This is a genomic window from Stenotrophomonas sp. GW821-FHT02D01, from assembly GCF_059421765.1.
Genome location: NZ_JBWKVP010000002.1, coordinates 56848 through 276517, shown reverse-complemented (window position 1 = coordinate 276517; position 219670 = coordinate 56848). Strand labels below are relative to the sequence as shown.

Annotated in this window: 230 protein-coding genes, 1 tRNA gene and 1 pseudogene (2 of these 232 running past the window's edge); 74 read left to right on the top strand and 158 right to left on the bottom strand. The window is 65.9% G+C overall.

The window, feature by feature from the left end:
* The 6 genes from AC07UW_RS06145 to AC07UW_RS06120 form a co-directional block, all read right to left on the bottom strand.
* Positions 1-314, bottom strand: partial view of an autotransporter family protein gene (locus AC07UW_RS06145; RefSeq protein ID WP_495211639.1) — the 5' end (the start) only. 2737 nt of this gene lie to the left of the window's left edge; only the first 314 of its 3051 coding nucleotides appear in the window; the start codon lies at positions 312-314; its stop codon lies beyond the left edge, outside the window.
* 359 nt (positions 315-673) lie between these two features.
* Positions 674-1741, bottom strand: coding sequence for an acyltransferase family protein (locus AC07UW_RS06140; RefSeq protein WP_495211638.1), 1068 nt, complete (start codon positions 1739-1741; stop codon positions 674-676).
* Between the two features lie 2 nt (positions 1742-1743).
* Entirely contained in the window at positions 1744-2892 is a 1149-nt protein-coding gene (nagA, locus tag AC07UW_RS06135) for an N-acetylglucosamine-6-phosphate deacetylase (RefSeq protein WP_495211637.1), read from the bottom strand.
* Positions 2892-3920 (bottom strand): SIS domain-containing protein, encoded by a 1029-nt coding sequence (locus AC07UW_RS06130; RefSeq protein ID WP_317220827.1) that lies wholly within the window; start codon positions 3918-3920, stop codon positions 2892-2894. Before AC07UW_RS06130 ends, nagA begins: the two co-directional genes overlap by 1 nt.
* Before the next feature lie 7 nt (positions 3921-3927).
* The gene (locus tag AC07UW_RS06125; RefSeq protein WP_025878684.1) at positions 3928-4995 is read right to left on the bottom strand and encodes a LacI family DNA-binding transcriptional regulator; all 1068 of its coding nucleotides are present in this window, start codon (positions 4993-4995) and stop codon (positions 3928-3930) included.
* Positions 4996-5034: 39 nt separating this feature from the next.
* A complete protein-coding gene (locus AC07UW_RS06120; protein WP_223496579.1) occupies positions 5035-6327 on the bottom strand; it encodes a sugar MFS transporter in 1293 nt (430 codons plus the stop codon).
* Positions 6328-6711: 384 nt separating this feature from the next.
* Between AC07UW_RS06120 and AC07UW_RS06115 the strand changes: the two genes are divergently transcribed.
* The 3 genes from AC07UW_RS06115 to AC07UW_RS06105 all read left to right on the top strand — a co-directional run bounded on the left by AC07UW_RS06115 (position 6712) and on the right by AC07UW_RS06105 (position 13004).
* Positions 6712-7728 carry a glucokinase family protein gene (locus AC07UW_RS06115; protein ID WP_495211636.1) on the top strand — a complete coding sequence of 339 codons (1017 nt, stop codon included), beginning with the start codon at positions 6712-6714 and terminating at the stop codon, positions 7726-7728.
* A gap of 142 nt (positions 7729-7870) precedes the next feature.
* Positions 7871-10534, top strand: coding sequence for a TonB-dependent receptor (locus AC07UW_RS06110; protein ID WP_495211635.1), 2664 nt, complete (start codon positions 7871-7873; stop codon positions 10532-10534).
* Between the two features lie 112 nt (positions 10535-10646).
* Positions 10647-13004, top strand: coding sequence for a beta-N-acetylhexosaminidase (locus AC07UW_RS06105; protein ID WP_495211634.1), 2358 nt, complete (start codon positions 10647-10649; stop codon positions 13002-13004).
* Between the two features lie 107 nt (positions 13005-13111).
* On the opposite strand, the gene AC07UW_RS06100 is transcribed toward AC07UW_RS06105, so the two are convergent.
* Positions 13112-13504, bottom strand: coding sequence for a VanZ family protein (locus AC07UW_RS06100; protein WP_495211633.1), 393 nt, complete (start codon positions 13502-13504; stop codon positions 13112-13114).
* Positions 13501-14685: a class I SAM-dependent methyltransferase gene (locus AC07UW_RS06095; protein ID WP_033832017.1), complete on the bottom strand. Its 1185-nt coding sequence runs from the start codon at positions 14683-14685 to the stop codon at positions 13501-13503. Before AC07UW_RS06095 ends, AC07UW_RS06100 begins: the two co-directional genes overlap by 4 nt.
* Positions 14686-14744: 59 nt before the next feature.
* Between AC07UW_RS06095 and AC07UW_RS06090 the strand changes: the two genes are divergently transcribed.
* The gene (locus tag AC07UW_RS06090) at positions 14745-15482 is read left to right on the top strand and encodes a pteridine reductase (RefSeq protein ID WP_088100951.1); all 738 of its coding nucleotides are present in this window, start codon (positions 14745-14747) and stop codon (positions 15480-15482) included.
* Positions 15483-15577: 95 nt separating this feature from the next.
* On the opposite strand, the gene folK is transcribed toward AC07UW_RS06090, so the two are convergent.
* Positions 15578-16063 carry a 2-amino-4-hydroxy-6-hydroxymethyldihydropteridine diphosphokinase gene (gene folK / locus AC07UW_RS06085; RefSeq protein ID WP_025878692.1) on the bottom strand — a complete coding sequence of 162 codons (486 nt, stop codon included), beginning with the start codon at positions 16061-16063 and terminating at the stop codon, positions 15578-15580.
* A 93-nt stretch (positions 16064-16156) separates the two neighbouring features.
* On the opposite strand from folK, the gene AC07UW_RS06080 reads away from it, so the two are divergent.
* Positions 16157-16900, top strand: coding sequence for a proteasome-type protease (locus AC07UW_RS06080; protein WP_025878693.1), 744 nt, complete (start codon positions 16157-16159; stop codon positions 16898-16900).
* Between the two features lie 75 nt (positions 16901-16975).
* On the opposite strand, the gene AC07UW_RS06075 is transcribed toward AC07UW_RS06080, so the two are convergent.
* The 4 genes and pseudogenes from AC07UW_RS06075 to AC07UW_RS06060 form a co-directional block, all read right to left on the bottom strand.
* A complete protein-coding gene (locus AC07UW_RS06075; RefSeq protein ID WP_032975381.1) occupies positions 16976-18487 on the bottom strand; it encodes a hybrid sensor histidine kinase/response regulator in 1512 nt (503 codons plus the stop codon).
* A 4-nt stretch (positions 18488-18491) separates the two neighbouring features.
* Positions 18492-18932 carry a response regulator gene (locus tag AC07UW_RS06070; protein ID WP_025878695.1) on the bottom strand — a complete coding sequence of 147 codons (441 nt, stop codon included), beginning with the start codon at positions 18930-18932 and terminating at the stop codon, positions 18492-18494.
* Positions 18929-20746, bottom strand: a complete 1818-nt coding sequence (locus AC07UW_RS06065) for a sensor histidine kinase (protein ID WP_025878696.1) — start codon at positions 20744-20746, stop codon at positions 18929-18931. Before AC07UW_RS06065 ends, AC07UW_RS06070 begins: the two co-directional genes overlap by 4 nt.
* Positions 20747-20946: 200 nt before the next feature.
* Positions 20947-21183, bottom strand: a pseudogene (locus AC07UW_RS06060) (BON domain-containing protein); the annotation flags it as partial.
* A 335-nt stretch (positions 21184-21518) separates the two neighbouring features.
* On the opposite strand from AC07UW_RS06060, the gene AC07UW_RS06055 reads away from it, so the two are divergent.
* Positions 21519-22562 carry an oxidoreductase gene (locus AC07UW_RS06055; protein WP_336032212.1) on the top strand — a complete coding sequence of 348 codons (1044 nt, stop codon included), beginning with the start codon at positions 21519-21521 and terminating at the stop codon, positions 22560-22562.
* 327 nt (positions 22563-22889) lie between these two features.
* Here the strand turns inward: AC07UW_RS06055 and gnd are convergent, their stop codons facing one another.
* The 7 genes from gnd to AC07UW_RS06020 form a co-directional block, all read right to left on the bottom strand.
* Positions 22890-23795 (bottom strand): phosphogluconate dehydrogenase (NAD(+)-dependent, decarboxylating), encoded by a 906-nt coding sequence (gnd, locus tag AC07UW_RS06050; RefSeq protein WP_495211632.1) that lies wholly within the window; start codon positions 23793-23795, stop codon positions 22890-22892.
* Positions 23796-23805: 10 nt separating this feature from the next.
* Complete coding sequence (locus AC07UW_RS06045) at positions 23806-25044, bottom strand: hypothetical protein (RefSeq protein ID WP_495211631.1); 1239 nt, start codon at positions 25042-25044, stop codon at positions 23806-23808.
* A 17-nt stretch (positions 25045-25061) separates the two neighbouring features.
* Positions 25062-25679: a DUF2242 domain-containing protein gene (locus AC07UW_RS06040; protein ID WP_495211630.1), complete on the bottom strand. Its 618-nt coding sequence runs from the start codon at positions 25677-25679 to the stop codon at positions 25062-25064.
* A gap of 175 nt (positions 25680-25854) precedes the next feature.
* Complete coding sequence (locus AC07UW_RS06035; RefSeq protein ID WP_033832022.1) at positions 25855-28032, bottom strand: carboxy terminal-processing peptidase; 2178 nt, start codon at positions 28030-28032, stop codon at positions 25855-25857.
* A 289-nt stretch (positions 28033-28321) separates the two neighbouring features.
* Positions 28322-29332, bottom strand: a complete 1011-nt coding sequence (gene lipA, locus AC07UW_RS06030) for a lipoyl synthase (RefSeq protein ID WP_495211629.1) — start codon at positions 29330-29332, stop codon at positions 28322-28324.
* Between the two features lie 17 nt (positions 29333-29349).
* A complete protein-coding gene (lipB, locus tag AC07UW_RS06025) occupies positions 29350-29994 on the bottom strand; it encodes a lipoyl(octanoyl) transferase LipB (protein WP_223483263.1) in 645 nt (214 codons plus the stop codon).
* Positions 29995-30050: 56 nt separating this feature from the next.
* The gene (locus AC07UW_RS06020; RefSeq protein ID WP_495211628.1) at positions 30051-30329 is read right to left on the bottom strand and encodes a YbeD family protein; all 279 of its coding nucleotides are present in this window, start codon (positions 30327-30329) and stop codon (positions 30051-30053) included.
* A gap of 295 nt (positions 30330-30624) precedes the next feature.
* On the opposite strand from AC07UW_RS06020, the gene AC07UW_RS06015 reads away from it, so the two are divergent.
* Positions 30625-31683, top strand: coding sequence for a lipid A deacylase LpxR family protein (locus AC07UW_RS06015; RefSeq protein WP_373695685.1), 1059 nt, complete (start codon positions 30625-30627; stop codon positions 31681-31683).
* Positions 31684-31887: 204 nt separating this feature from the next.
* Here AC07UW_RS06015 and AC07UW_RS06010 read toward each other — a convergent pair whose 3' ends face one another.
* The 5 genes from AC07UW_RS06010 to rodA (AC07UW_RS05990) all read right to left on the bottom strand — a co-directional run bounded on the left by AC07UW_RS06010 (position 31888) and on the right by rodA (AC07UW_RS05990) (position 37661).
* Positions 31888-33105, bottom strand: coding sequence for a D-alanyl-D-alanine carboxypeptidase family protein (locus AC07UW_RS06010; protein ID WP_032975369.1), 1218 nt, complete (start codon positions 33103-33105; stop codon positions 31888-31890).
* 102 nt (positions 33106-33207) lie between these two features.
* The gene (locus AC07UW_RS06005; protein ID WP_140225485.1) at positions 33208-34446 is read right to left on the bottom strand and encodes a septal ring lytic transglycosylase RlpA family protein; all 1239 of its coding nucleotides are present in this window, start codon (positions 34444-34446) and stop codon (positions 33208-33210) included.
* Complete coding sequence (mltB, locus tag AC07UW_RS06000) at positions 34443-35588, bottom strand: lytic murein transglycosylase B (protein WP_033832243.1); 1146 nt, start codon at positions 35586-35588, stop codon at positions 34443-34445. Before mltB ends, AC07UW_RS06005 begins: the two co-directional genes overlap by 4 nt.
* Positions 35589-35860: 272 nt before the next feature.
* The gene (locus tag AC07UW_RS05995; protein WP_495211627.1) at positions 35861-36112 is read right to left on the bottom strand and encodes a hypothetical protein; all 252 of its coding nucleotides are present in this window, start codon (positions 36110-36112) and stop codon (positions 35861-35863) included.
* A gap of 472 nt (positions 36113-36584) precedes the next feature.
* The gene (gene rodA / locus AC07UW_RS05990; protein ID WP_223496602.1) at positions 36585-37661 is read right to left on the bottom strand and encodes a rod shape-determining protein RodA; all 1077 of its coding nucleotides are present in this window, start codon (positions 37659-37661) and stop codon (positions 36585-36587) included.
* Between the two features lie 424 nt (positions 37662-38085).
* Here rodA (AC07UW_RS05990) and AC07UW_RS05985 point away from each other — a divergent pair, with 424 nt between their 5' ends.
* The gene (locus AC07UW_RS05985; RefSeq protein ID WP_223496604.1) at positions 38086-38496 is read left to right on the top strand and encodes a hypothetical protein; all 411 of its coding nucleotides are present in this window, start codon (positions 38086-38088) and stop codon (positions 38494-38496) included.
* 311 nt (positions 38497-38807) lie between these two features.
* On the opposite strand, the gene rodA (AC07UW_RS05980) is transcribed toward AC07UW_RS05985, so the two are convergent.
* From rodA (AC07UW_RS05980) to AC07UW_RS05960, 5 genes are all read right to left on the bottom strand, one after another.
* Positions 38808-39920, bottom strand: coding sequence for a rod shape-determining protein RodA (rodA, locus tag AC07UW_RS05980; RefSeq protein ID WP_025877247.1), 1113 nt, complete (start codon positions 39918-39920; stop codon positions 38808-38810).
* The gene (gene mrdA / locus AC07UW_RS05975) at positions 39917-41995 is read right to left on the bottom strand and encodes a penicillin-binding protein 2 (protein WP_025877249.1); all 2079 of its coding nucleotides are present in this window, start codon (positions 41993-41995) and stop codon (positions 39917-39919) included. Before mrdA ends, rodA (AC07UW_RS05980) begins: the two co-directional genes overlap by 4 nt.
* A 3-nt stretch (positions 41996-41998) precedes the next feature.
* On the bottom strand, positions 41999-42484 hold the full coding sequence (gene mreD / locus AC07UW_RS05970) for a rod shape-determining protein MreD (protein ID WP_025877251.1): 486 nt from the start codon (positions 42482-42484) through the stop codon (positions 41999-42001).
* On the bottom strand, positions 42481-43593 hold the full coding sequence (gene mreC, locus AC07UW_RS05965; RefSeq protein ID WP_495211626.1) for a rod shape-determining protein MreC: 1113 nt from the start codon (positions 43591-43593) through the stop codon (positions 42481-42483). The genes mreD and mreC overlap by 4 nt, the downstream gene beginning before the upstream one ends.
* 121 nt (positions 43594-43714) lie before the next feature.
* The gene (locus tag AC07UW_RS05960) at positions 43715-44761 is read right to left on the bottom strand and encodes a rod shape-determining protein (RefSeq protein ID WP_025877255.1); all 1047 of its coding nucleotides are present in this window, start codon (positions 44759-44761) and stop codon (positions 43715-43717) included.
* A gap of 282 nt (positions 44762-45043) precedes the next feature.
* Between AC07UW_RS05960 and AC07UW_RS05955 the strand changes: the two genes are divergently transcribed.
* A complete protein-coding gene (locus AC07UW_RS05955) occupies positions 45044-45982 on the top strand; it encodes a carbohydrate kinase family protein (RefSeq protein ID WP_059065157.1) in 939 nt (312 codons plus the stop codon).
* Positions 45983-46166: 184 nt separating this feature from the next.
* On the opposite strand, the gene AC07UW_RS05950 is transcribed toward AC07UW_RS05955, so the two are convergent.
* The 5 genes from AC07UW_RS05950 to ubiE form a co-directional block, all read right to left on the bottom strand.
* Positions 46167-48140: an LTA synthase family protein gene (locus AC07UW_RS05950; protein ID WP_495211625.1), complete on the bottom strand. Its 1974-nt coding sequence runs from the start codon at positions 48138-48140 to the stop codon at positions 46167-46169.
* A 309-nt stretch (positions 48141-48449) separates the two neighbouring features.
* Entirely contained in the window at positions 48450-49079 is a 630-nt protein-coding gene (locus AC07UW_RS05945; protein ID WP_343245234.1) for an HAD family hydrolase, read from the bottom strand.
* Positions 49067-49798 (bottom strand): hypothetical protein, encoded by a 732-nt coding sequence (locus AC07UW_RS05940; RefSeq protein WP_495211624.1) that lies wholly within the window; start codon positions 49796-49798, stop codon positions 49067-49069. Before AC07UW_RS05940 ends, AC07UW_RS05945 begins: the two co-directional genes overlap by 13 nt.
* 126 nt (positions 49799-49924) lie before the next feature.
* Positions 49925-51853 (bottom strand): M1 family metallopeptidase, encoded by a 1929-nt coding sequence (locus tag AC07UW_RS05935; protein ID WP_223496609.1) that lies wholly within the window; start codon positions 51851-51853, stop codon positions 49925-49927.
* Between the two features lie 234 nt (positions 51854-52087).
* On the bottom strand, positions 52088-52849 hold the full coding sequence (gene ubiE, locus AC07UW_RS05930; RefSeq protein ID WP_025877269.1) for a bifunctional demethylmenaquinone methyltransferase/2-methoxy-6-polyprenyl-1,4-benzoquinol methylase UbiE: 762 nt from the start codon (positions 52847-52849) through the stop codon (positions 52088-52090).
* Between the two features lie 80 nt (positions 52850-52929).
* Here ubiE and AC07UW_RS05925 point away from each other — a divergent pair, with 80 nt between their 5' ends.
* The 4 genes from AC07UW_RS05925 (at position 52930) to AC07UW_RS05910 (ending at position 54741) form a co-directional block, all read left to right on the top strand.
* Positions 52930-53382, top strand: coding sequence for a nucleoside deaminase (locus AC07UW_RS05925; protein WP_005411083.1), 453 nt, complete (start codon positions 52930-52932; stop codon positions 53380-53382).
* Between the two features lie 200 nt (positions 53383-53582).
* A complete protein-coding gene (locus AC07UW_RS05920) occupies positions 53583-53843 on the top strand; it encodes a hypothetical protein (protein ID WP_025877271.1) in 261 nt (86 codons plus the stop codon).
* 74 nt (positions 53844-53917) lie between these two features.
* Positions 53918-54244 (top strand): hypothetical protein, encoded by a 327-nt coding sequence (locus AC07UW_RS05915; protein WP_025877273.1) that lies wholly within the window; start codon positions 53918-53920, stop codon positions 54242-54244.
* 74 nt (positions 54245-54318) lie between these two features.
* Positions 54319-54741: a low affinity iron permease family protein gene (locus AC07UW_RS05910; protein ID WP_025877275.1), complete on the top strand. Its 423-nt coding sequence runs from the start codon at positions 54319-54321 to the stop codon at positions 54739-54741.
* A 103-nt stretch (positions 54742-54844) separates the two neighbouring features.
* On the opposite strand, the gene smeF is transcribed toward AC07UW_RS05910, so the two are convergent.
* The 3 genes from smeF to smeD form a co-directional block, all read right to left on the bottom strand.
* Positions 54845-56245 carry a multidrug efflux RND transporter outer membrane subunit SmeF gene (gene smeF, locus AC07UW_RS05905; protein WP_495211623.1) on the bottom strand — a complete coding sequence of 467 codons (1401 nt, stop codon included), beginning with the start codon at positions 56243-56245 and terminating at the stop codon, positions 54845-54847.
* 110 nt (positions 56246-56355) lie between these two features.
* Positions 56356-59481 (bottom strand): multidrug efflux RND transporter permease subunit SmeE, encoded by a 3126-nt coding sequence (gene smeE / locus AC07UW_RS05900; RefSeq protein WP_495211622.1) that lies wholly within the window; start codon positions 59479-59481, stop codon positions 56356-56358.
* Between the two features lie 12 nt (positions 59482-59493).
* The gene (gene smeD / locus AC07UW_RS05895) at positions 59494-60675 is read right to left on the bottom strand and encodes a multidrug efflux RND transporter periplasmic adaptor subunit SmeD (RefSeq protein ID WP_032976547.1); all 1182 of its coding nucleotides are present in this window, start codon (positions 60673-60675) and stop codon (positions 59494-59496) included.
* Positions 60676-60902: 227 nt separating this feature from the next.
* Between smeD and smeT the strand changes: the two genes are divergently transcribed.
* The gene (smeT, locus tag AC07UW_RS05890; RefSeq protein ID WP_312108198.1) at positions 60903-61562 is read left to right on the top strand and encodes an efflux transporter SmeDEF transcriptional repressor SmeT; all 660 of its coding nucleotides are present in this window, start codon (positions 60903-60905) and stop codon (positions 61560-61562) included.
* Between the two features lie 131 nt (positions 61563-61693).
* Here smeT and hslU read toward each other — a convergent pair whose 3' ends face one another.
* The 9 genes from hslU to AC07UW_RS05845 form a co-directional block, all read right to left on the bottom strand.
* Positions 61694-63070, bottom strand: a complete 1377-nt coding sequence (gene hslU / locus AC07UW_RS05885; protein ID WP_025877282.1) for an ATP-dependent protease ATPase subunit HslU — start codon at positions 63068-63070, stop codon at positions 61694-61696.
* A gap of 103 nt (positions 63071-63173) precedes the next feature.
* The gene (hslV, locus tag AC07UW_RS05880; protein WP_025877284.1) at positions 63174-63725 is read right to left on the bottom strand and encodes an ATP-dependent protease subunit HslV; all 552 of its coding nucleotides are present in this window, start codon (positions 63723-63725) and stop codon (positions 63174-63176) included.
* A 74-nt stretch (positions 63726-63799) separates the two neighbouring features.
* Positions 63800-64000: a DUF3079 domain-containing protein gene (locus tag AC07UW_RS05875; RefSeq protein WP_025877286.1), complete on the bottom strand. Its 201-nt coding sequence runs from the start codon at positions 63998-64000 to the stop codon at positions 63800-63802.
* Between the two features lie 77 nt (positions 64001-64077).
* Positions 64078-64971, bottom strand: coding sequence for a tyrosine recombinase XerC (xerC, locus tag AC07UW_RS05870; protein WP_313250651.1), 894 nt, complete (start codon positions 64969-64971; stop codon positions 64078-64080).
* 16 nt (positions 64972-64987) lie between these two features.
* Positions 64988-65662 carry a DUF484 family protein gene (locus AC07UW_RS05865; protein ID WP_495211621.1) on the bottom strand — a complete coding sequence of 225 codons (675 nt, stop codon included), beginning with the start codon at positions 65660-65662 and terminating at the stop codon, positions 64988-64990.
* Positions 65659-66510: a diaminopimelate epimerase gene (gene dapF / locus AC07UW_RS05860; protein WP_223496618.1), complete on the bottom strand. Its 852-nt coding sequence runs from the start codon at positions 66508-66510 to the stop codon at positions 65659-65661. The genes AC07UW_RS05865 and dapF overlap by 4 nt, the downstream gene beginning before the upstream one ends.
* Entirely contained in the window at positions 66503-66742 is a 240-nt protein-coding gene (gene lptM / locus AC07UW_RS05855; protein ID WP_312785878.1) for an LPS translocon maturation chaperone LptM, read from the bottom strand. The genes dapF and lptM overlap by 8 nt, the downstream gene beginning before the upstream one ends.
* A gap of 129 nt (positions 66743-66871) precedes the next feature.
* Positions 66872-67294 carry a YbaN family protein gene (locus tag AC07UW_RS05850; protein ID WP_495211620.1) on the bottom strand — a complete coding sequence of 141 codons (423 nt, stop codon included), beginning with the start codon at positions 67292-67294 and terminating at the stop codon, positions 66872-66874.
* A 56-nt stretch (positions 67295-67350) separates the two neighbouring features.
* Positions 67351-69483 carry a S9 family peptidase gene (locus AC07UW_RS05845; protein WP_313250653.1) on the bottom strand — a complete coding sequence of 711 codons (2133 nt, stop codon included), beginning with the start codon at positions 69481-69483 and terminating at the stop codon, positions 67351-67353.
* 204 nt (positions 69484-69687) lie between these two features.
* On the opposite strand from AC07UW_RS05845, the gene AC07UW_RS05840 reads away from it, so the two are divergent.
* Entirely contained in the window at positions 69688-70875 is a 1188-nt protein-coding gene (locus AC07UW_RS05840; RefSeq protein ID WP_312785880.1) for a pyridoxal phosphate-dependent aminotransferase, read from the top strand.
* Positions 70876-70992: 117 nt separating this feature from the next.
* On the opposite strand, the gene AC07UW_RS05835 is transcribed toward AC07UW_RS05840, so the two are convergent.
* Both AC07UW_RS05835 and AC07UW_RS05830 read right to left on the bottom strand, forming a co-directional pair.
* Positions 70993-73089: a prolyl oligopeptidase family serine peptidase gene (locus AC07UW_RS05835; RefSeq protein WP_495211619.1), complete on the bottom strand. Its 2097-nt coding sequence runs from the start codon at positions 73087-73089 to the stop codon at positions 70993-70995.
* A 69-nt stretch (positions 73090-73158) separates the two neighbouring features.
* Positions 73159-73476 carry a hypothetical protein gene (locus tag AC07UW_RS05830; protein WP_032976554.1) on the bottom strand — a complete coding sequence of 106 codons (318 nt, stop codon included), beginning with the start codon at positions 73474-73476 and terminating at the stop codon, positions 73159-73161.
* Between the two features lie 126 nt (positions 73477-73602).
* Between AC07UW_RS05830 and AC07UW_RS05825 the strand changes: the two genes are divergently transcribed.
* On the top strand, positions 73603-74202 hold the full coding sequence (locus AC07UW_RS05825; RefSeq protein WP_025877305.1) for a lipocalin family protein: 600 nt from the start codon (positions 73603-73605) through the stop codon (positions 74200-74202).
* Between the two features lie 156 nt (positions 74203-74358).
* On the opposite strand, the gene AC07UW_RS05820 is transcribed toward AC07UW_RS05825, so the two are convergent.
* The 3 genes from AC07UW_RS05820 to AC07UW_RS05810 all read right to left on the bottom strand — a co-directional run bounded on the left by AC07UW_RS05820 (position 74359) and on the right by AC07UW_RS05810 (position 77125).
* Positions 74359-75048 carry a methionine ABC transporter permease gene (locus AC07UW_RS05820; RefSeq protein ID WP_025877307.1) on the bottom strand — a complete coding sequence of 230 codons (690 nt, stop codon included), beginning with the start codon at positions 75046-75048 and terminating at the stop codon, positions 74359-74361.
* A complete protein-coding gene (locus tag AC07UW_RS05815; protein WP_025877309.1) occupies positions 75045-76052 on the bottom strand; it encodes a methionine ABC transporter ATP-binding protein in 1008 nt (335 codons plus the stop codon). Before AC07UW_RS05815 ends, AC07UW_RS05820 begins: the two co-directional genes overlap by 4 nt.
* A gap of 176 nt (positions 76053-76228) precedes the next feature.
* Positions 76229-77125, bottom strand: coding sequence for a DMT family transporter (locus tag AC07UW_RS05810; protein WP_223496627.1), 897 nt, complete (start codon positions 77123-77125; stop codon positions 76229-76231).
* 148 nt (positions 77126-77273) lie between these two features.
* Here AC07UW_RS05810 and AC07UW_RS05805 point away from each other — a divergent pair, with 148 nt between their 5' ends.
* On the top strand, positions 77274-77756 hold the full coding sequence (locus AC07UW_RS05805) for a YajQ family cyclic di-GMP-binding protein (RefSeq protein WP_025877313.1): 483 nt from the start codon (positions 77274-77276) through the stop codon (positions 77754-77756).
* 38 nt (positions 77757-77794) lie between these two features.
* Here the strand turns inward: AC07UW_RS05805 and AC07UW_RS05800 are convergent, their stop codons facing one another.
* From AC07UW_RS05800 to AC07UW_RS05790, 3 genes are all read right to left on the bottom strand, one after another.
* Complete coding sequence (locus AC07UW_RS05800) at positions 77795-78886, bottom strand: helix-turn-helix domain-containing protein (protein WP_495211618.1); 1092 nt, start codon at positions 78884-78886, stop codon at positions 77795-77797.
* A 349-nt stretch (positions 78887-79235) separates the two neighbouring features.
* The gene (locus AC07UW_RS05795) at positions 79236-80363 is read right to left on the bottom strand and encodes an NAD(P)-dependent alcohol dehydrogenase (protein WP_495211617.1); all 1128 of its coding nucleotides are present in this window, start codon (positions 80361-80363) and stop codon (positions 79236-79238) included.
* A 17-nt stretch (positions 80364-80380) separates the two neighbouring features.
* Positions 80381-81847: a benzaldehyde dehydrogenase gene (locus AC07UW_RS05790; RefSeq protein WP_495211616.1), complete on the bottom strand. Its 1467-nt coding sequence runs from the start codon at positions 81845-81847 to the stop codon at positions 80381-80383.
* Between the two features lie 195 nt (positions 81848-82042).
* Between AC07UW_RS05790 and AC07UW_RS05785 the strand changes: the two genes are divergently transcribed.
* Positions 82043-82609, top strand: a complete 567-nt coding sequence (locus AC07UW_RS05785) for a DUF1415 domain-containing protein (protein ID WP_025877318.1) — start codon at positions 82043-82045, stop codon at positions 82607-82609.
* Positions 82606-83406, top strand: coding sequence for an SDR family oxidoreductase (locus tag AC07UW_RS05780; RefSeq protein WP_495211615.1), 801 nt, complete (start codon positions 82606-82608; stop codon positions 83404-83406). The genes AC07UW_RS05785 and AC07UW_RS05780 overlap by 4 nt, the downstream gene beginning before the upstream one ends.
* Positions 83407-83574: 168 nt before the next feature.
* On the opposite strand, the gene AC07UW_RS05775 is transcribed toward AC07UW_RS05780, so the two are convergent.
* On the bottom strand, positions 83575-85605 hold the full coding sequence (locus tag AC07UW_RS05775) for a M3 family metallopeptidase (protein ID WP_495211614.1): 2031 nt from the start codon (positions 85603-85605) through the stop codon (positions 83575-83577).
* Positions 85606-85774: 169 nt separating this feature from the next.
* Between AC07UW_RS05775 and AC07UW_RS05770 the strand changes: the two genes are divergently transcribed.
* The gene (locus AC07UW_RS05770; RefSeq protein ID WP_495211613.1) at positions 85775-86179 is read left to right on the top strand and encodes a hypothetical protein; all 405 of its coding nucleotides are present in this window, start codon (positions 85775-85777) and stop codon (positions 86177-86179) included.
* Between the two features lie 61 nt (positions 86180-86240).
* Here the strand turns inward: AC07UW_RS05770 and AC07UW_RS05765 are convergent, their stop codons facing one another.
* Positions 86241-87353, bottom strand: a complete 1113-nt coding sequence (locus AC07UW_RS05765; protein WP_025877326.1) for a PLP-dependent cysteine synthase family protein — start codon at positions 87351-87353, stop codon at positions 86241-86243.
* 126 nt (positions 87354-87479) lie between these two features.
* On the opposite strand from AC07UW_RS05765, the gene gloA reads away from it, so the two are divergent.
* Together gloA and AC07UW_RS05755 are read left to right on the top strand one after the other, a co-directional pair.
* Positions 87480-87998 (top strand): lactoylglutathione lyase, encoded by a 519-nt coding sequence (gene gloA / locus AC07UW_RS05760; RefSeq protein WP_088101934.1) that lies wholly within the window; start codon positions 87480-87482, stop codon positions 87996-87998.
* 121 nt (positions 87999-88119) lie between these two features.
* Positions 88120-88548 (top strand): VOC family protein, encoded by a 429-nt coding sequence (locus tag AC07UW_RS05755; RefSeq protein WP_025877330.1) that lies wholly within the window; start codon positions 88120-88122, stop codon positions 88546-88548.
* 68 nt (positions 88549-88616) lie between these two features.
* Here the strand turns inward: AC07UW_RS05755 and AC07UW_RS05750 are convergent, their stop codons facing one another.
* From AC07UW_RS05750 to glmS, 4 genes are all read right to left on the bottom strand, one after another.
* The gene (locus AC07UW_RS05750) at positions 88617-89048 is read right to left on the bottom strand and encodes a CBS domain-containing protein (protein WP_025877332.1); all 432 of its coding nucleotides are present in this window, start codon (positions 89046-89048) and stop codon (positions 88617-88619) included.
* Positions 89049-89662: 614 nt separating this feature from the next.
* Entirely contained in the window at positions 89663-90124 is a 462-nt protein-coding gene (locus AC07UW_RS05745; protein WP_223496643.1) for a DUF2846 domain-containing protein, read from the bottom strand.
* A 110-nt stretch (positions 90125-90234) separates the two neighbouring features.
* The gene (locus tag AC07UW_RS05740; protein ID WP_223496645.1) at positions 90235-90603 is read right to left on the bottom strand and encodes a hypothetical protein; all 369 of its coding nucleotides are present in this window, start codon (positions 90601-90603) and stop codon (positions 90235-90237) included.
* A gap of 116 nt (positions 90604-90719) precedes the next feature.
* Positions 90720-92558, bottom strand: a complete 1839-nt coding sequence (gene glmS, locus AC07UW_RS05735) for a glutamine--fructose-6-phosphate transaminase (isomerizing) (protein WP_495211612.1) — start codon at positions 92556-92558, stop codon at positions 90720-90722.
* Positions 92559-92772: 214 nt separating this feature from the next.
* Between glmS and AC07UW_RS05730 the strand changes: the two genes are divergently transcribed.
* From AC07UW_RS05730 to AC07UW_RS05700, 7 genes are all read left to right on the top strand, one after another.
* Positions 92773-94050, top strand: coding sequence for an efflux RND transporter periplasmic adaptor subunit (locus AC07UW_RS05730; protein WP_025877336.1), 1278 nt, complete (start codon positions 92773-92775; stop codon positions 94048-94050).
* Between the two features lie 31 nt (positions 94051-94081).
* The gene (locus AC07UW_RS05725) at positions 94082-94804 is read left to right on the top strand and encodes an ABC transporter ATP-binding protein (protein WP_032976565.1); all 723 of its coding nucleotides are present in this window, start codon (positions 94082-94084) and stop codon (positions 94802-94804) included.
* 10 nt (positions 94805-94814) lie between these two features.
* Positions 94815-96119 (top strand): ABC transporter permease, encoded by a 1305-nt coding sequence (locus AC07UW_RS05720; protein WP_495211611.1) that lies wholly within the window; start codon positions 94815-94817, stop codon positions 96117-96119.
* Between the two features lie 21 nt (positions 96120-96140).
* Positions 96141-97355, top strand: coding sequence for an ABC transporter permease (locus AC07UW_RS05715; RefSeq protein ID WP_080149800.1), 1215 nt, complete (start codon positions 96141-96143; stop codon positions 97353-97355).
* Between the two features lies 1 nt (position 97356).
* Complete coding sequence (locus tag AC07UW_RS05710; RefSeq protein WP_495211610.1) at positions 97357-97746, top strand: PDZ domain-containing protein; 390 nt, start codon at positions 97357-97359, stop codon at positions 97744-97746.
* Between the two features lie 136 nt (positions 97747-97882).
* Positions 97883-99229 (top strand): sigma-54-dependent transcriptional regulator, encoded by a 1347-nt coding sequence (locus AC07UW_RS05705; protein WP_495211609.1) that lies wholly within the window; start codon positions 97883-97885, stop codon positions 99227-99229.
* Positions 99226-100587, top strand: a complete 1362-nt coding sequence (locus AC07UW_RS05700; protein ID WP_315829763.1) for a sensor histidine kinase — start codon at positions 99226-99228, stop codon at positions 100585-100587. The genes AC07UW_RS05705 and AC07UW_RS05700 overlap by 4 nt, the downstream gene beginning before the upstream one ends.
* Before the next feature lie 571 nt (positions 100588-101158).
* On the opposite strand, the gene AC07UW_RS05695 is transcribed toward AC07UW_RS05700, so the two are convergent.
* Both AC07UW_RS05695 and glmU read right to left on the bottom strand, forming a co-directional pair.
* Positions 101159-101692 (bottom strand): GNAT family N-acetyltransferase, encoded by a 534-nt coding sequence (locus AC07UW_RS05695; protein WP_495211608.1) that lies wholly within the window; start codon positions 101690-101692, stop codon positions 101159-101161.
* Positions 101661-103028, bottom strand: a complete 1368-nt coding sequence (glmU, locus tag AC07UW_RS05690) for a bifunctional UDP-N-acetylglucosamine diphosphorylase/glucosamine-1-phosphate N-acetyltransferase GlmU (RefSeq protein ID WP_336032349.1) — start codon at positions 103026-103028, stop codon at positions 101661-101663. The genes AC07UW_RS05695 and glmU overlap by 32 nt, the downstream gene beginning before the upstream one ends.
* A 162-nt stretch (positions 103029-103190) precedes the next feature.
* On the opposite strand from glmU, the gene AC07UW_RS05685 reads away from it, so the two are divergent.
* Positions 103191-103574 (top strand): GtrA family protein, encoded by a 384-nt coding sequence (locus tag AC07UW_RS05685; protein ID WP_223496660.1) that lies wholly within the window; start codon positions 103191-103193, stop codon positions 103572-103574.
* 7 nt (positions 103575-103581) lie between these two features.
* On the opposite strand, the gene AC07UW_RS05680 is transcribed toward AC07UW_RS05685, so the two are convergent.
* The 10 genes from AC07UW_RS05680 to AC07UW_RS05635 form a co-directional block, all read right to left on the bottom strand.
* On the bottom strand, positions 103582-105801 hold the full coding sequence (locus AC07UW_RS05680; protein ID WP_495211607.1) for a putative glycosyltransferase family protein: 2220 nt from the start codon (positions 105799-105801) through the stop codon (positions 103582-103584).
* Between the two features lie 99 nt (positions 105802-105900).
* On the bottom strand, positions 105901-106323 hold the full coding sequence (locus AC07UW_RS05675) for a F0F1 ATP synthase subunit epsilon (RefSeq protein WP_025877355.1): 423 nt from the start codon (positions 106321-106323) through the stop codon (positions 105901-105903).
* Positions 106324-106435: 112 nt separating this feature from the next.
* Positions 106436-107842 carry a F0F1 ATP synthase subunit beta gene (gene atpD, locus AC07UW_RS05670; protein WP_223496664.1) on the bottom strand — a complete coding sequence of 469 codons (1407 nt, stop codon included), beginning with the start codon at positions 107840-107842 and terminating at the stop codon, positions 106436-106438.
* 38 nt (positions 107843-107880) lie between these two features.
* Positions 107881-108744 (bottom strand): F0F1 ATP synthase subunit gamma, encoded by an 864-nt coding sequence (gene atpG / locus AC07UW_RS05665; protein WP_223496666.1) that lies wholly within the window; start codon positions 108742-108744, stop codon positions 107881-107883.
* 95 nt (positions 108745-108839) lie between these two features.
* Complete coding sequence (atpA, locus tag AC07UW_RS05660; RefSeq protein WP_223496668.1) at positions 108840-110387, bottom strand: F0F1 ATP synthase subunit alpha; 1548 nt, start codon at positions 110385-110387, stop codon at positions 108840-108842.
* Between the two features lie 44 nt (positions 110388-110431).
* Entirely contained in the window at positions 110432-110959 is a 528-nt protein-coding gene (locus AC07UW_RS05655; protein WP_025877363.1) for a F0F1 ATP synthase subunit delta, read from the bottom strand.
* Positions 110960-110961: 2 nt separating this feature from the next.
* Entirely contained in the window at positions 110962-111432 is a 471-nt protein-coding gene (locus tag AC07UW_RS05650) for a F0F1 ATP synthase subunit B (protein ID WP_025877365.1), read from the bottom strand.
* A gap of 114 nt (positions 111433-111546) precedes the next feature.
* The gene (gene atpE, locus AC07UW_RS05645; RefSeq protein WP_025877367.1) at positions 111547-111849 is read right to left on the bottom strand and encodes a F0F1 ATP synthase subunit C; all 303 of its coding nucleotides are present in this window, start codon (positions 111847-111849) and stop codon (positions 111547-111549) included.
* 64 nt (positions 111850-111913) lie between these two features.
* Positions 111914-112702: a F0F1 ATP synthase subunit A gene (atpB, locus tag AC07UW_RS05640; RefSeq protein WP_025877369.1), complete on the bottom strand. Its 789-nt coding sequence runs from the start codon at positions 112700-112702 to the stop codon at positions 111914-111916.
* A 31-nt stretch (positions 112703-112733) separates the two neighbouring features.
* The gene (locus AC07UW_RS05635) at positions 112734-113066 is read right to left on the bottom strand and encodes a hypothetical protein (protein ID WP_032952006.1); all 333 of its coding nucleotides are present in this window, start codon (positions 113064-113066) and stop codon (positions 112734-112736) included.
* A gap of 496 nt (positions 113067-113562) precedes the next feature.
* On the opposite strand from AC07UW_RS05635, the gene AC07UW_RS05630 reads away from it, so the two are divergent.
* Entirely contained in the window at positions 113563-114381 is an 819-nt protein-coding gene (locus AC07UW_RS05630; protein WP_312787255.1) for a hypothetical protein, read from the top strand.
* Positions 114382-114827: 446 nt separating this feature from the next.
* On the opposite strand, the gene lpdA is transcribed toward AC07UW_RS05630, so the two are convergent.
* The 3 genes from lpdA to AC07UW_RS05615 all read right to left on the bottom strand — a co-directional run bounded on the left by lpdA (position 114828) and on the right by AC07UW_RS05615 (position 119151).
* Positions 114828-116636: a dihydrolipoyl dehydrogenase gene (lpdA, locus tag AC07UW_RS05625; RefSeq protein ID WP_495211606.1), complete on the bottom strand. Its 1809-nt coding sequence runs from the start codon at positions 116634-116636 to the stop codon at positions 114828-114830.
* A 107-nt stretch (positions 116637-116743) separates the two neighbouring features.
* Positions 116744-118468 (bottom strand): dihydrolipoyllysine-residue acetyltransferase, encoded by a 1725-nt coding sequence (gene aceF, locus AC07UW_RS05620; protein WP_495211605.1) that lies wholly within the window; start codon positions 118466-118468, stop codon positions 116744-116746.
* Between the two features lie 113 nt (positions 118469-118581).
* Positions 118582-119151, bottom strand: coding sequence for a DNA-deoxyinosine glycosylase (locus AC07UW_RS05615; protein ID WP_495211604.1), 570 nt, complete (start codon positions 119149-119151; stop codon positions 118582-118584).
* A gap of 186 nt (positions 119152-119337) precedes the next feature.
* On the opposite strand from AC07UW_RS05615, the gene AC07UW_RS05610 reads away from it, so the two are divergent.
* From AC07UW_RS05610 to glpK, 3 genes are all read left to right on the top strand, one after another.
* Positions 119338-119973 carry an OmpW/AlkL family protein gene (locus AC07UW_RS05610; protein WP_049464294.1) on the top strand — a complete coding sequence of 212 codons (636 nt, stop codon included), beginning with the start codon at positions 119338-119340 and terminating at the stop codon, positions 119971-119973.
* A gap of 120 nt (positions 119974-120093) precedes the next feature.
* Positions 120094-121578, top strand: a complete 1485-nt coding sequence (gene glpD, locus AC07UW_RS05605) for a glycerol-3-phosphate dehydrogenase (RefSeq protein WP_495211603.1) — start codon at positions 120094-120096, stop codon at positions 121576-121578.
* A 63-nt stretch (positions 121579-121641) separates the two neighbouring features.
* Positions 121642-123141, top strand: a complete 1500-nt coding sequence (glpK, locus tag AC07UW_RS05600; protein ID WP_495211602.1) for a glycerol kinase GlpK — start codon at positions 121642-121644, stop codon at positions 123139-123141.
* A gap of 86 nt (positions 123142-123227) precedes the next feature.
* On the opposite strand, the gene AC07UW_RS05595 is transcribed toward glpK, so the two are convergent.
* Positions 123228-124022, bottom strand: a complete 795-nt coding sequence (locus AC07UW_RS05595; RefSeq protein WP_223496679.1) for a MetQ/NlpA family ABC transporter substrate-binding protein — start codon at positions 124020-124022, stop codon at positions 123228-123230.
* Positions 124023-124048: 26 nt separating this feature from the next.
* Entirely contained in the window at positions 124049-125020 is a 972-nt protein-coding gene (locus tag AC07UW_RS05590; protein WP_025877388.1) for a helix-turn-helix transcriptional regulator, read from the bottom strand.
* A gap of 81 nt (positions 125021-125101) precedes the next feature.
* On the opposite strand from AC07UW_RS05590, the gene AC07UW_RS05585 reads away from it, so the two are divergent.
* Complete coding sequence (locus AC07UW_RS05585; protein WP_336032378.1) at positions 125102-125704, top strand: LolA family protein; 603 nt, start codon at positions 125102-125104, stop codon at positions 125702-125704.
* Between the two features lie 108 nt (positions 125705-125812).
* Complete coding sequence (locus AC07UW_RS05580) at positions 125813-126589, top strand: DUF481 domain-containing protein (protein WP_025877391.1); 777 nt, start codon at positions 125813-125815, stop codon at positions 126587-126589.
* A gap of 116 nt (positions 126590-126705) precedes the next feature.
* On the opposite strand, the gene hemC is transcribed toward AC07UW_RS05580, so the two are convergent.
* The 5 genes from hemC to mdoH form a co-directional block, all read right to left on the bottom strand.
* A complete protein-coding gene (gene hemC / locus AC07UW_RS05575) occupies positions 126706-127617 on the bottom strand; it encodes a hydroxymethylbilane synthase (protein WP_495211601.1) in 912 nt (303 codons plus the stop codon).
* 573 nt (positions 127618-128190) lie between these two features.
* Positions 128191-128919, bottom strand: a complete 729-nt coding sequence (locus AC07UW_RS05570; RefSeq protein WP_025879008.1) for a LytR/AlgR family response regulator transcription factor — start codon at positions 128917-128919, stop codon at positions 128191-128193.
* Between the two features lie 10 nt (positions 128920-128929).
* Positions 128930-129973: a sensor histidine kinase gene (locus AC07UW_RS05565; protein ID WP_495211600.1), complete on the bottom strand. Its 1044-nt coding sequence runs from the start codon at positions 129971-129973 to the stop codon at positions 128930-128932.
* Between the two features lie 3 nt (positions 129974-129976).
* A complete protein-coding gene (locus tag AC07UW_RS05560) occupies positions 129977-130636 on the bottom strand; it encodes an alpha/beta hydrolase (protein ID WP_394197991.1) in 660 nt (219 codons plus the stop codon).
* Between the two features lie 50 nt (positions 130637-130686).
* Positions 130687-132612 (bottom strand): glucans biosynthesis glucosyltransferase MdoH, encoded by a 1926-nt coding sequence (gene mdoH, locus AC07UW_RS05555; protein WP_495211599.1) that lies wholly within the window; start codon positions 132610-132612, stop codon positions 130687-130689.
* Between the two features lie 494 nt (positions 132613-133106).
* Here mdoH and AC07UW_RS05550 point away from each other — a divergent pair, with 494 nt between their 5' ends.
* On the top strand, positions 133107-135143 hold the full coding sequence (locus AC07UW_RS05550) for a TonB-dependent receptor domain-containing protein (protein ID WP_495211598.1): 2037 nt from the start codon (positions 133107-133109) through the stop codon (positions 135141-135143).
* A gap of 58 nt (positions 135144-135201) precedes the next feature.
* On the opposite strand, the gene AC07UW_RS05545 is transcribed toward AC07UW_RS05550, so the two are convergent.
* A complete protein-coding gene (locus tag AC07UW_RS05545; RefSeq protein ID WP_165933884.1) occupies positions 135202-135372 on the bottom strand; it encodes a hypothetical protein in 171 nt (56 codons plus the stop codon).
* Positions 135373-135590: 218 nt separating this feature from the next.
* On the opposite strand from AC07UW_RS05545, the gene AC07UW_RS05540 reads away from it, so the two are divergent.
* Positions 135591-135977, top strand: a complete 387-nt coding sequence (locus AC07UW_RS05540; protein WP_025879013.1) for a DUF2628 domain-containing protein — start codon at positions 135591-135593, stop codon at positions 135975-135977.
* A 72-nt stretch (positions 135978-136049) separates the two neighbouring features.
* On the opposite strand, the gene AC07UW_RS05535 is transcribed toward AC07UW_RS05540, so the two are convergent.
* The 4 genes from AC07UW_RS05535 to AC07UW_RS05520 all read right to left on the bottom strand — a co-directional run bounded on the left by AC07UW_RS05535 (position 136050) and on the right by AC07UW_RS05520 (position 141732).
* Positions 136050-138584 carry a methyl-accepting chemotaxis protein gene (locus tag AC07UW_RS05535; RefSeq protein WP_428703906.1) on the bottom strand — a complete coding sequence of 845 codons (2535 nt, stop codon included), beginning with the start codon at positions 138582-138584 and terminating at the stop codon, positions 136050-136052.
* A gap of 222 nt (positions 138585-138806) precedes the next feature.
* Positions 138807-139700 (bottom strand): NAD-dependent epimerase/dehydratase family protein, encoded by an 894-nt coding sequence (locus tag AC07UW_RS05530; RefSeq protein WP_312106890.1) that lies wholly within the window; start codon positions 139698-139700, stop codon positions 138807-138809.
* 140 nt (positions 139701-139840) lie between these two features.
* Positions 139841-140614 (bottom strand): LytR/AlgR family response regulator transcription factor, encoded by a 774-nt coding sequence (locus AC07UW_RS05525; protein WP_223496692.1) that lies wholly within the window; start codon positions 140612-140614, stop codon positions 139841-139843.
* On the bottom strand, positions 140611-141732 hold the full coding sequence (locus tag AC07UW_RS05520; RefSeq protein ID WP_223496693.1) for a sensor histidine kinase: 1122 nt from the start codon (positions 141730-141732) through the stop codon (positions 140611-140613). The genes AC07UW_RS05525 and AC07UW_RS05520 overlap by 4 nt, the downstream gene beginning before the upstream one ends.
* A 177-nt stretch (positions 141733-141909) precedes the next feature.
* Here AC07UW_RS05520 and AC07UW_RS05515 point away from each other — a divergent pair, with 177 nt between their 5' ends.
* On the top strand, positions 141910-142242 hold the full coding sequence (locus AC07UW_RS05515; protein WP_223496695.1) for a hypothetical protein: 333 nt from the start codon (positions 141910-141912) through the stop codon (positions 142240-142242).
* Between the two features lie 129 nt (positions 142243-142371).
* A complete protein-coding gene (locus AC07UW_RS05510) occupies positions 142372-142674 on the top strand; it encodes a KGG domain-containing protein (RefSeq protein ID WP_495211597.1) in 303 nt (100 codons plus the stop codon).
* Positions 142675-142684: 10 nt separating this feature from the next.
* Here AC07UW_RS05510 and AC07UW_RS05505 read toward each other — a convergent pair whose 3' ends face one another.
* On the bottom strand, positions 142685-144157 hold the full coding sequence (locus AC07UW_RS05505) for a DHA2 family efflux MFS transporter permease subunit (protein WP_495211596.1): 1473 nt from the start codon (positions 144155-144157) through the stop codon (positions 142685-142687).
* A 133-nt stretch (positions 144158-144290) separates the two neighbouring features.
* On the opposite strand from AC07UW_RS05505, the gene AC07UW_RS05500 reads away from it, so the two are divergent.
* Positions 144291-144917: a TetR/AcrR family transcriptional regulator gene (locus AC07UW_RS05500; RefSeq protein ID WP_495211595.1), complete on the top strand. Its 627-nt coding sequence runs from the start codon at positions 144291-144293 to the stop codon at positions 144915-144917.
* Between the two features lie 15 nt (positions 144918-144932).
* On the opposite strand, the gene AC07UW_RS05495 is transcribed toward AC07UW_RS05500, so the two are convergent.
* The 5 genes from AC07UW_RS05495 to AC07UW_RS05475 form a co-directional block, all read right to left on the bottom strand.
* Positions 144933-145283 carry a VOC family protein gene (locus AC07UW_RS05495; protein ID WP_495211594.1) on the bottom strand — a complete coding sequence of 117 codons (351 nt, stop codon included), beginning with the start codon at positions 145281-145283 and terminating at the stop codon, positions 144933-144935.
* Positions 145284-145381: 98 nt separating this feature from the next.
* Complete coding sequence (locus AC07UW_RS05490; protein ID WP_495211593.1) at positions 145382-145582, bottom strand: hypothetical protein; 201 nt, start codon at positions 145580-145582, stop codon at positions 145382-145384.
* Between the two features lie 83 nt (positions 145583-145665).
* Positions 145666-146196 carry an SLOG cluster 4 domain-containing protein gene (locus AC07UW_RS05485; RefSeq protein ID WP_117311463.1) on the bottom strand — a complete coding sequence of 177 codons (531 nt, stop codon included), beginning with the start codon at positions 146194-146196 and terminating at the stop codon, positions 145666-145668.
* 129 nt (positions 146197-146325) lie between these two features.
* Positions 146326-147507: a CmlA/FloR family chloramphenicol efflux MFS transporter gene (cml, locus tag AC07UW_RS05480; RefSeq protein WP_495211592.1), complete on the bottom strand. Its 1182-nt coding sequence runs from the start codon at positions 147505-147507 to the stop codon at positions 146326-146328.
* Positions 147508-147723: 216 nt separating this feature from the next.
* Positions 147724-148629, bottom strand: coding sequence for a LysR substrate-binding domain-containing protein (locus AC07UW_RS05475; RefSeq protein ID WP_495211591.1), 906 nt, complete (start codon positions 148627-148629; stop codon positions 147724-147726).
* A 109-nt stretch (positions 148630-148738) separates the two neighbouring features.
* Here AC07UW_RS05475 and AC07UW_RS05470 point away from each other — a divergent pair, with 109 nt between their 5' ends.
* On the top strand, positions 148739-150205 hold the full coding sequence (locus AC07UW_RS05470; protein WP_495211590.1) for an MFS transporter: 1467 nt from the start codon (positions 148739-148741) through the stop codon (positions 150203-150205).
* Positions 150206-150290: 85 nt separating this feature from the next.
* Here the strand turns inward: AC07UW_RS05470 and AC07UW_RS05465 are convergent, their stop codons facing one another.
* The 5 genes from AC07UW_RS05465 to AC07UW_RS05445 all read right to left on the bottom strand — a co-directional run bounded on the left by AC07UW_RS05465 (position 150291) and on the right by AC07UW_RS05445 (position 153651).
* The gene (locus AC07UW_RS05465; RefSeq protein ID WP_495211589.1) at positions 150291-150743 is read right to left on the bottom strand and encodes a PA2169 family four-helix-bundle protein; all 453 of its coding nucleotides are present in this window, start codon (positions 150741-150743) and stop codon (positions 150291-150293) included.
* Positions 150744-150952: 209 nt separating this feature from the next.
* The gene (locus tag AC07UW_RS05460) at positions 150953-151450 is read right to left on the bottom strand and encodes an Ohr family peroxiredoxin (protein ID WP_025879021.1); all 498 of its coding nucleotides are present in this window, start codon (positions 151448-151450) and stop codon (positions 150953-150955) included.
* A 32-nt stretch (positions 151451-151482) separates the two neighbouring features.
* Entirely contained in the window at positions 151483-152250 is a 768-nt protein-coding gene (locus tag AC07UW_RS05455; RefSeq protein ID WP_495211588.1) for an SDR family oxidoreductase, read from the bottom strand.
* Between the two features lie 115 nt (positions 152251-152365).
* Complete coding sequence (locus AC07UW_RS05450; protein WP_495211587.1) at positions 152366-153397, bottom strand: LysR family transcriptional regulator; 1032 nt, start codon at positions 153395-153397, stop codon at positions 152366-152368.
* Entirely contained in the window at positions 153394-153651 is a 258-nt protein-coding gene (locus AC07UW_RS05445; protein WP_223483463.1) for a sigma factor-like helix-turn-helix DNA-binding protein, read from the bottom strand. The genes AC07UW_RS05450 and AC07UW_RS05445 overlap by 4 nt, the downstream gene beginning before the upstream one ends.
* 144 nt (positions 153652-153795) lie before the next feature.
* Between AC07UW_RS05445 and AC07UW_RS05440 the strand changes: the two genes are divergently transcribed.
* The 3 genes from AC07UW_RS05440 to AC07UW_RS05430 all read left to right on the top strand — a co-directional run bounded on the left by AC07UW_RS05440 (position 153796) and on the right by AC07UW_RS05430 (position 155683).
* On the top strand, positions 153796-154275 hold the full coding sequence (locus AC07UW_RS05440; RefSeq protein ID WP_495211586.1) for a carboxymuconolactone decarboxylase family protein: 480 nt from the start codon (positions 153796-153798) through the stop codon (positions 154273-154275).
* Positions 154276-154310: 35 nt separating this feature from the next.
* Complete coding sequence (locus AC07UW_RS05435) at positions 154311-154718, top strand: cupin domain-containing protein (RefSeq protein ID WP_495211585.1); 408 nt, start codon at positions 154311-154313, stop codon at positions 154716-154718.
* An 83-nt stretch (positions 154719-154801) separates the two neighbouring features.
* Complete coding sequence (locus AC07UW_RS05430) at positions 154802-155683, top strand: RNA polymerase sigma-70 factor (RefSeq protein ID WP_025879027.1); 882 nt, start codon at positions 154802-154804, stop codon at positions 155681-155683.
* Positions 155684-155783: 100 nt separating this feature from the next.
* Here the strand turns inward: AC07UW_RS05430 and AC07UW_RS05425 are convergent, their stop codons facing one another.
* From AC07UW_RS05425 to AC07UW_RS05395, 7 genes are all read right to left on the bottom strand, one after another.
* Positions 155784-156737 carry an alpha/beta fold hydrolase gene (locus AC07UW_RS05425; protein WP_312786117.1) on the bottom strand — a complete coding sequence of 318 codons (954 nt, stop codon included), beginning with the start codon at positions 156735-156737 and terminating at the stop codon, positions 155784-155786.
* A 91-nt stretch (positions 156738-156828) separates the two neighbouring features.
* Positions 156829-157749, bottom strand: a complete 921-nt coding sequence (locus AC07UW_RS05420) for an MBL fold metallo-hydrolase (protein ID WP_105164699.1) — start codon at positions 157747-157749, stop codon at positions 156829-156831.
* 312 nt (positions 157750-158061) lie between these two features.
* Positions 158062-159126 carry a hypothetical protein gene (locus AC07UW_RS05415; protein WP_495211584.1) on the bottom strand — a complete coding sequence of 355 codons (1065 nt, stop codon included), beginning with the start codon at positions 159124-159126 and terminating at the stop codon, positions 158062-158064.
* A 77-nt stretch (positions 159127-159203) separates the two neighbouring features.
* Positions 159204-159503, bottom strand: coding sequence for a hypothetical protein (locus AC07UW_RS05410; protein ID WP_154881110.1), 300 nt, complete (start codon positions 159501-159503; stop codon positions 159204-159206).
* On the bottom strand, positions 159491-159706 hold the full coding sequence (locus tag AC07UW_RS05405) for a hypothetical protein (protein WP_223496720.1): 216 nt from the start codon (positions 159704-159706) through the stop codon (positions 159491-159493). The genes AC07UW_RS05410 and AC07UW_RS05405 overlap by 13 nt, the downstream gene beginning before the upstream one ends.
* A gap of 43 nt (positions 159707-159749) precedes the next feature.
* The gene (locus tag AC07UW_RS05400) at positions 159750-160037 is read right to left on the bottom strand and encodes a hypothetical protein (protein WP_032976691.1); all 288 of its coding nucleotides are present in this window, start codon (positions 160035-160037) and stop codon (positions 159750-159752) included.
* Between the two features lie 67 nt (positions 160038-160104).
* Positions 160105-160335, bottom strand: a complete 231-nt coding sequence (locus AC07UW_RS05395; RefSeq protein ID WP_195762974.1) for a hypothetical protein — start codon at positions 160333-160335, stop codon at positions 160105-160107.
* Between the two features lie 167 nt (positions 160336-160502).
* Between AC07UW_RS05395 and AC07UW_RS05390 the strand changes: the two genes are divergently transcribed.
* A complete protein-coding gene (locus AC07UW_RS05390; protein WP_025879036.1) occupies positions 160503-160805 on the top strand; it encodes a hypothetical protein in 303 nt (100 codons plus the stop codon).
* A 17-nt stretch (positions 160806-160822) separates the two neighbouring features.
* On the opposite strand, the gene AC07UW_RS05385 is transcribed toward AC07UW_RS05390, so the two are convergent.
* Positions 160823-161143, bottom strand: a complete 321-nt coding sequence (locus AC07UW_RS05385) for a hypothetical protein (RefSeq protein WP_495211583.1) — start codon at positions 161141-161143, stop codon at positions 160823-160825.
* A gap of 195 nt (positions 161144-161338) precedes the next feature.
* Here AC07UW_RS05385 and AC07UW_RS05380 point away from each other — a divergent pair, with 195 nt between their 5' ends.
* Positions 161339-161980 (top strand): glutathione S-transferase family protein, encoded by a 642-nt coding sequence (locus tag AC07UW_RS05380; RefSeq protein ID WP_495211582.1) that lies wholly within the window; start codon positions 161339-161341, stop codon positions 161978-161980.
* Between the two features lie 120 nt (positions 161981-162100).
* Here AC07UW_RS05380 and AC07UW_RS05375 read toward each other — a convergent pair whose 3' ends face one another.
* Positions 162101-162427 (bottom strand): nuclear transport factor 2 family protein, encoded by a 327-nt coding sequence (locus AC07UW_RS05375; RefSeq protein WP_495211581.1) that lies wholly within the window; start codon positions 162425-162427, stop codon positions 162101-162103.
* Positions 162428-162514: 87 nt separating this feature from the next.
* On the opposite strand from AC07UW_RS05375, the gene AC07UW_RS05370 reads away from it, so the two are divergent.
* Both AC07UW_RS05370 and AC07UW_RS05365 read left to right on the top strand, forming a co-directional pair.
* Positions 162515-162859, top strand: a complete 345-nt coding sequence (locus AC07UW_RS05370) for a winged helix-turn-helix transcriptional regulator (protein ID WP_495211580.1) — start codon at positions 162515-162517, stop codon at positions 162857-162859.
* 128 nt (positions 162860-162987) lie between these two features.
* Positions 162988-163308, top strand: coding sequence for a hypothetical protein (locus tag AC07UW_RS05365; RefSeq protein WP_025879041.1), 321 nt, complete (start codon positions 162988-162990; stop codon positions 163306-163308).
* Positions 163309-163326: 18 nt separating this feature from the next.
* Here the strand turns inward: AC07UW_RS05365 and AC07UW_RS05360 are convergent, their stop codons facing one another.
* Complete coding sequence (locus tag AC07UW_RS05360; protein WP_495211579.1) at positions 163327-164157, bottom strand: hypothetical protein; 831 nt, start codon at positions 164155-164157, stop codon at positions 163327-163329.
* On the opposite strand from AC07UW_RS05360, the gene AC07UW_RS05355 reads away from it, so the two are divergent.
* From AC07UW_RS05355 to AC07UW_RS05335, 5 genes are all read left to right on the top strand, one after another.
* Positions 164156-164854 carry a DUF4386 domain-containing protein gene (locus AC07UW_RS05355; protein WP_108265973.1) on the top strand — a complete coding sequence of 233 codons (699 nt, stop codon included), beginning with the start codon at positions 164156-164158 and terminating at the stop codon, positions 164852-164854. The genes AC07UW_RS05360 and AC07UW_RS05355 overlap by 2 nt on opposite strands.
* 23 nt (positions 164855-164877) lie before the next feature.
* A complete protein-coding gene (locus AC07UW_RS05350; protein WP_312787328.1) occupies positions 164878-165285 on the top strand; it encodes a DUF6326 family protein in 408 nt (135 codons plus the stop codon).
* A gap of 221 nt (positions 165286-165506) precedes the next feature.
* Positions 165507-166847: a hypothetical protein gene (locus AC07UW_RS05345; RefSeq protein WP_197556692.1), complete on the top strand. Its 1341-nt coding sequence runs from the start codon at positions 165507-165509 to the stop codon at positions 166845-166847.
* Positions 166848-167233: 386 nt separating this feature from the next.
* Positions 167234-167716 carry a LexA family protein gene (locus tag AC07UW_RS05340; RefSeq protein WP_049404796.1) on the top strand — a complete coding sequence of 161 codons (483 nt, stop codon included), beginning with the start codon at positions 167234-167236 and terminating at the stop codon, positions 167714-167716.
* Positions 167700-168950 (top strand): Y-family DNA polymerase, encoded by a 1251-nt coding sequence (locus tag AC07UW_RS05335; RefSeq protein ID WP_197556691.1) that lies wholly within the window; start codon positions 167700-167702, stop codon positions 168948-168950. Before AC07UW_RS05340 ends, AC07UW_RS05335 begins: the two co-directional genes overlap by 17 nt.
* Positions 168951-169018: 68 nt before the next feature.
* Here the strand turns inward: AC07UW_RS05335 and AC07UW_RS05330 are convergent, their stop codons facing one another.
* The 44 genes from AC07UW_RS05330 to AC07UW_RS05115 all read right to left on the bottom strand — a co-directional run bounded on the left by AC07UW_RS05330 (position 169019) and on the right by AC07UW_RS05115 (position 204730).
* Positions 169019-169459 carry a hypothetical protein gene (locus AC07UW_RS05330; protein ID WP_197556690.1) on the bottom strand — a complete coding sequence of 147 codons (441 nt, stop codon included), beginning with the start codon at positions 169457-169459 and terminating at the stop codon, positions 169019-169021.
* 591 nt (positions 169460-170050) lie between these two features.
* The gene (locus tag AC07UW_RS05325; RefSeq protein ID WP_495211578.1) at positions 170051-170983 is read right to left on the bottom strand and encodes an SOS response-associated peptidase family protein; all 933 of its coding nucleotides are present in this window, start codon (positions 170981-170983) and stop codon (positions 170051-170053) included.
* 50 nt (positions 170984-171033) lie between these two features.
* The gene (locus AC07UW_RS05320; RefSeq protein ID WP_197556688.1) at positions 171034-171771 is read right to left on the bottom strand and encodes a hypothetical protein; all 738 of its coding nucleotides are present in this window, start codon (positions 171769-171771) and stop codon (positions 171034-171036) included.
* Positions 171771-172160: a hypothetical protein gene (locus tag AC07UW_RS05315; protein ID WP_495211577.1), complete on the bottom strand. Its 390-nt coding sequence runs from the start codon at positions 172158-172160 to the stop codon at positions 171771-171773. The genes AC07UW_RS05320 and AC07UW_RS05315 overlap by 1 nt, the downstream gene beginning before the upstream one ends.
* Complete coding sequence (locus AC07UW_RS05310; protein WP_495211576.1) at positions 172160-175573, bottom strand: TipJ family phage tail tip protein; 3414 nt, start codon at positions 175571-175573, stop codon at positions 172160-172162. Before AC07UW_RS05310 ends, AC07UW_RS05315 begins: the two co-directional genes overlap by 1 nt.
* Positions 175574-175698: 125 nt before the next feature.
* Positions 175699-176283: a tail assembly protein gene (locus AC07UW_RS05305; protein WP_197556685.1), complete on the bottom strand. Its 585-nt coding sequence runs from the start codon at positions 176281-176283 to the stop codon at positions 175699-175701.
* Positions 176276-177016, bottom strand: coding sequence for a Mov34/MPN/PAD-1 family protein (locus AC07UW_RS05300; protein WP_197556684.1), 741 nt, complete (start codon positions 177014-177016; stop codon positions 176276-176278). Before AC07UW_RS05300 ends, AC07UW_RS05305 begins: the two co-directional genes overlap by 8 nt.
* 93 nt (positions 177017-177109) lie before the next feature.
* Positions 177110-177805, bottom strand: coding sequence for a phage minor tail protein L (locus AC07UW_RS05295; RefSeq protein WP_197556683.1), 696 nt, complete (start codon positions 177803-177805; stop codon positions 177110-177112).
* The gene (locus tag AC07UW_RS05290; protein WP_495211575.1) at positions 177802-178200 is read right to left on the bottom strand and encodes a hypothetical protein; all 399 of its coding nucleotides are present in this window, start codon (positions 178198-178200) and stop codon (positions 177802-177804) included. Before AC07UW_RS05290 ends, AC07UW_RS05295 begins: the two co-directional genes overlap by 4 nt.
* The gene (locus AC07UW_RS05285) at positions 178197-178745 is read right to left on the bottom strand and encodes a hypothetical protein (protein ID WP_197556681.1); all 549 of its coding nucleotides are present in this window, start codon (positions 178743-178745) and stop codon (positions 178197-178199) included. Before AC07UW_RS05285 ends, AC07UW_RS05290 begins: the two co-directional genes overlap by 4 nt.
* Positions 178746-178754: 9 nt before the next feature.
* Positions 178755-179102, bottom strand: a complete 348-nt coding sequence (locus AC07UW_RS05280) for a phage tail protein (RefSeq protein ID WP_197556680.1) — start codon at positions 179100-179102, stop codon at positions 178755-178757.
* Positions 179099-181858, bottom strand: a complete 2760-nt coding sequence (locus AC07UW_RS05275; protein WP_495211574.1) for a phage tail tape measure protein — start codon at positions 181856-181858, stop codon at positions 179099-179101. The genes AC07UW_RS05280 and AC07UW_RS05275 overlap by 4 nt, the downstream gene beginning before the upstream one ends.
* A 216-nt stretch (positions 181859-182074) precedes the next feature.
* Entirely contained in the window at positions 182075-182497 is a 423-nt protein-coding gene (locus AC07UW_RS05270; RefSeq protein WP_197556678.1) for a DUF6631 family protein, read from the bottom strand.
* Between the two features lie 3 nt (positions 182498-182500).
* The gene (locus AC07UW_RS05265) at positions 182501-183256 is read right to left on the bottom strand and encodes a phage tail tube protein (RefSeq protein ID WP_197556677.1); all 756 of its coding nucleotides are present in this window, start codon (positions 183254-183256) and stop codon (positions 182501-182503) included.
* Between the two features lie 36 nt (positions 183257-183292).
* Positions 183293-183703, bottom strand: a complete 411-nt coding sequence (locus AC07UW_RS05260) for a hypothetical protein (RefSeq protein ID WP_197556713.1) — start codon at positions 183701-183703, stop codon at positions 183293-183295.
* Between the two features lie 37 nt (positions 183704-183740).
* Positions 183741-184073, bottom strand: a complete 333-nt coding sequence (locus tag AC07UW_RS05255) for a head-tail joining protein (RefSeq protein WP_495211573.1) — start codon at positions 184071-184073, stop codon at positions 183741-183743.
* Positions 184070-184828, bottom strand: coding sequence for a hypothetical protein (locus AC07UW_RS05250; protein ID WP_197556676.1), 759 nt, complete (start codon positions 184826-184828; stop codon positions 184070-184072). The genes AC07UW_RS05255 and AC07UW_RS05250 overlap by 4 nt, the downstream gene beginning before the upstream one ends.
* 45 nt (positions 184829-184873) lie before the next feature.
* Positions 184874-185875 carry a major capsid protein gene (locus AC07UW_RS05245; RefSeq protein ID WP_197556675.1) on the bottom strand — a complete coding sequence of 334 codons (1002 nt, stop codon included), beginning with the start codon at positions 185873-185875 and terminating at the stop codon, positions 184874-184876.
* An 87-nt stretch (positions 185876-185962) separates the two neighbouring features.
* Positions 185963-186649 (bottom strand): head decoration protein, encoded by a 687-nt coding sequence (locus tag AC07UW_RS05240; RefSeq protein ID WP_125437207.1) that lies wholly within the window; start codon positions 186647-186649, stop codon positions 185963-185965.
* Between the two features lie 2 nt (positions 186650-186651).
* Entirely contained in the window at positions 186652-188013 is a 1362-nt protein-coding gene (locus tag AC07UW_RS05235; protein WP_495211572.1) for a S49 family peptidase, read from the bottom strand.
* On the bottom strand, positions 188003-189484 hold the full coding sequence (locus AC07UW_RS05230; RefSeq protein WP_495211571.1) for a phage portal protein: 1482 nt from the start codon (positions 189482-189484) through the stop codon (positions 188003-188005). The genes AC07UW_RS05235 and AC07UW_RS05230 overlap by 11 nt, the downstream gene beginning before the upstream one ends.
* Positions 189477-189692 (bottom strand): phage head-tail joining protein, encoded by a 216-nt coding sequence (locus tag AC07UW_RS05225; RefSeq protein WP_197556673.1) that lies wholly within the window; start codon positions 189690-189692, stop codon positions 189477-189479. The genes AC07UW_RS05230 and AC07UW_RS05225 overlap by 8 nt, the downstream gene beginning before the upstream one ends.
* Position 189693: 1 nt before the next feature.
* Complete coding sequence (locus AC07UW_RS05220; protein ID WP_495211570.1) at positions 189694-191706, bottom strand: terminase gpA endonuclease subunit; 2013 nt, start codon at positions 191704-191706, stop codon at positions 189694-189696.
* A 49-nt stretch (positions 191707-191755) separates the two neighbouring features.
* The gene (locus AC07UW_RS05215) at positions 191756-192259 is read right to left on the bottom strand and encodes a DUF1441 family protein (protein WP_008265668.1); all 504 of its coding nucleotides are present in this window, start codon (positions 192257-192259) and stop codon (positions 191756-191758) included.
* Between the two features lie 216 nt (positions 192260-192475).
* Positions 192476-192757 (bottom strand): hypothetical protein, encoded by a 282-nt coding sequence (locus AC07UW_RS05210; protein ID WP_495211569.1) that lies wholly within the window; start codon positions 192755-192757, stop codon positions 192476-192478.
* A 1-nt stretch (position 192758) separates the two neighbouring features.
* Entirely contained in the window at positions 192759-193241 is a 483-nt protein-coding gene (locus tag AC07UW_RS05205; protein WP_197556671.1) for a hypothetical protein, read from the bottom strand.
* On the bottom strand, positions 193238-193681 hold the full coding sequence (locus tag AC07UW_RS05200; RefSeq protein ID WP_237760634.1) for a hypothetical protein: 444 nt from the start codon (positions 193679-193681) through the stop codon (positions 193238-193240). Before AC07UW_RS05200 ends, AC07UW_RS05205 begins: the two co-directional genes overlap by 4 nt.
* A gap of 8 nt (positions 193682-193689) precedes the next feature.
* Positions 193690-194202 (bottom strand): glycoside hydrolase family protein, encoded by a 513-nt coding sequence (locus tag AC07UW_RS05195; protein WP_197556670.1) that lies wholly within the window; start codon positions 194200-194202, stop codon positions 193690-193692.
* A 99-nt stretch (positions 194203-194301) separates the two neighbouring features.
* On the bottom strand, positions 194302-195066 hold the full coding sequence (locus tag AC07UW_RS05190; RefSeq protein WP_197556669.1) for a DNA adenine methylase: 765 nt from the start codon (positions 195064-195066) through the stop codon (positions 194302-194304).
* A gap of 369 nt (positions 195067-195435) precedes the next feature.
* Positions 195436-196326 carry a hypothetical protein gene (locus AC07UW_RS05185; protein ID WP_197556668.1) on the bottom strand — a complete coding sequence of 297 codons (891 nt, stop codon included), beginning with the start codon at positions 196324-196326 and terminating at the stop codon, positions 195436-195438.
* 48 nt (positions 196327-196374) lie between these two features.
* Entirely contained in the window at positions 196375-197154 is a 780-nt protein-coding gene (locus AC07UW_RS05180) for a hypothetical protein (protein ID WP_495211568.1), read from the bottom strand.
* Positions 197154-197306, bottom strand: a complete 153-nt coding sequence (locus tag AC07UW_RS05175; RefSeq protein WP_495211567.1) for a hypothetical protein — start codon at positions 197304-197306, stop codon at positions 197154-197156. Before AC07UW_RS05175 ends, AC07UW_RS05180 begins: the two co-directional genes overlap by 1 nt.
* Complete coding sequence (locus AC07UW_RS05170; RefSeq protein WP_495211566.1) at positions 197303-198997, bottom strand: SNF2-related protein; 1695 nt, start codon at positions 198995-198997, stop codon at positions 197303-197305. Before AC07UW_RS05170 ends, AC07UW_RS05175 begins: the two co-directional genes overlap by 4 nt.
* A gap of 53 nt (positions 198998-199050) precedes the next feature.
* Positions 199051-199482, bottom strand: coding sequence for a hypothetical protein (locus AC07UW_RS05165; protein WP_495211565.1), 432 nt, complete (start codon positions 199480-199482; stop codon positions 199051-199053).
* Positions 199482-199697, bottom strand: coding sequence for a hypothetical protein (locus AC07UW_RS05160; protein WP_197556665.1), 216 nt, complete (start codon positions 199695-199697; stop codon positions 199482-199484). The genes AC07UW_RS05165 and AC07UW_RS05160 overlap by 1 nt, the downstream gene beginning before the upstream one ends.
* A complete protein-coding gene (locus AC07UW_RS05155; protein WP_495211747.1) occupies positions 199694-200479 on the bottom strand; it encodes a phage antirepressor KilAC domain-containing protein in 786 nt (261 codons plus the stop codon). The genes AC07UW_RS05160 and AC07UW_RS05155 overlap by 4 nt, the downstream gene beginning before the upstream one ends.
* A gap of 5 nt (positions 200480-200484) precedes the next feature.
* Positions 200485-200997 (bottom strand): hypothetical protein, encoded by a 513-nt coding sequence (locus AC07UW_RS05150; RefSeq protein WP_495211564.1) that lies wholly within the window; start codon positions 200995-200997, stop codon positions 200485-200487.
* A complete protein-coding gene (locus AC07UW_RS05145; RefSeq protein WP_495211563.1) occupies positions 200997-201527 on the bottom strand; it encodes a hypothetical protein in 531 nt (176 codons plus the stop codon). The genes AC07UW_RS05150 and AC07UW_RS05145 overlap by 1 nt, the downstream gene beginning before the upstream one ends.
* Positions 201514-202119 carry a hypothetical protein gene (locus AC07UW_RS05140; protein ID WP_495211562.1) on the bottom strand — a complete coding sequence of 202 codons (606 nt, stop codon included), beginning with the start codon at positions 202117-202119 and terminating at the stop codon, positions 201514-201516. Before AC07UW_RS05140 ends, AC07UW_RS05145 begins: the two co-directional genes overlap by 14 nt.
* The gene (locus AC07UW_RS05135; protein ID WP_495211561.1) at positions 202091-203083 is read right to left on the bottom strand and encodes a DUF1376 domain-containing protein; all 993 of its coding nucleotides are present in this window, start codon (positions 203081-203083) and stop codon (positions 202091-202093) included. The genes AC07UW_RS05140 and AC07UW_RS05135 overlap by 29 nt, the downstream gene beginning before the upstream one ends.
* On the bottom strand, positions 203080-203463 hold the full coding sequence (locus tag AC07UW_RS05130) for a hypothetical protein (RefSeq protein ID WP_197556661.1): 384 nt from the start codon (positions 203461-203463) through the stop codon (positions 203080-203082). The genes AC07UW_RS05135 and AC07UW_RS05130 overlap by 4 nt, the downstream gene beginning before the upstream one ends.
* Entirely contained in the window at positions 203460-203786 is a 327-nt protein-coding gene (locus tag AC07UW_RS05125) for a hypothetical protein (RefSeq protein ID WP_197556660.1), read from the bottom strand. The genes AC07UW_RS05130 and AC07UW_RS05125 overlap by 4 nt, the downstream gene beginning before the upstream one ends.
* Entirely contained in the window at positions 203783-204385 is a 603-nt protein-coding gene (locus AC07UW_RS05120; protein WP_495211560.1) for a DUF8585 domain-containing protein, read from the bottom strand. Before AC07UW_RS05120 ends, AC07UW_RS05125 begins: the two co-directional genes overlap by 4 nt.
* A 108-nt stretch (positions 204386-204493) precedes the next feature.
* Positions 204494-204730, bottom strand: coding sequence for a Cro/CI family transcriptional regulator (locus AC07UW_RS05115; RefSeq protein WP_152905141.1), 237 nt, complete (start codon positions 204728-204730; stop codon positions 204494-204496).
* Between the two features lie 76 nt (positions 204731-204806).
* On the opposite strand from AC07UW_RS05115, the gene AC07UW_RS05110 reads away from it, so the two are divergent.
* Entirely contained in the window at positions 204807-205514 is a 708-nt protein-coding gene (locus AC07UW_RS05110) for a S24 family peptidase (RefSeq protein ID WP_197556659.1), read from the top strand.
* Positions 205515-205516: 2 nt separating this feature from the next.
* Here the strand turns inward: AC07UW_RS05110 and AC07UW_RS05105 are convergent, their stop codons facing one another.
* Positions 205517-206062 carry a hypothetical protein gene (locus tag AC07UW_RS05105; protein WP_495211559.1) on the bottom strand — a complete coding sequence of 182 codons (546 nt, stop codon included), beginning with the start codon at positions 206060-206062 and terminating at the stop codon, positions 205517-205519.
* Positions 206063-206315: 253 nt separating this feature from the next.
* On the opposite strand from AC07UW_RS05105, the gene AC07UW_RS05100 reads away from it, so the two are divergent.
* From AC07UW_RS05100 to AC07UW_RS05020, 17 genes are all read left to right on the top strand, one after another.
* Complete coding sequence (locus AC07UW_RS05100; protein WP_495211558.1) at positions 206316-206831, top strand: PH domain-containing protein; 516 nt, start codon at positions 206316-206318, stop codon at positions 206829-206831.
* Complete coding sequence (locus AC07UW_RS05095) at positions 206828-207112, top strand: winged helix-turn-helix domain-containing protein (RefSeq protein WP_197556657.1); 285 nt, start codon at positions 206828-206830, stop codon at positions 207110-207112. The genes AC07UW_RS05100 and AC07UW_RS05095 overlap by 4 nt, the downstream gene beginning before the upstream one ends.
* Positions 207109-207345: a hypothetical protein gene (locus tag AC07UW_RS05090; protein ID WP_495211557.1), complete on the top strand. Its 237-nt coding sequence runs from the start codon at positions 207109-207111 to the stop codon at positions 207343-207345. The genes AC07UW_RS05095 and AC07UW_RS05090 overlap by 4 nt, the downstream gene beginning before the upstream one ends.
* A complete protein-coding gene (locus AC07UW_RS05085) occupies positions 207342-207527 on the top strand; it encodes a hypothetical protein (RefSeq protein WP_495211556.1) in 186 nt (61 codons plus the stop codon). The genes AC07UW_RS05090 and AC07UW_RS05085 overlap by 4 nt, the downstream gene beginning before the upstream one ends.
* The gene (locus AC07UW_RS05080) at positions 207527-207772 is read left to right on the top strand and encodes a hypothetical protein (protein WP_049404845.1); all 246 of its coding nucleotides are present in this window, start codon (positions 207527-207529) and stop codon (positions 207770-207772) included. The genes AC07UW_RS05085 and AC07UW_RS05080 overlap by 1 nt, the downstream gene beginning before the upstream one ends.
* Before the next feature lie 17 nt (positions 207773-207789).
* On the top strand, positions 207790-207996 hold the full coding sequence (locus AC07UW_RS05075; RefSeq protein ID WP_100553720.1) for a hypothetical protein: 207 nt from the start codon (positions 207790-207792) through the stop codon (positions 207994-207996).
* 9 nt (positions 207997-208005) lie between these two features.
* The gene (locus AC07UW_RS05070) at positions 208006-208461 is read left to right on the top strand and encodes a hypothetical protein (protein ID WP_197556655.1); all 456 of its coding nucleotides are present in this window, start codon (positions 208006-208008) and stop codon (positions 208459-208461) included.
* Positions 208458-209504, top strand: coding sequence for a hypothetical protein (locus tag AC07UW_RS05065; protein ID WP_495211555.1), 1047 nt, complete (start codon positions 208458-208460; stop codon positions 209502-209504). Before AC07UW_RS05070 ends, AC07UW_RS05065 begins: the two co-directional genes overlap by 4 nt.
* Positions 209501-210427, top strand: coding sequence for a UvrB/UvrC motif-containing protein (locus AC07UW_RS05060; RefSeq protein WP_495211554.1), 927 nt, complete (start codon positions 209501-209503; stop codon positions 210425-210427). The genes AC07UW_RS05065 and AC07UW_RS05060 overlap by 4 nt, the downstream gene beginning before the upstream one ends.
* Positions 210420-210668, top strand: coding sequence for a hypothetical protein (locus tag AC07UW_RS05055; protein ID WP_197556652.1), 249 nt, complete (start codon positions 210420-210422; stop codon positions 210666-210668). Before AC07UW_RS05060 ends, AC07UW_RS05055 begins: the two co-directional genes overlap by 8 nt.
* 4 nt (positions 210669-210672) lie before the next feature.
* Entirely contained in the window at positions 210673-210864 is a 192-nt protein-coding gene (locus tag AC07UW_RS05050) for a hypothetical protein (protein ID WP_197556717.1), read from the top strand.
* A complete protein-coding gene (locus tag AC07UW_RS05045) occupies positions 210857-213001 on the top strand; it encodes a DNA cytosine methyltransferase (RefSeq protein ID WP_197556704.1) in 2145 nt (714 codons plus the stop codon). The genes AC07UW_RS05050 and AC07UW_RS05045 overlap by 8 nt, the downstream gene beginning before the upstream one ends.
* An 8-nt stretch (positions 213002-213009) precedes the next feature.
* On the top strand, positions 213010-213612 hold the full coding sequence (locus AC07UW_RS05040) for a DUF1643 domain-containing protein (protein ID WP_495211553.1): 603 nt from the start codon (positions 213010-213012) through the stop codon (positions 213610-213612).
* Positions 213613-213798: 186 nt separating this feature from the next.
* A complete protein-coding gene (locus AC07UW_RS05035) occupies positions 213799-214122 on the top strand; it encodes a hypothetical protein (protein ID WP_197556716.1) in 324 nt (107 codons plus the stop codon).
* Positions 214119-214700: a hypothetical protein gene (locus tag AC07UW_RS05030; RefSeq protein ID WP_197556651.1), complete on the top strand. Its 582-nt coding sequence runs from the start codon at positions 214119-214121 to the stop codon at positions 214698-214700. Before AC07UW_RS05035 ends, AC07UW_RS05030 begins: the two co-directional genes overlap by 4 nt.
* Entirely contained in the window at positions 214697-215107 is a 411-nt protein-coding gene (locus tag AC07UW_RS05025) for a hypothetical protein (RefSeq protein ID WP_197556650.1), read from the top strand. Before AC07UW_RS05030 ends, AC07UW_RS05025 begins: the two co-directional genes overlap by 4 nt.
* Positions 215094-215348, top strand: a complete 255-nt coding sequence (locus AC07UW_RS05020; protein ID WP_197556649.1) for an AlpA family phage regulatory protein — start codon at positions 215094-215096, stop codon at positions 215346-215348. The genes AC07UW_RS05025 and AC07UW_RS05020 overlap by 14 nt, the downstream gene beginning before the upstream one ends.
* Before the next feature lie 77 nt (positions 215349-215425).
* On the opposite strand, the gene AC07UW_RS05015 is transcribed toward AC07UW_RS05020, so the two are convergent.
* The 4 genes from AC07UW_RS05015 to dtd form a co-directional block, all read right to left on the bottom strand.
* A tRNA-Ile gene (locus AC07UW_RS05015) sits at positions 215426-215501 on the bottom strand.
* A gap of 44 nt (positions 215502-215545) precedes the next feature.
* Entirely contained in the window at positions 215546-215857 is a 312-nt protein-coding gene (locus AC07UW_RS05010) for a hypothetical protein (protein ID WP_495211552.1), read from the bottom strand.
* A gap of 275 nt (positions 215858-216132) precedes the next feature.
* Positions 216133-217983 (bottom strand): RNA polymerase sigma factor RpoD, encoded by a 1851-nt coding sequence (gene rpoD, locus AC07UW_RS05005; protein ID WP_495211551.1) that lies wholly within the window; start codon positions 217981-217983, stop codon positions 216133-216135.
* A gap of 90 nt (positions 217984-218073) precedes the next feature.
* The gene (gene dtd / locus AC07UW_RS05000; protein ID WP_312705771.1) at positions 218074-218514 is read right to left on the bottom strand and encodes a D-aminoacyl-tRNA deacylase; all 441 of its coding nucleotides are present in this window, start codon (positions 218512-218514) and stop codon (positions 218074-218076) included.
* 60 nt (positions 218515-218574) lie between these two features.
* Between dtd and AC07UW_RS04995 the strand changes: the two genes are divergently transcribed.
* Both AC07UW_RS04995 and ribA read left to right on the top strand, forming a co-directional pair.
* Positions 218575-219495: a lauroyl acyltransferase gene (locus tag AC07UW_RS04995; RefSeq protein ID WP_363734065.1), complete on the top strand. Its 921-nt coding sequence runs from the start codon at positions 218575-218577 to the stop codon at positions 219493-219495.
* 74 nt (positions 219496-219569) lie between these two features.
* On the top strand, positions 219570-219670 hold the 5' portion of the coding sequence (gene ribA, locus AC07UW_RS04990) for a GTP cyclohydrolase II RibA (RefSeq protein ID WP_495211550.1). Its footprint extends 1033 nt past the window's final position; the window shows 101 of its 1134 coding nt (coding positions 1-101); it begins with the start codon at positions 219570-219572; its stop codon lies beyond the right edge, outside the window.

The following is a 219670-nucleotide window of genomic DNA, read 5'->3' as shown; positions in this document are numbered from 1 at the left end:
CCGAGATTGGTGAGCACGTGCCCGCCCGCGCCGAGCAGGGAGATGGCGCTACCCGCGCCGGTCTGTTGCAGCTGCGCGCCATTGCCAACACTCACGGTGATGCCTGCAGCGCCACTGGCATTGATGGCTGCTGTCTCGGGATTGGGGGCGGTGCTGCTGCAGGTGACGGTCTGCCCGGCGACGGGAGCCGTTGCATCGCACCCTGCCCAGGCGGCAGGGGCGGACAGGGCGAGCAGCGAGGGCATCGCCAGGATCTGCAGCAGGGAAACGGTCAGACGGCGCTGGCGGAACCCGCGCGGGACGACATGGGACATACAGCACTCCTGGGTCGGGGGATCAGGAACTGCGGATGCTCTGTACGACACTGCTGATGCAGTCTGCCCTGCCATGAATGGTTTCGATAGGTGAACTTATCGGCAGTCGGTCACGCTTTCGTTGTGAAACCGGGAAGTAATCACGCAGCCCGCATGTCGATGAACCGATTCATTTCCCATCGCCCGGAATGGAATATCCACGCATGGCGTGGATCTACAGCAGGCATGCCACGCATGGATGGGCCATGGATCCGCGCCACACGTGGATGAACCATGGCGCCACACAACACCCGGATGGGCCATGCCCAGTAGATCCAAGCCATGCGTGGATGGCCCGTTCTCCACGATCTTTGCCGCGCTCAGATCTTCAGATAAATGCGACGTCGGTCCAACCACCACGCCACGCCCCACCACAGCGCGACGAACGCCAGCGCCTGCAGCATCGAGCCCAGCTCCAGCGCCTGTGGCATCGCTGCGGCCAACTGTTGCCAGACCCAACCCCAGGCGCCGGTGGCCAACAGGATCACCGACATCACCGAGGCACCCAGGTAGGCGGTGATGGCATTGACGCCGAAGCGCCGGCCCAGTGCCGGCCATCCCTTGCGGTCGATCAGCAGGTGGCCCAGCCACAATGCCAGCGCGGCCAGGCCACCGGTCCACAGCACGTAGCTGGGCGTCCACAGCTGCTTGTTGAGCGGCAGTACGGTTGCCAGCAGCAGGCCAAGCACGGCGGTGACCGCACCCAGCGCGGCCAATGCACCGGCGCGGCCACTGCGCAGCAGGCCACCTGCCAGCAGGCCCAGCACGGTGCTGGCCAATGCGCCCAGACTGCTCAGCAATCCTTCCGGGTCATGGCCCAGACCGGTATCGGCCTGCCATTGGTAGATCCATGGCGCGAACAAGGTGGTATCCAGGCGACTGGCCGGGTTGGTCCACGCCGCCAGGTCACCCACGCCCAGCAGCAGCGCGGTGTAGCCCACCAGCAGCGCCACCAGCGCGGCCGCCTGCACGCGCGGGCGCGCATACACCGCCAGCACGCCCACCATGGCCGCGCACAGCGCAATGCGCTGCAGCACGCCCCAGATGCGGAAATGGTGCGTGTGCAGTGCCCACCACACCAGCAGGTGCAGCAGCACACCGGCAACGGCGATGCGCAGTGCGCGTTCCAGCACGCCACGTGCAAGTGCTGGCCGTGCGGCCGCATCCAGCGCGCGCGGTGCAACGCTGAAGGCCATCGACACGCCTACCAAGAACAGGAAGAACGGGAACACCAGGTCGGTCGGCGTGCAGCCGTGCCATTCGGAATGACGCAGCGGTGCGAACACCGCACTCCAGTCACCTGGGTTGTTGACCAGCAGCATCGCCGCCACGGTCATGCCGCGCAGGGCGTCGATCGAACCCAACCGGCGTGGCGGCGCGCTGCTCATCGTCAGGCCGCCTCGTACTGGCCGGCGATCCACGTACCACGCACCTGCAGCGCGTCGTCCAGCAGCACCAGGTCGGCCTGGTAGCCCTCGGCGATGTAACCCAGGCGATCATCGACATTGAGGAACTGCGCCGGATAGGTCGAGGCCATGCGCGCGGCTTCGGCCAGCGGCTGGCGCAGCAACTGCACGGTGTTGCGCACGGCAGTGGCCATGTCCAGCGCCGAACCGGCCAGCGAGCCGGCCGCGTTGCGCACCACGCCGTCGATGGCAGTGATGGTTTCGCCATACAGCACGTAGCTCGGATCGTCGGCACCGACCGGCGGCATCGCATCGGTCACCAGCAGCAGGCGGCCACGCGGCTTGGCCGCCAGCGCTACCCGCAGGCTGGCCGGATGCACGTGCACGCCATCGACGATGATGCCGATCCAGCTGTCGCGATCTTCCAGCGCCGCGCCGACCGCGCCGGGCTCGCGGCCCTGCAGCGGCGACATCGCGTTGTACAGATGGGTGAAGCCACGAATGCCGGCATCGAGGCCGGCACGGATCTCTTCATAGGTACCGGCTGTGTGGCCAGCGGCGACGATCACACCACGCTCGACCAGCGCGCGGATGGTCTCCAGCGGCACGCGCTCGGGCGCCAGGGTCAGCAGGGTCACGCCGTTGTCCAGCGACGACGCCAGTTCGATTTCCTGCTCGTCCGGCACGCGGAACTTGCTGGCATCGTGCGTGCCCTTGCGCGCCGGTGCGATGTACGGGCCTTCCAGGTGGATGCCGATCACGCCGGGCACACCCTGCGCAATGGCCTGGCGCATCGCGCCGATCGCCTCGCGCATCACGACCACGTCGTCACTGATGAGGGTCGGCAGCATCGCCGTGGTGCCGAAGCGGCGATGCGCACGGGCAATCGTGCGCAGCGACTCGACGTCGGGCGTGTTGTTGAACAGCGCGCCGCCACCGCCATTGACCTGTACATCGATGAAGCCCGGCAGCAGCCAGCCACCGCCCAGATCCACCTGCTCGTCGGCCGTACCCAGCTGCGGCGCCGCGTCGGGCAGCAGCGCGCTGATGTGGCCGTCTTCGATAACCACCGCAAGATCATTGCGGAACTCATCGCCGGCAAGAATGCGGGCATTGCGCAGGACGGTTGCCATCACACCGTCTCCGTCACCTTGTTCAGATGCGGCGGCAGATCCGGGTTGAAGCCACGGCGCAGCGCCAGTGCATTGATCGCGCGGTAGAAGCTCTGCACCGTCAGCAGCGGCGCGCACAGCGGATGCGGCGCGGCAGCGACCGGCAGATTGCCGCCGGCGCCGGCCAGCCACACCTGGGCACCACGTGCGGTGAATTCTTCAGCCACGGCACGGGTGCCGGCGCCGGTTTCATCGGGCTGGGCGAAGGCCAGCACCGGGAAGCCGCGATCGACCAGCGCCATCGGACCATGCTTTACCTCGGCCGAGCTGTAGGCCTCGGCATGCAGGCTGCAGGTTTCCTTGAACTTCAGCGCAGCTTCCTGCGCCGCACCAAGGCCGAGGCCACGGCCGAGCACGAACAGGTTGTTGGCCTCCACCAGGCCATCGGTCACCGCGCTCCAGTCGCACTGCCAGGCCTCGCGCATCGCATCGGGCAGCAGGTCCAGTGCATTGCGCAGCGCGCTGTCCTGCTTCCAGTACGCCGCCAGCTGCAGCAGCGCGGACAACGAAGCGAGGTAGCTCTTGGTCGCGGCCACGCTTTTCTCCACGCCGGCATGCAGCGGAATGACCGTGTCGGCCAGTTGTGCCAGCGGTGAATCCTCGACGTTGACCAGCGCCACCACGCGCGCGCCAGCGGCCTTGGCCGCTTCGGCGTTGCGCAGCAGGTCCGGGCTCTTGCCGGACTGCGAGATGACAATGAACAACGCACCGCGCAGCTGCAGCGGTGCGGCGTAGACCGAACCCACCGATGGCGAGGCCGAGGCGACGACCAGGCCCAGCTGGGTTTCCAGCAGGTACTTGCCGTAGGTCGCGGCATGGTCGGAGCTGCCACGTGCGCAGGTCACCACGAACGGCGGCGGCGCAGCGCGCAGGCTGGCTGCCAGCGTCTCCATCACGGCGTGGTTGCGGGCGAACTGGCGGGCAACGACCTCGGCCGCTTCGGCAGCCTCGGCGAACATCAGGGTGGCGGTGGGATCGGACAGCGACATGGCAGGCTCAGGAAGGATCGGAAGGAAGGGGGCGCGCGGCGGCAGGACGCATCGGTGCGGTCGAGCCGCGCACCACCAGTTGCGGCACGAAGCCCTGGTTGTGCAGCGGCGCCGGCGCATCGTCGTAGGCATCGCTGCGCAGCTGTGCGATCAGCAGGCGCGCGGCATGGCGGGCGATGTCTTCGGTGGCCTGCTTGGCGGTGGTCAGCGGCGGCCACGACTGCCGCGAGAACGGACTGTCCTCGAAGCCGGCAATGGACAGGTCGTAGGGCACGTTCATGCCGGCCGACTTCGCTGCGGCCAGCACGCCGGCGGCGATTTCATCGTTGGAACCGAAGATGGCGGTGGGCGGTTCGCGCAGTGCCAGCAGGCGCCGCGCACCGCGGAAACCATCGTCGAAGGTGTAGTCGCCCTGCACCACCAGATGCTTGTCCACGGTCATGCCGTAGTCCTTCAGCGCGGCCTCGTAACCGGCGTAGCGTTCGCCCGAAGAACGGTGCGAGGTGCCACCCCAGAGGAAGCCGATGCGCTGGTGGCCCAGCTGGATCAGGTGCTCGGTGATTTCATAGGCAGCTTCGCGGTCGTCGACGAACACACAGGCGCCATCGGCCGGATCTTCGGTAGCGGCAATGATCCGCACCAGCTTGATGCCGCGCGCGGTGAGCGCCTGGACCAGGTCGCGACGTTCGGACATCGGGGCGGTCAGCACCAGCCCGGCCAGGCGCGAGCGCTGCACCCAGTCGGCCAGTTCATCGGCCAGCAGCGGCGAACTGGAATCGCACGGATGGATCTGCAGGCCGAAGCCTGTTTCGCGGCAGGCGGCGAGCACGCCGTTCTGCACGCCGATGATGTGGTACGGGTTGGGGTTGTCGTACACCAGCCCGATCACGAAGGTGGTGCCGCTGCGCAGGTTGCGCGCGGACGGATCGGGTTCGTAGTCGAGCTCGGCAATGGCACGCAGCACCCGCGCACGGGTGGCCTGCATCACCGAGGGCTCGTTGTTGATCACCCGCGACACCGTCTTCAGCGAGACCTTGGCCTTTTCGGCAACGTCCTTGATGGTCGCTCTGCGCATCGGCTTTTCCTGGGGTTGGCTGCCGTCCATCATCGCCGATCAGACCTTGTCCTGCGGCAGGCCGACGCGATGGCCGACCACCGAGTAGAACAGGATGTACAGGTAGCAGGGCACCATCAGCAGCAGGAACACCAGCTGGAAGTCGATGTGCTGCTTGAGCACGGCAAACAGCTGCGGAATGATCGCGCCGCCGGCGATGCCCATGACCAGCAGCGCCGAACCGGTTTCGGTGAAGCGGCCCAGGCCACGGATCGCCAGCGGGAAGATCGCCGGCCACATCATCGCGTTGGCAAAGCCCAGCAGCGCGACGAAGGCGACCGACACATAGCCGTGGGTGAAGAAGGCGCCCAGGCAGAACACCACGCCCAGTACCGCCGAGACGGTCAGGTAGCGCGACTGCGAGATCACTCGCGGGATCAACGCCAGGCCGACCACGTAGCCGATGAGCATCGCAAACAGGGTGACCGCGGTGAACATCTTGGTCTGGTCCAGCGGCAGGTCGAAGCCATGACCGTAGGTACCGATGGCGTCACCGGCCATCACTTCCACGCCGACGTAGACGAACAGGCACAGCACGCCCAGCCACAGGTGCGGGAACTGGAAGATGCTGCTGCGCTCGGCCTTGCCCGGTGCGCCGGCCGGAGTGGCATTGGCCTCGGAGGCCTTGATTTCAGGCAGCGGCGAGAACAGCACGGCCACTGCCAGCACGACCAGCAGTGCCGCCATGCCCAGGTACGGCGCATGGATCTTGGCGGCGAACTGGTTGAGCAGCGTGGCCTTGGTGGCCGCATCGGCGGCCTGCACCTGAGCGTCGAGGTCACCGATGCCATGCAGCACCAGGGTGCCGATCAATATCGGCGCAAGGATGCCAGCGATCTTGTTGCAGATGCCCATCATCGCGATGCGCCGTGCGGCGGTTTCGATCGGGCCGAGGATGGAGATGTACGGGTTGATCGCGGTCTGCAGCAGCGCAAGGCCGCTACCGATCACGAACAGGCCGCCCAGTGCACCGGGATACCAGCGCTGGGTGGCGAATTCACCGAACAACGCCGCACCACCGGCCATCACCAGCAGGCTCAGGCTCAGGCCTTTTTTCATGCCGGTGCGGCGCAGGATCCACGACGCCGGCAGGGCCAGGAAGAAGTAGGACAGGTAGAACACCATCAGCACCAGGAAGGCGCCGACCTCGCTGAGCTCGAAGGCGAGTTTAACGAAGGTGATCAACGGGCCGTTGAGCCAGGTGAAGAAGCCGATCAGGAAAAACAGCACGCCGACGATGGCGATGGACGAGGCCACGTTCGGGCGTGCGCTTGCAGCGGGGACGGCTGACATCAGGAAGGCTCCTGCGGCGACGGCCGCAGAACACGGCGTCGGAGAGTGGCTGGGAACAACGTTGTCACATTCTTTCGATGGACAGCGACCGTTTGTCAACTTCCCTGCACGGGCCACCACGCCTCATGTTGCACTGCGCAAGCGCGCTGCACGGCCATCCGCTGAATGCGCTTGGCCCTTGAAGCCCCTTGCTGCAACGGTTCCGCCCGGGATGCAGTACTCACGCCATGTAAACGTTTACGGCGATCTGCATTCGCTGCGGCGCAGCAACGAAAGTGTCACGAACTCGTTGACATCGTTGTCAGCGCGGTTACAGACTCCGCCCAATCGCCGGCTCCATCGTTGCCCTTCCCGGGGCCGGCCCCACCTGCAGCAGGAGCCCGCGTGACCGCCAGCCATCCCGCCCCGGCCCATGTCCTGTCCCGCGTCGCGCCCTCGTTCCTGGCTGCCGACGTTGGCGGCACCCATGTGCGTGTCGCCCGGGTCCAGGCCAGCGGCGACGATGCCCATCCGGTGCAGGTGCTCGATTACCGCAAGTACCGCAATGCCGACCACGCCGGGCTCAGCGCGATCCTCACCGACTTCCTGGCCGAAGGCCCGCGCCCGTCGCACTGCGTGGTCGCCACCGCTGGCTATGCCCGCGAAGACGGCACAGTGATCACCGCCAATGTGCCGTGGCCGTTGTCGGCGCGGCAGATCGAGGCCGACGTCGGCCTGCAGCGGGTGCACATCGTCAACGACTTCGAAGCCGTGGCCTATGCGGCCGCGCAGGTCGATGCCAGCGGCGTGCTGCACCTGTGCGGACCGGAGACGGCGCCGCGCGGCCCGACCCTGGTGGTCGGCCCTGGCACCGGCCTGGGTGCAGCGCTGTGGATTCCCACGGCCAACGGTCCGGTGGTGCTGGCTACCGAAGCCGGCCAGCCCACCCTGGCCGCCAGCACCGAACTGGAAATGGCGATCGTCCGCCACATGCAGCGCGACCGCGCGCACGTGTCGATCGAACATGCCCTTTCCGGTCCCGGCCTGATGAACCTGTACCGCGCGATCTGCGCGCTGGAGGGGCAGGCACCGGCGCTGGCCAGCCCCGATGCGGTCACCGCTGCGGCGATGACCGGCACCGATCCGCTGGCGCGTCAGGCGCTGGATGTATTCTGCGGCCTGCTCGGCAGCACCATCGGCGACATGGCCCTGTTCTATGGCGCCCACGGCGGGGTCTACCTGGCCGGCGGAATCCTGCCGCAGATCCGTGAGTACCTGCGTACCAGCACGTTCGTCGAACGCTACCTGCAGAAGGGGCCGATGGGCGAGGCGCTGGCACGCATCCCGGTGAAGGTGGTCGAACACGGACAGCTGGGCGTGATCGGCGCTGCCAGCTGGTACCTGCTCCACGCCGACGCCTGAACCTGCAATCGGCTTCAACGCAATCGCAGCACGCAGTACGTGGCACGCCAATGCCGGGACATCGCCGCCGCCCCGCGCACGTCATCGCAACCGCAATCCCATATCGCCGCCGGCATCCAATCGAGTGATGAGGAGAGACATCATGAATACCCGCAAGACCTTGCTTTCGGCCGCCATCGTCAGCTGCATCGCCTTCAGTGCGCACGCGCAGCAGGCCGCCCCGACCGCCACCGATCTGGACACCGTCACCGTTACCGGTATCCGCGGTTCGATGGAGAAGTCGCTGGACACCAAGCGCGAAGCCAATGCGCGCGTGGAAGTGGTCACCGCCGAAGACGTGGGCAAGCTGCCGGCGCACAACGTCGCCGATACCCTGCAGCGCCTGCCGGGCGTCAACATCAGCTCGTCCAGCGCCGATGAGGGCGGCTTCGACGAGGCCGACCGTGTCAGCCTGCGCGGCACCAGCCCCAGCCTCACCCAGACCCTGATCAACGGCCACACCGTCGGTTCGGCCGACTGGTTCGTGCTCAGCCAGGGCAACAACGTCGGCCGCAGCGTCAGCTACTCGCTGCTGCCGTCGGAACTGGTCAGCTCGGTGGAGGTGAACAAGTCCTCGCAGGCCAAGCTGCAGGACGGCGGTACCACCGGTACCGTCAACATCATCACCCGCAAGCCGCTGGAGTTCTCCAAGCAGTTCACCGCTGAAGGCTCGATCGGCATGGTGCGCTCGGACCAGGCCAAGTCGAACGACCCGCAGTACTCGGCATTGTTCAACTACAAGAACGAAGAAAACACCTTCGGCGTGATGGTGCAGGGCTTCAGCCAGAAGCGCGAACTGCGCCGTGAAGCGCAGGAAATTCCGGGTGGCTTCTTCAAGATCGGCGCCGACGACCCGGTGGCACTGACCAATCCGGACCTGATCGGCGTCAACGTTCCCGGCCTGCTGGGTTCGACCCTGTTCGAGCAGACCCGCGAGCGCAAGGGTGGCCTGGTCTCGCTGCAGTTCAAGCCGACCGACACCCTCACCCTGGGCCTGAATGGTTTCAGCTCCGAGCTGAAGGCGAACAACTACAACCGCAACTTCATGATGTTCGGCAACAGCTTCGCCAAGGTGCAGGCGCCGAACCCGGGCTATGTGGTCAAGGATGGCGTGCTGACCAACGCCACCTACGCAGGCGTGCCGGGCACCAATTACGCGGTGTACGACATGATCTACCGCGAGTCGAAGGCCAAGTCGAGCTACGTCACCTTCGACGCCGACTGGCAGATCAGCGACAGCCTGACCGCCAAGTTCCAGGCCGGCAGCACCAAGGGCACCGGTGAGACCCCGCGCCAGTACATCGCCGAGGTCACCGTGGGCAGCGGCGGTGGCGCCAGCTGGGCCACGCACGGCAGCGGCTCGCCGATCGACTGGAACGTCGGCGGCGACCTCTCGCCCAACGGCGTGACCAGCTTCGGCACCTGGGGCAACCAGCAGGTCACCGCCGAGGACAAGGAGAAGTGGGCCACGCTCGACTTCAACCAGTACTTCAACGACGGCGGCGTGCTGAGCTCCATCGACTTCGGCCTGCGCTTCGCCGACCACAAGCGCGAAGCGCTGTCGCCGGAAGGTGCAACGCCGGGTGACATCTGGAGTGCGCTGAAGAACGGTGCCACCTCCAACTATCCGAACGGTTTCGCTGGCGATATCGGCGGTACCTTCCCGCGCAACATCTGGTACTTCACCCCGGGTGCGCTGAAGGATGCGGTGACCAACAACTCCACCTGGCTGGCGGGCAACGACGGCCCGACCGGTCGCCACAATTACGGCGCCGAGTGGCAGGTGAAGGAAAAGAACTTCGCCGGCTACGTGCAGGCCAACTTCCGCGGTGACTGGTGGAGCGGTAACCTGGGCCTGCGCTACGTCAACATCAAGCAGGACATCAACACCTACAACGCGGTCAGCAATGCTGCCGACGCGGATGTAAGCAGCCTGTTCGGCATGTGGGAACGCATGGCCTTCCAGAACAAGCGCAACCGCGTGCTGCCCAGCGCCAACATCAAGTTCGACCTGGACGACAACCTCGTGCTGCGCGTGGCCGCTTCGCAGACCCAGACCCTGCCGGACTACTCGGCACTGGGCGCGTCCTCGTATGGTTCCGACCTGAACCGGACCGGCGGCGGCGGCAACCCGAACCTCAAGCCGACCCTGTCCACCAACCTGGATGCCAACCTGGAGTGGTACTTCATGCCGCGCGGCCTGCTGTCGGTCGGCGCCTACCACATGGACCTGAAGGACTACATCGCCTTCGACGTCGTCTCGCGTCAGCTGTACAGCGAACTGACCAACCAGCTTGAGACCTACCAGATCTCCACCCCGATCAATGCCGACGGCAAGGTCACCGGCGTGGAAGTGGCCTACGAGCAGCCGATCGGCGAATACTTCGGCGTCAACGCCAACTACACCTACGCCAACGGCACGACCGCGCACACCTGGTCCGATGGTTCGCACAACCTGCTGGGCACCTCGAAGAACACCTACAACGTGGGCGCGTACTTCGAGAACGAGCGCTTCGGTGCACGGGTCAGCTACACCCACCGTTCCTCGTTCCTGATCAGCCTGTCGGGCACCAACCCGTACTACCAGGATGACTTCGGCACGCTGTCGGCGTCGCTGAGCTTCAAGGCCACCGACTGGCTGAGCATCAGCCTGGATGGCCTGAACCTCAACAACCCGACCTACAAGTACTACCAGACCGCGGCCATTCCGACCTCGTTCTACAGCAACGGTCGCCAGTACTACCTGAACTTCCGCTTCAAGTACTGATCCAGCGGCAGCATCATCGCCGAGTCGTGCACGCACGCCGGGCCTGGGTCATTCCGGGCCCGGCGTTTTTCATGTATAGCGAACATCGCACCCGATCCAAGGAGTCCTTCCGATGACGAAGCCCACCCGCGCCAGGATGCGCAGCCTTCTGTTGCTGGGCAGCCTGCTGGCGGCCCTGCCTGCACTGCCGGTACTGGCCGCCGATGCCCCGGCACTCGATACCGGCCCTGGCCCGCAGCTGCGCGCCGGCAGCCTGATGCTGATTCCCGCACCGGCCAACGTGCAGCGCGGCAACGGCACGGGCATCACCGTGGGCGCGGCCACCGTGCTGCATGCCGATGGCGAAGCCGCACAGCGCGTGGCCGCGCAGTTCGCCGACCTGCTGGCGCGCAGTGGTGGGCCGCGACTGGCCGTGGCCAACGGCAAGGCCGCCGCCAAGGGCAACAGCATCCGCTTCCAGATCGTGCCGACCTTCCGCGACAGCGGCGAGGGGTACACGCTGGAAAGCACCGCGCAGGGCGTGCTGGTGCAGGCCGGCAACGAGACCGGCCTGTTCTACGGCGCCACCACCCTGGCCCAGCTCGCCACCGGCGGCAGCAACGGCGTGCTGCCGGCCGTGCAGATCCAGGATGCGCCGCGCTTCAGCTGGCGTGGCTTCATGCTCGACTCGGCGCGGCACTTCCAGAGCCTGGACGAGATCAAGCGCGTGCTCGATGCGATGGCCGCGCACAAGCTCAACACCTTCCATTGGCACCTGACCGACGACCAGGGCTGGCGCATGGAGATCAAGCGCTACCCGAAGCTGACCGAAGTCGGCAGCTGCCGCCTGCCGGCCGGTGATGGCGGCATCGATCCGGTCAGTGGCAAGGAACATCCGTACTGCGGCTTCTACACGCAGGACCAGATCCGTGAAGTGATCGCCTACGCCGCCAAGCTGCATATCCAGGTGATTCCAGAGATCGATGTACCCGGCCACGCCACCGCTGCCATCGCCGCCTATCCGGAACTGGGTACGATCGACACGCCGTTGAAGCCGTTGAGCGAATGGGGCGTGTTCCCGAACCTGTTCAACGTCGAGGACGGCACCGTTACCTTCCTGGAAAACGTGCTGGAAGAAGTGATCCAGCTGTTCCCGGCCAGGTATGTGCATGTGGGTGGCGACGAGGCGGTGAAGGATCAGTGGGAGGCATCAAAACAGGTGCAGCAGCGCATGCGCGCGCTCGGCATCAAGGATGAGATGGCCATGCAGAGCCACATCATCAAGCGCCTGGAAACCTTCCTGGAACAACACGACCGTCGCCTGATCGGCTGGGACGAAATCCTTGAGGGCGGCCTGCCGCCGCAGGCCACTGTAATGTCCTGGCGCGGCACCGAAGGCGGCCTTGCTGCGGCCAGCGCCGGCCACGATGTGGTGATGTCGCCGGTCAGCCACCTGTACCTGGATTACCTGCAGACGGCTTCGCCGAACGAACCGCCGGGCCGGCCGACGCAAGTGAACCTGGCCAAGCTCTACAACTACGAACCGGTGCCGGCCGAACTGGCCGCCGACAAGCGCGGGCACATCCTCGGCCTGCAGGCGAACATGTTCACCGAGCACACGCGCACCTACGCGCGTCTGCAGCACAACCTGTTCCCGCGCCTGGCCGCCGTGGCCGAGACCGGCTGGAGCACGCCGGAGCATCGCGATTTCCGCGACTTCCTGGCCCGCCTGCCCTCGCAGCTGCAGCGCTATCGCGCCTGGGGCCTGGCGTATGCACAGACGCCGTTCGAAGTAGGCGTTGCCTACACCGATGACCGCGCGGCGAACACGGTGACCGTGTCGCTGGCCAATCCACTGGGCTATGAAGTGCGCTACAGCAGCGACGGCAAACCGGTGACCGCGCAATCGCCGCTGTACCAGCAGCCGTTGACGTCCACGCTGCCGGCGACGGTGCAGGCTGCCGCCTTCTACCAGGGCCAGCCGCTGGCTGCGAAGCCGACGGTGGCGTCATACACCGCGCAGTCGCTGCTGTCGCGGCACAGCGAAGCACTGCGCAGCTGCGTCGGCGAGAAGGGCTTGGTACTGCGCCTGGAAGATGATGGTCCGCGCGAAGGTGCACGTGCGGTGTTCACCGTCGACATCTTCCAGCCGTGCTGGCGTTGGCCGCAAGCACAGCTGGATGGCATCGGCAGCGTGGAAGTGCGCGCGGGCCGCATTCCGTACTACTTCCAGCTGGCCCACGACGAGCCGAAGCGTCGCTTCGAAAAGGCCCGGAGCGCGCACGGCGAAATGCTGATCCGTCGCGGTGACTGCACGGGCAAGGTGCTGGCACAGGTGCCGCTGCCGGCGCAGACCGATGCCGATGGCTTCGTGACCCTGCGTGCGGAATTGCCGAAGGGCACCTCGGGTACGGGTGATCTGTGCATCAACTTCACCGGCGACACGCGCCCGGCGATGTGGGTGCTGGATGAGGTGACGCTGGGGAAATAACGGCGGATCTGCCTGTGGCGGGTTTCATCCACGCATGGCGTGGATCTACTGTAGAGCCAGGCCATGCCTGGCTGCCTTTGGTAGTCGCCAACCTTGGTTGGCGCGCCTTACCCCCGCCAGCGCAACAGGATGTCGCGCAGCGGGGTCAAGGCGGTACCCATCCCTGCCAACACGCCAACGGCGTTGGCCACCGCATCCATCGGATCGGCCATGCGGTTGCTGGTCAACGCGCCCTGCGCGAACTCGATGCCGACGCCCATCAGCACCAGGCCGGCACCCACCCACAGCAGTGGACGGCCACGCCGGAACAACTGCACCGCGCTTCCAGCCAGGATGAAATAAGCCAGGAAATGCTCGCCCTTGTCGCTGTTTTCCGGCAGCGGGATCGGCGGCGGCGGAATCAGGCAGACCACGATCACCGTCAGCACCGCCAACACCCACAACGCGGTCCACAGTCGCGGCCGCCGCAGCGGCTTGATCACCGGCAACGCTGCACTCACAGGCGCCAGCTCAGGTCGCCCAGTTCGAAGGCCGGTTCGAAATCGACGTCGCGCTGCAGGCCAATGGCCTGGAAACGCTCGCCCATCTCCGTTGGCAGGGTCAGCTTCTTCACCTGGTCGCGCAACTGGATGCGGCCCACTTCATCGGTGCGCTCCTCGGCCAGGGTCAGTACCTGGTCCAGGCCGTTGCCGAGCAGGAAACTGGCCTGGCTGCAGTACCCGGCCAATTCAAATCCGCCGTGCAGGCCGGCCTCGGCCATGGCAGTGAAATCGACCGATGCGGTGATGTCCTGCAGGCCCGGCCAACGATGGATCTCGTTGTGCACGTGGTGGCGGTAGAACGCGCGCACGGTGCCGTCATCGCGTTCTTCCTGGTAGAACTCGCCCCGGTTGTAGCCGTAGTCCACGAACAGCATCGCGCCGCGCCGCAGGCCACCGGCCACCGCCTGCAGCCAGTACGGCAGCTGCGGCAGCACTTCAGAACGGTAGCCGTCGGCAAAGGGCTTTTCCAGGTAGCGCTCGAGATGGCGCACCGCGCCGTTGAGCAGGAGGTCGGCCGGCTGTGCGCCACGGATGAAGTTGCCCTGCGCGTCCAGTTCGACGGTTTCCTCGTATACCTCGCCGTCCTTGATGAGGAAGCGCGGTGTCGGCAGCGCATCGATCACCTCGTTGGCGAACACCACGCCGTCCCAGTCGTCCTCGAACGGACGATCAAGCCATTCCACCCGGCCGGCCAGTTCGGGCGGCAGGTTCTGCTGCAGGCGCTCCTGCTGGCGCTGGCGCAGGTCCGCACTGGGTTCAAGGATCGCGTAACGGGCCGGCAGCGCCTCCAGCTCGGCCAGGCGCAACAGCACCGCCTCTGCGAAGGCGCCGGTGCCGCCGCCCAGTTCCAGCATCCGTGCGTGCGCATCGAGCTGGCCGAACACCGGCGCCAGCGCATTGGCCACGCTGCCGGCGAACAGGCTGCCGAGTTCTGGTGCGGTGGTGAAATCGCCGCTGCCGCCGAATTTGCTGGCACCGGCGCTGTAGTAGCCCCAGCCCGGCGTGTACAGGCACAGCTCCATGAAGCGGGAGAATGGCATCGCCCCGCCCTGTGCGAGGATCTCGGCACGCAGGGCGGCGGCCAGTTGATCGCTGTGGGCCAGGGCATCGGCTTCGGGCAGGGGGAAGGTAGGCTGCATGGCGTCTTCGAATGCGGTGACAATGGTGCACAGGATAGCCGAGCCTTGGAGGACCCTCGATGAGTGACACCGCCCCCGTGGCCCTGATCACCGGCAGCGCACGCCGGATCGGCGCGGCCATCGCCCGCCAGTTCCACGCCTGTGGCTGGTCGGTGGTGCTGCACGCCCATACCTCCAGCGCCGAACTGCAGCAGGCCGCCTTCAACCTGGACAACGAGCGCCCCGGCAGCGTGCTGGCGTTGCAGGCCGACCTGCGCGACGCCGATGCCCTGGCCGATCTGGTCGAGCAGGCGGTCACCCACTTCGGCCGCCTGGATGCGCTGGTCAACAACGCCTCCAACTTCTTCCCCACCCCGCTCGGCCAGGTCACCGCCGAGGCGATGGACGAGCTGTACGCGGTCAACGCGCGGGCGCCGCTGCTGCTGGCCCAGGCCGCCGCGCCTTACCTGCGCCGCCAGCACGGCTGCATCGTCAACCTGACCGACCTGCACGGCACTGACCCGATGCGCGACCACGTCGCCTACACGATGGCCAAGGCCGCGCTGGAAATGGCCACCCGCTCGCTGGCGCTGGAACTGGCGCCGAAGGTGCGGGTGAACGCGGTGGCACCCGGTGCGATCCTGTGGCCGGAACAGGGCAAGGACGATTTCGCCCGCGAGGCGCTGCTGGCGCGCACGCCGCTGGCGCGGATCGGCACGGTCGAGGAAATCGCCGAAGCGGTTTACTGGCTGGCGGCCGAGGCCAGCTTCGTCACCGGCCACACGTTGCGCGTGGATGGTGGGCGTACGGTCAGCTGAAATGCTGCCGGCCAGCGGCCGGCACTACCGGTAGTGCCGGCCGCAGGGCCGCAGCCCCCGCGCCGGTCGGGCCGGCCGCGGGCCGGCAGCCTCCCTCATTCGAGGTCCACGACCTCGAACGCTTCGCCAAACTGCTTGTGCGCGCGCCACAACGTGGCCAGGTCCAGGCCGCTGACCGGATCGACGAAGTCCGGGGCGATGTCAGCCAGCGGCTTCAGCACGAAGGCATGCTTCAGTTCCGGGCGCGGAATGCGCAGATGGCCGGGGCCCTCCACCACCAGGTCGCCATAGAACACCACATCGACGTCCAGGGTCCGGTCGGAGAAGCGCGGGCCGCTGCGGTCACGACCATGTGCATCTTCCAGCGCATGCAGCCAGTCATCCAGTTCCTGCAGCGGCAGGTCGGTCTCGAGGGCAACGCCGTTGTTGAGGAAGGCCGGGCCGTCGAAACCGACGGCAGCGGTGCGGTAGGCGGCAGACACCTGCAGCGCGCCAAAGCGCTCGCGCAGGGCCGCCACCGCAGCGTGGAGGTAGCGGCGGGGATGGACGTTGCTGCCCAGGCTCAGGAGCACGGTGGTCATGCGGTTCCGGTGACGGCAATCAGGTGGAGCGCGGGCATGCCATCGTCACAACGGCCTGCCTACAATCCGGGACGCATATGATAGGGCACCGACATGACCTATTGCGTTGGAATCGAGGTGGACGAGGGCCTGGTCTTCGCCGCCGACACCCGCACCAATGCCGCGCTGGACGATGTCCGCGTGCACCGCAAACTGCACGTGTTCGAATATCCCGGCCAAGCCGCCTACGTGGTGATGGCCGCTGGCAACCTGGCCACGACCCAGTTGCTGGTGTCGCGGCTGAAGCGCGATGCCGAGGAGCGGCGCACGCCGAACCTGCGCGACATGGCCCATCTGTTCGAGGCTGCGGCCTACGTCGGCTCCCTGCTGGTGGACAGCCAGGTACAGAGCCAGCACACCGAGCATGGCCACGACGGGGTGAACACCCAGGCGACGCTGATCTTCGGTGGACAGATTGCCGGTGAACAGCCTGGCCTGTACATGGTCTATCCGCTGGGCAACGCCATTGCCGCCTCGCCGGAGACGCCCTATCTGCAGATCGGTGAGTCCAAGTACGGCAAGCCGATCCTGGACCGCATCCTGACCCCGTCCACGCGCCTGGAAGATGCCGCACGCACGGCGATCGTCTCGCTGGATTCGACCATCCGTTCCAACCTGTCGGTGGGCCTGCCGGTCGACCTGGCGCTGCTGCGCGCCGGCGAACTGCGGATCAGCCAGCAGCTGCGGCTGGGCGCCGATTCGCCGCTGTATGCCGACATCCACCAGAACTGGTCGCGACGGCTGGAACAGGCGGTGGAAAGCCTGCCGCGGTTCCCGTGGGAACCCCAGGACCGGTAGTGCCGGCCGCTGGCCGGCAACCGCAATGATCCGACCACACGCAGATGCCGGCCAGCGGCCGGCACTACCCGTGTTTCAGCCCAGCGCGTCGGCCACCGCGCGGAAGACCTGCTGCATCTGCAGCGGCTTGCGCAGCAGGTGCACCTCGATGCCAGCGGGGAACACATCTTCGGGCATCTCCCCGGCAGCGTCTTCCAGCACCAGTGCCGGGCCGCGGTAGCCGAGCGTGGCCATTTCGCCCAGCAGCTGGCTGGCCGACAACAGCTTGGAGCCGGCATCGGCAATCACCAGCGCCGGCATCGCCTCCTGCTGCATCCAGCGCAGCGCAGCCGGGCCATCGGAGGCCAACTGCAGCTGATAACCCTGGCTGGACAGTGCATTGCCCAGCAGCGACAGGCGGGTGGCTTCACCATCGACCACCAGGATCGACTGGCCACTGCCCAGTGCCACCAGCTGTTCGATCGGTTCGCCGCCCTCGGCGCTGGCATGCATCGGCAAGCGCAGCTCGAAGCAGGTGCCCCGCCCCAGCTGGCTGTCGACGTGGATGCTGCCACCGGCACCTTCAACGATGCGCTTGCAGGAAATCAGGCCCAGCCCGGTGCCATCGGCCTTGGTGGTGAAGAACGGGTTGAACAGGTGCGACAACGTGTCCGCATCCATGCCGGTGCCTTCATCGACCACCGCGATGCGCAGCCAGTCCTCGCCATCGCGCTGGCCACCATGGCTGGCGGTCAGGCTCAGGTTGCCACCCTGGGGCATCGCCTGGATCGCGTTGAGCGCCAGGTTCAACAACACCTGCTGCAACTCGGTGTAGTTGGCATCGACCACCAGCCCCTCATCCTCGACCACCAGGTCCAGGCGGACGCCATCGGGCACGTTGCTGCGCAACAGCAGCGCCACGGCCTGGAACAGGTCATCGATGTGGATGCGTTCGCTGGCCTTGCGCGAGCCGCGCACGAACGACAGCATCGATTCGGCCATCTCATGGCCACGGCGACCGCATTCGGCGATCACGTCGGCCAGGTGGTGCAGCTGCGGATCTTCGGTACGCGCCTTCAGCAGGTCCGGCATGATCAGCAGCGGCTGCAGGATGTTGCGCAGATCGTGGCTGAGCCCGGCGGCCAGCAACGACAGGCTTTCCAGCCGTTGCGCGCGCATCAGCTCGGTTTCCACCCGCGAGCGCTCGATGGCGCTGCGTGCCTCACGCACCGCGCGCGCCACGGCCGACGGCAGGCGCGCCGGCTGGTGCTTGATGATGTAGTCGTTGGCTCCCTTCTGCAGGGCCGCCACCGCATTCTCCTCGCCCATGGTGCCGGAGACGAAGATGAAAGGTACCTCCGGCAACGCATCGCGCACGATGCGCAGCGCGTCGTCGCCGGAGAAACCGGGCATGCTCAGGTCGGACAGCACGATGTCCGGCTGGAAGCGCGCCAGCGCATGGCGCAGGTCGTCCGCGCTCTCGACACGCTCGAAGGTGGCCTCAAGGCCTGCATCGAGCATCTGTTCGGACATCAGCTCGGCATCCTCCGGGGAATCTTCCACCAGCAGGATGCGCAATGCGCCGAGCGCGGGACCGGTCAGGGGCATGGGCCTACTCGATCTCCGGAGCCTGGTTGATCAGTGCCCAGAACTTGCCCAGGGTCTGCACTGCGCCGAAGAACTGGTCCACGTCCACCGGCTTGACCACGTACGCGTTCACGCCCATGTCCCAGCTGCGGGCCAGGTCGCTTTCCTCGCGCGAGGAGGACAGGATCACCACCGGCAACCGCTTCAGCTCATCGTGTTCGCGGATCTGCCGCAGCACTTCCAGGCCATCCATGCGCGGCATCTTGATGTCCAGCAGCAGCACCGCCGGCAGGCCCTCTTCGCGGCTGGCGAAGGCGCCACGGCGCAGCAGGTAATCCATCACTTCCACGCCGTCTTCGACGTGCACGATGGGATTGGCCAAGCGCGCTTCCTGCAGCGCATCGATCGCCATTTCGGCGTCGGCCGGGCTGTCTTCGGCCAGGAGGATGGTGCGCAGCGTCGTCATGCGATGGGGCCCTGTTTGTCCGTGTCGAGCACGGGGGGAAGATAGAAGTGGAAGGTGGCGCCGGCATCCGGTGCGGCTTCGGCCCAGATGCGGCCGCCATGGCGGGTCAGCACTCTGCGAACGCTGGCCAGGCCAATACCGGTGCCGGGATAGTCGCTGGCCTTGTGCAGGCGCTGGAATACACCGAACAGCTTGCCGGCGTAGGCCATGTCAAAGCCTGCACCATTGTCGCTGACCGTGAACTGATGACCGCCATCGGGCTGCTGCTGGTAGTCCACGCGGACCTTGGCCGGCTCGCGGTTGGCTGAATACTTCACCGCGTTGCCCAGCAGGTTCAGCCAGACCTGGCGCAGCATGTTTTCGTCGCCCACCACGATCGGCAGCGGCGCGATGCTCCACTCCACCTGATGGGCGTGGCCACTGCTCTCGGCTTCGCTCTGCACGTTCGCGTCGAGCATCGCGCGCGTATCGGCCACCAGCGACTGCATGTCCACGGTCTGCTGGCGCATCGCCACACGGCCCAGGCGCGAATAGACCAGAAGGTCGTCGATCAACGTGGCCATGCGCCGCGCTGAACCGGAGATCACCCCCAGGTAGTGCTGGCTCTTCTCGTCGGCAGCCTCGCCCAGATGGCGCGACAGCTTGTCCGAGAACCCGGCGACATGGCGCAGCGGCGCGCGCAGGTCGTGCGACACCGAGTAGCTGAACGCTTCCAGTTCGCGGTTGACCTCCGAGACCTGGGCGACCTTGCCCTCCAGCTGCCGGTTCAGTTCTTCAACACGTGTCTGCACCGCACGCTGCACGGTCACATCGCTGACGGTCAGCAGCACTACTTCATCGTCGGTGTCAGGCAGCGGCATGCGCCGTGCGTTGAGCAGCATGTAACGGGACATGCCGTCGACGGTGCGTTGTTCATGTTCGAAATCCCACAGTTCGCGGCCGCGCAGCAACACATCGGCCAGACGCTGGCGCACCACCGGGTCACGCCACGCGCCCTCGCCTACGTCTTCCAGCAGCAGGCCGTCTGCGCGCTCATCCTGCAGCCCGTACAACTCTGAGAACGCGGGATTGTGCAGCTGCACGCGCAGCTCGCGATCCAGCAGCACGATCGGTTCGCGCACGGTCTGCAGCACCGACGCCGCGCGTGCCGCCGCGCGCTGCGACTGTCGCTCTGCCTGCAGGCGGCGGCCGATCTGCCGTTGCAGCAGCCACAGCACCAGGCCGAGCAGTGCCAGCTGCACCAGCAGCGAGCTCCACGACACGAAGTTGGTCTGTCGCTTCTGTCGCTCCGCCTGCGCGGTGCGCTGGGCCAGCAGCGCTTCCTCACTGGCCTGCAGCTCTTCCACCAGGCCGCGGATCGGGTAGCGCGTGCTCAGGTCCTGCACCAGCTCGCGCTGGTCGCTGTTCGGCTCGGACTTCGCCAGTTCACGCGCAACACCCAGCCGGCCTTCCAGCATCGACTGGATGCGGCCGATGCGGATCAGCTGGTCGGGATTGTCGCGGGTCATCCGGCCCAGTTCGGCCAGACGCTCGGGGATGTCGTTGGCCTTGCCCATGCGCTCGCGCAGGCCCGGCGCGTCCACGCCCTTGGACAGCGTCAACGCAGCAGATTCGATGTCGCGCACGTCGGTCTGCAGCTGCTGCAGGGCCACGGTCACCTGCTGGGTATGGGTCACCCAGCCCATGGCCAGTTCGTTGTCCTGCTGCAGTTTGCGCAGGGTCAACCACGGGACCACGATGATGGCTGCCGCTGCCAGTGCCAAAGCAGGCAGTCGCCAGCGATCCCAGATGTCATCACTGAAAACCAGCGCCATAGTTCCTCGTCAGCTCAGCCGGGGAGTGCGATCCGGGCAGGACCGGCCACGGCGGAACCGGCAATATAGCGCAGCCGGTCACATCTCTGGGGCAATGGGTCATTCGGCGGGGCGCCCACCAGCACGTATCGAGCAGGCGCCACAGCACAAAACAGGGGCGCCCCCGTGGGAGCGCCCCTGCCGATAACCTGCGGCGTCGATCAACGCTTGGCGGCGCTGACCTTCAGTGCGGCGGCATCAACGCGGGTCACGCCCTTGATGCCCTTGGCGGTGGCGATGGCCTTGTCATGCTCGGCCTTGGTGGCAACGGTGCCACTCAGGCTGACCACGCCATTGACCGTCTCCACCTTTACTTCGGTACCCGGCACATTGCTGCTGGCGAGCAGATCGGCCTTGACCTTGGTGGTGATCCAGCTGTCGGTGACCGGCTCGTTGGAATCATGGCGGTCTGCATGGGTCATCGCCGAATGATCGGTTTTCGGCGGGCTCTTCGCTGCGGCGTCCTGGGCGAATGCGGCCGAGGAGGACAGCGCCAGGCCCAGGGTGAGGGCGGAAGCCAACAGCGTACGGGTCGTGGTGCTCATCGTTTGGTTCTCCTACTGGTTGGTGCGCCCAGTGTCGCCAAGTGCTTGTAGTGCAGGCGTGGCGCTGCGGTCACGCTCACGTGAATGGGCGCACCCGCAGCGGGAATGGTTCAGCTTCCGGGCGCGTAGTCATCTCGTTTACCCTGAGGTTCCTGTCCTGCACTTCACGATCTGCGCGGAGTCCTCCCATGCGCCCTGAGCTGCAACTGGCCCTGATCGGCTACGGCCTTGCCGGCCGCGTCTTCCACGCCCCGCTGATCCAGCACACGCCGGGGCTGGCCCTGCACAGCGTGGTCAGTTCGCAGCGCGATACGCTGCTGCGCACCTTCAGCGACGTCCACGTACGCGCGAGCGCACAGGAGGTCTTCGATGACCCTGCGGTAGATGCGGTGGTCATCGCAACGCCGAACGAACAGCACGCGCCATTGGCCATCGCCGCGCTGGCCGCCGGCAAGCATGTGCTGGTGGACAAACCGTTCGCCGTGAGCGTGCGCGAAGCCGAACAGGTGCTGGCTGCAGCGCGCGACGCTGGACGCATCGCTACCGTGTTCCAGAACCGGCGGTTCGATGCGGACTTCCTGACCCTGCAGGCGCTGCTTGCCGACGGCACGCTCGGTGACATCGCCGAATGCCACGCACATTTCGACCGCTATCGTCCGCAGGTGCGCGAACGCTGGCGCGAGCAGGACGGACCGGGCAGCGGCCTGTGGTACGACCTGGGGCCGCACCTGCTGGACCAGATGCTGGTGCTGTTCGGCTGCCCGCAGGCGATCGATGCGGACCTTGCGGTGCAGCGCGAAGGCGGCAGCGGCGTCGACTATTTCCACGCCGTACTGCATTACCCGCGCCATCGCGCGATCGTGCATGCCGGTTCACTGGTCGCTGCGCCTGCCCCCCGTTTTGCCGTGCATGGCACGCGGGCCAGCTGGATCAAGCATGGCCTGGACGTGCAGGAGGCGCAGCTGCGTCGCGGCATCGCGCCAGGTGCGCCGGGATGGGGCGTCGATCCGCGCCACGGCGAGCTGCTGCACTGCGATGCGGAGGACAACGTCCAGCGCAGCACCGTGGACAACCTGCCGGGCGACTACCGGCGCCTGTATGCCGACTTCGCGGCGGCGATGCAGGGTGAGGGCGAGCCGACGGTCAGCGCGCAGCAGGCGCTGCAGGTGATGCGGTTGCTGCAGGCGGGGATGGATAGCGCACGCGAAGGGCGGCGGGTGCAGGTGGGGTGATCGGCAGGGCTGCGCCCTGCACCTGCCGAAGCGGTAGTGCCGGCCGCTGGCCGGCAACAGCAACAGCAAAGTCAACAGCGGGCATTCCGTGGGATGGCGGGGTGGGTCCGGTTGCGGGGGACGCCGTAAACCCGTCCATGGGGGCTTGGCCGCGGCATCCATGCCGCGGACACCCCCGCAACCGGACCCACCCCGCCTTCGACAGTTGTCCGCTGCTCTTGGTGGGCGTCGACCTTGGTCGACACGGCATGGCCTGCTCTTGGTGGGGGTCGACCTTGGTCGACACAGTAGATCCACGCCATGCGTGGATCTACATAAAACCGGTGCTTACGACTTCTTGATGGCGTGGCCGCCGAATTCGTTGCGCATCGCTGACAGCAGGCGGTCGGTGAACGAATTGGATTCGCGCGAACGCAGGCGTTCGAGCAGCGAAAGGGTGATCACCGGGGCAGGTACGTCCAGCGCGATCGCTTCGGCGACGGTCCAGCGGCCTTCACCGGAATCTTCCACATACGGTGCGATGCCATGCAGCGAGGGATTGCGCTTGAGTGCTTCGGTACTGAGGTCCAGCAGCCACGAACGCACCACGCTGCCGTGGCGCCAGACCTCGGCCACCTGGGCCAGGTCCAGTTCCATTTCCTGCTTGCGCTCCATCAGCGCGAAGCCTTCGGCGTAGGCCTGCATCATTCCGTACTCGATGCCGTTGTGGACCATCTTGGTGAAGTGGCCCGCGCCGGACGGGCCCACGCGCGCCCAGCCACGATCTTCGGCCGGTGCCAGCGTGCGCAGCAGCGGTGCGATCTGTTCGACCACCGCTGCATCGCCACCCACCATCAGGCTGTAGCCTTCCTGCAGGCCCCACACGCCGCCGCTGGTGCCACAGTCCACGTAGCCCAGGTCATCTTCGGCCAGCGCCTTGGCGCGACGGATCGAGTCCTGGTAGTTGGAGTTGCCACCGTCGATGACGATGTCACCTTCGGCCAGGTGCGGGGTCAATTGGCCCAGCGTCTGGTCCACGGTCTCGCCGGCGGGCACCATCAGCCACACCACGCGCGGCACCGGCAACGCGGCCACTGCGGCGGCCAGCGAATCAACCACCTCCAGGCCGGCCTCGGCGGCGCGCTGGCGGGCGCCCTCGCCCGGGTCGTAGCCAACAACGCGGTGGCCACCGCGGTGCAGGCGCTGGGCCATGTTGGCGCCCATCCGGCCGAGGCCGATCATTGCAATATCCATTGTTTCACCTTCAGTTGGGGTCTAGGGTCAGGCTGCCTGGCCTGCCGGTGGCTGCGCAGTGGCGCAACTGCGCCTCGCGCCAACGCCGGTAGAGCGTGGTATGCAGATTGTGCAACGCCAGGTCGATGGAAAACGGCGTGCGCGGATTCCGGTCGAGCAGGCGGATGATGTGGTAGCCGACAGGACGTATACCGCGTGGGTGCGCGTAGATCACGAACTGCTGGTAGAACGGATCGTCCAGCAACTGGTCCATCTGCTGCACGACGTCACGATAGCGCGGGGCCAGCTGCGCACGCAGCGCTGGATCGCGTTCATACAGCAACCTCTCGAAATAGCGTTGGCCGACACGCGGAATGCCCTGCGCCAGCTGCCACAGGGCACGGTTGCGCTGGTCATACCAGGCCAGGCCACCGTGCTCCGCCAGTGCCTGCGCCGCGCCTTCGCCCACCTCCACCACGACGAAGTTCTCCGCCTGGTTGCTCAAATCGTCCAAGGTGCCTTTGTCGAAGACGTGTTCGATGAAGCCCGGCAGCCCGACAAAGGCCTGCCGCCCCATCGCCGACGTGCGCACGGCCTTGCCGTCGGCCATGAACTGGCCGGCCTGCGCGCCCAGCAGGATGCTGTCGGTGTCGTGCAGGCCAAGGAAGGTGCCGATGGACAGTTCGTCCGCAGTGAATTCCGCATCGAAGGCGGCATCACCGTAAAGCTCGCGTTGCGTGGCCAGCTGCGCGACCTGACGGCCGACACCGCACTCGGCACGCACGCGGCCGGTGTAGAACGCATCCAGTGCGCGGCTGTTGCTGGCGGCCGGTACATAGCCGCGGCCGAAGCTGCGCACCCGCTGCCATCCCTGTGCCGGGGCACCGCGTGCGCCGAAGCCGATCCAGCCAAGCTGCACACCGGTGAAGCGGAAGGTCTCATTGTTCTGCAGTGCCTGGGTGGCCCGTTGTACGGCCGCGCCCAGTTCAAAGGCGTAGGCGCAGACCGTGGCCGGGTCATCCAGCAACTGCTGCAACAGGGCCTGCTGATCGGTGTCGGCCATCGTGTCCGGCCAACGCACGCGCAGATCACCGGCCGCCTGCGCCTCGGCCAGCGAGGCACGCGTGCACACCGGCCCACCCTGTACCTGCGGCGCGGTGACCGCTGCGGTTTCAAAGCGCCACCCCAGCCGCTGCAGCAAGCCCTGGCTGCATTCGGCCGTAGCGGCCAGCGCGCTCAGGGGCCAGCCCAGCAGCAGGGCCCATGCCATCACCCTGCCGCGCACGCTCAGCCCTGGTCCGTTGCTGCCGGCGCTGGTTCGGGCTCAGGCCCGGCAGGAGGCTGCGGCGACGCGGCCGGCTGCGGTTGCGGCACTGGCTTCGCTGCCGCTGGCAGGTACTGCTGCAGGCGCTGGAAGAAGCGCCGATAGAACTCGGCATCGGTGATCGTGCTGCTGGCCACTTTCACCAGTGAGTCGTCATTGCTGCCGAACGGCAGCGACACCGAGCCCAGCGCGCCCACGCCCACACTGGCCGAGGTCGGGCTCTTCTTCAGTGCATAGCGGTCCTGCACGGCGCTGACGAACACCAACGCCTGGCTGCCACGCGGCGCGCACGAGATACGCAACACCAGCTGCTCATGGTCGTCCTCGCGCGGCTGGAAGTTCTTGTTGCCTTCCACCTGCGCATCGTCCGAGCGTGCGATCGCATAGCCCTGGCTGAGCAGCGTGCGCCGGGCTGCTTCGCAGGCTTCGGCCGGACGGCCATCGACGGTGCGCGAGAAGGTGTCGCCGGAGTCGAAGGACTCCCGCAACAGACTGCTGTCGGCGGCACGACCACCACAGGCGGTCAATGCCAAGGCACTGGTGGCAGCCAGCAGGGAAGCAGAAAGAAGGGAGGCCCGCATGGGTACTCCTGCGAAGACGGTATCCCCGAGGGTAGCCCCCTGCCCGTGTGCGCCGGGTCGAAAACACCGGTCCCGTCCGCCACCGTTGTACTCGGTTCATGCAGAAAGGGGACGGAAGGATCAAGTCGTTTGTGCCACCAACGACTTGATCCCTCCGTCCCCCTTTTTCAGTCAATCAGTCGGCCCAGCGGCCTGCGGCGGTGGACTGCGGCAGCACCTGCGCCGACAGCGGTCGATCAGTCTCCAGCAGGTTCACCGCGTCGGCCAGGATCGAGGCCGATTCACGCAGCAACGGATCCGGACGCTTCTCGGCGGCCTTCTCGCGGGCGGCATCCTTGACGATGTCGCGCTCGTTGCCGGTCAGGCCGTCATCGCTGCTGTCATCGGCCAGCGGGTCCAGGGCCAGGCCCAGTTCCTTGCGCACGATCTGGCGCTGCTTGCGCTGGGTATCCTGGCGCTCGCGCTCGGCACGACGGGTCGCTTCATTCAGCGAGACGTACTTCTTCGCTGCTTCGGTCCGGAACTGCTCCACGTCCTCGTTCCACCACTGGAATTCCTTGTCGGTGGCGATGCGCGCGTCATGGCGCGTTTCCAGCTTCGGCAGCAGCGGCGCGAAGTTGCCGTACTGGGTGTGCGGCACCGCGGCGATGCGGGTCCACGGCAGGGCATTGTCGTAGGTGCTCTCGCCGAACTCGGTGGCATCGACGCTGGCCGGGAACGCCAGGTCCGGCACCACACCCTTGTGCTGGGTGCTGCTGCCGCTGATGCGGAAGAACTGGGCGATGGTCAGCTTGACCTGGCCAAAGCGCTGGGCTTCGCCGCTCGGCCAACGGTCCAGGTCGACGATGTTCTGCACCGTGCCCTTGCCGAAGCTGGTTTCACCGATGACCAGGCCGCGGCCGTAGTCCTGGATGGCACCAGCAAAGATTTCCGACGCCGACGCCGAACCACGGTTGATCAGCACGGCCAGCGGACCGTCCCATGCCACGCCCTGGTTGCGGTCGCTGTTGACGGTGACACGGCCACCGGATTCGCGCACCTGCACCACCGGACCCTGCTCGATGAACAGACCGGTCAGCTCGATGGCTTCATCCAGCGAACCGCCACCGTTGTTGCGCAGGTCCAGCACCACGCCGTCCAGCTTGTCGGTCTTGAAACCGGCCAGCAGCTTGGCCACATCGCGGGTGGCCGACGCGTAATCGGTGGCGTTGCGACGACGGCCTTCGAAGTCCTGGTAGAAGGTCGGCAGCTTGATCACGCCGACCTTGCGTGCCGGCTCGCCATTGACGGCCGGAATGGTCATGGTCTCGCCCTTGGCGGCCTGTTCGGCCAGGCGCACTTTCTGCCGGGTGAGCACCAGGGTGTGGTGCTTGCCGTCGACGCCCGCTTCGGCCGGAATGAACTCCAGCTTCACCTGGGTGTCCTTGGCGCCACGGATCTTGGCCACGACATCATCGATGCGCCAGCCGATCACATCTTCCACCAGCCCGGACTTGCCCTGGCCGACGCCGACGATACGGTCACCCGGCTTCAGCGTGCCGTCCACGGCCGCCGGACCACCGGCGATGATCTCGCGGATCACCACCACGTCGTCCTGGCGCTGCAGCTGCGCGCCGATGCCTTCCAGCGACAGCGACATCGCCTGATTGAAGTTCTCGGCGGTGCGCGGGGTGAAGTAATCGGTGTGCGGATCAACCGCGCTGGTGTAGGCGTTCATGAAGAACTGGAAGGTGTCTTCGCCCTTCAGCTCGTTGACCGACTTTTCAAGGGTGGCGTAACGCTTGTCCAGCGTCTTGCGGATGTCATCGGACTTCTTGCCGGCCAGCTTCAGTCGCAGCCAGTCATTCTTCACCGACTTGCGCCACAGCTCGTCGAGCTCTGCATTGGAAGCGGCCCACGGCACGTCCTTGCGGTCGTACTCGAAGCGCTCGTCGGTGGTGAAATCCGGTTCCTGCTTCAGCAGCTTGCGCGCATAGGCCACACGCTCGCCGACGCGCTGCTTGTAGACCGCGAACACCTGGAAGGCCGGCTCCAGCTCGCCGCCCCGGATGGCATTGGCAATGCCAGCCTGGAACGGCGCGAAGCGGGTGATGTCGGCCTGGGTGAAGTACTGCTTGCCGCCGTCCAGCGTCTCCAGGTAGCGCTTGAACACATCCTTGGAGGTGGCTTCATCGAGCGCACGCGGACGGTAAGCGTAGCGGCTGTCGGACAACAGGCCGTACACCAGCTTGGAGGTGGTCACCTGATCGGCGGTGGCGGCAGCCGGCAACGCCGGTGAGTCGGCCTTGGCCGCGAGCGCCAGCGGCGCGACCAGCGCCAGGGCCATCAGGAATGCGGGGGCTTTGAATTTCATTGACGTGCTCGAAGGCGCCTTGCCAAGGGGGAGACTGCAGGGTGTTCAGACACCACGACAGTGCCGAAAGTTGCCGGGTTTGTCACCCGCCCACTTCCAGTGGAAAACCAGCCTAGCGGGGCCGGTGTAGCAAATTGTGAATGCAGGCAAAGGCGTGCGGACCAACGGTCCGCACCCACCATGGTGGTGGTGGCACCCATCGGTGGTGGTGACACCCATCGGTAGCGCCGGGCCATGCCCGGCGGGGATGAGGTATGCGGACCAACGGTCCGCACCCACCGGCGGAGCGTCAGGAAATGCCGGCGCCCTTGGCCTGCACGTCGGCGTGGTACGACGAGCGCACCATCGGGCCGGAGGCCACGTGGCTGAAGCTCAGCTCGTAACCGTAGACTTCCAGCGCCTTGTAGTCGTCCGGGGTCCAGTACTTCAGCACCGGGTGGTGGTGCGCGGTCGGCTGCAGATACTGGCCGATGGTGATCATGTCCACGTTGTGCGCACGCAGGTCGCGCATGGTGGCCTTGATCTGTTCGAAGTCTTCGCCCAGGCCCAGCATGATGCCCGACTTGGTCGGTACGTCAGGGTGCTGCGCCTTGAAGTTCTTCAGCAGGTTCAACGACCACTGGTAATCGGCACCAGGGCGCACGTTGCGGTACAGGTCCGGCACGGTTTCGATGTTGTGGTTGAACACGTCCGGCGGGTTCTGCGCGAGGATCTCCAGCGCGCGCTCCATGCGGCCCTTGCCGCGGAAATCCGGGGTCAGCACTTCGATGCGGGTGCCCGGCGACTTCTCGCGGATGGCGGTGATGCAGTCGACGAAGTGCTGGGCACCGCCGTCGCGCAGATCATCGCGGTCGACGCTGGTCACCACCACGTACTTCAGGCCCATGTCGGCCACGGTCTGGCCCAGGCTTGCCGGCTCGTTGGCATCGGGCGGCTTCGGCCGGCCGTGTGCCACGTCGCAGAACGAGCAGCGGCGGGTGCAGACCTCGCCGAGGATCATGAAGGTAGCGGTGCCGTGGCCGAAGCATTCGTGGATGTTCGGGCAGCTGGCTTCCTCGCACACGGTCACCAGACGGTTCTCGCGCAGCTTGGCTTTCAGGTTCTGCACGGCATTGCCCGAAGGAATGCGCACGCGGATCCAGGAGGGCTTGCGCAGCACCGGCACGTCGGCGAACTGCACCGGCGAGCGGTTGATCTTGTCCCCACCCATCTGCTTGACCCCGGCCTGCAGGGGCGCGGTGGACGGAAGCTCGGCCTGCACGATCTGCAGGGGAATGGTGCGGGCAGTGGTTTCAGTCATGGCGTTTCCGGGGGCGGTCAGGCGGCCGCAGAGAGATCAGGCAGTTCAGGCACGGGCTGCAGCAGCAGGCCGAACTGGCGGGCCAGGTGGTCCAGCAGCACCGGCTTGACGGCGTCCATCCCGGACGGACCGCCCAAGTCTAGCACCGTGGTCACCTGCAACCCCTCGTAACCACAGGGGTTGATGCGGTGGAAAGGGTCAAGGTCCATGGCCACGTTGAAAGCCAGGCCATGGAAGGTGCAGCCGCGCCGCACGCGGATGCCGAGTGCGGCGATCTTGGCGCCGCCGACGTAGACGCCCGGGGCGCCATCGAGCCGTTCGGCACCGATGTTCCATTCCGCCAGGGTATCGATGATGGCCTGCTCGATGCGGCATACGTAGTCGCGCACGCCAATGCCCAGCCGCGGCAGCCGCAGCAGCGGATAGATCACGATCTGGCCGGGGCCGTGGTAGGTCACCTGGCCACCGCGATCGACGTGGACCACCGGGATCTCACCCGGCGCCAGCACGTGTTCGACCTTGCCGGCCTGGCCCAGGGTGAACACCGGATCGTGCTCGACCACCCACAGCTCGTCCAGCGTGTCATCGTCGCGCTGGTCGGTGAAACGCTGCATGGCGTGCCAGACCGGCTCGTAGGCCTGGCGCCCCAGGTCACGCACCACCGCCGGGCGCGGCGGGCGCGCCTCGGGGGCAGCCGCTTCGGCAGGACAGCTGACGGCTACACCGTCCACTTCACTTCCGGGTGGTCGCGCAGGGCCTTGTGGGCCACGTCGTACTGTTCACGGTTCTCGGCCCGGAAGACCAGGCGCACCGAGACGTACTTGCCGTTGGACGAATGCTTCCAGCTGATGCGCTCGTTCACCACGTCAACGCCAGCAGCCAGCAGCAGGCGGGGGAGTTCATGCTCCAGGCCGCGGTTGGCCGGGCCCATCGCGCTGAGCTCGAACTGACCGGGGAACTGGAAGCCGTGTTCGGGGTTGTCGGACTTGATTTCCATGCGCCCATTATCGGGCCGCAGGGCAACAAACCCAAGAGTATTCATGTAAGCCGGCGGCACTGCAGGCGGGCCGCTGCGTTGCAGCTGAACATCCATTCAGGCTGGGACCCACCTCCCAGGGTTCCTGCCCCATCGCTGCGGCTTCACCTGCGGTAACCGATTGTATCGATCAGACAATGTTGTTTTCGGAACAGACAAGTGATCCCAGCGCGCTCGTTCCATCACAGCGCCGGGAGTACCGTGTCGTTGCATAAAACGACAGACAAAAGCCCCCTTCCCGATGATCATCCCATCCATGCGCTACCTCGCATCCTTTGGATTGTCCGGCCTGCTGGCCACCGCCCTCCCCCTTTCCGCCTACGCAGCCGAGCAATGCGGCCCGGACGCGATGCGCGAGCATCCGCCGCAGGTCAATTTCCGCGTCGACAACGACCTGTTCGGCGGCCGCCACCAGGACCAGGGCTATACCAACGGCGCCCAGCTGACCCTGGTCTCGCCCAACCTGGTCGATTACACCGACGACCCGTGCCTGCCGCGCCTGGCGCGCTGGGTGAACAGCCACCTGGAGGCACTGCACCCGGGCAGGTTCGAACAGCAGAACATGATCTTCAGCCTGGCCCAGGGCATCTTCACCCCCACCGATTTCACCCGGAAGGACCTGATCGAAGACGACCGCCCGTATGCGGGCGTGCTGGTGGCCAGCTTCGGCTACAACGCACGCAGCGGCGACCACCTGCAGACCACCCAGCTGACCCTGGGCGTGGTGGGCCCGTGGGCGCAGGGCCGGCAGGTGCAGAACGCGGTGCACGACGTGCTGGGTGATGAGAAATTCCAGGGCTGGGACAACCAGCTGCACAACGAACCGGTGTTCATGCTGACCCACGAGCGCATGCGCCGCTGGCCGGGCGATGCCAGCATCAATGCCGACGGCTGGGGCTGGGATGCGATCAGCCATTACGGCGGCTCGATCGGCAACCTGGAAACCAAGGCCAACGTCGGCGGCGAAGTGCGTTTCGGCTGGAAGCTGCCCGACGATTTCGGCAGCACCCCGCTGCGCCCGGCCGGCGAGAACACCGCGCCGACCCGGGGTGGCAAGCCCAGTGGCTGGTCGTGGCACATGTTCGCCACCACCGATGCGGCGTGGGTGATCCGCGATATCACCCTGGACGGCAACACGTTCCGCAACAGCCACAGCGTGGACAAGCGCCACGTGGTCGCCTACGGCGGTTACGGCGTGGCAGTGATGCGCGGCCGCTGGAAATTCGCGGTAGCCCGCTACCACAGCACCCGCGAGTTCAATGGCCAGCGCGAAGCCCCGGTGTTCGGCAGCTTCACCATCAGCCGCTCGCTGTAAGCGAGGGGCTGATGGTGAAGCGGGTAGGTGCCGACCGTTGGTCGGCACACCGGATTGAATCGCTCGCTGTAACCCGGGACTGCGTCCGCCGGGCATGGCCCGGCGCTACCCCGATCATCGGTAGGGCCGGGCCATGCCCGGCGGGATCCCACGAAAAAGGCCGGCATTCGCCGGCCTTTTTCATTCACCGCAGCAGGCTGCGGATCATTCCGATTCCCACCACATCCAGAAGCTGTCCCACAGCCGCTTGAAGAAGCCGGCCTGCTCGACGGCGGCCACAGCCACCAGCGGCGCTTCGGCCACCAGCTTGCCATCCAGGGTGACCTTGACGGTGCCGATCTGCTGGCCAGCGGTGAACGGCGCTTCCAGGGTCTTGGGCACATCGATGCTCGGCTTCAGGTCGTTGTAGCGACCGCGCGGCACGCTGACCAGCATCGGCTGCGCCACGCCCAGCTGCACCTTGTCGGTGGTGCCCTTCCATACCTTGTGCTCGGCCACGGCCTTGCCAGGCTCGTACAGGCGGTGGGTCTCGAAGAAGCGGAAGCCCCAGTTCAACAGGGCCAGGCTGTCATCGGCGCGCTGCTTTTCCGACGCGCCACCCAGCACCACGGCGACCAGACGCTGGTCACCGCGCTGGGCCGAGCTCATCAGGCAGTAGCCGGCCTCGGAGGTGTGGCCGGTCTTGATGCCGTCCACGCTGCCATCGCGCCACAACAGCAGGTTGCGGTTGGGCTGCTTGATCGTACCGACCTGGAATTCCTTGATCTTGTTGTACGCGTAGGTTTCCGGGTAGTCGCGCACCATCGCGCGACCCAGCAGGGCCAGGTCGTAGGCGCTGCTGTGGTGGCCCGGCGCGGTCAGGCCGTGGGCGTTCACGAAGTGCGAGTTCTTCATGCCGATCTTGGCGGCGTAGCTGTTCATCAGCGAAGCAAAGGCTTCTTCGCTGCCGGCCACGTGCTCGGCCAGGGCGATCGCGGCGTCATTGCCGGACTGGATCGCCATGCCCTTTTCCATGTCTTCCAGGCGCGCGGTCTGGTTGACCGGGAAGCCGCTGTAGCTGCCATCGGTGCCGGCGCCACCTTCGCGCCAGGCGCGTTCGCTCATCATCACCTGGTCATCGGGACGGACCTTGCCATTCTTGACCTCGGCGGCGATCACGTACGACGTCATCACCTTGGTGATGCTGGCCGGGGCCAGCTGTTCGTTGATGTTCTCGCCTGCCAGCACCTGGCCGGTGGCGTAGTCCATCAGCACCCAGGCCTTGGAAACGCTGGGTGCAGGCGCCGGCGGCGTGGCCACGGTGGCGGGGGCAGCAGCGGCGGCAGGCGCTGGGGTGGCCGGGGTCGGCAGCGGCGTCTGGGCGGAGGCCAGGCCCACCACCAGGGTGGCGGCCAGGGCAGTGGCGGCGGAACGGAAATTCATGGGACAGCAGGCTCCAGGGGACGGCCGGAAAATGAAGGATGGGGCGAGGTGGCCATTGTAAGGCCGAGGTGGCAAGGGCCGGCAGCACCGGCCCGGGCGGAATCAGTCCTTGACGATCTGTGGCGAGCCAAAGCCCAGACCCGAGATGCGCCCGGCAAGTTCCGCCGCGCTGGCATGGTCGCTGGCGGGTACCCGCAGGCGCCACAGGGTACGACCACCGGCAGCGATGTCGCTGATGGTGGCACCGACGATGCCGGCAGCGTTGAGCTGGCCCATCGCCCGGTTGGCGTTGTCGCGGTTGGAGAAGCTGGCGACCTGCAGCATCACCGCGCCCACCACCTTCTGCGACAGGCTGGGGCTGCTGGCCGGGGCCGGGCTGCGCGGCATGGCGGTGGCCACGACCGGCGCTGCCGGACGCGACGCGGGTGCGCTGGGCGGCAGGCTGCTGACCGCCACTTCCGGCATCGTGCTGACAGCGGCCTGGGTGGTAGCCGGCTGGCCGCGCTCGGGCGCGGCGTCGGCCGGCAGGCGCTTGACCAGTCGATCGATGTCGCTGTCGGCAACCGCACGTGCGGCGGGTGCGGGGCGTGCGCTGGCAACGGCAGCGGTAGCCGCTTCAGCAGCACGGCGTTCGCGGCGCGACGGCTTCTGCGCCATCAGGTTGGTTTCACCCGGCTGCACTGCGCGCACTTCCACGTTGCCGGTACCGCGCTGGGTGATGCCCAGGCGCACAGCGGCGGCGTAACTGAGATCGACCACGCGGCCATCGTGGAACGGGCCACGATCATTGACGCGCACGATCACCGATTCGCCGTTGTCCAGGTTGGTCACGCGGGCGAAGCTGGGCAGCGGCAGGGTCTTGTGCGCAGCGGTGAACTGGTACATGTCGTAGACCTCGCGGTTGGAGGTCAGGCGGCCATGGAACTTGGCGCCGTAGTACGAAGCGGTGCCGCGTTCAACGTAGTTGCGGGTGTCGTCGAGCACCTTGTACTGCTTGCCCAGCACCACGTAGGGCGACTTGTTGCCGATCGCCGAGCGATCCTCATTGGTCACCACCGGCTCGGGAATACAGGCCACGTTGGGCACATAACTGGGCGTGGTGTCTTTCACGCCGGGCTTGTACAGGCCACCGGCGGTGTAGTTGCCACGGGTGGACAGGTCCTCGGTGGCCGCCGCGTACGGCGAGCCCTCCGGACAATGCGCCGGACGCCCACCCTTGCCCTGCACCACCGTGCCGGACGGCTTGCCACCGTGTCCGGCGGTCGCCGGCTTTTTCGGCGCGCTGCTGCAGGCGGCCAGCGCGAGGACGATCAATCCAGGGACCAGCCATCTGATGTTCATGCCGGGGGCAGCTCCTGTCCGGCAATGGCCTGCGACAACTGGAACACGGCCATCGCGTACATCTTCGAGAGGTTGTAGCGGGTGATTGCGTAGTAGTTCTGGAAGCCCAGCCAGTACTGCTTGCCGGTGCTGCCTTCAAGGGTGATCGGGGTGGCGGTGGCACCCGGCTGCACCGGCGCGCTGGGCTGGTAGCCGCGCTGGGCCAGGTCGGCCAGCGACCAGGTGGGCATCCACTCGGTCGGGTTGAACTCCTCGCGGCCGGCGGCGAGCGTGGCCGGCACGGCAACCTGGCCGCCGCGTACCCAGCCGCCCTTCTTCACGAAGTAGTTGGCGATGGACGAGAACACGTCGTCGTAGCTGGTGAACAGGTCACGGCGACCATCGCCGTTGCCGTCCACGGCGTAATCCAGGTAGCTGGAGGGCATGAACTGGCCCATGCCCATCGCCCCGGCGTAGCTGCCCTTGAGCGTGGTGATGTCCAGCTTTTCCTCGCGGCCGAGCTCGAACAGCTTGGCCAGCTCATCGCGGAAGAACAGCTCGCGGCGCACTTCGCGCTCCAGCTTGGCCGGGTCGCCACTGCGCGGGTAATAGAAGGCCAGCGTGTACAGCGCATCGAGCACGCGATGGCTGCCGGCATTCTTGCCGTAGCTGGTTTCCACGCCGATGATCGCCACGATCACTTCCGCCGGTACGCCGGTGCGCTGCTGCACACGGTCCAGTTCGGCGCGATGCTGGGCAAGAAACGCCTTGCCGCCATCGATGCGTGCCTTGCTGATGAACATCGGCCGGTATTCGTTCCACGGCTTGACCCGTTCGGCCGGCCGCGACATGGCAGCAATGATCGGCTGGCGCACCTGCGCCTGGTCGAGCACGTTGCGGATCTCGTCGGGCTTGAGGCCGTAGCGCTTGGCGGTGTCGGCAATGAATCTGGCGCGCGCGGTTTCGAACGGCACCGGGGTGAGATCGACCGGTGCTGCCGTGGCCGCGGTCGCTTCCGGCGCGGCCTCGGCCGGGCCGTGGGGCTTGGCCGCCGGGTGGCGCGGCGTACTGCTGGCCTGTGGCGAAGTCGGTGGGGACGTCGGCTGGGTCGCGCAGGCGACCAGGCCGAGGGTGAGCATGCAGGCCAGAGAACGTCGAATCATCACCGCAGGTTAGCAGGTCATGGATGAATTAAAACCCCTAACACCATGAATCACAACGATTTGCTCGCGTTCAGCACGAAATGTGAAGACGTTGTGATTGACCTGCCCCATTCAGGCAGAGGTTGCCGGTTGCGTCCCCATCCCCGCAGACGCAACCGGCCGCCGGACCCGGTCGGTACCTGCGCGGCTGCCGCTCCCCAGTGGCAGTGCTCCGCGCTCCTTGTACCTGTTGGATCAGTACTGCTTTCCCATCCGACGCCCCTCGCGCTGCATCAAAGACGGCGCGCCATGCCGAACGGGCCGTCATTGTGCAGGCCGATTGCGACAAGTCCATTGATCAGGATCAACGCGGCGTCAAAATGTGAATTGGCGCCCACTTTTAATGGCACTTCGTCAGCGGCCATGCTGCTGTGCGGTGGAGTGGGAACGATTACAGAAATGCGCTTGCGCAGATTCATGCGCGCATCGGCGGCGAAGCTCGGCGAACGGCGCAGCCCCTCGTGGGTGGGCGCAAAGCGATTCATGAGGGTTGGCCGGGTAGATGGGCTGCGCAGGGGACGCCGTGAACCCATCCTTGGGGGCTTGTCCGCGGCATCCATGCCGCAGACACCCCTGCGCAGCCCATCTACCCGGCCACGGACAGGTTCCTGCAGCGCCCACCCACGCAAAGAGAAAAAGAAGAGCGAAGAGCAACAGCGGGTCGCTTCGCTCTGAGCCGAGCGTGGGCTCGGCTCTACAGGAAGCGTGGGCAACCGGCCATGCTGCTTTTGCTTTTGATCTTCTTTTTCTATTCCGTGGGTGGCAGACCGAAGAGATCTGTCAGAGGGCGGTCGGGTTGGGTTCGCGGGGGTGTCCGCGCCATGGATGGCGCGGCCAAGCCTCCACGGACGGATTCACGGCGTCCCCCGCGAACCCAACCCGACCGACCCCACTGCGGCTTTTGCTTTCCGCGACCAACCAACCCACCCACGAGGGGCTGCGCCGTTGGCTGGAAACCTACGCGTGCACCGGCCGATGCCCCCGCACCGCCATCACCAGCCCGATCCCCGCCAGCAACGACACCGCCGAGGTGCCGCCATAACTGATCAACGGCATCGGAATGCCCACCACCGGCAGCAATCCGGAAATCATCCCGCCGTTGACCAGCACGTACACGAAGAACGCCAGGCCGAGGCTCCCAGCCAGCAACCGCGCGTGCGTGTCGCGTGCCTGCACCGCGATCGACAGGCAACGCCCGACCACGAACAGATACAGCGCGAACACCACCACCACGCCGATCCAGCCGAATTCCTCGGCCAATACCGAGAACGCGAAATCGGTGGTGTACTCGGGCAGGAAATCCAACGTGGCCTGTGTGCCGTGGCCCCAGCCGCGCCCCTGCATGCCACCCGAGCCGATGGCGATGCGCGACTGCAGGATGTTCCAGCCGGTGCCCAACGGATCGGCAGCCGGATCCAGGAAGGTCAGCACGCGATTCTTCTGGTACTGCCGCAGCAGCCCGAACCACGCCAGTGGCGCAGCCACCGATACCGCACTCAAGCCGGCCACCACCCAGCGCCACTGCAGCCCAGCCAGCAGCAACGCAAACACGCCACTGGCCGTCACCAGGGTGGCGGTACCCAGGTTGGGCTGCATCAGGATCAGCAGCGCTGGCACCCCGATCAGTACTGCGGCCGTCAGCACCGTGCGCGGCGATGGCGGCAGCGGCTGGCGGTGCAGATACCAGGCCATCATCAACGGCAGGCTGAGCTTGAGCAGTTCCGAGGGCTGCAGATAGAACACGCCCAGATTGAGCCAGCGTTGCCCGTATTTACCGGTGCCGATCACATACACCGCCATCAATGGCAGCATCGACAGCGCATAGATCGCAGGCGTCCACGCGCGCAGGCGCAGCAGCGAGACCCGCGACAACAGCCACATCGCTACCAGGCCCATCGCAAAGCGCATCGCCTGCCCCGCCACCGGGCCGTTCACGCTGTGCAGCACCGCCAGACCCGCGCCCATCAGGATAAACAACGCGACCAGTAACGGCAGATCGATCGTGCGCACCGCCTCGAGGCAGCCGCCAAGCATTCGTTTCCATTTCACCCGTGGCACGGTAGCAACCGGCGCTTTCGTGAAGCTGTCAGCGCTGTTTGTCGCTATCGACACCTCGCGTGATGAGTGCCTTTGGCATCTGCATTCCCCGGGTTTCAAACAATTCTGATTGGAGCAGCGGGGGCTCCCATGCACATCATGTAGTGCCATCGACAACGGGTGGCACGGGACTCCAATCCCGTTGACCCAAGTGTTGTTTACGCTTGCCAGCCGGCGTCGCTTTCTCCTTGTTGAGCGGCGTCGGCTGGCAATCCGTCCGTGCGTCTTTGGCGGGCGGTGCGTGGAGGGCCTCGTGCCCGCCGGCGCTTTCACACTTGGTCACCGGTATTGGAGCCACGCATCGTCCGCCACCCTCGCATGCACGCGGGGTGGCCCTTGCCTACCGCACAAGGATGCCGCCATGTCCGCTTCCACCTACCCTTACCTGTTCGCCACGCTGGGCGAGGCCGCCCACCAGCTGCCGGACGACATCGCCCGCGCGCTGGAAACCACGCTCACCGCAACGCAGGCGGCCAACGCCCCCGGCGGCCCTACCCTGCTGGACTGTCTGCAGCGCATCCGCCAGGTGGAAGGCGCCGACGGCCAACCGTGGCCACGCAAAGGGCGAACGCAGGCGCAGTGCATGGCGATGGCACGCATCGACCGCGCCAATGCCGGGCTGACCTTCCTGCTGGAATTGCTGCACGCCAGCGAACGCGTGCGCGTGGACGGCGACGACACGCAGCATCTGCCCGACGACGCCCGCGAAGGCCTGCTGCTGGCCTGCCGAGGGCTGTCGGAATACGTGGATGTGCAGTTGCAGGCCGCGTAATGCGCACGTCGCTGTGCCCTCGCCTGCCTCTCGTACAGCGCATGCCGGCCCTGAGCCGAGCATGGCTCGGCACTACAAAGAGCGAAGCGACCCGCTTCTGCTCTGCTTTATTTCTCTTTGCGTGGGTGGCCACCGCAGGAAACTGTCAGAGGCCGGGTGGGGTGGGTTCGCGGGGGTGTCCGCGGCATGGATGCCGCGGCCAAGCCGCCAGGGATGGGTTCACGGCGTCCCCCGCGAATCCACCCCGCCCGGCCAACCACGGCTGTCGCTTTCAGCAACCACCCACGAGGGGCTGCGCCGATGGCTGGAAACTACCCGTAACCGCCATGCACCGGATTGTGACGACGCACCGCCATCACCAACCCGAACCCCGCCAGCAGCGATACCGCCGACGTACCGCCGTAACTGATCAACGGCATCGGCACACCCACCACCGGCAGCAGGCCCGAGATCATCCCGCCGTTCACCAGCACATAGACAAAGAACGCCAGACCCGTAGCACCGGCCAGCAGGCGCGAGTACGAATCGCGCGACTGGCTGGCAATCCACAGGCAGCGCCCGATCACCACCAGGTACAGCGTCAGCACCAGCGCCACGCCGATCCAGCCGAACTCCTCGCTCAGCACCGAGAAGGCGAAGTCCGTGGTCTGCTCGGGAATGAAATTCAGGTGCGACTGCGAGCCTTCGCCCCAGCCCTTGCCATCGAAACCACCGGAACCAATGGCGATCTTCGACTGGATGATGTTCCAGCCTGCGCCCAGCGCGTCCATTTCCGGGTCGAGGAACATCATGATGCGGTCCTTCTGGTACGGCCGCAGCAACCAGAACCAGGCGACGGGCGCCACCGCTGCCACACCGCCCACGCCCAGCCCCACCCACCACCACGGCAGGCCGGCCAGCAGCAGCACGAACACGCCACTGGCCGCGATCAGCACGCCGGTACCGAAGTCCGGCTGCAGCATCACCAGCCCGGTCGGCACGCCGATGATCACCATCGCCACCAGCACCGTGTTGAAGCGCGGCGGCAGCGGCATCTTGTGCAGGTACCAGGCCACCATCATCGGCAGGCTGACCTTCAGCAGTTCGGCCGGCTGCAGGTAGAAGAACTTGAGGTCCAGCCACTGCCGGCCGTATTTTCCCGTTCCCAGCGCGAACACCGCCAGCAACGGGATCATCGAGATGGCGTAGATCAGTGGCGTGGCCGAGCGGATGCGCAGGATCGGCGCCCGCGAAATGCCCCACATCGCCGCCAGACCCACGGCAAAACGCACGCCCTGCGCCATCACCAGGCCATCGCCGCCAGCACTCTTCAACGTCGCCAGGCCGATCACCATCAGCGCGCCCAAGGCCAGGCACAGCAGCCAGTCGAGGCTGCTGAAGAACCGCTGCAGCATTTCCCCGGCCCAGCGCAGGAAGGCGCTCATCGGCTGGCCTCCGCCGCGACGGTCGGGCGAGGACCGACGGGCACCGCCGCAGCAGATGGCGAACCCGGAACCGGTGCCGGCGCCGGTGGCGGGGCGGGCATGCCGATCAGCACCGGGTGCTCGCCCAGCTCGGCGGCGGCGGCATCGCCGGCCGGGCGCGCGTTCACGTCCTCATTGTCGAAGGCGGTGATGCCGATGGCGGTGGTGCCGCGTTCGCTGTCCAGCGGCTGCATGCCTTCAGGCATCTTGCCCAGCAGCCAGGCATCGAAAATCTTGCGCGCGATCGGTGCAGCCGCCGCACCGCCGTAACCGCCGCCTTCCACGGCGATGGCAAGCGCAATCACCGGCTGCTCGGCCGGCGCGAAGCCGACGAACAGCGCACGGTGGCGCAGGTGCATCGGCAGGCTTCTGGGATTGACCGCGGCCGTGCCCTTGCGGCTGACGACCTGTGCCGTGCCTGTCTTGCCCGCCATCGTGTACGGCGCGCCGGCCGCCATGCGCGCTGCGCTGCCGCCGGGGAGCATGGTGGCCATCATGCCTTCGCGCACCGCCTGCAGGTTGTTCGGGTTGGGGCTGACCGGCTTGCTCGGGCCGGGCTCCGCCGCCACCCAGTCGCTGTCGAAACCAGCACGCTGCTGCATCACCAGATGCGGCGTGCGCAGCTGGCCATTGGCCAGGCCGCTGACACCACGGGCCAGCTGCAGCGGGGTGACCTTCCAGTCGCCCTGGCCGATGCTGATGTTCACCGTGTCGCCGGGATACCAGGCTTCCTTGCGGCTCTTCCGCTTGTAGGCCGGCGACGGCAGGATGCCGGAGATCTCACCGGTCAGATCGATGCCGGTCGGCTGGCCGAAGCCGTAGTACTCCATGTAATGGTCGAACCGCTCGATGCCCAGGTCCAATGCCAGCCGGTAGTAATACGTATTGACCGACTGCGCGATGGACTTGCGCAGATCGGTCCAGCCGTGACCGCCACGATGTGAATCACCCCAGCCACGCGAGGTGCCCGGCAGGTAGAACATGCCGGTCGACAGCACCTTGTCCTCGGGACGGCGAACGCCCGAATCGAGGCCGGCCAGGCCGATCAGCGGCTTCAGGGTCGAACCGGGGGCAACGCCGCCGAGTACCAGGCGATTGAACTGCGGGCGCGACGGGTTGTCGTTCAGCGCCTTGAAATCGGCATGCGAGATGCCGTTGACGAACAGGTTCGGGTCGTAGGACGGCAGGCTGACCATCGCCAGCACTTCACCGGTACGCGGGTCCATCGCCACGGCCGAACCTTCCTGATCACCGAAGGCAGCCACCATCGCCCGCTGCAGGTCGGCGTCGATCGACAGCCGCAGGTCGGCGCCGGATTGCGCAGCGACACGGCCGATGGTGCGGATCGCGCGGCCCTGCACGTTGGTCTCGACCTGCTCGTAGCCGACCTTGCCGCGCAGTTCCTGCTCGTAATAGCGCTCCAGGCCGGACTTGCCGATGTGGGTCAATGCGGCGTTGCCCTCGCCGAGGATCTCCAGATCCTTGTCGTCGACCCGGCCAACGTAACCGATGATGTGCGCGAACAGGTCGCCATAGGGATAGCGACGGGTCAGGTAGGGTTCCAGCTCGACGCCGGGAAAGCGCCAGCGGTCCACCGCGAAGCGCGCCATTTCCTCATCGCTCATTCGCAGCTTCAGCGTGACCGGCAGGAACTTGCGGCGCGCCTTGCGCGACTTGTTGAACGCTTCCAGTTCTTCCGGGCTGATCTGGATGATCTTCGCCAGCCCTTCCAGGGTGGCATCCATGTCCTTGACCTTGTCCGGGGTCACATCCAGGCGGAACGCCGGCACGTTCTCGGCCAGCAACCGACCATTGCGGTCATAGATCATGCCCCGCCCGGGCACCACCGGCCGCGGCTTGATGCGGTTTGCTTCGGATCGGGTGGCGTAGATGTCGTGGTCCAGCACCTGCAGCTTGAAGTACCAGCCGCCCAGGCCCAGCAGGCAGACCAGCACCCCGAAGAAGCCCAGCGCCGCGCGACGCCGGAACTGTTCGGCTTCGGCGTGCGGATTCTTGACCTGGCGACGCGGCAACATGGCTCAGCGCCCGCGCTTGCCGAAGCGCACTGCGTCCAGCAGCACGAACACCAGCGGCCACAGGCCCATGCCGAGCAGGGGTGCCCACCAGTACGACCACGGCAGGGTCGGCTCGCCCACCAGGATATGGACCAGCGCGCTGACGATGCGATCGTTGAACAGCAGGCCGCCGATGGCCAGCATCTGCTGCGACATCGGGAAGAAGCGGATGCGCGCGCGGAAGCGCTGCAGGATGAAGGCCAGCATCACCAGGCGCAGCGCCTGTTCGCCCAGCACCCCGCCGTACAGCAGGTCGGCGACGACGCCGCTGGCGAAGGCGATGCCGAGGCCGACGCGCTCCGGCGCTTCGATCACCCAGTAGGCCAGAACCAGTGCCAGCCAATATGGACGCAGCGGCTGCAGCAGCGCCGGCAACGGCAGCAGGCCCAGCAGCAGGGCCACCACCAGGCTGGCCGGCAGCACCCAGCGGTTGTCGCGAAGGCGGCTCATCGCTGCGCCTCCGGCTGCGGTTGGGTGGGCTGCGGTTGCGTTTGCTGCGGTTGCCGGCCAGCGGCCGGCACTACCGGGGAGGGCTGCGTCGTCGAAGGCGCGAGGCCCGACGGGCTCGTCGCAGACGAGGACGGCTGCCGGCCAGCGGCCGGCACTACCGGGGTAGCCTGCGTTGCTGCAGGCGCGGTGCCGGTCGGCAGCGCTGTGGCATCGGCCGGGCCACCGGGAGCGGCCTGTTCCATCTGCAGGCGCAGGTTCGGCGGAATGCGGATCGCAGCGCCAGGGCGCAGCAGCAGCACGTCGCGGCCACGATCGAGCTGCGCGGCCGGTTTCAGTTCGCCCACCAGGAAGGCATGGGTATCGTCCGGGCGCAGCCCGGTGATGGTGCCGACCGGGAATCCGGCCGGGAAGCGGCCACCGAGACCGGAGGTGACGATCTCATCGCCCACTTCCACGCCGGCACTGAGCGGGATGTCGCGCAGTTCCAGCTTGTCGCCGCGGCCGTAGACGATCAGGCGCACGCCATTGCGGGCCACGGTCACCGGCACCGCGTGGTCGGGGTCGGTCAGCAACAGCACGGTAGAGCTGCCCGCGGTCACGCTGATCACCTGGCCCATCAGGCCGCCGGAATCGATCACCGCCTGGCCGACGTGCACGCCTTCGCGGCTGCCAGCGTCCAGTACCAGACGCTGTTTGACCGGGTCCAGGTCGATGTCCAGGATCGGCGCCAGCTGTACGTCCAGGCCACTGCGCTCGGCCACGTTCAGCAGTTCGCGCAGCTGGGCGTTGTCCAGCGCGGCGGTCTGCAGACGGGTCAGGCGGGCGTTGGCCAGCAGCAGCTGGTTGCGCAGCTCGCGGTTCTCGGTCACCAGCTGGCCGTGGCTGGCGGCGGTATCCCGCACCTGCCCGCCGAGCTTGCCGGGCAGGCCGGCCAGGGCCCACACCGGCTGCACCAGGCTGTTGGCCTGCTCGCGCAGACGCGCCAGCCAGCCAGCCTGGTCGTCGAGGACGATCAGGGTGATTGCCAGTGCGAGATAGGCCAGCAGCCGCAGCGGGCTGGCGGCATCACCGGATCGGGAAGCGACGGGAGGTCCGGCGTAGGGCGGCACGGCAGCGATTCAACTGGCAGAAGGCGGAAGGGAAACACGCGGGCGCCCCGCCGGTGCCGACCTGCCGATGTGGCGGGCCGCACCCCGGAGGGGCGCTGCGGGCGCAGGCAGCCGGGACGGCTTATTCCGGCGCAAAGAACTCGTTGCCGTGCATGTCGACCAGTTCCAGCGCACGACCGCCACCGCGGGCCACGCAGGTCAGCGGGTCGTCAGCCACCTGCACGTGCAGACCGGTCTCCTCGGAAATCAGGCGGTCCATGTCGCGCAGCAGGGCGCCACCACCGGTCAGCACGATGCCGCGCTCGGCGACGTCGGCGCACAGTTCCGGCGGGGTCTGTTCCAGTGCCAGCTTGACCGCACTGACAATGCCCGACAGCGGCTCGTGCAGCGCTTCAAGCACTTCGTTGGAGCTGATCTTGATCATCTTCGGCACGCCCTCGGCGAGGTTGCGGCCGGAGATTTCCATCTCGATCGCCTCCGCCTGCGGGTAGGCACAGCCCAGCTCGACCTTGATGCGCTCGGCGGTGGCTTCACCGATCAGCATGCCGTGGTTGCGGCGCACGTAGTTGGTGATCGATTCGTCGAAGCGGTCGCCGCCGATGCGCACCGAGGCGGAATAGACGATGCCGTTGAGCGAGATCACCGCCACTTCAGTGGTGCCGCCGCCGATATCGATGACCATCGAGCCACGGGCCTCGGTGACCGGCATGCCGGCACCGATCGCGGCCGCCATCGGCTCTTCGATCAGGAACACGTCACGGGCACCGGCCTCCTCGGCCGATTCCTTGATGGCGCGGCGCTCGACCTGGGTCGAGCCGGCCGGCACGCAGACCAGCACGCGCGGGCTCGGGCGCAGGAAGCGCGACTTGTGCACCTTCTTGATGAAGTGCTTGAGCATCGCCTCGGTGTAGGTGAAGTCGGCGATGACGCCATCCTTCATCGGGCGGATGGTGGTGATGTGGCCCGGGGTACGGCCGAGCATCTGCTTGGCCTCGGCGCCAACGGCTGCCACCGACCGGGTACCACCAATGGCGCGATCCTGGCGCACCGCGACCACGGACGGCTCGTTCAGCACGATTCCCTGCCCACGCACATAGATGAGGGTGTTGGCCGTGCCCAGGTCGATGGACAGGTCATTGGAGAACATGCCGCGCAGTTTCTTGAACATCTGGGAGTTGATCCTGAGGGGTGTCGCGCCCAACGCGGGATGGCGAAAAAATGGGCAGAAATCGAGGTCGACAAGCCTAGCAACCTGCCTGCCGCCGAGCAAGGAGAAAACTAGCTGAACCCGCGCCTTCACAGGCTTTCGGCCTGATCGGGCATCACCCGGTTCTGGCCCTGAGCGGCACCAGCGGGTAACCTTTGCGCCGTCGGGCGCCCAAGGGCGCCGTTTGCTTGCCTGCCGAAGTGGGCCGGCCCACCCCAAAATTCACCGCATAGGCTTACATCGATGTCCGCTCTGATCTGTGGTTCTCTTGCCTTCGACACCATCATGGTGTTCCCGGACCAGTTCAAGAATCACATCCTGCCGGACAAGGTGCACATCCTGAACGTGTCGTTCCTGGTGCCGCGCATGCGCCGCGAATTCGGCGGCTGCGCCGGCAACATCGCCTACAACCTGCACCTGCTGGGTGGCGATCCGATCCCGATGGGCACGGTGGGTTCGGACTTCGGCCCGTACCGCGAGCACTTCGATGCCCTGGGCATCGACCTCACCCGCGTGCGCGTGATCGATGAGCTGTTCACCCCGCAGGCGTTCATCACCACCGACCACGACAACAACCAGATCACCGCCTTCCACCCGGGCGCGATGATGCGTTCCTACGAAAACCACGTGCGCGACGTGCCGGGCGTCAGCCTGGGCCTGGTCGGCCCGGACGGCCGCGAAGGCATGATCCAGAACGCGCTGGAATTCCACGAAGACGGCGTGCCGTTCATCTTCGACCCGGGCCAGGCCATGCCGCTGTTCAACGGCCCGGAACTGCGCGAGTTCATCGAGCAGGCCGATTACGTGGTGGTCAACGACTATGAGTCGAACCTGCTGCAGGAACGCACCGGCTGGAACGAAAAAGAGATCGTCAGCCGGGTCAAGGCCTACATCACCACCCGCGGCCCGAAGGGCGCAGTGATCCACACCCCGGAAAAGAGCTACGACATCCCGCCGGCGCACGAGCGTCGCGTGGTCGACCCGACTGGCTGTGGCGACGCGTTCCGCGCCGGCCTGATCTACGGCATCCAGAAGGGCTTCGACTGGCTGACCATCGGCCGCATGGGCAACCTGATGGGCGCGCTGAAGGTCGAGCACCCGGGCACCCAGAACCAGCGCTTCACCTTCGATGAGTTCAACGAGCAGTTCAAGCAGCAGTTCGGTTACGCGTTGAACGCGTAAACGAACTGCCCGCGCATTTCTCCTTATCCCCGCGCCTTCGGCGCGCCCCCTTGAACAACAAGGGGGCTGTCCACCCGAGGCGCTATCGGGAATGCTTCTGGCGGGAATGCCTCTGGTAGGTGTCGACCTTGGTCGACACTGCCGGCCAGCGGCCGGCACCGCATCGCCGCCCCGCCCTTCCGGCTCAGGGCTTGGCCTTCTCCGGCAAGCGGTACAGCTCTTTTTCGTAGGCCAACGTGCCCCACATCGCGTAGGCATGTGCGCGCCGTGCCAGTTCCGGCCGCAGCGGCTGCGGCTGCAGCTGGTCGCTGGCCGGGTCGTAGCGGAAGCCCTGCGCGGGCTTGTCCGGCTGCAGGATGGCCACATCGTTGCCCTCCATCCACGCCAGATTGCGGTCGTACTGCATCAGCGCGCGTCCGGGCTGCAGCCGCTGCAGGTCGGTCAGGTCCTGTCCAACCGTGGGGGTGGCATCGGCAATGCCCAGCAGCGACAGCAGCGTGGGCGGCAGATCGATCTGGCTGACGATGCGGGTATCGCGGCGCGCCTCGATGCCACCGCCTAGGATCAACCCGGGAATATGGAAGTTGCCGATCGGCACCATGTTCTTGCCGAACACCCGCGAATCATGGTCGGCCACCACCAGGAACACGGTGTCCTCCCAGTACGGTGAGGCCATCGCCTTGCGGAAGAACTCGCCCAGCGCGTAGTCCGCGTACTTGGCGGCGTTGTCGCGGGTCTGCTTCGGTTGCTCGTACAGGTCGATTCGGCCGTCCGGGAACTCGAAGGGATCGTGGTTGCTGGAGGTGAACACCAGGCCGAAGAACGGCGTGCCCTGCGCTTTCAGCTGCCGGAACTGCTGGTCGGCGCGAGCGAACAGATCCTCGTCCGACGCGCCCCAGGAGCCGACGAAGGCCGGCTTGCGGTAATCCTTGCGGTCCACGATGCGGTTGAAGCCGTTGGCGAGGAAGAACTCGCGCATGTTGTCGAAGTGGCTTTCGCCACCGTAGTAGAAGCCGGTGTCGTAGCCATGCCGCCCCAGCACATCGGCCAAAGTGAAAAAGCGCTGGCGGCTGGCGGGCAGCTTGACCACCGATTCGGCCGGGGTCGGCGGGAACCCGGTCAGTACCGCCTCGATGCCGCGGACCGAACGTGTGCCGGTGGCATACAGCCGCTCGAACGCCCAACCCTGTGTGCTCAGGCGGTCGTAGTTGGGTGACAACGGGCGTCCGCCCAGACTGCCGATGAACTGCGCGCCCAGGCTTTCTTCCAGCACGATCACCAGATTGCGCGGCTTGCCCTGATACTGCGGCGGACGCAGCGCCAGGCTCGGCAATGCGTCGGAGACGTACGCCGATACCGGCAGGCCGCTGCTGGCGCGCAGTTCGCTGACCACCTCGGCAAGCGGCAGGTCACCGTAGACGCGAGAGGTTTCGCTGCGGGTCGCCAGTTGCCGCGCGGCATAACCGACGGTGTACAGCGAATTCAGCGGCAAGGCGTTGATGGTCGGGTCGGTGGAGAACGCCACCAGCGCCGGATTCAAGGGACGATGACCCAGGCTTGAACGCACGCCCAGCGCAGCCAGCAGCAGCACCAGCAACGCCAAGGGCAGCCGCCACAGCCATCCGGCTTCGACTGCGCCTCGCGGGCTGTTGCCAACCCAGCGCCGCGACCCGCGAAGCAATGCCCAGAACAGCACGATCACTGCGGCAACTTCGATCACCACGGCCAGCAGATGACCGCGCAGCAGCGTCATCCCGACTTCTTCGGGATAGATCAGATATTCCAGGAACAGGCGATTGGGGCGCAGGCCGTACTCGGCCATGAAGCTCGGCGTGGCCAGTTCCATGAACACCAGCAGCACGCTCGCCAGGATCAGCCACCACCGCAGCAGGTGCCGCCAGGCGCGGCCAAGCCGCCCGTCCACCGGCAGCAGCAGCGCCAACACCGCCGGGATGCCGTACAGCAGGCACAGGGTCGACACATCCACCCGCAGCCCCTGCAGGAACACCGTGGCCCAGCCGTCAGCAGCACTGACCCGCGCGGCGTGCCACAGCGCCAACCCCAGTCGCGACAACGACAGGGCTACCAGGCCAAACAGGAAGAAGGCGGCAATCGGACACAGACGCCGGTACAGCGACACCCACACAGCTCGGAGCATGAAAGGAATCCAGAAATGGAGCAAAGGACACCCATGCCCCATCCTTGGCAGCGGGCCACACCGGACAACGTGTTACCCGACACAACCACCAGCGCAGCGAAACTCCCGCCGGTACCTTCAACGCTCACCGCGGCTTCGATCAGACCGCGGCAGTGAGCGGCGATGGTTCCCCAACCGCCTCCGCTTCAGCCCCCGCCGGGCATTCGAAGAACGCCCAGCCGGCCCCGCACAATACACTGTGATGACAGTCGAGAGTTGGCCGCCGGCGCGGCCCTCAGGTTCCCGCCACCGCGCGTACAGCGGGCCGCGCTAGCCTCGCCAGCGCCCCAGTACCGCCGCGCAATCGGCCAGATGCCAACAGGCCATGCCCGGCCACGGGTTGTCCGGAGCGTTGACCAGCAGCGTGCGGCTGCCCGCCGCGCGGCCGCATTCGAGATCGAAGCGGTAATCGCCCACCATCACCACCTGCGCGGGCTCAACCTGCCAGCGCTGCTGGAAGTACTGCAGCCCGGCCGGTGAGGGTTTCGGCTCGGCCTCGTCGCGGCCGATGATGTCGTCTTCGGCAAAGACGTCGCCCAGCCCGATCGCCTGCAGGGTGACCTGCGCCAGGCTGCGCACGTTGCGGGTCAGGATGCCCAGCCGGCAGCCGGCGCCTTGCAGCGCGCGTACCAGCGCCACCGCTCCCGTTGCCGGCTGGGAAGCAGCGGCCAGCGCACGCTCGTGCGCCAGCAGCCAAGCGTGCTTGGCGCTGGCCTCTGCGGCCGGCAACCCGGCCAGGTGGGTGAGGATGTCATCCTCCTGCGGAATCGCCAGTTCGCGCTTGATCCGCGCGAAATCATGCACCGCCACGGTCAGCGTGCCATCCATGTCGAACACCCAGTGGCGGATCGCCGACAGCGACGACGCAGCCGCCGGTTCCTGCACGGTCAATGCCACCACGCCGGCATGCGGCTGGCATCCACGCCACCGGTCTCGAACACGGCCGTGCGCGTGCCACCGGCCTTGACCGGGAACTCGATGCTGATCGACTTGCCTTTGGCTGCCAGCTTCCACAACGCCTTCTGGTCGGTGATGAACATGGCGATCGCCTCGTCGGTCTTCGGCCGCCAGGCCGCCATGGAGATCGGCTTGCCACCGTCCACCGTGACCTTCACCGTGCACTGCGGGCAGCGGAAATCGCCGGCCTGCAGCACCAGGTAGGCATGACGCTTCCATTCGGGATGGTCGCGGAACACCAGCTGCACCGGCTTGGCGCCGCTGCCATCCACATCCACCCGCTCCTTGCTGAAGATCTGCGCCGACACCTGGTTGCCCTTGCTGCCGACCGGAATCTGGTTGTACTGCCACAGCGCCTGCATGCGGCGCAGATCGCGCGCGGCATCGCCCTTGGCCTTGACCTCGTCGAAGCCGGCGGCGATGCGCTCGGCGGCGGCCGTGTCCTTGTACTGGTCCAGCAGCGAGGCACCGTGCAGGCGCGCGCGCTCCCAGTCCTGCGCGGCCACCGCCATGTCGTACTGCTTGACCACGTCCTCGGCCTTGGCTTCCTTCTGCGCCTGCACGGCGGCCGCAGCGGCCTCCTGCGCCTTGCGTTCTTCCTCGGGATTGCTGCAGGCGGCCAGGGCCAGGGTGCAGGCGGTGAGCAGGATCAGTCGTTTCATGGCGGAGTCCTTTACGGGTGCATCCCGATTCTATCGGCAGCGAAAAGCGGATACAGCAACGGCGGGTTTCCCCGCCGTTGCTGGTAAAGCAGTATCAGGTTGCCGGCCAGCGGCCGGCACTACCGTTTACTTGGCTTCAGCCTTGGCCAGCATGTCCTGCACCGAGGCGGTGGTGATCGGGTGGTAGCCCGGCTTGGCCTTCTCGAAGGCCTGCTTGGCCAGCTCCAGACCCTTCGGGGTCTTCACCAGTTCGGCGTAGATCGGCATGATCAGCTTGCGACGGCCGACACGCTCGATGAACGCAGCGGCCGCTTCATTGGCCTGCTCGTAGCCGCTGCGGATGGTCAGCGGGTACCAGCGCATGGCGATCTCGCCATTCGGGGTGCCGGTGAAGTGGAACGCCTTGTCCAGCGTGGCCAGCTTGTCCAGCGGCTGGGTGGCGCCCAGGCCGTCGATGAAGCGGACCCATTCCTGGGTGCTCCACTCGGCTATCACCTGGCTGCTCGGCACGGTGCCGGCGCTGGCGAAGGCGATGCGCGCGGTATCGACGCTGCTGAAATTGCGCGACTGCGCCTTGGCTGCGAACGCCGGAATGCCCGGCTCGTCCAGCCACGCCTTCAGTTCGGCCTCGGTCACCGCCGACGGATTCTTCGGCAGCAGGTTCTTCTTCAGGTACTCGACGAACTGGTCGGTGTTGGCGCTCTGGAAGGCGTGGTCATCGAACCAGCCGCGCAGGAACGGGTCGAAGGTTTCGCGGCCGAAACGCTGTTCCAGGAATTCCAGGAACCACGAACCCTTGACGTAGGCCACCTGGCTCAGGGCTTCGTCCGGGTCACGCTCGTTCAGCGGCGGCAGCGCCAGCGCCTGGTCGGCCGGGCTCATGTCCTTCACTTCGGCCAGCAGATCGGTCTGGTCGATCTGCTTTTCCATCTCGGCCATCTCCTTGCCGTACAGGGCCTCGGTAATGCGGCCCTGGACGTAGGTGGTGAAGCCTTCATTGAGCCAGATGTCCTTCCAGCTGGCATTGGTCACCAGGTTGCCCGACCAGCTGTGCGCCAGTTCATGGGCGACCAGCGAGACCAGCGACTTGTCGCCGACGATCACGGTCGGCGTGGCGAAGGTCAGGCGCGGGTTTTCCATGCCACCGAACGGGAACGACGGCGGCAGCACCAGCATGTCGTAGCGGCCCCAGCGGTATTCGCCGTACAGCTTCTCGGCGGCACCGATCATCTTCTCGGTGTCTTCGAATTCCTTGGCGGCCTTGTTGACCATGGTCGGCTCGGCCCAGACGCCGGAGCGGCCGGAGATCGGCTCGAACACCAGGTCGCCGGCGGCGATGGCCAGCAGGTAGGACGGAATCGGCTGCGGCATCTTGAAGGTGTAGTCACCGTCACGCGCGGCCTTGGGATCGTTGTCGGCGCTCATCAGCACCATCACATCCGGGCGCGAGACCACGTGCGCGCTGTAGGTGAAGCGCACGCTGGGGGTGTCCTGCAGCGGTACCCAGGAACGGGCGTGGATCGCCTGCGACTGGCTGAACATGAAGGGCAGCTTCTTGCCCTCGGTCATCGACGGCGCCAGCCACTGCAGGCCCGAAGCAGTCGGTGCGGTGTGGTAGGTCACTTCGACCTTGGCCGGCTGTTGCGGGGTTTCGATGGTCAGCTTGCTGCCGAACACCTTGTCGGCCGGGGCCAGCACGAACTGCAGCGGGCTGCGCGCGCCGTCAGCGGCGATCGCTTCGACCTTGGCGATGCTCAGCTCGCGGGTGTCCAGCACCAGCTGCTTGGCGTCCTTCTGCTTCCATTCCAGGGTGTAGGTGGCGGTGCCGCCGATCTGCTTCTGGTCGAAGTCCAGCTTCAGGTCCAGCGCGATGTCCTTGACGACGACCTTGTCCGGCTCGGCGTACGAGCTTTCATCGTGGCTGCGGTTTTCGGCGTTCACGGGGGCGGCGGGAGCCTTCTGGGCAGTCGGGGTGGCGGCGGGTGCGGCCGCCTCCTGGGAGCAGCCGGCGGCCAGGGCCACGGCCAGCGGAAGGAGCATCAGCGGATTGCGCATGAATCGGGACCGTTACGGGGAACAAACCCCAATGGTACCTCTCCCCCGACCGGGAAGCGTTGCGCGGTGCGGGGTAATGGCCGGCCCCGCGATGGCCCGGCAGGTGCCAACCTTGGTTGGCACGGACCTGTCAGCGCTCGCGGACGGGCGTGTGCCAACCAAGGTTGGCACCTACCAGGACCGTGCCGGGACGTTGCGTGGTAGCGCCGGGCCATGCCCGGCGACCGTCAAGGCTTACAGCTTGTAGCCGGAGTGGATCGAGACGATGCCGCCGGTCAGGTTCTTGTAGTGGCAGCGCTCGAAGCCGGCCTGCCCCATCATCGCCTTCAGTTCTTCCTGCGGCGGATGCTTGCGGATGCTCTCGGCCAGGTACTGGTAGCTGTCCGAATCGTTGGCGAACAGCTTGCCCAGCTTCGGCAGGATCTTGAACGAGTGGAAGTCGTAGATCGGCTTGAACCAGTCCGCGGTGACTTCGGAGAACTCCAGCACACGGGCCTGGCCGCCCACCTTCAGCACGCGGAACATCTCGCGCAGGCCGGCGTCCTTGTCGGTCACGTTGCGCAGACCAAAGGCGATGGTCACCAGGTCGAAGCTGTTGTCCGGGAACGGCAGGGCTTCGGCATTGCATTGCACGTAGTCCAGGCCGAGCACCAGCCCGCGGTTGGTCAGGCGGTCACGGCCGACCGACAGCATGCCGGCGTTGATGTCGCCCAGCACCACCGAACCCTCGGCGCCGACCCGCTCCTTCAGCAGCGCGGCGATATCGCCGGTGCCACCGGCCAGGTCGAGCACGCGGTCGCCCGGCTTCACCTGCGCGGTGGCGACGTAGTAGCGCTTCCATGCCCGGTGCACGCCCATGCTCATCAGGTCGTTCATCAGGTCGTAGTTGCGCGCGACCGACGTGAACACCTGGCCGACCAGCTTCTGCTTGTCCTTGGCGTCAACGTCGCGGAACCCGAAATGGGTGGTACCGGATTTGTAGGGGGATTCGCTCATGCCCCCGATTATCGCACCGCCGGGCCCCTGCGGGGAACGCTGGCCGTATCATGGCGCCCCACGACCTACCGGAGCCCCGCATGATCACCACGCCCGACTACCAGGCCCTGCTGCAGACCGCCATTGCCGAAGCCCGCCAGGGCCTGGCCGAAGGCGGTGTGCCGATCGGCGCGGCGCTGTACCACAACGACGGCCGCCTGCTCGGCTGCGGCCACAACCGCCGCGTGCAGGAAGGCGACCCGTCCGTACATGGCGAGACCGACGCCTTCCGCAAGGCCGGCCGCCAGCGCCGCTACCAGGACACCATCATGGTCACGACCCTGGCTCCCTGCTGGTACTGCTCGGGCCTGGTGCGGCAGTTCAACATCGGCACGGTGGTGGTCGGCGAATCGCGTACGTTCCAGGGCGGCATCGACTGGCTGCGCGAAAACGGCGTCAACGTGATCGACCTGGACAGCCAGGAATGCGTGGACCTGCTGGGCGGTTTCATTGCGCAACATCCGGAAATCTGGAACGAAGACATCGGCGAATGAGCATCCGCCACTGCTGATGAGTCCGCCTTGATGAACGCTTCAGTGCCGGCACAGCCTTGTGCCGGCAGCGTCTTCCCGCTTCAACGTGAACTGCTGCGCAGTCAGCTGCGTGCAGTCAACACGCGCCACTAACATCCTGCTGCGCAGCCACGTCTAGGGTGGAACGCAACCGGGCCCCCTGCCCCGGGTTGGAGCCGATCATGCAAGCGCATGCCGTACGTCCTCGCAGTGACCCGGCCCTGGCCGCGATCTGGAGCCGACTGCAGCAGCAATACGCACTGCACCAGCGCAGTGCCCCGTTCTGGAGCGCCTACCAGGACATGCAGCAGGATCTGCTGCACGACCATCCCCGCGACCTGGTGCGCCTGTGCAATGCGATGGCCGCCATGGCCGAACGCCTGGGTGCGGTTGAACACGCACAGCTGCTGCGCCATCGCCACGCTGGCTGCACATCACGCTGACGCGGCATGCACCGCCGCCCGGGCCACACTGTAATGGGCCCCCACTCCCTTCACCTCCAACCGATTGGATCGTCATGCACGCTGAAGTTCCCGCCATTCCCCCTGTCATCAATGTCGATGCGGAGCTGGATTACTGGCGCCGCCAGCACGCCGATGGCGCACTCGCGCACACCTCGTTCGGCACCTATGTACCGTGGATCAAGTTCGCCTGTGATTCGCTGATCACCCAACCACGCGCCAGCAATGCCCAGCGCGATGAGCTGTTCCAGACCCAGTACGCCCTGCAGATCATGCCGCGCCTGAGTGAAGCGCAGGCCCGCGAATTCGTCGAACGCTGCTGGCAGCACGTCTACCTGGCCAGCCCGGTACGCAGCCAGGAAGCACCGCGCCTGCGCGCCTGAGCCACGCGTTCGACTGCACGGCACCTGCACGGCCATGTGTCGATGATCGTCGCCATTCCCGTGGAACGATGACGATGAGCGCAAGGAACCTGTTCAATACGATCGCCAAGAAGGCCGCGGCCGCCACCGGCTCGCCGTGGACCTTCCTGGCCGCAGTATCGATCGTCGTGCTGTGGGGCATCAGTGGCCCGATATTCAAGTTCAACGACACCTGGCAGCTGGTGATCAACACCGGCACCACCATCATCACCTTCCTGATGGTGTTCCTGATCCAGCACACGCAGAACTCGGACACCGCGGCGATGCAGATCAAGCTGGACGAGCTGATCCGCGCCACCGCCGAGGCCAACAACGAGCTGCTGGACCTGGAAGAGCTGGACGAAGAGCGTCTGGAAGAGATCCGCGCCGAGTACGAAAGGATGGCGCGCGAAGCCGGCGATGCATTGACGCGGGTACGCGCCTGCCGCACCGAGCGGCGCGACGACGAAGCGGTGTAGCCCTGCTCATTGACCGGTAGCGCCGGCCGCTGGCCGGCAACTGCACGATCCCTGTTGATCCCGTGCGTTGACGGCCAGCGGCCGGCACTACCGGTCTGCGCGCTTACCCGCGCTCGTGCCAGCCGCCGCCCAGCACCTTGTACAGCGTGATGCGATTGGACTGCTGCGCCAGCTGTGTCTGCAGCTGACTCTGCTGCGCGTTGTAGGCGGTACGACGTGCATCCAGCAGGGTGACGAAGCTGTCCAGGCCAGCGTCATAGCGCGCCTGCGACAAGCGGTTGGCCTGCTCGGCCGCTTCCACCAGGCGCTGCTGCGAGGCTGCCTGCTCATCCAGGCTGACATTCAACGCCAGCGCATCGGCGGTTTCGCGGAAACCGCTCTGGATCGATTTTTCGTACTGCGCCAGCGCGATATCGCGGTCGGCGTTGGCCACCGCCAGGTTCGCGCGCAGCTTGCCGCCCTGGAAGATCGGCAAGGTGATCTTCGGCAGGAAGCTCCACATCCGCGTACCGCTGTCGAACAGGCCGGACAATTCACCCGAGCCACTGCCGATGCTGCCGGTCAGCGAGATGCTGGGGAAGAACGCAGCGCGCGCGGCACCGATGTTGGCATTGGCCGCCAGCAACTGATGTTCCGCCGCCATGATGTCCGGGCGCTGCAGCAGCACGTCGCTGGGCAGGCCGGCCGGCGGCGGCGCCAGCGCAAGCACCTGCGGCGCGATGCTGTCCGGCAGCAACGCCGGATCCAACTGGCCACCGGCCAGCAGCGCCAGCGCATTGCGGTCCTGCGCCAGCTGCCCACGCAGGCGTGCGGCATCGGTGCGCGCGGTTTCGACCAAGGTGCGGGTCTGGGTCAGTTCCAGCGCCGAACTGCCACCGCGCTCATGGCGTGCTTCGGCCAGGCGCAGCGAATCCTCATAGGTTTTCACCGTTGCCTCGGCGATCGCCAGACGCTGCTGGTCGGCGCCGTAGGTCAACCAGGCGGTGGCGGTCTCGGCCACCAGGCTCAGCTGCGCGTTGCGGCGGTTGGCGGCTACAGCGAAGTACTGCTGCAGCGCGGCTTCGCTCAGGTTGCGCACGCGGCCGAACAGGTCCAGTTCGAACTCGGCCACGCCGAGGCCCGCGCTGAACTGCTCGGTGACCGGCACGTCGCCACCGCGGCGGTCCATCTGCCCGGTCACGGCCACGCCCGGTACGCGGTCTGCGCGCTGCACGCGATACTGGCCACGCGCCTTTTCGACGTTGAGCACGGCCACGCGCAGGTCGCGGTTGTTGTCCAGCGCCTGGCCGATCACCTGCTGCAGGCGCTCGTCGGTGAAGAAGTCGCGCCAGCCGACCGCGGCTGCATCGGCCACTTCGCCCTGCGCGGCTTCAGCCGGCCACTGCGACGGAATGGCCGGGGCCACTGCGGTGTTCTTCGGCGCCAGGGTGCCGCAGCCGGCAAGCGCCAGTGCCGCAGCGATGGAGAGGAACAGAGATGCACTTTTCATTGGAATGACTTCCATCGGTACTGCCGGATGGCAGGAGGTAGTGCCGGCCGCTGGCCGGCAACCTCATTGGATTCACATCAAGCGAGCAGCAGCTGCCGGCCAGCGGCCGGCACTACCGTTTCGAATCAGCTGGTGGCGTTGCGCTTCTTGAACACGCGCTGCACCACGACGAAGAACAGCGGCACGAAGAACACGCCGAGTACAGTGCCGACCACCATGCCACCGAGCACGCCGGTGCCGATCGCCTGCTTGGCGCCGGAGCCGGCACCGCTGGAGATCGCCAGCGGCAGCACGCCCATGCCGAAGGCCAGCGAGGTCATGATGATCGGGCGCAGACGGTCGCGGACCGCGTGCATCGTCGCTTCGATCAGCCCCGCGCCCTTCTCCAGATGCTCCTTGGCGAACTCGACGATCAGGATCGCGTTCTTGCTGGTCAGGCCTACCGTGGTCAGCATCGCCACCTGGAAATAGATGTCGCGCTCCATGCCACGGAAGGTGTTGGCCAGCACCGCACCGAGAATGCCCAGCGGCGCCACCAGCAGCACCGAGGTCGGCACGCTCCAGCTTTCGTACAAGGCGGCAAGGCACAGGAACACGATCATCAGCGACAGCGTGTACAGCAGCGGCGTCTGCGAGCCCGCCTGGCGTTCCTGATAGGACATCGCCGTCCACTCGACACCGAAGCCCGTCGGCAACTGCTTGGCCAGCTGTTCGATCTCGGCCATGGCATCACCGGACGCCACGCCCGGGGCCGGTTCGCCCTGGATTTCGGTAGCCGACACGCCGTTGTAGCGTTCCAGGCGCGGCGAGCCGTAGTCCCAATGCTTGCTGGCGAAGGCGCTGAACGGAACCATCTCGCCCTTGTCGTTCTTCACCGACCAGAGATCGAAGTCCTCCGGCACCATGCGGAACGGTTGGTCAGCCTGCACGAACACGCGCTTGACGCGACCGCGATCGATGAAGTCATCGATGTACGAGCTGCCCCACGCGGTGGCCAGGGTGGTGTTGACCTGGTCGATCGACAGGCCCAGCGAGCTGGCCTTGGCCACATCGATATCGATGCGGAACTGCGGCGTGTCTTCCTGGCCGTTCGGTCGCACGTTGGCCAGCTTCTTGCTGCCGGCCGCCAAGCCGAGCAGCTGGTTGCGGGCCGCCAACAATGCTTCGTGGCCCTGGCCGCTGTTGTCCTTCAGGAAGAAGGTGTAGCCGGAGGCCGTACCCAGTTCCGGAATGGCCGGCGGCGGGAAGGCAAAGATGAAGGCATCCTTGATCTGCCCCAGCGCGGCCATCGCACGTCCGGTGATCGGCATCACGCCGTTGTCGGCGTCACGATCCTTCCAGTCCTTCAACTTGACGAAGGCCATGCCCGCGTTCTGGCCCATGCCGGCGAAGCTGAAGCCCTGCACCGAGAACACCGATTCGACCGCACCCTTCTCGTTTTCCATGAAGTGCTTTTCGAGCGCGGCGATCGATTCCAGCGTGCGCTCCTGGGTTGCGCCCACCGGCGCCTGCACCAGCGCCATCAGCACGCCCTGGTCTTCGTTGGGCAGGAACGAGCTGGGCAGGCGCACGAACAGCACGCCCATCAGCAGGAACAGCGCGGCCACGATGCCCATGAACCGCCACGGACGGTGCAGGATGCCGCGAACGCCACGCTGGTAGCTCTCGCTGGTGCGGTCGAAGCCACGGTTGAAACCATTGAAGAAGCGACCGGCGAAACCGCGGTGGGCGACATGATGCTCCCCCTTCTTCAGCGGCTTGAGCATGGTCGCGCACAACGCTGGCGTCAGCACGATCGCGACCAGCACCGACAACGCCATCGCCGAGACGATCGTCGCCGAGAACTGCCGGTAGATCACGCCGGTGGAGCCGCTCATGAAGGCCATCGGCACGAACACCGCCGACAGCACCAGGCCGATGCCCACCAGCGCGCCGGTGATCTGGCTCATCGACTTGCGGGTGGCTTCCAGCGGCGACAGGCCCTCTTCGGACATGATGCGCTCGACGTTCTCCACCACCACGATGGCATCGTCCACCAGCAGGCCGATGGCCAGCACCATCGCGAACATGGTCAGCATGTTCACCGAGAAGCCCAGCACCGACAGCACGCCGAAGGTACCCAGCAGCACCACCGGCACGGCGATGGTGGGGATCAGGGTGGCGCGGAAGTTCTGCAGGAACAGGTACATCACCACGAACACCAGCACGATCGCTTCGAGCAGGGTCTGCACCACGCCCTTGATCGACACGCGCACGAACGGGGTGGTGTCGTACGGGATCTCGGCCTTCAGGCCGGCCGGGAAGAAGCCTTCCAGTTCCTTCAGCGTTTCATCGACACCGGCAGCGGTATCCAGCGCGTTGGCGCCGGTGGCCAGGGTGACCGCCAGGCCGCTGGCCGGCTGCCCGTTGTAGCGGGTGACGAAGTCGTACGACTCGGCGCCCAGCTCGACGCGGGCTACATCGCCCAGGCGCAGCTCGGCACCGTCCTGCGCACCGCGCACGATGATGTTGCGGAACTGTTCCGGGGTCTGCAGGCGCGACTGCGCGTTGATGGTGGCATTGAGCTGCTGGCCCTTCACCGACGGCGCACCACCCAACTGGCCGATGGCCACCTGCGCGTTCTGTGCCTTCACCGCAGCGACCACCTCGGGCACCGACATGCCGTAGGTGTGCAGCTTGTTCGGGTCCAGCCAGATGCGCATGGCGTACTTGCCACCGAACACCTGGATGTTGCCCACGCCCGGAACGCGGCTGAGACGGTCCACGACGTTGGAACCGACGTAGTCGGCGATGTCGTTGGCATCCATGCTGCCGTCTTCGGACACGAACGCGATGACGTTCAGGAAGCCCGAGCTGGACTTGGCCACGTTGATGCCCTGCCGCTGCACTTCCTGCGGCAGCAGCGGCATCGCCAGCTGCAGCTTGTTCTGCACCTGCACCTGGGCGATGTCGGGGTTGGTCCCGCTCTCGAAGGTCAGGGTGATGGTGGCCTGGCCGTTGGACGAGCTGTTGGAGGAGAAATAGATCAGGCCATCAAGGCCCTTCATGTTCTGCTCGATGATCTGCGTCACCGAGTCTTCGACCACCTTGGCCGAAGCACCCGGGTAGCTGGCGCTGATTTCCACCGCCGGCGGTGCGACGTTGGGGTACATCGAGATCGGCAGCTTGAACAGGGCCAGGCCGCCGGCGAGCATGATGATGATCGCGATGACCCACGCGAAGATGGGTCGATCGATGAAGAAACGTGCCATGGAGTTCTCCGCTTACTTCGCGCCTGCGGCCGCAGCTGCAGGTTGGGCGGCGGCCGGCTTGGCCGGGGCGGCGCCCTGTTCGGTGGCATTCACGGGCATGCCCGGGCCGATTTTCTGCAGGCCTTCGACGATGACCTTGTCGCCGGCCTTCAGGCCGTCCTCGACCAGCCACTTGTCGCCGACGGTGCGGCTGACCTTGACCGGGCGCACTTCGACCTTGTTGTCCTTGCCGACCACCATTGCACTGGTATCGCCCTTCGGATCGCGGGCGATGCCCTGCATCGGCACCAGCACTGCGTCGCTGCGCACACCGCCGCCGATCACCGCGCGCACGTACATGCCCGGCATCAGCAGACCGTCGGGGTTGTCGACCCTGACCCGCAGCGCGAAGCTGCCGGTGGCCGGATCGACGCTGACTTCGGAGAACTCCAGCGTGCCCTTGTGTTCGAAGGTGCTGCCGTCTTCCATCAGGATGCTGACCGGCGTCTGCTGGTTGTCCTGCAGGCGGCCGGCGGCCAGTTCGCGGCGCAGCTGCAGCAGCTCGGCCGAGGACTGGGTCAGGTCGACGTAGATCGGGTCCAGCTGCTGCACGGTTGCCAGCGCCGTGGCCTGGCCGGCGCTGACCAGCGCGCCCTGGGTGACGCTGGACTTGCCGATGCGGCCGCTGATCGGCGCGGTGATGCGCGCATAGCCGAGGGTCACGTTGGCGGCATCCAGTGAGGCCTTGGCGGCGCCGACATCGGCCTCTGCCTGCTTCTGCGCAGCCACGGCGTTTTCCAGATCCTGCTGGCTGACCGCGTCGACCTTGGCCAGCTCGGTGATGCGCTTGGCGCTCAACCGCGCCGCATTGGCGGTGGCTTCGGCGCGGGCCAGCTGTGCACGCGCACTGTTGGCCTGGGCGCGGTAGCTGGCGTCCTCGATCTGGTACAGCGGCTCGCCGGCCTTGACCATCCCACCCTCGGTGAACAGGCGCTTGGCGACGATGCCATTGACCTGCGGGCGCACTTCGGCCACCAGGAAGGCATTGGTGCGGCCCGGCAGCTCACGGGTCAGCCCGACGGTCTCGGACTTCAGCGTGACCACGCTGACCTGGCCCGGTCCCTGTTCGGGCGCCTGGGGTTGGCCGCCGCAGGCAGCGACGGTGGCAGCGATCGCCAGCGACAACGCGAAGGGTCGGATTCGGCTCAGCAACATGATGGGAATGGCTCTTGAAGGGAGGGATCTCAGCAGGGGCTGACAAGGCGCCCCCTCTCCTTGCTGGAGGGAAGGCCGCACGGACAGCGCCCACCCGGGTGGAGTGGGAGCCAGGACGGGCCTGCCACGCACACGACGGGAATGATGGGAGGGAAATATACATACATGCGCGTTTGTTTGTAAACCGGTACAATTCAGCCACGTTTCACCTGCACTCGTACCCGCTCATGGCCCGTAAGACCAAAGAGGACACCCAGGCAACCCGTGAAGGCATCCTTGATGCCGCCGAAGCCTGTTTCCACGAACACGGTGTGGCCCGGACCACGCTGGAGATGATCGGTGCCCGCGCCGGCTACACCCGCGGCGCCGTGTACTGGCATTTCAAGAACAAGGGCGAGGTGCTGACCGCGATCGTCGAGCGGGTGCACCTGCCCTTCATGCAGGAGCTGGAGCGCACCTCCACCGACCAGCGCGACACGCCGATACATGACCTGCGCGCGGTGATGATCCACTCGTTCATCGAGCTGTCCGAGGACGAGCGCCTGCGCAAGACCATGGAAATCATGCTGCGCAGCGATGCCTCGGCCGACACCAGGGTGCTGACCGAACTGCAGCAGAGCGGCTTCCGCGATGCCCTGGACCGCATGGAACGCGCCCTGCGCCGTGCCCAGGACCTGGGCCAGCTGCGTGACGGCGCCGACCCGAAGATCGCCGCGCGCATGCTGCACGCCACCGTGCTCGGCGTGCTGCACGGGGCGATGGTCGAACCGGACCTGATGGACCTCAAGCGCGACGGCATGCTGGCGCTGGACATGACCCTGGCCGCCTACGTGAAGGAAGGCGTGTTCGTACCGGGTTCGGTGCCGGAGCCGCTGCCGGACCGGTAGGCGCCGACCCTGGTCGGCGGGCCGACCATGGCGCGACGGGCGCGTCCGCGTGCCGACCAAGGTCGGCACCTACCGGAGGCGATCGCCGCAACGAAAAAGGCCGCCTTTCGGCGGCCTTTTCGCATTCCCGGTTACAGGATGTAACGGCTCAGGTCCGGGTCCTGCACCAGTTCACCCAGGTGCGCATCGACATAGGCACTGTCGATGGCCAGGGTTTCACCATCGCGGTCCGGTGCTTCATAGCTGAGCGAATCCAGCAGGCGCTCCAGCACGGTATGCAGGCGGCGCGCACCGATGTTCTCCTGGCGCTCGTTCACCTGGAAGGCGATCTCGGCCAAACGGTCGATGGCATCGGTAGTGAAGCTGACCTTGACGCCTTCGGTAGCCAGCAGCGCTTCGTACTGCTTGGTCAGCGCGGCCTTGGGTTCGGTCAGGATGCGCACGAAATCAGCCTTGCTCAGCGCACCCAGCTCCACGCGGATCGGGAAGCGGCCCTGCAGCTCAGGGATCAGGTCGCTTGGCTTGGCCAGGTGGAACGCGCCCGATGCGATGAACAGGATGTGGTCGGTCTTGATAGTGCCGTACTTGGTGGACACGTTGGAACCTTCCACCAGCGGCAGCAGATCGCGCTGCACGCCTTCGCGCGAGACATCACCGCCACCCACGTTGTCACCTCGCTTGGCGACCTTGTCGATCTCGTCGATGAACACGATGCCGTGCTGCTCGCAGGCTTCGATCGCGGCAGTGCGGATATCGTCCTCGTTGACCAGCTTGCCGGCTTCTTCTTCCTGCAGCAGCGGGCGCGCAGCCTTGATGGTCAGCGTGCGCTTGTGCGCCTTGGCGCCACCACCGAGGTTGGCGAACATGGACTTCAGCTGCTGGCCCATTTCCTCCATGCCCGGGGGGGTCATGATGTCCATGCTGACGTTGGCGGTCAGGTCGAGCTCGATTTCGCGATCGTCCAGTTCGCCGTTGCGCAGCATCTTGCGGAACTTGATGCGGGTCTCGTTGTCCTGCGCCGACGGTTCGTTGCGTGCCGCTTCCGGGTCGAAGCCGATACCACCGCTGCGGCGTGGCAGCAGCGCGTCGAGGATGCGGTCTTCGGCGCGTTCTTCGGCCTGCGTGCGCACGCGCACCTTGGCCTGCTCGCGGTACAGCTTGACGGCGGTATCGGCCAGGTCACGGATGATCTGCTCGACATCCTTGCCGACATAGCCGACTTCGGTGAAGCGGGTCGCTTCGACCTTCACGAACGGCGCGTTGGCCAGCGTGGCCAGGCGGCGCGCGATCTCGGTCTTGCCGACGCCGGTCGGGCCGATCATCAGGATGTTCTTGGGCATGACCTCGTTGCGCAGCTCGGGCTGCAGCTGCATGCGGCGCCAGCGGTTGCGCAGGGCGATGGCGACCGCGCGCTTGGCGTCATGCTGGCCGACGATGTGCCGGTCCAGCTCCTGCACGATCTCGCGCGGGGTCATGGTGGCGGAGGAAACTTCGATCTTGTGCGGCATGGGTGTGCTCACGGATTCAATGTTGGTAGTGCCGGCCGCTGGCCGGCAACCAGGCACGCGTGTCTGGGCTGATCGGGTTGCTGGCCAGCGGCCGGCACTACCCTCACAGCTCTTCGACCACCACGTTGCGGTTGGTGTAGATGCAGATGTCACCGGCGATGTTGATCGCTTCGCTGGCGATGGTGCGTGCGTCCAGTTCGGTGTGCGCCATCAGCGCGCGTGCAGCGGACAGCGCATACGAACCACCGGAACCGATGGCGATGATGCCGTCCTCCGGCTCGATCACGTCGCCGGTGCCGCTGATGATCAGCGAGGTTTCCTTGTCGGCCACCGCCAGCAGGGCTTCGAGCTTGCCGAGGCGGCGCTCGGTGCGCCAATCCTTGGCCAGTTCCACCGCGGCACGCTGCAGCTGGCCATGCTTCTCCAGCTTGGCTTCGAACAGCTCGAACAGGGTGAAGGCATCGGCGGCGGCACCGGCAAAGCCGGCCAGCACCTGGCCATCGCGGCCAAGGCGGCGGACCTTGCGTGCGTTGCCCTTCATCACCGTGTGGCCGAGGGTGACCTGGCCGTCGCCGGCAATGGCCACGTGCTCGCCGCGACGAACGCAGACGATGGTGGTGGCGTGGAAAACGGTGGGATTCTGACTGGGGTCCATGCGGCCTCCGATAGCTGTTCACGGGACATGGGGACAGCCGCCGAAGCGATCAAGCCCGTACCGATAGCTGCCGTTCAGCGCTTGGCATGCGATGGCCGGTCCGGATTGGGTTCAATGCCCCACGCCACGTACCAGTCCTCACCTTGCGTCTCGATCGGGTGCTGGGTGCGGCCCGAGCCGTTGCCACAGGCCAGTGCGTCGGCGGCGCAGTAACGGTCGCAGCCCCAGCAGATGCGCTCGGGGTGCTTGGGACGCAGCGGAATGGGCTTTGCCATGGTCGGCATCTCTTCGTGGCCTGCGGCCACGATGCACCAGTCGCAGCTATGCTGCCCTGACTGAAATCAAGACGGCGCTATTCAGGCTTTCCGCTCTTGTCGCTGCGGCGTTTCGCGCGCGGATGCGCCGCATCGTAGACCTTGGCCAGGTGCTGGAAATCCAGGTGGGTGTAGATCTGCGTGGTGGCGATGTCGGCATGGCCGAGCAGTTCCTGCACACCGCGCAGGTCACCGGAGGATTCCAGGATGTGGCTGGCGAAACTGTGCCGCAGCATGTGCGGGTGCACGTGCTTGAACAGGCCTTGGCGCTGGGCCAGCTGACGGATGCGGATCTGTACCGCGCGCTGGCTGATCGGCCCGTTGCGACCAGGAAAAACCGGTGTGGCGGCACCACCGCCGCTTTCGCTGCGCCAGGTCAGAAGCGCTTCGCGTGCCGGCTTTCCGAACGGGACGCGACGTTGCCGGTTGCCCTTGCCCATCACGTTGACCAGGCCACTGGCGAAATCCAGATCGCGCCAGGTCAGCGCGCAGACTTCGCTCAAGCGCAGGCCGGAGGAATAGAACAGTTCCAGCAGCGCGCGGTCACGACGACCCAGCTCGCCTTCCGGCTCCAGTTCAACCAGCTGCACGGCTTCGTCGGCATCGAGCACCTGCGGTAACCGTCGTGGCGCACGTGGAGCCTTCAGCGTCGCTGCCGGGCTGGCCTCGATACGGCCATGCTTGAGCAGCCAGGCATAGAAGCTGCGGCAGGCCGACAGCCGGCGCTGCAGGCTCTTGGCCGACAGGCCGCGGCGGTGTTCATCGGCAACGAACTGGCGCACCGCGTCGGCATCCAATGCCTCCACGGCCACCCCGCGGGGCTCGGCCCACACCGACAACGCATCCAGGTCGCGGCGATAGGCATCGAGCGTATGCGCCGACATCCGCCGCTCCACCTGCAGGTGCTGCAGGAACGCCTGCACCGCGCTCATCGTCGTCGTGTCCCGCTCAATCCGCGAAGCGCTTGAGCCCGGTCACCAGGGCCTCGCCCATCATCCGCAGGAACAGCGTGCCCATGCCGGGATAGAAGCGGTTCGGATCATGGCTGCCCACCGCGATCAGGCAGACGCCCGGCAACGGCAGCAGCGCGGTGGTCTGCACTTCCTCGCTGCGCGCGCCGTACAGCACGGCGTTCTTGTCGCTCTGCAGGCGGCCACAGATCGGCTCACCATCCTTCAGGCAGTCGCGGAACGGGCCCAGCTGCGCATCATCGGCAGCCAGCACCTGCAGCCATTCGGCCTGCTCCAGTCCGGCCACCGGCGCATGCACGACCAGCCGCACCAGATCGCCGGCGAAGTCTTCCTGCAGCGACGCCGCCATCGCGCGCAGCGTATCGGCGGCGTTGTCCTGCTTCATCAGGGCCAGGGTGAGCTGATGCGTGCGCACCGCCAGCCGCTCGTTGACCTGCGCGGTCGCGCCCAGGTCGGCCAATCGTCGCGCCAGCTCGCGGTTCTTCTCGCGCAGCACTTCCAGCTGGTAGCTCGCCAGCGATGCGGTCGGGCCGTCATCGCGTGGCACCACCAGGGTCAGCGCCAGGTCCGGGAACTGCTTGAGGAAGCCCGGATGGCGCCGCAACCAGGCCGCGACTTCATGGGCACCGAGCTTGTCGACGGTCTCAGTCATGCAATCCACTCCCCTTCGAAGACGAATGCGGTGGGGCCCGCCATCACCACCGGCTGGCCATCGCCCGGCCACTGGATGCGCAGGTCGCCACCAGGCAGGCTGATGCGAGCATCGCGCTGCAGTCGGCCGCGCTGCATCAGGGTCACGGCGGCAGCGCAGGCGCCACTGCCGCAGGCCAGGGTTTCACCCACGCCGCGCTCGAACACGCGCAGGCGCGCATGTTCCGGGCCCATCACCTGGGCAAAGCCCACGTTCACCGACTTCGGGAACGAGGCATGCTGCTGCAGCAGTCCACCCACGCGCTCAACCGGTGCAGCGTCGACCAGGCCGACTTCGATCACCGCGTGCGGATTGCCCATCGACACCGCCGCGAAGCGCACGGTCTCACCCTGCAGTGGCAGCAGGTATTCCTCGCGCGGGTGGGCGAAGCCGATCAGCGGCACCTGCGCCGGATCGAACAGCGGCACGCCCATCGCCACCGCGTACTGGCCATCGCCGAGGACATCCACGGCGTGGCTGGCCAGCGGGCTGTCAATCACGAAGCGATCGCCCTGCGCACTGCCCTCGCGCACCAGCCAGGCAGCGATGCAGCGCGCGCCGTTGCCGCACTGCTCTGAATTGGAACCATCGGCGTTCCAGATGCGGTACGAGGCAACGGAGCCTTCGGCGCGCGGTGGCTCGACGGTCAGGATCTGGTCGCAGCCGACGCCGGTATGGCGATCGGCCAGGCGCGCGGCCAGTTCCGGGGTGGGCGGCGGGGTGCCGTCGCGCAGGTCGATCACTACGAAATCGTTGCCCGCGCCGTGCATCTTGCTGAAGCGCAGGCCGTTGGAAACCGCCTTACTCATTCCCGTCGTCCACCTTCTTGACAGGGTCCGGGGTCACCGACGGACTACCGTCGCGGGGATCCTGGGTGGCAGCGGGCGTGGTGTCGGCATCGGTGGCCGGTTCGACGGTTTCTTCCACCGGCACCGGCTTCTGCGGCAGCACCAGCGGGCCCTTGTTGCCGCATGCGGCGAGGAACAGCAGCGAGGCCGCTGCCAGCGGAATCAGGATGACATTGCGATGGGGGATGTTCATGCCCCGAGTATAGCCATTGGCGGCTGAGCGGTTGGTGCAGGATGCGGGGCCACGCATCCGCCAGGCATGACCCGGCGCTACCGCAACCCGGCACCCTTGGCAGCGCTGGGCCGTGCCCGGCGGGAGAGATCAATCTGCCGGCGGCAGCGGCCGGGTCCACAGCCAGATCGCGACCACGATCATGCTGCCGATGGAGAACCACTTCACCCAGGCCACCGGCACGCACCACAGCATGATGCCGGCGCACACTGCCATGGTGATCGTGGCCATCCATTTGCCGTAGCGGCTGACCGCACCATGTGCCTGCCAGTTGGCAATGGCCGGGCCGAAGCGCGGGTGCTGCAGCAGCCAGCCGTGCAGCCGCTCGGAGCCGCGCGAGGCGGCCCAGGCCGAGATCAGGATGAATACGGTGGTGGGCAGCCCCGGCACGAAAATGCCGACGATGCCGGTGCCCAGGCTGGCATAGGCCAGCAGCCACCACGCCCAACGGAACCGCACCGGCCGGGTGGGCGCTGGCAGGTCCTTGGTGGCGGGCGGTTCGGGCAGGCTCATCGCGCAAGGATACCCAGCGCAGGTGGCGGCGGCGATATCACCGCCGCCACGATGCGTCATTCCGTCGCAGCGCCGGCAGCGGGCGCTTCGATGCCCAACTGCTGCAGCACGAACGCATACGACTCGGACAGTTCGCGGTAACGCTGGAAGCGGCCGGACTTGCCGCCGTGGCCGGCTTCCATGTTGGTGCGGAACAGGATCGGGAAGTGGCCCGTGTTGTCGTCACGCAGCTTGGCCACCCACTTGGCCGGCTCCCAGTACTGCACCTGCGAATCCCACAGGCCGGTGCCCACGAACAACGACGGATAGCCCTGCTTTTTCACGTTGTCGTAGGGCGAGTAGGACAGCATGTACTCGTAGTACGGCTTCTGCTCGGGGTTGCCCCACTCGTCATACTCGTTGGTGGTCAGCGGGATGGTCGGGTCGAGCATGGTGGTGACCACGTCCACGAACGGCACCTGCGCCACCAGCACGCGGTAGTCCTGCGGCGCCTGGTTGGCAATGGCGCCCATCAGCAGGCCACCGGCGCTGCCACCGGACGCGGCAACACGGTCCTTCGCCGCCCAGCCCTGTGCCACCAGGCCACGGGTGACGTCGATGAAGTCGTTGAAGGTGTTCTGCTTGTGCAGCAGCTTGCCGTTTTCGTACCAGTCGCGGCCCATTTCCTGGCCACCGCGGATGTGGGCGATGGCGTACACCACGCCACGGTCGAGCAGGCTCACCGCGGTCTGGTTGAAGTAGGGGTCCATCGACATGCCGTAGCTGCCGTAGGCGTACTGGAACAGCGCGCCGGTGCCATCCTTCCTGTAGCCCTTGCGATAGACCAGCGACACCGGCACCTTCACCCCGTCGCGCGCGGTGATCCACACCCGGTCGGTCTCGTACTTCGAGGCGTCATAGCCGATCACCGGCTGCTGCTTCAGCTGGCGACGCTCACCGGTGGCGGTGTTCAGTTCGTACACCGTGGTCGGCGTGGTCATCGAGGTGTACACGTAGCGCAGCCACGTGGTGTCAGCCTCGGTGTTGTCGCCCAGGCCCATCGAATAGGCCGGTTCGTCGGCCTTTACGTAGTCGTTGCGGCCGTCCTTGAACAGCAGCCGGATGCGCTCCAGGCCTTCGGAACGTTCGGCGATGGCGGTGTAGGTATCGAACAGTTCGAAGCCTTCGATGAACACTGCATCGTCATGGGCGATCCAGTCCTTCCACTGTGCGCGCGAGGTGGCGTCGGTCGGTGCGGTCACCAGCTTGAAGTTCTTCGCACCATCATTGGTGCGGATCACCCAGCGGCCGTCGTAGTGGTCGGCGTCGTACTCCACGTCGCGCTGGCGCGGGGCGAGCACGGTGAACGTGGTCGGGTCGCTGGCCGGCGCGTAGCGCTCTTCGGAGGACACGGTGCTGTGCACGCCGATGGTGATGAAGCGATCGTCGCGGGTGCGGCCGATGCCCATGTAGAAGCTGTCGTCCTTCTCTTCGTAGACGACGGTGTCGGCGCTGGCCGGGGTGCCCAGCACGTGCTTCTTCACCCGCACGGTCAGCAGGGTTTCCGGATCGTTCTCGACATACAGCACGGTGCGGTTGTCGTCGGCCCAGACCAGGTCACCGGAGGTGCCGGTGATCGTGTCCGGCAGCACCGCGCCGGTACGCAGGTCCTTGAAGCGGATGACGTACTGGCGGCGACCCACGTCATCGTCGGCCCAGGCCAGCAGCTGGTTGTCCTGGCTGACCTCCATCGAGCCGACGCTGAAATAGCCCTTGCCGGCAGCCATCGTGTTGACGTTGAGCAGGACCTCTTCCGGCGCGTCCATGCTGGCCTTGCGGCGCGCATGGATGGGATAGTCCTGGCCGGTCTCGTAGCGGCTGTAGTACCAGTAGCCGCGCTCGCGCGCCGGAACGCTGGCATCGTCCTGCTTGATGCGGCCGACGATCTCGCCGTACAGCGCATCCTCCAGCGGCTTCAGCGGTGCCAGCAGCTGGTCGGCGTAGGCGTTCTCGGCCTGCAGGTAGGCCAGCATGGCCTTGTCCTCGCGCTTGTCGTCGCGCAGCCAGTAATAGTCATCGTTGCGGGTCGCGCCGAACGGCGCCTTGACCACGTGCGGACGCTTCTCAACATCCGGCGGAACGGGCGGGGTGGCGGCGGTAGCGGTGCTGGTCATCAGGCTCGCAAGCAACAGGCAGAGAGTGGATTTCATGAAATAAGGCTCCTTGATCGGCAATGCAATGGCGTCCTTGCGCCTGAGTCTGGGTGGCAGGGGGGGCTGCGGGCAACCCTGCGGATCGTCATGGACGCGCGGAGGTAGTGCCGGGCGCTGGCCGGCAACGGCAGCAGACTGTTCATCCCGAGGTTGCCGGCCAGCGGCCGGCACTACCGGGACACCCGGCGTACCATGTGGGGCATGAGTACCCTGCCCCACACGCCGGGCTACAGCCGGCGCAGCCACGAAATCGCTCCCTTCCATGTGATGTCCCTGCTGGCCCGCGCACAGGCGCTGGAACAGGCCGGTCACGATGTGATCCATCTGGAGATCGGCGAGCCGGACTTCACCACCGCCGAACCGGTCGTGCGGGCCGGCCAAGCGGCGCTGGCCGCCGGCCACACCCGCTACACCGCCGCACGCGGCCTACCGGCCCTGCGCCAGGCGATCAGCGGTTTCTATCGCAGCCACTACGGCCTGGATATCGACCCCGAACGCATCCTGGTCACGCCCGGCGGCTCCGGCGCGCTGCTGCTGGCCAGCAGCCTGCTGGTCGACCCCGGCCGCCACTGGCTGCTGGCCGATCCCGGGTATCCGTGCAACCGCCACTTCCTGCGGCTGGTGGAAGGCGGCGCGCAGCTCGTTCCGGTGGGACCCGAAACGGCCTACCAGCTGACCCCTTCGCTGGTGCAGCAGCACTGGAACGCCGACAGCGTTGGTGCACTGGTGGCATCGCCGGCCAATCCCACCGGCACCGTGCTGTCAGCCGATGAACTGGCGACCCTCTCGGCTTCGCTGCATGCGCGCGGCGGCCACCTGGTGGTCGACGAGATCTATCACGGCCTGACCTACGGCCTGGATGCTGCGAGCGTGCTGCAGGTGGATGACAGCGCGTTCGTGCTGAACAGCTTCTCCAAGTACTTCGGCATGACCGGCTGGCGACTGGGTTGGCTGGTGGCGCCGCCAGCGGCGGTACCCGACCTGGAGAAGCTGGCGCAGAACCTGTACATCAGCGCTTCGAGCATCGCCCAGCACGCGGCCCTTGCCTGTTTCAGCGAGGAGGCGATGGCGATCTTCGAGCAGCGCCGCCAGGCCTTCCAGCAGCGCCGCGACTTCCTGCTGCCGGCCCTGCGCGAACTGGGCTTCCGCATCGAAGTGGAACCGCAGGGTGCGTTCTACCTGTACGCCGACGTCAGCGCGTTCACCGACGACGCGCAGGCGTTCTGCGCGCACTTCCTGGAAACCGAACATGTGGCGTTCACCCCGGGCCTGGATTTCGGCTTCCATCGATCGAACCAGCACGTACGCCTGGCCTATACCCAGGAAGTACCACGGTTGCAGGAGGCGGTGGAGCGTATCGCGCGCGGGTTGAAAAGCTGGGGCGGGTGACCCGGTAACGTCCAAGGCATCCACGCATGGCGTGGATCTGCTGGCCCAGCGCACGCCGTGCGTGGATTCGCACACCCCAACGAAAAACGCCGCCCGAGGGCGGCGTTTTTCATTTCATCATTTACCGCCCAACCGCTCCCACAGGAAGCTGTAGGCCAGTGCGGACATGTGCGCGGCCTGCGCGTTGTTGGCTGCACCGCCATGACCGCCTTCGATGTTCTCGTAGTAGGTCACGTCCTTGCCGGCCTCGATCATCTTCGCGGCCATCTTGCGGGCGTGGCCCGGATGCACGCGGTCATCGCGGGTGGAGGTGGTGAACAGCACCGGCGGGTAGCTCTTCTTCGCGTCGAACAGGTGGTACGGCGAGAAGGTCTTGATGAACTCCCAGTCGCTGGTATCCGGGTTGCCGTACTCGGCCATCCACGACGCGCCGGCCAGCAGGTGGCTGTAACGCTTCATGTCCAGCAGCGGAACCTGCACCACCACCGCACCGAACAGCTCCGGGTACTGGGTCAGCATGTTGCCGGTGAGCAGGCCACCGTTGCTGCCGCCCTGCACGCCCAGGTGCTTGGCAGAAGTGATCTTGCGGGTAACAAGGTCCTGGGCAACCGCAGCCATGTCTTCATAGGCCTTGTGACGGTTCTGCTTCAGCGCCGCCTGGTGCCAGCGCGGGCCGTACTCGCCACCACCACGGATGTTGGCGACCACGTACACGCCGCCCTTTTCCAGCCAGGCGCGGCCCATGCCGCCCGAGTACGACGGGGTCAGCGAAATCTCGAAACCACCGTAGCCGTACAGCAGGGTCGGATTGGAACCGTCGAGCTTCATCGCCTTGTCGTGCACCACGAAGTACGGCACGCGGGTACCGTCCTTGCTGGTAGCGAAGTGCTGCTCGATCACCTTGCCGTCGGCATCGAAGAACGACGGCATGGTCTTGAGCACTTCCGGTGCCTTGCCGATGTCGGCAATGGCCAGGGTGGTCGGGGTCAGGTAGTCGGTCGCGGTCAGCCACACTGCATCACTGTCATTGCTGTCGACCGCACTGACGCCCAGGGTGCCGAAGGCTGGTGCGCCGACGAAATCGCTCTTCTGCCAGCCCTTGGCGGTCGGAGTCAGCACCGACAGGCGGTTCTTGACGTCGTCCAGCACGTTCAGCACCAGGTGGTTCTTGGTCCACGAGGCACTGGCCAGCGAGGTGGTCGCGGTCGGGGTGAACAGCACCTCGAAGTCACGCTTGCCGGCCAGGAAATCATCCAGCTTGGTCACCAGCAGCGCGCCGGAGGCGTAGGTCTTGCCACCCACGGTCCACGGATCGCGCAGTTCCAGGGTCAGCCACTGCTTGTGCAGGCCCTTCTCGGCCGAGTTCGGCGCATCGATCCTGGTCAGCTTGCCATCGTCGCCGCGCAGGTAGATCTCGTTGTTGTAGAAGGCCAGCGTACGGCTGACCAGGTTGCGCTCGAAGCCCGGGGTGTCATCGTGCATCGCCGCGATGTACATGTCTTCCGGCTTGCCTTCGTAGACCAGGCTGGCGGCGGACATCGGCGTGCCACGCTTCCACAGCTTGGCCACGCGCGGGTAACCGGAGGTGGTCATCGAGCCGCTGCCGAAATCGGTGTAGACGAACACGGTGTCACGGTCGATCCAGCTCAGGCCGCCCTTCGATTCGGGACGGAAGAAGCCGTCCTTGATCCAGCTCTTGCTGGCCAGGTCGAACTCGCGGGTGACATCGGCGTCGGCACCGCCGCGCGACAGCGCGATCAGGCAGCGGCTGTAATCCGGACGCAGGCAGTCAGCGCCGTGCCAGACCCAGTTTTCGTTCTCGGCCTTGTTCAGCGCATCCAGGTCGAGCACGGTTTCCCAGGTCGGCGAGGCCTTGCGGTACTCGGCCAGGGTGGTGCGACGCCACAGGCCGCGCTCGTGCTGCTTGTCCTTCCAGAAGTTGTAGTAGTAATCGCCGATCTTCTGCACGCCGGGAATCTTGGCGTCCGAGTCGAGCACCTCGCGGATGCTGCTCTCCATCTGCTTGAAGGCCGGGGTCTGCGCCAGGCGCGCCTCGGACTTGGCGTTCTGTTCCTTGACCCAGGACAACGGCTTGTCGCCGGTGACGTCCTCCAGCCAGGCGTAACGGTCGGTGTCTTCAGCGGCCACGGCGGTACCCACCGAGGCAGCGGTCATCATGCCGGCCAGCAGGCAGGCGGAAGCGAATCGTGACATTGCAGCTCCAGGCAGTCATTAGCCGTGGAACGCTAGCATGGATCACCGGGGCCGCCCCCGTGTCGAAGGTCAGGCCGTGGCGGTGTGCGCCTTGCGCGTACGTGTGGGGGAGCGCCGCCGGGCCTGCCCATGGTCGCGTCGCAGCGAGCGGAGCGCGGCCAGCGTTGGCAACGGGCAGCGCAGCAGTGCCCACCAGGCCGCCAACGGCATGCCGACCAGCCACAGCGGCAACCAGCCCAGCCAGGCACTGCTGCCGCGCGCGGCCGGCCACACCAGCACCACGGCCAGGCCAGCAAGGGCGAGCTGCGGCACCACCCGCAACAGGCGCGGATCGGCGCGTTCGCTGACGCGTTCAGTTGGCGGGCGGTGGCGGGGACGTGTGCGCATGCGGATTCTCCGGTGGTCGATGCCGGTCAGCTTGGCTGCGGGGCTTCTCACCGGCTGCGACACCATTGACGGATGGCGTGCACACAGTGACCATGCGCGGGCAAGCCCACTGGAGCCCGCTCCCGCATGACCTCGATCCGCCCGCTCTGCGCTGTGTTGCTGGCCCTGTCCCTGGGCGGTCCGGCAGTGGCTGCCAATTCCCCACCGTCGTCCCGCAACAGCGCCGCGGAAGCCTCTGCAGATGGGGTGATCGACCTGCAGCGCTTCATGGGGACCTGGTACGTGATCGGCCGCGTGCCGAACTTCATCGAGCGCGGTCACGTCGCCAGCGTCAACCAGTACGAGCTGCGCGAGGACCACAAGGTCGCCATCACCTATCGCTACCGCGATGGTTTCGGTGAACCGCTGCAGGAAATCCGTGCGCGCGCCAGCGTCGATCCCGACAGTGGCAACCACGGCTGGCGCACCTGGTTCTACCGGGTCGTGCCGACCCATTCGCGGGTACTGGAAGTAGCGCCGGACTATTCCTGGGCGCTGATCGGCTACCCGGGCCGCGAGATGGCCTGGATCTTCGCCCGCACGCCTGACATGGACAAGGCCTTGTACAAGGACCTGGCCGAACGCCTGCGCGACGAGTACGGGGTCAACACCGACAAGCTCAAGCGCGTGCCGCAGCACGCCGAGCAGGTGGGCAAGCTGGGCTACGAAGTACCAAACGTGCGTTGACTGCACACGGTGGTAGTGCCGGCCGCTGGCCGGCAACTGCACGGTGCTTCCCGCGTTCATGAGGTTGCCGGCCAGCGGCCGGCACTACCAGACATGAAGTTGCCGGCCAGCGACCGGCACCACCCTGAACGATGCCGGGCGCCGCCCGGCATTCTGTTATCTGCGGCTGTAATGCGCGACCAGGCGGTCGCCGAGCATCTGCAGCAGCTGCACCAGCACCAACAGCAGGACCACCGTGACCAGCGCCACGTCGGTGTGCGAGCGCTGGTAGCCGTCGCGGAAGGCCAGGTCGCCCAGGCCACCGGAACCGATCGCACCGCCCATCGCGGTGAAGCCGATCAGGGCCACGGTGGTCACCGTCGCACCGGCAATCAGGCCCGGCCGTGCTTCGGGCAGCAGCACGCGGGTGACCAGCTGCCAGGTGGTGGCGCCCATGGCCTGGGTCGCCTCGATCACCCCGCGGTCCACTTCACGCAGGGCGGTTTCCACCAGCCGCGCATAGAACGGTGCAGCGCCGATGACCAGCGGCACGATCGCGCCACGCACGCCCAGCGAGGTGCCCATCATGAACAGGGTCACCGGGATCAGCACGATCATGAGAATGATGAAGGGCACCGAGCGCAGCAGGTTCACCACCAGCGCAAGCACGCCGTAGGCAACCGGCCGGCGTTTCAGCTGTGGCGCACCGAACAGGTACAGCAGCACGCCCAGCGGCAGGCCGATGGCCAGGGTCAGCGGCAGCGAACCGGCCAGCATCAGCAGGGTGTCGATGGTGGCTTGGCCGATGTCGGCCCACTTGCCTGCATCCAGGTGACGGAAGAAGCCGCCAGCGGTGGCGATGATCATCGGCGCAGTTCCTCAACGTGCACGCCGGCAGCCACGAACGCGGCCTGCGCGGCGGACTGGTCACCGCCCACCAGGGCGACGATCAGCTGTCCATACGGGGTGTCCTTGATCCGGTCGATACGGCCGGACAGGATGTTGTAGTCGACCCCGGTCTGCCGCGCGACGCTGCCGAGCAGGGGTTCGTAGGTGTCGGCGCCGAGGAAGGTCAGGCGCACGACACGGCCACCGACCGCGTCGAAATCGCGGTGCAGCGTCCCCTCGTCCACCTGCTCCGATTCGCTGACGAAACGACGGGTCGTCGGGTGCTGCGGATGCAGGAACACCTTCGTCACCGGGCCGGTCTCGACCAGCTGCCCGGCATCTAGCACGGCCACGCGGTCGCAGACGCGACGGATCACATCCATCTCGTGGGTGATCAGCACGATGGTCAGGCCCAGTTCGCGGTTGATCTTCGACAGCAGCGCCAGCACCGACGCGGTGGTCTGCGGATCGAGCGCGCTGGTGGCCTCGTCGCACAGCAGGATCTGCGGGCGGGTGGCCAGCGCGCGGGCGATGCCCACACGTTGCTTCTGGCCGCCCGACAACTGCGCCGGATACTTGTCCGCATGCGCCTGCAGGCCCACGGTCTGCAGCAGTTCGGCCACGCGCGCATCGATCTCGGCCTTCGGCGTACCGGCCAGCTCCAGCGGGAAGGCGACATTGCCGGCCACCGTGCGCGAGGACAGCAGGTTGAAGTGCTGGAAGATCATGCCGATCCGGCGGCGCAGCGCGCGCAGGCCTTCCGGATCCAACGCGGTGACATCTTCGCCGGCGATCAACAGGCGGCCACCACTGGGCTCCTCCAGGCGGTTGATCATGCGGATCAGCGTCGATTTGCCCGCACCGGAATGGCCGATGATGCCGAACACCTCGCCGGCCTCGATGGTCAGGTCCAGCGGCTGCAGCGCGCTGACTGCGCGGCCGGCAACGGCATAGGATTTGTGCAGGCGCTGGAACTCGATCACGGGATCAGCTCACCGGGAGGGCGATGGAAGGGGGCGTGCAGCCTACCAGCGCCGGCGCTCGCGCGCCCGCGCCATGGGCCAGAATGTTATTCCTTTTGGTTCTAAGTCGCCCGCACCGGCGCATTGGCCGGGGTCAGCCCCTGCGGGGCTCTGACCCCATTCACGGCCAAACCGGTTCAGGGATGGTCCAACGGTTTCGGCGGCTCCTGCCGGTTCACCCGTTCGCGGTGCAGCAGGTACAGGCCCGAGGCGACGATGATCGCCGCGCCCGCCCAGGTGTAGCCATCAGGCAGCTGCCCCCAGAACGCCAGGTCCCAGCCGATCACCCAGACCAGGCCGCTGTACTCCAGCGGCGCGATCATCGAGGCCTCACCCAGCTGGAAGGCCTTGGTCAGTGCGATCTGGCCCAGTGCGCCGGCCAGGCCCATGCCGGCGATCAACGGCGCATGCGCCATCTGCAGCGGCACCCATCCGGGAATCGCCAGCAGCCCGGCGCCGATCGCCATGATGACCAGGAACCAGACCACCATCGATTGCGAGGTATCGGTACGGGTCAGCAGGCTGACGGTGATCGCGGCGATGGCATAGGCAGTGGCAGCGGCCAGCACCATCAGGCCCGGCACCGAAATGAAACCACCCACGCCCGGGCGCAGCACCACCAGCACGCCGACCAGGCCGATGCCGATGGCGACCCAGCGCCGCGGCCCGACCCGCTCGCCCAGCAGCGGCACCGACAGTGCGGCAATCAGCAGCGGCGCGACGAAATAAATGGTGTAGGCGGTGGACAGCGGCAGGTCGCGCAGGGCGAATACGAAGCAGCCGATCATCGCCATGCCCAGCCCACCGCGCAGCAGGTGCAGGCCCCAGCGTCGCGGAATGAGCGAGCGTGGCCCGGCACTGGCCAGCACCCAGACCAGCACGAAGGGCAGCGACGCCACACCCCGCAGGAAAGTCACCTCCAGCGAGGGATAGCTGGCCGAGAGCTGCTTCATGCCAGCGTCCATCAGCGAGAAACAGGCGACGGCGGCGACCATCCAGGCCACGGCGCGCGAAGGGGAGCGATGCAGGTTCATGGCGCATTATCGCCGACCGCGCCGTGTTGTTGGGTCTGCAGAGCGACCCTATCGGGCAACTCCATCGGGCAAGGCTCGGCCCTGCACGGGCAGGCACACGGGCCCCCGCGATAGAATGGCCGCCACTGATTTCTGCGGAGTAACGCCCATGCCTTCCTTCGACGTCGTGTCCGAAGTCGACACCCACGAACTGACCAATGCGCTCGACCAGGCCAACCGCGAGCTTGCCACCCGTTTCGACTTCAAGGGCGTGGACGCCAAGTTCGAGCGCGACGGCGAAGTAATCACCCAGTCCGCACCGAGCGAGTTCCAGCTCAAGCAGATGAACGACATCCTGCGCGCTCGCCTGGCCGCCCGCAGCATCGACGTGCTCAGCCTGGAATATGGCGACGTGGAAACCAACCTTGCGCAGGCCCGGCAAAAGATCACCGTCAAGCAGGGCATCGAGCAGAAGATCGCCAAGAAGATCGCTGCGGCGCTGAAGGAAGCCAAGCTCAAGGTGGAAACCCAGATCAACGGCGACAAGCTGCGGGTGATGGGCAAGAAGCGCGACGACCTGCAGGACGCCATCGCCGTGCTGAAGGCCGGCAAGTTCGAACTGCCGCTGCAGTTCAACAACTTCCGCGATTGATCGACACCGCGATGTAGCGCCGGCGTCGGTGGCCGGCCTCACTCGCGCAGCAGTTTGTACAGCGTTGTCCGCGAGATGCCGAGCTGGCGTGCGGCGAGGCTGAGGTTGCCTTCGGCGGTATGGGCGGCTCGCCGTGCCGCATCGCGCTGCTGGTCACGCAATGGTGCCGCCTGAACGGGCGCTGCGGCCGTAGCCGGTGAACGTGTCCGTGCGGCGCGCGGTGCCTGCAGATGCTGCAGATGGACCGCACTGCCCTCGCCCAGTCGCACCCGATGCGCAGGGCCGGGCTGCAGCAGTCGACGTCGCTGTGCTCCGCTGGCGCCGGCAAACAGCGTGTCCAGCGAAAGCAGCGGCAGCGGCCCACGCCGCGGCAGGCCGAGCAGGCGCCGGGCGACGCGATTGGCGCAAAGCAACTGGCCGTCTTCCTGCACCGCCAACAGGCCCTGCAGCGGTGATGCCAACCAGCGCGGATCATGCTGCACCGCCAGCAGATGCACATCGCTGAGCGTGTGCATCAAGCGGTTCTCGATGGCCAGCGCTGCCTGCCGGAAATAGCCCTGCAGCAACGCCGGATCGCGTTCCCCCAGCCCGGTGATGTCGATCGCACCGCAGACCTGCCCCTGCAGGTCATGCAGCGGCTCACTCAGGCAGAACACGGGCGCGAACCGCTGCAGATAGTGTTCGTTGCCGCGTACCAATGCGGGCAGGTCGTCGGCCAGGCTGACCGCAGGCGCGGTGGTGCCGATCTCGGCCTCGCCCAGCCGCCGGCCCACCTGGATCGGCCGCAGCAGCGCTGCATCTTCCAGGCCATGGGCGCGATGCACGATCACCATGCCCTCGCGGTTGGCGCAGAACATCGTCCACCCACGCGCACCGAACGCGGCCCACAACTGCTCCAGTTCCGGCTGCACGCAACGCGCCAGGCGGCGGTCATCGCGGGACTCCAAGCGGTGTCCGTTGCCCTGCAACGGCGGGTAATACGGCTCCTGCCCGGGGCGCACACCCGCCGCATGCGAGCGCTGCCAGGACTGCTGCAACGGCAGGGGCAGCATCGCCAGCGACTGCACGTCGCCCTCGGCGAAGGCGGCCCGAGCCGCCACAAGCTGCTGTTGCCCGACTGTCGTGGCCATCATGCATGAAGCGTACACCCACACACGCCATGCCCGCGTTACATGCCAACAACGGAGCGTTTCCATTTCGTCGGGCATTCATCCACGCATCGCGTGGATCCACGTGTCGACCAACGGTCAGCACCCACCAACAGCAGCGGGAACCTGTCGAAGGCGGGGTGGGTCCGGTTGCGGGGGCGTGAGCCGCATGGATGCGGCGACCGAGCTTACATGGACGTACTCGCAGCGTCCCCCGCAACCGGACCCACCCCGCCATCCCACGGAATGCCCGCTTTTGACGTTGACGTTGACGTTGACGTTGATTCGGCAGGTGCAGGGCGCAGCCCTGCAAACCCACCCCACCCTCACTTCACGCCGCGATCCGCAGAATCGGCTTCAGCGTAATCCCCCGCGTGCTGTCCTCGGCCGCCTGGTTGATCTGCTCCAGCGGATAGAACTTCACCAGCCTGTCGAACGGGAAGCGCCCCTGCTGGTACAGCGTCACCAGCTGCGGAATGAACACCTGCGGCACGCTGTCGCCCTCGACAATGCCACGGATGCTGCGGCCACCCAGCAGCAGGTTGTTCACATCGAAATTGGCGGTGGTGCCCAGCTTCGGCGCACCGACCACGCCCATCATGCCCAGCCCGGCCAAGGCTTCGATACCGGCCGACAGCACTTCCGGACGACCGGTCGATTCCAGCGCGAAATCGGCGCCACCACCGGTGATCGCGCGCACCGCCTCGATCACATCGGTCTCGCGACTGTTGACCACATGGGTGGCGCCCAGCTCCATGGCCAGCTGCAACCGCGAGGGCACCACGTCGATGGCGATGATGGTGGTGGCCCCGGCCACCTTGGCCGCCATCACCGCGCTCAGACCGACCGCACCGGCGCCATAGCTGGCGAAGCTGCTGCCCGATCGCACCTGCAGAGAGTTGAGCACCGCACCGGCACCGGTCTGGATGCCGCAGCCCAGCGGGCCGAGCAGCTCCAGCGGCGCATCGTCAGGCACCTTGATCGCATTGATCTCGCGCGCCAGCGCAAACGTGGCGAACGACGACTGTGCAAAGAAGTGATCGTGCAGCGGTTGGCCCTGTGCATCGATGATGGCGGTATGGCCATGGCCATCATCACCACCGAAATTCAGCGCGAAGAAATCGCGGCAGTACGCACCGTGGCCACCACGACAGGGATTGCAGTGGCCGCATTGGCCGTAGGTCAGCACGACATGATCGCCAGCCTTCAGTTCGCGCACGTTGGGGCCGACCGCCTCGACGATGCCCGCACCTTCATGACCCAGCACCGCAGGCAGCGGCACCGGATAGTACTGGTCGCGCACGATCAGATCGGTATGGCACAGGCCGGTCGCCACGATCTTCACCAGCACCTCGTCGTCCTGCGGGCCACGCAGGCGTGCCTGCTCGATGACAAAGGGCTGTTCCTTGCCACGCACCACGGCGGCGGTGATGTCACGCGCTTCATTGTTGCTGCTCATCATTGCGTTCTCCTCGATCAGATGGGATAGGCCGGGGCTTCGCCCTTGACCGTCATCCATTGCCACTGGGTGAATTCCTCCACGTTGGACGGGCCGCCGATGCTGGTGCCGTTGCCGGACGCCCCTACCCCACCGAAGGGATTGATGACCTCGTCGTTCACGGTCTGGTCGTTGATGTGCAGCAGGCCTGTACGCAGGCGCTCGCCCAGATTCAGCGCGCGGCCGACATTGCGGGAGACGATCGCCATCGAAAGGCCGTATTCGCTGTCATTGGCCAGGCGCACGGCTTCGTCGTCGTCATCGAACGGCACCACCACCGCTACCGGCGCGAAGATCTCTTCGTTGAACGCCGGATTGTCGGCGCTGACGTTGCCGAGCACGGTCGGTGCGAAGAACAGGTCCTGGTGGGTGCCGCCGGTTTCGAGGGCGGCACCTGCCTTCACCGCGTCGTCGACCACGCGCGCCGCATGGTCGCGTTGCGCGGCATTGATCAGTGGGCCCAGCGCAACGTCCTCACGTGCCGGATCACCCACCTTCAGCGACTTCGCCTTGGCCACCAGCTTCTGCAGGAACGCCTGATGGATGCTGCGCTGTACCAGCACACGGCCGGTGGCCATGCAGATCTGGCCCTGGTGCAGGTACACGCCCCAGGCGGTGTTGGCCACGGCCAGGTCGAGATCGGCATCGTCAAGGATGATCAGCGCGTTCTTGCCGCCCAGTTCCAGCGACACCTTTTTCAGGTGCTTGCCGGCGGCTTCGCCAACCTTGCGTCCGGCCGCCGTCGAGCCGGTGAACTGGATCATCGCCACATGCGGGTCGCTGGTCAGCGCGGCACCGGCGGCGCCATCGCCGGGCAACATCTGCAGCACACCCTGCGGAAGACCAGCCTGCTCGAACAGGCGTGCGATCACCACACCACCGCACACCGCCGTGCGCGGGTCGGGCTTGAGCACCACGGCGTTGCCGAGCGCGATGGCCGGCGCCACCGCGCGCATCGCCAGGTACAGCGGGAAATTGAACGGTGAGATCACCCCCACCACACCCAGCGGACGGCGCCGCGCCAGGTTCAGCCGTCCGGGCCCGGAAGGCAGGATCTCACCCACGCTGCGCGAAGGCAGCGCGGCGGCCTCATGCAGCGCCTTGATGGTCACCTTGGCCTCGAAACCGGCCTTCAGGCGGGTGGAGCCACTTTCGCGGACCAGCCAGTCGACCAGCGTGTCTATGTTTTCTTCGGCCAGGCGTGCAGCCTTGCGCAGCACCTCGGCGCGCTGTTCGTACGGCGCCGCCGCCCATGCCTGTTGTGCCTGCGCCGCAGCGGCTGCAGAGCGCGCGACCTGCGCCGCGTCGGCCAGTCCGATTTCGCCAAGCGAGTGCCCGGTGGCGGGCTCGATCACCGGCTGGCGCTGTGCAGCGGCGCTCCATTGGCCATCGAAGAAGGCGCCTGACCAGAGTGCGTCCGGCAGCCATGGGGAAGATGCAGTCATGTGAAGTCCTCCTGTGTCGTGCCGCCATTGCACGCCGGGCCGGCAGTGTGGGCAATCGGCCATTGGCGTGATATCGGCAAGGGATTGAATCGATGGGAATTTCCAGCATCACCGTTGTCCAGTTCCTGCACAGTGAACGGCGCCCCTGCAGCAGCCCGCCTACAATGACCTCCCCCGCCAGCCGATGCGCCCGCCATGACCGACACCCCCCTGCCCACCGATGACCCGATCGCCGCCACCCGCCTGTGGCTGGAGCGCATCGTCATCGGCCTGAACCTGTGCCCGTTCGCCAAGGCGGTGTACGTGAAGGACCAGGTCCGCATCGTGCTGAGCGACGCGACCACACCCGAAGCCCTGGTGGAAGAACTGGCCGAGGAACTGGTGCTGCTGCGCGACACGCCGGCCGAGCAGATCGATACCACCCTGATCGTGCACCCGCAGGTGCTGACCGACTTCCTCGACTACAACGACTTCCTCGACAACGCCGATGCGGCGATCGAGGCGCTTGACCTGCAAGGCATCCTGCAGGTGGCCAGCTTCCATCCGGACTACCAGTTCGATGGCGTCGCCGCCGATGACGCCAGCAACTACACCAACCGCGCGCCCTACCCCACCCTGCACCTGCTGCGCGAAGACAGCGTGGCACGCGCAGTGGATGTCTACCCGGACCCGGACGTGATCGTCGAGCGCAACATCCAGACCCTGGACAGGATCGGTGTCGAGGGCTGGCACCGTCGCCTGCGCGGTGACGACCTGTCATGAGCACGGTGCCGCCGATTGCCACCTGGCCGGCTGCGCCGCTGCACGGCAGGGTGGTGCTGGTCACCGGCGGTGCCAACGGCATCGGCCGCGGCATCGCCCAGGCGGTGCTCGGGGCCGGCGGCCGTGTGCTGATCGGCGATCTGGATGTGGAGGCGGGCCATGCCTGCCTGGCCGAATGGCAGCGCGGCGATGATGCCTCGTTCCAGCGGCTGGACATCACCGACGAAAGCAGCGTGCGCGACTTCATCGCGATGGCCCTGCAACGCTTCGGCCGCATCGATGGCCTGGTCAACAATGCCGGCATCGCCGGGCCGCACGGCACCCTGCTGCAGGACATGGACTGGGAAGAATGGCAGCGCCGGCTGTCATCGCTGCATGGCGCGTTCCTGTGCAGCAAGCACGCATTGCCGGCGCTGTCGGCCGATGCAGGCGCGATCATCAACATCGCGTCGACGCGCGCCTGGCAGTCCGAGCCGCACAGCGAAGCCTACGCTGCGGCCAAGGGCGGGCTGGTGGCTTTCACCCATGCGCTGGCCATCAGTGCGGGACCGGCGGTGCGGGTGAACAGCATCAGCCCCGGCTGGATCAGCACCGATGCCTGGCAGGCGCCGTCACGCCGGCACGTGCCGCAGTACTCGGCCACCGACCACGCCCAGCATCCGGTTGGCCGCGTCGGCGAACCCGAGGACATCGGCGCACTGGCGGTGTACCTGCTGTCCTCGTTGTCCGGCTTCAGCACCGGCCAGGATTTCATCGTCGACGGCGGCATGACCCGGAAGATGATCTACGCCGATTGAAAGCGGGACGCCCCGGTAGCGCCGGGCCATGCCCGGTGGCTTTCCTACGCCGCGCTACGTGCTCGCCGGGCATGGCCCGGCGCTACCGGAGCGCTGCCCTTTATTGCGTTTACGCCATGCCGGAGCATTCCGGTAGATCCACGCCATGCGTGGATGGCGGAAACCTGCTTACGCCATACCCGAATGGCGCAGCAGCGCGTCGATCTGCGGCGCACGGCCGCGGAAGGCCTTGAAGTTCTCGGCAGCCGGGCGACTGCCGCCGCGCGACAACACCTCGTCGCGGAAACGCGCGCCGGTTGCGGCCAGCGCCTGCGGTGCTTCCTCGAACGCGGCGTAGGCATCGGCGCTCAATACTTCGGCCCACTTGTAGCTGTAGTAACCGGCGGCATAGCCACCGGCGAAGATATGGCTGAACTGGTGCGGGAAGCGATTCCAGCTCGGCGGATGGTTCACCGCCACTTCCGCACGCACCCGCTCAAGCAGTGCCAGCACGCTGTCCTGCGCCGCCTCGAACTGGCTGTGCAGCAGCATGTCGAACAGACCGAATTCCAACTGGCGCACGGTGGCCATGCCGCTGTGGAAGTTGCGTGCGGCCAGCATGCGCTCGTACAGCGCGCGCGGCAGCGGCTCGCCGGTTTCCACATGCGCGGTCATGCCCTGCAGGTGGTCCCATTCCCAGCAGAAGTTCTCCATGAACTGGCTGGGCAGCTCCACCGCATCCCACTCCACGCCGTTGATGCCGGCCACGCCCAGTTCGCCAATGCGGGTCAGCAGCTGATGCAGGCCATGGCCCATTTCATGGAACAGCGTGGTCACTTCATTGTGGCTGAAGGTTGCCGGCTTGCCATCGGCACCACGGCCGAAGTTGCACACCAGGTACACCAGCGGCGTCTGTACGCTGCCATCGGCGCGCTCTCGGCGGTTGCGGCAGTCATCCATCCACGCGCCGCCGCGTTTGCCCTCGCGGGCGTACAGGTCCAGGTAGAACTGCCCCACCAAGGCGCCCTGCGCATCCACCAGGCGGAAGAAGCGCACGTCCTCATGCCAGACCGGCGCGCTGTCTTCCTGCACGCGCAGGCCGTACAGCTGCTCGATCACCGAGAACAGGCCGCCGAGTACCTTCGGTTCGGTGAAGTACTGCTTCACTTCCTGCTCGGAGTAGCTGTAACGCGCCTGCTTCAGGCGGTCGGCGGCGAACGCCAGATCCCAGGCCTGCAGGCTGTCGATACCGAGATGCTCGAGGGCGAACTGCTCCAGCTCGGCGCGGTCCTTGGCGGCGAACGGCTTGGCGCGCGCAGCCAGGTCACGCAGGAAGCCCAGCACTTCGGCGGGGTCGCTGGCCATCTTGGTGGCCACCGAATAGTCGGCGTAGGAATCAAAGCCCAGCAGCGCGGCCAACTCGGCACGCAGTGCAAGGATGCGATCGATGTTGCCGCCGTTGTCCAGTGCATCGTCGCCGAACTCGGAAGCGCGTTGCGCGCTGGCGCGGTACAGGATCTCGCGCAGGTCGCGGTCCTCGCCCCAGGTCTGCACCGGCAGGTAGCACGGCATCTGCAGGGTCAGCTTCCAGCCCGCCTTGCCGTCTTTTTCCGCAGCGGCGCGTGCAGCAGCCTTCACGTCGTCCGGCACGCCGGCCAGGCGCGCCGGGTCTTCGACGATCAGCGACCACGCATCGGTGGCGTCGAGCACGTTCTGCGAGAACTTCGCCGACAGCGCCGACAGTTCCTCCTTGATGGCGGAAAAACGCTGCTGCGCGTCCGCATCCAGTTCAGCACCGCCGAGGCGGAAATCACGCAGGGTGTTGTCCAGCACCTTGCGGCGCGCCTCATCGAAACCGGCCGCTTCGGTGCTGGCCGCCAGCGCCTGGTACTGGCGATACAGCGCCAGGTTCTGGCCCAGCGCACTGGCAAAGCGGGTCACCCGCGGCAGGTTGCTGTTGTAGGCCTCACGCAGTTCCGGCGTGTTGACCACGCCCTGCAGGTGGCCCACCAGGCCCCAGGCGCGCCACAGGCGTTCGGTGGCGTCGTCGAGCGGGGTGACGAAGGTCTGCCAGGTTACCGGCTGCACCTGCTCGGCAGCGCTGACCGCCGCTTCGGCCTGCGCCAGCAGCACGTCCAGCGCCGGCGCCACATGCTCGGGGCGGATCGCCTCGAAGCGCGGCAGGCCGGAAAAATCGAGCAGGGGGTTGGCAACGGTCACGGCAGGTCTCCAGGATACGGGCCCGGCAGCGCGGGCAGCCAGGTTGATATGGCGCTGGCGGGCCGGCAGACAAGGGGCGGCGGGCCATTGTTCACGTCGGCCTTACGGCCGCCGGCTGAAGCTTGCGGCGCGGGGGAGACCGCAGCGGAACGTATCGAGGAGGCCCCACATGGAAGGTCTGGCTCCAGCTCCATCCGCAGTACGTTCACCGTCGCTGGCGCTGTCGGCCAGCCCGACTGAACTGGCCTGGATCGCCGCGCTGTGCGATGCGGGCGATGATGCGCCGCGCCACCTCCAGCAGTTGCAGGCACTGCAGCGCCAGGGCGGCAGGTTCAACGACGAGCAGGAATGGTATCCCTTCGAAGTGATCGAGCGCGGTGCCAGCCAGGTGCGGCTGGGCCACGAGCGCGAGTTCGTCATCTGCGTGCTGCTGTGGCTGCAGGCCCTGGCCCAGGGCCGGGCCAGCAGCCTGGACCCGCGCCTGCACCTGGACGACCGCGCCGTGGAGATCGAGGCCCTGCCCGACGCTCTGCGCGATGCGGTACTGGAGGCCTTCATGGCCGCAGGTTACTGAGCCTGCGTAGCGACGCGAGAAACACGGGTCGAGCATGGCTCGACCCTGCCAGAGCCCCGGCTTACAGCGCTTCCAGACTGCACCACGGCAATCCAGGCAGGCCCTGCCCGGCCACCGCCGCCGCTACCTGCGCGTCGGCAGCGTCCACATCGATTCCCTGCCGCACATACCAGGCCGGGTCGTAATAGCTGTGCGCGTAGCGATCGCCGCTGTCGCACAGGATGCTGACGATGCTGCCCTGGCGGCCGGCCTCGCGCATCCACTGCGCAGCCTGCAGCACGCCGATGAAATTGGTGCCGGTGGAGCCACCGACGCGGCGCCCCAGCTGGCGGCTGACGTGGCGCATCGCGGCCAGGCTCAAGGCGTCGGGCACCTTCACCATGGCATCGACACTGGTCGGGATGAAGCTGGACTCCACCCGCGGCCGGCCGATGCCTTCCACCCGCGAGCCGCCGTTGCAGGTCATGCCGCGCCACTCGTTGCCGCCGGCCAGGGCAGCCTGGTATCCATCGTAGAACACCGAGACTTCCGGGTCCGCACACAGGATGCGGGTGTCATGCCGACGATAGCTGACGTAGCGCCCGAGCGTCGCTGCGGTACCACCGGTGCCGGGACTGCACACGATCCAGTCCGGAATCGGGCTGGGCTCCTCGGCCATCTGCTTGAAGATCGATTCAGCGATGTTGTTGTTGGCACGCCAGTCGGTGGCGCGCTCGGCATAGGTGAACTGGTCCATGAAGTGGCCGCCGGTTTCGCGGGCCAGCTTTTCCGAATCGCAGTTGAGGTCGCAGGCGCGCTCGACCAGATGGCAGCGGCCACCGTGGAACTCGATCGCGGCAATCTTCTCCGGCGACGTCGTGGCCGGCATCACTGCGATGAACGGCAGGCCGAGCAGGCGCGCGAAGTAGGCCTCGGAAACGGCGGTGGAGCCGCTGGAGGCCTCGATCACCGGCCGCCCTTCACGCAGCCAGCCGTTGGCCAGCGCGTACAGGAACAGCGAACGCGCCAGCCGGTGCTTGAGGCTGCCGGTGGGATGGCTCGATTCATCCTTCAGGTACACCTCGATGCCCTCGAACCCGGGCAGCGCCAGCGGGATCAGGTGGGTATCGGCGGAACGGTTGAAATCGGCTTCGATCTTGCGGATGGCGGCGGCCACCCATTCACGCTGCGACATGGCGGGCAATGGTCATCAGGACGGAACGGTGCGATCCGGCCATTGTACGTCGCGGTGCCGTCAGCTGCCGGCCCGTAGAATGACACCCATCCGGCCGGCAACGGCCCTGTCTGAAGGACCTCCCCCATGACCATTCCCGCCCTGCGCGATGTCCCCGGCGTCGCCGCCCAGGCCCCGGCCGAGACCACCGGCTTCGTCTTCAACCACACCATGCTGCGGGTCAAGGACGCCACCGCCTCGCTGGACTTCTACACCCGCGTGCTGGGCTACCAGCTGATCGACAAGCGCGACTTCGCCGAAGCCCAGTTCAGCCTGTACTTCCTGGCCTACGTACCGGCCGGCACCGTGGTGCCGGAAGATGACAACACCCGCCGCCTGTGGATGGCCGGCCTGCCGGGCGTGCTGGAACTGACCCACAACCATGGCACCGAGAACCAGGAAGGCGCCGTCTACCACGACGGCAACAGCGACCCGCGCGGCTTCGGCCACATCTGCGTGTCGGTGCCGGACATCGAAGCGGCCTGCCAGCGTTTCGAAGACCTGGGCGTGACCTTCCAGAAGCGCCTGACCGACGGCCGCATGAAGAACCTGGCCTTCATCAAGGACCCGGACGGCTACTGGGTCGAGATCATCGCCAACGCCTGACCGGCAGAAAGGGCCCGTTCCGGTAGCGCCGGGCCATGCCCGGCGGCCTTGCTCCGACATTCATGGCACGATGGGACCGCGAGCGACTTAATCCCTCCGTCCCCTTTTTTGTGAGGTTGGCATGGAAACGATGGAACTGCACCGCGGGCGATTGATCGACCACATCCAGCTGGTCGTACGCGATCTGGCCGCCAGCCGCCGCTTCTACCAGGCGGTGTTCGACACGATCGGCATCCCGGTGGCCGGCGAAGGCGATGACTACTTCTGGGCCGACGAACTGTTCATTTCCAGCGCCAGCAGCGAGGCCGCTGCTGGCCAGCTGACCGGTCGCCACCATCTGGCGTTCCAGGCCCGCGATACCGCCACCGTCGATGCTTTCCACAGCGCTGCGCTGGCGGCTGGCGGCAAGGACAACGGCGCGCCCGGCGAGCGCCCATACCATCCCGGCTACTACGGCGCCTTCGTGCTCGATCCGGATGGCAACAACATCGAGGTCGTCTACCACGGCCCGGCGAACTACAGCGCCGATTCGGTGAAGGTCAGCTTCTGAGCCGGCAGTCGTACTGAAACGAAGAAGCCGGGCAATGCCCGGCTTCGTCTCATCGCACAGCGCAGGCCTCAGTGGGCCGCCATGTAGATGTCCTGCAGCACGGCCTTTTCCAGCTCCAGCTCACCCAGCAGGTTCTTCACGATGTCACCCAAGCTGAGGATGCCGACCAGCTTGCTGCCGTCGGTGACCATCAGGTGGCGACGACGCGAGTAGGTCATCAGGGACATGGCCTGCTTCAACGTGGCGTCCGGCGCAATGCCTTCCAGACCGGTGGACGGCAGGCTGGAAATCACCCGTCGGCCAGCCTGCGGGCCATCATCGGCCAGGCTGCGGACGATGTCCTTTTCAGAAATGATGCCGACCGGGGCATCATCCTTCATCACTACCAGTGCGGCGATTTTATTCGCGCTCATCTTGTGCGCGGCGGCACCGATCGTGTCTTCCGTATCGATGGTGATGACAGCTTCTTTCTTGGATTGCAGGAGCTCGCGGACGTTCATTCTTGTTTCCTGGTGCAGGTCACTCAAGTCAAAAAAGTGTGCTCTGCCGATTCGCCCCCTCCCCGGGAACAGACCTTTCAGTGCACGTCTGGCGCACCCACCTGCCGCTTGGAATGAATCGGCAGACGTCGTGCTGCAACACGAACGAGGGGGTTCAACGGTTCAACCCGGATCTCGGTCAACTTGATTCTACGACTGCGACCATCGGTCACTAGCGGCATCGATGGGACAGTTCGTCGTAGGAACCTTTCGACGCTTCCGAGAATCGCACCCGGCCTGAAACCGGGGCTGAATGCAGTGGGCTCCCTGCCCTCAAGTTCGCATGGGATTGGCCAAGGCTGGTGCAACCGCCCAACCCTGCAAAGTCAGAACGGCCAGACCGGATGGGTTGCGGGACCCGACACCAGTGCCGGTGGCACCTGCCTGGGCCCATCAGTCCAGCAGCCAACCGGCCATGGTGCACCGGCCCCTGCACAAAGCCCGTGGCCGGCAGCAGTGGCAGCCTCATGCTGATCCAAGGTACCGACAGCACTGATAGCACCGGTGCGAAGCACGCGCTGCGGTATGGGTATGTACGGATGCGCCGATTAACGACCGGCGCATCCGGCCAGATCCTATCGGGAGCATTGCCCCTTCTGGGCCAGCTTCAACTGCGCCACCTGACGCCGCCCCTCGGCCTCTGGAACGACAGTGAGTTTGGCGCCACCAACGAACACCCCCATCTTGATGGTCTGCTCGATGAAGTAGTTGCGTCCCGCCTCGACAAGCAGCTTGATGTCATTGGGCGAGAACTCCGACTCCGTCGAGATCGAATGTTCCCGGTTGCCGGCCAACAGCGTGTAGAAGAACACCTTGTTCGCGGTCTCCCCCAAGCATTCGCCATCGATCCAGAGATCCTTCTTGAGCGCCTGGCCGACAAAGCTGTTCCGGTACACGTAGACGCCTGCCTTGCCTTCCTCCGGCACCGGGAAGGTCTTGGCCAGTTCCATCTGCCCCTTGTCCGCTGTCGGGACACTCGCGCATGCAGACAACATCGCAACTGACGTCGCCAGCACAACCACCTGCCACTTCTTCATTTACCGCCCCCCCTGATATGCGCGTCGATGCGCGCGGATTGAATCTTCCATGGAACGTGCAGAGGGAGGCGCGCACAGCCTCACGCGGCCCCTCCACTGCCCGGCAGTCTTCACCACTGCTGATGATAGGTATCCCTGTACTCGGATTCGGTCATACCCGAATTGACGAAGCGCCACATATCCGCACCCAATGCCCGCCGAGCGTACTCCAGTGCGGCCTCTATGCTGGCGAATGATGCGCTCTGTGCGTCGTCCGGATCGCGCGCGACGCTGGGAAAGCTGTAGATGTCCAGATACTGCGCAGTGCCCACGTCGGCAACCTCGTGCAAGGTTACTGTCCACTGCCCTTCCCGTTCGCGATGGATGACCAGAAAGCGGATGATCCGCCCGTCTGCATCCTGGCCGGCTGACAGCAACTGTTCAACGCTGCGACCTTTGTGCAGGTTGGCGAGCACATCGAACTGGTCAAGATGGCGCATGCATCCTCCGTGATGCGGCAGGCCTGATGAACGCATGGTGCCACGCGGGGACGAAAAAGGGCGGTCCTCCCTCCCGGACCGCCCGTTGTTTCGCTATCAACCAGCTACGTCCGCCCTTACTCCACCGTAACGCTCTTGGCCAGGTTGCGCGGCTTGTCCACGTCGGTGCCGCGTGCCAGCGCGGTGTGGTACGCCAGCAGCTGCACCGGGATGGTGTGCACCACCGGGCTGAGCACGCCGGCATGGCGCGGGGTGCGGATCACATGCACGCCTTCGGACTCGTTGAAGTTGCTGTCCTGGTCGGCGAACACGAACAGCTCGCCGCCACGCGCGCGCACTTCCTGCATGTTGGATTTGACCTTCTCCAGCAGGCTGTCGTTGGGTGCGATCACCACCACCGGCATGTCCTCGTCCACCAGTGCCAGCGGCCCGTGCTTGAGCTCGCCGGCCGGGTAGGCCTCGGCATGGATGTACGAGATTTCCTTCAACTTGAGCGCGCCTTCCAGGGCGATCGGATAGTGCAGGCCACGGCCCAGGAACAGCGCACTGCTCTTGCGGGCGAAGCGCTCGGCCCATGCGGCGATCTGCGGTTCCATGTTCAACGCATGCTGCACGCTGCCCGGCAGGAAACGCAGCTGCTCCAGGTAGTCCGCTTCCTGCGCGGCATCAATGCGGCCATGCAGCTTCCCCAGCACCATGGTCAACTGGAACAGCGCGGCCAGCTGGGTGGTGAACGCCTTGGTCGAGGCCACGCCGATCTCGGCGCCGGCGCGGGTGTAGCAGACCAGTTCGCTGGCGCGCGGAATCGCGCTTTCCGGCACGTTGCAGATCGACAGCGTGTGCTTGTGGCCCAGCGACTTGGCGTACTTCAGCGCTTCCATCGTATCCAGCGTTTCGCCGGACTGGGAGATGGTCACGATCAGGTGCTTGGGATTGGCATACGCGGCGCGATAGCGGTATTCGCTGGCGATCTCCACGCTGCACGGCAGGCCGGCGATGGCCTCGATCCAGTAGCGCGCGGTCAGGCCCGAGTAGTAACTGGTACCACAGGCCAGAATCTGTACACCCTCGATGCCCGACAGCACCGCTTCGGCATTCCTGCCGAACAGCTCGGCCGGGAAGCCACCGGCGTCGATCGCCGCTTCGATGGTGTCGCCCAGTGCACGCGGCTGCTCGTGGATTTCCTTCTGCATGAAGTGCCGGTACGGGCCCAGCTCCAGCGAGGCCAGCGAGACATCGGAGAGATGCACATCGCGCTCGATCGGCTGATCGTTACCGTCGAAGATGCTCACACCATCACGGCGGATCTCGGCAGTGTCGCCCTCTTCCAGGAAGATCACCTTGCGCGTGGCCGACAGCACGGCCGAGACGTCGGACGCCACAAAGTTCTCGCCCTCGCCCAGACCGACCAGCAGCGGGCAGCCCATGCGGGCGCAGACGAAACGTTCCGGCTCGGCACGGCTGATCACAGCCAGCGCATAGGCACCGGTCAATTCCTTGACCGTGTGCTGCAACGCGACCAGCAGGTCATCGCCATTCTTCAGATGGTGATGAATCAGGTGGGCGATCACTTCGGTGTCGGTCTGCGACTCGAAGGTATAGCCCAGCGCGCGCAGCTTCTCGCGCTGTTCTTCATGGTTCTCGATGATGCCGTTGTGCACCAGCGCCACGCCATGGCTGATGTGCGGATGCGCGTTCGCCTCGGTGACACCGCCATGGGTGGCCCAACGCGTGTGGCCGATGCCCAGGCTGGCCGTGAAGCCTTCAGCCTCGGCAGCAGTGGCCATCTCCGAGACACGACCAGTGCGGCGTACGCGGCGCACCTCGGGCCGTTCGGCCTGATCGATCACGGCGATGCCGGAGGAATCGTAGCCGCGGTATTCCAGTCGCTTCAGTCCTTCGATCAGGACCGGCACCACATCCCGTTGGGCGATCGCACCTACGATTCCACACATGTCACGCATTTCCTTGAAGACGGTCGCCGCATTCTAGCCTGCGTGTCCGCCAGCCCCCTCCTGTCCGCTTAATGAAAGTGTCCGGAAAGGTGTCCGCGGACACCCGGACAGTAGCAACACATGTTCAACTCATTGATGGAAAAGGAAATAAAGTTGGCACGCTGTGTGCTTTGTCCATAGCACCACTCTGGCACCACCGACAGGCACGAACCCGATGATCCGCGACACCTCCGCCCAGGACCAGATCGTTTCCTCCGCTTCAGCCAGTGCCCCCAAGGCCGCATGGCACCGTTACCGCTGGCCGGCCCTGGCGGGCATCGCGCTGCTGGCCGGCATCGGCTGGGCCGTGCATGCGTGGTCCAATGCCAGCAGCTCGTTCGACAGCAGCCGGGTGCGCATCGCCGAAGTGCAGCGCGGCGACCTGGTGCGCGACATCGCCGCCGACGGCCGCGTGATCGCCGCCAACAGTCCGGTGCTGTACGCCATCTCCGCCGGCACGGTGGACCTGAAGGTGGTCGCCGGTGACGTGGTCAAGAAGGGCCAGGAGCTGGCGATCATCGACAGCCCCGAGCTGCGCAGCAAGCTGGCCCAGGAGGAGGCCACCCTGGCCGGCCTGGAAGCCGAGGCCAGCCGCGCCAACCTGGATGCCACCCTGGCCCGGGCCAAGTCGCGCAAGGAAACCGACCAGGCCAGCATCGAGCGACAGGCCGCCGACCGCGACCTGCAGCGCTACCAGCGCGGCTTCGATGGCGGCGCGGTGCCGCAGATCGATCTGGCCAAGGCCCAGGACACCCTGAAGAAGGCCGACATCAGCCTGGTCAATGCCACCACCGATGCACGCCTGCAGAGCCAGGGCGCGGACCTGGACGCACGCAACAAGCGTTTGCTGGCCGACCGCCAGAAGGCCGTAGTGGCCGAAGTGCGGCGCCAGGTGGACGCACTGACCCTGCGTGCACCGTTCGATGGCCAGGTCGGTCAGGTGCAGGCCACCCAGGCCACCAACCTTGCCGCCAACGCGCCGGTGCTGGGCGTGGTCGACCTGTCCAAGTTCGAAGTCGAGATCAAGGTGCCGGAGAGCTTCGCGCGCGATCTGGCGATCGGCATGCCGGCGCAGCTGACCGGTGGCAATGGCCAGCCGTTCCCGGGCGAGATCAGTGCGGTGTCGCCGGAAGTGGTCAATGGCGAAGTCAACGCACGCGTCCGCTTTGCCGCAGCCCAGCCTGAAGGCCTGCGCCAGAGCCAGCGGATGTCGGTGCGGGTGCTGCTGGATACCCGCAGGAATGTCATGAAGGTCGAGCGCGGCCCGTTCGTGGAACAGGGCAACGGTGTGGCGTACGTAATGGATGGCCGCACCGCGGTGCGTCGTCCGATCGAACTGGGCGTCAGCAGCCTGGGCGAAGTGGAAATCAAGTCGGGTGTGCAGCCGGGGGACCGCATCGTGGTCTCGGGCAGCGACCTGTTCAAGGACGCCGAACGCGTCTCCGTCAACTGACAACTCATACATCCTGGAGAGAGGACACCCCATGTACATGCTCGAAATGCGTTCGGTCGCCAAGGTCTTCCGTACCGAACAGGTGGAAACCCACGCGCTGCGTTCACTGGAACTGCAGGTCAAGGAAGGCGAGTTCGTCGCCGTCACCGGTCCGTCCGGCTCCGGCAAGACCACCTTCCTCAACATCGCCGGCCTGCTGGAAACCTTCACCAGCGGCACCTACATGCTTGATGGCCAGGACGTCAGCAAGCTCGGCGATGATGCCCGCAGCCGCCTGCGCAACCAGAAGATCGGCTTCATCTTCCAGGGCTTCAACCTGATTCCGGACCTCAACCTGTTCGACAACGTGGACGTGCCGCTGCGCTACCGCAAGATGAGCGCCGGCGAGCGCCGCGAGCGCATCGAGAAGGCGCTGAGCCAGGTTGGCCTGGGCTCGCGCATGAAGCACTACCCGAACGAACTCTCCGGCGGCCAGCAGCAGCGCGCGGCGATTGCCCGTGCCCTGGCCGGAAGCCCCCGTCTGCTGCTGGCCGACGAACCGACCGGCAACCTGGACACGCAGATGGCACGCGGGGTGATGGAACTGCTGGAGGAGATCAACGCCGCCGGCACCACCATCGTGATGGTCACCCACGACCCGGAACTGGCCGCACGCGCGCAGCGCAACGTGCACATCGTCGACGGCCAGGTCACCGACCTGGTGCGCGAGCCGGTGCTGGCCACCCCGCGTCGCATCGTCGCCGTCAACGAGTGAGGGCACGACCATGTTCGCCTACTACGCCCGACTGGCGGTGCGCAGCTTCCGCCGCAACAAGGTACTGACCGCGCTGATGGTGGTGGCCATCGCGCTGGGCATCGGTGCTTCGATGACCACCCTGACCGTGTTCCACGTGCTGTCCGGCGACCCGATCCCTGACAAGAGCGACCGCCTGTTCTACGTGCAGGTCGATCCGCGCCCGCGCTCGGGTTACCTGACCGGCGAAGAGCCGGAAACCCAGATGACCCGCTTCGATGCCGAGACGCTGCTGCGCGAGAAGCGTGGCGAGCGCCAGGCGATGATGAGTGCCGGTGACGCGACCATCGAGCCGGAAGGCAGCACGTTGAAGCCGTTCAACATCGATACCCGCTGGACCTCGGCTGACTTCTTCCCGATGTTCAACGTGCCGATGCTGTATGGCCGTGCCTGGACGGCCAGCGACGATGACGGTCGCTCCCGCGTGGTGGTGCTGTCCAAGGTGATCAACGACAAGCTGTTCCAGGGAGCGGACAGTGTCGGCCGTGAGATCCGTGCCGATGGCCATTCGCTGCGGGTGATCGGGGTGATGGATACCTGGAATCCGGAACCGCACTTCTTCGACCTGACCGTTGGCAACTACGGCCGCGAAGAGGACCTGATGATGCCGCTGTCCACCGCAATGGACCTCAAGCTCGGCAGCAACGGCAACATGAACTGCTTCCGCGACGGCGCACCCGATGACGACAGCAATTCGATCAACGCGCCGTGCACCTGGATCCAGTACTGGGTGGAGCTTGACCCGTCCAAGGCCGAGGACTATCGCCGCTACCTGGTGAACTACTCGGACCAGCAGCGGGCTGCCGGCCGTTTCGAGCGCCCGGCCAACGTGCGCCTGCGCACCGTGATGGAGTGGCTGACCTTCAACAACGCGGTACCCAGCGACGTGCGCCTGCAGATGTGGCTGGCCCTGGGTTTCCTCGGTGTCTGCCTGGTGAACACGGTCGGCCTGCTGCTGGCCAAGTTCCTGCGCCGCAGCGGTGAGATCGGCGTGCGCCGCGCACTGGGTGCCAGCCGCGGGCAGATCTTCCTGCAGTGCTTGGTCGAGGCGGGCGCGGTGGGCGTGGTCGGCGGCGTGCTCGGCATCGGCCTGGCACTGCTGGGCCTGTATGCGGTGCGCCAGCAGCCGGTGGACTACGCCAAGCTGGCCCACCTCGACGGCAGCATGCTGCTGCTCGCCCTCGGCCTGACCCTGCTGGCCAGCGTCGCTGCCGGCTTCCTGCCCGCCTGGCGCGCGATGCAGGTCACCCCGGCCATCCAGCTCAAGTCGCAGTAAGCACCAGAACGAGGACTTCCCATGGACATCCGCCCCATCCTCAGCACCCTGCGCCGGCACAAGACCGCAGCCGCATTGATCGTGCTGGAAATCGCCCTGACCTGCGCCATCGTCTGCAATGCCCTGTTCCTGGTCACCCAGCGCGTGGAAAAGATCAGCCAGCCCAGCGGCCTGGCCGAGAACGAACTGGTCATGGTCCGGGTCAGCGGCATCGGCAAGCAGACCAACGCCATGGCCCGCACCAACGAAGACCTGGCATCGCTGCGCGCGATCCCCGGCGTGACCAGCGTGGCCAAGGTCAACCAGCTGCCGTTCCGCCGCAATTCGAGCAACACCAGCATCTCGCGCGAGCGTGACCAGGAACGGCCGACAGCCTTCGTGTCGCAGTACATGGTTGGCGAGAACGCGTTGTCCACGCTCGGCCTGCAGCTGGTCGCCGGCCGCGACTTCCAGCCCAGCGAGTACATCGACCTGGAAGAAGCACAGAAGAATCCGAAGCCCGACCGCGCCGCACCGGTGATCATCAACCAGCAGGTCGCCGCCAAGATGTACCCGGACCAGAGCGCGCTGGGCAAGACCTTCTACATGGGCAACCAGGCCCTGCATGTGGTTGGTGTGGTCGCCCATCTGGCCACCCCCACCGACTACAACGACAACAGCACCCTGTCGATGATCCTGCCGGTACGTACCGACTTCACCCGCGGCCCGTACATGCTGCGCACCTCACCGGAACGCCGCGATGAAGTGCTGAAGGGTGCGCTGGCCGCGCTGGAGCACAACGACCCCAACCGCCTGGTGCGCGAGAAGCTGACCTACCAGGAACAGCGTGCCGACTACTTCAAGAACGACCGCTCGATGGTCGGCCTGCTGGTGACGGTCTGCGTGGCGCTGCTGGTGGTCACCGCCCTGGGCATCGTCGGCCTGGCCAGCTTCTGGGTACAGCAGCGCAGCAAGCAGATCGGCATCCGCCGCGCACTGGGCGCCACCCGCGGGCAGATCCTGCGCTACTTCCAGACCGAGAACTTCCTGCTGGCCACGCTGGGCATCGTGCTGGGCATGCTGGCGGCGTACGCCATCAACCTGGCACTGATGAACATGTACGAGCTGCCGCGCATGCCGCTGCTGTACCTGCCGCTGGGCGCAGCGCTGCTGTGGCTGCTCGGCCAGATCGCCGTGTTCGGCCCGGCCCGCCGCGCTGCGGCGGTGCCCCCGGCCGTCGCCACGCGGGGGGCGTGAGATGCGCGCCAGCCTGATGGTCCTGTTGCTGGCCCTGCCGCCGCCGGTACTCGCCGGCAGCAGCAGCGCGCAGACGCTGGAGTGGCGCCAGGACGATGCGCGGCTGGCGCTGCGCTCGACCGAAGGCGTGGTGAGGGTGGATGCGGCCAGCCCGGAGGCGCGCTTCGGCGTGCGCCATGGCGACCGCATCCTGCGCGTGGACGACTCGCCGGTGCGGCAGATCGAGCAGCTCGCCGACGCCGTGCAGGCGGCATCGACGCCCACCGTCTACCTGCTGCTGCGCCGCGATGGCCGGATGCTCACCGTGCCGGTGAACGTGTCCCAGTGGCGCCCCGCTCTGGCGCCACCACCACCCCCTCCGGATCCGCCGCCGCCCCCGCCACGACGCTGAGACCCGGCGGCCCCTGCGCTGCCACGGGTTTGGCTATGCTTGGTGGGTGGCGCCGAAAGCTCCGGCGTCATCCACCCTTTTCCGTGCGCGGCGCCGTCGCTCTCCGGCGCTGCCCTGCCCTCCCAGAAGCCGCCGAATGCCTGCGATCCTGATCATCGACGACAACGCCAGCGTGGGTACTGCGCTGGATGTGCTGTTTTCCCTGCACGACATCGACACCCTGCAGGCGCAGAGCCCGGCCGAAGGGCTGGCGCTGCTGGAATCGCAGCCGGTCGACCTGGTGATCCAGGACATGAATTTCAGCGAGGACACCACTTCCGGCGAGGAAGGCGAGGCACTGTTCGCGCAGATCCGCGAACGCCACCCTGATCTGCCGGTGATCCTGCTGACGGCCTGGACCCACCTGAGCAGCGCGGTGGACCTGGTCAAGGCCGGTGCCGCCGACTACCTGGCCAAGCCCTGGGATGACCGCAAGCTGCTGACCACGGTCAACAACCTGCTGGAATTGTCCGAAGCGCGGCGCGAACTGGACCAGCGACGCCAGCGCGAACAGCGCCAGCGGCATGCGCTGGAAGACAAGTACGTGTTGTGTGGTGCGGTGTTCGCCGACCCCGCCAGCGAGCGGGTGATCGCCCTGGCGTGCCAGGTCGCGCGCTCGGAGCTGCCGGTGCTGATCACCGGCCCCAATGGCGCGGGCAAGGAGAAGATCGCGCAGATCATCCAGGCCAACTCGCTGGTGGCCAAGGGTCCGTTCGTGGCGGTGAACTGTGGCGCCCTGCCCTCCGAACTGATCGAGGCCGAACTGTTCGGTGCCGAGGCCGGCGCCTATACCGGCGCCAACAAGGCGCGCGAAGGCAAGTTCGAGGCAGCCGACGGCGGCACGCTGTTCCTGGATGAGATCGGCAACCTGTCGCTGGGTGGGCAGATGAAGCTGCTGCGCGTGCTGGAGACAGGACGTTTCGAGCGCCTGGGCTCCAACCGCGAACGCCAGGTCAAGGTGCGCGTGGTCAGTGCAACCAATGCCGATCTGCCGGCGATGATCCGCGAAGGTACGTTCCGCGAAGACCTCTACTACCGGCTCAACACGGTGGAACTGACGCTGCCGCCGTTGGCCGACCGCCCCGGCGACATCGTGCCGTTGGCCGAGCATTTCCTCAGCATCGGCAAGCCACTGTCCAGCACGGCGGCCACCGCACTGCAGCGGCACCTGTGGCCGGGCAACGTGCGCGAGCTGCGCAACGTGATCCAGCGTGCCGAACTGCTGGCTACCGGCAACCGCATCGAGGTGGGCGATCTCAACCTGCCGCGTGCGCCGGCTGCGCCACGCCCTGCGCCAAGCGCCGGCAATGATCCCGACCGCGCACGCATCGAAGAAGTGCTGGCGCGCAACCATGGGGTCATCGCCCAGGCCGCCGCCGAGCTTGGACTGAGCCGGCAGGCGCTGTACCGGCGCATGGACCGTCATGGCATTCCGCGCGAATGAAGCGACGCTCCTTCACCTTCCGCCTGTTCCTGCGCCTGCTGCCGGTGCTGGCGCTGGCTGCCGCTCTGCCGTGGCTGCTGGCCTACTGGATGGACCATGGCTGGGTGGTGACCACGGTCTCCACGATCATCCTGCTGTCATTGATGTGGTGGACGCTGCGCCGCGCCACCGCACCGGTGCGCTCGTTGATGCGGGCGCTGTCCGGGACCACCAGCAGCTACCGCGACGGTGAGTACAACTTCGGTATCTACTGGCCCGGCAATGACGAACTGGGTGACCTGGTGCAGGCGCACCGCGAACTGGGCGAAGTGCTGCGTGCACAGCGCCAGGGCCTGGTCCAGCGCGAACTGCTGCTGGACACCATGGTGCAGAACACCCCGGTAGCGATGCTGCTGATCGCCGCCGGTGGCGATGGCATTTCCCGCGTGGTGTTCTCCAACCTGGCCGCGCGCAAGCTGCTGCACAGCGGCTGGAAGCTGGAAGGCCAGCGCATGGAAGACGTGCTCGAGCAGCTGCCGGTGGAACTGCGTGATGCCATCGGCCGCGGCGGCGACAGCCTGTTTGCGGTGAAGTCGGAAAGCGAAGACGGCGTGGAAGGCGACGAGGATGACGAACAGGTCTATCACCTGTCGCGGCGCGCGTTCCAGCTCAACGGCCGCCCGCATGACCTGCTGTTGGTACGCCAGCTCACTGCCGAACTGCGCCGGCAGGAAGTACAGACCTGGAAGAAGGTGATCCGGGTGATCAGCCACGAACTCAACAACTCGCTGGCGCCGATCGCCTCACTGGCGCACTCCGGTGGCGAGCTGGTCAAGCGCGAACGCTTCGACCGGCTGCCGGAGATCTTCACCACCATCGAAGACCGCGCACGCCACCTGGAAGGCTTCATCCGCGGCTACGCGCGTTTCGCAAAGCTGCCGCAACCGCAGCTGCAGACCGTGCACTGGGCGCCATTCCTGTCCAGCCTGTGCCAGCAGATTCCGTTCACGATGGAGCGTGAACCCGACGAAGAACTGAGCAGCCGGATCGACATCGCCCAATTCGGCCAGGCCCTGCTCAACCTGCTGAAGAATGCACACGAGGCCTGTGCTGAAGCAGATCCGCCGAACAACGACGTGCAGGTGCAGCTGACCCGGCTGCCGCAGTGGCTGCGGCTGGATGTGCTGGACCGCGGCAAGGGCATGAACGAGCAGGTGCTGCAGAATGCGCTGATGCCGTTCTATTCGACCAAGCGCAATGGCACCGGGCTGGGGCTGGCCCTCACCCGCGAGATCGTCGAGGCGCACGGTGGTCGCGTGTCACTGCAGAACCGCACCGAGGGCGGGCTGTGCGTGTCGATCCTGTTGCCGGTGGGGTAGGTTTGTTCTTCCTTCTTCTGTTGATTGCTGAAGGTTGATCACGGTTCATGGGCGTCACTTTTCTTTTCGCGCGAAAAGAAAAGTAACCAAAAGAAACGCGCCGCCAGTCCGCGAGCCGTCGTGCTGCGCACGCCGGTACCCTGCGCTCCTCGGTCCGTTGAGGGACGGCGCGGGAACTCGCTGCGCTCAGACACCCGCGCCTCTTCGCCCTCGCCGGCCCTGCGGTGCTCGGCTCGCTTCAAGGCGGACTCGAGAAGCAGAGCAAAAGCATCCACGCATGGCGTGGATCTACTGGGTGCACCTGTGGACTTTGACTTGGGTCCGCCTTGAAGCGAGCCGAGCACCGCAGGGGAGTCAGGGGCGAAGAGGTGCCGATGTCCTGTAGAGCCGACTGTTAGTCGGCTGACTTCTTCGCACCGGCCCATGATTCGCCGAGGAGCGCAGGGCACCGATGCGCAGCATCGGCTCGCGGCCGGCGGAACGTTTCTTTTGGTTACTTTTCTTTGCGTACAAAGAAAAGTGACACCCATGAACCGTGATCAACCTTCAGCAAGCAACAGAAGAAGCAAAACTAAAGCACTCGCCGCATCGCCACCCGCAAGTGCATCGGGAATCCCAACGCGGCTTCCTCGGCCATCACCCCTCGCAGGCCCGCGCCCCACTCTGACTCCGGCAGGACGTTGAATCCTTCGCTGGCATAGAAAGCCGCATTCCACGGTACATCGGACAACGTGGTCAGCACCGCCGCCGGATAGCCAAGCGCCTTGGCCTCGGCGAGTGCGTGCTGCAGCAACGCTCGGCCGTAACCACGCCGCGCGTGGCCGGGATCAACATCCATCTGCAGCACATGGAAATCGCCGTCGAGCGCACCGCCCAGCAGGTAGCCGGCGATGCCGCCATCGGCGCCTTCGATGATCCACAACTGGCCACGCTGCAACCCAGCCTGCAACGTGGGGAGGTCCAGCCCATGGGCGGCGAACACCGGGTGCGCCTCGTGCCCGCGCAGCAGTTCACCCGCACGCTGTTCGATGCGGGGCAACGCGTCGAGTTCGTCGGCGCGCGGTGGTCTCGGCTCAGCTTTTCTTGATGGGTCGCTGCCAGCCATCGATCGTTTCCTGGCGCGCACGGGCCACGGTCAGCTTGCCGTCCGGCGCAGTGCGGGTGATGACCGAACCTGCAGCAATCGTCGCCCCTTCACCGATCAGCACCGGCGCCACCAGCGAACTGTTGGAGCCGATGAAAGCGTTGTCGCCGATGGTGGTGGTCGACTTGTTCACGCCGTCGTAGTTGCAGGTGATGGTGCCCGCACCGATGTTGACCTTGCTGCCGATCACCGCATCACCCAGGTAGGTCAGATGGTTGGCTTTGCTGCCCACCCCCAGGGTGACCTTCTTGGTTTCCACGAAGTTGCCCACGTGCACACCATCGGCCAGCACGGTGCCCGGGCGCAGGCGCGCGAACGGGCCGATCTGGGCTGCACCCTCGCTGATGACGCCTTCCACATCGCAGTGCGCACGTACTTCGGTGCCCGCGCCGAGAGTGACGTCCTTCAGCCGGGTGAACGGGCCGATGGTCACGCCATCGCCGAGCACCACCTTGCCTTCAAGAATCACATCGACATCGATCATCACATCGCTGCCGACGACCACCTCACCACGGATATCGACCCGCGCCGGATCGCGCACGCGCGCGCCCTGGATGCACAGCGCGCGGACCGCGCGCCGCTGCCAGGCCCGTTCCAGCTGCGAGAGCTGCCATGGATCATTCGCGCCTTCGGCGTCCTGCGCATCGGCCACCAGGGCCATCTCCGCCGGAGTGAACTCGCGGGCGGCAAAGGCGAATACATCGGTCAGGTAGTACTCGCCCTGCGCGTTGCTGTTGGACAGCTGCGACAGCCAGCGGCGCAGCGCCGTCGATTCGGCAGTGATGATGCCGGTGTTGATGATGCGCACCCGACGCTGTTCATCGTCGGCGTCCTTCTGCTCAACGATCGCCCCGACCTTGCCTTCGGCATCGCGCAGCACGCGACCATAGCCAGTGGGATCCTCGACATCGGCCACCAGCACGGCCAGCCGGCCCGGCTGGGCCAGCAGGTCGCGCAGGGTCTGCGCACGGATCAACGGCACATCGCCGTACAACACCAGCACCTGTGCGGCGTCTGGCACCTCCGGCATGGCCTGGGCAACGGCGTGGCCGGTACCCAGCTGCTGCGCTTGTTCCGCCCACAACAGGTCCGGCTGGTCAGCGAAGTAGTGCCGCACCTGGTCCCCGCCGTGGCCGTACACCACGTGGATGGCAGCCGGCTGCAGTTCGCGCGCCGTGGCGATCACATGCGCCAGCATCGGCTGCCCGGCAATCGGCTGCAGTACCTTGGGCAGCACCGATTTCATGCGTTTACCGGCGCCAGCGGCGAGGATGATGACGTGCAGGGGTTGGGTCATGGAGGGGGGCCGCGCAGCGGCGGCGATCTGAGGACTGGCTGATAGGATAGCCGAGCTCATTCCCTGCCTGACGTGAACCGTGCGCTGCCTGAAGGAACGATTGCTCGATCTGCTGTACTGGATGGGCCCGCTGTTGCCGGGCGGCACCGGGAAGGCACGGCCATGACCCTCGTCCGCCAGGGCAGCTCATACATCGTCATCGGGCTGGTGCAGCTGCTGCTGGACTGGCTGGTGTTCGTGGGCAGCACCGCACTCGGGCTGCCCGTCGCCCCTGCCAACGTCGTCGGCCGTCTGGCCGGCATGCTGCTCGGCTTCTGGCTCAACGGCCGCTATACCTTTGCTGCCGCCGGCCAACAGCGCCTGGGCTGGAAGCGCTTCGCGCGCTTCCTCCTGCTTTGGATGCTGCTGACCGCGGCCAGCACCCTGCTGGTGACTGCGGCCGACCATGCATTGGGACTGCAGTACGCGTGGCTTGCCAAGCCGCTGGTGGAAGGTGGTCTGGCGCTGGTGTCGTTCATGCTGCTGCGGCACGTGGTGTACCGCTGACCTGCGTTCAGTGAAGGCCACTGTCGCCGGCCAGGCGCACGCTCAATCCCTCGCGCCACAACTGCAGCGGGCTGTAACGCAACTGCACCTGATGGCGGCCTGCCGGCACGCACAGCGCATGGAACAGGCCATTGCCACGCAGCAGCGGCAGTACGGTGCCATCGGGCAAGCGGGCCTGCCAGCCACGGGCAGTCACCTCGTTGACCACGACCCACGCGGGGCGGTCGGCTTCCACCGTGAGCTCGATACGGCCAGGCTGGTAGTGCTGCACCTGGATGTTGGCCTCACCGGCATCATGCTCCGGGCATGCGGCGCCGGCCATGGCTGGCAGCCAGAGCTGCCGGCTGAAATCGGTCTGGTTGAATTCATCCGCAGGCGGCAGACGCGCATCGTGGCGTCGGACGTTCCGAGGATTGAGCACGCGCGGCAGCACGCTGTCGCGTCGCGCGAGCTCGACCTGGTCACCCTGCGCGCTTGAACCCGGGAACGGATCCTGGGCCAGCAGCCAGCGCACGCCCAGCAGATCGTACACAGGCGCTGTTGTGTCCTTTGCCCAGGCCGTCGGCAGCTTCTGTTGGAACGTATCCACCGGTTCACCCGGCATGCCGGTCATCTGCAGGTAGTCGCTGGCCAACATCGGGTTGTAGCCGTTTGCCAGCGCGATCCCATGGACCGCGGCGCCGTTGGTGAGCCCACCGATGCCGAAGACCACGGCGCGCTCGGGCAATCCGGGTTGCCGCTCTGCTGCGAGCAGCGCGTAGGCCCGCTGCGCCGGCCCGGCGCGGTCGGCGGTCAGCACCGACTTGGTGCCACTGCCTGCGTTGAAGCTGGTCCCCACGTTGAACAGCAGCAGGTCGAACAGCACCAGCACAAACAGCCAGCGCTCGGGTGCCCGGTGACGACGCAGCAGCAGCACCGCGGCGATTCCCACGGCTGCGCTGATGCCGAGCCAGGCAAAGGCCGCCAGATGACCGCGGTCGATCGCCATCCAGGCACTGGAGACGGCAAGCAGCACGACGGCACCTACGGACATCCACGGCGGCCGCAACGGGCCTGGCTGCAATGCAGCCTGCAAGGCGTTGGCACCCAGCCAAGCTGCTGCTGGGAGGGTGAGGAACAAGGCATCAGCAGGACGCCGGAACAGATCCAGGCCTGGCAGCCAGGTGAACAACCACGGGAACAGTGGCGTTGCCCCACCCAGCGCGATCAGGATCGTCAGAATCACCACGGCCAGCGCGATGCGCGCCGCAGCGGGTTTGCGCCGCAGCACTTCGCCGCCCCATCCCAGCCAGAGCGCCAGCGGCACCGCGCCGAGATAAAGGTAATCGGCGCTGATGTCACCAAAGGCCCAACTGTCGCCACGCCCCTGCGAGAACACGTTGCCTGACAGCAGCGTGGCCAGGGTCTGCCAGTGCATGGCCCCCGGCAACGCAGCCTCCAACGAGAAACCATCCCGATTTGTCTCGCCCAGCCAGGCCAGCGTGGACAACCACTGTGGCGCGCTGATCGCGCCGGCAAGCACGCCGACAAGACCAAATCGCAGCAGCAGCCGCACGCGCTGGCCCTTCGCCAGCAGAACCGCGCCCACCGCATGGATCGCACAGGCGAGGATGATGAAGTAGGTAACCTGGGTCAGCTGCAGCGCGCACAAGCCTCCAGCGATGCCGGCCAGCAGTACGTCACGCAGCCGACCCTGGCGGCGGACCTGCTCCATGCCCAGCCACAGCCACGGCAGCAAGCTGTAACTGACGATCATCGGCGTGTGCTGGAGCCGCGATGCGGCCACCCCACCGAACATCAGCACCAGCGCGAACAGCAGCCGCGCCGGTGGCGGCATTCCCTGCACGCGGCCCAGCCGCAAGGCACCGAAGCCACCTGCCAGCACGTGCAGCAGCACGACCACGTTGAACAGGTGCAGCGACGTCGGTGCCAACAGCATCGGCAGCAGCATGCTCGGCTGCAACGTCATCATCTGCGGGTCGGCCAGCTGCGGGTAGCCCCCGTACAGATACGGATTCCACCACGGCGCCTGCAGATGACGCAGTTGCTCAGCGCTGAAGCTGACCGCCGGGAAGAACTGCTGCACGGCGTCGAACGGAATGGTCTTGATGCCCAGCAGCCACGGCAGGCAAAGCACGACCCAGGCAATCAGGAACATGCCTTCCGGTGTGCGCCAGCGGCACTGCCAGCCCCCCATGTCCTGCGTCGCTGTCGATGACTGCTGCATTCCCTGCCTCCGTGGAAAACAAACAAAAACGCCGGCATGGCAGCCGGCGTTCCTGCATTCACCCGTGCCTTGCAGGCACAGATGTCACCTCGGCACGGTTCAGTGCTTGAGGGTCTTGCGCAGGCGCTCAAGCGCCTGCAGCTGGACAACGGCCTCTGCCAGCTTCTGCTGGGCTTCGGCCACTTCCATCGCTTCGCCGCGGTTGGCCAGGATGCGTTCGGCTTCTTCCTTGGCCTTGCGGACCGAGGCTTCGTCGATGTCCTGTGCGCGGATCGCGGTGTCGGCCAGCACGGTCACCACCTGCGGCTGCACTTCCAGGATGCCGCCGGAAATGGCGAAATCCAGCTGCTCGCCGCTCGGCGTGGTCACTACCACCTTGCCCGGCTTCAGGCGGGTGATCAGCGGTGCGTGCTTGGGCGCGATGCCCAGTTCGCCCAGCTCACCGGTGGCCACGACCAGGGTCGCTTCGCCACGGAAGATTTCCTGCTCGGCGCTGACGATGTCGCAACGGATGGTGCTCATGTAACTCTCTTCGCTAGGGGGCGGGTCGAACCCACCGCAGGGATTCCGCAGCGGTGGGCGCAGGCCCACCCCGTGTCACGGTCGGGACGGGCGTATGCCCGTCCCCGCCGCATCAGGCCTTTTCGGCCATCTTCTTGGCCTTCTCGACCGCTTCTTCGATGCTGCCGACCATGTAGAACGCCTGCTCCGGCAGGTGGTCGTACTCGCCATCGACGATGGCCTTGAAGCCACGGATGGTGTCCTTCAGCGACACGTACTTGCCCGGCGAGCCGGTGAACACTTCGGCCACGTGGAACGGCTGGCTGAAGAAGCGCTCGATCTTGCGGGCGCGCGACACGGCCTGCTTGTCTTCTTCGGACAGTTCGTCCATGCCCAGGATGGCGATGATGTCCTTCAGTTCCTTGTACTTCTGCAGGGTCTGCTGGACGCGCTGGGCGGTGTCGTAATGCTCGTGGCCGATGACCAGCGGGTCCATCTGGCGGCTGGTGGAGTCCAGCGGGTCGACCGCCGGGTAGATACCCAGCGAGGCGATCGAACGCGACAGGGTCACGGTCGAGTCCAGGTGGGCGAAGGTGGTCGCCGGCGACGGATCGGTCAAGTCATCGGCCGGCACGTAGACGGCCTGGATGGAGGTGATCGAACCATTCTTGGTCGAGGTGATGCGCTCCTGCAGGACGCCCATTTCCTCGGCCAGGGTCGGCTGGTAACCCACCGCCGACGGCATACGACCCAGCAGTGCCGACACTTCGGTACCCGCCAGGGTGTAGCGGTAGATGTTGTCGACGAACAGCAGCACGTCCTTGCCCTTGCCGTTCTCGTCCTTCTCGTCGCGGAAGTACTCGGCCATGGTCAGGCCGGTCAGGGCAACGCGCAGACGGTTGCCCGGCGGCTCGTTCATCTGGCCGTACACCATCGCGACCTTGTCCAGGACGTTGGAGTCCTTCATCTCGTGGTAGAAGTCGTTGCCCTCACGGGTACGCTCACCCACGCCGGCGAACACGGACAGACCGCTGTGCGCCTTGGCGATGTTGTTGATCAGCTCCATCATGTTGACGGTCTTGCCGACGCCGGCGCCGCCGAACAGGCCGACCTTGCCGCCCTTGGCGAACGGGCACATCAGGTCGATGACCTTGATGCCGGTTTCCAGCAGCTCGGTGGCCGGGGACTGGTCTTCGTACGACGGAGCAGCACGGTGGATTTCCCAGGTGTCGCTGGAGGCGACCGGGCCGGCTTCGTCGATCGGGCGGCCGAGCACGTCCATGATGCGGCCCAGGGTGCCAGCGCCGACCGGCACGGAAATGCCGCGCTCGGTGTTGGTGGCCACCAGGTTGCGCTTCAGGCCATCGGTGGAGCCCAGCGCGATGCAGCGGACCACGCCGTCACCGAGCTGCTGCTGCACTTCCAGGGTGATTTCGGTGTTGTCCACCTTCAGCGCGTGGTACACCTTCGGCACCGACTCGCGGGGGAATTCGACGTCGACGACGGCGCCGATGATCTGAACGATCTTGCCCTGACTCATTGCTGCATCCTCTAAATGTGTGCTTTTAACGAACGCGGTCAGACTGCTGCCGCGCCGCCGACGATTTCGGAGATTTCCTGGGTGATCGCTGCCTGGCGGGCCTTGTTGTAGACCAGCTGCAGGGTTCCGATCAGCTTGTTGGCGTTGTCACTGGCCGACTTCATCGCCACCATGCGCGCGGCATGCTCGGAAGCGACGTTTTCCAGCAGCGCCTGGTACACCAGCGACTCGATGTAACGCGTCATCACGTGCTCCAGCACGGTCGCGGCATCGGGTTCGTACAGGTAGTCCCAGTCGTGGTGCGCAACCTGCTTCTCGGCGGCCGGCAGCGGCAGCAGCTGATCGAAGCTGGCCTTCTGCACCATGGTGTTGACGAAGCGGTTGTAGACCAGGTACACGCGGTCGACCTTGCCTTCGGTGAAGGCGTCGAGCATGACCTTGATCACACCGATCAGCGATTCCAGCTTCGGCGTGTCGCCGATGTGGGTCACCGTGCCGACCATGTTCACCTTGACCCGGCGGAAGAAGGTCGACGCCTTCTGGCCGATGGTCACCAGGTCCACTTCGGCGCCCTTGTCCTGCCAGGCCTTGGCTTCGCCAAGCATCCTGCGGAACAGGTTGTTGTTGAGACCGCCGGCCAGACCGCGATCGGAGGAGATCACGATGAAACCGACCCGCTTGACCTGCTCACGCTCGACCAGGAACGGATGCTGGTAGTCGGTGCTGGCCTGCGCCAGGTGGCCGATCACCTGCTTCATCGCCTGCGCGTACGGACGCGAGGTCTTCATCCGATCCTGCGCCTTGCGGATCTTGGAGGCCGAGACCATTTCCAGGGCGCGCGTCACCTTGCGGGTGTTCTGCACGCTCTTGATCTTGGTTTTGATTTCGCGTCCGCTTGCCATCTTTTATTCCCGTGGCGCGGGGCCTGGGCCCCGCGTTGTTCAACCGTTTGATCGTCTGGTCCAGCGGAGCATCGCTCCGCTCTACAGGACCTCGATTACCAGCTGCCGGTGGTCTTGAACTCGACGATGCCCTTCTTGAAGGCACCTTCGATGTCGTTGTCCCAACCGCCGGTGGCGTTGACCTTGCCGATCAGCTCGCCCTGGGTGTTGGCGAAGTGCGCGTGCAGGCCTTCTTCGAACGCCAGCAGCTTGCTGACCGGCACGTCGTCGAGGTAACCCTCGTTGACGGCGTAGATCGACAACGCCTGGTTGGCGATCGACATCGGCGCGTACTGCTTCTGCTTCATCAGCTCGGTGACGCGCTGGCCACGCTCAAGCTGCTTGCGGGTGGCTTCGTCCAGGTCCGAGGCGAACTGCGCGAACGCAGCCAGCTCGCGGTACTGGGCCAGCGAGATACGGATGCCGCCGGACAGCTTCTTGATGATCTTGGTCTGCGCCGAACCACCGACGCGCGACACCGAGATACCGGCGTTCACGGCTGGGCGGATGCCGGCGTTGAACAGATCGGTTTCCAGGAAGATCTGGCCGTCGGTGATCGAGATCACGTTGGTCGGAACGAACGCGGAGACGTCGCCGGCCTGGGTTTCGATGATCGGCAGCGCGGTCAGCGAACCGGTCTTGCCGGTGACCTTGCCTTCGGTGAACTTCTCGACGTATTCCTCGGACACGCGGGCAGCGCGTTCGAGCAGACGGGAGTGCAGGTAGAACACGTCACCCGGGTAGGCTTCACGGCCCGGCGGGCGCTTCAGCAGCAGCGAGATCTGGCGGTAGGCCACGGCCTGCTTGGACAGATCGTCGTACACGATCAGCGCGTCTTCGCCGCGGTCCATGAAGTACTCGCCCATGGTGCAGCCCGAGTAGGCGCTGATGTACTGCATCGCGGCCGATTCGGACGCGGTGGCAGCCACCACGATGGTGTGCGCCAGGGCGCCGTTCTCTTCCAGCTTGCGCACGATGTTGGCAACGGTCGAGGCCTTCTGGCCGATCGCTACGTACACGCACTTGATGCCGGTGCCCTTCTGGTTGATCACCGCATCGATGGCCAGCGCGGTCTTGCCGGTCTGGCGGTCACCGATGACCAGCTCGCGCTGGCCACGGCCGATCGGGATCATCGAGTCGACCGACTTGTAACCGGTCTGCACCGGCTGGTCGACCGACTTGCGCCAGATCACGCCCGGAGCAACGCGCTCCACCGGAGCGGTCAGCTGGGTGGCCAGCGGGCCCTTGCCGTCGATCGGCTCGCCGAGCGCGTTGACGACGCGGCCCAGCAGTTCCGGACCGACCGGCACTTCCAGGATGCGGCCGGTGGTCTTGGCGACGTCACCTTCGCGCACGTTCTCGTAGCCACCCAGGACCACGGCGCCGACCGAGTCGCGCTCCAGGTTCAGGGCCAAGGCAAAGGTGTTGTTCGGCAGTTCGATCATTTCGCCCTGCATCACGTCGGCCAGACCGAAGATGCGCACGATGCCGTCGGACACGCTGGTCACGGTGCCTTCGTTGCGCGATTCCGCGGCCAGCTTGACCTTCTCGATGCGGTTCTTGATCAGTTCGCTGATTTCGGAGGGGTTGAGCGTGGTTGCCATCGTCAAGTCCTAGTGCCGGCAGCGGGGCCGGACGTTAAATGAATTCAGTTAGCGAGCGCGGTCTGCAGACGGGCCAGCTTGCCCTTCAGCGAACCATCGATGACCACGTCGCCGGCGTCGATCACAGCGCCGCCGATCAGCGAGGCGTCGACCGCGGTGGCCACTTCGACCTCGCGGTTGAAGCGCTTGCGCAGCGCGGCCTTGATCGCGTCCAGCTCGGCAACCGACAGCTCGGCCGCGGAGGTCACCGTGGCCTTGACCACGTGCTCGGCCTCGGCGCGCAGGGCGTCGAACATGCCGGCGATCTCCGGCAGCAGCGGCAGACGATGCGACTCGGCAAGCACAGCCAGGAAGCGCGAGTAGGTCTCGCCGCGGGACTCCGGCGCCAGCAGGGCGATGGCGTCATCGCGACCCAGCTCCGGGTTGGCGAGCAGGGCCGCCACGCGCGGGTCGGCGGCGACGTGGGCGGAGAACGCCAAAGCGTCCGACCACGGCGCGAACGCGCCTTCGTCACGCGCGGTCGCGAAGGCGGCGCGGGCGTACGGGCGGGCAAGCGTGAGGGCCTGGCTCATCCTTAAATCTCCGAGGCCAGCTCGTCGAGCAGCGCCTTGTGGGCGTTGGCGTCGATTTCGCGCTTGAGCAGCTTTTCGGCACCGGTCACGGCCAGCGCGGACACCTGCTTGCGCAGATCTTCACGGGCACGGTTGGCGGCGGCGTCGATTTCGGCCTGGGCCAGGTCCTTCTGACGGGTGGCTTCGGCAACAGCTTCGTTGCGGGCCGCGTCGACGATCTGGTTGGCACGCGCGTGGGCCTGGTCGATGATCTCGTTGGCCTTGGTGCGGGCTTCCTTCAGCGCTTCATTGACCTTGTCCTGCGCCTGGGCCAGATCTTTCTGGCTGCGGTCGGCAGCAGCGAGGCCTTCAGCGATCTTCTGCTGGCGCTCTTCGATCGCGTTCATCAGCGGCGGCCAGATCTTGGTCGCGATGAGCCAGATCAGGGCGGCAAAGGCCAGGGCCTGGGCGATGAGGGTAAAACCGATATCCATGGGGTTCGCTCAGTCGGTTGTGACGGGATGGATGCGCCGCCACACGGGCGGCGCCTCCGAACCTTCATCCGCGACCAGGCGCCTGCGGCGCCCGGTCGTTTCACTTTCGCTGGATCAGCCAGCGATTGCCGGCAGGCGCGAGACGAACTCGCCGACCAGCGGGTTGGCGAAGGCGAACAGCAGGCCCACGGCGACCGAGATGATGAAGGCGGCGTCGATCAGGCCGGCGGTGATGAACATGCGGACCTGCAGGACCGGGATCAGTTCCGGCTGGCGCGCGGCCGACTCCAGGAACTTACCGGCCATGATGGCCAGACCCAGACCGGCGCCCAGCGCGGCCAGGCCGATCATGATGCCGACGGCGAGGACGGTGGAGCTCTGAACTTGGGCGAGATTGGTCAGGACGGCGAAGTACATGGTTTTCTCCAGGAACTTGATTGCTAAGGGTTTAGAAACAAACGGATGAAGGGTGAAGCGAAACTCAGTGAGCGTCTTCCGACAGGCTCAGGTACACGATGGACAGCATCATGAAGATGAAGGCCTGCAGCGGAATCACCAGAAGGTGGAACAGCATCCAGCCGAAGCCGGCGAACGCGCCTGCAAACATGCCGGCGATACCTGCACCGCCCAGCACCCAGATCAGCAGGAACACGATTTCACCGCCGAACATGTTGCCGAACAGTCGCATCGCCAGCGAAATCGGCTTGCTCAGCCACTCGACGATGTTCAGGATCAGGTTGAACGGCATCATCCACTTGCCGAACGGTGCGGTCAGGAATTCCTTGGTGAAACCACCAATACCCTTGGCGCGCAACGCGAAGAACAGCATCAGGAAGAACACGCTGATCGACATGCCCAGGGTGGCATTGACGTCGGCGGTGGGGACCGGCTTCCAGTACGGCACGCCCATCAGTTCGAGCGGCTTGGCGATGAAGTCGGCCGGGATCATCTTGATGAGGTTCATCAGGAGGATCCAGAAGAAGATCGTGATCGCGATCGGGGTCACCAGCTTGCTGGTGCCGTGATAGGTGTCCTTGGCCTGGCGGTCAACGAACTCCAGGCAGATCTCGACGAATGCCTGCCACTTGCCCGGCACGCCGGAGGTGGCCTTGCGGGTCGCCATCCAGAAGGCGACGACCATCACCAGGCCCATCAGCAGCGAGGTTACCAGCGTGTCCACGTGGATCGCCCACGGGGTGCCATGACCTGCCGTCAGATTGTGCAGGTGATGCTGGATGTAGGAGGTGGGTGTAAGCGCCTCGCCTGCCATGTGTCCGGAACCTTAAGTTAAATGAATTCGATTAGCGCCTGGCCATGGCCAGGACCTGGAACATCAGCCCGACGGCGATACCGGCCAACAGCGCCAGTGCAGGCAGCTTGAAGACCAGGAACCCCACCATCAGGACACCAAAAACGAGCGCCCACTTGGCCACGATCGCAACGATCAGGCGTGCCATGGCCGAACCGGCCCCCAGCGCACCACCACCCAGCGCCATCCGTGCCGCCACCCAACCACCGGCCGAAACCGCCACACCTGATGCCAGGGCACCAAGGGCATACTTCGGCCCCACCAGCAGGAAGGCCAGAGCCAGGACAGCCACCGCGGCCAGCGGGTAGACCGCGGCGCGCAGCATCAGTCGCCGACCCGTTTCTACGGAGTTCAGCACAGGACGTCCCGCGTGGTTACAAGTGGATGGCTGAGGCGACTACAGCAGGGGGGCCTCATCGAGCCGCCAAATTATAGCAATGGGACAATTTGCGAGACAACCGGTGCCTGTTCATATCGGAACAGCGCAAGTTGCGGTAAGGGCTGCGGTTTTGCAGCCCACCACGGGGACAATGCCATCTGCGCGATGTTGCGGTGCAGCGCATTGAACTTTGGTCGCAGGCGGCGGAACTTTCCGCCGACGGCAGTGGTCCCATCTTCCGACCTGCCTGCAGCTACCTCGTCGACGCTTCGCCTGCAGGTCCCCATGATGGCCCCGAAGCGCCGCTCCGGGGCCATCTTTTCGCAAGGCGCTGACAGCGCTGAACCGTCCACATCGCGTGGACCATACCTTCACGAATGGTGGACAGCGACGTCCGGCAAAGTGGCCTTCATTCCGATGAACCACTGCAAGGACTCTTTCGATGCGCTCCGTCCCCACCCTGCTCGCCCTCTCGCTTCTCGCCGCCGGCGCGTCGTTCGCCTCCGCCGCTCATGCCGCCGAAGGCGATGACCGCTTCGCCCTGCGTCTGGGTGCGATGAACATCGACTCGGACAACACCCTGCGCGGCAACACCAATGTCGCCGGCCAGGACATCGGCTTCTCCGAGGACTTCAAGCTGGGTGGCAAGGAATGGGAGCCGCGCATCGACGGCATGTTCCGCATCAGCAACCGCCAGCGCCTGCTGTTCAACTACTTCAAGTACGACAAGGACCGCCGCGAGACGCTTGGACAGGACATTTCCTTCGGCAACGTCAACGTGCCGGCCGACAGCTTCGTCAAGGCTGAGCTGAAGTACCAGGTGGCCAGCCTGGTGTATGACTACTCGGTGGTGGACACCGAGAAGTTCGACCTCGGCCTGCAGCTGGGTGCCGAATACGCCAAGGTCAGCACCAAGGGCTACGCCGACCTGGGTACGGTGTATGAAGGCCAGTTCCTGGACGAGAAGACCGACGGTGTGGCGCCGGTGGTCGGTGCACGCCTGAGCTTCACCCCGTCCGAAAAGTGGATGATCACCCTGCAGGGCCAGTACCTCAACACGCGCTGGGGCAGCTTCGACGACTACAAGGGTGACCTCAGCCGCGCCAACGCGATCGTCGATTACCGCTTCACCCAGAACTTCGGCGTGTTCGCCGGCTACGACTGGTTCAAGCTGGATGCGGACAAGAAGGGCAGCGACGGCACCATCGGCCTGAAGCAGGAATTCAAGGGCCCGGTGGCGGGTATCAGCGTCACCTTCTAAGCCCTGCTCCCCTTCCACAGCACTCTCTCTCCTGGCGCGGCCTCCGGAACATCGGGGGCCGCGTTTTTTCTTTGCGTCGTCGAGCAGAAGCGGGTTGGTCGAGCGCTGCAGGGAGAGGGGGCTGTGCGCGAATGTCCCCCGGCGCCAGCCTGCGGCCGCCACCTCCTCCTTTACTTCGCACCCAGCCCCCTCTCCCTCCGCGCGTCAGGCATCCAGGCAGCCGCTGCGGTGGCTGCTCTGCGTCCGCAAGCCGAGCCGCTGCGCGGGCGGCAGGCGTTTCGACAAAGTAAAGGAGGAGGCGACCGCCGAAGGCGGACGACGGGGGACATTTGTCGAATTGCCTGCCGCCCGCGCAGCGGCCCGAACGCTTGCAGCGAGAATGATCGAGGCCCAACAAAAAAACCCCGGCAATGCCGGGGCTTTTCGTTCGCAAGGGCGCGGGCGCCTTATTTCTTCTTCGGCATGTACAGATCGGTGATCGTGCCGTCGTAAATTTCCGAGGCCATCGCCACCGATTCGCTCAGCGTCGGGTGCGCATGGATGGTGTGGCCGATGTCCTCGGCCTCGGCACCCATCTCGATCGCCAGGCCGATCTCGGCCAGCAGATCACCGGCGTGCACGCCGACGATGGCACCACCGATGATGCGGTGGCTGTCCTCGTCGAAGATCAGCTTGGTGAAGCCCTCGGTGCGACCGATGCCGATCGCGCGGCCGCTGGCGGCCCACGGGAACTTGGCCACGCCAACCTTCAGGCCCTTGGCCTTGGCTTCGGTCTCGGTGACGCCAACCCAGGCGATTTCCGGGTTGGTGTAGGCCACCGACGGAATCACCCGTGCCACCCACTCCTTCTTGTGCCCGGCAGCCACTTCGGCCGCCAGCTTGCCCTCGTGCGTGGCCTTGTGGGCCAGCATCGGGTTGCCGACGATGTCGCCGATGGCAAAGATGTGCGGCACGTTGGTGCGCATCTGCCGGTCGACCGGAATGAAGCCACGGTCGGTGACCTGCACGCCGGCCTTCTCGGCATCGATTTTCTTGCCGTTCGGCGAGCGACCCACGGCCACCAGCACGCGGTCGAAGGTGCCCTGCGCCAGCGCAGGCGCCTGGCCTTCCTCGGCGGCTTCGAAGGTCACTGTGATGCCCTTGGCATCGGCGGTGACGCCCGAGGCCTTGGTCTTCAGGTGCACTTCGATGCCCTGCTTCTTCAGGCGGTCGGCCAACGGCTTGACCAGGTCCTTGTCGGCGCCCGGCATCAGCTGGTCCATGAACTCGACCACGGTGACCTTGCTGCCCAGCGCACCATAAACGGTGGCCATTTCCAGGCCGATGATGCCGCCGCCGACGACCAGCAGCGAGCCCGGTACTTCGGCCAGCTCCAGCGCGTCGGTGGAATCCATCACCCGCTTGTCGTCCCATGGGAAGTTCGGCAGCTTCACCGCCTGCGAACCGGCAGCGATGATGCACTTCTGGAAGCGCAGCAGCTGGGTGCTGCCGTCAGCCGCGGTGATTTCCAGTTCGTTGGCCGAGACAAACTTGCCAACGCCCTGCACGCTGCGGACCTTGCGCTGCTTGGCCATGCCAGCCAGGCCCTTGGTCAGCTGGTTGACGACCTTTTCCTTGTACTGGCGCAGCTTGTCCAGGGTGATGGTCGGCTTGCCGAACTCAACGCCGAAATCACCGGCATGGGCCACTTCGTCGATCACCGCTGCGGCGTGCAGCAGGGCCTTGGACGGAATGCAGCCCACGTTGAGGCAGACGCCGCCGAGGCTGGCGTAGCGCTCGACCAGCACCGTATCCAGGCCGACGTCGGCGGCGCGGAAGGCGGCGGTGTAGCCGCCCGGGCCCGAGCCCAGCACGACCATTTCGCATTCGATGTCGGCGGCCTTGCCACTGGCCAGCGCCGGCTTCGGTGCTGAAGGCTCGGCGGGGGCGCGGTGCGACGGCGTCACCGGCGGCTTGCTGGCCGGGGCGGCGGCCGCCGGGGCCGGCGCAGCGGCCTTGGCCGGCGCTTCAGCAGCGCCTTCGGACTCCAGCAGCACGACAACGGCACCCTCGGACAGGGTGTCGCCCAGCTTGACCTTGATTTCCTTGACCACGCCGGCTGCCGAGGACGGCACTTCCAGGGTCGCCTTGTCCGACTCCAGGGTCACCAGACCCTGGTCTTTCTTCACCGTATCGCCAACGGCGACCAGCACTTCGATTACCGGCACATCGCTGTAATCGCCGATGTCGGGAACCTTGATTTCAATCGTGGCCATGGTGGGTTTTCCTCGTGCCCGACCGGCGTGGCCGGCGGGCTGTCACTGCGTTTCGACACGCGGCCGCGCCAGGGGCAGCGGCCGCACGGTGGGGGCGAAGCGGTGCCTTACAGCAGCACGCGGCGCATGTCGGCCAGCACCTGCGAGAGGTACGTGGTGAAGCGTGCGGCCAGGGCGCCATCGATGACGCGGTGGTCGTAGCTCAGCGACAGCGGCAGCATCAGCTTCGGTGCGAACTCCTTGCCATTCCAGACCGGCTGGATGGACGACTTGGAGACGCCGAGGATGGCCACTTCCGGGGCATTGACGATCGGGGTGAACGCGGTGCCGCCGATGCCGCCCAGCGAGCTGATCGAGAAGCAGCCGCCGCTCATGTCGGCCGGGCCCAGCTTGCCGTCACGCGCCTTCTTGGCCAGCTCGCCGGTTTCCTGCGCGATCTGCACCACGCCCTTCTTGTCGACATCGCGGATGACCGGAACGACCAGGCCGTTCGGGGTATCGGCAGCGAAACCGATGTTGAAGTACTTCTTCAGGGTCAGGTTCTCGCCGCTGGCATCCAGCGAAGCGTTGAACTCCGGGAACTTCTTAAGCGCCGCAGCGCTGGCCTTGATCAGGAAGGCGAGCATGGTCAGCTTGATGCCGGCCTTCTCGTTCTCCTTGTTCAGCGCCACGCGCAGGCCTTCCAGGTCGGTGATGTCGGCCTGCTCGAACTGGGTGACGTGCGGGATCATCGCCCAGTTGCGGGCCAGGTTCGCGCCGGAGATCTTCTTGATGCGCGACAGCGGCTGCACTTCAACGTCGCCGAACTTGCTGAAATCAACCTTCGGCCACGGCAGCAGGTTGAGGCCACCGCCGGCAGCCACGGTGCCACCGGCAGCTGCCGGAGCGCCGCCGCTGAGCGCAGCCTTGACGAACTTCTGCACATCGGACTTAGTGATGCGGCCGCCCTTCTCGCTGCCACTGACCTGCAGCAGGTCGACACCGAGCTCACGGGCGAACACGCGCACCACCGGCGATGCGTAAGGTACCTTGGCCGGCAGCACGCCATCGGCGTTGAACTGTACCGGCGGGCTGGTCGGCGCGCCGGCCGAGGGGGCGCTGGCGATCTCGCGGGCGGCCAGCTTGTCCGGCTGGGCCGGCACGGCGACCGGCTCGACCTTGGTGGCGGTCTCGGCGGCGGCCGGGGCAGCAGCGGCGGCAGCCTTGCCCGGGGCCGGGGCCGCAGCGCCTTCGGCTTCGATGATGGCGACCACGTTACCCTGCGACAGGTTGTCGCCGACCTTGACCTTGATCTCCTTGACCACGCCGGCGACCGACGAAGGCACTTCCATGGTGGCCTTGTCGCTTTCCAGCGTGACCAGGCCCTGGTCCTTCTTCACCGTATCGCCCACGGCGACCAGCACTTCGATGACCGGAATGCCGCTGTAATCGCCGATATCCGGCACCAGGGCTTCCACCGCGCCGCCGCTGGCAGCGGGGGCGGCAACAGCGGCCGGAGCGGGAGCGGCCTGGGTGGCAGCCGCCGGAGCAGCGGCCTTGGCCGGTGCGGGTGCGGGTGCAGCAGCAGCGGCCGGCTGGGCAGCCTCGCCGTCGGCCACTTCGATCAGTGCCACGACCTTGCCTTCGGACAGGCTGTCGCCCAGCTTGACCTTGATTTCCTTGACCACGCCGGCCACCGAGGACGGCACCTCCATGGTCGCTTTATCGCTTTCCAGCGTGACCAGGCCCTGGTCCTTCTTCACCGTATCGCCGACGGCAACAAGCACCTCGATTACCGGGATATCGCTGTAGTCACCGATATCGGGGACACGTGCTTCCTTGATTTCGGCCATGGGGAGAACTCCGGCAATCTGGTGTAGGGAAACGTCTATTGTGCGGCCAGCGGGAGCCAGCGCCAACCGTTACAGGTGTTTTCAGTACGCACGCAGCCGGGACACGCTGTTGCTCATGGCCCGCCGGCGCTTCCAGTCGGTAGCGTATTGTCCTGCCGATGTCCGCTTGATGTCGCCAGTGCGACGGCCACCGGCTGCCAGGCCTGGCGCAGGCGCGGCAAGGACCACGCTGCGTTGGCCGGACTGGTGGATGGCAGCGCCAGCACCTTGGCCGACGTGGCCAGCTGCGGCTGCACCCAGCGCTGGAAGGCCTGCATCGCCGCGCCACCGTTGCAGCCGATCAGCTGCAGGTCAGGCAATGCGGAGATCAGTGCGGGAAGCGCATTGGCCACTTCCGTGCCACGCACGATGTCCGCATCCAGGCTTCCGCGTCGTTCGCAGCGGCCGATCACATCCCAGAGGCCGACACCATTGGCTGCAAGCGCCTGCAGTCGCTGCGCGTACGCCATTGCCGGGTCGAAGCCGCACAGATCGCCGAGCAAGGGCCAGAAGCGATTGCGCGGGTGCGCGTAGTAATGCTGTGCCTGCAACGAAGCGATACCGGGCATTGAACCCAGCAGCAACACCCGGCAATCCGTGTTCACCTGCGCAGGCAGGCCGATGCACAACGTTGCGGCGCTCACATCTTCTCCAACTGCATGAATATTCCGGAAGGGCAGAAACCACAGGAAAACAAGGATTTCGCGCTGTTCGCTGAACAGTGCGAACTAATTTTTAACGCGCGTCGGATTCGATTCATGTTGGGGCGACTACGGTGTGCTCGCCCCGCAACCGGGGGCCCAAAACAAGAAACATTAGGAGATTCCCCCATGCGCTCCATCCGTATCCTGAGCCTCGCCCTGCTGACCTCCGCCGCGTTTGCACCGGCTGCCTTCGCGCAGGACAGCAGCACCACCGATACCGCCTCGGGCAAGCATTTTGCCGTGGTTGGCGGCGTCTCGCTGCTGCAGCCGAAGAATGACCCGATCGACGGCATCAAGAAGGTCGATGGCGGTCCGGCACCGACCGTCAGCTTCAGCTACTACATCAACGACAACTGGGCCGTTGAGCTGTGGGGCGCTGCAGACAAGTTCGACCACAAGGTGAAGGGCCCGGGCAATGCCCGCCTCGGCAGCGTCGAGCAGCAGCCGGTCGCGCTGAGCGGCCAGTACCACTTCGGCCAGGCTGACAACGTGTTCCGTCCGTTCGTGGGCGTGGGCTACTTCCAGTCGGCCTTCAGCAATGAAACCCTGGCCGACGGCAGCGACTCCGACATCCGCCTGAAGGACGCCAAGGGCGTGATCGGCACCGTCGGTGTGGACATGAACATCAACTCGACCTGGTTCGCCCGTGCCGACGCCCGCTACATGCGCTCGCGTCCGGACGTGAAGGTCGGCGGCGAGAAGATCGGCGAAGCGAAGATGGATCCGTGGACCGTCGGCTTCGGCATCGGCGCCCGCTTCTAAGCGCTTCTGCGTCATTGTTGTACCGCGACGGGCCCTTCGGGGCCCGTCGTCGTTTCCGTCACCCGGGTTCTGTAGAGTCGACTGCCAGTCGGATCTACACAGACGGGATGCGGAGGCGCGATGCACGAGGTCGACCTGCTGGTGATCGGCGGTGGCATCAACGGCGCCGGTATCGCCCGTGATGCCAGCGGCCGCGGCCTGAAGGTGCTGCTGTGCGAACAGCACGACCTGGCAGCACACACCTCCAGCGCCAGCAGCAAGCTGATCCATGGCGGCCTGCGCTACCTGGAACAGGGCGAGTTCGGTCTGGTGCGCAAGGCACTGGGCGAACGAGAGGTGGTGCGTCGGCAGGCGCCGTTCCTGGTGCGGCCACTGTGCTTCGTGCTTCCGTGGCAGCCGCACCTGCGTCCTCGTTGGATGCTGCGGCTCGGGCTCTGGCTGTATGACCATCTGGGCCGGCGCAGTCCCGCCTTCCCTGCGTCGCGCGCCGTGGACCTGCACGCCGATCCACTCGGCGTGCTGCTGTCGCCACAGCTGCAGCACGCCTTCAGCTACGCCGACGCACAGGTGGATGACGCGCGGCTGGTCCTCCTCAACGCGCTCGATGCTGCGCAGCGGGGTGCATGCATCCTGATCGGCACGCGCTGCGTGGACCTGCAACGCGGGCACGGACGCTGGCACGCCATACTGGAAAACGCCGCAGGCCATCAGCAGACCGTGCAGGCACAGGCGGTGGTCAACGCCGCAGGCCCCTGGGCCGGCGGTCTGCTGGAGCGCATGCACGCCCGCAGCGGCGGACCTGCGCTGCGCCTGGTCCAGGGCAGCCACATCGTGCTGCGCCGCGCCTGGCCGAACGACCGCGCCTGCCTGCTGCAGCAGCCCGACGGCCGCGTGGTGTTCCTGCTGCCCTTCCACGACCATCTGCTCATCGGCACCACCGACACCGACTATCGCGGCGACCCCGCACGCTGCAGCGTGCTGCCCGCGGAAGTGGACTACCTGTGCAGCGCTGCCAACGGCTACCTGCGCGATCCGGTCGCACCTGCCGAGGTGGTCTGGCAGTTCGCCGGCGTGCGCCCGCTGCTGGCCGACCCGGACCCGCGCGCGGCCAAACTGAGCCGTGACTATCGCCTGCAACTGGACGCCGAAGGTGCGCCTGCGCTGCACGTGCTGGGCGGCAAGCTGACCACGTACCGGGTACTGGCCGAGGAGGCAGTGGACCTGCTGCGCCCCTATCTGCCGCACGCCGGCCCCGCCTGGACGGCGGCAGGCGAGCCACTGCCCGGCAGCGACTGGGGCGATGCCGGGCAGGCACGTGAACAGCTTCGGCACCAGGCCCCCTGGCTGCCGGAGGCCACGCTGCGGCGCTGGGCCAGCGCCTATGGCAGTCGCAGCATCGATCTGCTGCACGGCGCACGCAGCCTGTTCGATCTGGGCGAAGACTTTGGCGCGGGCCTGCACGCACGCGAGGTGGCGTTCCTGTGCGACCACGAGTGGGCCCGCAGCGCCGAGGATGTACTGTGGCGGCGGAGCAAGCTGGGGCTGAAGATGGACGCGGCACAGGCGGCACGGCTGCAGGCCTGGATGGATTCACATCGCCGGTAATGCCGCGCGCGGCCCGGCGCCGCCGATGAACTACGATCCCAACATCGCCACTGGAGACGCTGCATGACGCCCCGCTACGTGCTGGCCATCGACCAGGGAACCACCAGTTCGCGCGCGATCCTGTTCGATCGCGCCGGCGACATCGTCGGCAGCGCGCAGCGCGAGTTTGCCCAGTTGTTTCCACAGCCGGGCTGGGTCGAGCATGACCCGCGCGAGATCCTGACAAGCGTCTATGCCACGATCACCGAACTGCTCAGCCGCGAACAGATCGATCCCCGCCACATCGCCGCACTGGGCATCACCAACCAGCGCGAAACCACCGTGGTCTGGGACCGTGCCAGCGGCCAGCCGATCCACAACGCCATCGTCTGGCAGTCGCGGCAGAGCCAGGCGATCTGCGAGCGGCTGAAGTCCGACGGCCACGAAGCGCTGATCCGCGAGCGTACCGGCCTGCTGATCGATGCCTATTTCTCGGCCACCAAGATCCGCTGGATCCTCGACCACGTCGACGGCGCGCAGCAACGGGCCGAGCGCGGCGAGCTGCTGTTCGGCACCATCGACAGCTGGCTGGTGTGGAATCTCAGCGGCGGCCAGGCGCACGTGACCGACTACAGCAACGCCGCACGTACGCTGCTGTTCAACATCCACACCCTGGAATGGGACGAGGACCTGCTGGCCCTGCTGGACATTCCGCGTGCGATGCTGCCGCAGGTGCGCGATTCCAGTTCGGTGTACGCGCACACGCGCCCGCAGTTCTTCTTCGACCATCCGATCCCGATTGCCGGCATCGCCGGTGACCAGCAGGCCGCGCTGTTCGGCCAGGCCTGCTTCCAGCCAGGCATGGTCAAGAACACCTATGGCACCGGCTGCTTCATGCTGATGCACACCGGCACGCAGGCCGTACGCTCGCGCAATGGCCTGCTGACCACCATTGCCTGGGGCCTGGAGGGAAAGGTGGAGTACGCGCTGGAGGGGTCGATCTTCATCGCCGGCTCGGTGGTGCAGTGGCTGCGCGATGGGCTGCGCATGATCGATCGCGCTGCTGACAGCCAGGCCTTGGCCGCACAGGTGCCGGACAGCGCGGGGGTGTACCTGGTGCCGGCCTTCGTCGGCCTGGGTGCACCCTACTGGCGCAGCGACGTGCGCGGCGCGATGTTCGGCCTGACCCGTGGCACCGGCAAGGCCCACTTCGTGCGCGCAGCGCTGGAGGCGATGGCCTACCAGACCCGCGACGTTCTGGATGCGATGCAGTCCGATGCGGGCATCTCGCTCAGTGAACTGCGCGCCGATGGCGGCGCGATCGGCAACGACTTCCTTGCCAGCTTCCAGGCCGACATCCTCGGCGTCCCCCTGCTGCGACCGCGGGTGACCGAGACCACCGCGCTGGGTGCGGCCTACCTGGCCGGGCTGGCGGTCGGCTTCTGGGAGAGCCGCGAACAGATCGCGGCACAGTGGGGGCTGGATCGCCGCTTCGAACCGCAGATGGCGGTGGCCCGGCGCGAGAAACTCTACGCAGGGTGGCAGCAGGCCGTGGCCGCCACCCTCGCCTTCCACGTCGACTGACGGTAGTGCCGGCCGCTGGCCGGCAACACCGTGATCTTCGGGTACACCTGCTGGGTTGCCGGCCAGCGGCCGGCACTACCCCAGAGTCAGAACGCCGGCAGCACCGCGCCCTTGTACTTGGTCTCGATGAAGGCCTTCACCTGCGGGCCGGTCAGCGCCTTGGCCAGCTTCTGCACGCGGGCGTCGTCCTTGTTGTCCGGGCGGGCGACCAGGAAGTTCACGTACGGCGAGTCCTTGCTCTCGATCGCCAGCGCGTCCTTGGTCGGGTTGAGGCCGGCATCCAGCGCATAGTTGGTGTTGATCAGGGCCAGATCGACCTGGTCGAGCACGCGCGGCAGCATGGCCGAATCCAGCTCGCGGAACTTCAGGCTCTTCGGGTTGGACACGATGTCGCGCTGGGTGGCCAGTGCGTTGGTCGGATCCTTCAGCTCGATCACGCCGGCCTTGTGCAGCAGGATCAGCGCGCGGCTGTTGTTGCTGGGGTCGTTGGGGATCACCACATCGGCCCCTTCACGCAGTTCGGCCAGCGACTTGATCTTGCGCGAGTAGGCACCGAACGGCTCGATGTGCACGCCCACCACCTTGGTCAGGTCGGTCTTGCGATCACGGTTGTAGGCGTCCAGGTACGGTTCGGTCTGGAAGTAGTTGGCATCCACCTGCTTCTGCACCAGCTGGTCGTTGGGCTGCACGTAGTCGTTGAACACGCGCACGTCCAGCTCCACGCCTTCCTGCTTGAGGATCGGCTTGACCACTTCCAGGATCTCGGCGTGCGGCACGGCGGTGGCGGCCACCACCAGCTTCTGCGAAGGCTCACCGGACTTGCCGCAGGCGGTCAGGGCCAGCACAGCGGCGAACAGGGGCAGCAACAGGGTCTTCTTCATGGGCGCAATCGATCTCGGGGGAGGTGTCAGGATTTTTCGTAGTTGGTCAGGGCCAGTTCCAGCAGTGCCTTGGCCTGCTCGCGCAGCATCATCGGCTCGACGATCTCGGCATCGGACCCGTAATGCAACACGTCCATCAACAGTTCGCGCGACACGCTGTAGGGCACCTTCAGTTCGTAGCGGCCATCGGCGAGGAAGCGTCCCTGCTGCTTGGAGTGCCAGTGCTCGTCGGCCACCCAGCGCGCGGCCTTGGCACTGAACAGGATGGTTGCCCAGCCCTTGGGCGCACCGGAGAAGATGCCGTAGCTGGCGCCGAGCTGCTCGTCCAGTTCGCTGTCGGCGACATCGCGGGCGGTGCTGTCGATCACCCGTGCCTTGTAGATGCGGTCCACCGCAAAGCTGCGCAGGGCCTCGCGATCATGGTCCCAGCCGTCCAGGTACCAGTTGTCGCGGTAATGGGTCAGCCGCTGCGGCGATACGGTGCGCTTGGTCGCTTCGTCGGTCGAGCGGGCGCGGTACTCAAAGCCCAGCTGCTTGCGCTCCAGCACCGCCGAGGCCACCGAACGGAAGCTGGCTTCGTCGAACTTGCGGCCACGGTGCGGAATCACCCGCACCCGATCCACCGGCCAGCTGGAAACACCGGCCTGCGCGGCCAGCAGGCTCTCGATGCGCTGCTGCAGCGGCGCCAGCACCGAAGACAGCACCCCGCCGCCGGTACGGGCCAGCAGGTGCTGCGAGGCCAGCAGGGCGTGCAGCTCCTCCGAGCTCAGCCACAGGCCGGGCAGCTCGAAGCGGTCGCTCTCGTCGGCCAGGTAGCGGAAGCCGGCCTCGCCATCGCCCTCGATCGGCGCCATCAGCGCATCGCGCAGGAACGCCAGGTCGCGGTAGACGGTGGCCCGGGAGCAACCGAGCTTGTCCTGCAGGGTCGCCACCGTCACCGGATAGCGTGCGGACTTGAGCAGACGATGCAGGGCGGTGATGCGTTCGTATCGGTCCATGCCCCCGATTATGTCCGAGTCTCGGGCGTTGTGGCGGACGATTGGGCTATCGTGGGCGCCCCCTGCCCCGTGGAGCGCCCGATGCGCCGGTTGTCTGTCCTGCCCCTGCTGGCCTGCCTGCTGCTGGCCGCCTGCGACCGCGCACCGGCGCCCACCGACGCTGCGACGCCCGTCCCCGCTGCCGATCCGGCGCAGGCGGTGCTGTCTGCCAGCCAGCGATTTGCCGCCCTGCGCAGCTTCCATGCCGAGCTGGAGGTGCTGGGCGCGCAGCAACCGGTGCGTACCGCGATGGACTTCGTCGCCCCGGACCGCTTCCGGGTGCAGACCCCTGCCGGGCCGCAGGTGATCATCGGCGACACCATGTTCCTGCAGGCCGACGATGCGATCCGCCAGGTGCCGACCCCGCCGGGGCTGCTGGAGCAATGGCGCAGCCCGCTGCCCGCCGATATCCCCGCACAGGCCCTGCAGGCCGAAGACTTGGGCGAGCAGACGCTGGATGGCGTCAGCACCCGCCACTACCGCCTGCGTGGCGCCACGGCCGGTGAGCGGCTGGAGTACTGGGTGGATCCGCAGGGCCTGCCGCGGCAGATCGTGCGCAGCGGCCACAACAACGGCAAGCCCTTCCAGCTGCGGCTGCGGTACTCGCGCTTCAACGATCCTGCCCTGCAGGTCGACCTGCCCTGAATGGGCTTGGCCCGACAACGCCTGCTGAAGCAGTCGGGACGGGCGATTCGGACGGTCATCACGCTTCCAGTATCATCACCGGCTGCCAACCGCTTCGGAGAAGCCTCGATGTCCCTGCGCGTGTCCCTGCTGGTCCCCTTGCTGCTCTGCGCCCCGCTGGCGTATGCGCAGGATGCCTCCGAACTGGCGGCGATGTCCTCGCCGTGGAGCGGCAGTGGTGGCGAACTCGGCTTCGCGTCGGCACGTGGCAACAGCAGCACCGAGAGCTTCAACGGCCGACTGCGCCTGCGCTACACCGATGGCGACTGGGTGCACAGCATGGACCTGTTCGGCCTGCGCTCCAGCTCCAAGGTGACCGAAACCAGCGACGACGGCACCACCACGCGCCGCAACAACACCACCGCCAACCGCTACACCGGCAGTGCAGGCAGCGCGCTGCAGCTGGGCGAACATCGCCAGCTGACGGCCACGGTACGTACCGAGCGTGATGACTTTGCCACCTACGACCGGCAGAGCTCGTTCGGTCTGGGTTACGGCACCCGGCTGTGGAACACCGAGCGTTTCTCGTTCGACGCGCAGATCGGCCCGGGTGTGCGCCGCACCCACAGCACCGAGGACGACCGCACCCGCACCGGCCTGATCGGTCGCGGCCTGTTCGACCTGAAGTACTCGCTGACCGACAACACCGACCTGATCAACACGCTGCTGGTCGAATCGGGTTCGTACAACACCTTCGGCCAGAACGATTTCGGCGTATCGGTGAGCATGAACGAGCACCTGGCGCTGAAGGCCGGCTGGCAGGCGCGTTACAACAGCGACGTCGCCGAGGACAAGCGCAAGACCGATACGCTGACCACGATGAACGTGGTCTACAAGTTCAAATAAGCGAAACGGGCGCCTGGCGCCCGTTCTGCTTTTGGTAGTGCCGGCCGCTGGCCGGCAACTGCATTCAATCGGGATCATGAGGTTGCCGGCCAGCGGCCGGCAGTACCTGCGGTGGCTCAGACGTTCAACAGCTCGCCAGCACCCGCATCCAGCAGCATCTTCGCCACGCGCTGGCCCAGCGCTTCCGGGTCGCTGGCCGGGCCCGCGGCGTCGGCACGCACCGCGCGGCCGTCACTGGCGCTGCCGACCAGCCCCTGCAGGTGCAGGTCCTGGCCCTGCCACTGCGCGATCGCCGCCACCGGCACATGGCAGCTGCCATGCAGCGCGCGGTTCATCGCCCGCTCCGCTTCCACACAGGCGCGCGTGGCGGCGTCATCCAGGCCTGCGAACAGGGCCATCAGCGCGGCGTTGCCGCCATCGCACTCCACCGCCACCGCGCCCTGCGCCGGCGCCGGCAGCCACTGCGGCGGCTGCAGGCGGGCGACGATGCGATTGCCCAGGCCCAGCCGTTCCAGCCCGGCCACGGCCAGCACGATGGCGTCGTAGCCGCCGTTGTCGAGCTTGGCCAGACGGGTGTTGACGTTGCCGCGCAGGTCCAGCAGCTCCAGGTCCGGGCGCAGCGCACGCAGCTGGGCCTGGCGGCGCAGTGACGAGGTACCGACGCGCGCACCGATCGGCAGTGCATCCAGCGAGGCATACAGGTTGGAGACGAAACCATCGGCCGGATCGTGGCGGGTCAGCATTGCCGGCAGCGCGAACGGCGCATCCAGTTCCATCGGCACATCCTTCAACGAGTGCACCGCGCAGTCGGCCTCGCCACGCAGCATGGCCAGCTCCAGTTCCTTGAGGAACAGGCCCTTGCCACCGATGGCCGCCAGCGAGCGGTCAAGCACTTCATCGCCGCGGGTGCTCATCGGCACCAGTTCCACGTGCAGATCGGGATGTGCCTGGCGCAGGCGGTCGGCGACGTGTTCGCTCTGCCAGAGGGCGAGCGGGCTCTTGCGGGTAGCGATGCGGACGGTTTCCATCCCTTCATTATCGCGCCTATCGGCGGGATACGGCCAACGGCGGAGCCCCTCGTGGCTGGTGTGGTCGTGCAAGCAACAGCTGTGCTTGGCCGGGCGGGGTGGGCTGCGCGGGGGACGCCGTAAACCCATCCCTGGGGGCTTGGCCGCGGCATCCATGCCGCGGACACCCCCACGCAGCCCACCCCGCCCGGCCTCTGACAGTTTCCGTGCGCGCCAGCCACGGAAGATCAAAAGAAAAAAGAAAGAGCAGAAGCAGAAGCAACAGCCGACGGCTTCCGGGGTCAGATCCCTTTTCCGCAGGAAAAGGGATCTGACCCCTCTTTCCCGCCCGATAACAACAATGCTCTTGCCGTCCGACGCAGTGGACAACGAGAGGGTTGGGCCGGGGTGGGGTGACGGGACCGTTGGCGCCAAGGATGGCGCCATCGAGCCCCCAGGGATGGGTTTACGGCGTGTCCCGCCACCCCACCCCGGCCCGACCCAGCACGTAGCAACACCGAGCCATGACCCGCTGTTGCTGTTGCTGTTGCTGTTGATTTCGAAGCAGTCGCGGCCGCAGGCCGCGCGGAAAACCTACAAATGCCGCAATTCCTGCTTCAGCGTCGCCACGCAGCGCCGGCTCACTTCCAGCGGCTGCTTGCCATGCCGCAGCACCGCCTGCACCTGGCCACCACTGCCACGACGCAGTTCCACCAGTTCGTGGCGCGCCACCAGGCAGTTGCGATGGATGCGCACGAAGCGGCTGGCGAACTCTTCCTCCAGCGACTTCAACGATTCCTCGATCAGGTCCTCGCCACGCGCGTGATGCACCACCACGTACTTTTCTTCGGCCTGCAGATAGTGGATATCGTCCAGCGGAATCAATCGCAGGCTGCCCCGCAGGCGGGCACACAGCATGCTGCGGGCCTGGCCGCCGGTGTGCTGGGGTTGCCCATCACGGCCGGCCAGGAAGGTGCGGGCACGCGCGATCGCCGCCGCCAGCCGCTCGGCGCGCACCGGCTTCATCAGGTAATCGATGGCCGCTGCCTCGAACGCCGACAGTGCATGCGCATCGTAGGCGGTGCAGAACACCACGGCCGGCCTCGGCTCAAAACTGGCCAGATGGCGGGCCGCTTCCAGCCCGTCCAGGCCGGGCATGGCGATATCCAGCAGCACCAGGTCCGGCTGCAGTTCGGCGCACGCGTGCAGGGCCTGCTCGCCGTTGCCGGCCTCGGCCACTACGTCCACCCCTTCCTGCGCGGCCAACAGGCTGCGCAGGCGCTCGCGCGCCAGCGGTTCGTCATCGGCGATGACTACCCTCACGATCGTCCCCTCACTGGATCGGCACCGTCACCTGACAGGCATAGTAGCCCTCGCTCCAGCCAGCCGTCATCCGCGCGGCGCGGCCAAAGCGCCAGGTCAGGCGATGGCCGATGCTGTGCTGGGCGTGGCCTGCTCCCTGCGCCAGGGCCAGCCCGGGCACCTGCGGATCCGGTGCGGGATTGCGTACGCGGATCTGCAGCTCGCTGCCCACACAGGCCAGATGCAGTTCGATGGTGCCACCTTCGGGCAGGCGCGAGATGCCGTGCAGCACCGCGTTTTCCACCAGGGGCTGCAGCACCAGCCGCGGCATCGGCAGATGCCAGGGCAGTGGTTCATCGCGCTGCCAGTTCACCCGCAGGCGGTCGCCCAGACGCAGCGATTCAATCGACAGATAGCGCTCGGCCAGTTCGCACTCATCGCGCAGGGTCGAATCGCCCTCGCCTGCACCCAGTGCGGCGCGGAACAGATCGGACAGGTCGAGCACGGCACGCTCGGCCACCGCCGGGTCGCGATGCAGCAGGCTGGCGATCAGGTTCATGCTGTTGAACAGGAAGTGCGGGCGGATGCGCGCCTGCAGAGCGTCAGCCTGCGCACGGGCATTGGCCTGCACCTGCGCCGCCCAGCGGTCGCTGACATAGAAGTAGCGCAGCGCCAACGCGGTGATCAGCGCCGTGGTAGCCGCGCTGCCCAGGGTGAAGCGCCAGAAGCCGATGCCGCGCGCGAAGTTGTCGCCCAGCACGGCATACAGGGCGTGGATGATGCCCGCGCACAGGATGGCGATCAGCGCGGCGAGGCCAACGGCGGCGACGGCGCCCAGCGTTTCCGGCAGCTTCGACAGCGCCTGCCGCAGCAGGCACAGGCTGGCGGTGACCGCCAGCGCCAGCCACAGCGCGAAACCACTGGCCGAGGCCAGTTCACCCATCGTCCAATGGCGGCTGCCATCGGGCGCCAATGCCAGCACCACCACCACCAGTTCGGCCAGGCCGAGCATCGCTGCCAACCGCGGCAAGCGGCACAGTTCCGGCATCCACGGGGTGGCAGCGCTTGCGGCCATGGGTCAGGCGACGCCCAGGCGTGCCTGCAGCCAGTCGCCCAACGCGTCGATTTCCTCGGCGCAGACCTGGTGGGCCATCGGGTAGCTGTGCCACTGCACGTCGAGCCCGAGCGTGCGCAACGTCTCGGCGCTGTGCGCGGCCACTGCCAGCGGGATCACCGGGTCGCTGCTGCCGTGGGCCATGAACACCGGCACGTCCACCGCGCCATCGACGCGCGACGCGCTTTCGGCCTCCGGCAGGTAGGTCGACAGTGCGATCAGGCCGGCCAAGGGTGCAGTGCGTGCCAGCGCGGCACTGAGGATCACCGCCCCGCCCTGCGAAAAGCCGGCCAGGAAGATGTGATCGGCGGCGACACCGCGTTCGATCTCGCGGGCGATCAGCGCATCCAGCTGCGCCACCGACTCCTGCACGCCGGTCATGTCGGCGCGCGAACGGAAGTCCATGCCGACGATGTCGTACCAGCCACGCATCGGCACGCCGTTGTTGATCGTGATCGGCCGCACCGGTGCGTGCGGGAACACGAAGCGCAGCGCCGGCCAGTGCGGACGCACCAGTTCGGGCACGATCGGCGCGAAATCATGGCCGTCGGCACCGAGGCCGTGCAGCCAGATCACCGACCACTGCGGCGAGGCGCCGGTTTCCTGTTCCACCGTTTGCAGCATGTTGCGGCTCCTGTACGTTCGAGCCGCATTATGCCGCTGGCACGGTGCGATCAGTACAGCGGCGGTTGCTCGGCCGCTTCCCGGCGCAGCTGTGCGGCGCGCACCAGCACCGGCGGCGGGATGTTCTCTTCAGGGATGTCGAGCAGGCCAAGGCGATGCAGGAAGGCACCCGGCCCGCGCAGCGAGGTCAGGGCCACCACCGGCACCGCCAGCACCATGCCGATCACCACCGGCGCCATCCAGGCCGCCAGCGACGGCGACACCGCCCACGCCAGCACGCCCATGAAGGCGCCAAACACGCCCAGGCCGCCGTAGCCGCGCACCAGCGAAATCCACGAGATGCCACCGTCATCGCGCTGCTGTGCATCCCAGCCCGAGTCACGCCCGGACAGCACTTCGGCCACCCCGCGCGACTGCACGTACATCACCACCGGCGCCATCAGCGCGGCCAGCACGGTTTCCACCAGCATCGACAGGAACGCCCGGATCGCGCCACCGCAGCCACGGCGTTCAACCGGATCGAGCAGCATCGCCAGGTAACCCAGCACCTTGGGCATCAGCAGAACCGCCATGGTGGCGGCGAACAGGCGCACCACCTGTTCTTCATCCTGCGCGCGCCAGTACACGCTGGGCGACAGGTGCAGCAGGGCATTGAAATCGATGCCTTCCTGGAACAGCGGGATGGCGATGCCGATCAGCATCAGCATCGCCCACATCGGTGCGGTGAAGTAATGGCCGATGCCGATCAGCATGTGTACGCGGCTGATCCAGTGCAGGCCACGGCTGCCCACCACCTTGCCATGCTGCAGGTTGCCCTGGCACCAGCGGCGGTCGCGCACCAGCAGGTCGGTCAGCGTCGGCGGGCCTTCCTCGTAGCTGCCGCCCAGGTAGGGCACCATGTGCGCGGCCCAGCCACCACGGCGCATCAGCGCTGCTTCCACGAAATCATGGCTGAGCACGTGGCCGCCGAACGGCTTGCGCCCCGGCAGCTCCGGCAGGCCGGCGTGGTCGGCGAAGGCACGGGTGCGGATGATCGCGTTGTGCCCCCAGTAATTGCTTTCGGCACCGTGCCACCAGGCCACGCCACGGGCGATCACCGGCCCGTACACGCGCCCGCCGAACTGCTGCATGCGCGAGAACAGGGTGCGGCCGCCGATCACCGACGGCAGGGTCTGGATCAGGCCGACATCGGCGTTGTGCTCCATGCCGGCCACCAGGCGCACGATGCTGTCACCGGTCATCAGGCTGTCAGCGTCCAGGATCAGCATCTGCGGGTAGGCACCGCCGAAACGGCGTACCCAGTCGGCGATGTTGCCGGCCTTGCGCGCGCTGTTGTCGCCACGGCGGCGATAGAACAGTCGCGCACGCCCATCGGGCACCAGCTCGCGCAGCTCGGCGAACACCTGCTCTTCGGCCCGCGCGATGTCCTCGCGACGGGTATCGCTGAGCACGAAGAAATCAAACCGCTGCAGCTGGCCGGTGGCCGCCACCGATTCGTAGATCGCACGCAGGCCGGCCAGCAGCCGGCGCGGGTCTTCGTTGTAGGTGGGCATCAGCAGCGCGGTACGGCTGTGCACGGTGGGCAGCGGCTTGTCCGGATCGATGCCCAGGCGGTAGCCCCGGTCGAACACGGCCGTCAGGAAGCCGGCCACCGCACTGGCAAAGGACAGCGCGATCCATGCGAACAGGCCGACGAACAGCACCAGCAGGCAGGCCTCCAGCACGCTGATGCCGTTGCCGGACAGCACCCGCCACATCATCCGGGTGGCCACGGCGGTCATCGCCACGGTGCCGCCGAGGATGTACAGGCGACGCAGGCCGATCATGCGTGGCGAGGTGCGATGGCGGCGGACCTTCAGCGCGCCTTGCCGCAGCGTCTGTTCGGGCATCACCAGCGGTGCTTCGGCCGGCAGCAGGGCCCAGCCCGCGTCAGGACCGGCCGTGACCGGTTCCGCCTCGATGGTTTCACTCCCCATGGCCGCCTACTCCCTGCAGGCCGCAGGACCGGCCGTCCCGGCCAGGCTGCACGCACCAAGGTTCCTGGCACGCATTCCCGGCGTCCGCACTTGTCCTGTCTGCCACGGCGTCATGCCGCGCAGTCGCTGTCTGTCACTACCAGAACCCACACGATCTCCAACGGGGCGGAATCCAAAAATGCGGCCCAGTCTATGGCCCCGAATGTAAGCCGGGTGCGAAGGTCTACGCCGGGAAATCTCCCCATTCAGCAATCAGCAGGCGAACCACGCCGTGCGCCCCGCGGGTGTCGATCCATCCCGGAAAGTACTGGATCGTAACAAACGAGAACGGTTATCATTCCGTTAACCAGGCAGGTCGCCGCGCTTCGCGCACCGGACCCACCCAGCTGCGCCGGACCTACCGCGCGCCCGACGACCCAGGGAAGGGGTGGCTGCCTGCTGTCTGCGTGCGCCTGCTGCTTCCACCGGGTCTCTCCTCTCCCTTGGAAGCCGTCATGTCCCCTCTTCGTTCCGCGCGCCCGTCGCGCACCCGCTTGGCCAGCGCCCTGGCCGTCGCCTGCCTGCTGACCCTGCCTGCCCTTGCCGCCGCTGAAGCCAGCGCCGATGCCTCGACCAAGGACCTGGATACCGTGGTGGTCACCGCCTCGGGCAACCAGCAGTGGATCAAGGATGCCCCGGCCAGCATCAGCGTGATCAGCCGCGAAGACATCGAACGCCAGCCGGTGCACGACCTGGCCACCCTGCTCAGCCGTATTCCGGGCGTGACCGGTGGGCTCAGCGCCATTGGCGAGCAGTCCAAGATCAAGCTGCGCGGCATGCCGTCCAACTACACGCTGGTACTGGTGGACGGCAAGCGCATGGGCAGCTCGGCCTCGACCAACTATCGCCCCGACCTGGGCCGCCAGGACCTGAACTGGATTTCCCCCGACCAGATCGAACGCATCGAAGTAGTGCGCGGCCCGATGTCCTCGCTGTATGGCTCGGACGCGATGGGCGGGGTGATCAACATCATCACCAAGCGCATCGGTGACAGCTGGAACGGCAGCGCGACCCACAGCTACACCCGGCCGCAGGATGGCGACCGTGGCGATACCCAGCAGATCGGCGCGACCTTCTCCGGCCCGCTGGGCGAGCGCTTCGGCCTGCGCATCGGTGCCAACAGCATGCGCCGCGACTCGGACCGCTCCAACGGCGGCGTGTACGGCAACGCCTACGCCGGTGAGAAGGACCGCAATGTCGACGCGCTGCTGCAGTGGAAGCTGAGCGAGGCACAGGAGGTGTCGCTGGAAGCTGGCCACGGTGTGCAGCAGGCCTTCATCGCCCAGGCGCTGGAAAAGCAGGACGAGGGCGCATGGGGTGCCAGTGAGCTCAAGCGCAGTTCGCTGGCGCTGAACCACGACGGCAAGTGGGAGTTCGGCACCTCCAAGCTCAGCGCGTACTGGACCGAGTACAAGAACGACATCGGCGCCACCGGTCGCTCCGAGGCAACCGATACGATCATCGAAGGCAGCCTGAGCACGCCCTTCACCCTGGGCGTGGACCACCAGTTCGCGGTGGGCGGCCAGTGGAAGCGGCAGGAGCTGACCAACACCGACACCATCGGCCAGGCACCAATTGACTACGCCGGCAACCCGGTGGTCGGCTCCAGCCTGGAAGTGGACACCTGGGCGCTGTTCGTCGAAGACGAGCTGAAGCTGCACCGCACCCTGGCACTGACCGTGGGCGCGCGCCTGGATCACCATGAACAGTTCGGTAGCCACGTCAGTCCGCGTGCCTACCTGGTCTGGCACCCGAGCGAGCAGTGGACGATCCGTGGCGGCGTGTCCAAGGGCTTCCGCGCGCCGAGCCTGACCGAGAATTCGCCCAGCGCGGCGACCCAGTCCGGCGGCCGCGGCTGCACCTCGCTGTACCCGCTGGGCTACGTGCGTGGCGGCTGCTACATGGCCGGTAATCCGGACCTGGACCCGGAAACCAGCACCAACCGCGAGATCGGCGTCAGCTTCGACAACGATCTGGTCGACGCCGGCCTGACCTACTTCCATACCGACTTCAGGAACAAGATCGAGTATGAAGCGCTGGGCTTCTTCAACGGCTACTGGTGGACGCGCATGAGCAACGTGCAGCGCGCGCGCACCAGCGGCATGGAAGGCAACCTCAACTTCCGCTTCGGCGATCACTGGCGCTGGCGCACGTCGGCGACCTGGATGAAGGAAGCCAAGAACCTGACCACCGGCCGCAACCTGATCGACACCCCGGAGTTCTCAGGCTATTCGTCGCTGGACTGGACCCCGAACACCACGTTCTCCAGCAGCCTGTCGGCGCAGTACACCGGCAAGCAGACCGGCGTGGTCAATACCTTCCTGAAGGCTTACACGCTGTATGACCTGACCGCTGCCTGGAACGTCAACGAGGTGCTGACCCTGCGTGGCGGCGTCAGCAACCTGGCCGACAAGAAGCTGTACGCCGACGGCGCCACCGACTACTTCGTGGCGGGCCGCAGCTACTTCCTCAGCATGACCGCGCGCTTCTGATGCGCACTGCGATCGCGCTGGCAGCAGGCCAGCGCGATCGTGGCGGCTTTTTCCAGGCTCAGTCGTTTTCCAGTACAGCCGTTGCAGCGTCGCGGCTGGCCGCGATGCGTGCACGGTCCATCGCCACCGCCAGTTGCTGGCGGGCGAGCAGTTGTTGTGCCTGCACCACTTCGGGTGTCGGCAGGAGCACCGGTCCGGGTGCGTTTTCCGGTGTAGCTGGTGTGGTCATGCAACCTCCATGGACATACCGCTGCTACCCGTGAACAACCGGGGTGGCAGCGGAACTGCGCACCCTATCCTAAAAACAAGGCGGATGGGTGACGGTGCGGCGCTGGGACGCAAGCCCTTCGCCGTAGGAACGTCACATTTTTGACGCCCCAAGCTGGTTTGCTGAATGTGACTCACTTATCATGAAAACGTTTTCCTAACAGGGAAGTCCCTACTCATATGAATACCGTCGACCTCACCCGCTTCAGCCCGAAGTGGCAGTTCCGCTTCAATTTCTTCCAGCAGCACGGTGCTCCCAAGGAGCCCGGCTTCAAGCAGGCCTGGAAGGCGTTGTCCTTCGGTGACCGCCTGAAGATCAACCTCAACTTCTTCGCCTTCTTCTTCGGCGCGATCTATCTGTTCATCCTGGGCATGTGGCGCAAGGCGCTGGTGGTGATCGGCATCAACATCGTGCTGATCGCGGTCAGCCTGGTGCTGCCGGACATCGTGGCCCGCGCACTGTTCATCGCAATGAACTTCCTGGTCGCCTCGAGCACCAACTACAGCTACTACCTGGAACAGGTGAAGGGCAACACCAGCTGGAACCCCTTCGAAGGCATGTTCTAAGCCCAGCGCACCATACACGCAGCGGCACATCGACGCCCGGCCTTGGCCGGGCGTCGTCGTTCATGCCCCGGCTCAGGCGGCGCGCAACGCAGCAGCCGGCCGGGTGTCGGCCTGCAGGCGGAAGCGTGACACCGCCACCGCCAGCTGCTCGGCCTGTTCTTCCATCGCCCGCGCCGCAGCGGTGGCTTCTTCCACCAGCGCAGCATTCTGCTGGGTGGTCTCGTCCATCTGCACCACGGTCTGGTTGACCTGCTCGATACCGGCCGACTGCTCGCGCGAGGCGGCCGAAATCTCGGCCATGATCTCGTTGACCCGGCCGACCTGGCCGACGATCTCCTGCATCGTGCGGCCCGCACCGTGCACCAGCTGCGCGCCGGCGCCGACATGGCCGACCGAAGCGTCGATCAGCTCCTTGATCTCCTTGGCCGCGCCCGCCGAGCGCTGTGCCAGCGCGCGCACTTCGCTGGCGACCACCGCAAAGCCACGGCCCTGTTCACCGGCGCGCGCCGCTTCCACCGCCGCGTTCAATGCCAGGATGTTGGTCTGGAAAGCGATGCCATCGATCACCGAGATGATCTCTGCGATGCGCTGCGAAGAGGTCTCGATCTGCTCCATGGTCTGCACCACCTGGCTGACCACCTGCCCGCCTTCGCTGGCAACGCCTGCGGCCGAGGCCGCCAGCTTGTTGGCCTGCAGGGCATGATCGGCGTTCTGGCGCACGGTGGAGGTCAGTTCCTCCATCGACGCGGCGGTCTCTTCCAGGTTGGCCGCCTGCTGCTCGGTACGGCGTGACAGGTCGCTGTTGCCCGACGCGATCTCGCCTGCGGCCAGGCGGATGCTGGATGCAGACTGCTGGATCTGGCCGACGATCTGGGTCAACTGCTGCACGGTGCTGTTGGCATCGTCGCGCATCACCGCGAACACGCCGTGGAAGTCACCCTCCATCCGTGTACTCAGGTCACCGGCGGCGATGGCGCGCAGCAGCGTCGACAGCGCAGCCAGGTTCTGGTCGCTGACCTGCATCATGGTGTTGAGCGTTTCCACCATGCGGCGGAAGTCATGCTCGAAGCGCTGGGCATCGCCACGCACCGCGAAATCGCCTGCCGCCGCCGCAGCGGCCAGCTGCTGGATCTGTTCGTTGATCGCCGCCAGGTTGGTCTTGGTGGTTGCCATGGCAGCGGTGAAAACCGCCTTTTCGCCCGGCAGTGCCTCCATGTCCACGCTCAGGTCACCCACCGCGTAGCGCTGCATCACCTCGACCAGGCGTTGGGTGACCGCATTGCTGTCGGCCACCAGCTGGTTGCTGTCGGCCACCATGCGGCCATATTCGCCTGGGAACACCGAGGCATCCATGCGGTAGCTGATCTCACCGGCATCATGGCGGCGCGCCATCTCCGCCTGTGCGGCCATCACCGCCTGCAGCTGGCCACGCATGCCCTGCATGGCGTCCAGCAGGCGGCCAACTTCATCGTTGCCCAGCGCCGGCATGGCGGTATCCAGCTTGCCCGCAGCCACGTCGCCGGCGATGCGCACCGCCTGCGCCAGCGGTCGCACGGCCAGACGCTGCAGCAGCAGGTAGACACCACCACTGAGCACCAGCGCGGCCACCACACCCACCAGCAGGATGATCCACAGCAGCTCGCGGGCCTGCGCGATGATCACCGCATGCGGCACCACCACGCCCAGCGCGAAACGCTGCGGCGCGTCACCCACCTGCAGCGGCACGTACAGGCGGACGTTGCCGGCAGCGTCGGGCTCGAACGCTTCGTAGGTCTTGTCGGCGGCGATCTGCGCCAGCATGCCGAGGGTGGCGGCATCGGTACGCGGCTTGCCGATCTCGGCGGCATCGGCCGAGGCCAGCACCACGCCCTTCGGCGACAGCAGTTCGACGCGACCGGCACCCATCGGCGTCAGCGTGGCCAGGTGCTTCTGCAGCGCATCCAGCGAGAAGTCGACGGTGAAGACACCGAGGAAGGTGCCGTTCTCGACGATCGGCGTGCTCAGCGTGCTCATCAGCACCTGCTTGCCGCCGATGTCGTAGGCATACGGTTCGCTGACCAGCGGCAGCTTGTCGCGGCTGGGCACCATGTACCAGTTGCCCGAGCCGCTGGGCGTCTCGGTGTAGTCGGTCATCGTCGACTGCTGCGGCTTGCCGTCCTGCCAGGCCCAGTAGCTCATGTAGCGGCCGGTGGCGTCGTGCGCCTCGCTGTTGACGAACTCAGCATCCTTGCCGTCGAAGGCATTGGCCTCCCACATGGTGCTCTTGCCCAGCCATTCCGGGTGCGCGTGCAACTGCTCGCCGATGACATTGGCCAGGCTGGCGCGATCAGGGGCATCACCGCGCGCACGCTGGGCCAGCACCGTTTCCACCATCGCATCGTTGCTGGCAAAGGCCGTGCCCAGGTCGGCAGCCACCTGGCGCGCCTCGGCACGGGCTTCGCTGGCCATGGTCTGCCGCGAGGACGACACCAGCGCCGAACTGGCCTGGTGATAGATCAGGAACGCGGTCGCGCCGAAGCACAGCAACGCGATCACCGCGGTGCCCAGCATCAGCTTGTGGGCGATGCTGCCGGGGCGACGGGCAGCGACGGAACGGGAAGAAGACATGGGAGGATCCGCAGGCAGTTCAGGTCGACCGGTGCCACCAGGGCACCGCGCAGATGCGCGATCCGTCGCGCGGGCCGCCTGCCCACCGGATCGGAACCCGGCGCGGGAAGGCGCGCACCGGGTTAGCGGCCATGGCCGGGCGAGGTTGAGGCTCGCCGCACGCACAAAACCTGAACCCGCTCAGCCGCGGCCGTCGACCCAGGCCTGTGCTGCTCGCCCGTGCTACTCGGCGACGCGGTCGCGGATCCACTCCGCACGGGGCAGGACCTCGATGCTGCCCGCGGCGTACTGCTGCAGCACGTCCTCCGGACCGAAACGTGGCTGCCAGCCCAGCGCTGCACGCATCCGGCTGCTGTCATAGACCCGATCGATGCTGAGCGGCAGTGGCCAGCCACGGCGCTCGAACTCGGCCAGCAGCTGCGGTGCGCGGCGCGCCAGCACCTGGCGCGGATCGGCGGCCAACTGCAGGCAGTCGTCGCGCCGGAAGGGCGTCGGTGCACAGGCAAGGTAACGCTGGAAGGCCGCGCCCTCATCGTGCAGCAGCGCGGCATGCGCGCTGGCCACGTCGCGCGCGTCGATACCACGGTGCAGGCGGAACATCGCCATGCGGTCAGGCGGCTCGGGGAAGCAACGTGCCATCCGCAGCACGCGCACGGTGAATGTTGCGCTGGCCGCCGCTTCGGCAGCCGCCTCAGCCTGCAGCTTGGTGCGGTGGTAGATAGTGCGTGGCAGCGGCTCGGTGTCCTCGTCGATCCAACGGCAGCCGCCGGACACCACGGCATGGCCGTACAACGCCGTGGTACTGGTCAGCACGAAGCGCTGCACGCCGGCCTCGCGCGCCAGCTGCAGCAGGTTCGCGGTAGCCTCCACGTTGATCTGCTGGAACACCGCGTCGGGTACCAGGCCCACGTGCGGGGCGTGCAGGGCCGCGGTGTGGATCACGGCGTCGACCCCCTGCACGGCGCGTTCCAGCGCCCGGCGATCGGTGACATCGGCAATGACGCGCGTGGTGGCGAACGGACTGCGATCCAGCCCCACCACCTCATTGGCACCCGCCAGCGCACCGAAGATCGCTCGCCCAATCCGCCCGGAACTTCCGGTCAACAGAATCTTCATTGAATCCATTCACTCGACAGCGCCCGGGACCTACCGGGATATCCCGATTCTAGGCAAGCCCGATGGCATCGGCGATAGGAACCGATGACATTCTGCATGCCATCGCCGTCGGGTCGGCGGCGCTTGACCCGGCAACAGGCTCACGCCTCCGAGCGGGCCGATACCAGCCGCAGGAAGGCTTCGTTCTGGTAGCGGCTCATGCGCAGCTGCTGGCCGTTCTCAAGGGTGAGTACGTGATGGCCGTTGAACCAAGGGTGGATCGTCCTGACCCGCGCTATGTTGACGATGGCCGAGCGATGCACCCGAGCGAAATGCCGGGGATCAAGCCGTTCAGCCAGGCTGTTCATCGTTTCGCGAAGCTCATGCACGCGATCAGCCAGATGCAGCTGCACCGTATTGCGATTGGCGCGGATCCAGAGGATGTCCTGCACCGCCAGCAGCAGCACCGCCTCGCCATCACGTACGGCGATACGCTGCAGATGATCCTCGCGCCTGCGCAGCACATCCAGCGCCTGCAGCAGGCGCGTGTTGTCGGTTGCATTGGCAGCCTGGGCCAGCCGGGATTTCGCGCGCAGCAACGTGGCCGCGAAACGCTCCCGACTGAAGGGCTTGACGAGGTAATCCAGCGCGTTGGCTTCGAATGCACGTACCGCATACTGCTCGTAGGCGGTGACAAATACCGTGGCCGGCATCCGCGCGGCACCGATGGTGGCCAGCACGTCCAGACCGGTGATGCCAGGCATCTGCACATCCAGGAACACCAGGTCCGGCGACCGTGCACGGATGGCTGCCACGGCAGACACGCCGTCACCGCACTCGGCCACACTGTCGATGTCTGCATCGCCGTGCAGCAGGCGCGTCACCGCGCGCCGGGCGATCGGCTCGTCGTCCACCACCAGCACGCTCAGGCTCATGCGGTACCACCGTGCACGATAAACTCGGGAGCGTCATCGGCATCGTCCAGCATCCGCAGTGGCAACCGGACCCGGCAGGCCACACCCTGCGGCCAGAGCAGGTCCAGGCGCACCTCGGCCGCATCGCCGTACAGCTCGCGCAGGCGCAGCCGCGTATTGGACAGGCCGATGCCATGGCCACCAGGCGTCCCGGGCTGCTGCAGCGTGCTGTTCTGGTTGCGCACCTCGATGCACAGCATGTCACCGTCGCGGCGGCCCTCGATCTCGATGGTGTCCTCGCCAAGGTTGCGGCCGATGCCATGGCGCAGCGCGTTTTCCACCAGCGGCTGCAGGATCAGGCTTGGAACCGCGCCATCAAGCAGCTCCGGTGCAACGTAGATGCGGCTGTGCAGGCGATCCTTGAAACGCGTGCGCTGGATGCCCAGGTACAATTCGATCAGTTCCAGTTCCTGGCGCAGGCTGATTTCCTGGCCGTCGTAGTCTTCCAGAAAGGCACGCAGCAGCTCGCTCAGGCGCAGCAGCATGTCTTCAGCACTGGCCTTGTCTTCATCCAGCAGGGTGATGATGGCGTGCAGCGTATTGAACAGGAAATGCGGCTGCAGCTGCGACTTCAACGCCAGCAACCGCGACTGCGCCAGCTCGGTCGCCAGCCTGCTTGCCTCGACCTCGCGGCGCACCTTTTCCTGCTGGAAATGCAGCGCCTGCTGGATCGCGAACAGGGCCCAGTAGGTCAGCAGGCCCATCGCGAAATGCTGGGCGATGAAATACCACAACTGCTCGCCAAAGCTGCTGGGCTCGAACCAGGTGGACACCAGGGCGCCCACCACCATCGCAAGCGCGGTCACCCCCACGCTGGCCAGCAGTTGCACACCCAGCCCGGCCAGCCTTCGCTCGGGCCGCAGCTGATAGCGTTCGCCCAGGGCGAACACCAGCGGCGCCAGCGCCGCCCAGGTGAACCACTGGATCATCGACCAGCGCAGGTAGACCTCAAACGGAAATGACTGGCCCTGCAGGCTGTGGCTCAGCACCCTCTGCAGGGTGAAGGCGAAGGCGACCGCCAGCCACAGCAGCAGGTAACGCAGCACGTCGATCTGGGTATGGCCAAGGCGGATCTTCATCGCATGCGTCCCGGTGCCCGGAGCGGGCCAGCGCCATCTTAGGCACAGCATGGCCGGCAATGAAGGGCGGCGATGGCCGATTGCGATTGGTCCCGCTGTCGCGACGATTCGTCCCGGATCGATTGCAGGCGCGTGGCCTCCACCGCCAGATGGCGATGTCCCCAACGGAGATCGCTCATGCATCTGTCCCGCGCTCTGCTCGCTGCCAGCCTGTCCTGCGCTGCCGCCAGCACACCCGCTGCGCCGCTGCACTACCTGACCCTGATCAACCGTGCCCATGCACCTGCCACGTCGGTGGAAGTCGCGGCGAGTGAAACAGACGCATTCCATGCTCTGGCATTGGCCGGGCCCATCGCGGGAGGTGGCGGCCAGGCCACCGTGGCACTGCGCGGAACCGGTTGCCGCGTCGATCTGCGCATCTCCTTCAACGATGGGCGCCGGATCCTGTACAGCAACACCGATGTCTGCCGCGGTGACCGGCTGCTGATCTCGGCGCTCCCTGCGCGGTAACGGGTTGTCAAACGCATGCGCAGGGCATGTGAGTCCAATGTGGCCGACGTCCACCCGCCGTTAGCCCGCGATGTGGAGCATGAAGCCGTCGCTGATGGCGGCATCCCATTCCACCTCCGGAGACCGGCAATGGCCAACTCACGCACTGGCAGCAGCAATCGTGGCTTCGCCTCGATGGACGAGGACAAACAGCGCGCGATCGCGTCGAAAGGCGGACGTGCCGCACACGCATCCGGCAATGCGCACCAGTTCAGCCCGGATGAGGCCCGCGTGGCGGGCCGCAAGGGCGGCGAAGCGATCAGCCAGGATCGCCAGCACATGGCCGCGATCGGGCGTGAAGGTGGGCATGCACGGCATGCCAGTGCCCGCCAGCAACAGCAGCTGCAACCGCAGGACATGCCCGGCAAACCTGGCAGCGGTCAACAAGGCTGAGTTGTTGCGGTCACTGCACCACGTAGCGGCGATGCAGGGCAAAGGCTGTCAGCACTGCCAGCGCACCAGCCAGCGCCATTGCCCAGCCAAACCCACTGGCCATCGCCGCGCGGTAGTAGTCCAGCAGGTGCGGTGAACTGGACGCCACCGCAGGTTCGAAGATGAGCAGCCGCGCTTGCAGCGCCACCTGCGGTTGGCCCGCGGCATGCGCAACTGCAACGAGGTGCTGCACGGCGCGCTGGCTCATCACGCTGCCCAGCAGCGCGATGCCTACGCTCATCCCCGCCTGGCGCAGTGCATTTATCGTTGCCGAAGCGATGCCCGCGCGCTCCTGCGCCACGTGGCCCATCACGGCCATGCCCGTCGCGGGCACCGCCAGCCCCATGCCGGCCCCCAGCAGCAACAGCAGGAGCGTTGCATGTGCGCGCGTGCTGCTGGCATCGAGACCTGGCATCGCACACAGGGCAATGCCAGCCAGCCCGTAGCCGGTCACCAGCGCTGCCGGCAAGCCAATCCGCCCGACAATGCGGCCAAACAGCAGCGAGACCCCACCCATCATCAGGAACTGTGGCACCAGTTGCAGCCCCGCGGCGGCGGCGCTGCCACCCTGCACCTGCTGGAAGAACAGCGACAGGAAAAACAGGCTGGCGTAGGCGCTGAAGCCCAGCACGAAGGACGCAACGTTGAGCAGGCGGAAGCGATGATCGGCCAACAAGTCCAGCGGCAGCAGCGGGCGCGCGACCCGTCGTTCCACACAGCCGAAGGCCACCAGGCCAGCAACGGCCACGACCAGAGCCAGTACGGTCCGAGGCGCCGTCAATCCATGCTCGCCGATGCCGATCAGTCCGTAGCTCAGCGCCGCCAACGCCACGATACTCAGCAGTTGTCCCGCCGGATCCAGCGCAGCATGCTGCGGGTGCCGACGCTCGGGAATGCCCCAGGCGCCAAGCGCGATCGCCAGCAACCCCAATGGCAGGTTGATCAGGAAGATGCTCGGCCATCCTGCCCGCTCCACCAGCACACCGCCCAGCAGCGGCCCCAGCACGAGCGCCAAGGCACTGAAGGCCGACCAGCCGCCGATCACCTTTGCCCGCTGCCGGGGATCGGGAAAGGCATGGCTGAGGATCGGCATCGCGCTGGGAATCAGCAGCGCACCGGCGACTCCCTGGATCGCACGTCCCATCACCAGCGCCTGCAGACTGCCGGCACAGGCACATACCAGCGAGCCGGCGATGAAGGTGGCGACACTGGCCAGCCACACCCGCCGCTGGCCATGTCGATCGCCCAACGGACCGGCCGAGAGCATGAATGCCGACAGTGCGATCGCGTAGGCATTGATGACCCATTGCAGCCCGGCGATGTCGGTCCGCAGCGCGGTCTGCAGTGTCGGCAGTGCGACGTTGACGATGCTGATGTCCAACGACGCCAGGAAGGTACCGAGATAGGCCGCCAGCACCAGGGCTGGGCGTCGAAAGCGTTGCATGCTGGAAAACCCAGAAGGAACATCGACGCATACACTAGCCATTGACTGACCGTCGGTCAATGACTGGCGGTCAGTCAATGCTGTCCGCGCCTTAGAATGGCGCTCGCCCCTCTTCCACTCCGGATCGCCGCCGATGATTCCGCCGCACGCCTCAGCCAAGTCCCGCACCAAGCCCGCAGAGATCCGTCTGGAGGAGTTGATGGACGCTGCCGAGGCGCTGTTCCTGTCGCGCGGCGTGGAAGCGACCACCATCAGTGACATCGTGGCTGCAGCCGACGTCGCCAAGGGAACGTTCTATACGTACTTCACGTCCAAGGGCGAAATCCTGCAGGCGCTGGCCAAGCGCTATACCGAGCGCTTCATGGCCGAAGTGGAACTGGCAGTCGAGCAGCATCCGGCCACCGCCGGCGAGGCCCGCCTGCGCGCCTGGATCGAGGCAAATATCCGTATCTACGCGCGCACGCATGCGCTGCACGACGTGGTCTACGCCAACCATCATCACCACGAACGCGGCAACGCCGACCGCAACGCCATCCAGCAGCAGTTGTCGGCAATCCTCGAAAGCGGCGTCGAGGCAGGGCTGTGGTCGTTGCCCGCGCCACGGGTCACCGCCTCGCTGATCTATGCCGGCGTGCATGGCGCCACTGACGATCTGATCGCCGCCCCCGAACAGTCACCCGATGCGTTCATCGCTGCGGTGGTCGCCGATTGCCTGCGCATGGTCGGCGTGGCGGCGATCGCTGCGAAAAAACGCCGCTGAACCGGCGCGCGCCGACTAGGCGTGGGTGAGGATGTTCAACAGGCGCCCGAACGGATCGCGCACGTAGAAGCGGCGCACGCCCCATGGTTCTTCGGCCGGGCCATATTCAAGAGCGATGTTGGCGTGTCGCAGGCGTTCGAGCACATCATCCAGGTCGTCCACCTCGATCGAAAGATCCGGCACTGGCGTACCCGATCCGCCTTCGCTGGCAACGCTGAGCTGTGCCAGCGCAGTGCCCTGCCCACCGTAGGTGACGATCCAGCCGTGGTCCATCACGATGTCCATGCCGAGGATGTCGCCGTAGAACGCGGCCGCCTGCGCAGGATCGGCACTGGCGATGTTGGCGACGACACGTTTGACGGACATGTTGCGGCTCCAGACGATCAGGGCCGCGGACTTCGTGCCTGCGGCCAGATGAAAAGGGGCCCCTGGATCGGGCCCCCATTGCGAACGGTATGCTGGCCTCAGACGGCGCCGCACCTGTCCATGACACAGCGATCGTATTCGAACTGGCACTCCATGGCATCACCGCCGCCGGAAACGCAGGCCTGGTAGGCCTTCCAGCACGGGAAGTCGCACGGCTGGACCGGACCGGCCACCGCCACCGAACTGGTACACGCGAGTGCAAACACTGCAGCAACGATCGCTTTCCTGATGGCTCGCATCGATATCACTCCCTGATAGGCCTGGTGACTCCAGGCTGCATCACCGTAGCCGTGCGTGCGGGATAGGACGTGAAGGCGCCGGTTCAGCCTGCCAGCAATTGCAGATCACGCAGCTGCGCGCGCAGCTCCGCGATGTCATGCCACGGCAGTATCGGCGAGTTCCCGCGCTCATCGGGAGGGTTGCCCGGAAGCCCATCCGACCAGCCACCCGCGCCCACCAGCGGCAGCAAAGGCCGCTTGTGCAGCCAAGCCAGGCACACTTCGGAAATCGTGCCCGCGCGCCCACCGATGACGATGCAGGCATCGCCGGCCAAGGCCATGATCAGGTTGCGGGCATCGCCCATGCCGCATGGCACCACCACCGTTGCCGGCCAGTCTGCTGCGGGCATGTTGCCTTCCGGAATCACGCTCAGCACCGTGCCGCCGGCTGCGACTGCATGCTCGGCTGCCACCCGCGTGGCTGGGCTGCCACAGCCGCTGACCAGGGTGATTCCATTTTCGGCGAGGAACCTGCCCGCCTGTGCAGCGAGGTCGAACGCCGGTGAGCCAGGATCGGCACTCCCCAGGATGGCGATCTGGGGCTTGCGGAAGGACTTGCGGGAGGTTGGTGTCATGAAGCGACCTGGGTGACCGAACGGAAGGACAGCATGGAGACGGAACCGATCCGGGCAGCCACTGTTCAATTGCCCGACGCGGGAACGTATCACGCCAGCAGTTTGTCTTTCTGATGCTGATTGCACAGTTCACCGCCTCAGCATCACCAGGCCACCCAGGCTCAACGACGGCAGCAGCAGCCCAAAGGCCACCAGCGGCCAGACCGTATCGCCCGGCAGCAGCAGCGTCGCGAGCGTGCCAAGCGTTGCCACGATCAGGCTCTGCACGGCGTAGTACAGCGCCACTGCCGTGCCGGAGGCATCGGCGAAATCGCGCAGCGCACCGTTGGCCGCCACCGCAGCCACCATCACGATGCCGATGGCCACCAGCCACATCGGCAACACGACACTGGCAAAGGATGGCGGCAGCATCGCCGTCATCGCCATGACCAGCGCGCCGCCGATCATCACCATCAGCCCACGCAGGAAACTGCCGCCAATGCCCCATCGCCCGATGAATCGAGCAGCGAAGCGCGAGGTGACGATCATCACCAGCGCCACGGTCGCGAAGGCCAGGCTGAAGCCCATCGCCGAATAGCCGGCCCTCCCCATCAGCACCCGCGGGGCGATCGAGAAAAACACGAAGAACGTGCCCATCGCCGCACTGAATCCCAATGCATGGACCCAGAAGCCGGCATTGCCGAGGATGCGCGCGAAGGCTGGCGATACGTGGACATGCTGCGGTGGCCGTGTCTCCTGCCAGCCGCGGCATGCGCGTGCACCCGCCAGCAGTCCCAGCACACCCAGCGCGATGAAAATGGCCCGCCAGCCCAGCGTATAGGCGATCAATGCGCCGAGGATCGGACCGAGCGCCGGCACGAACGCCAACATCGAGGCGAACAGGCCATAGAGCGTGGCGCCCTCGGCCGTGTCGGCATACACGTCGCGCACCGTGGCGAAGGTGGCCACCAGTGCGGCCGACGCCCCAATCGCCTGCACGCCGCGCCACGCAAGGAATGCCGCACCACCGCTACACGCGGCCAGCGCGAACGACGCCAGCGTGAACAACAGCGCGCCCATCAGCAGCACCGGCCGTCGCCCGATCCGGTCCGACAGCGGGCCGAAGATCAGCTGGCCCAGCCCCAGCACGAGCATGTACAGGCTCAGCGTCAACTGGATGAGGGCGGGCGACGTGCCAAGTGCCTGCGGCATGGCCGATACGACCGGCAGGTAGATATCCATGGCCAGCGAAGCCAGGAGGTCGAAGGGAGCCATCAATGCGATGGCGCCCGGCAGGGAATGGGCCCAGCGAAGGGCTTTTCGATCAGACATGGGGAAACATCCGCTCAGGAGGGAATCCGGCGGTGATCAACCCAGTGCGTGGAAATCGCAGGACAAGATCACCGCAACAACGTGCGTACCGTTGTTGCGGCTCAGCGGACTGTCTGCGGACCGTTCCCGTTCATCTGATGATCCGGTGGAAGATCGAGTGCGGCCAGTGTAGCAAGGCCATTGCGGGGCAGCCCGGCAACGTCGTCCGGCAGGGCCTCAGGGCAAGGGCAGCATGTCGATGCGCCGGGAGGGGGTACGCCGCACCTGTTCGATGAGCCGGCGGACCGCTGGCGATGTTTCCTGTTCACGGTATAGCGCAGCGATAGTCGAGGCGATGACCGGCCCGGCGATAGGCAGATACACCACGCCTGGCAGCAGCAGCGTCCGCTGCAGCACCGACGGCACGATCGCCACGGCGCCATCGCCCACCGAGACCTGCGCGAGCACCGCGACAAGATGACCGGGACGGGAGCGGATGTCCGGCACGAATCCGCCACGGCGGGCGACTTCCAGCGTGCCGGCGGGCTGCTCCGGCATGATGAACGCCTCCTTCGCCAGCAGCGCCGGCTGCACCGGCACCCCCGCGTGGGCCAGCGCATGCGATGCCGGCAACGCCACGCAGAACTGATCTTCGATCAGGATGTGCGAACCGAGCGCATCGGGCACCTCGATCGGAAGCCGGCAGAACACCACATCGATGCGACCGTCCAGCAGGAGGTCCGGCAGGTCGGCCATCGGCCATTCGCCGACCTTCAGCTCCACGTCGGGCGATGCGCTGCGGAAACGCTGCAACTGCTCCTGCAGCGCGCCGGCATGGACCGCCGAACCTACGTAGCCGATCTCGATCCTGCCGATTTCCCCGCGACCAGCGCGGCGGCCCACGGCCTCTGCCTGCTCGAACTGGCGCAGCACGTTGCGTGCTTCGGCCAGGAAGATCGCACCGGCAGAGGTCAGCGTGACCTCGCGCCTACTGCGATCAAACAAGGGGGTGCCCAGGCGACGCTCGATCTGCTGGATCTGAACGCTCAGCGTCGGCGTGGCGATGCCCAGGCGCAGCGCGGCGCGCCCGAAATGCAGCTCCTCGGCCAGTGCGACGTAGTACTGCAGATGTCGACGGTCCATGCGTGCCGGTTCGTTAGCTTTGGCCTAACGTACTTGAAGAACACCGGCAATGAAACAAACAGTCGAAGTTGCTTGAATGGGCCTTCTTCCTTCCCCACCCGAGTGCCCGGTGTCCCTCTTCCCCCTCCGCAGACCGCCCAACTGGATCCTGATCATCGCCTCGCTCGGCTGCACGATGACGGTGCTGGAAACCAACGCCGTGGCCGTCGCCCTGCCGACCATCGCGCGGGATCTGCAGGCTGACTTCGCCGACATCGAATGGGTGATCAGCTGCTACATCCTCACCTTCACCTCGCTGCTTCTGCCCGCCGGTGCCATCGCCGATCGTCATGGCCGCAGGCGTGTGCTGCTGATCGGCATCGCACTGTTCGCCCTCTCATCGCTGACCTGCGCGCTGGCCCCCACGGCCAGTGCGCTGTATGTGGCCCGAGCGTTGCAGGGCGTGGGTGCCGCTTTCCTGCTGGCCCCATCACTGTCGGTGATCGGCCACGAATTCCACGAGGGCAAGCAACGCGACGATGCCTGGGCCTTCTGGGGCACGGCAATGGGCATGATGATGGTGCTCTCGCCGCTTATCGGTGGGCTGTTGTCCTCGCTATGGGGATGGCGCTCGGTGTTCATCGCGATCCTGCCCTTCCTCGCCTTCCTGGCCCATGGTGCGATCCGCTGGATTCCCGACACTGCCGACACGGTGGTACGCCCGCTCGATCCGCCCGGCATCATCACCTTCAGCGTGGCGATCTTCGGCATCGTGTTCTTCCTCGTGGAAGGACTCGCGCAGGGATGGACATCGGCGGTGGCCCTGGCCGGCCTGGGCCTGGGCATCGCGATGGCCGCGCTGTTCACCTGCATCGAGCTCAAGCGTCGGCATCCGATGGTCGACCTGCGGCTGCTTGCCAGCCCGCGCTTTGTCGGTGCCCTGATCGCCATGGTCGGCTACGCGGTCAGCGCGCAGGTGATGGCCTCGATGCTGCCGCAGTACCTGCAGAACGGCGTCGGCCTGAGTGCACTGGCCACGGGCGCCGGCATGCTGCCGTTCGCTGCGGCGATGCTGCTGTTCCCCAGCGTGGGCAGGCGCCTGGGCAGACGATTGTCGAGTGGGATGGTGCTGGCCATCGGCCTGTCGATCACTGCCGCCGGCAATGCGCTGGCCGGTGTCGGTGCATGGCACAACCAGCCGACGGTGGCGCTGCTGGCGATGGTCATCATCGGCGCAGGCGGTGGCATCCTCAACGGCGAAACATCCAAGGCGATCATCGGTTCGGCGCCCCGCGACCGCGCAGGCATGGCCTCGGGCATCAGTGCGACGACGCGCTTCGTCGGCATCCTGCTCGGCTTCACGGTCCTCTCCAGCGCCCTGACCGTCGGCATCCGCGCCGGACTCTCAGCACGCGTTCCTGCAGATGAAGTCATGCGTCTGGCCGACACCATCGCCACCGGTGCACTGACCCGAGGAGCCCAGGTTGATCTGGCGCGGGCGATCTACAGCCAGGGCTTTGCCGCGTCCCTGTGGACTGCCGCCGCAGCAGCGACGCTGGCCAGCCTGGCCGTTGTCCTGCTCAGGCCACGCGCCTGATCGCAGATGGCAGACGCAGAAACGACCAGGGCAGCACTGGGCTGCCCTGGTCGCGGCGATGTGGGGGGACGATCGCCGGATGCGATCAGGCAGCCTTCATCGCATGCTTGCGGTCGCGCATGACCGAGTGGCATTCCTGCACTTCCGGCAGCCACTGGGTCACTTCCTGGCGCACCGCCGGCGGCAGGTCGTTGTCCTTCAGCACGTCCTTGAACGCGCCCAGCAGGCGATCCTCGGACTCTTCAAGTTCGGCCACGTAACCGTAGTTGGTGTCACCGAAGGCCGCACGCACCTTGCCGTAGAACTGCTGCATGGAACCGACCATGGTGCCGTGCTCGGCCGGCTTGCCGCCGGTAGCGGCCACCGAACTGCTCAGCGAGGACACGATGCGGCCCTTCACGCCGGCGATGCGGACGAACAATGCCGACAGCTCGCCATCCTTCACCTTGGTTGCGGCTTCCTCGTAGAAGGACTTGCCATCACGTGCGATCTCGATCAGGTCGTTGAGGCGATGCTCGATGGTGGACTGGGTGCTCATGTGTAGTCTCCTCTGGGGGAAAAAGGGCAACAGTGGAATCCGTTGCCTGCGAGCCCAGACTGGCCGACCGGGTGTGGTTCGCGGGTGAGCATCGATTGATGCGGTGATCATGCTGCCCAACGGCGCCCCACCCACTCACGCGGGCGACGCGGTGTCTTCACCGCATCTGAATCCTGGCAATGACCTGCCCGATCATCCGCACGGCATGTCTAGTCCACCGCTACCCGCACCACGTGGCTGATGCCCCGATGGAACATCTTCGCGTACGGACAGACCCGCTCGGTGTTGCGCACCAGTTCGGCTGCACGTATCGGGTCCATGCCAGGCAGGCACACCACGATCTCGGCCGACAGCAGGTACAGGCCGTCCACGGGATCTCGCGCGAACGTGACCGCTACCTCGATGCTCGGCTCGACCAGTTCCATTCCCGCACGCGCAGCCACCAGCACCATCGCACCGTGGAAGCAGCCGGCGTAGCCCGCCGCCAGCAACTGCTCGGGATTGGTACCGCCACCGGGTCCACCCAGCTCAGCAGGCAACCGCAGGTCCACTGACAGCGCACCATCATCGGACCGCACCACGCCCGACGCACGACCGTGCTGTGCCACGCCACCGCTGACCCGCACCCGTCCGGTATACAGCGGGCGCACCTCATCACCGTGGTACTTGTCGAGCACCGTGTGCGGAGGCGGTTTCAGCCCGGTCATCGCAGGTTCCTGCTGGGAGCGTCCACCGCCGATCAGGCCGGCTGGCCCTGTGCCAGCCCGGACTCCTGCAACCAGCGCTCGAAGCCGATCGAGCCGAGCCATGCCTGGCCCACCGGCACCAGCGTGTCCTGCTGCAGCTGCGCGCCGAAGTAGCGCGCCTGGGCATCGCCAACCACTTCACGCGCGTCACCGGTTGCCTGCAGGAAGCGCTGCGCCAGCACCGCCATCGATTCGCGTTCCGGGCCGGCGATCTCCACCACGCCATTGGCTGGTGCCTGCTGCGCGATGCGTGCAACCGCATCGGCCACATCCTCGGCGGCGATCGGCTGCACTGCGGCGGTCGGCAGCTGCAGGGTCTGGCCGTCACCGGCTGCCTGGAGGATGCCCGGCAGGAACTCGAAGAACTGCGTCGAGTGGATGATCGTGTACGCCAGGCCCGAATCGCGGATCAAGCGCTCTTGGGCGATCTTGCCGCGGAAATAGCCGCTGGCTGCCAGCTTGTCGGTACCCACCACCGACAGCGCGACATGATGGCGTACGCCTGCCTGCGCCGCGGCCGCCAGGATGTTGTGGCCGGCAGTCACGAAGAACGACAGCACCGCCGCATCTTCGAACGAGGGCGAGTTGGCCAGGTCGACCACTACCTCGGTGCCCGCCATCGCAGCGGCCAGGCCCTCGCCGCTCAGCACATCGATACCGGTGGAGGGTGCAGCGACGACGACGTCATGGCCGGCCGCATGCAGGCGATCGACCACCTTGCTGCCGATGCGGCCGGTGCCACCGATGACGAGGATCTTCATGACAGGTCTCCTGGAACGTGGAAAGTTCGGATGTGGCTGCATGCTAGGAACGCATTGGCCGGCGCAGTAGATCCGCAGCGGGCCACGCACTGTTGCCGCATCGGCACCAATGCGGTCATGCCCATGCCGGGGCCGAATCGCGCTGCGCTGCCGCCTGCTGCCGCGCTTCCCAGTGCGAGAACACATCCAGATCCAGCGCGCGTATGCGCTGGGTGCTGAAATCGATGAACGCGCGGATCCGCTTGGGCAGCTGGCGTCGGCTGAGATAGCACAGGTAATGGCCACGATCGTGCGGCGCGTAGCGGTCCAGGCAGGTCACTACAGCGCCTGTGCGCAACGCATCACTTACCTGGTAGCTGGGCAGCTGGGCGATCCCCAACCCGTCGATCACTGCGTGCAGGACAAGATCGGCATCATTGAACACCACCTCCGCCGGCGGCTGCAGATTCACATCCTGGCCGTCCACACGGAAGTCCCAGCGCTGCAGGCGCCCACCGGGAAGGCGTCGACCGATACAGGCATGGCTGGACAACACTTCGATGGTGTCTGCCAGGCCATGTGCCTGCACATACGCGGGCGATGCACAGACCACCAGCTGCATCGGCACCAGCTGCTTGGCGATCACCTGGCTGTCTTCCAGCACGCCATCGCGGAACGCCACATCGATGCGATCGGCGGCCAGGTCCGGTGCCTGCTCGTCCAGCAGCAGCTCCACAGAGACCTCTGGATACTCCGCGCGGAACGCAGACAGCAGCGGCGCGATCACCCGGCGTCCGAAGCCATGGGTCGCACTGATCCGCAGATGCCCGCGCGGCGGTCCCTCGCGCAGGTCGCGCATTTCGTCCAGCGCCTGCAGGATGCTGGCAACGCCCGGGCTGCAGCCCTCCAGGAACAGCTCGCCTTCGCGGGTGAGTGTTGTCGAGCGCGTGGTGCGCAGGAACAGGCGCACGCCCAGTTGTCCCTCCAGCTTCTGCACGCTGCGGCTGACGGCCGAACGACCGATGCCGAGGCGATCACCGGCGCGGGCGAAGCTGCCCTCGGCGGCTACCGCGATGAATGCCAGGACCCCGGCATAGCTGGCGGAAAAGGACGCCGTGAGGGAATCGCGGCCGTCGCTGGCCAGGCAGGACTGCGGCATGACATTCATGGTGTTCCGGGCTCCTGGAAGTCGCGTCGGGCAAGCAGGTGGGCGCGTGCATGGGCCAGTCGCTGGCGGCATGCGGGCAGCTCCAGCCCCAGCAGCGGCGCGATGTCTTCAAAGCCCGCGCCCAGCACGTCATGCAGCAACAGCACGGCCCGCATGTCCGGTGGCAGTTCGTGCAATGCGGCAAGGAAGGCCTGCCAGACCCGCTCACTGGCGGGGCAGGCTGCTGCGCGGTTCGGGGCGGATGAGGTGTCCATGCCCGGCAGACGGGCGAGCATCCGCTCCTGTGACAGTCCATTGGTGTTTTTCGTGCAACACCGTGCAGCCCTGCCCTCGCCTACCGCCCCACGCGCAGCGGGCCTAGCCTCGCTGCGTCCCTCAACTCCCATCGGAACACCGTCATGAGCCAACGCCTGGACTACGCCGCACAGTCGCCCGAACTCTTCAGGAAGCTCGGCACCTTCTCCCATGCCGTGCACAACAGTTCGGTCGAAGCGGCCATCATCGACCTGGTCAACATCCGCGCCTCGCAGCTCAACGGCTGCGGGTTCTGCCTGGACATGCACGTGAAGGAAGCGACGATCCGTGGCGAGCGCGCACTGCGCCTGCACCATGTCGCGGCGTGGCGCGAATCGAACCTGTTCAGTGCGCGCGAACGGGCCTGCCTGGCGTGGACCGACACACTTACCCACCTCCCAGCGCAGGGGGTTGCGGACGACGTGTATGAGCGCGTGCGTAGTCAGCTGTCCGAACAGGAAATCGTCGATCTGACCTACGCGGTGATGGCGATCAATGCCTGGAACCGCGCCAACGTCGCCTTCCGTACGCAACCCGGCTCGCTGGACCAGGCTTTTGGCCTGGACAAGGCCGGTCTGGCCTGAGCGTCGACTGCACACTTTCCTGCTGGAGACCTGCCATGCGTTCTCTCTGTTCCCTGGTGCTGCTGGCCCTGCTGCCGTTGACCAGCATCGCCGCCACGCCGCCGCCCACCGCGCCCGAGCCCATCGTGCGCGAGGTCATGACCCGTCCGTTGCCGGAACAGCCGGGCAAGGAAGCACTGATCCTGACGGTGCAGTACCCACCCGGCGGCGCCGATCCCGTGCACCGGCACAACGCCCACGGCTTCGTCTATGTGCTGCAGGGCCGCATCGTGATGGGCGTGGCCGGCGGCCGCGCGGTTACCCTCGGCCCGGGGGAGGCCTTCCATGAGGGCCCGGACGATCTGCATACCGTCGGCCGCAATGCCAGCCAGACCGAACCGGCGACATTCGTCGTGTTCCTGATCAAGGACATCGGCAAGCCGGCGGTACTGCCACCACGCTGACCGCCACCGGTCCGGGGCAGTACCCGCCACTCCCACAGGTCCGCCGGTGTCACAATCGGCGGACCTGTCCCGTCTCTGCTGGCATGGACGACCCCACCGCACTGTTCACCCGACTACGCCCGCGCCTGTTCGGCGTGGCCTACCGCATGCTCGGCTCCTCGCACGAGGCCGAGGACGTGGTGCAGGATGTCTGGCTGCGCTGGCATGGCGCCAACCAGCAGGACATCGAGAACGCCGAAGCCTGGCTGGTGGCCACCACCACCCGCCGCGCCATCGATGGCCTGCGCCTGGCCCGGCGCACGCGCGAGCACTATGTCGGCATGTGGCTGCCCGAGCCGCTGCTCACCGAAGACACCGGCACACCCGAGTACATGCTGGAAACGGCCAGTGATCTGTCGGTGGCCTTCCTCAACGTGCTGGAGCGGCTGGCCCCGGACGCGCGCGCCGCGTTCCTGCTGCACGATGTGTTCGACCAGGATTACGACGTGGTGGCACGCACGCTGGACAAGACCGAAGCCGCCTGCCGGCAGATCGTGCACCGCGCACGCCTGCAGCTGCGGCAGGAGCGACCGCGCTACAACGTGCCACAGGACGTGCACCAGAAACTGATGCGGCGTTTCGCAGAGGCCATCGCCAATGGCGACTTCAGGACGATGAAAACCCTGATGGCCGAATCGGCCGTGCTGATCGGCGATGGCGGCGGCATCGTCACCAGCTTCCCGAAACCGATGGTCGGCGGCGCACGCATCGCACAGCTGCTGTACGCCCCGCACCTGCGGCGCAAGGACCAGCTGCGGATGGTGCCGAGCATGATCAATGGACGACTGGGGCTGCTGCGTTACTTCGACGACGTACTGGAATCGGCAATGGCCTTCGATACCAACGGCGAGCAGATCGTGCAGATCCTGGTGCAGCGCAACCCGCACAAGCTGCAGGGCCTGAACCAGCCAACCTCGATCCAGTAGATCCACGCCATGCGTGGATGCGGCTGGCTTCATACACAGCAGAGCCACGCATGGCGTGGCTTTACTGGTTCTCCGTGCTGCCTGACGGCTGCCCTTGCGGTTACTTCTGCTGCAGGAAGGCCAGCAGGTCCTGGTTGACCTTGTCCTTGTGGGTCTCGGTCAGACCATGCGGCGCACCCGGGTAGACGATCAGCCTGGCGCCCTTGATCAGCTTGGCCGACATCCGTCCCGCCACGTCGATCGGCACGATCTGATCGTCGTCGCCGTGGATCACCAGGGTCGGCACATCGAACTTCTGCAGGTCAGCGCGGAAGTCGGTCGCCGAGAACGCGGCGATCGAGTCGTAGGTGTTCTTCTGCCCACCCAGCATGCCCTGCGCCCACCATGCATCGACCATCGCCTGGTTGACCTTCGCGCCCGGTCGGTTGAATCCATAGAACGGCCCGGACGGAATGTCCTTGTACAGCTGCGAGCGGTTCTCCAGCTGCGCCTTGCGGATGCCGTCGAACACTTCGATCGGAACGCCACCGGGGTTGTCTGCGGTCTTCAGCATGAACGGCGGCACCGAACTGATCAGCACGGCCTTCTTCACCCGTCCCGTGCCGTGGCGGCCGATGTACCGCGCCACTTCGCCGCCGCCGGTGGAGAAGCCCACCAGCGTGACGTCCTTCAGGTCCAGCGTATTGATCACCGTGGCCAGATCATCGGCGTAGTGATCCATGTCGTTGCCATCCCAGGGCTGGCTGGAACGACCGTGGCCACGGCGGTCGTGTGCGACCACCCGGTAACCGTGGTCCGCCAGGAACATCATCTGCGATTCCCAGCTGTCCGAATCCAGTGGCCAGCCATGGCTGAAGGTCACCACCGGCCCGTTCTTCGGCCCCCAGTCCTTGTAATACAGCTGCACGCCATCGGCGGTGGTGATGGTGCTGGCGGTGCGCGTGACAGCGCTGGGCGCGGACGGGTGTGCCGGCTCGGCGGCCTGGGCGGACAGGCCCGCCTGCATCGACAGGGCCAGGGCAGTTGCAGCGAGGGTGCGGGTAACGGTGTTCATGGTGGACCTCCAGCGGATGGGTGGGTTTCGACAGGGGCTACTTTGCGCCCCTGCCCGGGACCATTGGTGACGTTAAGTCCAGACAACTTGATCAGAAATCCCAGAACACCGGCACCCAGCGGAACGCCTCGCCCTCGCGGGACACGCGGCCCACCGACGGGAACGGCAGGTGCGTGGCCACCAGCATCTCGCCGGTGCCGGCCAGCGCGTTGAGCAGTTCGATGCGCACCCGCGCCGCTTCCTCCGGGTCGTGCTCGAAGCCGTTATGCCAGTTCGGTTGATCGAAACCGACGGCGAACACGGCATCGCCAGCAAACGTCAGCGCCTGGCCCCCCGAGGCAACGCGCACCACGCAATGGCCCGGCGTGTGACCGCCGGTGCGGCGCGCGACTACACCGGGTGCGATCTCATGCTCATCCTCGAAGGTGTGCACGAAACTGCCGTACTCGGCCCAGAAATGCGTGGCCGTTGCGCGAAGCGCGTCCGGGAACCCCTGCGGCATGTTGGTGCGGGTGAAGTCGGGCGACTTCCAGAACGCCACTTCAGACGCCGCGACGTGGATCTTCAGGTCCGGCCGCAGCTGTGCTTTCACTCCGTCCACCAGCAGGCCACCGATGTGGTCCATGTGCATGTGGGTGATCACCACGTCGGTGATCTCGCGCAGATCGATACCGGCAGCGCCGAGGCGGCGGATCAACTGGCCAGCGCGCGGCAGCTGCAGGTCCGGGTCCATGCCCAGGCCGGCGTCGATCAGGATGGTGCGCTCACCGCTGTGCACCACCATCACGTTCAACGCCCAGTCGAACGCATCCTGTGGCAGGTACATCTCGTCGAACCATTCGGCGCGCTCGGACGCCTGCACGTTGTGGCCGAGCATCTGCGTCGGCAGCGGCAGCACGCCGTCGCTGACTACCAGCACATCGATATCACCGACTTTCAGGGCGTAACGCGAGGGAACAAGCTCGTCGAGCGCGGGCGCGGCAGGGGCAATGGTGTTTTCCAGGCTGAACATGAGGCGATCTCCACGAAGGTTGGCTGGCAGGCAGTGAAGCAGGGCCGGCGGACAGTTCCGGGGTACGCCTTCGCACGGCGCAGGGCATGGCGTTGCCGGGCAGCAATGCCCTGCAGCACAGCGCCGCTGGTTCGATTGAAGACGGGATCCACGAGCTGTCGTGGCCCCGGAGCACGGCAAGGGCCGTGTGGGATCAGCGTAGGCAACGCAGGCAGCGCGCAGTAGGCCCGCAGGCGGGCTCGCGGCGTTGCCTTTTGGGAAGCAGTGGGCGAGGTGGTTCCCGCCCACCGCCTGCCACCCGGTGGGCTTCGCTCAGCCGCCCTTGCCCATCAGCCAGCGGATGGCCTGTGGGAACGAGGTCTTCCAGTCGTCCGGGTAGAAATGGCCACCCTCATGGGTACGCGACCGGAGCTCGTTGCCATCGCTGAAAAGGGCGCGGAAATCCGCGCTCATCTTCTGGTTCGCCGGCCCTTCCTGTTCGCCGTTGATGACGAACACCCGCTTGCCGTGCGCGCTGCTCTGCGTGGGCACCGGCTGGCGCCAGCCACCCGGCGACACCAGCAATGCACCGGCATAGTCATCCGGATGCTGCGCCAGCAGCGCGCCGGCATGCTGCGAGCCCTGCGAGAAGCCCATCAGGTACACCTGCTTGCGGTCGATACACTGGCGCGCGGCCAGTTGCTCCAGCCCCGCCTGCACCACCTTGTGCGTGCCCTCATACGGGCCGGTCCAGCTGAAGCTGTCGAACGACTCGCGCATCTCCGTACCGTTGATGCCCAGCAACACCACACCAGCATCGGCCAGCGGCTGCTCGCTGCTATCTAGGTGGCCGTTGATGCCGTAGCCGTGCAGCCACACCAGCACTGGCGCACAGGCCGGCATCGCAACACCCTTCGAAGGGGCCAGCACCGAGATGGCGCCCACCTTGCCGACCGATACCTTCGCGTAGCGTGCCTGCGTATTGGCCAGCACCTGCTTGAAGAACGGCGTTCCCCGCAGGTGCTCGAAGTCATCGTTGTCGGCCAGCGCGGGCGCGAACCACATGCCACGCTCATCGGCTTGGCGCAGATAGCGCTCGGCCAGCGCATCGTCACCGCGGCGTGCGAACAATGCCGCTGCGTGGTACGGCGCCTGCGCCAACGTGGGGTCTTCGCGGGTTGCGGCCAGATAGAGCGCCAGCGACTGCAGCAGCGTGGCGTCGTCTTCCTCGGCGCGCTCCATCAGGTCCTGCGCATCGTCGGCATTGATCAGGGCATTCAGCACCGGGCTGATCGACTTGAACGCGATGGTCGAGGCGCTGTCCTGTTCCTCGGCGTGTGCGGTTGGCGCGCAGACAGCGAGCGTCAGGAAAACAGCAAGAGCAGACAGCTTCGGCATGGGGAATCTTCCGTGATTGCGGCAACGCGCCGGGCGCGCAGTCTAGCAACCTCCGGGCCGATCAGATCACCCTGCGCTCAACCGTAGGCAGGATGACTGCCAGTAAGCACGCCCATCGAAAACGCGTAGCCCGCTTCTTCCAGCAACAGCCGCATGCGCAGTTCCGCCCGGCGCGGAACGCACAGCCCGCTCGGTGCGTACAGCGCATAGACGAAGCCGGCGCCTTCCACGTGCTCGCGGCGGACCGAACAGTTGTTGGTTTCTGCGGCGTCGGACCACACGGCCCGCAGCTTCTCCGGGCCGATGGATTGACCGTTGCGCAGGCGGAACGTCAGCCAGCGCACGCCCAGCGGCGGATGGTAGTTCAGGCTAGCCATTGCGCACCTTCAATACGGCGGCGGAGATGGTTCAGGACGTCAGGTTGCAGATCAGGATGCTCGTTGCGCGCGGACGCCGGCAGTTCGATGCGGACAGCGCCGTTGACCAGCGCGGGGGGATCGGTGTGCAGGTCGATCCACCATCCATCGGGAAGGCGAAGCCCGCGTCCATCCCTGTCATAGAGGTTGATCTGAAAAGACATGACGCTCGCTCCCATTGGAGTTCGAGCATACGCCTGCGCGATGTCACTCCAGACTGCGACCCGCCGACGCGGTTTCCTCGACCCGCTTGGCGCACACGAAAACGAACGCCTCGTCCTGTTGCACCTTCAGGAACGAATCCAGCCAGCGTGCCGCAGCACCGCGGTTGCCGATCACGCCCCCGAGTTCTTCGGTAAGGCAACGCGCGCACTCCATGCCACCCGGACTGGGGGCCTGGCAGGCGCGGCAGCGCGCCATCGTCGTCGTTCTTGCCGGACGGCACTGGTACATGATCTTCGTCATCAGGCTTACCGCACGGGCATGGGATGGCATCAGCGCTCTTCCCGAACGTTGGACAGAGGAAAGCCGCGCAACGCGCGGCCTCTTCTTCGCTTACTGCTCAGCGACGGCTGTCACGGCCCGGCTCGCTCTTCTGTTCCTGCCCGGACTTCTGCGGGCCGACCGGCTTTGCATCCTGCTGGACCTGCTGCTCCTGCTGGCGCTGCTTGCCGTCCTGCTTGCGGTCGCCGCCCATTGCGTTGTCATCAGCCTGGCCGTGCTGGGCGGCCTGCTTGATTCCGGTCGGTGCGTTGGTGCGGTCGGTCTGGCCTTGCGGCGTATTGTTGTTCATGTCTTGCTCCACCGCAGCGATCTGCTGCAGCGCCACTGTGGGCGTGGGCCGGTTACGCAACTGCATGAAAGCCGGAGATTAATGAACGGGCACCATGAACGGCGCTGCGCGCACACAGGCTCCTGACATGCACAGGTGTACGTTGGCGTTCCAACAGGAGAAGTCTCATGGAACGCATCACCAACAAGGACTTCGTTGACGTCGAGCGCGAGCTGCAGCATTGGCAGGCCGCGTTCCAGACGGGCGATCTGCCCGCCATCAACTTCCGCCACGAGGTCGCACCGGTCATCCGCCTGGCGTGCGACATCTATGTCCGCAACCCACATGGCACGCGCACGGCGTGGCTCACCGATCTGCAGTCACGGCTTGCGCTGCGCACCAGCCTGCGTGGCCACCCGGGGTCGGCGGAAATGGCGATGGGCTGCTGGGCGCGCCTGTCCGGGCCGGCATTGGCCCCGCAGGCGGGCTGACACCGGCTGCGGGCAGATCACTTCTCGCCCGCGAGCTGGTTGCCTTCCTGCATCAGCTGATCATTCAACCGGTTCACCAGCGCGATGACCGCATCGGCCAACGCACGCGCATCGGCGATGGAGCCATGGAAGGCAATGCGGGTGCCCTCCACCCTCACTTCCGCCAATGAAAGCTGCGACGCCAACGTCGCGCAGTGCTGCAGGAAGCGGCCGGTCCACTGTTCATCGGGTGCCTGATCGAGCAGCGCAGTGATCGCTTCATCGGCAGCCGCATCCACCTGCTGGTGAAGCCGCGGCACGTCGAACCCAACGATCCGCGGCAGTCTGGACGTGCTCACGTACTTCCCCAAGGGTGTGCAGATGGGCAGTATCGCGTCACCACGCCCCCCGTGCGAACCGTCCGACGTGAACGGTTCATCCGGGCCGGCGATGCCGGGCCCTCGGTCAGCGGAGGCGTGTCGATTCCCGAGCCGTCCGTGCGTCGAGAGAAGAAAGGCCGGCCAACGTGGCAGCCAACGCCGATGGACATCCTGATGACGCCGATCCTGACCGCATTCAAGCATTCCCCGGACCGTGGCCAAGGACTGGCCCGCGACATGCGCGTGCGCTGGGCGCTGGAAGAGCTGGGAGTGGCCTACGACGTCCATCTGCTCACCTTCGAGGAGATGAAGCAACCCGCACACCTGGCGCGGCATCCGTTCGGTCAGATTCCCACCTATGAGGATGGCAACGTAGTGCTGTTTGAATCAGGCGCGATCCTGCTGCACCTGGCCGAACAGCACCCCGGGTTGCTGCCCGCCGATACGGGTGCGCGCATGCGTGCGATCACCTGGATGTTCGCCGCGCTGAACACTGTGGAGCCGCCGATCGTCGAACGCTCCATGGCGTGGGTGCTGGAACGCGAACAGCCCTGGTACGCGCAACGGCTGGTGATGCTGGACGAGCGCGTGCGCAGGCGGCTGAGCCAGCTGTCCGCCCGGCTGGGCGATGCACCATGGCTGGACGGAGACTTCAGCGCCGGCGATCTGCTGATGGTGTCGGTGCTGCTGCGGCTGCAGAGCAGCGGCATCGTCGGCGAGTATCCAGACCTTGCTGCCTACGTTGACCGCGCGACCGCGCGGCCGGCCTACCAGCGTGCCTTCGCCGCGCAGCTGGCGGTGTTCCAGAGCCTGTAGCTCCACGCCGCTCCCAGTAGCTCCACGCCATGCGTGGAGTTCGCCATCCATTGGTACTGCTACGCGTCAATCGGCAGCCATCCGCGTGCCACCCGATCTCCGGAAGCAACCGCCACTGGATCAGTGGATGTCCAGCGCGACGATGCCATCCCCTTCCAGGGTGAACGCGTGTGTCAGCACCACCGGGCTGCCCGGGAACGTGCCGCTGACCTGTGCAGATACGATGTGGCGACCGTCCTGCACATGCAGCTTCAGGGGCACCACGTGATGCTGGTAGGCCGCACGCGTCTGCGCCACCCAGGCGGCAATCGCCGTGTGTCCCTGGTGCTGCTGGCGCTCATCGCGCACCGTCGCGTCTGCGGCAAAGCACTGCTCCACGTGCGTTCCGGGCTCGCCATTGGCCAGCAGGAAATAGCGGGACAACGGCGCGGGAAGATCAATTGACATCGCAGGCACTCCAGGCGGGACAGGCGCTATTCTCGAACCGCACCCTGGCCGCCACAAGAACGCACCTGAAGGTAAGTGACCCACCCCATGAGAAAGGCCTACACCCCTGAGACCGCCGCCGCGGACGTGGCCAGTGCACTCGCACTGCTGGAAGGCCGCTGGAAGCTGTTGATCCTCTTCCACCTGTTCGACGGCAAGGTGCAGCGCTATTCCGACCTGGAGCGGCTCATCCCCGGCATCTCGCAGAAGATGCTGGCGCAGCAGCTGCGTGCGCTGGAAGCCGACGGCATCGTGCTGCGCACGGTGTATCCGCAGGTGCCACCGAAAGTGGAGTATCGACTGAGTGCGTGGGGGCAGGCACTGTGCCCGGCACTGGACGCGCTGCTGCTGTGGCAGGAGCAGAAACCAGCGGCAGGCGAGCCATCGACATGACCATTTTCCGCGCAGCCACCATGCTGCTGCGAATGGTGAACACCCCGTAAAACGGCCATCGCGCGTGCCACCACGCGCACTGCACCATCACCTACGCTCAGGTTCCGCCCCCCGCCCGGAACCGGATCATGCCCTTGATTGCCATCGCGCTTGCCTCAGCACTGTCCGCCCTGCCCGACATCGGCTGGGAGCGCGAGCGGGCCGAAGATGCCCACCAGCTCATGCTGTGCCAGATCCACCGCGACCAGTTGGCCGATCGCGGGGAGAAGTCGCAGACCTACCAGCAGGCCAAGGCCGTCTGTGATCTGCTCGCCCGCGAGTACAAGCAGAACTGGGATTTCGACGCCCACGACGCGCTGGCGGCGGAGGCAGTGGACTTCTTCGACCTCCTGCAGCGCGGTGAGGCCACGGCAGTGCCACCGCGCAAGTCCGATCACGCTCTCGAGTGATCGCCGCCCTGTTGAAGATCAGAGAATGACGGCAGCAAACAGGCCGACAACCCCGATCGTCGTCAGCAGGAACGAGACCACTACCGAGCCGAGCGCACGCAGCGCTGATCCTCCATTCAAGGCCACGAAGGCCCGCATGCGGGCCCACAGGTACCACGCCACCGCCAGCGCGCCGATGGCTGGCGCGGTGAACGGGCCGGCCTGCGACGGGGAAGCAGCTGCCGCCTGCGCCAGCGCGAGTGCCACCACGAAGGGGCATGCGATGAACGCCTGGATGGAGAAGGGCTCGCGCAGCGTCTCGCGGTTCACGGGCAGCCGCTGGCGCCGAAGCGTGCCCAGTGCGGCGCCGAGCGCGTACACGCAGAACACCGCAGAGCGGGTGAGCAGCAGCCCCTGCTCGCTGCTGAAAAGCAGCTGCCCCACCGGCGTACTGAGTCGGGGCGAGGACATGCGCAGCGCCATCTCCAGCGCATGGGCGATGGCCACCGACAGGATCAGCATCAGCACCGGGCTGATCGCATCGGAAAACCGCTGGTCCGAATCCTTGCCGAGCTCGCGGCGGGTGTAGAGGGCGACCTCGCCGGGGTGAATCAGTACCCGCCAGAACATCCGCGGATAGAACACCAGCCAGCCGACCAGCTCGTAGAGGAATTCTTCCAGCGATCGCAGCAGTCGTATGAGGTCCATGACCGCCGTGGATAGCGCGCGGGGCGTGAAGCCGGGATCACGGGCGGGGGCGCGGCACCTGCGATGCCAGCTGTCCCCCTGACTTCTGGCAGTCACCGCCGGCCAATGCATCTCGTAGCGTGCGGGCTGCCCACCTTCTGGGCCTGTGCGGGTACCGGACATGGCAACGGAACGTGCAATCAGCCGCGGCGCGGGTGCGGTGTACCTGCTGGTGGTGGTCACCGGCATCTTCAGTCTGGGCTATGTACCAGGGCAGCTGCGCGTGGCGGGAGACCCGCAGGCGATGTTGGGCAACCTGGTGGCCCACCAGCAGCTGTTCCAGTGGGGCGTTGCCGCCTTCCTGATCGAACAGGTCGCCTTCCTGCTGCTGCCCCTGATCCTGTTCCGTCTGCTGCAGCACGTGCATCGCGCCGCAGCGGTGGCGATGGTTGCATTTGCCGTCACTGCGGTGCCCATCGCGCTTGTTGCTGCCAGCCATCGGCTGGATGCGCTGGCGGTGCTGACCGATACCCGTTTCAGCGCACTGGTTGCCCCTGAGGTGCGCAATGCGATGGCGCTGCAGTCACTGCAGTCCTGGAGCAACGGCATCCACATCGCTTCATTGTTCTGGGGTCTGTGGCTGCTGCCGTTCGGCTGGCTGGTCTTCAAATCCGGCGTGCTGCCGAAGGTCTTTGGCGTGCTGTTGATGCTGGGCTGCCTGGGGTATGCGGCCAACGTGTTCGGCGAACTGCTGATACCCGGCTATGCCGAAATGGCCTTCTCCAACTACGCGACCGCGCCCGCATCGCTGGGCGAGATCGGCATCTGTCTGTGGCTGCTTGTGGTCGGTGTGCGTGCACGCGTGCGCGCGACAATCTGACGCTCCTATCCGAGGATTTCCCGATGGCATCCGGCGCACTGCACGACATCCGCATCCATGTCCGTTTCAGGCTGTCCGCGCTATGGGCGGCACTGATGTTCTGCTACATCTACGGCGACTATTTCGGCCTTTACGTGCCAGGCAAATTGCAGGGCATGATCAACGGCGCGGGCCCGGTCGGTCCGGTCAATGAGGGCACGCTGGTTGCCACGGCATTGATGCTGGCCATCCCCGGCCTGATGGTGGCGGTATCCCTGCTTGCGCCCGCCCGACTGACCCGATGGTTGAACATCCTGTTTGGGCTGTTCTACACCGCGATCATGGTGCTGACCATGCCCGGCGCCTGGTGGTTCTACATCACGCTGGGGGCTATTGAAATCGTGGTTTCGCTGGCGATCTGCGTACTGGCCTGGCGCTGGCCTAGGGTGTGACGCAACGGAGGGTCATTGCGCGATCAACGTGGTGGGCCCACCAGGATTCGAACCTGGAACCAAGGGATTATGAGGCCTCTACAGGGCTTCCACGCGCTTCCATAGGCGTCCCGACTTTAAGCTAAGTCGTTGATTTTCTCAGGCTGTGCGACCACCTGCGCCCATCATCGTCCACCTCTTTCCACGGACAAACGGTCACCGAGCGGTCACCAATGGGCGCAATGAAAGGAATGCTTACAGCGAAGGGACTTGCCGCATTGCCGGTAGGCGAATGGGCCTCAGATCCGGCCCCGCGCGGCGCGGGCTGCCTGGACGTGCGCAAGCTGGCCGGCGGGCAGCTGCGGTACTACTACAGGTACACCAAGACCAACGGCCAACGCGATCGACTGCTGATCGGCACGGGCCTGGCCCTGTCCGCGGCGCGCGAGGCTGCGGCGGCGTTGTCCCGCCGATACCAGGCCGGCGACCGGGATCTGCGAGATGCGATAGCAGCCGAGGCAGCTGCAGCGGAAAGCGCGAAGGCCGACGCTCTGGCCGAATCGACGCGCCGATCAGGTGCAACTCTGGGCGCGCTGATGACGGCCTATGCCCAGAGCCTGGAGGATGCCGGCAAGGTGTCTGCTGCGGCCACCCGCGCGTCCATCAAACGCCACATCGAAGAACCGTGGCCTGCTCTGTGGGCCCGCCCCGCGTCCGAGCTCGAACTGGACGACCTGCTCCCGATCCTGTCGCGCATGGTGCGCGCCAAGAAACTGCGTGAGGGCGGGAAGATCCGGTCGTACTTGCGTGCAGCCTACGCAGCGGCGATCGCGGCGAAGCAGGATGCTGCCGCTCCCGATGCGCTGCGCGCACTCAACGTGTCCAGGAACCCTGCGCGCGACCTGGCTACGCTCGACAGCGGTCAGCCGCGCGACCGCGTGCTCTCGGTGTCCGAGCTGCGTGCCTACTGGCGCAGGATCGAGACCATGCCTGGGCGGCGCGGGGCGCTTCTGCGCTTCCACCTGCTGACAGGAGGCCAGCGCATTGCGCAGCTGATGCGGCTGAAGTGGTCAGATCACGATCACGATGCGGACACAGGTACCGGATCCGTCCGTTTGCTCGACATCAAGGGCCGCCGCCGCTTGCCCCGCGTGCACCTGGTACCACTGCTCCCCCGGATGGCTGCGGATCTCGCCACCTTGCGCGGCGATAACGATGGCGATGGCGACGGCGCCAGGCCGCACCTGTTCTCGCTTACAGCCGGGAAGGCACCGGCCACCTATGACGAGTTCCGGGGGATCATGGATCCGGTGGTGGCCAACATGGTGGCCGCTGAAGAACTGGCATCACCATTCACGCCGGGCGACCTGCGCCGCACAGTAGAAACGCGGCTCGCAGCGCTGGGCCTATCCGAAGAAGTCCGGGGGCATCTGCAATCCCACGGTCTGAGCGGCGTTCAGAAGCGGCATTACAACTTCTTCGAGTACGACGCGGAGAAGCGTGCTGCGGTGGAGGCGCTGCTCGAACTGCTCACCGGCGCTGGTGCAACGGTGGTGCCGATACGCAAGAGCGCGGGCTCCTAGAACGGTAGATCGTCGGGCAGCTCCAGGCCTGCCAAGCGGCTGGCGGCACGTTGGTGGCCGCTGGCGGCCGCCCGGAGACGTTGCGCGCTCTGCCGGCGACGCGCCCGCGCCCGCCAAGAACCAGATGAGTCCCGCTCGAGCTCTACTGCCTGCTGGAGCTGCGAAGCCGCCTTTGCCTCCAACGAGGCCCGATCCTTCCACAAGTTCGCCATTGCTGGAGGATGCCAACGCGGCGTCGCGGAAGCCGCGACTGGTGCGGCTTCCACGCCTCCCAATCGGAACGCGTTCAGGAAACGGACTGGGCCATGCGCCGGCCATCCATTAGTAATTGTACTAAGATGCGGGCCGTCTCGACCATTGAGACACGCCGCTCCCAGAGTACGCCCATGCAGTCCCTACCCTTCCCCCACACCCTGGCGCAGCCCATCGGCCCCGCGCTAATCGATGGCCCCGCGCAGTTCGTGCCTCTGGCGGCAGCGCGCGCCCGACTTGGCTTTCCGTCGCCGGCCGACGACTTCATGGATGAGGCCATCGACCTGCACCGGCTGCTGGTCCGCAACCCGGCCGCCACCTTTCTCTACCGTGCTGATGGCTGGTCCATGAGTGGCGCCGGCGTCAGCGACGGCGACATTCTGGTGGTGGATCGGTCCGTCACGCCGCAGGCCGGCGATCTGGTCATTGCCATCTGGGATGGGAACCAGCCCACATGCAAGGTGCTGCAGCTGTTCGAAAGCCACATGGAGCTGCACTCGGCCAACCCCGACTTCCCGCCCATCGTGCTCGAGCAGGCCACCGAGGTGGAAGTGTTCGCCGTCGTGGGGGTTGTCCGCCAGATCAAGCGCCGAGGCGGCCATGTTCGGGCTCGTTGACGGCAACAACTTCTACGCCAGCTGCGAGCGCGTGTTCCAGCCAGCCCTGCGCGGCGTCCCACTGGTGGTGCTGAGCAACAACGATGGCTGCGCCATCGCGCGCTCGGCCGAGGCCAAAGCCCTGGGAATCAAGATGGGCCAGCCTGCTCACGAACTGAAGCACTTGGTGCGCCGGCATGGCCTGCAGATGCGCTCGGCCAACTTCGGGCTCTATGGGGATATGAGCGCCCGGGTCGTGAGCGTTCTACGGGAGGCCGCACCGCGGGTGGAGGTCTACAGCATTGATGAGAGCTTCATCGACCTGGACGGAATTCGGGATCGCGAGCAGTTCGCCCGGGATCTGCGCCAACGTGTGCACCGCTGGACCGGCATTCCCAACTGCATCGGCATCGGGCCCACGAAGACGCTGGCCAAACTGGCCAACAAGGTGGCCAAGAGTGCTGACGGGGTGATCGACCTCGGCGATGCCGCCTGCCGGGACACCGTGCTGCGGACATTCCCTGTCGGTGATCTATGGGGCGTCGGGCGGCGGCTGGCACCGCGGCTGGAATCCATGGGCATCAGCACCGCCGCAGCACTGCGCGACGCGGCGGCAGACGACATCCTGGCCACGTTCGGGGTCACGTTGGCACGCACCCAGCGCGAGCTTCAGGGACACGCGTGCATGGAGCTGGAGGAAGTCGAGCCGGATCGGCAGCAGATCATGGTGAGCCGTTCCTTTGCGGACCGGGTTGGAGACCACGATGCTGTGGCTCAGGCGCTGGCTACCTTCGCCATTAGAGCCTGCGAGAAGCTTCGCGCGCGCGGCCTGGTTGCCGCCGGCGTCTGGGTATTCGCCCATTCGGACGAATTCCGGCCAGAGCTGCGGCAGCACAACGCCACCCGGTCGGTAAGCCTGCCAGCCGCTACCGCCGACACCATGATTGTGCTGGGTGTGGTGCGCCGGCTGCTGCGCGGCCTGCTGCGCGAAGGTATCGGCTACAAGAAGGCAGGCGTGGCGCTTCTGGACCTGGCCCGGCCGGATGAGGTGCAGGCGGATCTGTTCGGACCTGCAGTGGTCGGCAACGAAAAGCTGATGGCCACCATGGACCGAATCAACCAGAAGTTCGGGCGGGGCACTGCGGGACTAGGCGCCTCAGGTTGGCAGGCTCGGCCGGCCTGGGGCATGCGGCAGCACATGCTCTCACCGAACTACACGACCTCCGTGCACGAGATCCCTCCGGCGCGCTGCTAACGCGCCTGGATCAAGAGAGTGCAGGTAGATAGCCTGCGGCCGCCGAATGACGGCCGCAGGAACTTACGTCAGTGCATGCCAGACAGCAGCCCCAGGACATTCTCCTTCCACTTCAGCTGCTGCACATCCGTCCCAGCCTTTTGCTTCTTGTGGACCTGCAGCAACACGGCGAACGCTTCGCCAGCCTCCGTAGGACACCACTGACCGTCTCGCTTTTCCTGCAAGCCATGCTCTACCAAGAGCCGGTTGAACTTCTGAGGCGAGAGACCCATCCGGCCACCCAATTCAGTGGGAGTGAAGCACCGGATGCCATCAACCTGGACTGCGACAGGGCCAGGTGACATTGCAAACGCTGGCACGAGGGGCAAGGCCTGATTGGCTGGGATCAGCAGATCAGCATCAGGAATGCTCGTAGTGGCGCTCAGCTGGGACAGTGAAACCCATTGCAGTTTCGGAAATTCCGAAACCCCGGGTAGCTTCATAAGACTATGATTCTTAAACATTTTCATGCATCCGATTGAGGGAAGCATGAACCACCAAGCGTTGACGTATTTCGGAAACCCGATAAGATCAACTTCGTTCTAGCGCGCAGCTACTCGTAGCTGAACGATGGAACGGAAGCATCGATCGATTGCCGTCGATCGCAGCTTCTCTTGGTGGCCATGCCACCGGTACAACTGTCTGAGATTTGCGCAACCCTGGGGCTGACCTGATAGAAGGCCTCGGGGTTTTGCGTTTTTGCCGATCGGGACTGGGGGAATTCAGCAACCCCAACCGACGCCTCAAGATAGTGGGGGTAATAGAGTGCGTCAACGCCAAATGTAGTGAAATTCGGCAATCCCTTGTGCCGCAAGGATCATGCCATCGGCCTTGCATTTAAAGGCTTCTGACCTGCTTGAACCGTCTGCGCAGTCAAGCTCTAAACCGGTTATCGCGGCGGTATAGAGGACTGCGAAAACAGAACAATGACAGGTTCACATGACGGAGGTTAATCCCGCCATGGACAAGCCTGTGGATAACCGGTGCGCAAGCTGTTAACGCCCGGTGGAATGGTCACATCCTCGGAGCTGGGAGTAGATCACCACACGCCGCTTGATCTATCACGCCGCCAGCTGGTGCTCGTAGAACGGGTGCTGCTTGTCGTCAAAGATCCGGTACAGCGCGGCCAGGTCGGCAGGATCAGGGTTCAGCCAGGCGTCGACGTGCTCGGGCTTGATGTTGATGATCGTCCGGTCATGGCCGGCGGCGGCCACCTCGGGTTCCGGGTCGTCGGTGATCGCGGCAAACGACAGCAGATCCGGCTCTTTGCCGGCCGGGTCCACCCAATGCGACCACAGGCAGGCCACCAGCATCGGCTCGCGCGTGCGCGGGGTGAACTGCACCACCTGGTTCTTGCCGTCCGGACCCTCCACGTTCTCGTAGAAGGTATCGACCACCATCAAACCGTGGGTGTGGCCGAAGGCCGGCGCCCAGAACTTCTCCAGGCTGTCGCGGCGGGCGTTGTAGGTGCCCGGGAAACGCTGGTCGTAGTTGGCCGGCTTCCCGGCCAGACGGCACTGATAGCGCATCGGCTTGATTGTCAGCTTGCCCCCCTCGGAGACAATCACCGGGGCGTAGACCCCGGGGAAGATCCGACTGTCCCGGTCCTTGCCGTCGGCGCGCTTGAGGTCGGCCAGCTTACCCATGGCGCGCTCGATCTTGTTGCCGGCGATGCGTACGTCCTCCCTGGCCTTCTTCGTCTCCTTGGCCTGCAGCGCTCGCTCCGCATCGGCCAGGCGCTTCCGGTTGGCGAAAAGCTCCTGCTCCAGAATGGCGGCCTCGGCTTGGTTCCACTGCTGGATCTCAGCCCACACTGCCCGCTCTGCCGGGCTGGTGCCGGCACGGAACGCATCATCCATCGCCTTCGGGGTCTTGGGCCGCTTCTTGCCCGGGTCGTGGGCGTAGAGCGCGGCGAATTCCTGCAGCGACACGGTGGCGCCGGTCATACGGACCAGCTTCTGGTAGGCGGCTTCGATCTGGGCGGAATAGCACATGGCTGCAATCTGGCCGCAGGTGGCGTTGTGGCGGCGTGATGGGCCTGTCGTCAGCCGAACCCCAGCGGCACCTCGGTCAGGTCCACGATGAAGATCGAAGCGTTCTGAGGCCCCATCGTTACGCCGCCAACCGGGAAAGTGTTGGTGATCAGCGTCTGTTGGGAAACCTGCAATCTTGAAATGAAGATTCGGTTGTCGCTGGTCATGTGGAAATGGTCGGCCGTCATGGTGCATCGGTCCTGCGATACCGAGTTGTAGTAGAACCGCGGTGACGGGATTGCAATTCCGATCTTTGTGCCGGGAAAGAACTGGCCGATTTCAACGGGTGGCCCGGGCACCGTTGGCAGCGGCACCACCTGGAGCACGCGAAGTCCTTTGCGCCTTGAGTCATAGAACACCGTGCCGTCCTCGCCGCGCATGCGCAACCCAACCGGCCCGGTGGCTGCGCGCTCGGCGGCGCTGAACGTGTAGTACTCAAGCACCTTGTTTGGCGCTGCATTGGAGGCATAAACGTTGCACGTAACCCCGGTCTGAACCAGGGTGAATCCTGTATTGGTCGAAACAGCATCATTGATGTATCGGCAGACGTGGAGGTTCGTCGTTCCGTTCGTTGAAGCAAGAACACCACCCGGCGACCACGAACCAAACGGCGGCGATCCACCGGTCGCGCCGCCGGCGAAACTGCCTGTGTTCAGCGTCCCCGACTTGGCCAGCTGCAGGTTGCGATAGCCGAGGCCGATCTGGATCTGCCCGGTGCCCTGATTCCGTACGCGCAGTCCGACAGCCATCAGCTGTATACCCCGTAGTGAAGCGTGATGCCGCCGACAGTGTTCGTGGTCGGCTGACTAGGGAACATTTCCATCCTGACGTGGTAGTTCACCACGTCAGGGTCCCAGTTCCAGATCATGCTGTTGCCCGATATCGTCACCGACGGCACCAGCATTCCATAAGCCGATTTCTGCCCTTCGCACGTGAAGTAGTAAAAGGGCTCGCCGCCCAAGAAGTCGTTGACGACGAGCCCCCCGTTTGCCTCGGGCGGAGCGACCCATTTGTTGTTGGAGTTCACCGGGTTGTAGAGCGGGAACGTGTACGACCCGATCATCTTCGACAGCCTGGTGGTGACCGAGGACTCAACGTAGCCGTTTTCGCTTCTCACCCGCAGTCCCACATCAGCCATTACAGCAACACTCCAAGCTCCACGGCGGGAGCGCCGTTGGGGTAGTAGATGTAGACGCCTTGGTTGGTGATGTTGAGCCTGTAGCCACCGGCCACTGTTCCATTGAACTCGAAACCACCACCTGCGCTTTTGTTGATCCGCCAGCCGGTCTGCCCCTGCACGTAGTCATCAGACTGGATCACCCCGCTGATCTTCGCGTTGGTGATCGCAGCATCGGCAATATTGGCGCTGTTGATCCACGCCGTGCCGATCAGCGCCTGGCTGATGAAGGTCTGGCCGCCCTGCACCACGAACGGCGAGGTCACCTGTCCATTGACCACGTTGAACAAAGCGAACCGGTCAGCGTGGAAAAGGATCTGACTTTGGTAGCTGCCATCGGGCTGGTTCTCGATGCCGATGCCCATGCCGGCGGCGTAGTACCTGCCGTCAGCAGCAACCTGCAGCTTCAGAGACCAAGATGCACTGACCTTCCCGTTCAGGTCGACCAGCGCCTGAGAGGTCTGTTGGACCATCGCTTGCGTGTCATCAACCCGTGCCTCAACCGTATCGGTCCGCTTGGACTGGGCATAGGTTGCGGTCGCTGCAACAGCCTGCACGCTATAGGAACCGGCGTAGGCCGTCGTGTCACCAGCGCCACCATCCGCATCACCCGCGCCGCGCGCATCGACCTGGGCGAACAGTCCATCAATCTTCTGGCCTTGAGCGGCAACCTCCCCGTCGAGTTCGCCGATGTCCAGCTCGACCTGGTCCATCCTCCCTACCAAGGCCCCTGCCTCTGCGATCGCGGTGCCCACGCTCACCCAGTTGGTGCCTGGCGGCTCTTCGTTACCGGGTGTATCGTCGCGCCAGCTCCAGATCTTGCCGTCATGGACAACGTTCGCCCCGAGCTCATAGGTGGCCTCAGCGTCCCAGATCAATGGCACCAGACCGCTGGTGCTCTCGATCTCCGACAACAGCTCCTGTCCCAGCGCGCTCTTGTTGATCAGGCCGGAGAAGTAGGTGTCGTAGAGGGTCGCATCGGTGCTGGCCTCGCCCATCACGCCGGCGCCGGTCGGATACCAAGGCCCGATGTTGCCGGTCCTGTCCACCAGCCGCGCCCAGAAGTAGAACCTGGCGCCGGCGGCCAGGCCATCAAGCTGCAGCCGGTTCTGCGGATAGGCGTAGTCCCCGAGCTTCACCGCCGTGTCGCGGTCTGGTCCAGCACTGCGCCATATCTCGGTGCGCTGCGTATCGGTTGCCCCGGGTGGGAACGCCCAAGCCAGTCGAATCCCGAAAACGATCGGTGTCGCGGTCAGCGAGGTGACCGCCGGCGGCGGCTCAGTCTTTCCGCGGATATCGGTCAGCATGCTCGTCGCCGGGATAGAAACCGCGTTGAGCGCATTCACTGCCCGCACGCGGGCCAGGTACTGACCCGCGTAGATGCCTGGGATATCGATACTGGCCGTGGCCACCCGGCCTTGGCGCACCCAGTTGAGATCGTCGCGCTTCCACTCCACGTCGTAGGCAATTGCCTTGTCAGCGGCATCCCATTGGATGGTGAGCGTGGGCGTGGCCATACCCTGATCGATCATCACGTGCGATGACAGGGTCACGTTGGTCGGCGGCGGCTGAACGCTCGGCGGAATGATGCTGATGGGTGGCAGCTCCAGACGAGTGCCGTCATCGATCGCAGCGTACTTACCAGGCACGTGCTTCAGGGCAGTGATGTTGTAGGTGAGGTCTTCACCTTCAGCCACGCCAACCACCCGGAACAGCTGCAGCGCCAGCTCGCTGGACTCGGTCGCCCAGACCGACTGCTCCACGGGAACCGCGGACCAGGGCGCGGCCACCTTGACCACGCCGGCGGCGCGGTCAATACCGGTGATGGTCCGCCCTTCAACCTTCCCGCTTGGCAGCGTCGCGTGCAGAAGGTCACCGGCAGCCATCTCATCCGGGATGCGGTCGAGCGTCAGGGTGTCTTCCATAGCTGCACGGATGCGGCCAGCGTTGCGGCGGCCAGCGCGGTTGGGGTCCGCAATCTGGATCACATCGCCCGGCATGCAATTCAGCGCGTCCAAGCCTACCGAGAAACTCACCGTCTCCGTTTCGAGGTTCTCGGTGTACAGAATGTGGTTACCGACACGCTGGGCCTGCGCGCGCGAATGGCAACCGATGGCCGTCACCTCGGTCTGATTGACACCGTAGCGGGCGATCCCCTCGAGGTGCTGCACCGGCTCGACCTTCTGCCGACCGAAGTCGTCAGGATCGGTCCACGACACCAGCGCGACCGTATGCCGTGCCTTGCGGCCGCTACCCTCATAGCGGAACCGGCCACCCATGACGTTGGCTTGGCTGAAGGTCGCGCCTGGATCCTTCGGCATATCGGCCGAGGCCATGACCTGCCCTCCCGCGTAGAAGCTGATGCCGCGGAACATGCTGGCCATATCCTGCAGCACGCGGTACGCGTCCGCCCTGCTCTGCAGATAGAGACTGCAGGTGAATCGCGGCTCTTGCCCACCCAGACCATCGCTCACCAGCTGATCGCAGTATTGCGCGATTTGATAAAGGCGCCACTTGTCCACCCAGTCCAACGGGATGCGGTTGCCCAGGCCGAAGCGATCGTTCGTCACGATGTCGAAGAAGGCCCAGGCTGGATTGTTGGTCCACGCCGATTTGAAGGAGCCGTCCCAGGCGCCGTTGGTGGTTCCCGGTCCGCTGGTCGAGTAAATGCGGCTGAGCGGGTCGTAGTTGGCTGGCACGCGCACGACGCGACCCCAGATGCGGTAGGAGCGCGATGGGATGCTCTGGAACGCACTGGCATCCACCTGCACAGCCGCCAAGGCACAGTTCGGGTAGCGCAGCTTCACATCGATGATCTCGGTCATCGACAGCACGTTCACCGTGTCCGAAATAAGCGAGTTGTTCCGGTTCGGCGTGATGCGCCGGATGCGCACTTGCCACTGCGATCCCGCTGGCAGGTCAATGCGACGGCTGCGCTCATACTGCGAGGTCGTCTTTCCGGTGATGGCTTCGGTCAACACCGTGGTGAAGGCACCACCGTCAACGGCCAGATCCACCGCGTAGGTGATCGAGTAGCCCTTCCGGTCGCCGTTATCACCGTCCACCTCCTGCAATGCGGGCACGGCCAACCGGATGCGGACGGCGGACAGATCCGGGCCGCTGACCGTGCGAACCACCGGCTCGCCGCCGCGCAGCTCGACATTGATCGCAACTTCATTCTCGACCGAGGGGAAGCCGGGGATGTAGGACTGGTCCTGCGTACCCGAACGGGTCTCCACGGTCACGCCGGAGAAGTTGAACGTACCGTCGGGGTTCTGGATCGGCACCTCGTTGAGGTAGATCGACTGGTTCCCAGCCACCAGTCCCCGGATCTCGCCCTCGCCTACCAGGTCCACGATCCGGGCCACGGCCATCGAGTGGAGGCTATCCGGCGTCTCGACGGGCGTGCGCGAGTTGGATCCGCTCTTGCCACCTGCGCCTGCCAGGCGAACGGCCTGCCCAACGTCATGGGCCAGCGGCGTGCTTACAGCCGGAGGGTTCACAGTTGGTCCTCCGCCTGGATGCCACCGCTGATTACGGCAGAGCCCACCAGCATGCCCTTGGTGTCGTGCCCTCCGTAGGGCACCGGCACAGGGTTGCCTTGGGCTTGGGTGTTGACCGTGCCGTTCATGCTGTAGCTCGGCTTGTTATCGACATCGTCTTGCGCGCCAAGCCCCTTCGGCTGCGGGCCGAGCATCTGCACGACGCCGCCGATCACCATCACGGCGCCCTGAACCATCAGATTGACGTTGCTGGTATAGGCGCCCACAACGATCAGCACGACCCCGAGGATGATGTTCAGCACGCCGCCGCGCTTGCTGCCCAGCAGCACAGGGGCGATGCGGATGTCCTCGCCACCGGGCGGATCCTGCAGCTGATCCTTGGTGATGTTCTGCTTGCCGATGAATACGGCAAACGCCATGCCCTGCTCCTTCGCACGGGCCAGATACTGCTGGAAGCCCGGCACGATCGCGCACAGCGCGCGGACGCCCTCCGCAGGGCTGTCCACGGCCAAGCGGAACTTGCGCCCGAACCGGCTGCCCAGCTGGCCGTACAGGCGGACGGTACGCATGCGCTCAGCCATGACGTGCCTCCTTATGGCGAACGATGTAGCGGGTGCGCTCGGTCCACATGCCGCCGTAGGGCACCACCTCCGAAAGCCGACCATGCAGGTGGTGCAGCATCTGGCTGGCGCCGAGGTAAATGCCGGCGTGGTTCGGGACGGTGGAGCGGATCTGCATCAGCACCATGTCGCCGCGGCGCGGCTCGTCTGCGATCTGCTCGAAGCCCTCGGCGTGCAGCCGATCCAAGCTGTAAAGATCCTGCCCCTTCTCCCACCAGTCGTCCTCGCGGTCGTACTGGTTGAGGGTGATGCCCAGCTTGCGCGCGTAGAAGTCCCGCACCAGGGTGTAGCAGTCGAGGGTGCCGTGGGCGAACTGCCGGCCCACCAGTGGTGCGACGTAGCCGCATGGCTCAATGCTCTGCAGGTCGCCGCATTCCGGATCGGCACCGGTGCACTGGCCCACGCTGAGGATGTGCCAAGGCAGGCCGCTGGCCTCACACATGACACGGTCAGCATCGGAAGGGGTGGCCGGCGCGTTTGGGTGACTGTGCACCAGCGCCAGGACCTCGCCTTGGTCCTCAGCCGCTGCATAGTCCTCGGCGGGCAGGATGAAGTGCTCACTGGGGGTCGTCGCCACATTGCGGCAGGCAACGTAGGCCTCACCGCCGGCCGTAGCCACAATCAGTCCGCAGCACTCGCGCGGGTACTCGGCCACGGCATGCGCCTGGATGGCCTTCAGGGTGATTTGTTGCATGGGTGTCGCCCATAGAAAAGCCCGCGCTGGGCGGGCTTTGTGGTGCCGCAGGTGCAGCGGGAAAGCGCAGGACGTTCCGTATGCTGCAGGTGGTCAGGTTCGAAGCAGTCCGGCCGCCGGGAAGCCTCCGTAAGGAAGCTCCTTGTCCGCGCCGAAGCGCAGCTTGCAACCGCGTACCAGTCCGCTGCACTGGTCACGCGCTGGATCGTCGGTCGGGACATCGTTGGCGTCGGCTACGGCCGGGCCGGTATAGCCACAGTAGGGGCCGCGGTAACCGCCACGTATCAGCCAGCCACAGACGCCAGCAATGATCTGTCGGCCAGGCAGCTGCTCACCATTGAGGTCGATAGCAGTGGTCAGCTCGAACTCGACGGTTTCCTTGTCCTCGGAGGTCTTGCGCTCGATGAACCACACCTCGTCCTGGAAGTGTTCGTTCGGGTCCGCCGTTGGGTTGCCCTCGGGGAAGTTCGCTGCGTCCAGATACTTCACTAGCGTCTGCCGGCGGATAACCTTTGCACCGACCAGGTCACCGAACATCAGGCATAGGGCAGTGATCCGGCCGTCGATGTTGCTCACGCTGAGCTTCGGCATAGGCTGCTGATCGCCATTCCGAGCGAAGCCCTCAGTCTTGATTGGCCATGCCCCATACTCCTGGCCCTGCCACCAGATCACCCCCGACTGCAGGTGCTGGTGGAAGAACAGCTGGTCGGCGCCAAAGCCGCTGGCATCCAGCTCGTAGAGGGTGACGCGGCCGCCTGGCTCCAGTTGCTGGGCATCTGCCGTGATCATGATTCGCCCCCCGAATCGGTCTCGTCTCCGGATATCGCCGCCAAGGAAGAGACGTTGATGCTGACCCGAACCGTCAACATGTACACGATGTCCTTAGGCTGGCCGGTTGCCGGGTCGGTGCAGGCATAGAGCACGGCATCCTCCTCCTGCTGGATTGATAGCCGGATCGTTGGGGCATCGTTCTCGTCACGGTAGACGCTGGCCCGCCAACCCGAGGCAGCCTCAACACCGGCGCCGGTGACGCGATAAAGGCCGATACCCTCGCGACTGCAGACAATGCCCAAGCTATCGAAGGGCCAGCCCAGACTGGTTGCCGGGGCGTGGTCGCCATCCATCACGATGGCGCCGTCAGGCTGAATGTTGAACGCCGCAGAGCAGATCTCTTGCATGGTCATGCTCGCTTGATGAAGTTATTGGCATCCACCGTAGTGTTTCCGGCATGCCACATGGTGTTTCCACGGAAGGTCACAGCGGAGCGGGTTATGGTCATCGCCTGGACATAGCCCGAGTTGAAGAAGTCCCCATCCTTCAACCACACCTGTGCCTGGCATTCGTAGCCATTGGCCCCAACGGGCACAAGAGTCAATCCGGCCAGATCGGTAGTGCTTGCCGCATAGGACAACGTGAGCTTGGCACCGAAATCTACGCTCGCGTTTGCGTTGTGGTAGAAGTTCGCCCGCCGCGTGGCCGTTCCACTTCCGCGGATCACCAGTGTCCCGGTCATCGCGCCGGCTTCACCGCCGGCCTTGGGCACCGCCGCATCTGCCGCAGTCTTCGCCGCCACTGCGCGCTGGTCGGTGGCGGCGATGCTCGCGGTCAGAGCCGTGTCTTTGTCATAGAGCTCATTGAAGTTGTCATTGGCCTTTCCGAATGCCACGGGAAACAGGTCGCCGACGTAGGAACCATGATTTGTTGCGGTGTCAATTACTTGCTTGGGCATGGTTGTTCCCTATGGCTGAAAGGTCTGTTCAAAGGTGCAGCTGATCCGCAGATAGCCCTCAAGCTCGTCCACGGCGGTCAGCTTCGTGCAGCGGTAGAGCCCTTGCAGCTCGTCGGGCGGCGTCCAGAGAAAGGACTCGCCTTGCCGCCGCCGGAGCCGCAGAAACGTCTTCGCCGCCCCCAGCTGATCCAGCTCTCGGTGGCCCCATAGCTCGAGGCTCCAGACCTGCTTTTCGTTGTTGATGCCGTCGGGCGCTTCCTGTGAGTAGCCGTCCCCGAACGCGACTGCGCGGGTGACAGCCTCGTACTCCACGCTCGGCGGCGCGCTGTACACGCACCAGACGAAGGTCTCTTTCATGCTCGATATCCCGCCCCGTAGAGGAGCCCGCCAGGCCGGAGGTTCTTGACCGCCCACTCGTTGATCGCGCCCGTGAAGCTGTCCCGGATCTGCTTGTCGGTGACCTCGGGCTGGTCGCTGTCCTGCTCGGAGGCGTTGATGGTCAGGTTGCCTTGGATGGTCAACCCACCTGCCCGCCCGGCACCCGCCGCGGGAGTGCCGACGGCGCCGCCGGTGTCGTACCCCTTCAAGCCCTTGCGCATCGCCTCGACCACATCGACGCCACCAGCGCGCGCCACATCCTTCTGTGACCACACCACCTCGCCCTTGTGCACGACACCTGCTGGCTCGCTCACGCCGCCATCGCCCGTGTAGCCACCAGTGGAGTAGCCTCCGCCCAGCTTCATGTTCTGGAACAGCTGATTGTTGATGCTGCTGGTGCCCGTGTTGATAGCCTGATTACCAGCGGCAGTAACGCCACCACCGCCCCAGGCGCTGGCCACCGCGTTCACGATGCCCATGATGGCTTGGCGTGCTGCGATCCTGGCCAAGTCGGCAAGGATGGCCTTCGTCATGTCAGAAAAGCTTGCTTTGCCCGTGGTCGTGAACTGTACCCAGGCATCTTCGAAACCGCCGATGACCGTGCCGACGGTGTTGCCCATCTGCTGGGCATAGTTGCTTGCGGTCTGCTGGTAGTTCGCCCAAGCAGCACTCGCTCCGGCCAGCCAGTTGCCCTCAGCCTGCCGCAATTCTTCATAGCCATCTCGGATCAGTTGCAGGCGGTCGAGCGTCTTGGATAGCAGCTCCGCCCTTTCGGCCTCGAACGTCTCCTGATCGATCTGCCCCGCGTTCATCTGCAGCTGCAGTTCGCGCAGTTTGTCCGCTTGGTCAGCGTAGGCGTCGTTAATGCGCTGCTGAATCTCGTACTCGCGATCACCCATGCCGACACGCTGGGCCTGCGTCGAGAGCTGCCGCTCCAGCGCCTGGTTGCTCGCGTCCAGAGCGTTGGCGTAGGCCGCAATGACGTTGGTCCGCGCCTTGGCCGCTGCCGTCTCTTCGGTCGTCAGCACCTGGAGTGCGCTGGCACCCTCCGTGCGTACCTTAGTGAGCCGCGCTTCAAGGTCGCCGATCTGCCGGTTCACGCTGATGGCGTCTTTGCCCGCGACTACCTGCCTCTGAAGGAAGGCGATCTGCCCCTCCAACGACTTCGCTTGGGCATCCGTTCCTTGCTGCAGCAGACCCCTCATGCGGCCGTAGTACTCGCTGGCCGTGATCTCCCGGGCCGAGTACTGGGCACGCAGCATCTGGGTGCCAGCGGTGATCTGCGCCTGCTCGGCTACCAGGTCATCTTTGTAGCCCTGTAGACCAGCTGCCCGTGAGGCTGTGCCTGTGCCTACTGTCGGTTTTTCGCGGTACTTCTTTTCTATGGCCTCGACGGCTGCAGCCCGGCGCTGTTCGATTGCCTCGACCTCCTTCAGGAGGCCTGAGGCCTGAGCCTTGCGACGTGCAGATGCTGCTTCGCCATTGATCCGTTCGACCTCTTGCCGCTTCTTCGATTCCTTGCTGGCCTGCGCACCGATGATGGTATCCATCTCGGACACGAACTCGGTGGACGCGGTCTGCGCAGCCTTGACCTCTGCATCCTTTCGCTCTTTGATCAGATCAGCGGCCAAAACCTTGATCTTCTCCGAGCGCTCCTTGATGGACTTCTCCATCGCTGCCAACGCGATGGGATTCCTGGCCAAGGGCAGTCCGCGCTGGTTTCCCGACGCCAGATCGTTCAGCTTCGCCAGCTCTCGCTGGTTCTCCGCGACCAGCTGCTGCATCTGCGCCGCAGCAGGCCCGAGGCCGACGTTGGCCTGCATCGCGGACCACGCCTTCGTCGCCTCAGCCCACAGGTCCTTGAAGCCGCGGATCACCGGATTCTGGCTGGCACGGACCCGGGCAAGCGCCATCACAGTCTCATCGGCCGCCGCACGGGTGATCACCGTTACAGCATCCTGGTTACGGCCCTGCTCCTGCAGCGCTTTGACCTGCTCGTAGAGAGCAACGGTCATGAAGTTGACCTGCTCGTTGAGCTTCTGGGAGTTCTTGACTGGGTCTTCGGCAAGCTTCCCATACAGAGCAACCGTATCCTCGATCGCTTGCCCGGTGACTTCCTTCATCGCCACCGCTGCAGCAGCCACTGCCTGCATGTTCTGCGCTGCAATGCGGCCATTCGCACCAACGGCCTGGGCCACCTCGGCACCAGCACCAGCAGTGACGTCCAGGGCATCGCTGGTGCGCTGCGCGAGGGTCACCAGGGTGAGGGTCGTAGCGGCGGCCTCATTGCGCGATAGCACCAGCGCCTTCGTGTAGGCCTGGGCCTGCTGCTCGGCGTCGTACCAGGCGTAGACCAGCAGCCCAACAGCGGCGGCCGACACCGTGACCGGTGTAACCATGCCCAGCACTGCGGACGACACTCCCTTCAATGCCGGCTCGACACCGCCGAAGCTGTCCTTGATCTGCCCGCCCTGCTGCACCAGCACCGTGAAGAAGGGCATGCCGCCCTGCAGGCTGGTGAAGATGTCGGTGAACTGGGCCGGCAGCTGACGCATGGCCTGCGCCGTCTGGCCCGCAGACACACCGAGGTCGGTGATGCCGTTCTTCGCCGGCAATGGTCGTGCTGCCTCGCTGCGCACTTCGCGCAGCTGCCGGGTGAGCACGCCCAGTCCCTGCCTGATGTCGGCCAGGTCGGCGCTGATGCGGACACGCAGATTCGCTGAAGGCTCAGCCATGGGTCATCTTCCCTTGTGTCTGCCCTGCGGGGGCATGGCCACGCAGTGCGGCCAGGTACATCTGCCATTCGGCTGCAGGTGCAGCCATAGCCATGCGAGTGGCCACAGCGAACTCAGCGACGCGATCGCGTTCGTCTTGGGCAGCAGCTGCGGTGAAGGCCCGCAGCTGCGCCAAGGTGTATGTCAGGACGTCGCGCCGAGAATGCCCGTGCGCGATCAGGTACTGGACGAGGTCGGGGAGGCCGTACTCTCTGCCGCCGACGGCTTGGCCATCAGCAGCAGGCGCTGCAGCCGGCGGGCAAAAAAATCCCGATTCAATCCCACAACGGCCTCCAGCAGATCGGCCACTTCGTCCAAGGTGCCGGCGGCGATCCAGCCTGCTTCTCGGTCGACAGCTACAGCCAAAGCAGCAGCGATCTCTGCGCCGTCCTGCTCGAGCAGATCCAGCATGATTGCGCCGATGGCGGCCGGCTCCGCCGCTTCGACTGCGCCGGCCATCATCGCCACGCGGGCGATGATGGTGCGGCTGGCGGTGATGAACGGGCCAACCTGCTGCAGCCGCAGCGGTCCCACCACCAGCAGCTCGCCACGGAACGCCACATTGCGGGTCGGCGGGTTGATCACGTCCTCGTCGGCCATGTCTTACTTCTCCTGCTGCCAGTAGAAGTAGGGCGAGGTGTCCTGTCCGGTGGCCTTTGCGCTGTCCTTCAACAGTGCGCCCGGCACGCTTCCAGCGCCAAACTCGTTTCCGATCAGGCCCATGCTTTCGATGACGCCGCCGGTGACCTTGTGCGCCACCATGCGCACCATCTTGCCGCCACGGGCCTCGTTGGCACCGTAGAACTGCATCTCGTAGAACTTTTGCGAGGTGACAGCGGCCTCCACATGGCCCAGGTCAGCGTTCTTGTAGGTGACCTTGACGTTCGGAGTGCCGGCTGGCGTGGACGGGGCGATGGCCGAGTCCGCAGGAATGAACAGCATGCCTCGCTCCAGACGATAGTCCTTGCCCGCCTCGTAGGTGGCAGTGCCGGTTGCGGGCTTGACCGAGGTGATTTCACTTGCCAGGCGAACCAACGGCGCATAGCTGCCCTTCGTCGCCACCACAAGTTCATCGGTCACGGTTCCGGCAGCGATGCTGCTGGCCTTGCCGCGAGTCGCACGTGCGAAGTTCTCGGGCTTGAAATCGTGGAAGGTGTAGTTGAGGTTGTAGCCGGTGACGCGATCAACGCGGTTGGCGGTGCCGCCGCCCGGGTTCTGATAGTCGGCCAGCTCGATCGTGCTGGTCTGCGGCGCCAGGGTGTACGCGGAAACGTTGCCGACCTCGAGGAACGGATCATTGGTGTTCCACTCGCGGAGCAGGACGATGCCTGCGCCCAGGTAGCTGTAGTCTTCGGCCATGATGGCTCTCCAGTTGGGTTGCCGCTGAGCGGCGGGTCATTTCTTTGGGATGTGGGTCTGGTAGGTAATCAGGACGCCGACCCAGCCGGCGCTGGCCTTGTCCGGCATCAGCGGCTCCATGCCGACGTAGACCGGCACCTGGATGCCATCGGGGAAGTTGCGCGCTGTCTCGCGGCTGTCCATGGCCGCCTCGACGTCGGTTACCAGGTCGTCCAGCTTCCGCTGGTAGCCATCCGTGTCGGCGGGGACCTTGGCGATGACGCTCACTGTGGTCAGCCGATGCGTGTTGACCTTTGACGGCGTCTCCGCCCGCTGCTGCTTCTCGATGACAGCAGTCAGCACGGCCTGTGTGTCCTGGTCGCCCGGGGCGGGCTCGAGCGTCCAGCCGGCGCCGGCATCGGTCAGGTAGCCGTTCTCCATGCTGATCAGCTGCAGCGTTTTGCCCATCGCCAGCAACAGCTGGCGACGTGGGCTGGAAATGGCATCAGGCACTGGCCACCTCCCACACCGCCGTCGACTCATCGGCACGGATCTTCTGGACCAGCTTCAGCCGGCGACCGGTGCCATCAATGCGCACCACGCCGCCAGTTCGCGGGGCAACCTCGGCCAGCTGCAGGGTGATCCGATCAATCGTGGTGGCGATCGGTGCCACGTCCTCCGCTGTGAACTGCTCAACGGCCTCGTCCAGCATCACCGTGCACGGCACCTCCGCGTCTGTGCCCGGGGCCAGATAGTGAGCGGCGTCTGCCACGCCGGCGGCACGGAAGGCACCGAACGCGACTGCATCGAAGGCCTGCATGAATGCTTTCTGGTTCAAGGCAAGGGCCTCGCTGTTTCCATGGCCTTCTCAAGCTCACGCTTCAGGAAGAACGGCATCAGCCGCTTCCAGGTGTCCTCGGCCATGCCGAAGATGTCGTAGCGCGGGCTGTAGGCGGCTGTGTTGGTGAAAATGAAGATGGAACGCACGCCAGAGCCACGACCGATCCGCTCGTAGATACCGGGCCGCAGGACGCCGCGACGCTTGGTGATGACGAAGTACTCTCCATCCCGGTTGTTCTTCTTGCCTCGCCTCCGTTTCCGGCTGACGTTGGTCTGGTTCTGGTAGCGGTCCCGCTGCGCCCCCAGCTGGGACAGGATCTTCGTCACCTGTCCAGCCGGCACGTTGCCGAACTGGTTGGCCTGGGCGCCCCGCCCCATCACTGCGAACTGCGTCGGTGACAGCAGACCTCGGCTCTGCAGCAGCCGCTCGAATCCCTTCCGGCGACGTTGGCCACCCTCGACTTCTGCCAGCAGGTACTTCGCCGGCGGCGTGCCCTTGAAGGCTTCGTCCCGGATGTAGATCTCGGCATACGGCTGGGCCTTGGTGGCCTTGCGGTACATCGCCGCGTTCGTGGTCAACGGCGTGGGGCGATCGAACACACGAGGCGCCTGGCCCTTCCACCGTTCGCGGATCTCGTAGGCAACCTTGTTGGCGGCCTGCGAGGCGGCGAACGGCAACTGCGACTGCTCAAGCTCCGTGAGTTGTCGCCCGAACACGTTGTCGGGGTCCACCCCGATCCTGATCTGGGCCATACACCCTCCTGCCCGGCCCGCCGGAGCGGGCCAGGCACTGCTGGCTTACTTCGCGCCGGCCTTCAGGCGGATCACCGCGTCCGGTCGGGTGTTGAGGTTGAGCGGGTTGGACTGGCTTTCCAGCTGGATGCCCTTGTTCATGCGCATCGGGGCGGTCTTGGTGTAGTACGGCAGGCCGATGCCGCGCACCGTTTCCAGGTAGTCCGCCGGCGCGAAGCGGGTCAGGAACATGTCCGGCACACCCAGTGGGAACGCGATGGCTTCGCCGTCGGCCAGGGCCAGATCTCCGCCGGTGTTGCCCTGCAGCTCCTCGAAGGTGATATCGCCGAACACGAAGCCCTTGCGGACGTCATCGCGCAACGCGGCACCGTCCTGCCAGCGCTCGTAGGCCTTCTGCACGTCGGGGTGGTCGGTCAGGGCATCGAAGAAGCCGGCGCTGCAGAACACATGGATCCCGGTGTACGGGATGCCACCCAGCTTTGCCTCGATCGCGCGCTTGATGGCCATGCACTTAGTGCGGACCTTGGTGGCGTCCTTGTTCAGCTCCATGCCGATGACGGACTGGTCGACCCCGAATTCTTCGTAGAAGTCGATGATCACCGAGCCGTCGGCATCGAGCAGCTTGCCCTGCAGCGCGCCCATGCGGTGGTATTCGATGGTGAAATCCAGGTCGCGCTTGTGCACCGCCTGCAGCGCGTTGACCACCGCGGCAACGTTGTTGCCTTCCGGGTCGGCCGGGTCATACACGCCCAGCAGCTGGTCAGCCATGACCGTCGAGTTCTGCGGCAGGTGGGTGGTTTCCAGCAGCTTCACCTTGCCACGCTCCAGTCCCTTGGGCTGGCCGGGCGCGCCGCGCGGGACGTTCGGGACCAGCACCAGCTTGGTGCCCTTGACGCCCACCTTGACGATGGTGGTGCCGACCAAGCCCTCTTCCTGGAAAAGGCGCATATCGGCCAGCCGCGTGGAGATGCGCGGCAGGTTGTTGATGTAGGCGTTCAGGGCGTCGAAGCTCAGCACGCCCAGTGCCAGAAGGGTCTGCAGATCCATGGTGATTTCTCTCTCGAAAGGGGATACGAAAAGGCCCCGCCGAAGCGGGGCCAAGGGTCAACGGGTGAAAGGGGTGCTGTTCAGCGGTCAGCCGCCGGCAGCGGCGATGGTGATGGTGTCGCTGATGGCTTCGTCCAAGTCGGTGGCGGTCACCTTGAGGGTGTAGTCACCGGCGGCGCTCAGCGTCGCGGCATCCCAGGTGATGACGCCGCCCACGGCTGCCTTCGCACCGCCGCCTGCGAGGTTGCCGGTGCCGCTGGCCTTGGCCAGGGTGGCGCTGACGGTGCTGCCGGTAACCAAGGCGCCGAAGACGTCCTTGACGTGCGCCACGATTGGGCCCAGCGCAACACCGGCGGTGCCGGTCAGCGGTGCGGACACGAACACCAGGTGATCGGCGGCGTTCGACGCGATCGGCTGCTGGGTCCAGCGGGTGATGATGCCGGACTCGGCCAGGCTCAACGCGGCCAAGAGCTTCTGATCGGCGGTGACGCCGCTGGCCCACACCAACTTTTCGCCGAACACTTCGGCGTCGCGCGCGATCGCCGCGCCCTTGACGGCCAGCGCCGCAGATTCGGTCCCGGTGTCGACCGGGCCGTACAGCACCTTCACTGCGTCGGTGCCATTGGCAGCGACGGTGTTGTCTGCCTTGAGCAGGGTGCCAGCGGACAGCATGCCCTGCCCGGCCGGCAGACGGATCAGTTCGCGGCTGCGCTCGCCGCCCGCTTCGGACAGCAGGAATTCGCCGGTACGGGTGCCGGCCAGGGAAATTTCCATCGTCAGTTACCTCGTTGCTTGTAGATGTGATTGGGATTCAGCTTCGCCTTGTTGTCGGCGGCGCGTTGATCGGCCATGGAAGCCGGGTGTGCGGTGACGACCTGCGTGCTGCGGCCTTCCTCCGCCTTCATCGACAGCAGCTGTGCACGCACCGTGTCGAGGTCGGTGTTCTTCTCGATGAAGCTGGCTGCGAGGGTGTCATCGCCACGCAGCGCCGCAGCGCAGGCGTCCTGCACGGCGGTCGCGTACTCGACGGCGCTGGCAGCCGATTCGGCCTCCTGCGGTGGGCGGCGCAAGAGGGCCACTGCGAGCGCCGGCGGCAGTTCACTGGCTGCGATTGCAGCTGCTAGCGCTGCTGCCGGGTTCACCACGATTGCTGCAGGCGGCGCAGGTGCGGGCTCGCGCTCCGGCGACGTTGCCGCTGCCTCCGGATCATCTTCCGGATCGGGGTTGCCTGGCGCCGGCGGCGGTGCAGCATCGGCGGCACCGAGGTGTGCGATCAAGTCGTGCCAGGTGCCGAGCCGGGTAGCAAAGCCCACCGCCACAGCGGCCTGGCCCCGGTAGCAGGCCGCCTCGGTGGCACGCACGGCGTCCGCCTCCATGCCGAGATTCCGCGCCACGGTGTCCACGAACATCGTACGCATGTCCTCCAGGTCGGCCATGGCCTCCGCATACGCTTCTTCGCTGAGCGGGAAGTTGGGGTTGAAGTCGACCTTGCGGGCGCCGGCGAACAGCGGGGTGACCTTCAGGCCGATCTGGGCGTTGTTACCGCTCCAGTCCTGGTGGAAGCGCACAACGCCCACCGACCCGACGCCGCCAGTGCGGCTGATCCAGATCTCATCGCACGCCGAAGCGAGGGCGAAGCAGGCCGAGTACGCCTGGTCATCGACCAACGCATACAAAGGCTTTTGGCCACGCGCGTCGAAGATGTGGTCGACCAGGTCGAAGCAGCCCGACGCCATACCACCCGGCGAGTCCAGCCGCAGGATGATGGACGTCACCGCATCGTCGTTGAGCAGCTCATCGAAGGTGTCACGTACCGCCGCGTAGCTCACCGGCCCGGGGCCACTGGCGCCGGGCATGGGCCGGTTCACCATTGCACCGGACAGGTTGATCACACCGATCAGGTTCTGGGCAACGCCCACCGGCTGCCCATCGGGGCCGGACACTTCGAAGCGGTCGGCCTTCAGCACGCTGTCGTCGCTGGTGACCTTCCCTTCCAGATAGCCGCCCACCAGCGCTTCACCGATGGCCGGCTGCACCAGCAGGGGCTGATTGAGGACCGCGGCAGCGAGCGAGGCCACCACGGGCGCACGGCTGCCGCGACCCAGCATTCGGGCCAACAGGCCAGGCTTACTCGTCATCGTCATTCCTTTCATCGTCGTTGGCGCCAGGGGCGCCGGGTTCGTCGTCCTGCCGGGCACCAGAGGCGTTCGTTCGCCTCGGGTCGCTGTCATAGCGAAGCCCGGCCGCGTCTGCGCGCTCGTTGTCCAGCGCCTGCTCGGCATCAACCTGTTCGGGATCTTCGCCAGCGCTCAGCACCACCTTGCTGCGCGACTTGAAGCCCGCCCGCACCGCCTTGAGTTCGGAGGTCACGTCCTGCACCGGATGGCTCCAAGGCCAGCCTTCGGGCACCCACAGGGTTTCGGTCACGTCATCACGCAGGGCTGCATAGCGCGGCACCTTCAGCAGACCAGACAGCACCGCCTGGTCGATGAAAGCGTCGCGCACCCGCTGGCAGAACATCGGGATCATGAAGAGCCACTGGTCCTGCTCGATCACACGGCGGAACTCGTTGAGGATCAGGCGCAGCGCGCGGTCGGATACGTTGCGCAGGTCACCGGTGAGCACTTCATAGGGCACGTCCTGGCTGGCACAGATCGCCAGCAGGTGCCCACGCAGGAACTCTGCATAGTCCGAGCCGGCGCTGGGCGGATCGGCGAACGTGACCTTGCGACCGGGTGGCAGCTCCTGCATCGTGCCCGGCTCGAGCCCACCGATGGCCGTGCCGTCTGCATCCTCACCGGTGATCAGGTCGCTGATGGCTTCGCCCTCGTCCCCCTCCGCGTTGGCATCGGTGGTGATGAAGCCGGCGAACAGGTTGGCCAAGGCCTGTCGTTCCAGCACCGCGTCATCGAGGCGGTCCAGATTGAACATGCGCAGCAAGGCCGGCGCAGAGCTCGGCACGCCTCGCATTGCGCCTGCGCGATTCTGCCGATACAGGTGCACCACCTGCTCCGCCGGCACGCGCACCAGCTCCTTGCCGTTGACCGTCAGCTGCAGGTCGCCCGGGTGCTCCCGGTACATCCAATAGGCCACGCGACGACCGATGCTATCGACCTCGATGCCCTGCCGGATCACGTTGCCGTTGCTGGCCACACCGTTGTAGTGCTGCGGGCACTGCTCCGATTCGATCAGCTGCACCTGCAGCGGCACAGGCAAACCGTCTTCAGGCCGCCGATACCGGATGCGGGCGAACACCTCGCCTGCCTCCTTCCACTCGCGCCAGGCAAGCGCTTGCAGGCCGTCCCAGCCAAGCACGCCATCGGCATCAGCGTACTTGCCCCAGCGGGTCCACAACTTTGTGAGCTTCTTCTTGTGGTCGTCCGTACCCCAGATCGGCTTTGCTTGGATGCCGGTGGCGATGCCGTTGGACACACTCTTGTTGAGCGCGCTGACCATCCACGGGTCATTGCGGGCCAGGTGCCGGGCACGCGCCAACAGCGTGGGCAGACCCAGCAACGCGGCATTCGGTCCCAACGAGGTGGGCCGGAACGTCCGCAGGCGGCGGCCGTTACCGGCCGCACGGTAGGTGCTTTCGGAGATATCAGACATTGCCGGTCCCCGACTGGTAGAGGCGCACGATGCGGGGGCGACGGCGCGCACCCGCGGGTCCGCCCAACTCTTCGCGCATCTGCTTCAGCAGCTTCCGCATTTCGGACAGGCTCTGGTACGTCACGGTGCGGTCGGCGTAACGGACGCTCAGCACGCCAGCCGCGATCGCGCCCTCCAGCTTGGCGACCTGCTCATTGGTGAATGCCATATCAGCGTCCCAGGTACTTGCTTCGAATGACGGGACGGCGGCGAGTACGCGGCGGTGGCGCCGGCGTCACATCGTCTGCCCTCACGTCGGGGTTGTCGTCCCACGCCGCAGCCCAGGCCGGTGGCGTGTCCCACTTGATGGCCGGCACCTTCAACCAGAGAGCCAAGCCCTCGGCATAGCCGGTAAGGTCGAATGCCTCGTTGCGACGGCCGGCCAAGTTCTTCCAACCGTTGACGGTCCGCGACTCGGCAGTCAGCTCGGCGTAGAACGCCTCTGGCAGCCAGTCGGGGAAGTGATAGAAGCCTGGCCCGGGTTCGGCACGCTTCACGTTGGCGTCGACGGTGTCCTTCAGCCGGTCCACGTTGAGCAGCAGCTGCGGCACATCGCCCTTTGACCCTGACTTTCGGTCACGTCGTTTGCTGCTATCCGGGAACGTCTCGCGGAACAGCCCAGCCTCTCGCCGCGCTTCGCCCTTGATCAAACGCACTCGGGCATGCAGCTTCCGCTCCTTCAGCGACCGCCAGAATTCCAGCGCGCGCACCGACGTACCTGACTTGCCGCCCCAGTCGATGCCGACAGCACGCACCGGCATGCTGCGGCCGGTGTCATCTGCCAGCGTGTAGCGTCTGCTGATCACCTTGTCGACCAACCGTTCCCAGTCCTCCAGGTACTTCGGTGGATCCAGCGGCAGGAAGCCGCCCGACCCGTCTTCTCGCTTGGAGGTGCGAAGGGTGAAGGAATCCACCACCCAGCGCTCCAGCTGGCCTGATTCACCGATTCCGAACCCCAGCACCAGCACCACGAAGCGGTTGGCCTGAACGTCGACAGTGCCGATCAGGAAGCGCACGCCGGGAGGAACCGTCCCGGTCGGCCAAACCTCTGCCCGCTCCTGCATCTCGCCCGGATCGCTGGCCGACCGCGCAGCCATGGGCACGTAGTTGATTGCGCCATCGACGTTGTGCGTCGTCTTCAGCGGCCGCTCTTCACCGGTGGTAGCGAATGTTCGCAGCGCCTGAAAGTAGCGCTCGACCAGCGATTCCCACGACTGATACGCCGCCGCCACACCGCCCAGCCAGTAGCTGGCGATGCGCGCCTCAGGCCGGTCGCCGGTAACGGTGCCATCCGCGTGGACAATCTGGCCCTCGGCTGCCCAGACGCCGGCCCGATTCATGCCGTCCTTCCAGCGATGCTTCAGGCCAACCCCACAGTTGGGGCAATGCAGCAACGAGTAGTGACGCGCCATCTTCTGCACGTCATCCAGCACGACCCGCTCTAGCAACTCGTCCATCGGTGGAAGCGCAAAGCCGTCGTAGCCTGGCGCCGCCTGGAAGCGTTCGCCGCACTCGGGGCACGGCCAGTACCAACGGCGTCGGTCTCCGCGCGCATATAGTGCGGCGATCCCGGCGGCCGGTGGCCCTTGGTGTGGGTGCTGCGGTTTCCACGCACCATCGGCGTAGTCGGTGGCCGGGCTCGACTCGGCCACCACCATGCCGGCTGACATGTAGGTCTGCGTGCGCTTCAGCGCCAGGCCGAAGCACTCATCGATCGCCAGGTCACCGGTGTAGTTGTCCACGTCCGTCATCAAGACGTCGTGGATGTCCTTGCCCGACAGCACCGACACCGACGGCCAGCCCATGCGCAGCGACATACCTGACCGAAAGAACTTCAGCAGGATGTTGTCGTCGTGCGCTCTGGGGCTGAGCCGCGAGCGAAGCTCCGGACTGGCCGAGATGCTGCGGGAGATTCGCGTCTTGCTGTAGTCCTCGGCCGCATCCTTGGACATCTGCACAACCATGGCATCGGCCGGGTTGCAGGTGATCAGGTATGCCAGGCGCGCATCGATCAGCGAGATGGTCTTGCCCGACCGCGCCGGCCCTACAAACACCACAGCCTCGTAGTGGCGGCTGCCGGTGGTATCCAGCGGCTCGACCATGTAGGGCGTGGTATCCGGATCCCAGGCGCCAGCGGCGCCGGCGGCATTGGCCACCTGCAGCACCCGCGCACCCTCGCTCACTCTGATGCGACGCGGCGGCCTAATCATCTCGGCAACGCCTTGGCGCACGCTACGCGCTGTCGCGTACGTCGTCATCGGTGATGCCCTCATACATGGATTGCCGGACGCGATCGCACTCGTCTTGGACCTTGACCACCTGCTCCGGAGTGAGCCCGGCCTTGCGCTCGAGCACATCTGGGAGCGTGTCGAAGAACTGCACGACCTTCTTCACCAGCTCGGCGTAGTCGGCCTCGACCTCTGCGGCCGGCACGAGCTGCCCGATGGTCGATTCGACCTTCAGGCGTTCGTTCTCCGACTGGTAATAGGCACGCCGCTCCATCGGAGGTAGGTCGCGCGGGTCGACAACGCCCTCAGCACCGAATGCTGCAGCGCCCGGATTGACCAGCGCGGGGGCTGCATCGGCCAGCCGGTAGACGTCGTGCCCTGCCCGCTTGGTCAGCGGCGGAACGCCGGCCTCCTTTAGGCGCTTGCTGGCCGTTCGGCGGTCCATCCCGAACTCATCCGCCAGCCTGGCCACGGACCAGCCTTTGGTGAATTCGTGGATGTCAGCCATGTTCTACCCGATGCGCAGCCTATTCAGGGCCGAAATTGCGGTTTCTGCCGAGGAAATCCGCCGAAAAGGTGGCCTGTGGTGGAGCACCATAGAGGCCGAAAAACTGTCAATTACCGGGGTCCGAATTCCCCCCGGTTGCTGTGGATAACCTCAGGGGCCCCCTCGTTCGTGGAACGTGAACCGTGAAACATTACGCCCGCATGAAGCTCCACGGGTTCATCTCCCCGTCTCCGCAGCCGGCTTGCCCTGCACCTGGTTGATCGCATCGAGCTGCGCCTCGTACTGCACCAGACAGCGCTTGCGGCCGTTGCTCACATCGAACACTGCCGAGGGCTTACCGTCCCGCACCCAGCTACAGCGCTTGGTCAGGGCGGCATCGATGGGGACATAGGTAGCCACCGGAACCTTGATCAAGGCAGGCGCAGGCGGATTCGGCTTGGTAGGTGCGGCTTGGCATGCAGCCAGTAGCGCAGCTGTGACAACCACGATGACGCGCATGTCAGTACCCCTTCAATGCTGGGCAGGCGGAATCAAGCAGCTCCAGCGCCGCCTTGCAGGTGTCGGGCCGCTGTTCATAGCGGCCGCGCCAAGTGGAGGCTTCCTTCTCGGACGCCTCGATCTTGCCGGCGAGTGCCTGTAGTGCCGCCGCGCTTTCTGCCTTGAGGGCCTCCAGCTTCTCGGCCTCTGCCCTAAGCGCGGTGGCGACCTCGGCCAGGCGCTGATCGCGGGTGTCCACGTCGGCCTGCAGTCGAGCCGCATCTGCGTCCCAGTCGGCCCGGACCTTAATCACCTGGGCGCTCAGGTCGCGGATCTTCTGCTCTTTCTCGTAGGCAGTCAGCCCTGACACCGCGCAACCGAAGGCCAGCACTGCGCATACCACCTTAATCTTGCTGCCGGGCTTGCTCAGCCACTGCAGTGCGTCGGCGGCCGCGCCAATGATCAAGCCCCACGCGGCACGAAGGAATCGAATCAGTACGCTCATGGCTTATCGCCTCCGATGGCGCCGGTGGCTTTCTCCACCATGCGCACGTAGCCGGGCAGCAGCCGGCGGATCAGAACGCCGGAGATGCCCGCCAGCGGCAGCTGCGGTGCACCGGCGAGCTGGGGCCAGATCCATGCCGCGATGGCCACCACCCAGGCTGCAAGAACTGCGTACGCTGCGACCGCAACGGCCAGCGCGGCCCAGCGAGCTGCCGTTTGCAGCAGCCGATGCCGGCGGAGCCTATTGGCGTCTGCCGCCACCCGCCCAGCGTCCTTGTCCGGAAGGATCAGCACACCGATCAGCGCGCCGGCCAATGCAAGCAGCAGTACTGACTGCGGAACGCCGAGGATGATTCGCTCTGCCTCACGTAGTGCGTCTGCGGTTGCCGGTGCCACAACGGCGGCGGTGAACGTCCCGACGACGATCTTGAAGGTGCTCACGGGCTCGGTCACGGCGCGACTGCCCCGCCAGCCTTGCTGTATGCAGCCAGCAGCTTCTCGAGGGCGTGTTCCGGCTGTCCGTAGCCAGCACCCGGCAGGCTCGCCCAGATGTTGCGCACGGCCTGAATTGCATCGGTGATGCGCCCAGCCTGGATCAACGGAAGTGCGCGGCGCTCGCGGATCAACTGGATGGCCCAGAGATCCTGCGACAGCGGCCCGAAGTCCGGCAGCTTCAACAGAGCGCAGTAGTGGGCATAGTCCTTCAGCATGAACTGGTAGCGACCAGATGCGTTGGAGGTCAGGCCCTTGCGGTTGATGGCCTTCGATTTCCGCCCCCGAGAGAACGGGTGCACCGAGTAGTCGGTGAAGATCTCCGGCACACGATCGGAACCAGTCACGATCACGTCGTAACCCTGATTCTTCGTTGCGGGGCTGGTGCTGGTGCCCTCCGACCACGCCAGCATGTCCAGGAAGGCAACGACGTTGGTACCGCCTGCCTGTTGAGCGGTGATCTTGGCCATCGGAGATTCCTGCTGAAAGGCGCCCGCCCCGCTGCCGGCTAGGCGCGAGGGTTGATCCGGTCGGGGAACGGGCATAGAGAACGCTGGGCCGTGGCCCAGCTACGTGGTGTAGATCAGTTCAGTGCGTGCTACCCCAGCACCGCCGCCGACTGTGTATCGAATAGGCACGCTGACGCTGTGGAATCGATCGAACAACGCGCGCATCTGAGGGTGGTCGTTGATGGTGAGGATCGCCCTACCCTTCAACGCGCCCATCACGGCGGCCAGCTGCTCGTACTCTTGCAGCGGGAATGCCTGGCCATAGCCTGTGGTCTGCCAGTACGGCGGATCAAGAAAGAAGAGCGTCTCGGGCCGGTCGTACTTTTCAATGCACCTCTGCCAGGTCAACTGCTCGATTACCACTCCATGCAGCCGCAGATGGGCATCGCTCAGGTCCTGTTCCAACCGGAGCAGGTTGATCCGCTTCGTGCCAGTGGGGCCCACCCCGAGCGTTTGCCCTTCCACCTTCCCGCCAAAGCTGAGCTTCTGTAGGTAGTAGAACCGGGCCGCGCGTTGGATGTCGGTCAGCGTGTCGACGTGCTGCAGCTGTGCCCACCGGTACATCTCACGACTGGTCAGAGACCAGCGGAAGTGCCGAACGAATTCATCCAGGTGGTTCGCCACAACACGGTACAGCCGTACAAGTTCGCCATGCGTGTCGTTCAGCACCTCGATCTTCGCCGGCGAGCGTTCGAACAGCATCGCAGCACTGCCCGCAAAGGCTTCGACGTAGCAGGTGTGGTCCCGCTGGTTGATCAGGGGTAGCAGGTGTTTCACCAGGCGCGTTTTACCGCCCGGCCAAGGGAATAGGGTCTTTGTGTTCAAGTCTCAGCTGTTGCGACATTCGTTAAGCAAACTGCTCGCGCTCTCCGGAGGGCGGCAGGGCTTAGGCCAATGGCACGCGGCTGAAACGCGTGTGCTGCGGCGGCGCCCCGGTGCTTGCAGGCATCGGGGCGTCGCTCTGTTTGATAGTTGGGTCTCGTACCCCAAAAACGACGAACCGCAGGTCACTGGACCTCCCGAGTCCAGACCTGCGGCCGTTGAGTGCAGGAAGGCTGGAACCTCGCCCACGGTATGGATTGAACAGCAATCCCGGTTCCCGATGCAACTGCGGTAAGGTTCCTTACCGCATTCGGTCGAATGCGGTAAGTTTCGCGGCGACTGCGGTAAGGTTCCTTAGAGGTCTAGACTGGTCTACTGCGCCTGATCATCAGCAGGACTAGTCCCAAGTCCTGTTTTTACTCTTATCATCCTTTCAATCTCCGTCCTTCGAATGATGACGTCGAGCGATCCGATAACTTCTTTTGCGACATCCAGAGTCCTCTGAGCAGCTTCTGGCGTTGCTGATGTGTGCATTACTTCATTGACCATTTCCATCGCGGCCAAAATTCCATCGCCTTGATTACGGGTTAGTACTGACTTCGATTTCAGTCGGTTCAGCATGCCAGAAACAGAGAGCCCCAAAGGTGGGATCTCGTTGACCTGACACAAGTATCGCAAAGCCTTAAGCATGAGGTCGCGAACAGAGCCGAGTTGCGCTTGCGTCCTGCTCTCGGCAGCCAACTCGGAGGTTTGTATCTCCAGCGCCGCCAAGGCAAGTAGTGGGCGATAGCCGATTTTGCCGCCAAAATTCAGGGAATGGCCTGCCCATTTATAGAATGACTGAGTAGGAGAGTGAGTCTCTGCAATGGGGATAGCTCCATAGTTCGGAGCGGACTCGATTGCTGTACTCCCCTCGGGCGACGATGTCTCTGACGGCTCTGGATCCGTGACTTCGATCGGGGCAGCGCTGCCAACGTCTTCGAGACCCGGCAGGTCAGATTCCTCAACCTTCTTTGCCGCTTTCTCTACGTCATTGAGCTCGATCTTCCCTATCCCAGTCACCTCGATTGATTTGATTGCCGATCGTATCCATGGCGCTACCGCCAGAATCAACAGCCCGATCGAAACAGCGTCCATATGAAAGATGCCCGGGAATAAATTCCTCAGCACAACCAACGCCAGACATACGACGCTTATGACGATCCCAGCCCATGGCAGGCCTTTCGCCCGCCCCCATCCACTTCCAACCTGGACTTTGTCCATTCGTCCCCCCCACTGTTAGGTCAAGGATGGGCGGACTGCCAAGCCCGGTCAACCGCCCTCCCTTCCTCCCGAAAAAAGCCTTGCGCTGAACTCTTGACGGCCGTCTTCCAGCGCCTGCCGCAGCGCAGCCGTGGCGATTGAATAGACCCGCAGGTATGCGCCCTTCCGCATCTTGGCCGCCTTCGCCGCATCTTGCGCCGCCACCTTCCTTTCCGGCCACACCAGGTCATTCACGGCGTCCTGCAGCACCAGGCGCATCCGCCATCGGTCTGCCGGCTCGTCCATTCGAAGCACCGGCCCTGCGCCGTACCGCCGGTCCCATTGGATCTGCCGCATCACGCGCCTGGCCAACGACCGCCCCAGCGAGGCCAGCGACACGCCCTGCCCTCGTAGCGCCACGGCTACGACGGCCTGCTTTGCGACCGGATCCCGCATCAAACCGACAGCACCAGCGATATCGGCAGAGGTGAGCGGCTGCATGGTTGAACGCCCGTCCGACGGTTCGCGGAAGCTGCCACCAACGAGCATCCGGGCAATCAGTTCCAGCGGGTCACGCTGCAGGGTTGGCTCCGGGGCCGGCAGCCGGCCGCGCGGTAGCCGTTCAACAGAAGGTGCCGGCACGGAATGGGGCCTGTGAGCCCAGTCCTTCGCGGCAAGGTCTGGGGCATCCGTGCCCACGTAGAGCTGTCCATGCGCACCGCAGCGGGTGCAGACAACCTGCGCGGTCTGCCGGCTGCCGCTGCTACCACGCACGCGGTTTCGCGCCTGGTCAGAGCCGCAGTTACCGCAAGCGGCCAGCTGAGCACCATGGGTGGCCAGACCGAGCATCAGTTCACCTCGCAGGTACTGACCCAGCGGGACCGGCCGTCGAGCCAGACCTCCCACAGGTTGCCGTCGACCTTGCACCTGATTGGGCCCTCCTTTCCTTCCAGGTACAGGTGGTGGGTTGCCTCGTCCAGGCTGAGGAATTTGAGAATCATCGGGAGGTCTCCATGGTTGTAACGTTGGTTGTTTCCAGGGCCGCGCCCTGCTGTTGAAGGAACTGCTGGGCCAGCGCGCGCAGCTGGTTCTCGCCTACGTCCAGACGCTCCACCAAGTGTTCCCCCGGGCTGCGCACGCCCTCGATCTGCTCGCGCTTGACCCCGAGCACGTCCGACACGATCGGGTCGCTGCCGCTGTCGGACAACAGGAAGTACGCCATGACCGGCTCGGTCTGGCCGTCGCGGTGCACGCGGCCGATGCACTGTTCGTGCACGCCCGGCGACCAGTCCAGCTCGCCGAACACCGCGGTGCTGCACACGTGCTGCAACCCATCGATGCCGGCCCCAGAGCGGAGGCTGATCAGCATCACCTGGCTGTCTCCGGCGATGAATGCCTCCTTCGCTACTTGCTTCTGGCTCGGCGACTCGCTGCCGGTGTACATGACAGGGTTGTAGGCAGCCAGCTTCTCTTGCCAGATGCTGTAGACCTCTCGGTGCCACCCGAACAGCAACACCTTCTGGCCGCTCTCCAGCAGCAGCCTGACGAACTCGGCCACGTAGGGTGCCTTGGCCACGCCTGTCGCCTGTCGCAGCAGCCGGTCGAACTCTCCGGCTGCCTGCATCTTCTCGCCACGGTACTGCTCGTTGGCCCGGAGGATGATCCGAGCCAGCGCTGCGGCGTCACCGGTGATGGCGTCCAGCGCTTTGGCATCGGCCTCGACCTCGTGCGAGATCTTCGACAGCGCCGGCAGCTCGCGCCCCACTTCCTTTCGCGTGCGGCGCAGCATGATCCCTTGCCGCCGCAGGTACTGGCCGAACTGCTCAGCGTCCTGAAGCTTGGCCTTCTCCCCCGGGGCTGAGATGCACCACTCCCGGAGGAACTCGTCATAGGTGCCGAGGCAGCCCGGCAGCAGCGGGTCGACTACGTGGAAGAACTCGCACCCGTAGTTGTAGATCGGGGTGGCGGTCAGCCCCATACGCAGGCGCGCGCGGCTGGCCAAGTAGCGACAGGCGCGGTGGATGCTGCTGTCTGGGCTGCGCAGCTGCTGGCATTCTTCGAACACCACGTACTGCGCGATCTCCCCCAACGTCTCAGCCCACCCGCGGAGCTTGTGGTAGCTGACCAGGATTACGTCTGGCAGCGTGTCCCACAGATCCTTGATCCTCTGCTTCGGCTGCAGCACGAGCGGGTACGGCGCCCCCTTCCTGATGTGGTGCACGCGCAGCTGAGGCGCGAACTCGGCCAGCTTCTCCGGCCAGTGGTTCGGCAGCGCCGCCGGGTACACCACCACCGCCGGCAGGTTTCCCGGAGCAGCCATCGGACAGATGCCGGTGACCGTCTTGCCGAGGCCCAGATCATCCGCCAACAGCAGGCCGCCACGGATGGACAGCTGCGCCCCCGCCACGCGTTGGTACTCGCGCGGCGGCTTGGCCAGGGTGAACTCCGGGATCTGCACGCGGCCGGCCAGCAGGTCGCCCAGGCTGCGCTCCATGTCCACATGCTCGTCAGCCAGCTGCTGCAGCGCGCGCTGGGTGTCTGCATTCATCGACAGGGGGTAGCGCTGTGTGAACCACTGCAGCTCCCGGCTGTTCTCTGGCGTGGCCGACAGGTCAATGTGCTCTGCGGCGTGCTGACGCACCCGAGGAAACACACGCTTCATCCGCGCACGCACCTGCGGCTCGCAGATCACCCGCCAAGTGCTGCAGGCGGCGCTGTACTGCAGGGTTCCATAGGTCGTCTGCATCACAGTGCCTGCCTCTTCAGGCGGATGATGTTGAAGGGCTTGCCCTGCCAGGCCGGCCGGGCCACGAGCGGGCGTTCGCCCCAGCGTTCGGTGGTGGCCAACAGCACGCCGCGCACCTGCGGGAGAGTGATGTAGCGGCCGACCTGCCGCAGGGCATCAGCGAGCGAGCCGGCCACCTTCACCTCGATCACGAGGCCATCCAGCCAGAAGTCAGCGCGGTTGCTGGCGTCCAGCCGGTACTCGCGCACGTGCGCATGGCCCGCCTGATCCAGAACGGTGGCCAGTGCCTGATGCAGCTGCACCTCGGATCCGTAGCGATACCCGAACCCAGCCAGCAGCCGGCCAATTCCCTTCAGCTGCAACTGCTCTTCCATAGCGGTGCCCGGCCTCACCGGTGCAACGTCCCGCTGTCTGACGATCGAAACGCCCATCACGGCAACTCCGCATCGTCGTCTTCGTATCGCAGCATGTGTGCGTCCCATGCTTCGACAAGATCCTCCCCTGCGGCATGAGACCATCCCTCGTCGGCAGGCCAGAGCGGCCAGTAGTCAACCCTCACCATCTGCGAGCCATCAAAGTAGCGGCTGAAGGTGATGTGTGGCTTCGAAATCCCCATCCCTCGCATCGGCCCACGTTGCAAGCTCATGAATTCACCTCAGCGGCCAGCTGCAGCCCGGTCGCCGCATCGGCCTGTGCCCAGGTCATCTGCCCGCGGTCGATGCTCTCCGCCAAGCGCGACAGGCCCTTGGCCGTCACCAGCACCTGCTCGTGCACGCGTTCCTCGTCGCCCTCCGTCCGCTGCACGCAAGCCTTGTGCACCAGCACGCCCTGCTGCAGGCGGGTCTGGTAGGCCAGCCAGTTCTTGCTGCCGGCGCGGCGGTAGATCCAGCCATGCTCGGACAGCCAGGCGAACAGCTGCCGTGGCTGGACCTGCAGCATCTTGGCCGCGGTTGTGATGTTGAATGTGCCGTCGGCCTGGGTCAGGCGCAGCAGCGCGCGGACCTGTGGTTCCTGGTACTGCACGCGCGCCTCGAGGATCTCTGCCTTCTCGCTGTAGGACAGCAGCAGCGCGCGCAGCGTCGCCGGGTCGGTCAGTGCCTGCATCGGGTCAGGCGCAGGCACCCCGGCCGTCAGCGCGTCATAGGCGCGAATCACCTGCAGGCTGAAGCTGGGGCTGATCCACATGGCGTAGGCGTAGACAAGCTCGCGCACCACGTAGCTGCCGCCGTAGCGCCCGGCCACTGAATGCACCGGGTAAACCCGGGATTCCCCGGAATTGACCAGTTCGGCCACCAGTTCCTCGGTTTGCTTCAGGCGCTGCCAGTCGCTCGGCTGGTGCCGCTTGGCGCCGCCGGCTGCCTGGTGCAGATCATTCAGGCAGAACCTGCCCACGTCGTCGCGGCGCACAGTGGCTCCGCCAATCATCATCGCGTTCAAGAGAACACCTCCGTTTTCCAGCCACCGCCGTCGGCGCGCTGGACTGCCAGGAATCGGAATGGGTACATCGCGGCGGCAACCTTCACCTTCACTCGGGCGTCTTCTTCCCAATAGCCCTTGACCTCGTGGGCCTCCAGTTCGCCGGCCGCCGTCATCACGAAGAAATCGATGGTCAGATGGGTCTTCTCGGCCAACTTCAGCTTCACGGACTCGAAGCGGAACCATGCGATCGCGCCAGCGGCCAGCTGCAGTGCCAGGTGGGCGGCGTAGGCCTCTTCTGTTTTGTTCATCTCGCCAGGCACATGGCGTGGGCGGCCGCGCGCCACCTTGCCGCTGGCATCGCCGCTGCCAGATGGCTGAGCGGCTGCCGCCGGCCGATAGGCGCGGGTGGTGGCCTGCGGCGGCGCTGCCGCTGCCGTGTTGGCCTCGACCAGGCGACGCATGCCCGCAGGCATATCCTGGGTGGTGGCGTAGCGCAGCGAGCGGCGGGACGTCTTCTTCGGCGGCATCAGACCGACGCCTCCGAAGCGCCCCATACGCGCATCGCACGCTGGCGGAACGCCTCGAACTCCTGCCGGGCGCGCTGCTGCGCTGCCTGGTGTTCCCGGTCCATCTGCTCGAGCATGCAGTCGAACTCGATGTTGAGCAGCCCCATCAGCTGGTCCAGCGACAGTCCGCCGCGCGTGCGGTGCGCCGGTGCCGGGGCCAACTGCGGCATGGCCAACTGCTGCTGTCCCGAGGGAGGGAGCGGCAAAGTGTCCACGCGGCCGGAGTCGGTGACGGCCCATGTAGCCACGGGCCTGCCATCTCGGCCACTGTCGCGGTTCTCGCAACGGCGCACCAGGCCGTCACGGTCCAGTTCGCGCAGCAGGCCGGCGGCGGCGGCGGTGGTCAGCAGCATGGCCTCTCGCGGAGCGCCCACTTCCAGCGCAGCGTTGCCCACCAGTTCCAGTGCTTCAGCCGCGGTGCTGTCGCCGTGGATTCCAAGGCAGAACAGAATCAGCTGCCGCTGGTAGGTGCGGATATCAGCCGGCTCCATGTGCGCCCCCGAAACCCAGCTCAGCAGCGGCAAGCGCCATGGCACTGCGCGCGGCATCGCGATCGCGCACCACCTGCGGCTGGGGCTTCGGCGCTGGCAGCGCCGCCGCCGGCGCAGGCACGGCCCCGCCGTCCATGACGTGCTTCACCGCCCGCTCGTAGGCATTGGCCAGCATGCGCTGCTGCAGCGCGCCGCTCTCGGCCGTGGCGTAGGCGTGCAGGTCCAGCTTCGACCGCACCAGCACGGTAAAGCCGCTGTGGGCTTGGCCCGGCCGCATCTGGCCGTCGACCTCGGCGAGGGCCGGAACGCCGAGGCACATGGAACGGAACTGACCCGGGTTCGGCGGCCACTGCAGCGCGCTGCGCAGGCAGTTGGCCAAGCCATCCGCGACCTGACGTGGGGTGATGCCGGCCATCACCTGGAACCACAATTCACCGGCGGTGGTTAGGCTGCCGGCGTTGTTCACCGGTGCAGAGCCGTTCTCGCGCACCCACTTGCCGGGGAACATGCCGGCCATGCGCTCCCACAGCGTCCACAGGGCGCTCACCGCGCGCTGGTCCGGGTCAGTGTTGGACGCACTGGAACTCTGCATCGATGACGTCTCCGCCTGTTCCGCCAAGGCTGCCAACTGCCGTGCGCTGTTCGAATTTGCGTCGCTCCTCTGCGACGTGGTCGGCAGAACCGAGCTGAGGGTTTGCATTGGGGCCTCCGGTGTTGGTGGTGTTCGTCGGCGTTGCGCCGGCGGCGTGTCGGTTGCGGGCGGTTCTGATTGCCCAGGGGAACGGGTTCGTAATCGGTGGCGATCGCGCCAGACCTTCAGCGACCGTGTGACCCAGCGTCTCCGGGGTCACGCCCTCGGCCAGTGCGGCCAGAAGGTCGGGATGGCTGGGGTTGGACGAATGGCAACCAGCCTTCCGCATCAGCAGGCACGCACGCCCCGCATCGGTCACACCGCTCAGAGATCCTTGAGCGTGCTGTGATGTATCTGGAGTAGAAGAAGTGGGGCCTGGGGTCTGGGTACCCGTGTTCACACCGCCTGTAACGCGTGACTCTCCGTGACATGTCACGCCTGACAACTGGTCCAAGGTCACGCCCTCGTCGCCCGTCACGTGCGCGGCGTGCAACGCCTTCAGTTCCGCCATGGTGGCCATGCCGCTGGGCACGACTCCCACGTTGCGGAGGTCCTCGTACAACATCGTGCGCCGCGCGCGCGTGCGCGCCTGCCGCTCCGCCTCGGCGGCCTTCCGGTCTTCCCGGCGGCCCTGCCCTTCAGCTATGCGGCCCTGTGCTTTGGCGATCTGTTCGTCACAGCGCCTGCTATGGCGCAGGCCGTCCTCTGCCACGGGGAAGTAGCGGTCGGCGACCTTCTTGACCGCTGCCTTGTCAGCAGAGGTGATCGCGCCGGCGATGACGTACAGCTCGGCCAGGCTCTCCGGCAGCGCCTGCTCTTCCGAGTAGTAGGCAAGCATCAGTTTGAAGTAGACGCCATGGTCTGTCAGACACAGCCGTGTCGTGTCCTTGAGGTAGTCGCCGGGGAACATCTCGAAGTAGATCATCGGCCTGGCCCGCCAGCTTGCTTCCCGCGAGCCTTCGCACCTGGTTTGCCGATACGGGCAATCTCATGCTCGTTCGGTGGCAGGGTCTCCAAGCAGTAGGTCTCGCCCAAGTAGTTGCGCCAGCGGTATGCGGTTGCGCGGCTCACTTCGAACCGCCGGACAATCGCTTCCACAGTCGGGAACTGATCGCGCTCAACCGCCCAGCGCATGAACTCCATGACGATCCTGGTGGTGTTGTAGCCGCTGAGGGCGTGCTGCGGTGCGCATCGGCGCGGGACCGGTGGTACGGGTTCCGCTGGGATCACTGCTGGCTCACGGCCTGCCTGCAACGCGGCCTGCCATTCGCCGCAGCGCAGCCCAAGGGTCGGGACGATGTTCATTGCGCCGGCCCTGTCTGGGTGGGTACAGGCATCTCACGGGCCAATGCCATGCTCAGCTGCCGCAGTCCCGGCAACCTGCGGCGCGCTGCCACAGGGTCATGTAGGTCGTTCAGCGCTACCCGCCATCGATAGGCGGTTGCCCTGGATAGGCAGAACTGCTCCTGCAGTGCGTCCACACTCAGTGGCTGCGGCTGATCTTTGGCCCAGAGGACCACGTCGACCATGGGCAGCAGCGGCACCACGCTTTCAGGAATGCGGCGACCTGCACTGTCGAATTCGCCGACAACTGCGATTGCCCAGCTGACCATCGCGGCGGGCGTCATCGTTGAACTCCGTGCACTGCACGCGGCGCAAGATCCTGCAGGTGACCCGAGACGTAGCGCTTGGCCGTAATCAGTTCGGCCTCCAACTGCCCGATCTCGTCCAGCGCGCGCCGCAGCTCTGGAATGTCCTTCGGACAGATGCGGCCGTCAGCCAAGACGTTGGTGATCGCCTCCAAGGTGTGGCCGAACTCCACCGACAGGCGGGCTACAGCCAGCACGCCGGCATGCGGTTCCATCATGGGAATGCGGGCACCGAGGAAGCCATAGCGCTGCGCCAGTTCACGGGAACACGCGTCACGCCACTGCGGCGGCAGCGCGCGGACCCACGATTCCTCTAGGTCCACTGGCATCTTTACCGTGCCGTTGCGGATTCGGCCCACAATTTGGGCGTTGGCCTTCAGCGCGCGCTCGGTGCTGTCCGCGTCGTCGCCTGTGTGGAACTGCAGGATTCGCTCACCAGGTGCGACGTCCGCCATGTACTGCTCGGCGATGGCCTGGGCCAGGCTGCTATCGGTGTGACCGCTGTTACGGATGGCGTCGGTCGTGTGGCGGAACACCACTGCGGACCGTGGTTCGTGGTACTGAGGATCAGGCTTCATTTACGCACCTCGGGAGGCGATGCACAGTGGTCGCCATGGATAGGACGACCGACATTCAAGGGATTGGCTTATGGCGAAAGGCGGTGCTGATGGAGAGCGGATGTACGGTCAGGCCGCATCTACCGGAACGATCCGGTCGGCGTCGGGGTCGGCCTCGGGTGGGCGTTCGAGTGCCTGGAAATGGGCAGGCATCAGCACGAACCGCAGCTTCAGCGCCCACAGGTCATCGATCTGACCATCCGGCCATTGATAGACAGCCGACGGGGTGATTCCGAGAGCGCGCGCAAGCGCGGCGGCATTGCCGTCAAAGGCGGCAATGGCTTCTTCCTTGGTTATCCGGGGCATGTTCATTGCCCTATATAAGCACGCTTTCATGTGCTGTGCAAGCACGCTTACTTAACGGACTAATAAGCTCGCTAACATGACTACTGCCCTTGCCTCCCGCCTGAAGCGCGCACGATCAGAGTGCGGCATCACTGAACCCGCAGACGCGGCGCGTCGCGCCGGCATTACTCCGTCGGCTCTGTATCAACTTGAAGACGGGAAAACGAAGTCGCTGAGCGGCGAGACAGCGGTGAAGCTTGCTCGCGTGTACCGGCCTTTCCGCGTTGAATGGCTGATCACCGGTGAGTTGCCTGAGCGCTGGGACGAGTCTCATAGCTCTGCGATATCAACCAGTGAGACGCCTGCTGGCTATGTTCGCCTCCGAGTAATGGAAGGCGAAGCATCAGGGGGCTTTGGCGCAATGAATCAGGATTACCCGGACGTGGTCCGGGAGCTCGACATCGCAGAGTGGCAGGTCCGCCAGCAACTGGGCTTTGTGCCCGAGGGCGATCGCGTGCGACTGGTCACTGTGCGCGGTGATTCGATGTATCCAGACATCAAGAACGGCGATGTGGTGTTCGTGGACGTCGCCAAGGACTACTTCGACGGCGACGGGCTGTACCTGATCAACCTTCATGGGCTGACCTACGTGAAGCGCCTACAGCTATTGCGCGACGGTCTGCACGTCATCAGCACCAATCGGAAGTACCTGAGCGAAGTCGTGCCGCCACAGGAAGCGGATCAGCTTCATGTAGGCGGCAAGATTCTAGGACTTGCGCTGTTGCGAAGCGCTCAGGAAGTCTGACGCTAGAAGGATTTAGCGCGCTGCTGCTGGCGCGCTTGTTCCCTGGCCTTTTCGGCATCGGTGTACACCAGGATGATGCCCGTATTGACTGCCCCAACGATCCCATTGAACTGAACGTACGCACCAGGCAGTTCCCAGACCGCACGGGGACTCGTGAAGCTCGCACCGACACCGGAAATGACTTTCACCGTGTCCTGCTTACTGGGTGTGCCCAACTTCTGCTTTAGCTGTTCGAACAGTTCCTGGGCATGCACAAAGCCATCTGTCGATACTGATAGACCTTCGACTACCCCATTGACCACTACGGCGCTGACCGATCCTGTGCCAGTCGGCCTTTTGTTGCTGAGCGGCACTACGGTCAGGTTGTCGTTGTTGCGCGTATCGGTGCGTGCACCCGGTCCCATTCCTAACGCAGCCCAGCACGCTGTCTTTGCAGCTTCCAGCTTGTAGACGGATCCGGCATACGGAATCTGCTCTTGCGGGCATTCGGGGCCCAGCGGCGCGCCAACCATGATCCCCATGAACTCGAATGGAGTGCCGATAGGCACTTCAGCTCTAGGTGAGCCCGCATCTGTCTGGATCGGCTCCCGCTTTACAACAACCAGAGGCGGCGCATCTGCGTTCGCAGTCCCAACTCCGCTACATGCCACGAGCAACAAGGCTTTACGCCAGTCCATTCCTTTTCCCCTGCTCCGATTCAGGCCTAGCGTAGAAGCACGCTGAATAAGCGTGCTTGCATTGCCCGTATAAGCGTGCTTTTATAGTCGCGCAGCCGGCTTCTGCCGCCCACGGAGAAATGCAATGCCCCTGACCCTCAGCACAAAGCGCACCGCACGCGTCGGCCTGGCCGCACTGGCGTGCTTCATCCTCCTGGGCGTGGTCGCCTGGGCCAACCCGGCCGATAATCCGGCAGCGACCAACGTAGACACCCCGGATGGGCTGGTAATCACCAGCCCGCGTATCTGCGCAGCCCTTGCCGTCTACGAGCTGGCAGCCGCCGACGATTGGGGCCTGCGCGCCACCATCGCCAGCACCAGCCTCAACGCCTTCCGCAACGCAGAGCGTGTGCCCGACTGCGCCCCCGGCATCACCAAGGCCCTCACCCAGAATTTCCAGCCTGCGCACTGGCAGATGGCCCTCGACGCGGCCGACGCCGTACTGAACGGGTCCTATCAAGTCTCCCCGGCGGCATGCGTCCGGGCCAATGCGGTTGTCCCCCTGTCGACCGCAGACGGCAAAGAGCCGAGCGCCTCACCGGTGCTGGCCCGGGCGCAGTGCGTCATGCATGACCTGGCTTTCGTGGAGGTGATCCCGTGATCACCGGCCTCCGCACCGAGCCGCGCGCCGCGATGGTTGGCGGCCTCCGCATGCCGCTCAGCCCCACCGAATCGAAGGTGCTACAGCTGATCATCGACGCTGGCGACACGCCGATAAGCCGCGCGACGCTGGAAGACCAGTTGTATGGCTCCAACGGCCGGAAGTCGAACACGGTGGAGGTGACCATCTGCCGTCTGCGTCAGAAGCTGCTGCAGCACGGATATCGCATCAACGCTACTCGCGGCCGTGGCTACACCATCAGCCAAGGCGGTGTGGCATGAGCGCACTCCACGTACCGCTGACGCGCTTGCGAGCTGCAGCGGTAGTCGATGCCGTGCACCGCGTGGCCGTGCGGCTGGGCTATGGCCCTGCCGATGCAGGCTTCGCTGCGGCATTGGCCCGACAAGACTTCATCTCCGGCCGCTGCAGCGCCGCTCGTGCCATCAGCGAAGCCAGAGACCAGTTGCGCACCGCGATGCGCATATCCACGCTCTGCGCCGGAGGCCAGTCATGAAGGCCCCAGCCATCAAGATGCCACCACCGACCCTGACGCCGGATCAGCGCGCGGCGCTGGATCGCGCCAAGAGGCCAAGTCTGCACCCGTACCGCGTGCACCAGGCTACCGCCCAGGCGCAGCGTGAAGCTGCAGAGCGCCGTGAGCGCATCGCCCCTGGTCAGCACAGGATGGTGCGGTGATGGCCGGCCTACGCTTCCTGGGAGGCGGCATCGACGCTGTGATCGCCAGCACCATCCAGCCCACCCCTGAGCAGCGCCTGCAGCGCTACAGGGTGGCGCTGGCTCTGCACCCTGACCGCTTCCACGCACTGCGCGTGCACTTCGGAGAGGTGCAGCAGCGCGCGATCAAGGCCGGACACCGCATCAACTACGCCGCTTGGCAGAAGCGCATGCCAGCGCTCTGGCCACCGATGAGTCGCGGCTGACGCAGAGGTCGGTGCACGTGGACCACAGGAACCAGCTCGACATCTTCGACCACGACCCAGCCCGGTTGGCCAAAGCGAACCGTGCAGCCGCCGAGCATGCGCTGACCGACCCGTTCTTCTCTGCACAGGTCCGACAGGACCGGCACGACTACTACATCACCGAAGCCGAGCGCCTTGAACGCCTGGCAGCCATGGCCGAGAAGCCGGCCACCACCGCAGCCTGAGATCTCCCGATGAAACAGCCTCAGCCCAGCACCAACCTTGCACCCACTGGTGCGCCAATTCCGGACAGCGCGATCGAAGCGTTCCGCGCCGCCTACGCCACCCACGGCACCCAGAACGGTTACGCCGATGCCCTCCGCGCCGGCCTAGCCGCTGCAGCGCCGCTGATCAGCCAAGACGCCATGCTCTCGTTGGAGCAGGACGCGCACAACTACCTGGTGCAACAGCTGGACGTAGCACTGAACGGCGAGGCCAACGCTTCGCGCGCGCCGGCACTGGCCGACCTGCTGAGCCAGTGCCAGGCGGAATCTCGGCGCCGCTGCGGTCCAGTGTTGACCACGATGCCGATCAGTGCGCAGCACCACCTGCGACAGGTGTTCAAAGACTTGGCCGATGGCGCCCGCAGCTTGAGCGACAGCGCAGTCCGTGAAGTGGTGCTGATGGGTACGACGGAGGTGCGCCTGTGACCACCGACAAGACCCCCGCCACCCTGGCGACCGCGAAGCACGGCGGATGCGTGCAGTTGGGCACCTCGGAGCGCGAGCGGTTTGAGGCGTTTGCAGATGAGCGGGGTCTGGACACCACGAAGTGTTCCGCTAGCGGCATGAAGGATCACTACGACGATCTCAGCACTGCTTGCTGTTGGGACGCATGGATGTGCGCCCTCTCCGCCCAGCCCTCCCCGAGTGGTCAGGGGGATGCGTGGGCCATCAAGCTGGCGCGTGAGTCGGCATTCGCCCACAGCAGCGAGCACGCCTACCTGCCGCAGACCCGTGAAGAGGCCAACAACTGGCAGCCGCACGAGTGGGTTATTGCCGCGATCCAGACCGCTGCCCATGGCGCCCCCAAGCCGGAGGGCCAGGAGCCGATCACGGTGGAGGCCGTGGCCGAGATCTTCAACCATCCAGAGTACGGCCTGAGCATCAACTGGCTTCTGGAAAACGGCATCGGCGAACTGCAGGTCGGTGACGTACTGATGGTGTCCAATCGGGCAATCACCGATGAAGACGGCGCCGGCGAGGTCTATGCAGCGCCGCCCGCGCAGCAGCCCGCCCAGGTCTATCTGGACGGCTTGGATCGCGCGCTAGGCGAGGCCATCGACCAGCGCGACCGCTACCACGAAGTAGCCGACGATCTGGCCGGCCACATAGCAGCCATCACTGGCGTAGCTATCGGCGAACACAGCAGCACCAACTGTCCCTGGCAGAACGCCATTGAGGCGGCGGAGGAGTACAAGCCCGCGCAGGCCGTGGACCTGGGGCCCGCCGTGATCCCGGACACGCCGGAGGTGCGCGACATTCTTGGCCGCCCCAACTTCTGGTGCAGCCCGTGGGCCAATGTCCTGCGTATGCGCGGTGACACGATCCCGCGCAAGGCGGAGGAAGAACAGGCAGCCGTGATCCGGTTCATGCTGAATCACTACCTCTCCCACGGCGCCGCTTGGGCCGAAACGGCTGGCGCCGAGTTGGATGCGATCCGGAAGGACGAGAGCAAGGAGGTGGCCCCGTGAGCGCGCCCTCTCGTACCGGAGTCGTCAGCTTCGGCGATGCGAGCCTCAACGTATGGGAAGAGCCTGGCATGCCCCTGACGTTCGGCAACGCCTGGGAGCGCCAGTTCAAGGCTGACGTGTTCGCCCGGATCGTGCAGCAGTTGAATCGGATGGGCTGGGCATGCGAAGTGCCCGCGGAAATGATCGAACGCTATGGGATCAACTTCGCGCGACGTGACCGCTACTGCCGGAAAGGCGACTTGCACGCGCAGCTGAGCATTGGCGGCAGACACATCGAGCTGATCGTCTGGCAGGAGCTGCACAACGTCTCCAGCCCCAACGGCGGGCGCTACGACTTCGACAAAGAGCAGCGCATGCCGTATCTCCTGCGCCTGCAGATGGAACACACCCGTCGAAAGCTGCGCGACTACCTGGTCAACGTGTTCGATGGCTATTCCTTCCAGGCACCCACGATCACCAGTCCCAATCCATGCCCTCTGGCTTACTTCAACGAGCGCTGGGATAGCGAATACGAAAAGAGGCGCGGAGCCCACCGGTTCGACCGCGGCGTCGACGGCTGGCCTTCTGAAAAGGCGCTCCGGAGCTGGTGCAGGAAGGATGCAGACGGGGTTGCCCTCCAGCATGGCGACGTGCGTTGCATTCGCGACAGGCAAGGCCGGGTGCGCAGGGGACGGGTTTACGGCGGCATCAACGGCATGTGGATGCTTGTCTATGGTCCTGGCCAACGTGACCACATGCACGAGATCGCTGGCAATTTCTTTTCCTACGTCCCGGGTTTGCCACGCAAGGTGGTTTCGGCCTATCAGTCCAACAAGCGGCTGCAGCAGGAACTCGCCCAGGCGATCAGCAACCAGAACTTCGAGCGCGCCATCGTCCTGCGCAATGTGATAGCACAGCGCGCGGAGGTGGGCACCCATGGGTAACTTCATCGGCCATGTCCACTTGGATGTGCGGGGCGCACTCAAAAACATGACCCGGCGCGAGCTGGCCAACATGTTCACCAACTCCACTACGGGTCGAAAGCTCACCGCTGACGAAGCTAAAGACGTACTGATGGATCACCTGGCCGCCGGCCACAAGGTCATCCCGCTCGGACCGGCCTGCGAGGGTTTCGACTACACCGGCGGCGGTTGCCCTGGCCACGAGGTCGCACCCCATGGGTAAAGGCATGCCTATCGGCCTGTGCTGCGTATGCGATGACCCGCTCGACCTGAGCGATGCGGGTATCTGCAAGACCTGCGGTAACGGCTTCTGCTGGAACGAGTGCGGCCAGTGGCATCGAGGCGAACACACCTGCTCCACCTGCATGGACGCCGACGAAGGCGACCAGGACGACGACGAGGAAGATTCTGATGGCTGACGGCTCCCGCTCCTTCAACTTCCCAGCCCCGCAGCGCTCGCGCCTGCGCCCAGGCGAAATCGTGGTTGATCTGTTCGCCGGCGGCGGCGGTGCATCGGAAGGGCTCAAGCAGTCCTTGGGCATCGATCCCGCACTGGCCTACAACCATGACGAGTTGGCCATCGGCATGCACGCTGCCAACCACCCGCTTACCCAGCACCACCGCGAGGATATCTGGCACGCCGACCCGCGCGTGGACGTGGCAGGGCGCCCCATCGGTTGGTTCCATGCCTCCCCGGACTGCACGCACTTCAGCCAGGCCAAGGGCGGTCAGCCGCGGAGCAGGAAGACCCGCGCCCTGTCGTGGGTCGTGCTCAAGTGGATCGGCATGCTGCAGCGCGCGGATCTGCTCAACGGGACCAACACCGCTCCGCGCATCTTCTCCATGGAGAACGTGTGGCAGATCCTCACGTGGGGCCCACTGGTGGCCAAGCGCTGCAGCAAGACCGGCCGCGTCGTCACTCTGGACCTGATCCAGGCCGTCGATGAGGGCACCGGGAAGCCCGTATTCCGCAGGGGCAAGCCGGTGATGACCAATCGAATTGCCGACAAGGGCGAGCGCGTCCCCGTCGAGCGCCAGGCACTTGTGCCTGACAGGCGCCACACCGGACGCACTTGGCGCCAGTTCGTCGCCGCCCTGCGAGCGCTGGGCTACGTGGTCGAGTGGCGCAAGCTGGTGGCCAGCGACTACGGCGCCGGCACCAGCCGCGAGCGCCTGTTCTTGCTCGGCCGCCGGGACGGCGAGCCCATCGTGTGGCCCGCTGCCAGCCACGGCCCCAATCCGGGCCAGACGCCGACCGTCACCGCTGCCGACTGCCTGGACTTCTCCATTCCCTGCCCGTCCATCTTCACCCGTGCACGGCCGCTGGCCGACGCGACCATGCGCCGCATCGCCAAGGGCGTCATGCGCCACGTCATCAAGTCGGCTGATCCGTTCATTGTCCCCGTGACGCACCAGGGCGGCGACCGTGTGCATGACGTGCGCGAGCCCATGCGCACGATCACTGCCGCCAACCGCGGCGAGTTGATGCTGGCCGCGCCGGAACTGGCGCCGTTCCTCACTGAGCATGCCAACGCCAGCACGCAACGCACGATGGCCGCGACCGAACCGCTTCGCACCATGTGCGCCGAAGTGAAGGGCGGACACTTCTCGGTGGTGGCACCGACGCTGGTGCAGACCGGCTACGGCGAGCGCGAGGGCCAGGCCCCTCGCTCCTTGGACCTGCAGCAGCCGCTGGGCACGGGGGTTGCCGGCGGCGTCAAACATGCCGTCGCCGCCGCTCACCTGGTGAAGTTCCGAGGCGACAGCATCGGATCGCCCGCGACCGAGCCGGTTCCGACAATCACCTCCGGCGCAGGCGCAGCGCGACCGGCCGGCGCAGCACACGCCTTGGGCCTTGCTTCCGCTTCGCTGGTAACCCTGCGGCGGAACATGGTCGGCGCCGATGTACGGACGCCGCTCACGACAGTTGCAGCGCAGGCCGAACACCATGCGGTGGCAACTGCCTTCCTTGAGCAGGCCAACGGCGGTTTCTATCAGGGCGACGGCAACGATGCGCGCGACCCCGTGAGCACCATCACCGCCAGCGGCAGCCAGCAGCGCCTGGTCGCTGCACACCTGACGGCGATGGCGCAGAACGTGGTGGGGAACGATCTGCGCGTGCCTCTGCCGACCGTACTCGCCGGTGCAACGCGCTTCGCCGAAGTGGAATGCACCCTGAGCCCCGAACAGGAAGCCGGCGCCCTGCGCGTCGCCGCCTTCTTGGTGAAGTACTACGGCAGCGGCATCGCCGTGGATCTGCGCGACTCTCTGGACACGGTCACCACCAAGGATCGCCTGGCGCTGGTCACTGTCCACATCCAGGGCACGCCCTACGTCATCGTGGATATCGGCCTGCGCATGCTCAAGCCGCACGAGTTGTACCGCGCGCAGGGTTTCCCAACCGGGTACATCATCGATCGCACGGCCAACGGAACGCCGCTCACAACCAGCGCCGCCGTCCGCATGGTGGGCAACAGCGTCAGCCCGCCGCCGCTGCGCGCCTTGGCCGAGGCCAATCTTGACCGGGTGCCGGCCGACATGGCGGTGGCTGCATGAGCACGTCCATGGCTGACCAGCTGCTCCCCACCGCGCCGGTACTTCGCCGGCGAAACAAGGTCATTTCAGCGGCGGCTGCCAATTCTAGTAGCCCCCATCGAGAGGACACCGAAATGCAAAGTGCTGTCATCAGCGACTGCGGCCACTATCGCTACCTGCTCTCCCGCCCCAGCGAAGTGCTGCAACCGGAGCGCGGCACCGCCCTGTTCTTGATGCTCAACCCCAGCACGGCCGATGCCTCGGTGGACGATCCGACCATTCGCCGGTGCCGTGGGTTCGCCAAGGCATGGGGTTGCAACGGCCTGACCGTCGCCAACCTCTTCGCCCTCCGCTCGACCGATCCGGCGCAGCTGCTGGTGCACGCAGATCCAATCGGACCTCTCAACGATGACTGGCTGCGGCGGGTCGCGCGCGAATACGGCGATGTGGTGTGCGCCTGGGGCGCCCATTCGATGGCGTCCGGCCGTGGCGCCATCGTCGCGCGGCTCATGACGGACGCTGGCGCGCGGTTGTGGTGCCTCGGCATCACCAAGCATGGCGCGCCCAGGCACCCCCTCTATGTGCGCGCCGACCAGCCGCTGTTGCCGTGGCCGGAGCCGCACCGTGACTGACCGACTGCCTATCGCAACACAGGCGATCCACACCGCCCGGGTGTTCCTGAGCGAGTGCCGCGCGCGCCGGCATGGCCACGGTTTCTGGTTCGCATTCAGTGCTGCTCAGCGCGCGCGCCAGCGCGCCAAGCCCCAGCGACCGCAACCGGCTCTGCCGCCCCTTCCGGCCCAAATGGAGTTGTTCCCATGAGCCCTGGCCGCAACGCCGCTTCCATCCGTGCAGCCCTACGCGGCCGTGCCCCTTCCCACGTGTCGGCGCGCGACATTATCCGCCGGCATTGCCGAGAGCACGGCAAGCAACTCGCCAGCCTTGCTCCTGCATGGGGCTGTAAGGAGTTCAGCGTGTGGCGCGCATTTGGTCGAACCACGCGCCCGCTGCTGCCGCACCAGGTGGAAGGTGCGATCTCAGTCCTGCAACTGGACGAGTTCGATGCCAACGAACTGCGTCTGCGCGCAGCGCGTGAGGCCGGCTGGAAGATCGACCCGTCAATGCTGCTGGAGGAAGCTTGAGCACCAACACCAGCATCGATCCGCCCCCCATTAAGGGCGCCCCCCTCGTGAGCGACACGCTGAGGTCCATGCGCGACGCGGCACGTGTGGGCGATCCTATCGCTGCAGCAATCGTTGCCGAATGGTTCCTGGCCCTCCGCAACCAACTGTTCGCCGACCAACGTCCGGTAAGGCTTGAGGAACTGGGCACAGGAACGCCCTACTGGATCCAGATCGATGAGCAGCAGTGGCATCTCGCGCGAAAGCGCGGTCGACCGGTCCGTGCTCTGTACGTTCACCCGCTGCCGGGCGAGCGCTCCACAAGCCGCCGTGACCACAAATGGTCAGCCGATCGAACCCACTGCGTCGTTTGCAATGACCCTTTCGATTGGGCCGAGGCGTATTGCAATCCGCCCCGAGCGCCGCAGTCAATTCCCGTCAAAGTCCAGCCGTTCAATCCCAGCTGGTTCCTACCTGCCCTTGAACGGCTCGAGCGGGCACTGAAGCGAGAGAGCAAGCAGGAGCGGGACAAATGGAACCGTGAAATTGCCCAGTTGCGCAAGTCGATCGAACAGCACACGAAGGAGAAATCGCCTTGAACGTCGAGCACAACATCGCCGCCGCCGGTGACCGGTCAGCACTGGTCAATCAGCAGCGCGCGGCCATTGCGGTTGCAGCAGCGCTCGAAACTGCGCTGACCAGCACGCATCCCGCCAGCGGCGGCGGCCGCGCACTGACCTTCACGTTTGCCGGCGAGCCGCAGCTGCAGGCCGCGTGCGACGCCTGGCGCGCATACGCCCTCGCCACGATCGATACGCCGGCGCCTGTAGCGGCGACAGCGACCCAGCGGCTTACGGCCCAGATCGGACTCGCCCTCTTCAATGACCCCACCATGGACCTGACACTGATCGCGAGCCTGGTAACCACTGCACGCTCGAATTCACAGACCGCGCTGCTGCCGGCGGTCGCCAATGAAGCAACGGAGGTCGGCCATGGGCGCAGCTGAGAACATCCCAGAAGTCCTGCTAAAGCTCGAGCAGGTTGAAGCCCAGACCGGAATGAAGAAGAGCTACATCTACCGCGAGATGGAGAGGGGCACCTTCCCACCAAAGCACAAGGTCGGTGGCGGCACTCGCTGGTACCAGAGCGATATCCAGCGTTGGATTCGCGCACGCAGGAACGCTCCTCAGTGGACGCCCGATGATGCAGGGCAACCCGCGGCCAACTGCGACAGCAGCGGAGCGTAAACGGTCACCGAGCGGTCACCGGGCGGCGCTGGCTTGACGAAGAAGGCACTGGGGATGATCCTAAGTGCCTGATTCGATGGTGGGCCCATCAGGATTCGAACCTGAAACCAAGGGATTATGAGTCCCCTGCTCTAACCGTTGAGCTATAGGCCCTGCGCAGCGTCACAGTGTAGTGGAGCACGGCCGGAATCGGCTACTCAGCCGGCAGCAGCAAGCGCCTCGCCAACACGCTGCAACCGTCTCTCCGCCATCCCCGCCAACCGCTCCATCTCCTGCAGATGCGCCTGGAACAGCGCCACCGCCTTCATTGCGCCCTCCAGTCCCTTCGGGTTGCCACTGGCAAACCCCGCAACCAGCTGTTCTCCCGATTGCGTCAGCAGCGCCAGCGTGGCCCGTCGGGCGAAGCCCAGCCGATCCTCCAGCTCGTCCTGCATGACGTCCTCCCACGTCATCAACGGCGGGAAATCCAGGGCAGCAACAACAGGCACATCGTGTTCAACAGCCTTCATGGCCAAGCTCCAGATGCTCAACAGGGTTGATGCAGCAGATACACGCATTGCACGTGTCCCCGCAGCGCGTCCGCCTCGGTGCCGGTGATCCGGCCCGCCCACGAGGTGTGTTGAGCACCTGCGACGCCAGAGTGCGTTTGTCGCCCCGGAACGTCAAAGGGCGGATGCGTCAACGCCAACGGGAGCCGAGCATGGCCGCAACTCCACACCGGATCCCCCAAAGAAAAACCCCGCCGAAGCGGGGTTTCTCTCAACACGTCAGCACTCGCTGGAGATCAATCGATATCCAGGAAGCTGCGCAGCTGTTCCGAACGGCTCGGGTGACGCAGCTTGCGCAGGGCCTTCGCTTCGATCTGGCGGATGCGCTCGCGGGTCACGTCGAACTGCTTGCCGACTTCCTCAAGGGTGTGGTCGGTGTTCATGTCGATGCCGAAGCGCATGCGCAGCACCTTGGCTTCCCTCGGGGTGAGGCCGGCCAGCACGTCGCGCACGGTTTCAGAGAGGTTGATGTTGGTGGTGTTCTCGATCGGGGACTCCACATTGGTGTCCTCGATGAAGTCGCCCAGATGGGAATCCTCGTCGTCGCCGATCGGGGTTTCCATCGAGATCGGCTCCTTGGCGATCTTCATCACCTTGCGGATCTTGTCTTCCGGCATGTCCATTTCCTTGGCCAGCTCCTCCGGCGTGGCCTCGCGGCCGTACTGCTGGAGCATCTGGCGGGAAATGCGGTTCAACTTGTTGATCGTTTCGATCATGTGCACCGGAATACGGATGGTGCGCGCCTGGTCGGCGATCGAACGGGTGATGGCCTGGCGGATCCACCAGGTCGCATACGTGGAGAACTTGTAGCCGCGGCGGTACTCGAACTTGTCCACGGCCTTCATCAGGCCGATGTTGCCTTCCTGGATCAGATCGAGGAACTGCAGGCCGCGGTTGGTGTACTTCTTGGCGATGGAGATCACCAGGCGCAGGTTGGCCTCGACCATTTCCTTCTTGGCCTTGCGCGCCTTGGCTTCGCCATAGGCCATGGCACGACTGAGTTCCTTCAGCTCGTCCAGGTCCAGCAGGGTGACCTTCTCGATGTCGATGGTGGCCTGCTGCTCGGACACGATCTGGTCCTTCACTTCACGCAGCGCCGAAGACCACTTCTGCTTGCGCTTCAGTGCGTCTTCCACCCATTCCAGGTTGGTCTGGTTGCCTTCCCAGGAACGGATGAAGTCCTTGCGCGGCATGCGGGCAGTGACGGTGGCCAGGTTCAGCACGCGGCGCTCGTGGGCCTTGACGCTGCCCATGGTGTCGCGCAGCTGCTTGGTCAGCACGTCGGTCAGCGGCAGCGGCAGCTTCAGGGTGACGAACACCGCCGACATCTCCTCGCGGAGCTTCAGCAGGTTCTTCTTGTCGCCCTTGGCGGCAGCCTTCTTGAAGGCGTTGAGGGCATCGCCCAGCGCCTGCATGCGCGCAGCCACTTCCTCCGGATCCGGACCGGTCGGCGCGGCTTCTTCATCGCCGCCGTCGACATCGTCCTCTTCCTCGTCGGCGTCGGCATCGGCGTCGTCCGCGTCATCGGCCACCACAGCGGCCGGGGCCGGCACTTCCTCGGACAGGTCATTGAAGCCGACGATCACTTCGGCAAGGCGCTTGCGGCCTTCCTTGTGCGCTTCGTAATCGGTCAGCAGCGATTCGACCGACACCGGGAACTGGCCGAGTGCGGCCTGGACCTGGGACAGGCCTTCTTCGATGCGCTTGGCAATGGCGATTTCGCCTTCGCGGGTCAGCAGCTCGACGGTACCCATTTCGCGCATGTACATGCGCACCGGGTCGGTGGTACGGCCACCTTCGGTGTCGAGCGCGCTCAGCGCGGCGGCAGCTTCTTCGGCTGCGGTGTCGTCGACCTCACGGTTGCCCGTGTTGCCGTCATTGAGAAGCAGGGTTTCCACATCCGGAGCAACTTCATGGACATCAATGCCCATGCCGTTGATCATGCCGATGATGTCTTCGATCTGTTCCGGGTCGACCATGTCGTCGGGCAGATGGTCATTGACTTCGGCATAGGTCAGGTAGCCCTGTTCCAGGCCCTTGCTGATCAGTTGCTTGATTTCGGATTGGGCAGGACGTTCGTTGGCCATGTAGTGCTCGCGCCACCGGCTAGGGGGAAATAGGGAACGTAGCATTATACCAGCCCGGGGCCCGGCCTGCCGGGCGGTGGTCCCGGTGGCCTAGGGCCTGAGGAGGAAGGTCACGGGACCGTCGTTGACCAGGCTGACGACCATATGGGCACCGAAGCGGCCCGTTTCCACCCCCGGCGCGTGATTTTCACGACAGATGTCGACAAATCGATTGAACCCGCGTTCAGCCTCCTGCGGCGGTGCCGCGCTGGTGAAGCTCGGCCGCATGCCGGAACGGGTGTCCGCGGCCAAGGTGAACTGGCTGACCAGCAGCAGGCCGCCGCCGGTATCACGCAGCGAGCGGTTCATTTTGCCGGCCTCATCTGCAAACACACGGTAGCCGAGCACGCGTTCGGCCATCCGTTGCAGCTGGGCCTCGGTATCGCCCGGCTCCATGCCGACCAGGGCCAGCAGGCCGGGGCCGATCTGCCCTACCGCTTCACCTTCCACATGCACGGCAGCCTGGCTGACACGTTGAATCAGGACGAGCATCGGCGGGCTTCCAGGCAAGGGCCGGCCACGATAGCAGCGCCCTTGGCTAAACTGGGGCCGATGAATCCACACCGCAAAGCCCGGCTGGTCTACCGCGCCACCACCCTGTTCGCCCGCCTGCCCTGGCCACTGCTGCGCGGGTTCGCGCGCGCCCTGGCCTGGACGTGGGTGCGCCTTGATGCCCGCGAGAGCCGCGTCACCCGCCGCAACCTGGAACTGGCCTACCCCGAGCTGGACGCGCCGGCGCGCGGCCGCCTGCAGCGTGAACTGCTGCGCTCCACCGCCCTGCAGGCCATCGAGACCCTGCGCCTGTGGAGCCGGAAGCCCGCCGACAACCTGCGCCTGCACCTGAAGGAGCGCCACGGCCAGGCCCTGTACGACGCGGCCCTGGCCAGCGGCAAGGGCGTGATCGTGGCGGCCCCGCACTACGGCAACTGGGAGCTGCTGAACCAGTGGCTGGCCTCGCGCGGCCAGATCGCCATCGTCTACAAGCCGCCGGAGGACGAGGCCAGCGATGCCTTCCTGCAGATCGTGCGCGGCGGCGACAACGTGCAGCAGGTGCGTGCCGAAGGCCCGGCCGTGCGCCAGCTGTTCAAGGTGCTCAAGGACGGCGGTGCCACCGGCATCCTGCCCGACCAGCAGCCCAAGGCCGGCGACGGGGTGTTCGTGCCGTTCTTCGGCGTGCAGGCGTTGACCATGACCCTTGTCAACCGCCTGGCCGAGCGCACCGGCGCGACCGTGCTGTATGGCTGGTGCGAGCGCATCGGCCCGGACATGGAATTTGCCCTGCACATCGAGCCGACCGACCCGGCCGTGGCCGATCCGGACCCGCACGTGGCGGCCACCGCGCTCAACGCGGGCATCGAACGCATCGCCCGCCGCGACCCGGCGCAGTACCAGTGGACCTACAAGCGCTATACGCTGCGGCCACCGGGCAGCGGCGAGGAAGACCCGTACGCGACCGACGAACATCCGCACTGAGAGCCGCTGCACCGGCCTGCGACACACCGCCGCAGCACGTTGAATACGACGCTGGCGCCCCCATAGAGACACCGATGTCCGCCTCCCCCGGTCCTGCCATGTCTGCTTCCTCCCTGTTCGGTGACCCGGCAGCGATCCGCTGCGAGCGCGCAGTCGCCGAACTGCGCGCCGGTCG

What these genes read in the sequence shown, in the direction of transcription:
- smeF (WP_495211623.1), bottom strand. Translation starts at nt 56,245, where the DNA reads ATGGAAGTCATTCCAATGAAAAGTGCATCTCTGTTCCTCTCCATCGCT.
- AC07UW_RS05090 (WP_495211557.1), top strand. Translation starts at nt 207,109, where the DNA reads ATGAGCGCACTCCACGTACCGCTGACGCGCTTGCGAGCTGCAGCGGTA.
- AC07UW_RS05865 (WP_495211621.1), bottom strand. Translation starts at nt 65,662, where the DNA reads ATGACTGAGACCGTCGACAAGCTCGGTGCCCATGAAGTCGCGGCCTGG.
- AC07UW_RS05380 (WP_495211582.1), top strand. Translation starts at nt 161,339, where the DNA reads ATGACGCCGATCCTGACCGCATTCAAGCATTCCCCGGACCGTGGCCAA.
- AC07UW_RS05540 (WP_025879013.1), top strand. Translation starts at nt 135,591, where the DNA reads ATGAATACCGTCGACCTCACCCGCTTCAGCCCGAAGTGGCAGTTCCGC.
- AC07UW_RS05725 (WP_032976565.1), top strand. Translation starts at nt 94,082, where the DNA reads ATGTACATGCTCGAAATGCGTTCGGTCGCCAAGGTCTTCCGTACCGAA.
- AC07UW_RS05370 (WP_495211580.1), top strand. Translation starts at nt 162,515, where the DNA reads ATGAGAAAGGCCTACACCCCTGAGACCGCCGCCGCGGACGTGGCCAGT.
- AC07UW_RS05140 (WP_495211562.1), bottom strand. Translation starts at nt 202,119, where the DNA reads ATGCAGAGTTCCAGTGCGTCCAACACTGACCCGGACCAGCGCGCGGTG.
- AC07UW_RS05235 (WP_495211572.1), bottom strand. Translation starts at nt 188,013, where the DNA reads ATGACGAGTAAGCCTGGCCTGTTGGCCCGAATGCTGGGTCGCGGCAGC.
- AC07UW_RS05315 (WP_495211577.1), bottom strand. Translation starts at nt 172,160, where the DNA reads ATGGCTGATGTGGGACTGCGGGTGAGAAGCGAAAACGGCTACGTTGAG.
- dapF (WP_223496618.1), bottom strand. Translation starts at nt 66,510, where the DNA reads ATGAGTAAGGCGGTTTCCAACGGCCTGCGCTTCAGCAAGATGCACGGC.
- AC07UW_RS06120 (WP_223496579.1), bottom strand. Translation starts at nt 6,327, where the DNA reads ATGTCAGCCGTCCCCGCTGCAAGCGCACGCCCGAACGTGGCCTCGTCC.
- AC07UW_RS05700 (WP_315829763.1), top strand. Translation starts at nt 99,226, where the DNA reads ATGAAGCGACGCTCCTTCACCTTCCGCCTGTTCCTGCGCCTGCTGCCG.
- AC07UW_RS05400 (WP_032976691.1), bottom strand. Translation starts at nt 160,037, where the DNA reads ATGCCATCCCATGCCCGTGCGGTAAGCCTGATGACGAAGATCATGTAC.
- AC07UW_RS05520 (WP_223496693.1), bottom strand. Translation starts at nt 141,732, where the DNA reads ATGAAGATCCGCCTTGGCCATACCCAGATCGACGTGCTGCGTTACCTG.
- AC07UW_RS05565 (WP_495211600.1), bottom strand. Translation starts at nt 129,973, where the DNA reads ATGGCCGCAAGCGCTGCCACCCCGTGGATGCCGGAACTGTGCCGCTTG.
- AC07UW_RS05805 (WP_025877313.1), top strand. Translation starts at nt 77,274, where the DNA reads ATGCCTTCCTTCGACGTCGTGTCCGAAGTCGACACCCACGAACTGACC.
- atpD (WP_223496664.1), bottom strand. Translation starts at nt 107,842, where the DNA reads ATGAGTCAGGGCAAGATCGTTCAGATCATCGGCGCCGTCGTCGACGTC.
- AC07UW_RS05525 (WP_223496692.1), bottom strand. Translation starts at nt 140,614, where the DNA reads ATGAGCCTGAGCGTGCTGGTGGTGGACGACGAGCCGATCGCCCGGCGC.
- AC07UW_RS05310 (WP_495211576.1), bottom strand. Translation starts at nt 175,573, where the DNA reads ATGGCCGTGGCCCGGATCGTGGACCTGGTAGGCGAGGGCGAGATCCGG.
- AC07UW_RS05155 (WP_495211747.1), bottom strand. Translation starts at nt 200,479, where the DNA reads ATGATGATTGGCGGAGCCACTGTGCGCCGCGACGACGTGGGCAGGTTC.
- AC07UW_RS06010 (WP_032975369.1), bottom strand. Translation starts at nt 33,105, where the DNA reads ATGAATTTCCGTTCCGCCGCCACTGCCCTGGCCGCCACCCTGGTGGTG.
- glmU (WP_336032349.1), bottom strand. Translation starts at nt 103,028, where the DNA reads ATGACCCAACCCCTGCACGTCATCATCCTCGCCGCTGGCGCCGGTAAA.
- AC07UW_RS05070 (WP_197556655.1), top strand. Translation starts at nt 208,006, where the DNA reads ATGAAACAGCCTCAGCCCAGCACCAACCTTGCACCCACTGGTGCGCCA.
- glmS (WP_495211612.1), bottom strand. Translation starts at nt 92,558, where the DNA reads ATGTGTGGAATCGTAGGTGCGATCGCCCAACGGGATGTGGTGCCGGTC.
- AC07UW_RS05240 (WP_125437207.1), bottom strand. Translation starts at nt 186,649, where the DNA reads ATGGAAATTTCCCTGGCCGGCACCCGTACCGGCGAATTCCTGCTGTCC.
- gloA (WP_088101934.1), top strand. Translation starts at nt 87,480, where the DNA reads ATGACCATTCCCGCCCTGCGCGATGTCCCCGGCGTCGCCGCCCAGGCC.
- AC07UW_RS06095 (WP_033832017.1), bottom strand. Translation starts at nt 14,685, where the DNA reads ATGCAGCCTACCTTCCCCCTGCCCGAAGCCGATGCCCTGGCCCACAGC.
- AC07UW_RS05300 (WP_197556684.1), bottom strand. Translation starts at nt 177,016, where the DNA reads ATGCAACAAATCACCCTGAAGGCCATCCAGGCGCATGCCGTGGCCGAG.
- AC07UW_RS05960 (WP_025877255.1), bottom strand. Translation starts at nt 44,761, where the DNA reads ATGTTCAAGAAACTGCGCGGCATGTTCTCCAATGACCTGTCCATCGAC.
- glpK (WP_495211602.1), top strand. Translation starts at nt 121,642, where the DNA reads ATGACGCCCCGCTACGTGCTGGCCATCGACCAGGGAACCACCAGTTCG.
- AC07UW_RS05345 (WP_197556692.1), top strand. Translation starts at nt 165,507, where the DNA reads ATGAAAGGAATGCTTACAGCGAAGGGACTTGCCGCATTGCCGGTAGGC.
- AC07UW_RS05720 (WP_495211611.1), top strand. Translation starts at nt 94,815, where the DNA reads ATGTTCGCCTACTACGCCCGACTGGCGGTGCGCAGCTTCCGCCGCAAC.
- AC07UW_RS05210 (WP_495211569.1), bottom strand. Translation starts at nt 192,757, where the DNA reads ATGCGCGTCATCGTGGTTGTCACAGCTGCGCTACTGGCTGCATGCCAA.
- AC07UW_RS05585 (WP_336032378.1), top strand. Translation starts at nt 125,102, where the DNA reads ATGCGCCGGTTGTCTGTCCTGCCCCTGCTGGCCTGCCTGCTGCTGGCC.
- AC07UW_RS05500 (WP_495211595.1), top strand. Translation starts at nt 144,291, where the DNA reads ATGATTCCGCCGCACGCCTCAGCCAAGTCCCGCACCAAGCCCGCAGAG.
- AC07UW_RS05320 (WP_197556688.1), bottom strand. Translation starts at nt 171,771, where the DNA reads ATGGCTGTCGGACTGCGCGTACGGAATCAGGGCACCGGGCAGATCCAG.
- AC07UW_RS05205 (WP_197556671.1), bottom strand. Translation starts at nt 193,241, where the DNA reads ATGAGCGTACTGATTCGATTCCTTCGTGCCGCGTGGGGCTTGATCATT.
- AC07UW_RS05270 (WP_197556678.1), bottom strand. Translation starts at nt 182,497, where the DNA reads ATGGCCGACGAGGACGTGATCAACCCGCCGACCCGCAATGTGGCGTTC.
- AC07UW_RS04995 (WP_363734065.1), top strand. Translation starts at nt 218,575, where the DNA reads ATGAATCCACACCGCAAAGCCCGGCTGGTCTACCGCGCCACCACCCTG.
- AC07UW_RS06005 (WP_140225485.1), bottom strand. Translation starts at nt 34,446, where the DNA reads ATGAACATCAGATGGCTGGTCCCTGGATTGATCGTCCTCGCGCTGGCC.
- AC07UW_RS05390 (WP_025879036.1), top strand. Translation starts at nt 160,503, where the DNA reads ATGGAACGCATCACCAACAAGGACTTCGTTGACGTCGAGCGCGAGCTG.
- AC07UW_RS05840 (WP_312785880.1), top strand. Translation starts at nt 69,688, where the DNA reads ATGAGTACCCTGCCCCACACGCCGGGCTACAGCCGGCGCAGCCACGAA.
- mreD (WP_025877251.1), bottom strand. Translation starts at nt 42,484, where the DNA reads ATGAGCCGCCTTCGCGACAACCGCTGGGTGCTGCCGGCCAGCCTGGTG.
- AC07UW_RS05820 (WP_025877307.1), bottom strand. Translation starts at nt 75,048, where the DNA reads ATGATCATCGCCACCGCTGGCGGCTTCTTCCGTCACCTGGATGCAGGC.
- AC07UW_RS05950 (WP_495211625.1), bottom strand. Translation starts at nt 48,140, where the DNA reads ATGCTCCGAGCTGTGTGGGTGTCGCTGTACCGGCGTCTGTGTCCGATT.
- AC07UW_RS05135 (WP_495211561.1), bottom strand. Translation starts at nt 203,083, where the DNA reads ATGATCTACTTCGAGATGTTCCCCGGCGACTACCTCAAGGACACGACA.
- AC07UW_RS05195 (WP_197556670.1), bottom strand. Translation starts at nt 194,202, where the DNA reads ATGGCCAAGATCACCGCTCAACAGGCAGGCGGTACCAACGTCGTTGCC.
- AC07UW_RS05125 (WP_197556660.1), bottom strand. Translation starts at nt 203,786, where the DNA reads ATGACGCCCGCCGCGATGGTCAGCTGGGCAATCGCAGTTGTCGGCGAA.
- AC07UW_RS05535 (WP_428703906.1), bottom strand. Translation starts at nt 138,584, where the DNA reads ATGTCTTCTTCCCGTTCCGTCGCTGCCCGTCGCCCCGGCAGCATCGCC.
- AC07UW_RS06090 (WP_088100951.1), top strand. Translation starts at nt 14,745, where the DNA reads ATGAGTGACACCGCCCCCGTGGCCCTGATCACCGGCAGCGCACGCCGG.
- smeD (WP_032976547.1), bottom strand. Translation starts at nt 60,675, where the DNA reads ATGTTGCTGAGCCGAATCCGACCCTTCGCGTTGTCGCTGGCGATCGCT.
- AC07UW_RS05635 (WP_032952006.1), bottom strand. Translation starts at nt 113,066, where the DNA reads ATGCTGCGCGCCGCGGTCTACCCGCTGGCCGCGGTGGCTGTCCTGGCT.
- AC07UW_RS05630 (WP_312787255.1), top strand. Translation starts at nt 113,563, where the DNA reads ATGCGCTCCGTCCCCACCCTGCTCGCCCTCTCGCTTCTCGCCGCCGGC.
- AC07UW_RS05550 (WP_495211598.1), top strand. Translation starts at nt 133,107, where the DNA reads ATGTCCCCTCTTCGTTCCGCGCGCCCGTCGCGCACCCGCTTGGCCAGC.
- AC07UW_RS06105 (WP_495211634.1), top strand. Translation starts at nt 10,647, where the DNA reads ATGACGAAGCCCACCCGCGCCAGGATGCGCAGCCTTCTGTTGCTGGGC.
- lptM (WP_312785878.1), bottom strand. Translation starts at nt 66,742, where the DNA reads ATGAACATCCCCCATCGCAATGTCATCCTGATTCCGCTGGCAGCGGCC.
- AC07UW_RS05710 (WP_495211610.1), top strand. Translation starts at nt 97,357, where the DNA reads ATGCGCGCCAGCCTGATGGTCCTGTTGCTGGCCCTGCCGCCGCCGGTA.
- xerC (WP_313250651.1), bottom strand. Translation starts at nt 64,971, where the DNA reads ATGAGCGCGGTGCAGGCGTTCCTGCAGCACCTGCAGGTGGAGCGGCGG.
- AC07UW_RS05780 (WP_495211615.1), top strand. Translation starts at nt 82,606, where the DNA reads ATGAGCACGGTGCCGCCGATTGCCACCTGGCCGGCTGCGCCGCTGCAC.
- hslV (WP_025877284.1), bottom strand. Translation starts at nt 63,725, where the DNA reads ATGGACCCCAGTCAGAATCCCACCGTTTTCCACGCCACCACCATCGTC.
- AC07UW_RS05415 (WP_495211584.1), bottom strand. Translation starts at nt 159,126, where the DNA reads ATGCCGAAGCTGTCTGCTCTTGCTGTTTTCCTGACGCTCGCTGTCTGC.
- AC07UW_RS05010 (WP_495211552.1), bottom strand. Translation starts at nt 215,857, where the DNA reads ATGAAGGCTGTTGAACACGATGTGCCTGTTGTTGCTGCCCTGGATTTC.
- AC07UW_RS05045 (WP_197556704.1), top strand. Translation starts at nt 210,857, where the DNA reads ATGGCTGACGGCTCCCGCTCCTTCAACTTCCCAGCCCCGCAGCGCTCG.
- AC07UW_RS05375 (WP_495211581.1), bottom strand. Translation starts at nt 162,427, where the DNA reads ATGTCAATTGATCTTCCCGCGCCGTTGTCCCGCTATTTCCTGCTGGCC.
- atpB (WP_025877369.1), bottom strand. Translation starts at nt 112,702, where the DNA reads ATGGCAGGCGAGGCGCTTACACCCACCTCCTACATCCAGCATCACCTG.
- aceF (WP_495211605.1), bottom strand. Translation starts at nt 118,468, where the DNA reads ATGGCCGAAATCAAGGAAGCACGTGTCCCCGATATCGGTGACTACAGC.
- AC07UW_RS05100 (WP_495211558.1), top strand. Translation starts at nt 206,316, where the DNA reads ATGCCCCTGACCCTCAGCACAAAGCGCACCGCACGCGTCGGCCTGGCC.
- AC07UW_RS05560 (WP_394197991.1), bottom strand. Translation starts at nt 130,636, where the DNA reads ATGCTGCAAACGGTGGAACAGGAAACCGGCGCCTCGCCGCAGTGGTCG.
- AC07UW_RS05920 (WP_025877271.1), top strand. Translation starts at nt 53,583, where the DNA reads ATGCAAGCGCATGCCGTACGTCCTCGCAGTGACCCGGCCCTGGCCGCG.
- AC07UW_RS05850 (WP_495211620.1), bottom strand. Translation starts at nt 67,294, where the DNA reads ATGAGCCTGCCCGAACCGCCCGCCACCAAGGACCTGCCAGCGCCCACC.
- AC07UW_RS05280 (WP_197556680.1), bottom strand. Translation starts at nt 179,102, where the DNA reads ATGAAAGAGACCTTCGTCTGGTGCGTGTACAGCGCGCCGCCGAGCGTG.
- AC07UW_RS06045 (WP_495211631.1), bottom strand. Translation starts at nt 25,044, where the DNA reads ATGGCATGGGCCCTGCTGCTGGGCTGGCCCCTGAGCGCGCTGGCCGCT.
- AC07UW_RS05460 (WP_025879021.1), bottom strand. Translation starts at nt 151,450, where the DNA reads ATGACCGGGCTGAAACCGCCTCCGCACACGGTGCTCGACAAGTACCAC.
- AC07UW_RS05340 (WP_049404796.1), top strand. Translation starts at nt 167,234, where the DNA reads ATGCAGTCCCTACCCTTCCCCCACACCCTGGCGCAGCCCATCGGCCCC.
- AC07UW_RS05730 (WP_025877336.1), top strand. Translation starts at nt 92,773, where the DNA reads ATGATCCGCGACACCTCCGCCCAGGACCAGATCGTTTCCTCCGCTTCA.
- AC07UW_RS05790 (WP_495211616.1), bottom strand. Translation starts at nt 81,847, where the DNA reads ATGACTGCATCTTCCCCATGGCTGCCGGACGCACTCTGGTCAGGCGCC.
- AC07UW_RS05835 (WP_495211619.1), bottom strand. Translation starts at nt 73,089, where the DNA reads ATGTCACGATTCGCTTCCGCCTGCCTGCTGGCCGGCATGATGACCGCT.
- AC07UW_RS05995 (WP_495211627.1), bottom strand. Translation starts at nt 36,112, where the DNA reads ATGAATCGCTTTGCGCCCACCCACGAGGGGCTGCGCCGTTCGCCGAGC.
- AC07UW_RS05580 (WP_025877391.1), top strand. Translation starts at nt 125,813, where the DNA reads ATGTCCCTGCGCGTGTCCCTGCTGGTCCCCTTGCTGCTCTGCGCCCCG.
- AC07UW_RS05410 (WP_154881110.1), bottom strand. Translation starts at nt 159,503, where the DNA reads ATGGCTAGCCTGAACTACCATCCGCCGCTGGGCGTGCGCTGGCTGACG.
- AC07UW_RS05055 (WP_197556652.1), top strand. Translation starts at nt 210,420, where the DNA reads ATGGGTAACTTCATCGGCCATGTCCACTTGGATGTGCGGGGCGCACTC.
- AC07UW_RS05785 (WP_025877318.1), top strand. Translation starts at nt 82,043, where the DNA reads ATGACCGACACCCCCCTGCCCACCGATGACCCGATCGCCGCCACCCGC.
- AC07UW_RS05875 (WP_025877286.1), bottom strand. Translation starts at nt 64,000, where the DNA reads ATGGCAAAGCCCATTCCGCTGCGTCCCAAGCACCCCGAGCGCATCTGC.
- AC07UW_RS05225 (WP_197556673.1), bottom strand. Translation starts at nt 189,692, where the DNA reads ATGGCATTCACCAATGAGCAGGTCGCCAAGCTGGAGGGCGCGATCGCG.
- AC07UW_RS05175 (WP_495211567.1), bottom strand. Translation starts at nt 197,306, where the DNA reads ATGATTCTCAAATTCCTCAGCCTGGACGAGGCAACCCACCACCTGTAC.
- AC07UW_RS05050 (WP_197556717.1), top strand. Translation starts at nt 210,673, where the DNA reads ATGCCTATCGGCCTGTGCTGCGTATGCGATGACCCGCTCGACCTGAGC.
- AC07UW_RS05940 (WP_495211624.1), bottom strand. Translation starts at nt 49,798, where the DNA reads ATGAAACGACTGATCCTGCTCACCGCCTGCACCCTGGCCCTGGCCGCC.
- AC07UW_RS05755 (WP_025877330.1), top strand. Translation starts at nt 88,120, where the DNA reads ATGGAAACGATGGAACTGCACCGCGGGCGATTGATCGACCACATCCAG.
- AC07UW_RS05475 (WP_495211591.1), bottom strand. Translation starts at nt 148,629, where the DNA reads ATGGACCGTCGACATCTGCAGTACTACGTCGCACTGGCCGAGGAGCTG.
- AC07UW_RS05325 (WP_495211578.1), bottom strand. Translation starts at nt 170,983, where the DNA reads ATGTGCTATTCCGCCCAGATCGAAGCCGCCTACCAGAAGCTGGTCCGT.
- AC07UW_RS05830 (WP_032976554.1), bottom strand. Translation starts at nt 73,476, where the DNA reads ATGCGCACACGTCCCCGCCACCGCCCGCCAACTGAACGCGTCAGCGAA.
- AC07UW_RS05365 (WP_025879041.1), top strand. Translation starts at nt 162,988, where the DNA reads ATGCCCTTGATTGCCATCGCGCTTGCCTCAGCACTGTCCGCCCTGCCC.
- AC07UW_RS05515 (WP_223496695.1), top strand. Translation starts at nt 141,910, where the DNA reads ATGCATCTGTCCCGCGCTCTGCTCGCTGCCAGCCTGTCCTGCGCTGCC.
- AC07UW_RS05035 (WP_197556716.1), top strand. Translation starts at nt 213,799, where the DNA reads ATGAGCCCTGGCCGCAACGCCGCTTCCATCCGTGCAGCCCTACGCGGC.
- AC07UW_RS05160 (WP_197556665.1), bottom strand. Translation starts at nt 199,697, where the DNA reads ATGAGCTTGCAACGTGGGCCGATGCGAGGGATGGGGATTTCGAAGCCA.
- hslU (WP_025877282.1), bottom strand. Translation starts at nt 63,070, where the DNA reads ATGCCGCACAAGATCGAAGTTTCCTCCGCCACCATGACCCCGCGCGAG.
- AC07UW_RS05685 (WP_223496660.1), top strand. Translation starts at nt 103,191, where the DNA reads ATGACCCTCGTCCGCCAGGGCAGCTCATACATCGTCATCGGGCTGGTG.
- AC07UW_RS05490 (WP_495211593.1), bottom strand. Translation starts at nt 145,582, where the DNA reads ATGCGAGCCATCAGGAAAGCGATCGTTGCTGCAGTGTTTGCACTCGCG.
- AC07UW_RS05810 (WP_223496627.1), bottom strand. Translation starts at nt 77,125, where the DNA reads ATGAACCTGCATCGCTCCCCTTCGCGCGCCGTGGCCTGGATGGTCGCC.
- dtd (WP_312705771.1), bottom strand. Translation starts at nt 218,514, where the DNA reads ATGCTCGTCCTGATTCAACGTGTCAGCCAGGCTGCCGTGCATGTGGAA.
- AC07UW_RS05935 (WP_223496609.1), bottom strand. Translation starts at nt 51,853, where the DNA reads ATGCGCAATCCGCTGATGCTCCTTCCGCTGGCCGTGGCCCTGGCCGCC.
- AC07UW_RS05245 (WP_197556675.1), bottom strand. Translation starts at nt 185,875, where the DNA reads ATGGATCTGCAGACCCTTCTGGCACTGGGCGTGCTGAGCTTCGACGCC.
- AC07UW_RS05295 (WP_197556683.1), bottom strand. Translation starts at nt 177,805, where the DNA reads ATGATCACGGCAGATGCCCAGCAACTGGAGCCAGGCGGCCGCGTCACC.
- AC07UW_RS05770 (WP_495211613.1), top strand. Translation starts at nt 85,775, where the DNA reads ATGGAAGGTCTGGCTCCAGCTCCATCCGCAGTACGTTCACCGTCGCTG.
- AC07UW_RS05910 (WP_025877275.1), top strand. Translation starts at nt 54,319, where the DNA reads ATGAGCGCAAGGAACCTGTTCAATACGATCGCCAAGAAGGCCGCGGCC.
- AC07UW_RS05120 (WP_495211560.1), bottom strand. Translation starts at nt 204,385, where the DNA reads ATGAAGCCTGATCCTCAGTACCACGAACCACGGTCCGCAGTGGTGTTC.
- AC07UW_RS05215 (WP_008265668.1), bottom strand. Translation starts at nt 192,259, where the DNA reads ATGGCTGACATCCACGAATTCACCAAAGGCTGGTCCGTGGCCAGGCTG.
- AC07UW_RS05675 (WP_025877355.1), bottom strand. Translation starts at nt 106,323, where the DNA reads ATGAGCACCATCCGTTGCGACATCGTCAGCGCCGAGCAGGAAATCTTC.
- rodA (WP_223496602.1), bottom strand. Translation starts at nt 37,661, where the DNA reads ATGCTTGGCGGCTGCCTCGAGGCGGTGCGCACGATCGATCTGCCGTTA.
- AC07UW_RS05420 (WP_105164699.1), bottom strand. Translation starts at nt 157,749, where the DNA reads ATGTTCAGCCTGGAAAACACCATTGCCCCTGCCGCGCCCGCGCTCGAC.
- AC07UW_RS05185 (WP_197556668.1), bottom strand. Translation starts at nt 196,326, where the DNA reads ATGGACAAAGTCCAGGTTGGAAGTGGATGGGGGCGGGCGAAAGGCCTG.
- AC07UW_RS05020 (WP_197556649.1), top strand. Translation starts at nt 215,094, where the DNA reads ATGGGCGCAGCTGAGAACATCCCAGAAGTCCTGCTAAAGCTCGAGCAG.
- AC07UW_RS05445 (WP_223483463.1), bottom strand. Translation starts at nt 153,651, where the DNA reads ATGGACACCTCATCCGCCCCGAACCGCGCAGCAGCCTGCCCCGCCAGT.
- AC07UW_RS05485 (WP_117311463.1), bottom strand. Translation starts at nt 146,196, where the DNA reads ATGACACCAACCTCCCGCAAGTCCTTCCGCAAGCCCCAGATCGCCATC.
- AC07UW_RS05680 (WP_495211607.1), bottom strand. Translation starts at nt 105,801, where the DNA reads ATGCAGCAGTCATCGACAGCGACGCAGGACATGGGGGGCTGGCAGTGC.
- smeE (WP_495211622.1), bottom strand. Translation starts at nt 59,481, where the DNA reads ATGGCACGTTTCTTCATCGATCGACCCATCTTCGCGTGGGTCATCGCG.
- cml (WP_495211592.1), bottom strand. Translation starts at nt 147,507, where the DNA reads ATGTCTGATCGAAAAGCCCTTCGCTGGGCCCATTCCCTGCCGGGCGCC.
- gnd (WP_495211632.1), bottom strand. Translation starts at nt 23,795, where the DNA reads ATGGATATTGCAATGATCGGCCTCGGCCGGATGGGCGCCAACATGGCC.
- hemC (WP_495211601.1), bottom strand. Translation starts at nt 127,617, where the DNA reads ATGGAAACCGTCCGCATCGCTACCCGCAAGAGCCCGCTCGCCCTCTGG.
- mltB (WP_033832243.1), bottom strand. Translation starts at nt 35,588, where the DNA reads ATGATTCGACGTTCTCTGGCCTGCATGCTCACCCTCGGCCTGGTCGCC.
- AC07UW_RS06130 (WP_317220827.1), bottom strand. Translation starts at nt 3,920, where the DNA reads ATGTCGCTGTCCGATCCCACCGCCACCCTGATGTTCGCCGAGGCTGCC.
- AC07UW_RS05800 (WP_495211618.1), bottom strand. Translation starts at nt 78,886, where the DNA reads ATGGCCACGACAGTCGGGCAACAGCAGCTTGTGGCGGCTCGGGCCGCC.
- atpA (WP_223496668.1), bottom strand. Translation starts at nt 110,387, where the DNA reads ATGGCAACCACGCTCAACCCCTCCGAAATCAGCGAACTGATCAAGAAC.
- AC07UW_RS05825 (WP_025877305.1), top strand. Translation starts at nt 73,603, where the DNA reads ATGACCTCGATCCGCCCGCTCTGCGCTGTGTTGCTGGCCCTGTCCCTG.
- AC07UW_RS05115 (WP_152905141.1), bottom strand. Translation starts at nt 204,730, where the DNA reads ATGCCCCGGATAACCAAGGAAGAAGCCATTGCCGCCTTTGACGGCAAT.
- AC07UW_RS05610 (WP_049464294.1), top strand. Translation starts at nt 119,338, where the DNA reads ATGCGCTCCATCCGTATCCTGAGCCTCGCCCTGCTGACCTCCGCCGCG.
- AC07UW_RS05845 (WP_313250653.1), bottom strand. Translation starts at nt 69,483, where the DNA reads ATGAAATCCACTCTCTGCCTGTTGCTTGCGAGCCTGATGACCAGCACC.
- AC07UW_RS05715 (WP_080149800.1), top strand. Translation starts at nt 96,141, where the DNA reads ATGGACATCCGCCCCATCCTCAGCACCCTGCGCCGGCACAAGACCGCA.
- mrdA (WP_025877249.1), bottom strand. Translation starts at nt 41,995, where the DNA reads ATGTTGCCGCGTCGCCAGGTCAAGAATCCGCACGCCGAAGCCGAACAG.
- AC07UW_RS06020 (WP_495211628.1), bottom strand. Translation starts at nt 30,329, where the DNA reads ATGGAAATCAAGTCCGACAACCCCGAACACGGCTTCCAGTTCCCCGGT.
- AC07UW_RS05465 (WP_495211589.1), bottom strand. Translation starts at nt 150,743, where the DNA reads ATGAGCACCCAGTCCACCATCGAGCATCGCCTCAACGACCTGATCGAG.
- AC07UW_RS06125 (WP_025878684.1), bottom strand. Translation starts at nt 4,995, where the DNA reads ATGCGCAGAGCGACCATCAAGGACGTTGCCGAAAAGGCCAAGGTCTCG.
- AC07UW_RS06015 (WP_373695685.1), top strand. Translation starts at nt 30,625, where the DNA reads ATGCGCTACCTCGCATCCTTTGGATTGTCCGGCCTGCTGGCCACCGCC.
- AC07UW_RS05740 (WP_223496645.1), bottom strand. Translation starts at nt 90,603, where the DNA reads ATGCGCCATCTTGACCAGTTCGATGTGCTCGCCAACCTGCACAAAGGT.
- AC07UW_RS05695 (WP_495211608.1), bottom strand. Translation starts at nt 101,692, where the DNA reads ATGGCTGGCAGCGACCCATCAAGAAAAGCTGAGCCGAGACCACCGCGC.
- AC07UW_RS05985 (WP_223496604.1), top strand. Translation starts at nt 38,086, where the DNA reads ATGTCCGCTTCCACCTACCCTTACCTGTTCGCCACGCTGGGCGAGGCC.
- lpdA (WP_495211606.1), bottom strand. Translation starts at nt 116,636, where the DNA reads ATGGCCACGATTGAAATCAAGGTTCCCGACATCGGCGATTACAGCGAT.
- AC07UW_RS05795 (WP_495211617.1), bottom strand. Translation starts at nt 80,363, where the DNA reads ATGAGCAGCAACAATGAAGCGCGTGACATCACCGCCGCCGTGGTGCGT.
- AC07UW_RS05250 (WP_197556676.1), bottom strand. Translation starts at nt 184,828, where the DNA reads ATGGCCCAGATCAGGATCGGGGTGGACCCCGACAACGTGTTCGGGCGA.
- AC07UW_RS05360 (WP_495211579.1), bottom strand. Translation starts at nt 164,157, where the DNA reads ATGTCCGGTACCCGCACAGGCCCAGAAGGTGGGCAGCCCGCACGCTAC.
- AC07UW_RS05305 (WP_197556685.1), bottom strand. Translation starts at nt 176,283, where the DNA reads ATGGCTGAGCGCATGCGTACCGTCCGCCTGTACGGCCAGCTGGGCAGC.
- AC07UW_RS05505 (WP_495211596.1), bottom strand. Translation starts at nt 144,157, where the DNA reads ATGCAACGCTTTCGACGCCCAGCCCTGGTGCTGGCGGCCTATCTCGGT.
- AC07UW_RS05455 (WP_495211588.1), bottom strand. Translation starts at nt 152,250, where the DNA reads ATGAAGATCCTCGTCATCGGTGGCACCGGCCGCATCGGCAGCAAGGTG.
- AC07UW_RS05765 (WP_025877326.1), bottom strand. Translation starts at nt 87,353, where the DNA reads ATGTCGCAGCGTGAATGGGTGGCCGCCGCCATCCGCAAGATCGAAGCC.
- AC07UW_RS05230 (WP_495211571.1), bottom strand. Translation starts at nt 189,484, where the DNA reads ATGTCTGATATCTCCGAAAGCACCTACCGTGCGGCCGGTAACGGCCGC.
- AC07UW_RS05335 (WP_197556691.1), top strand. Translation starts at nt 167,700, where the DNA reads ATGTTCGGGCTCGTTGACGGCAACAACTTCTACGCCAGCTGCGAGCGC.
- AC07UW_RS05440 (WP_495211586.1), top strand. Translation starts at nt 153,796, where the DNA reads ATGAGCCAACGCCTGGACTACGCCGCACAGTCGCCCGAACTCTTCAGG.
- AC07UW_RS05650 (WP_025877365.1), bottom strand. Translation starts at nt 111,432, where the DNA reads ATGGATATCGGTTTTACCCTCATCGCCCAGGCCCTGGCCTTTGCCGCC.
- AC07UW_RS05915 (WP_025877273.1), top strand. Translation starts at nt 53,918, where the DNA reads ATGCACGCTGAAGTTCCCGCCATTCCCCCTGTCATCAATGTCGATGCG.
- atpG (WP_223496666.1), bottom strand. Translation starts at nt 108,744, where the DNA reads ATGGCAAGCGGACGCGAAATCAAAACCAAGATCAAGAGCGTGCAGAAC.
- ubiE (WP_025877269.1), bottom strand. Translation starts at nt 52,849, where the DNA reads ATGAGCGAATCCCCCTACAAATCCGGTACCACCCATTTCGGGTTCCGC.
- AC07UW_RS05355 (WP_108265973.1), top strand. Translation starts at nt 164,156, where the DNA reads ATGGCAACGGAACGTGCAATCAGCCGCGGCGCGGGTGCGGTGTACCTG.
- AC07UW_RS05545 (WP_165933884.1), bottom strand. Translation starts at nt 135,372, where the DNA reads ATGACCACACCAGCTACACCGGAAAACGCACCCGGACCGGTGCTCCTG.
- AC07UW_RS06110 (WP_495211635.1), top strand. Translation starts at nt 7,871, where the DNA reads ATGAATACCCGCAAGACCTTGCTTTCGGCCGCCATCGTCAGCTGCATC.
- mdoH (WP_495211599.1), bottom strand. Translation starts at nt 132,612, where the DNA reads ATGGGGAGTGAAACCATCGAGGCGGAACCGGTCACGGCCGGTCCTGAC.
- AC07UW_RS05705 (WP_495211609.1), top strand. Translation starts at nt 97,883, where the DNA reads ATGCCTGCGATCCTGATCATCGACGACAACGCCAGCGTGGGTACTGCG.
- AC07UW_RS05350 (WP_312787328.1), top strand. Translation starts at nt 164,878, where the DNA reads ATGGCATCCGGCGCACTGCACGACATCCGCATCCATGTCCGTTTCAGG.
- AC07UW_RS06035 (WP_033832022.1), bottom strand. Translation starts at nt 28,032, where the DNA reads ATGAAATTCAAAGCCCCCGCATTCCTGATGGCCCTGGCGCTGGTCGCG.
- AC07UW_RS05260 (WP_197556713.1), bottom strand. Translation starts at nt 183,703, where the DNA reads ATGGGCAAAACGCTGCAGCTGATCAGCATGGAGAACGGCTACCTGACC.
- AC07UW_RS05750 (WP_025877332.1), bottom strand. Translation starts at nt 89,048, where the DNA reads ATGAACGTCCGCGAGCTCCTGCAATCCAAGAAAGAAGCTGTCATCACC.
- AC07UW_RS05925 (WP_005411083.1), top strand. Translation starts at nt 52,930, where the DNA reads ATGATCACCACGCCCGACTACCAGGCCCTGCTGCAGACCGCCATTGCC.
- rodA (WP_025877247.1), bottom strand. Translation starts at nt 39,920, where the DNA reads ATGAGCGCCTTCCTGCGCTGGGCCGGGGAAATGCTGCAGCGGTTCTTC.
- AC07UW_RS05130 (WP_197556661.1), bottom strand. Translation starts at nt 203,463, where the DNA reads ATGAACATCGTCCCGACCCTTGGGCTGCGCTGCGGCGAATGGCAGGCC.
- AC07UW_RS05180 (WP_495211568.1), bottom strand. Translation starts at nt 197,154, where the DNA reads ATGCTCGGTCTGGCCACCCATGGTGCTCAGCTGGCCGCTTGCGGTAAC.
- AC07UW_RS05145 (WP_495211563.1), bottom strand. Translation starts at nt 201,527, where the DNA reads ATGGAGCCGGCTGATATCCGCACCTACCAGCGGCAGCTGATTCTGTTC.
- AC07UW_RS05955 (WP_059065157.1), top strand. Translation starts at nt 45,044, where the DNA reads ATGTCCGCTCTGATCTGTGGTTCTCTTGCCTTCGACACCATCATGGTG.
- AC07UW_RS05080 (WP_049404845.1), top strand. Translation starts at nt 207,527, where the DNA reads ATGGCCGGCCTACGCTTCCTGGGAGGCGGCATCGACGCTGTGATCGCC.
- AC07UW_RS05530 (WP_312106890.1), bottom strand. Translation starts at nt 139,700, where the DNA reads ATGAAGATTCTGTTGACCGGAAGTTCCGGGCGGATTGGGCGAGCGATC.
- AC07UW_RS05330 (WP_197556690.1), bottom strand. Translation starts at nt 169,459, where the DNA reads ATGAAAATGTTTAAGAATCATAGTCTTATGAAGCTACCCGGGGTTTCG.
- nagA (WP_495211637.1), bottom strand. Translation starts at nt 2,892, where the DNA reads ATGGCAACCGTCCTGCGCAATGCCCGCATTCTTGCCGGCGATGAGTTC.
- AC07UW_RS06080 (WP_025878693.1), top strand. Translation starts at nt 16,157, where the DNA reads ATGACCTATTGCGTTGGAATCGAGGTGGACGAGGGCCTGGTCTTCGCC.
- AC07UW_RS05510 (WP_495211597.1), top strand. Translation starts at nt 142,372, where the DNA reads ATGGCCAACTCACGCACTGGCAGCAGCAATCGTGGCTTCGCCTCGATG.
- AC07UW_RS05150 (WP_495211564.1), bottom strand. Translation starts at nt 200,997, where the DNA reads ATGCCGCCGAAGAAGACGTCCCGCCGCTCGCTGCGCTACGCCACCACC.
- AC07UW_RS05110 (WP_197556659.1), top strand. Translation starts at nt 204,807, where the DNA reads ATGACTACTGCCCTTGCCTCCCGCCTGAAGCGCGCACGATCAGAGTGC.
- AC07UW_RS05405 (WP_223496720.1), bottom strand. Translation starts at nt 159,706, where the DNA reads ATGTCTTTTCAGATCAACCTCTATGACAGGGATGGACGCGGGCTTCGC.
- AC07UW_RS05290 (WP_495211575.1), bottom strand. Translation starts at nt 178,200, where the DNA reads ATGACCATGCAAGAGATCTGCTCTGCGGCGTTCAACATTCAGCCTGAC.
- AC07UW_RS05040 (WP_495211553.1), top strand. Translation starts at nt 213,010, where the DNA reads ATGGCTGACCAGCTGCTCCCCACCGCGCCGGTACTTCGCCGGCGAAAC.
- AC07UW_RS05395 (WP_195762974.1), bottom strand. Translation starts at nt 160,335, where the DNA reads ATGAACAACAATACGCCGCAAGGCCAGACCGACCGCACCAACGCACCG.
- AC07UW_RS06055 (WP_336032212.1), top strand. Translation starts at nt 21,519, where the DNA reads ATGCGCCCTGAGCTGCAACTGGCCCTGATCGGCTACGGCCTTGCCGGC.
- AC07UW_RS05590 (WP_025877388.1), bottom strand. Translation starts at nt 125,020, where the DNA reads ATGGACCGATACGAACGCATCACCGCCCTGCATCGTCTGCTCAAGTCC.
- atpE (WP_025877367.1), bottom strand. Translation starts at nt 111,849, where the DNA reads ATGTACTTCGCCGTCCTGACCAATCTCGCCCAAGTTCAGAGCTCCACC.
- AC07UW_RS05655 (WP_025877363.1), bottom strand. Translation starts at nt 110,959, where the DNA reads ATGAGCCAGGCCCTCACGCTTGCCCGCCCGTACGCCCGCGCCGCCTTC.
- AC07UW_RS05085 (WP_495211556.1), top strand. Translation starts at nt 207,342, where the DNA reads ATGAAGGCCCCAGCCATCAAGATGCCACCACCGACCCTGACGCCGGAT.
- AC07UW_RS05435 (WP_495211585.1), top strand. Translation starts at nt 154,311, where the DNA reads ATGCGTTCTCTCTGTTCCCTGGTGCTGCTGGCCCTGCTGCCGTTGACC.
- lipA (WP_495211629.1), bottom strand. Translation starts at nt 29,332, where the DNA reads ATGACTGAAACCACTGCCCGCACCATTCCCCTGCAGATCGTGCAGGCC.
- AC07UW_RS05165 (WP_495211565.1), bottom strand. Translation starts at nt 199,482, where the DNA reads ATGGGCGTTTCGATCGTCAGACAGCGGGACGTTGCACCGGTGAGGCCG.
- AC07UW_RS06075 (WP_032975381.1), bottom strand. Translation starts at nt 18,487, where the DNA reads ATGCCCCTGACCGGTCCCGCGCTCGGCGCATTGCGCATCCTGCTGGTG.
- AC07UW_RS05430 (WP_025879027.1), top strand. Translation starts at nt 154,802, where the DNA reads ATGGACGACCCCACCGCACTGTTCACCCGACTACGCCCGCGCCTGTTC.
- AC07UW_RS05275 (WP_495211574.1), bottom strand. Translation starts at nt 181,858, where the DNA reads ATGGCTGAGCCTTCAGCGAATCTGCGTGTCCGCATCAGCGCCGACCTG.
- folK (WP_025878692.1), bottom strand. Translation starts at nt 16,063, where the DNA reads ATGACCACCGTGCTCCTGAGCCTGGGCAGCAACGTCCATCCCCGCCGC.
- smeT (WP_312108198.1), top strand. Translation starts at nt 60,903, where the DNA reads ATGGCCCGTAAGACCAAAGAGGACACCCAGGCAACCCGTGAAGGCATC.
- AC07UW_RS06140 (WP_495211638.1), bottom strand. Translation starts at nt 1,741, where the DNA reads ATGAGCAGCGCGCCGCCACGCCGGTTGGGTTCGATCGACGCCCTGCGC.
- AC07UW_RS05285 (WP_197556681.1), bottom strand. Translation starts at nt 178,745, where the DNA reads ATGCCCAAGCAAGTAATTGACACCGCAACAAATCATGGTTCCTACGTC.
- glpD (WP_495211603.1), top strand. Translation starts at nt 120,094, where the DNA reads ATGCACGAGGTCGACCTGCTGGTGATCGGCGGTGGCATCAACGGCGCC.
- AC07UW_RS05745 (WP_223496643.1), bottom strand. Translation starts at nt 90,124, where the DNA reads ATGAAGAAGTGGCAGGTGGTTGTGCTGGCGACGTCAGTTGCGATGTTG.
- AC07UW_RS06040 (WP_495211630.1), bottom strand. Translation starts at nt 25,679, where the DNA reads ATGCGGGCCTCCCTTCTTTCTGCTTCCCTGCTGGCTGCCACCAGTGCC.
- AC07UW_RS05595 (WP_223496679.1), bottom strand. Translation starts at nt 124,022, where the DNA reads ATGAAGAAGACCCTGTTGCTGCCCCTGTTCGCCGCTGTGCTGGCCCTG.
- AC07UW_RS06065 (WP_025878696.1), bottom strand. Translation starts at nt 20,746, where the DNA reads ATGGCGCTGGTTTTCAGTGATGACATCTGGGATCGCTGGCGACTGCCT.
- AC07UW_RS05265 (WP_197556677.1), bottom strand. Translation starts at nt 183,256, where the DNA reads ATGGCCGAAGACTACAGCTACCTGGGCGCAGGCATCGTCCTGCTCCGC.
- rpoD (WP_495211551.1), bottom strand. Translation starts at nt 217,983, where the DNA reads ATGGCCAACGAACGTCCTGCCCAATCCGAAATCAAGCAACTGATCAGC.
- AC07UW_RS06070 (WP_025878695.1), bottom strand. Translation starts at nt 18,932, where the DNA reads ATGACGACGCTGCGCACCATCCTCCTGGCCGAAGACAGCCCGGCCGAC.
- AC07UW_RS05450 (WP_495211587.1), bottom strand. Translation starts at nt 153,397, where the DNA reads ATGAATGTCATGCCGCAGTCCTGCCTGGCCAGCGACGGCCGCGATTCC.
- AC07UW_RS05495 (WP_495211594.1), bottom strand. Translation starts at nt 145,283, where the DNA reads ATGTCCGTCAAACGTGTCGTCGCCAACATCGCCAGTGCCGATCCTGCG.
- AC07UW_RS05425 (WP_312786117.1), bottom strand. Translation starts at nt 156,737, where the DNA reads ATGAACACCGTTACCCGCACCCTCGCTGCAACTGCCCTGGCCCTGTCG.